Origin of the sequence: Streptomyces sp. NPDC021115 (assembly GCF_044333065.1) — a bacterium.
GTDB lineage: Bacteria > Actinomycetota > Actinomycetes > Streptomycetales > Streptomycetaceae > Streptomyces.
Window position 1 is genome coordinate 1 of the sequence record NZ_JBIRQF010000016.1, and the last position, 198,847, is coordinate 198,847.

Below are 198,847 nucleotides of genomic sequence, written 5' to 3' on the forward strand. Positions count from 1 at the left end.
CGGAAATCCCTGTGCGGGTTTGGCTGTTCGCTGCCGGTCCGTCGGAGCATGTGTTGCTGGTGGTGTTGCATCACATCGCGGGGGACGGCTGGTCGATGGTGCCGCTGGCCCGGGACCTGGCGGAGGCGTATGCGGCCCGGTTGGAGGGTGCGGTGCCGGGGTGGGAGCCGTTGCCGGTGCAGTACGCGGACTACACGTTGTGGCAGCGCGAAGTGCTGGACGACGTGCTCGATGAAGAAGTCAACTACTGGCAGCGGCAGTTAGCCGATCTCCCGGAGGAAGTAGGCCCGCCCGCCGACCGCGCACGGCCCGCCGTGGCCACTTACTCGGGCGATGTGACCTCTTTCGCCCTCGACCCGGAGCTGCATCGCGCCCTGAATGATCTGGCGCGGTCGTCGAACGCGACGGTGTTCATGGTGTTGCAGGCCGCACTCGCCGCTTTGCTGTCCCGGCTGGGTGCGGGCGAGGACATCCCCATCGGTTCGCCGGTGGCGGGGCGTACGGACGCCGTGCTGGACGACCTGGTGGGTGTGTTCGTGAATACGTTGGTGCTGCGGACGGATGTGTCGGGTGATCCGTCGTTCGTGGAGCTTGTGGGGCGGGTGCGGGAGGCGGGTCTGGGTGCGTTGGTGCATCAGGATGTGCCGTTCGAGCATCTGGTGGAGGAGTTGAATCCTCGGCGTTCGGCGGCTCGGCATCCGTTGTTCCAGGTGATGTTGGCGTTGCAGAACACCGAGCAGGCGCGGTTCGAGCTGCCGGGCCTGGAGGTGGTGGTGGAGCCGGTGGGTACCGGGGTGTCGCGCATGGACCTCACTCTCAGCCTGGTCGAGGAGTCGGGCGGGGGCATTCGCGGGGTCGCCGAGTACGCCACGGACCTGTTCGACCGGGCCACCATCGAGACCTTCCTGGGGCGGTGGGTACGGCTGCTGGAGCAGGTGACCACGGATCCGGAGGCGCCGGTCAGCCGGGCCGACATCCTCACCCCCGACGAACGCCACCAACTCCTGCGCGCCTGGAACGACACCGACCGGGACGTGCCGACTCCCACCGTGGCGGAGCTGTTCGCGGCACAAGCGGCGCGCACCCCCGAGGCCACGGCCCTGATCGCGGGTGACACGCAGCTGAGCTACGCACAGCTCAACGCCCGGGCAAACCGCATCGCCCACTGGCTCATCGGCCAGGGCGTCGGGCCGGAGCAGACCGTGGCGCTGATGTACGAGCGGTCGGCCGACCTGATCGCCGCTCTCCTCGGCGTCCTCAAGACAGGCGCGGCCTATCTGCCGGTCGACCCCGAGTTCCCGAGCGCCCGGGTGACGTACATACTCACCGAGGCCGCTCCCGCGCTCGTGCTCATCAGCGACGCTGTCGCTCTCACCGTGCGTACGTCCTCGGCGACGGTCGTCACCGATGCCCCGGGCACCGCAGCCGCACTGCTGCGGTGCCCGGACACCGACCCGGGCCCGGTCGTCGCCTGTCCCGCGAACCCCGCCTACGTCCTCTACACATCCGGTTCCACGGGCGAGCCCAAGGGCGTGGTGGTCGAACATCGGGCGCTGTCGAACTTCCTCGCCGACATGGCCGTACGCTTCCCGCTGACCGGTGAGGACCGCTGGCTGGGTGTGACGACCGTCGGGTTCGACATCTCCGTGCTGGAGATCTGCCTGCCGTTGACGCGGGGTGCCACGCTCGTGCTCGCCGACCGTGACACGGCCCGTACGCCAGCCGCGCTCGCCGGCTTGCTGCGGGACAGCGGGGCCACCGTCATGCAGGCGACCCCCACGCTGTGGCGGGCCCTCGCCGACGAACAGCCGCAGTGCCTCGACGGGCTCCGGGTACTCGTGGGCGGCGAGGCACTCCCGCCCGACCTCGCGCACAGCCTCGCCGCCCGCGCCGCCGAGGTCGTCAACCTCTACGGGCCGACCGAGACCACCATCTGGTCCACGTCGGCGGGCATCCGCAGGCAGGCGACGCGGGGGCGCACGCCCATCGGCTCGCCGATCGCCAACACACGGGTCTACGTCCTTGACGAGCGCCTCGGTCTGGTGCCGCCCGGCGTGGTGGGCGAGCTGTACATCGCCGGCGGTGGCGTGGCCCGGGGGTATCTGGGACAGCCAGGGCTGAGCGCGCAGCGGTTCGTGGCGGATCCGTACGGCCCGGCCGGTACGCGCATGTACCGCACGGGCGACCTGGTCCGCCGGAACGCCGACGGCCTGATGGAGTTCACCGGCCGGGCCGACCAGCAGGTCAAGATCCGGGGCTTCCGGATCGAACCCGGCGAGATCGAGGTCCTGCTGCGCGAACAGCCCGGTGTGGCGCAGGCCGTGGTGGTCGTACGGGAGGACCAGCCGGGCGACCAGAGGCTGGTCGCCTATGCGGTACGCGACCATGTGGTGCCCGACGACGGCGTCGCCGCGCCGCACCTGGTCGAGCGCCGCGATCTCCGTGACGCCCTTCGCCTGCGGCTGCCCGAATACATGGTGCCGTCGGCCGTGCTCACCCTGCCTGGCCTGCCGCTGACCCCGAACGGCAAACTCGACCGCCGTGCTCTGCCTGCCCCGGACCGGACAGCCGTCGGGCGCGGGCCCGCCAGTCCCCAGGAGGAAGTACTGGCTGGGCTGTTCGCCGATGTCCTCGGGGTCGAACGCGTCGGCGTGGACGACGGGTTCTTCGACCTGGGCGGCCACTCCCTGCTCGCCACCCGGTTGATCGGCCGCATCCGTGACGTGCTGGGCGCGGAGCTGCCGCTGCGCGCCCTGTTCGAGACCTCCAGCGTGGCCGGGCTCGCCCGTCGCCTCGAAGCGGACCACGGCGACACGGCGGACGCCTTCGGTGTCGTACTGCCCCTGCGGCCCCGCACCGAGGGCGTGCCGCTGTTCTGCGTCCACCCGGGAGGCGGCCTCAGCTGGTCCTACGCCGGGCTGCTGCGCCACCTGCCCACGGAGGTGCCCCTCTACGGCATCCAGGCCCGCGGACTGTCCGAGCCGGACGACCTTCCGGGCTGCGTCGAGGAGATCGCCGACGACTACATAGCCGAGCTCCTTCGGCTGCGCCCCGAGGGCCCCTTCCCGCTGCTGGGCTGGTCGTTCGGCGGGGTGGTCGCCCATGCCATGGCGGCCCGGTTGCGGGAGCGCGGGTTCGACGTCCCCCTGCTGGTCCTCCTCGACGCGCAGCCCGCGCGGCCCAGGACCCCCGGGGAACTGGCGGAGGAGGCGGCCCTCGACACGTCCATGGTGTACAGGACGCTGCTGACGGCGTTCGGGGTACCCGTCGGCGACGAGGAACCGATCACACACGACCGGTTCGCGGAACTGGCCCACCAGCACCACGCGGCCGTGGCCGACTTCGACAAGGACCGGATCGCCTCCGTCCTGCGGGTCATGACCAACGACATCCGGATCAACCCCGCCTACCGGCACACGCCCGTGGCCACGGAGGCCGTCGTGTTCGCGGCCACCGACAAGGACCCGTCCGACCTGGTCACCCCGGAGATGTGGGCCCCGTACATCGACGGCCCGCTCGACTACCGCACGGTCGACTGCGGCCACGCCGCCATGGCCGGCCCAGAGGCGCTGCGGGTCATCGGGCCGATCCTCGCCGAGAAGATGCGCCGGCTCTCCTGAGCCGTTCCAGGACGACCGTAGACCCAGATATCCATGTATCCAGAGATGAGGACATCAGGTGACGAATCCATTCGACGATCCGGACGCCACTCACCTCGTGCTCGTCAGCGACGAGGGGCAGCACTCCCTGTGGCCGGCCTCCCTCGCGGCCCCCGACGGCTGGACGGTCGCCCACGCCGAGGACACCCGCGGCAACTGCCTGGAGTACATCGACCGGCAGTGGACCGACATGCGGCCGCGCAGCCTGGCGGAGGCCATGGACTCATGACCGGCGCCTTACCGCTCCACGACGCGGTGTACCGCTACTACTCCCTGGTCGACGCCTGCCGCTTCGACGAACTCGTGGAACTCTTCACCCCCGACGCGACCTACGAACGGCCGGGCTACGAGCCACTGGTCGGCCGGGGGGAACTGGCCGCCTTCTATCACGGGAAGCGGGTCATCGCTGACGGCAGGCACACGATCGACCGACTGCTCACGGCCGATCAGGAGGCCGTCGTGCGCGGCGGGTTCACCGGGTTGCTCAAGGGAGGTGACGCGGTGAGTCTGCGGTTCGCCGACTTCTTCAGAACGGACCGCAACGGCCTCTTCGCTCACCGCGCCACGTACTTCTTCACCCCCTTGGTGTGAGCGCGGCTACGGTGCCTTCCCGGTGCGATTCCGGACCAGCTCCACGAAGGAGTGCGCAGTCGAGTTGCCGTAGAACTCGCGGAGCGTCACCTTGGGCAGCCCCCTCTCGCGGAGGTCCGACAGCAAGCGGACGACCAGGAGGGAATTGCCACCGAGTTCGAAGAAGTTGCTGTCGGGTTCCACGTCGACGCCCAGCAGGCCGGACCACACGGCGAGGATCTCGGCGCCGAGGTTGTCCTTCGTCTCCTCCGGGGCCGTGGCCGGGAAGGAGACGGGGGCGGGGGCCGGGAGCCGGGAGAGGTCCGGTTTGCCGTTGACGGTCAGCGGGACGGCGGGCACCTCGGTGAGGCCGGCCGGAAGCATGTGGTCCGGCAGCATACGGCGCGCCGCCCGCCACGCGTCCTTCTTCGAGCCGCCGTCCCGCAGCACCACATAGGCGTCGATACGGGCACCGGCCGGGTCCCCCGCCTCGCCCTCACGGAACACGACCGCCGCGTCGGCGACCGCGGGATCCGAGACCAGGACCGACTTGATCTCGTCGAGTTCGATCCGGTGGCCCCGCACCTTCACTTGGGTGTCCAGGCGGCCGAGATGGTCGAGCCGTCCGTCCGGCCTCAGCCGGCCCCTGTCGCCGCTGCGGTAGAGGCGCCCCCCGGTCACGGGGTCGTCGAGGAAACGGGCCGCCGTCAGCTCGGGGCGGCCGAGATAGCCGTCGGCCACCCCTGCTCCGCCGACGTAGATCTCACCGGCGGGCCCCGGCGGCAGGACGTGGCCGTGCTCGTCCCGGACGGACACCCACCAGCCGGGCAGCGCCCGACCCACGGACCGGGACCGTTCCAGGACCTGCAGCGGGGTCACCTCTTGCGCGGTGACATGGACGGTCGTCTCCGTGATGCCGTACATGTTGACCAGTCGGCACTGTGCGAGGGAGTGGCGGGCGAACCACCGCTCCAGTATCACCGTGTTGAGGGGTTCACCGCCGAAGACCACCAGCCGCAGGGCGAGTTCGATGGCCGGTGCCGACCGGGCGTCGGCCTCGATGAGCTGGGAGAACGCAGACGGGGTCTGGCTGAGGACGGTGACCCGCTGCCGGGCCAGCAGTGCGTGGAAGTCGTCCGGGTCGCGGGCCACCCAGTGCGGTACGACGACCAGGTGGCCGCCGGTGAGCAGACAGCCCCAGATCTCCCAGACGGAGAAATCGAAGGCGCCGGAGTGGAAGAACGTCCACACGTCGTCCGGGCCGAGACCCAGGTCCGCGGACGTGGCGTCCACCAGGGCCCGCACGTTGCGGTGGGGGACCACGACACCCTTGGGGCGACCGGTGGACCCCGAGGTGTAGATGACGTAAGCGGCCGTCTCCGCGCCTGCCCGCTCCCGCGGTGGTGCGGGAGCGGGTCCGGTGTCCACGAGTTCCAGGGGGGAGATCACCCTCACCCCCTCGACGCGGGGAAAACTCGCCGGGTCTCCGATGACGACCGGCACCTGTGCGTCGGCCGCGGTGTAGCGCAGCCGCTCCTCGGGATACCGGGTGTCCATCGGGACGTAGGCGCAGGCCGCCTTCAGCACACCCAGCAGGGTGGCGATGAGCGTGGTGTCCCGCTCCAGGCACACTCCCACCCGGGCGCCGCCGACGCCGAGGGCGCGCAGACCGGCGGCCACCTTCTCTGCCCGGTCGTTCAGCAGGCCGTACGTCAGGCTGGTCTCGCCGTCGCTCACGGCGACGGCGTCCGGGCATCGCTCAGCCAGCTCCGCGATCCGCCCGTCAATGGTGTCCGGCACCGGCACCCGTTCGGCAGGCCCGTCGGGGGCGGCCGTGGGGCGGAAGCCGCCCAGCCGTGTCACGGCCGCGGCGGAGGCGTCGTCCAGCAGCCCCAGGTCCGCCAGCGGGGTCGCCGCGGGTACGGTGCTCAGCTGCCGGGCCATATGCAGGACGCTCCGCCCGAACCATTCCGCGGACCGCGCGGCCACCGCGCGCGGATCGTGATGGCAGAAACCCGCGCAGGTGCCGTCCGGCTGCCGCTCGAGATGAAGGACGAGGGGCAGCCTGCGATCCGGGAACCGCGTATAGGACACCCCGGAAGCGGCGTCCCCGAGAACCACACCCACACCCACATCCGCACCCACGCCCGCCACCGCCTCCAGCGTGGGCGAAAGAGCGGCGGTACCGGCAGCCAGGAGGTCCGCGACCGTGCCCTCCCCGTCGACCAGGACGGACCGTGCAGCGGGACTGCCTGCTCGGAACATGCGGTCGAAGACCGCGATGTGCGCTTCCCGCCCGCCCTGATAGCGCGTCAGAGTCAGTGCCACCGAGGCCGCCAGCACCTCCTCCCCGGGCCACAGCGGGCGGACCGCCAGCGGCAAGGCATGGGCGGCGGTGGTGTCCGGCGCGCCGGAATCCACCAGTCCCCACGGCACCGTGGCGATCTCATACGAGGCATCCGGCATGCCCTGTGTGCCTGGTGCGTCGAGGGGCGGCAGCGGAGGGCCGTCGAGGGGCTCGCCGTCGAGGAGGAGTGCCGCCAGTCGTTCGAGGACGCCGTACAGCACCGAGCGACGCGCCACCAGGACGGCGTCGGCGAGCCCGTCGGCGTACTCCACGAGCACGGCGCGCACCGGAGGTCCGCAAGGGTGCAACGGCCGTTCCGCCTCTCGGCGGACCCGCGCGTGCCCGGGGCCCGCCGAGGAATCCACCGTCAGCGGCAGGCTCCACAGCCTCAGCCCCGCCAGCTCCGGATGCCTCGCCCTCTCCTGCTCCAGGAACTTCCGGCTCTGCTCCAGGTCCACCGGGTGGCGGGCGCGCACCACCAGGCTGTGACAGGCAGATGTCCGTACGGTCATCGAGTCTCCCTCTCCGGAAGGGTCGGGCAGTCGGACGGATGCGCTCACCGGGCGCTGAAGCCGCCGTCGACGGTGAGCACACTGCCGGTCACCTGGCGCGAGTCGTCTCCCGCCAGCCACAGGGCCGCCCCGGCGACGTCCGGGGGTTCGATGAGGGTGTTCATCGGCTGGGCCTGGACGAACACCTCCTCGTGTTCGTCGACGCGGACGTCGAGTGACCGCGCTATCTCGGAGAGCATCCGGCCCTCGACGAGCGGGTCGTCCCGCACGGATCCGGGGCAGAGCGCGTTCACCCGGACGCGGTGCGGCGCGTAGTCCAGCGCCGCCGCCTTGGTCAGGCCGACCATGCCGTGCTTGGCGGCGACATAGCCGGCAAAGTGCCGGTAGCCCACAAGACCGGCCGTCGAGGAGATGTTGATGATGCTTCCCGAGCGCTGCTCGATCATCGCCGGAACCACGGCCTTGGTCATGCGCCAGGCCCCTGACAGATCGACGTCGAGCATGAGCGACCACTCGTCCTCTGTGATCTCGTGGACCTTGCGGCCGGAGGGCGCGGCGATCCCCGCGCCGTTGACCAGGACGTCCAGCCGTCCGAAGCGGTCGAGGCACTCCTCCACGACCGATGCGATCCTGCGGGGGTCGCGCACGTCGCAGCGTGCGGGGAGCACCGTGCCGCCGTGCGGCGCGCACAGATCGGCCGTGTGCTCCAGCTGGGCGGTCGATCCCATGGGGTACCCCACTCCGGCCAGGTCGTCGGCGATGTCGATCAGCAGCAGGTCGGCGCCCTCCGCCGCGAACCGGACGGCACAGGAGCGACCGAGCCCGCGCGCCGCCCCCGTGATCACGGCTGTCTTGCCCTTCAACTGCACCGTGCCCTCCTCAGTCGGTGTCGGCCTGGGCGGCGGCGTCGCCTCCGAGTTCCCGCGCGACCGTGGTCAGGAGCAGCTCCGGGGAGTCGACCAGATACATGTGCCCGCCGGGCAGTTCCCGGTAGGTGAAGGCCGCCTCGGTGGTGGTCCGCCATTCCTCCGCCTGCGCCTGGGAGACGAGCCGGTCGTCGGCGCCGCGCAGCGAGGTGACCGGAAGGGGCAGCGGGGCGCCCGCGTCGGAGACGTAGTTCTCGTGCATCGCCACATCGGCGCGCAGCAGGGGCAGGAGCAGCTCCCGCAGACCGGGGTCGTCGAAGGCCGCGTGCCGATAGCCGGCGAACTCGCCCACACGGGCCAGGAACTCCTTGTCGTCCAGCCCGGTCGCCCGCTGGGCACGCCGGCTCTCGGGGCCGGGGGATCCGCTCACGTACAGGTGGCGCAGTCCCGAGCGACCGCATAGTTCGCGGGCCAGTTCGTATGCCAGGACGGCCCCCAGACTGTGCCCGAAGAGCGCGAATGGCGCTTGGTCGCCGACGAGTTGCCGCACCTGTGGGGCGAGGGCGGATGCGGCCTTTGACACATCGGTGAACGGCTCCTCCAGGAACATCTCCTCCCGCCCGGGGAGTTGGAGCGGGACGACTCTGAGGCCGGGCGGTACGCTGTTCCAGGAGCGGTAGAATCCGGCTCCGCTGCCCGCGAAGGGGAGGCAGATGAGGGGTAAGTCGCTTGAGGGCACGGCTTATTCACTCCTTTTCCGGTGCCTTGCGCGCCGGTAGGTCGGAATACCGGTTTCGAGCGCGGTGGTGATCGTTCCCCGGCGGCCGGGCGTTGGCACTCCGGCCATGACTTACTATCCGGGTCGGTCGTCGGCGGGGCGGAAGGGCGTGCCTGGGCACATCGAAGCCCCGGTTCGGCGGGGTACCTTGCCGGTCACCTGTGCCAACCGGAGCTTCGTCATCCGCGGGAGAGGCGGACCGGAGGACGTCACGCCACGTCTGACGTGAGTCCCTGCTTCGCGATGCGGACTTTTCCTGTCTCGGTGCCGAGGCCGGCGTCGCGGGCCAGCATCGCCGCAGAGGCCCGATCGTGCACTTCCAGTTTCGCGAAGATCCGCGAAACATAGTTGCGGACCGTCTTTTCTGCCAGAAAGAGCCGACGGGCGATCTGCTGATTACTCAGTCCGCCTGCGATCAGTTCCAGTATTTCGAGTTCCCTGCTCGTCAGCTCGGAGAGTCCCGTCAGCTCCGGCAGGACCTGTACGGTGGAGAAGTGTCGGCTGAGTCGAGAGGCTATGGTCCGGCTGAAAGCGGCACCCCCCTTGGCCACTATCCTGATGGAATGGAGCAGTTCCTCTGACGATCTGATGTGTGCGAGGTATCCGCTGACCCCGACGCGCAGGGCGGCGAAGATCGCGTCGTCGTCATCGTGCTGCGAGACCACGAGCATTTTGGGCCGTGATTTCTCGTGGCGGTATTTCGAGGCTATCTGCTGCGCGTACTCGTGAATGGATCTTTTCGAGGACGGCTCGCCGAGGATGATGACGTGCGGTTGCAGTGCGGTCTTCTCAAGGCATCGCATGCCGTCGGGGCCGCTCACTGCCTGGCCGACTAGGGTGAATTTCTCATCCTGCTCAATGATCGCTTCCAGTCCGGCGAGAGAGACCGGGTTGTCGCTGATGATGAACAGGTTGATCTCCATCTGCCTGAATCTCCTGGAGTTTCATCGGCGCGGCGCCGGATTGTGTCGAATTCTGTCGGCGTACCCTGCATTCGAAGGTTTCTCCTTCGTTGTTGCGAGTCGGAGCGAGAATTCTCTACTTCCTATATGACCCCCGTGCGGTGCCCTGCCATTGATGGTGCCCGGTGTTGGCGGCGATGGAGGAGCGAGGCGTGACCGGGAACCTCGTCCGAGGTTGCCCGGCCCTCTTCGGTGCACCGTTCATTTGTAGGAGATTTGCAGAAGGTGAAGAGTTGGTTGGCGCTCATGCGAGTATGCGTAGGTGATCGAGTGGAACGCAAGTTCCGTTCTCAAGTGGAAGAGGATGTTCCGATTGGTGAGCGAGTACCGGTCATGGCCATGCATTTATTGGGAGGGTGTGGTGCGACGGCGGTCCTGATCCTCCCGGAGTCGCCCCAGATCCCGCGACCACCTGCGGTTTCGTGCCCGGCGCGGGCGCTTCCCCGGATGATCGCCCCGCCGCCCGGGCGCTGTCCGGACGCGGCAGATCGGTGGCCGAAACGGGGAGGCCGGTGATCGAATTCTGATGATCGGATGCCCGCTGGGTGAGATGAGCGCAGTTGTCTGCGCGTCACAGGCAGTTCACAACACATGCAAATACGCCCGGCCCACGCCCGCATTGGACGTGCGTCGAACCGGCCCCATACGTTCAGGACATGGGTGATGTCTCGCGTCGATGCCTGATCACGCTCGATGTGCTGGCCGCGTTCTGCTTCGCCTTGCTCAACTGGTCATCATCGCCTACGAAAGCGGTCTTGCCGAGCCCGGAATGCCGGCCTGATTCTGCTCACCAGGCCACGATGGCTCGGCGCTGCGCGACCGCGGGGACGATGCCGGTGCCCCTGTTTGCGGCCGGGCGCTGATACACGGGCACGATCTGGGTCCGACCTCGATCCGTCTTGTCCGGGCGACGCTCTCCAGCGCACTGGCGGTACGGGCGGCTATGGCGGACCGCTACCGGCTGCTCGGCGTGATCGGAGCGGGCCTTGGGCTCCGGCAAGGGGAGGCACTCGGGCTCTCCGCGGACGGTATCGACTTCGCCAGGGAAGTGAGCCTGCTCTGGCCGCGGCGGAGGTGACGTAGCCGGGGTCGGTCGTCGGACCTCGTGGAGCGTGGCCCGCAGCCGCCGCGGGCCCAAAGTCCCAGAGAACCCAGGGATGCCGCCGCAGTCCTTCCTGACCCGTTGCATCGCAGGTCAGACGGGGTGCGGCGGCATTCGCTCATCAAATGTCGCGGAAGGTCTCGATCTGGGCGCCGATCGAGTTCAGCCGCTCGGCCAGGTCCTCGTAACCGCGGTTGATGACGTACACGTTGCGCAGTACGGAGGTACCGGGCGCGGCCATCATGGCCAGGAGGACAACCACGGCGGGGCGGAGGGCGGGTGGGCACATCATCTCGGCGGAGCGCCAGCGGGTGGGTCCCTCGACCAGGACCCGGTGCGGGTCGAGGAGTTTGACGTGGGCGCCGAGCCGGTTCAGCTCGGTGAGGTAGATGGCGCGGTTGTCGTAGACCCAGTCGTGGATCAGCGTCGAGCCCTGGGCGGCGGCCGCGATGGCGGCGAAGAAGGGGACGTTGTCGATGTTGACGCCGGGGAACGGCATCGGGTGGATCTTGTCGATGGGGGCCTGGAGCTTGGAGGGCCGGACGGTGAGATCGATCAGCCGGGTGCGGCCGTTGTCCGCCGCGTACTCCGGGCTGCGCTCGTGGTCGAGGCCCATCTCCTCCAGGATGGCCAGCTCGATCTCCAGGAACTCGACCGGCACCCGGCGGATCGTCAGCTCCGACTCGGTGACGACGGCGGCGGCGAGCAGGCTCATCGCCTCCACCGGGTCCTCGGAGGGCGCGTAGTCGACATCGCGGTCGATGTGGGTGACGCCGTGGACGGTGAGCGTGGTGGTGCCCACGCCCTCGACCTTGACGCCCAGCTCCTCGAGGAAGAAGCACAGGTCCTGGACCATGTAGTTGGAGGAGGCGTTGCGGATGACCGTGACGCCGTCGTGGCGGGCGGCCGCGAGCAGGGCGTTCTCGGTGACCGTGTCGCCCCGTTCGGTCAGCACGATCGCGCGGCCGGGGGAGACCAAGCGGTCGACGCGGGCGTGGTACATGCCGTCGGTGGCGGTCACTTCGAGGCCGAAGGGGCGCAGCGCGGTCATGTGCGGCTGCACGGTGCGGGTGCCGAGGTCGCAGCCGCCCGCATAGGGAATCCGGAAGCGGTCCATCCGGTGCAGCAGTGGGCCGAGGAACATGATGACGCTGCGCGTGCGGCGGGCGGCCTCGGTGTCCATGGCGTCGAGGTCCAGCTCGGCGGGCGGCACGATCTCCAGGTCGTTGCCGTCGTTGATCCAGCGGGTGCGGACGCCGATGCTGCCCAGCACCTCGAGGATGCGGTAGACCTCCTCGATCCTGGCGACCCTCCGCAGCGTGGTGCGGCCCGCGTTGAGGAGCGTGGCGCAGAGCAGGGCGACGCACGCGTTCTTGCTCGTCTTCACATCGATGGCGCCGGACAGGCGGCGGCCGCCGACCACGCGCAGATGCATCGGGCCCGCGTAGCCGAGGGAGACGATTTCGCTGTCCAGCGCCTCACCGATACGGGCGATCATCTCAAGGCTGATGTTCTGATTCCCGCGCTCGATGCGGTTGACCGCGCTCTGGCTGGTGCCGAGCGCCTCCGCGAGCTGCGACTGGGTCCAGCCACGGTGCTGGCGGGCGTCACGGATGAGCTTGCCGATGCGGGAGAGGTAGTCGTCAGTCATGAAGTAGAGGCTATCTCAGATATGAGATGCGCATGCGACCGGAGGGAAGGGAGGTGTGGGGGCTGTCCAGTCGGGCATTGTTCTAGTAGTACGCGAACAATGGAGGTTCTCATGACCCGCTCCTGGCGGCGCGCAGCCGTCGTCGCTCTGCCCTTTGTGCTGGCCTGGGCTGCTGTTCTGGCCGCTTTCGGCGCGCTGCGCGACCGGCTGCCGGATCCGATCGCCACGCACATCGGCCCCGGTGGGCAGGCCGACGGATTCACCGGTCTGGGTGCCTTCCTCCCGGTGGTCACCACTCTTCTGCTGCTGCCCGGGCTCATCGTGGCGGTCGTCGGGTACCGCTCGCGTCTGGCGCTCGGCGCGCAGCGGATGCTGGTCGCCCTGGCGTACGGGATGGCCGCGATGCTCGGCTACGACTTCGTCGCATTGCTCCGCGCCAACGCCGCGGCCACCCGCGCCGCCGGTGTGAGCTTCCCCCTGTGGCACCTGGCGGTGTCCCTCGCCGTCGCCGGAGCCGTCGGCTGGGTGGGATGGCTGCTCGCGGGCCGGGACGTGGCGGCCCCCGTCGACGACGCCGAGGGGGCGGCCGGACCCCGGCTCCCGCTCGCCAAGGGCGAGACCGCCGTCTGGACGCGCGGCGTCGGATCGCCCGTGCTGGCCGTCGTGGGAGCGGGCACCGCGCTGATGGGTGTGGTCCTCGCCGTGGTCTCGGACACGACGGCGGAGTCGGCCCTGATCGTCATCGGGCTGGTCTCGGCGGCGCTGTCCCACTGCCGGGTCACCGTCGACCACCGCGGACTCTCCGTCGCGCTGTGGTTCGCCCCGCGCCCGCGGCTGCGGATACCGCTGGAACGGATCGCCCAGGCCACCAGCCGCGAGGCCCGCGCCCTCAGCCTCGGCGGCTGGGGCTACCGCATCCAGCCGGGCCGCAGCGCCCTGGTAATGCGCTCGGGTGACGCGGTGTTCCTGCGGCTGGTCACCGGCAAGGAGTTCGTGGTCACGGTGGACGACGCCGCCACCGCGGCGGCTCTGCTCAACACCCTGGTCGAGCGCGACCGGACCGCCACCGGAGCGGGAGGCTGACCATGCTCTTCCGTGTCGACCTCGGCTCCCCGGTCCCGCTGGGCGATCAGATCGCCGCCACCGTCCGCGGCGCCATCGCCGACGGCACCCTCCGCCCCGGCGAACGCCTCCCCGCCGCCCGCACCCTCGCCGACTCCCTCGGCGTCAACGTCCACACGGTCCTCCGCGGCTACCAGCGCCTCCGCGAGGAGGAGCTGATCGACCTCCGCCGCGGCCGCGGCGCCGTGGTCACCGGCGAACAGCCCACCGCCCGCGCCCGCCTCCTGGAGGGCGCCCAGCACCTGGTGGACGAGGCCCGGGCCCTCGGCCTGTCGGACGAGGAGGTCCTGTCCCTGGTCCGCACCCGCCTGGCGGGCGGCTGAGCCGAACCGTCGCGTCGGAAATCCTCGGGCATCACTGCCCGGCAATCACCCATATCGGTGACCGTCTCCCGTCAGTGCCGCCGCCAGGGTGCGGGCCGGGCCGTCCACGGCGGGGCCGTGGAGGAGTTCGGTGCGGTGGATCAGGCGGGGGGCGGTCAGGGGGATCGTGGCGATTCCGGCGGCGTTCTCGGCGGCCGTGTGGGGGAGGAGGGCCAGGCCGTGGCCGGACGCGGTGAGGGCGAGGAGGGTACGTACGTCCGTGCCCTCGTACGTCAGCGAGGCGCGGAAGCCGCCGGTGCCGCTCGCGGTGCGCAGGGGGCCGAGCGGCATCGCGGCGTCCGGGGCGTCGAGCCAGTCGGCGTCGGCGAGGTCGGCCAGCCGCAGGCCGAGCCTGCGGGTCAGCGGGTGGCCGAGCGGCAGAGCCACGACCAGCGGCGTCTCCGCGACCGCGACCGCGGTGAGCTGCCCGGCTTCGGGCAGCGGCAAGGGCAGGCCGGGGACGGCCGGGCCGTCGAGCAGGCCCAGGTCGGCCGCGCCGGTCGCGACGGCCGCCGGGACCTCCCGGCGGGTGAGGATCCGTACGGCGGTGTCCGCGTCGGGGCAGGCGTGGCGCGTCTCGGCGAGGGCCGACGCGACCGGGGGCGTCATGGCCAGCGGCGAGGCGCCGAGGGCCAGCCGCGCGGCGGCGCGCCCCGCCAGCCGCTCGACGTCGGCCCGCGCCGCGTCCAGCCGCCGCAGCAGCGGACCGGCGTGCTCCAGCAGCCGCGCCCCGGCAGTGGTGAGCGTCACGGGCCGCCGGGTCAGCAGCGGGGTGCGCAGATCGGCTTCGAGGGTCGCGATCTGCTGCGAGACGGCCGACTGCGTGGAGCCCAGCTGGTGGGCGGCGTCGGTGAAGGAGCCGCAGTGGGCCACGGAGACGAAGGTGCGGAGCAGGCGCGGATCCATGGGGAGCAGTATCGCGGCTCGGCGGGGGCCCTCACGGGGTCTCCGGGCATCGCGCGACGGACATGACGGTGCCCCGGTGTCAGGGCTGAGCTGACCGCCGGGAGGGCCATGTATTAGAGTTATCTCGACATCGAGATATCTGTCGAACGGGCGCACCGTCGCGCCGCACCGGTAAGGGTTACCTAACTTAGCCCTACCTTAGCGGATCGGCGCGGGCATGTCGCGGCAGCATTGCGGTGGTACGCGCGTAATTCATGCATGAAGGAGACTGTCGTGTCGGCGAACAGCTTCGATGCCCGCAGCACCCTGCAGGTGGGCGACGAGTCGTACGAGATCTTCAGGCTGGACAAGGTGGAGGGGGCCGCCCGCCTCCCCTACAGCCTGAAGGTTCTGCTGGAGAACCTGCTCCGTACGGAGGACGGCGCCAACATCACCGCCGACCACATCCGAGCGCTCGGCGGCTGGGACTCACAGGCCCAGCCCAGCCAGGAGATCCAGTTCACGCCGGCCCGCGTGATCATGCAGGACTTCACCGGTGTGCCCTGTGTGGTCGACCTCGCCACCATGCGCGAGGCCGTCAAGGAGCTGGGCGGCGACCCGGCGAAGATCAACCCGCTGGCCCCTGCCGAGCTGGTCATCGACCACTCCGTGATCGCCGACAAGTTCGGCACCAAGGACGCCTTCGGCCAGAACGTCGAGCTGGAGTACGGCCGCAACAAGGAGCGCTACCAGTTCCTGCGCTGGGGCCAGACCGCGTTCGACGAGTTCAAGGTCGTCCCGCCCGGCACCGGCATCGTGCACCAGGTGAACATCGAGCACCTGGCCCGCACCGTCATGGTCCGGGGTGGCCAGGCGTACCCCGACACCCTCGTCGGCACCGACTCGCACACCACCATGGTCAACGGCCTCGGCGTGCTCGGCTGGGGCGTCGGCGGCATCGAGGCCGAGGCCGCGATGCTCGGTCAGCCGGTGTCGATGCTCATCCCGCGCGTCGTCGGCTTCAAGCTGACCGGCGAGCTGAAGCCCGGCACCACCGCCACCGACCTCGTGCTGACCATCACGGAGATGCTGCGCAAGCACGGTGTCGTCGGCAAGTTCGTCGAGTTCTACGGCGAGGGTGTGGCGGCCACGAGCCTCGCCAACCGCGCCACCATCGGCAACATGTCGCCGGAGTTCGGCTCCACCGCCGCGATCTTCCCGATCGACGACGAGACCCTGAACTACCTCCGGCTCACCGGCCGCTCCGACCAGCAGGTCGCGCTCGTCGAGGCGTACGCCAAGGAGCAGGGCCTGTGGCTGGACCCGGCCGCTGAGCCCGACTTCTCCGAGAAGCTGGAGCTGGACCTGTCGACGGTCGTCCCGTCGATCGCCGGTCCCAAGCGGCCCCAGGACCGCATCGTGCTGGCCGAGGCCGCGCAGCAGTTCGCGCAGGACGTCCGCAACTACGTCGCGGACGCGGAGGAGGACGAGGCGGGCAAGGAGTCCTTCCCGGCCTCCGACGCCCCGGCCGTCTCCAACGGCGTGCCGAGCAAGCCGACCCTGGTCACCGCCCCCGACGGTTCGACGTACGAGATCGACCACGGCGCCGTCACCGTCGCCGCGATCACCTCCTGCACCAACACCTCGAACCCGTACGTCATGGTCGCCGCCGCGCTGGTGGCCAAGAAGGCGGTCGAGAAGGGCCTGACCCGCAAGCCGTGGGTCAAGACCACCCTGGCCCCGGGCTCGAAGGTCGTCACCGACTACTTCGACAAGGCGGGCCTGACCCCCTACCTCGACAAGGTCGGCTTCAACCTCGTCGGCTACGGCTGCACCACCTGCATCGGCAACTCCGGCCCGCTGCCGGACGAGGTCTCCAAGGCTGTCAACGAGGCCGACCTCGCCGTCACCTCGGTGCTCTCCGGCAACCGGAACTTCGAGGGCCGGATCAACCCCGACGTCAAGATGAACTACCTGGCGTCCCCGCCGCTGGTCGTCGCGTACGCCATCGCCGGTTCGATGAAGGTGAACATCACCACGGACGCGCTGGGCACCGACCAGGAGGGCAAGCCGGTCTTCCTCGCGGACATCTGGCCGACCGAGGCCGAGGTCAACGACGTCGTGGCCAACGCCATCGGCGAGGACATGTTCAACAAGTCCTACCAGGACGTCTTCGCGGGTGACGCCCAGTGGCAGGCGCTGCCCGTGCCGACCGGCAACACCTTCGAGTGGGACGCGGAGTCCACCTACGTCCGCAAGCCCCCGTACTTCGAGGGCCTGACCATGGACCCGGCCCCGGTCGGCGACGTCACCGGCGCCCGCGTCCTGGCCAAGCTGGGCGACTCGGTCACCACCGACCACATCTCCCCGGCCGGTGCGATCAAGGCCGACACCCCGGCCGGCAAGTACCTCACCGAGCACGGTGTCGAGCGTCGTGACTTCAACTCCTACGGCTCCCGCCGAGGCAACCACGAGGTCATGATCCGCGGCACCTTCGCCAACATCCGGCTGCGCAACCAGATCGCGCCCGGCACCGAGGGCGGCTTCACCCGCGACTTCACCCAGGACGGCGGGCCGGTCTCCTTCATCTACGACGCCTCGCAGAACTACCAGGCCGCGGGCACTCCGCTGGTCATCCTGGCGGGCAAGGAGTACGGCTCCGGCTCGTCCCGCGACTGGGCCGCCAAGGGCACCGCGCTCCTCGGCGTCAAGGCCGTCGTCGCCGAGTCGTACGAGCGCATCCACCGCTCGAACCTCATCGGCATGGGCGTCCTCCCGCTGCAGTTCCCCGAGGGCGCCTCGGCGCAGTCGCTGGGCCTGACCGGCGAGGAGACCTTCGACATCACCGGCGTCACCGCGCTCAACGACGGCGGCATCCCGGAGACCGTCAAGGTCAAGGCAGGCGACGTGGAGTTCGACGCCAAGGTGCGCATCGACACCCCCGGCGAGGCGGACTACTACCGCAACGGCGGCATCATGCAGTACGTGCTGCGCTCGCTGATCCGCAAGTAGGAAGCCTTACGCGTCACGGACGGGCCGCACCCCTGAGCAGGGGGTGCGGCCCGTCCGCGTGTCGTCTCAGAGGAACGCGCCGGAGGGGATGTACGGCGACGGCGGCCGCATCCCGCGCAGGCACACATAGCCCGCGTTGGACAGCTCAAGCCCCGCCGCGAGGCCGACGTCCACCGCCCACTCCTGCTCGGCGGTCAGGTTCTCCACCGCCACCGTGGTGCCCTCCGGGACGCTGAGCAGGGCGGCGGTCAGCAGCCGCCCGGCGATGCGGCGGGAGGTCGCGGCGAGCAGTTCGACGTCCCCGTCCGCGCCGACGTAGCAGTAGCCGCTGCCGGTCAGCTCGTCGACGACCAGCAGCCGCGAGTGGCGCAGCATCTCCTCGTGGTCGGGGCCGTGCGCGCCGCCGCGGGTGCGGCGGTCCAGGGAGTCCATCAGGTCCCGGTGCCGCGCCGTGCCCTCGTGGACCGCGCCGTCCAGCGACGGCAGCCGGGTCTTCAGCTCCTTGTCGACGGTGCCGCGCAGCCGCATCGTCGGATGCAGGGTGAAGCCCGCCCGCCGGTAGATGGCCGCCGCGCGCGGATCCCGGGACCCGCAGATGATCCCGCGCAGACAGGCCCGCCCGTACAGCAGCGCCGCGGCCATCAGCTCCCGCCCTATCCCGCGCCGCTGGGCCCGGGGCAGCACGGCGAACAGCGCAAGACCCCACGTCCCTTCGCGGCGCGTGGACAGCACCGTGCCGACCGGCATCCCGACATCGTCCACGGCGAGCCAGCAGCCACCCGGATCGGTCCGCGCCAGATGGCGATTGCGGCTGTCGATGCGCGCGAGCCGGTCGGGCGGCCAGTCGGCAGCCGGTTCGCCCCGCAGGGCGCGCGAGGTGTCGAAGGCGGCCGAGGCCACGGTCCTCACCGCCTCGGCGTCCTCCTCGGTGTCACGTAGCTGGCGGAGGATCATGTGGACCATCATGGCGATCTGCTGAGGGCTAATCCACCGGGCGCGCGTTGCCCCGAGCGGGCAGAGTCCCAGTCATGAGACTTCTGATGCTGGGCGGAACGGAGTTCGTGGGGCGCGCGGTCACCGAGGAGGCCCTGGCCCGCGGCTGGGAGGTCACGGTCTTCCACCGCGGCCGCCATGCCCCGCCGCCGGGAGCCACCGCACTGCGCGGCGACCGCACCGCGCCCGGCGGGCTCGCCGCCCTCCAACACGGTACGTGGGACGCCGTCGTGGACACCTGGTCCGGCGCCCCCTCGGCCGTACGCGACACGGCTCAACTCCTCGCCGACCGCGTCCACCACTACGCCTACGTCTCCACCCGCTCCGTCTACACCTACCCGGCCCGCGCCGGACTCACCGAGGACGGACCGGTGGTGGAGGCGTCCCCCGACGACGCTGACGAGACCGACTACGCCCGCGCCAAGCGGGGCGGCGAACTCGCCGCGCTCTCCGCCTTCGGCGACCACGCGCTGCTGGCCAGGCCCGGGCTGATCATCGGCCCGTACGAGAACATCGGCCGACTGCCCTGGTGGCTGACCCGCATCGCCCGCGGCGGCCCGGTCCTCGCCCCGGGGCCGCGCACCCTGCCCTTGCAGTACATCGACGCCCGCGACCTGGCCACTTGGCTCCTCGACGCCGCCGAACGCGGCCTCGGCGGCCCGTACAACCTGACCAGCCCGTCCGGCCACACCACGATGGGCGAACTCCTGGAGACCTGCGTACGCGTCACCGGCTCACCCGCCGACCTCCGCTGGACGCCCCCGGACCGCATCCTCGCCGCCGACATCGCCCCCTGGACCGACCTCCCGATCTGGCTCCCCCCCGGGCGAGCTGTACGACACCCTGCACGCCGCCGATGTCTCGAAGGCCCTCGCGGCGGGGCTGCGCTGCCGTCCCATCACCGAAACGGTGGCCGATACGTGGACCTGGCTGCGTGGCTTGGGCGGCCGGGCGCCGCAGCGCCCGGACCGCCCGGCGGTGGGTCTCGCGCCGCAGAAGGAGGCGGAGGTGCTGGCCGCCCAGCGTCAACGTGAATAGCGGCTACATGCGTTCGGGTGATGCGATGGCAAATGCCATCGACACTTGCCTTCGCGTCTTTAGCGTTCAGCGCATGGTCAGTTCCTCACACGAAGCGCTCCACCGGATTTTTCAGGAGGACACCGGGGCCATCGTCCGAGCGCTGCGAAAACTGCTCGGCGTTCCATTCCCGGACACGAGCAAGACGTTCGTCGTCAGCCCCGACCTCACCGAAATCGCACCCGTCGAGCGGCGCGTGGACACCCTGCTCCAGGTCGAGACCGAGAAGCACGGCACGTACCTGTTCGCGATCGAGTCGCAGAGCAGACGGGACAAGGACAAACCGGCGGCCTGGGCGTACTACCTCTCCTACATGTACGCGAAGTTCGGGCACCAGCCGGTGCTGATCGTGCTCTGCCCCGATGACGCCACGGCTCGCTGGGCCGCCCGGCCCATCATCCTCGGCTTACCGAGCCACCCGTCGCTGACCGTCCGTCCGCTTGTGCTCGGGCCTGGCAATACTCCGCTCATCACCGACGCGAAGGAAGCGGCCCGGGATGTCCCGCTCGCCGTCTTTTCAGCTATCACGCACAGTAAGAGCGCAAACGCCGATGCCATACTGAAGACGCTGGCCACCACGCTCGACAAAATCGACACCGAACAGGCGATGATCTACGCCGAACTCGTCGAAGCCGGGCTGGGAGTCACTCCGGCACGAGACCTCTGGAGGGACCTGATGTCCGCGCTGCTCAACTTCTTCCGCTCCGAGCACGCCCAGCGAGCCTTCGCCGAGGTCCGAGCCGAAAAGGCTACAGAGGACGTCCTGCGGGTGCTCAGCATTCGGGGGCTTGAGGTCACCTCCGAGGCCCGTGAGCGCATCCGGTCGTGCAGGGATCTGGACCTTCTCGACACCTGGCTGGATCGGGCCGTGACCGCCTCTCGTGTCGAGGAATTGTTCGACTGATGCCCGCGCTGATGAATTTCTTCCGTTCCCAGCAAGCCCAGCACGCCTTCGCGGAGGTGCGCGCCGACTCTCTCCTGCGGATCCTCAAGGCCCGGGGGCTTGCGGTTACCGACGAGACGCGCGAGCGCATCGAGTCGTGCAAGGACATGGACGTCCTCGGCGTCTGGCTGGATCGAGCAGCGACCGCCTCTCGCGCGGAGGAGTTGTTCGCGGACAGCTAGGCTGTGTATTGAGTCGTGATCAGCTGCTGGTCGTCGCACTCGCCGAGGTGCCGTTCAGCGACCTGGATGGCCCTGGCTCACCTCGTACAGGACGCTCAGGGTCCGGAGAAACGCCTCCCGGTCGGCGGCAGGAATCTGTCCGAGGAGGCGTTCCTCGCCGTCCCGGACGGCAGCCCGGACAGTGTCCCGGAGCCGCCGACCCTCGGGAGTGAGGGACAGCAGGCGCGCCCGGCGGTCCTTGGGGTCGGGCCGGCGGGTCAGCAGCTCGCGGGACTCCAAGTCGTCGAGTACGGCAATGATCCGAGTCTTGTCGGCGTGGATGGCCTCAGCCAGTGCCGCCTGCGTGCGAATCGGTGTCTCCTCGAGGTGGGACAGCACCGCATACCCCCACATGGTCAGGCCGTGCGCATCGAGAACCGGCTGTTCGGCGGCCATGAGGGCACGCCCCAGAGGTACGACCATGGCGGCGAGGTCGGGTCGGGACGTGTTCGCGGGAGCGTCGTTCATGCGAGGAAAATACCCGTTGACAAATCATACGCTCACGCAGATCGTAAGCACATGCCTACGAAACTGCTGAGATCTTCCTGGACACCCGGGCCGGACCACGGCCGGGACGGCTCCGTCCTGGTCAGCGTCACCGACTTCAGGCTCAACCGGCTGATGGACCTGCCCGGTATCCACCGCGCGGCCCGACGGCTCGCAAACGGCTGGCCGGAGCTGGACGGGGCGTACGGAATGTGGCTCTGGGCGCAGCCCATCGCGGGGCGCTGCGGTGCCGTGGCTGTCTGGCGGAACGAGGCCGCCCTGAACCAGTTCATCGCCTGGCCGCCGCACGTGGACATCATGCGTGCGTACCGGGGGAGGGGCGCCCTGACCTCCACCACCTGGCACTCGGATGCGTTCGACCCGGCGGAGACCTGGGCCCGCGCCCGCACCCGCCTACTCGGCTGAGCCCGTCCAGTTGGGGCCGACGGGGAGGGCCCCGACGCCTAGGGCTGTGGGGAGCGGACGGGGGAGACGTCGATGAACCACTCCCGGCCCAGCAGCAGGCCGAAGAGCGGGGGCGGGAGGCGGAGCATCGTCCGCATGGCGGCACTCATGCGGCCCGTGCCTTCGATCTGGGAACGGTGGGCCGCCAGGGCCGCCTGCTTCTGGCGGGCATAGCGGTGGACGTCAAGGCGGTGGGTGATGTCCGACCGGGGGCTGAAGCGGGTGCTCAGCTCCTCGGGGGTGAAGCGGAGGGGGACCCTCAGGCGGTGGGCCAGGCGGACCAGGCGCTCGGCGGCGTCGCGGGGCATCGTCGCCTCCAGCACCCTCGGCGTCTTGGCCAGTTCGGCGGCGCGGCGGCCGACCTGGTGGACCTTGATGTGGTCGCGGTGGCCGTAGCCGCCGTGCGGGTCGTAGTGGAGCAGCATCGACGCGTCCTCGTCGCGGAGGATCGTGGCCAGGCGCTCGGCGGCCTCCTCCGTGTCCGCCCGGACGAAGCGCGCACGGTCCGGCGGGTCGGGGTAGAGGAGCGGGCCGTGGCCGCTGTCCGCGTAGCCGAGGTGGACGACGCGGTCGACGCCCAACAGTGCCGCGCTGGTGCGCAGTTCGTGCAGGCGGGGTGATTCGGCCTGCGTCGGTGCGGCGTCCACCAGGCCGTCCGTGGCGACCACGACCACCACCCGGTGTCCCTCATCGGCGAGCCGGGCGAGCGTGCCGCCGGTCAGCAGTGCCTCGTCGTCGGGGTGGGCGTGGAATGCCAGGACGGTAGCCATGCGGTCCATCCTGGCATTCGCTGGCGGGCGGCGCGCCCTATCGGTCCTGGCTGAGCCCGTCGAACGCTCCGGCCTTCGCCGCGCGTATGAAGGTGCCGAGGGTGGCGGGGGTGGTGGTGAGGATGACGTCCGGTTCTTCGCTCTCCCGGAGCGCGATGGTGTGGGGTGCGGGGGCGGCGACGTAGACGCAGTTGGATGCCTGGGCGCAGTACGAAGAGCCGCGCCAATCAGCCGGGACCTTGGCGATATAGACGCAGTTGGATCCTTCGTGGCTGTAGGACGACTTCTGCCAGACGTGGTCGGACACCTTGCGCTTCCTCTCAGGTGCTCTGAGCGATGTGATGGATGAGGTCGCGGGACGCTGTCGGGTTCAGGGCGTAGTTCTCGAAGCGGTCCAGTACGCTCCGATACTTCACGAGGTGAGCTTCAGCGTCGAGTAGCGCGTTGCCGTGATCCGTGTCGAGTTGGACGGTATCGAGCTGTGGGATTGAGCCGCCGAAGTAGTCGATGGGTTGGCCAGATCCGGGGAGTGGCTTCGCGCCGAATGGGACCACCAGGACGGTGACACACTCGCGTTCGCTCATCTCGATGAGGTGCTGAAGCTGGGCGCGGGCCACGATCGGGCCACCAAGTCCCATGCGCAGGGCAGCTTCATGGATGATCGCCGTTAGCGGTGTCGGCTCGCTCCTGTGCAAGATCCCCTGCCGCTTGATGCGGTGCGAAACGCGGTGTTCCACCGCGTGTGGCGGAAGAGGCGGGACCGTCGAGTCGAAGAGCGCTCGGGCGTGCTCCCTGGTCTGGAGAAGGCCCGGTACGTGGATCATTGTAGCGACGCGTACGGAGGTGGCGTGGTGCTCCAGCTCGGCCAGGTCGAGTAGTCCGGCGGGCAGGACCTCTCGCTGCTGCTCCCACCAGCCTCGGGTCTGTCTCCCGGTCATCTCCACGAGGGCGTCGATCAGAGCCTGATCCGCGCAGTTGTACAGGCTCGCCAAGTGGCGCACCCGGTCGGCACTCACCGCATAGCGCCCTGCCTCGATGCTGCTGACGCGTGACTGGCTGGCCCCGAAGAGGCGACCCGCCTCGGTGGCGGACAGGTCGGTTCGTTCGCGGAGCCGTCGCAACTCCGCGCCCAAGCGCCGCTGTCGCACGGTCGGCGGGTACTTGGTCGGAGCCATGAGCGATCTCTCCCTGCGGGGTTTGGGCGTGGTGGTGTCACCCTATCGGGGGGCATTGGGCTCCATGCGCTGAAATCCTGGGATGTAGCCCATGTTTCACGCTACGGTGTGAACCACGTCACCGTACGTGCATGGCCCAATTCCCCCTCCTGACGGGAGACTTCCATGGCTGCCTTCGACTTCGACCAAGAACTCCGCGACCTCGCACTCGACCAGGCGCCCCGCGTCTTCGCCGTCGCCGTGCAGTACGAGGTGGAACCTGGCGCGCTGGACGGGGAGATCGCCGCGTGGGGCCTTGCGTACGACGACGGGAGCGCGCACGTCGTCACCGCCAACGGGCAGCACCGGCTCAGCCTCACTTCACCCGAACGAGCGACGTGGTGGTTCGGGCGGGAGAAGGGGATCACCGCGCGGATCGTGTGGTTCGCGGCGCCCACGGCGCCCAGCTTCGAGCGGGCCGAGGCGGCCTGAGACCGCCCCTCGGGTGCGGGCTTCGTCTCGCGCCTTCGGCGATGGAGCATGCGGCGGGGGAGCGGCGGGGCCCGCGCCATTGCCGTCCGGCGGGCCGTCGTCGCGTTTGCGGTGAGGACGCGCCGTCGGTTCGTTCATATGCGGCCCGCGGGCGGCTCAAACTCACCGCAACTGACCGAGGTCACGGCGCCCAGCCCCGTCAGGCCCGCCGGACGGCGACGGCGAGGAACCCGGGCCCCGGGCCCGCCGCATGCTCCATGCGCCGCAGGCGCGAGACGGTGCGGAAGGGGGGCCGGGCCGCGTCGTCCGATGGTGCGTTGCCGCCCGCCGGGTGCCCGCAGGCAAGCAATGGACCGGGCAGGCTGAGCCCGATTGTGGGCTCAGCCTGCCCCAACGGCTCAGCCGAGCAGTTCGACCTCGGCCAGGGTGGCCTTGGCGTCTGGTATCAGGCGGTAGTGCTCGTACATACCGGGCGACCGCACCGTGAAGACGCGGGTCTGCTTGTCCCAGGACCAGGACTCATCCGTCCGGCGGTCCAGGTCCTTCCAGGTCTTGCCGTCCGGCGAGCCCTGGAGGACCCAGCCGGTGGGTGCCTTCGTTCGGTCGGATGAGGTGAGGGTGTATTGGACGGCGCGGGACGGCGATGACACCGGCAGGGTCGCCGACTCGAACGTCGCCTCCGTACCCGACGTGTCGTCCAGCAGCGCCGTGCCACCGCTCGGCACCGTCAGATCGTGGCGCGGGGTCGGCACCTTGTCGTCCTGGGTGATGGAGGACGGGGCGGCATCGGCGCCCGTGCCCCACTTCGACGGCTTGGCGCCCATCGCGAACTCCAGCGTGCCGCCGCGCGCGAGCACCGAGTGGGGGAGGGCGGTGGAGTTCCACGACTTGCCGTTGACCTTCAGGCCCTGGACGTAGACGTTGGAACGACTGTTGCGCGGGGCTTTGACGACCAGGTCGCGGCCGTTCTCCAGGTGCACCGTGACCTTCTTGAACAGCGGCGAGCCGATCGCGTACTCGGAGCCGCCCATCACCAGGGGGTAGAAGCCGAGCGCGCTGAAGAGGTACCAGGCGGACTGCTCGCCGTTGTCCTCGTCGCCGTGGTAGCCCTGACCTATCTCGCTGCCGGTGTAGAGGCGGGCGAGCACCTCGCGGACCTTCTCCTGGGTCTTCCAGGGCTGCCCGGCCGCGTCGTACATGTACGTCACATGGTGCGCGACCTGGTTGCTGTGGCCGTACATGCCCATCCGGACGTCGCGCGCCTCGGTCATCTCGTGGATGACGCCGCTGTACGACCCCTTGAAGTCGGGGGAGGCGGTCTCCGGGGTGGAGAAGTACGCGTCGAGCTTCTTCGCCAGCCCGGAACGCCCGCCGTAGAGGTTGGCCAGGCCCCGGCTGTCCTGCGGGGCGGTGAAGGCGTAGCCCCAGCCGTTGGTCTCGGTGTAGTCGTAGCCCCAGATCCGCGGGTCGTACTTGTCGGACGGCACGCGCCACTTTCCGGCCGCGTCGCGGCCCTGGAAGAAGCCCGCCTTGTCGTCGAACAGCGTGACGTAGTTCTGGGCGCGGTGCAGGAAGTAGTCGGACTCTTCCTGGTAGCGGGGCTTCTTGGTCTTCGCGTACAGGGCCTTGCCCATGTTCGCCAGGCCGAAGTCGTTGAGGTAGCCCTCCAGCGCCCAGGACAGGCCCTCATGGGTCTCGGTGCTGGTGTAGCCGAGGAAGGGGGAGGTGGACATGCCCTTCCTGCCCACACCCGGCGCGGGCGGCACGGCGGTGGCGTTCTTCAGCGCCGCCTCGTACGCGGCCTCGGCGTCGAAGCGGACGCCCTTGAGGTACGCGTCGGCGAAGGCCACGTCCGAGCTGGTGCCGGTCATGAGGTCGGCGTAGCCGGGGGAGGACCAGCGGGAGATCCAGCCGCCGTCCTTGTACTGCTGGACGAAGCCGTCGACCATCGTCCCCGCGCGCTTCGGGGTGAGCAGGGAGTAGGCGGGCCAGGTGGTGCGGTAGGTGTCCCAGAAGCCGTTGTTGACGTAGACCTTGCCGTCGACGATCTTCGCGCCGGTGCGGGTCGGGGTGTTCTGCCCGGCGGCGGGCGAGAAGGCGCTCGCGTACTGGTAGCGCGGCTTCCGCTCGGTCCCGGTGTTCTCGTAACCGGAATTGGGATAGAGGTACAGCCGGTAGAGGCTGGAGTAGAGCGTGGTGAGCTGGTCGCGGCTGGCTCCCTCGACCTCGATACGGCCCAGGATGTCGTCCCAGGCGCTCTGGGCGCGCCGTTCGACCTGCTCGAACGAGGTGGAGGCGGGTATCTCGCGCTCCAGGTTGGTCTTCGCCTGGTCGACGCCGATGAGGGAGGTGGCGAGCCTCAGGGTGACGGCGCGGTCCTTGCCGGGGCTGAAGCGGAAGTAGCCGGTGACGTCCTGCCCGCCCCCTCCGGGCAGCTTGCCGCTCGCGCTGACGGGCGCGTCGAAGGCGCCGTAGACGAACATCCGGGTGGCGCCGGCGGACCCTCCGCTCTTGACGTCGGAGAAGCCGGTGACGACGCCGTGCTCGGGGTCGAGGGTGAGCCCGCCGTCGTTCTTGACGTTGTCGAAGATGACGCTCGCGTCCTCACCTGGATAGGTGAAGCGCATGACCGCCGCGTGGTCGGTCGGCGCGATCTCGGCCTTGAGGCCGCTCTCGAACGTCACGCCGTAGCCGTACGGCCGGGCCGTCTCCTTCTCGTGCCGGAAGGGGAGCGCGCGGGCGGTGCGGGAGGCGTCCGGGGTGCCGGACGCGGCGGACGGCATCACCTGGAACGTCTGCCGGTCGCCCATCCAGGGGCTCGGCTCATGGCTCGCGCTGAACGCCTGGACGGTGGGCAGGTTGTCGTCGTTGTTGGCGCGGGCGTACTGGTAGAGCCAGTCGGTGGAGCCCGCGTTGGTCACCGGCGTCCAGAAGTTGAAGCCGCCGGGGACGGCGGTCGCGGGGAAGTTGTTGCCGCGCGAGAAGCTGCCGCTGGAGTTCGTGCCACGGGTGGTCACCGCGTAGTCGGAGAGGTGCTTCAGGGGCTTCTCGGGTGCCTTGGGGGTGAGGGAGATGTCGTCCACCCAGCCGCGGAACTTCGCCGGGCCCTTGGGGGAGTCGTACGCGACGAGGATCCGGTCGACCGTCTTGCCCGCCGCGACGGCGCCGATCCGGGACTCCTTGTGGTTCCACTGGTTGACGTACAGCGTCTTGGAGGCCCCCTGCCCCTGGGGGCTCATCCGGGCGCCGTGCTGGTCCAGCGCGCGGGGCAGGTCGCTCAAGTAGGTGCCGTCGGTGAAGGCGAGGTCGACGGAGACATGGGTGGCCGGATAGCTCAGATCGGTCTCCGTCATCGACGGGAAGATCCGGTACGAGAGCAGGGTGTCGCGGGTGACGGCCGTGTTCACGTCGAAGACCTTGTTGTACGAGTACCCCCGGCCGTCCGGGGTGTGGGTGCCCGCGTACCGCAGGGCGTGGGTGCCGGTGAAGCCCGCGTTCCCCTTGGCGGTGGGGGAGCCGGCCGGGCCCCGGTCGACCAGGCTGCGCATGTCGGCGGGGGCGGGCGGGCTGGTGTCGGCGTTCGCTAACTGCACCTCGGCGATCTGGGTGGCGTCCGCGCCCTTGTTACGGGTGATCTCCAGGCGGAAGTGACGGTAGGCGGCGGCGCCCTCGACGGAGAACTCCCGGGTCTGTTGGCGCTTGTCGAACACCTGGTCCTTGCGGGTGTCCAGGGTGGTCCAGTCGGAGCCGTCGGCGGAGCCCTTGAGCGTCCAGTCGGCCGGGTCGCGCTCCGGGGCGTCGTTGGCGGAGGTGAGGGCGTAACGGACGACGGCGACGGGCTCGGAGAGGTCGAATTCGAGCCAGGGCGTCCTGTCGAACGCGAGCCACTTGGTGGTGACGTCGCCGTCGACCAGGTTCTCCTTGGTCTCGCCCGCGTCGGCGTACTCGCCGCTCGCCCGGACCTCGGTGACCTTGTCGGTCACGTTCCCCGGGATGCCGGAGGTGTAGCCGCCGTCGACCCCGTGGGCCTTCTTCCCGCCGTCCGGGGTGGTCTCGACGGTGTTGCGCCAGTCGGGCTGGGGATCGTCCGCTTCGAAGGACGAGGCGAACCGCGTCGTGGCGCGGTCCGCGGCCGCTGCGGGGCCGCGCGGGGCGGCGGACGCCGCGCCCTGGGCGGTCACCGTCAGCAGAACGGCCGCCACCAGGGCGGCCGCTCGACCGGACGTGTGTCTGGGTCTGAGCCGTCTCTGTCGCATACGCAGCCTCTCCACGTCTCAACAGGCCTGACAACGTTGTCGATTGAATGGGGCAAAGATAAGTAGGGCCGCGCGGGGCGGGTGGTGTCAAGGTGACGGCCGGGTGTAACCCACACGGGTGAGCGCTCCGCTGGGCACTCCCGGCAGGACACCCCCTGGCACTCCATGCGAGTGATCTTGGGGTGGCGACCGCGCGACGCGGGCCGCACCCCCGCCGGGGTGCGGCCCTTGTCCATGACGGCCGGTCAATAATCCAACAGCGATCGTTCAGCCGGGAGAGTTGGATTTCGTGGCCATCGACAGGCGGCACTTCTTCGCCTTCTTGGAGGAGTCCGCCTGGAGGGCGGAGACCTTGATGGTCTTGTCCGAGTTCCCCGCCACCGAGGCGTCGGACTCGGTGCCCGTGGTCACGACCTCGTCGGAGCTGTCCACGAACCCGACGAGGAGGAAGTAATAGGCCGTGGAGGAGCTGGAGTTGCTGATCTTCACATTGGCGTACGGCTTGCCGTCCGGGCTCCAGCCGCACGTGCCCATCTTGGCGTCCGCCGATATCAGCCCGGAGCCGCCGGTGGGCTCGTCCGAGGGGTCGTCGGTGGGCTCCTCGGTGGGCTCCTCCGTCGGTTCCACCGGGAGCCGGGCCATGCCCTTGCCGATCGCGGCGCCGCCCTTGGCGTCCCCGGCCGGAGAGCCGCCTCTGTCCGCGCCGCAGCCCGCGGAGAGTGCGAGTGTCGCGGCCACGACAACACTGGTGGCGAGGGGGAGCTGCTTGCGGGACACGACGACCGCCTCTCATGGGGCGCGCGCACGGCGGAGTGCCGTACGGGCTGGGCCCCCCACGGTATGTCGGACAGGTCTCAACTCGGGAAAGATGCCTACCCGATGACCATTCGATCTTGCCCTCTCGATACCCAGTGGACTATACCTTTCCCCCCAGGGGGAGGCCGCGCCGCGGCCATGCCGAGTCGGCCTCGGCGGTTCTGAGCCCTCCCGGCGCACACCCAGCAATTCCGCTTCACGCTTCAACTGACCCGCGGTGTCGGGCCCCTCGCCCGGAGGCGAGCATGTACGGGAGACCGTTACACCGCCTGAGTCCTGACGAAGGCGAGGACTTGAGCATGGGATCCACCTCAGATTTTGGTCGGCGTGACCTGATCAAACGGTCGGCGGCCCTCGGACTGATCACCGTGCCCGCGATGAGTGTGCTCTCCGCCTGTGCCAGCGGCGGTGACAACAGCGACAAGAAGGTCGACAAGGGCGAGAAGAGCGCCAAGAACCCGCTCGCCGTCAACGCGAGCGCCCCGCTCGACGTCGTCATCTTCGACGGCGGCTTCGGCCAGAAGTACGCCAAGGACGCCGAGGCGGAGTACGCGAAGGCGTACCCGAAGACCGCGGGCAAGATCAAGCACTCAGCGACCCAGAAGATCCAGACCGTCCTCCAGCCGCGGTTCAACGGCGGCACCCCGCCGGACCTGGTCGACAACTCCGGTGCCGAGCAGATGGACTTCGGCACCCTGGTCAGCAAGAACCAGCTGACCGACCTCACCCCGCTGCTCGACTCGCCCTCCCTGGACGACCCGAAGAAGACGGTGCGCGAGACGCTGCGCCCCGGCGTCGTCGAGATGGGCCAGTTCGACGGCAAGCCGGTGTGGATCCTCTACTACGCGTACACGGTCTACGGCGTCTGGTACTCCAAGACCAACCTGGCGAAGCTCGACGCGGAGTACCCGGAGACCTGGGACGACATGCTCAAGGTCTGCGAGAAGGCGAAGAAGAAGGGCGTCGCGGGCTGGACCTACCCGGGCAAGTTCCCGTACTACCTGCCGTTCAGCCTCTACCCCTTCATCGCCAAGATCGGCGGCCGGGACGTCCTGGACTCGATCGACAACCTGGAGCCCAACGCCTGGAAGAACCCGGCCGTGAAGGCGGCCTTCGAGGCGTACTACGAGCTGTACAAGAAGGGCTACATCCTCAAGGGCACCCCTGGCCTGACCCACATCGAGTCGCAGACCGCCTGGAACGAGGGGAAGGCGCTGTTCATCCCCAACGGCTCCTGGGTGGAGAACGAGGCGAAGAAGACCACGCCGAAGGACTTCCAGATGTCGGTCGGCGCGCCCTCCAGCCTCGACAAGAGCGACAAGATGCCGTTCGGCACCCTCTGGGCGTCGGGCGGTGAGCCGTTCATCGTGCCGAAGTCGGCCAAGAACCCCGAGGGCGGCATGGAGCTGCTGCGGATCATGCTCGGCGAGAAGTCGACCAAGAACTTCGTCCAGCAGGTCTCCTCGCTCTCCTCGCTCAACGGCGGCACCGAGGGGCTGACCCTGCCGCCGGGCCTGTCGTCCGCGCAGGCGGTGCTGGAGAAGGCGGGCAAGAACGTCGTCAACCCGCGCCTCCAGGACTGGTACGTGACGCTCCAGAAGCAGCAGATCGGCGTGGGCGTGCTGGGCGAGATGATGGCGGGCCGGATGACCCCGGCCGAGGCGATGAAGAAGTGCCAGAAGTTCGCCGACGCCACGGCGAAGGACGACGCCGTCAAGAAGTACAAGCACGTCTGACGTCTGAACCGAAGGCACATCTGATGGGATTCGATGCGTCACCGGCGGCATTATCCGCGAGGGAAGTCCGAGGTCGGTAGAAATGCAGCATGGAAAGTACCGGTTCATCGCGGGGTTCCTGGCCCTGCCGGTGATCCTTTACGCGGTCTTCGTGATCTCGCCGTTCGTCCAGGCCATCTACTATTCGTTCACGGACTGGACCGGCCTGAGTTCCGACTTCAAGATGGTCGGGTTCAGGAACTACGACTGGCTGCTGCATGACGACCTCTTCTGGAAAGCGGTCGGCCACAATGTTCTGCTGCTGCTGGTCGTGCCGCTGGTGACGCTCGGTCTCGGACTCTTCTTCGCGTTCATGCTCAACGTCGGCGGCCGCGGCAGGAAGAACGCGGCCGTCACGGGCGTGCGTGGGTCGAGCGTCTACAAGGTGATCTATTTCTTTCCGCAGGTGCTCTCGATCGCGATCGTCGCCCTGCTGTTCCAGTTCACCTACAACCCGCGCAACGGCGCGCTCAACGCCTTCCTCGGCGGCATCGGCCTGGACGCGCTCCAGCAGGAGTGGCTGGCCGATCCGAAGCTCGCGCTGTGGTGCCTCATGGCCGTCATGGTGTGGAGCAACGTCGGCTTCTACGTCGTCCTCTTCTCCGCCGGGATGAGCTCCATCCCGAAGGACTTCTACGAGGCCGCCCTGCTCGACGGCGCCAACCGGGTGAACACGTTCTTCCGGATCACCGTGCCGCTGCTGTGGGACACGGTCCAGACCGGCTGGATCTACATGGGCATCATCGCCCTCGACGCCTTCGCCGTCGTGCAGATCATGACGGTGGGGCCGGGCGGACCCGCCGACTCCACCCAGGTCCTCGGCTACTACGTGTACACCAAGACCTTCCACGACGGGCAGGCCGGACGGGCGACCACGATCGGCGTCGCGATGCTGATCGTCACCCTGATCTTCGCGGTCGTCGTGGGCCGGCTCGGCCGGCGCGAACGGCTGGAGTACTGATGCCGGGGCCCGCGACCGCACCCGCGAACCACCGCCCGACCGCCGACCTGGGGGGATCACAGTGACCTCGCAAGCAGAGCCCTCGGAACTCCCCGGCGTCACCAAGGCCGACGAGCCGCCGCTCGCCGGGCCCGTCGACAAGCGGCCGCCGCGCTTCACCCCGGAGGGGCGGCTCGGCAGCGAGGGCAAGGTCCTCAACGTCTTCTCGCACGGCATCCTGGTGATCTGGGGGCTGCTCGTCACCATGCCGCTGCTGTGGGCGGTGATGAGCTCCCTCAAGACCGACAAGGAGATCTTCACCTCGCCCTGGGGGCTGCCCTCCGCGCTGCACTTCGACAACTGGTCGCGCGCCTGGGGCAAGTCGAACATCGGCGACTTCTTCCTCAACACCGTTCTGGTGGTGGGGTGTTCGCTGGTCGGCACGATGCTGCTGGGGGCGATGGCGGCGTATGTGCTGGCCCGGTTCGAATTCCCCGGGAAGCGGGTCGTCTACTTCATGTTCGTCGGCGGGATGAGCTTTCCGATCATCCTGGCGCTGGTGCCGCTGTTCTTCGTCATGAAGAACATGAGCCTGCTCAACACCTTCCACGGGCTGATCCTGGTCTATATCGCCTATTCGCTCCCGTTCACCGTCTTCTTCCTCACCTCGTTCTTCAAGACGCTGCCCACCTCGGTGGCGGAGGCGGCGCTGATCGACGGGGCGTCCCACACCCGGACGTTCTTCCAGGTCATGCTGCCGATGGCGAAGCCCGGGCTGATCAGCGTCGGCATCTTCAATTTCCTCGGCCAGTGGAACCAGTACATGCTGCCCACGGTGCTCAACACGGACGAGGACAAGCGGGTGCTCACCCAGGGTCTGGTGCAGCTCGCGGCCAGCCAGCAATACAAGGGGGACTGGTCGGCGCTCTTCGCCGGGCTGGTGCTGGCGATGCTTCCGGTGCTCGCGGCGTACATCGTCTTCCAGCGCCAGGTCCAGTCCGGACTGACCGCCGGAGCGCTCAAGTAAAACCCGCATAAGATTCACTATGTGAACGAAACGGATGCGATCGCTCCGTCGTACGCTGGCGGGATATCGCGATTGTGCGCGGGTGCGCGGGGAAACCTCCTGCCACACCCTCGCTCAAAGGGCCGCCTCGCCACGTCAAGGGCTTGACGTGGAACAAGCGAGGCGGCTCAGCTTAGAGTTCACATGTTGGAGACAAAGCCGGGCCTCCTCGCTGCGGCCCGGCCGGCGGAGCGGCCGGCGTGCCGCCCGTGAAGGCGGGAGTGGATGGGCGTGGAGACTCCGGGATCGCAGTCGTCGCTGCACCGGGCCAATCTCGAGCGGGTGGTCCGTGCCGTGCGCATGGCGGGCTCGCTGACCCAGGCGGAGATCGCCCGGTCCACCGGGCTGTCCGCGGCCACCGTCTCCAACATCGTGCGCGAGCTGAAGGACGGCGGAACGGTCGAGGTCACGCCCACCTCGGCGGGCGGCCGCCGGGCGCGCAGCGTCTCGCTCAGCGGGGACGCGGGCATCGTCGTGGGCGTGGATTTCGGCCATACGCACCTCAGGGTCGCGGTCGGGAACCTCGCCCATCAGGTGCTGGCCGAGGAGGCCGAGCCGCTGGATGTGGACGCCTCCTCCGCACAGGGCCTGGACCGGGCGGAACAGCTGGTCAGCAGGCTGATCGCGAGCACCGGCCTGAGCCAGGACAAGGTCGTCGGCGTCGGCCTCGGCGTCCCGGCCCCGATAGACGTGGAGACCGGCACGCTCGGCTCGACCGCGATCCTGCCGGGCTGGGCGGGCACCAATCCGCGCGACGACCTGGCCCAGCGGCTCGGGGTGCCGGTCCACGTGGACAACGACGCCAACCTGGGCGCGCTCGGCGAGCTGGTGTGGGGCTCCGGGCGCGGGGTCGCCGACCTCGCGTACATCAAGGTCGCCGACGGCGTCGGCGCGGGGCTGGTGATCAGCGGCCAGATCTACCGCGGCCCGGGCGGCACCGCGGGCGAGATCGGCCACATCACCCTGGACGAGTCGGGCCCGGTGTGCCGCTGCGGCAACCGCGGCTGTCTGGAGACCTTCGCCGCGGCCCGCTACATCCTGCCGCTGCTGCACTCCGCCCATGGCGCGGACCTCACCGTCGAGCGCATGGTGCAGCTCGCCAGGGACGGCGACCCCGGCTGCCGCCGGGTGATCGCGGACGTCGGCCGCCACATCGGCAGCGGCGTGGCGAACCTGTGCAACCTGATCAACCCCAGCCGCATGGTGCTGGGCGGCCACCTCGCCGAGGCGGGGGAGCTGGTGCTGGGCCCGATCCGCGAGTCGGTCGCGCGGTACGCCATCCCGAGCGCCGCCCGTCAGCTGGCCGTGATGCCGGGGGCGCTCGGCGGCCGGGCCGAGGTGCTGGGCGCGCTGGCGCTGGTGCTGAGCGAGATGGGCGACTCGACGCTGCTGGAGGGCGCGCTGTCGGCGGGCACCCCGGCCCTCGCCTGAGCCCGTCGCCGTACCGCCTGGCGCTCGCCTGACACCCGCACAGCCTTCGTGCCCCCGAGGACCTTTCACGGGTCCTCGGGGGCACTCTTCTTGCCCTTTCGGGCAACTCCGCTCTGCGTTCACTCAGATAACGAATGGCACCGTTGCCATCTCGTTAAGGATTTACTTCTTGACGCCATGACGGGGCCGGAGTTGACTTCACGCCACCTCGGCCGCAATGACGCGGCCTCGTCAGGGAGGTCACCCCCGTTATGAACGCAACGATGCGTCGCGTCGCCATGGCCACCGCCGTCGTATCGATGGCCGCCTCGCTCGCCGCCTGTGGTTCGGCGAAGGAAGCGGACAAGAAAGGCGGCAAGGAGAAGAAGTCCGGTCCGCTGTCCATCGGGCTCCTTCTGCCCGAGGACCAGACGGCGAGATACGAGAACTTCGACCGGCCGTTGATCAAGAAGAAGATCCTGGCCGACTGCTCCGGCTGCGAGATTCACTACGTCAACGCCAAGTCGGATCCGGCCGTACAGCAGCAGCAGGTCGACTCCATGATCACCAAAAAGGTCGACGTCATCATTCTGGATTCGGTGGACTCCAAGTCCATTGCCGGTTCGGTCAAGAAGGCCGCCGAGGCGGATATCCCGGTCGTCGCCTACGACCGGCTGGCCGAGGGCCCGGTCTCCGCCTACACGTCCTTCGACAACGAGACGGTCGGCAAGGTCCAGGGCCAGGCGCTGCTGGAGGCGCTGGGGAAGAAGGCCAAGGACGGCAAGGTCATCATGCTCAACGGCTGGGAGGCCGACCCCAACGCCGCCCTGTTCAAGAAGGGCGCGATGTCGGTCCTCAAGGGCAAGGTGGACATCGCCAAGTCGTACGACATCGACCGCTGGCTGGCCGAGGAGGCCAACAAGGCCATGACGGGCGCCATTTCCTCCGTCGGCAAGGACAACATCGTCGGCGTCTACTCCGCCAACGACAGCATGGCGGGCGGCGCGATCACCGCGCTCAAGAGCGGTGGCGTCAAGCCGCTGCCCCCGGTGACCGGCCAGGACGCCGAACTCGCCGGTGTGCAGCGGGTGGTGAGCGGTGAGCAGTACATGAGCGTCTACAAGTCCTACGTGGCGGAGGCGACCGCGGCCGCGAAGATGGCCGTCGCCCTCGGGCGCGGCGGGAAGGCCACCGGGACCAGCACGGTCGACAGCCCGACCACCAAGGACATCCCGGCCACGCTCATCCCCCCGATCTCGCTGACCAAGGACAAGATCAAGAGCACCGTCGTCAAGGACGGTCTCTACACGGTCGCTCAGATCTGCACGGCGAAGCTGAAGGCGGCCTGCGACGCGGCCGGGCTCAAGTAGCCCTTCCCAGCCTTCCACCGGGCCGGAGCGGGCCGCCGTGACCACACCGGCGGCCCGCCCGCTCGCCCCTCGCACACCCCCCTCAACACTCCCGCCCGGAACGGAGATGGCCATCGTGCCGAATGAACCCGTGTTGGCGTTGCGCGGGATCTCCAAGCGGTTCGGCGCCGTCCAGGCGCTCACCGACATCCATCTGGAGGTCCGCGCCGGTGAAGTGGTCGCCCTGGTGGGCGACAACGGCGCCGGAAAGTCGACCCTCGTCAAGGCGATCGCCGGAGTCGGCCCCGCCGACGAGGGCGTCCTCGAATGGCAGGGCAGGCCCGTCGAGATCGCCCGGCCGCACGACGCCCAGGACCTGGGCATCGCGACCGTGTACCAGGACCTGGCCCTGTGCGACAACATCGACGTCGTCGGCAACCTCTTCCTCGGCCGCGAGATCCTGCGCGCCGGGGTGCTCGACGAGGTCGAGATGGAGCGCCGCGCCCGCGAACTGCTGAGCACCCTGTCGATCCGCATCCCCAGCGTGCGGATCCCGATCGCCTCGCTCTCCGGCGGCCAGCGGCAGACCGTCGCCATCGCCCGCTCGATGCTGGGCGAGCCCGAGCTGGTCATCCTGGACGAGCCGACCGCGGCCCTCGGCGTCGAGCAGACCGCGCAGGTCCTCGACCTGGTCGAGCGGCTGCGCGAGCGCGGCCTCGCCGTGATCCTCATCAGCCACAACATGGCCGACGTCAAGGCGGTCGCGGACCGGGTCGCGGTGCTGCGGCTCGGCCGCAACAACGGCACCTTCGACGTCCGTACCACCTCTCAGGAAGAGATCATTTCCGCCATCACCGGCGCCACGGACAACGCCGTGACCCGCCGCAAGGCGCGCAGCGGGGAGGCCGCGAAGTGAGCACCCGTCTCGACAAGGCCAATGACGCCCATGGCGGGGAGGGGGCCGGCGGGGAAGGGGCCGGCAACAAGGCCCCGACCGGACCGGCCGACGCCAGCCCGGTCGCCAAGGACGCCGTAACCGTGGTCGACCCGCGGCTGCTGGTGCGCCAGGAGGGCTTCAAGGGCTACCTCAACGAGTTCTCCCGCAAGATGCGCAGCGGCGATCTGGGCGCGGTCCCGGTGATCGTCGGCATCGCCGTCATCTGGGCGGTCTTCCAGTGGAAGGACAGCGCCTTCCTCTCGCCCAAGAACCTCTCCGACCTGTCGATCCTCATCGGCGGCACCGGCATGATCTCGGTCGGGATCGTCTTCGTGCTGCTGCTCGGCGAGATCGATCTGTCGGTCGGCTCGGTCAGCGGTCTGGCCGCGGCCACCCTCGCGGTGCTCAACGTCCGGCACGGCGTGCCCGAGGGCATCGCGGTGGTGGCGGCGCTGGCCGCCGGGGCCGCCCTGGGCGCGCTGCACGGCTTCTTCTTCGCCAAGATCGGCGTCCCGGCGTTCGTCGTCACCCTCGCCGGGCTGCTGGCCTGGAACGGGCTGATGCTCCAGGTGCTCGGCACCACCGGCACCCTCGGCATCGACGACGACAGCTTCGTGCACACGCTCACCGGTCACTACTTCACCCAGCTGATCGCCGCCTATGGCGCGGCGACCGTCGCGGTGGCCGGATTCTTTCTCGCCCAGTTCCTGGACAGCCGGCGCCGCAAGGCGGTCGGCATACCCTCCCGGCCGCTGAGCGAGATCCTGGTGCGCACCGCCGTGCTCGCGGTGATCGTCTTCGCGGCGGCCTGGCGGCTCAACGCGTACATGGGGCTGCCGCTCGCCCTGGTGATCTTCGTGGCGGTGCTGGTCGCGCTCGACTTCGTGGTGCGCCGCACACCGTACGGACGCAAGGTGATGGCGCTGGGCGGCAGCGTGGAGGCGGCCCGCCGCGCGGGCATCAACGTGGTCGCCGTGCGGATCTCGGTGTTCGCGCTGTCCGGGCTCATGGCCGCGTTCGGCGGGCTCATGATCGCGTCCCGGATCGGCTCCGCGAGCCAGCAGGCCGGTACCGGCAACCTGCTCATGGAGGCCATCGCGGCCGCCGTCATCGGCGGCACCAGCCTCTTCGGCGGGCGCGGCTCGGTGTGGTCGGCGATGCTCGGCATGCTGGTCATCGGGTCGATCTCGTCGGGTATGAACCTGCTGGGCGTCGCGAACTCCGTGCAGTACATGATCACCGGAGCGGTGCTGCTGGCCGCCGTGGTCATCGACTCGGTGTCGCGCAGAACACAGCGCACGGCCGGTCGGGGTTAGCCCCCCGAGCAACCTTCTGCCCCTCCGGTGACGTCTTCGGGGCCAGGGCCGGGGTCGACACCCCCGACCGCCCCGGAGGCGAACCGGGCCTTCCCGTAGGGCAGCATTAGACTCTCGGGGGCTACTGGCAAGGCTCGATGGAGACGCTCGACAGCAAGGAGGCACGGGTGCTGCTGACCGGCATCAGGGGACCGCGCGATCTGGACCGGCTCGCCCCGGAGCAGCTGAACCAGCTGGCCGCGGAGATCCGCACCTTTCTCGTCGACGCCGTGTCCAAGACCGGAGGGCACCTCGGACCCAACCTGGGCGTGGTCGAGCTGACCATCGCCCTGCACCGGGTCTTCGAATCGCCGAAGGACAAGGTGCTGCTGGACACCGGGCACCAGTCCTACGTCCACAAGCTGCTCACCGGGCGCCAGGACTTCTCGCGGCTCAAGAAGAAGGGCGGGCTGTCGGGTTACCCCTCGCGCGCCGAGTCCGAGCACGACGTCATCGAGAACAGCCACGCCTCCGCCGTCCTCGGCTGGGCCGAGGGCATCGCCAAGGCGAACGAGCTCCAGGGCAAGGACGACCATGTGGTCGCGGTCATCGGGGACGGCGCGCTGACCGGCGGCATGGCCTGGGAGGCGCTGAACAACATCGCCGCCGCGAAGAACCGCCCGCTCGTCATCGTCGTGAACGACAACGAGTGGTCGTACTCGCCGACCATCGGCGGTCTCGCGAACCACCTCGCCACCCTGCGCACCACCGACGGCTACGAGCGCTTCCTGGCCCGCGGCAAGGACCTCCTGGAGCGCACCCCGGTCGTCGGCCGCCCGCTGTACGAGACGCTGCACGGCGCGAAGAAGGGGCTGAAGGACTTCATCGCCCCGCAGGGCATGTTCGAGGACCTGGGGCTGAAATACGTCGGCCCGATCGACGGCCATGACATCGAGGCGCTGGAGTCCGCGCTCCAGCGGGCGAAGCGTTTCGGCGGCCCGGTCATCGTGCACTGCCTCACCGAGAAGGGCCGCGGCTACACCCCGGCCGAGCAGGACGAGACCGACCGCTTCCACGGCATCGGCCCGATCCACCCCGACACCGGGCTGCCGGTCTCGGCGGGCGGCGCCGACTGGACGTCGGTGTTCGGCGAGGAGATGGTCAAGCTCGGCGAGGAGCGGGAGGACATCGTCGCGATCACGGCGGCGATGCTGCACCCGGTGGGCCTCACCGAGTTCGCGAAGCGCTTCCCCGAGCGGGTCTTCGACGTGGGCATCGCCGAGCAGCACGGCGCCGTATCGGCGGCGGGGCTGGCCACCGGCGGTCTGCACCCGGTCTTCGCGGTCTACGCCACGTTCCTCAACCGCGCCTTCGACCAGGTGCTGATGGACGTGGCGCTGCACAAGTGCGGCGTCACCTTCGTCCTCGACCGCGCCGGGATCACCGGTTCGGACGGTCCTTCGCACAACGGCATGTGGGACATGTCGCTCCTCCAGGTCGTCCCCGGGCTGCGGATCGCCGCCCCGCGTGACGCGGGCCAGGTCCGCGCCCAGCTGCGCGAGGCCGTCGAGGTGGACGACGCGCCGACGGTGGTGCGCTACTCCAAGGGCGCGGTGGGCCCGGAGGTCGCCGCGGTCGGCCGGATCGGCGGCATGGACGTGCTGCGCGAGCCCTCCGAGGCCGCGGGGGACTCCCCGGACGTGCTGCTGGTCTCGGTCGGCGCGCTGGCCCCGATGTGCCTGGAGATCGCGGACCTTCTGGACAAGCAGGGCATTTCGGCCACCGTGGTCGACCCGCGCTGGGTGAAGCCGGTCGACGAGGAGCTGCCCGTGCTCGCCGACCGCCACCGCGTCGTCGTCACCGTCGAGGACAACATCCGGGTCGGCGGCGTCGGCTCCGCCATCGCCCAGGCACTGCGCGACGGCGGCTTCGACATGCCGGTGCGCACCTTCGGCATCCCGCCGCGCTTCCTGGAGCACGCCTCCCGCAAGGAGGTCATGGCCGAGATCGGCCTGACCGCTCCCGACATCGCCCGCCAGGTCACCGGCCTGGTGTCGCGGATCGGCGGCCGCTACGAGGAGCCGTCCGGTACGGAGGAGGCGGACGTGGCGACGCGTCCGGCGGCCGCCGAGCCGGTGCGCGACTAGCTTTCGCCCGAAGGGCCCCGGCCCGGACCTCCGCGGTCCGGGCCGGGGCCCTTCGTCCGCTCCGACCGGGGCCCTGCTCCGACCGGCCCAGCGCCCGTCCCGCCTGTCCGCCCCCATCGGGTGAATCGGCGGCACCGCCGAGCGTGCGCGCCGCCGCTCCCGGGCGGTTGGCAGAACCATGACGCGCGGGGGCAGGCGTGGAGGTGTCACCGGTGAGCGATGAGGAACCAGGCGGCGAGGAAGCGGGCGGCGACGCAGGCCGGAGCGGCCGCCGGGGCACGGCCCGGCCGGGCTTTCTGCGGACGAAGTCGATCGAGCAGTCCATCCAGGACACCGAGGAGCCCGAGTACGCCCTCACCCGCTCGCTGTCCGCGCTGGACCTCACGGTCTTCGGCGTCGGCGTCATCATCGGCACCGGCATCTTCGTGCTCACCGGGGCCGTCGCCAAGCAGCAGGCGGGCCCCGCCACCGCGCTGGCCTTCGTGGTCGCGGGCGTGGTGTGCGCGCTGGCCGCGCTGTGCTACGCCGAGTTCGCCTCGACCCTGCCGGTGGCCGGGTCCGCGTACACCTTCTCGTACGCCTCGCTCGGCGAGCTGCCCGCCTGGATCATCGGCTGGGACCTGGTCCTGGAGTTCGCGCTCGGCACCGCCGTGGTCGCGGTCGGCTGGGCCGGTTACGTACGCTCCCTGCTGGACAACGCGGGCTGGCGGCTGCCCGCCGTGCTGTCCGGGCCCGACGAGGCGAGCGGCTTCACCTTCGACCTGCTCGCCGCCCTCCTGGTGCTGGTGCTGACCGCGATCCTGGTCCTCGGCATGAAGCTGTCCGCGCGCGTCACCACCGTCGTGGTCGTGGTGAAGGTGACCGTCGTGCTGCTCGTCATCATCGCGGGCTCCTTCTTCATCGACGCGGACAACTACCACCCCTTCATCCCCGAGGCCCAGTCCACGCCCGCCGCCTCCGGGCTGAAGGCGCCGCTGATCCAGCTGATGGCCGGGTACCAGCCGACGTCGTTCGGCGTCGAGGGAATCTTCACCGCCGCCGCCGTGGTCTTCTTCGCGTTCATCGGCTTCGACGTCGTGGCCACCGCGGCGGAGGAGACCAGGAACCCGCAGCACGACATGCCGCGCGGCATCCTCGGCTCGCTCTTCATCTGCACCGCGCTCTACGTGGCGGTGTCCATCGTCGTCACCGGCATGGAGAAGTACTCCAGGCTGTCGATCGACGCCCCGCTCGCCGACGCCTTCAAGGCGACCGGGCACCCCTTCTACGCGGGCGTCATCAGCTTCGGCGCGGCGGTCGGGCTCACCACCGTGTGCATGATCCTGCTGCTGGGCCAGACCCGGGTGTTCTTCGCGATGAGCCGCGACGGGCTGCTGCCCCGGGTCTTCGCCAAGGTGCATCCGCGGTACGGCACCCCGTACCGCTCGACGATCCTGCTGGGCGGCCTCATTGCCGTGGTCGCCGGGTTCACCAGCATCAAGCAGCTGGCGGCCCTGGTGAACATCGGCACCCTCTTCGCCTTCGTCGTCGTCGCGCTCGGCATCGTCGTCCTCCGCCGCACCCGCCCGGATCTGCACCGCGCCTTCCGCGCGCCGGGGGTGCCGCTGCTGCCCGCCGTCTCGGTGGCGGCGTCGGTGTGGCTGATGCTCAATCTGCCCGCCGAGACCTGGCTGCGGTTCGCGGTGTGGATGGTGGTGGGCGTCGTCATCTACGTCCTGTACGGGCGCAAGCACAGCCGGGTGACGGAGGCGGGCACCCGCGGCTGACGCGGTGTCCGTCCGCTGACGGGGCGTCCCTGACGGCGCGTCTATCCCCTGACCGCGCGGGGGCCCACGACCTCCGCGCCCAGCGCCGTCACCCGCTCCCGCAGCTCCCGGTCGGCCGTGACCACCAGACAGGGCTGCTCCGGTGCGCGCCCGGCCACCAGTTCCACGATCATGTCGTCGGCGCTTCCGGGTGCGGACTCCACCCGTACGCCCTCCACCGGCTCCACGCCGCGCGCCGCGCCCTCCACCACCAGGACGATGTCCAGGGGCGGTTGACGGGCCCAGCCGGGGACGTCCGCGCGCTCCGGGAGGCCGCTCACCGCGACCGCGCCGAGCCGGTCGCGCAGCCGCTCGGCCGCCCCGTGCCGGTCGCGCCACCAGCCGTCCGGCACCGAACCGACCACATTTGCCGCATCCACGACGACAAGCCCGACGAGACCACTCATAGACCAGGCAAAATACTATGGGCGGCGGGGGGTTCGGAAGATCGACGCGGGAAGGTTGGCGGCGGGCCATGGCGTTGCGGTTGCTCCGCGGCAAGGACGGCAGGCTCACGGCCTACGCACCAGTGGCGGGGGGTGTCGCCCGCTGGACCGAGGACCGCCCGGGCGGCCCGGGCTGGACGGGGCCCTGGCTGATCGAGATACCCGGGCTGACCCGGATGACGGTCGTTCAGGGGGCCGACGGCTACGCCCATCTCGTGGGGCTGCGGCGCCGTAAGGGCAAGGACGGGCCGCAGACCGACCTCGTCCACGCCACCCAGTTCCAGACCGGCCGCGCGCTCACCGCATGGCACTCCCTGGGCACCCCGCACCCCAAGGACCCCGCCAAGGCCCAGCGGATCGGCGCACCCGCCGCGGCGGTGGACTCCACGGGCGCGCTGCGCGTCTTCGTCCGCAACGCCGGGGGCGGGGTGAGCGCGCGGCGGCAGAACCCCAAGGGCGGCTGGGACCGCTGGACCGACTGGAAGGGCGCGCACGTACTGGACGGCCTGTCGGCGGCCGTGACAGCCGACGGCCGCCTCGAACTGCTCGCCCCGGCCGGGAAGGGCGCCGCGCTGCGCTGGTACCAGCCCACGCCCGGCGCGGCCCCGCAGCGCGGCGAGGACGTCCCCGCCGACGCCCGCCCGGACTCGGCGTCCGCGGTGGAGACCAGCCCCGGCACCCTCACCCACTACTGGCGCGACGCGAGCAGCGGTGAGGTGCTGTCCTGGCGCCCCGACGCCCCGGCCCCCGCGCCGCTGGGCGGGGCGACGGGCACCGGCCCGGTCGCGGCGCTCCGCGCCCCCGTGGACGGCCACGACTGCACCGTACTGGCGCACCACGACGCCTCCAGCGGGCGGCTGGCCGTCGCCGCGCATCCGGCGGAGGACGAGGCGGCGGGCGTGTGGTGGACCCCGTCCGGCGACCCCGGCGCCCAGCACCCGGCGCTGGCCCTCGACGGGCGCGGTCTGGTGGTCCTGGCCGCACTGGCACCGGACGGCGGCCTGCTGGTGGCCCGTCAGAAGACCGACGAGCGGGGCCTGGCCCTGCGCGCCTGGTCCCGGGCGGGAGACTAGCCCCCGCCGGGCCCGCGTCTGCCGCTCGTGGGGCTCTGAAAACGCCCGGGCGCCGGACGGACCACGGTCCGCCCGGCGCCCGGGGACGATGCGGTGCGCGGTGTTACGCCGGGACGCTCGCGACGCCCGGGGCCAGGAACCGCTTGCCGGTCACCCGCTCCGAGACGCCCTCACGGTCCAGGTACGGGGTGAGGCCGCCCAGGTGGAAGGGCCAGCCCGCGCCGGTGATCAGGCACAGGTCGATGTCCTGCGCCTCGGCGACGACGTCCTCGTCCAGCATCAGGCCGATCTCCTGCGCGACGGCGTCCAGCACCCGGGCGCGCACCTGCTCCTCCGTCAGGACGGTGTCGCCCTGCTGGAGCAGCGCGGCGACCTCGGGGTCCAGCTCCGGCTTCCCGGAGTCGTGGACGTAGAAGCCGCGCTTGCCCGCCTCGACCACGCGCTTGAGGTTCGGCGAGACCGTGAAGCGGTCAGGGAAGGCGCCGTGCAGCGTCTCGGAGACGTGCAGGCCGATGGCCGGGCCGACCAGCTCCAGCAGCACCAGCGGGGACATCGGCAGCCCGAGCGGCTCCACCGCGCGCTCCGCGACGTCGACCGGGGTGCCCTCGTCGATGACGTTCTGGATCTCGCCCATGAAGCGGGTCAGGATCCGGTTGACGACGAACGCCGGGGCGTCCTTGACCAGGACGGCGGTCTTCTTCAGCTTCTTGGCCACGCCGAAGGCCGTGGCCAGCGACGCGTCGTCGGTCTTCTCGCCGCGGACGATCTCCAGCAGCGGCAGGATCGCGACCGGGTTGAAGAAGTGGAAGCCCACGACCCGCTCGGGGTGCTGGAGCTTGGACGCCATCTCGCTGACCGACAGCGAGGAGGTGTTGGTGGCGAGGATGGCGTGCTCCGGCACGACCGCCTCGACCTCGGCGAACACCTGCTGCTTGACGCCCATCTCCTCGAAGACGGCCTCGATGACGAAGTCGGCGTCCCCGAAGGCGGCGGCCTTGTCCAGGGAGCCGGTCACCGCGGCCTTGAGCCGGTTGGCCTTGTCCTGGTTGATACGGCCCTTGAGGAGCAGCTTGTCGATCTCGTCGTGGACGTAGCCGACGCCCTTGTCGACGCGCTCCTGGTCGATGTCGGTCAGCACGACCGGCACCTCCAGACGGCGCGCGAACAGCAGCGCGAGCTGCGAGGCCATCAGCCCCGCGCCCACCACGCCGACCTTGCCGACCGGGCGGGCGAGCGACTTGTCGGGGGCGCCCGCCGGGCGCTTGGCGCGCTTCTGCACCAGGTTGAAGGCGTAGATGCCGCTGCGCAGCTCATCGCCCATGATGAGGTCGGCGAGCGCCTTCTCCTCGGCCTCGTAGCCGCGGGCGAGGTCGCCGTTGCGGGCCGCGTCGATGATCTCCAGCGCGCGGTACGCGGCCGGGGCCGCCCCGTGCACCTTGCCGTCGGCGATGGCGCGGCCGCGCACCACGGCCTCGTGCCAGGCGTCGCCGCGGTCGATCTCGGGCCGTACGATCTCGATCTCGCCCTTGAGGACGGACGCGGTCCAGATCAGCGACTGCTCCAGGAAGTCGGCGCCCTCGAAGAGGGCGTCGGCGATCCCCAGCTCGTAGACCTGCTTGCCCTTGAGCTGCTTGTTCTGGTTGAGCGAGTTCTCGATGATGACCGAGACCGCGCGGTCCGCGCCGATCAGGTTCGGCAGCAGGGTGCAGCCGCCCCAGCCGGGGACCAGGCCGAGGAACACCTCGGGCAGCGAGAACGCGGGCAGCGCGGCCGAGACGGTGCGGTAGGTGCAGTGCAGGCCGACCTCGACACCGCCGCCCATCGCCGCGCCGTTGTAGTAGGCGAAGGTGGGCACGGCGAGCGCGGACAGCCGCTTGAAGACGTCGTGGCCGCCCTTGCCGATGGCGAGCGCGTCCTCGTGGCGCTTCAGCAGCTCCACGCCCTTGAGGTCGGCGCCGACGGCGAAGATGAACGGCTTGCCGGTGATGCCGACGCCGGTGATCGCGCCGTCCGCGGCCTCCTGCTCGACCTGGTCGAGCGCCGCGTTGAGGTTCGCGAGCGAGGCCGGGCCGAAGGTGGTGGGCTTGGTGTGGTCGAGACCGTTGTCCAGGGTGATGAGCGCGAAGCGGCCCGCGCCCTGGGGGAGGTCGAGGTGGCGGACGTGCGCCTGCGTCACGACCTCGTCCGGGAACAGCTCGGCCGCTCCCTTGAGAAGCTCTGCGGTGGTAGTCACTTGTTCCCCTCGAAGTGCGGGTTCTCCCAGATCACGGTGCCACCCATGCCGAAGCCGATGCACATGGTGGTGATGCCGTAGCGGACCTCGGGCTGCTCCTCGAACTGCCGCGCCAGCTGCGTCATCAGGCGCACGCCGGAGGAGGCGAGCGGGTGGCCGAAGGCGATCGCGCCGCCGTACTGGTTGACGCGCGGGTCGTCGTCGGCGATGCCGTAGTGGTCCAGGAACGACAGCACCTGGACGGCGAACGCCTCGTTGATCTCGAACAGGCCGATGTCATCGATCGTCAGCCCGGCCTTGGCCAGGGCCTTCTGGGTCGCCGGGACCGGGCCGTAGCCCATCACCTCGGGCTCGACGCCCGCGAAGGCGAACGACACCAGGCGCATCCGGACCGGCAGCTCCAGCTCCCGGGCGAAGTCCTCGGAGGCGATCAGGGAGGCGGTGGCGCCGTCGTTGAGCCCCGCGGAGTTGCCCGCGGTGACCCGGCCGTGCGGCCGGAACGGAGTCTTCAGCGTGGCCAGGTTCTCCAGCGTGGTGCCCGGGCGCATCGGCTCGTCGGCGGTAGCAAGCCCCCAGCCGGTCTCCCCGCCCTCGGGGGTGGTGCGGCGCACCGAGACCGGCACCAGGTCCTGCTGGATCTTGCCGTTGGCGTACGCCTTGGCGGCCCGCTCCTGGCTGCGCACTGCGTACTCGTCGGCGCGCTGCTTGGTCAGGTGCGGCAGCCGGTCGTGCAGGTTCTCCGCGGTCATGCCCATGAAGAGGGCCGACTCGTCGACCAGCTTCTCGGAGACGAACCGCGGGTTCGGGTCGACGCCCTCGCCCATCGGGTGGCGGCCCATGTGCTCCACGCCGCCCGCGACGACCGCGTCGTACGCGCCGAAGGCGATGGAGCCCGCGGTGGTGGTGACGGCGGTCATCGCACCGGCGCACATCCGGTCGATCGAGTAGCCGGGGACGGACTGCGGCAGCCCGGCCAGGATGCCCGCGGTGCGGCCGATGGTCAGGCCCTGGTCCCCGATCTGGGTGGTCGCGGCGACGGCCACCTCGTCGATGCGCTCCGGCGGCAGATCCGGGTTGCGTCGCAGCAGCTCCCGGATGCACTTCACGACCAGGTCGTCGGCGCGGGTCTCGTGGTAGATGCCCTTCGGGCCCGCCTTGCCGAACGGGGTACGGACGCCGTCGACGAAGACGACGTCCCTAGCGGTACGAGGCACGTTGGCTCTCCTCCAGGTGCGGGATGGCACTGCTGCGGGCACGCCATCGGCGCGCCTCCACACCCTCATGCTACTTATGAGTAACCACGCTGCCCAGTCTTCGCCGCCGTAGCGTCGAAGGTCACAGGTCAGAACAGGAAAAGGACCGGCGGCCGAGGCCGCCGGTCCACGCGCGTCACATCACGCCGGGCGTCACTCCGGCGCCGCCTTCAGAGCGCCGGTCAGGACCGCCGACACCTGGCCGATCTGCCAGGGACGGGCGCCGTGACCGGCGAGAACGTCCGCCACCGCGTCCGTCGTCGGCTCGGCCGGGGGCTCCCAGCACAGCCGCCGGACCGTGTCCGGGGCGATCAGGTTCTCCTGCGGCAGGTTCAGCTGTTCGGCCAGCGCCGTCACCGCCGCGCGGGCCGCCGTGAGCCGGGCCGCCGCGGCCGGGTCCTTGTCCGCCCAGGCGCGCGGCGGGGGCGGCCCCGCCACCGGCTGGCCGGGCTGCGGAAGTTCGGCCTCCGGCAGCTCCCGGGCCCGGTCCACAGCGGCCTGCCACTGCTCCAGCTGGCGGCGGCTCATCCGGTGGCCGAAGCCGCTCAGCGCGGACAGCGCCCGGGCGTTCACCGGCAGCGCCAGCGCGGCCTCCACGATCGCCGAGTCCCCCAGCACCTTGCCGGGGGAGACGTCGCGGCGCTGGGCGATCCGGTCCCGGGCCGTCCACAGCTCGCGCACCACGGCCATCTGCCGTCGTCGCCGTACCTTGTGCATCCCCGACGTACGCCGCCAGGGGTCCTTGCGCGGCGGGGCGGGCGGGGCCGCGGCGATGGCCGCGAACTCCTGGTGCGCCCACTCCAGCTTCCCCTGCCGGGTCAGCTCCTCTTCCAGCGCGTCGCGCAGGTCGACCAGCAGCTCCACGTCGAGCGCGGCGTAGTGCAGCCACGGCTCGGGCAGCGGGCGGGTCGACCAGTCGACGGCGGAATGCCCCTTCTCCAGCGCGTAGCCGAGGATGTTCTCGACCATGGCGCCGAGCCCCACCCGGGCGAACCCGGCCAGCCGGCCCGCGAGTTCGGTGTCGAAGAGCCGGTCCGGGACCATGCCTATGTCGCGCAGACACGGCAGATCCTGGGTCGCGGCGTGCAACACCCACTCGGCGTCGGTGACGGCGGCCCCCAGACCCGACAGGTCGGGGCAGCCGACGGGGTCGATCAGTGCGGTCCCCGCTCCGGCCCGGCGCAGCTGGACCAGATAGGCCCGCTGTCCGTAGCGGTAGCCGGAGGCGCGCTCGGCATCGACGGCGACGGGGCCGTGGCCCGCGGCGAATGCCGCGACGACCTCGGCGAGCGCGTCCGGGTCGGCGGTGACGGGCGGAATGCCCTCACGCGGCTCCAGCAAGGGGACCGGCGCCGGGGGGAGGTCGTCCGGGGGAGCGCCCCCGGTGGTTCGCAGTGTCGTCTCTGCTGCGGTCTCTTGGGCGTCGGTCACCTGTCAAGGGTAGCTGTGTACGCCGGGTACACAGGGCGCCCGTCGACGGAACGTTCCGTCGACGGGCGCCGGGGTGGTGCGCGGCGGGTATTCCCCGCCGTACGGCTAGTGGATGATGCCGGTACGCAGCGCGACCGCGACCATGCCGGCCCGGTCGCCGGTGCCGAGCTTGCGGGCGATCCGGGCGAGGTGGCTCTTGACGGTGAGTGCGGACAGGCCCATCGAGACGCCGATGGCCTTGTTGGACTGGCCCTCCGCAACCAGCCTCAGCACCTCGACCTCGCGTCCCGACAGCTCCCGGTAGCCGCCCGGGTGACCGGGGGCGCCCGGCGGGCGGCGGTGCATCCGGGCGGCGGCGGCGCCGATGGGGGCGGCGCCGGGGCGGCCCGGGATGCCCAGGTTGGTGCGGGTGCCGGTGACGACGTAGCCCTTCACGCCGCCGGCCAGCGCGTTGCGCACGGCGCCGATGTCGTCGGCGGCGGAGAGGGCCAGGCCGTTGGGCCAGCCCGCGGCGCGGGTCTCGGAGAGCAGGGTGAGGCCGGAGCCGTCGGGGAGGTGGACGTCGGCGACGCAGATGTCGCGCGGGTTGCCGATACGGGGGCGGGCCTCCGCGACGGACGACGCCTCGATGACGTCGCGCACCCCGAGGGCCCACAGGTGACGGGTGACGGTGGAACGAACGCGGGGGTCGGCGACGACGACCATGGCCGTCGGCTTGTTCGGGCGATAGGCGACCAGGCTGGACGGTTGCTCGAGGAGAACAGACACCAGGCCTCCTGGGAAGTCGTGGGACGGGTCACCACTCCTTCGGCACCGATACGGTCCAGCTTTAGGGAATGATCACGATTTGGTGAGTAACAATTCGGGCAATCTCGGTCAGACGGGGTTGCCCGAGCGCCCGAAGCGCACACCAGGACCCTTCGGCGGGACCGTTCGGCGGGGCCGCTGAAGCTCGACGGCTCGGCTGAACCCTCAGCGGGGCTGGGGGCCGCGGCGCTGGGGGAGGGAGACGACCCCGGCCTCCGTGGTCCCGGCTGGGGGCAGCCCGGCGATCTGGCACAGCAGATCGCACCAGGCCGCCAGGTGCGCCCCGGTGTCCGGCACTCCCAGCGGCTCCGCCGCCTCGTCCGCCCGCTCCGGGTGGGCGGGCTCGGGGCAGGGGTGGTCCGAGGGCGTCCAGGAGGCCCGGATCTCGATCCGGGTCGACGGCTCCCGCTCCCCGATCCCGCCGAAGTAGTGCGAGCTGGCGCGCGTCACCGTGCCGCTGGGCTCCGTGCAGCCGAGCCCGCGCGCGTCCAGCGCGCCGGTGAGCCACGACCAGCACACCTCGGGCAGCAGGGGATCCGCCGCGATCTCCGGCTCCAGATCGGCGTGGATCAGCGTGACCAGCCGGAAGGTGCCGCGCCAGGCGTCATGGCCCGCCGGGTCGTGCAGCAGGATGAGCCGGCCCTCGGCCAGCTCCTCGTCGTCGTCCGCGGTGGGGTCCGCGACGACCGCTTCGAGTGCGTACGCGAACGGCGCCAGGCGGCGCGGTGGTGGGGTCGGGTCGAGCTCCACCTCGGGCCGCACCCGTACCGCGCGCAGACCGGCGACCGCGCGCCGGAAGGCGAGCGGGGCGCCTTCCCCGCCCGCGTCCGGGCCGTCAGCACCGTCAGCACCGTTCGAGACGTGTCCTTGAACCGCTGCCATGCCCGGAAGACTAGGCGCAGTGAGGGCTCCAACCGGGGAGGAACACCCGGGTTGGCGGGTCACTCGTTCGGCCCGTGCGAAGATTTGGTGCATGAGCGCCACAGAGCGGCCCTCGGGCCAGCAGCAGACCGGCCGCCCGGCGGCGAACCCCTGCGCCGATTCGGCCTTCCTCCGGGCCTGTCGACGCGAACCGGTGCCGCACACCCCGGTGTGGTTCATGCGGCAGGCGGGGCGCTCGCTGCCGGAGTACAAGAAGGTCCGTGAGGGCACCGCCATGCTGGAGTCCTGCATGCGCCCCGACCTGGTCACGGAGATCACGCTCCAGCCGGTCCGCCGTCACGGGGTGGACGCGGCGATCTACTTCAGCGACATCGTGGTGCCGCTCAAGGCGATCGGGCTCGACCTCGACATCAAGCCCGGCGTCGGCCCCGTCGTGGAGCGTCCGATCCGCAGCCGGGCGGATCTGGAGCGGCTGCGTCCGCTCGACCCCGATGATGTGAAGTACGTCACCGAGGCCGTCGGTTCGCTCGTCGGCGAGCTGGGCGCCACCCCCCTCATCGGCTTCGCGGGCGCGCCGTTCACGCTCGCCAGCTATCTGGTCGAGGGCGGCCCGTCGCGCAACCACGAGCACACCAAGGCGCTCATGTACGGCGACCCGGAGCTGTGGGCCGATCTGCTCGACCGGCTCGCGGACATCACCGCGACCTTCCTGAAGGTGCAGATCGAGGCGGGCGCCTCGGCCGTGCAGCTCTTCGACTCCTGGGTCGGCGCCCTGGCTCCGGCCGACTACCGGCGCAGCGTGATGCCCGCCTCGACGAAGGTCTTCGACGCCGTCGCCGGGTACGGGGTGCCGCGCATCCACTTCGGCGTCGGCACCGGCGAGCTGCTGGGCCTGCTCGGCGAGGCGGGCGCGGACGTCGTCGGCGCCGACTGGCGGGTGCCGCTGGACGAGGCCGCCCGGCGGGTGGGCCCCGGCAAGGCCATCCAGGGCAACCTCGACCCCGCCGTGCTGTTCGCGCCGCGCGAGGCCGTGGAGGCCAAGGCGGCCGAGGTGCTGGAGGCGGCCCAGGGGCTTGAGGGGCACATCTTCAACCTCGGCCACGGCGTGCTGCCCACCACCGACCCGGACGCCCTGACCCGGCTCGTGGAGTACGTCCACACCCACACCGCGCGCTGACGCCGACGCGACCGGAGGCGCCGGGCCGCCGTCACCGGTCCGGCGCCTCCCGTACGACGGCCGCCGCCTTGCGCGCGGCCACCTGCACCGGGTCCCACACGGGGGAGAACGGCGGGGCGTACCCCAGGTCCAGCGCGGCCACCTGCTCGACCGTCATCCCGGCGGTCAGCGCGACGGCCGCGCTGTCCACGCGCTTGCCCGCGCCCTCCCGGCCGACGATCTGCACGCCGAGCAGCCGCCCGGTGCGGCGCTCGGCGAGCATCTTCACCGTCATCGGACGGGCCTCGGGGTAGTACCCGGCGCGGCTGGTCGACTCGGCGGTGACGGTGTGGAAGCGCAGCCCCACCGCCTCCGCCTGGGCCTCCAGCAGCCCGGTGCGGGCGATCTCCAGGTCGCAGACCTTGCTGACCGCGGTGCCGACCACACCGGGGAACGTCGCATAGCCGCCACCGATGTTGGTGCCGATGACCTGACCCTGCTTGTTGGCGTGGGTGCCCAGCGGGATGTGCCGGGTGCGGCCGGAGACCAGGTCCAGAACCTCCACACAGTCGCCGCCCGCCCAGATGTTGGCATGGCCGCGCACCCGCATGGCCAGGTCGGTGAGCAGCCCGCCCGACTCGCCCAGCGGCAGCCCCGCCTCCTCGGCGAGCCGGGTCTCGGGGATCACCCCGAGGCCCAGGACGACCAGCTCGGCGGGGTATTCGCTGACCTTGGTGGCCACCCCGCGCACCCGGCCGTCCTCCCCGGTCAGCACCTCGGCGACCTCCGCGCCGGTCACGGTGTCGATGCCGAGCCCGGTCATCGCCTCGCGCACCAGCCGCCCCATGTCGGGGTCGAGGGTGGCCATCGGCTGCTCGCCGCGCTCCAGGACGGTGACCCGGCAGCCGCGGCGGGTCAGCGCCTCGGCCATCTCCACCCCGATGTATCCGGCGCCGACCACGACCGCCCGCTCGACCGTGCGGCCCTCCAGGGTCTCCAGCAGCGCCTGCCCGTCGTCCAGGGTCTGCACCCCGTGCACCCCGGGCGCGTCGATGCCGGGCATGGCGGGGCGGCGGGGGCGGGCGCCGGTGGCGATGACCAGATCGTCGAAGCCGTGCCAGTGCTCGGTGCCGCCGGACGCGTCCAGCTCCCGGACCCGGACCCGCTGCCCGGCGAGGTCGATCTCGGTGACCTCGCTGCGCAGCCGGACGTCGATGCCGCGCCCGCGGTGTGCCTCCGGGGTGCGGGCGATCAGGTCGTCGGGGCCGTTCACCAGGCCCCCGGCCCAGTACGGGATGCCGCAGGCCGAGTACGACGTGAAGTGGCCGCGCTCGAAGGCCAGGATCTCCAGCTCGCCCCGCTTCTTGAGCCTGCGCGCCTGCGACGCTGCGGACATCCCCGCCGCATCGCCCCCGATGACCACCATCCGCCGCGCTGCCGCCATCGAATCCGCCCCTTCGCCGCCGTATGTCCCGCTCCGTCATGGGCCAGGCTACGAGCGGGCGGTGGGCTCGCGGACCAGGACGTACAGAACAGCACTCGTGAGCATCAGCGCGCCGTCGATGTAGACGGCGGAGGTCCAGCTGCCGTAGTGGTCGAAGAGGGTGCCGCTGAGCGCCGGGCTGATGACCGCGCCTATCTCCCCGACCAGGTTGAACAGGCCGAAGGCGGCGCCGCGCTCGGAGGCGTCGACCACATCGTTCAGCAGGGCGTGGGCCATCGGCTGGAGGGCGTTGAAGAACAGGCTGGTGACGAAGAGCAGGACGGACATCACCAGCAGGGACGGCTTCTCCTGGGCCTGGAGGTAGGCCGCGAAGACCAGCACCAGCAGGCCCTGGACCACGGTGAACGCGATCAGCAGCGGCCGCCGCCCCCAGCCCCGGGCCTTCGCCACGTCCGACAGCCGGCCCCCGACGGGGAAGCCGAGGATGCCCGCGCCCGCGTTGAACGTCGCGACCAGCGCCGCGTTCTGGAAGGAGCTGTGGGCGGCGTCGGCGACGATCGACACCGACCAGAAGCTGAAGAACCACAGGTTCCACATGACCGCGATGAAGGCGAAGCTGAGCAGCAGCACATTGCGGTTGCGGGAGATGGCGCCGAGCCGCGCCCCGCGCCTGGCGAAGATCGCCCCGATCAGGACGAACGCGAGCACGCACTCCAGGACGGCCACGCCCCAGCTCGGCATCCCCGCCCCGTCGGCGATCAGATAGACCGCCATGACCGCCGCGCACAGCACCGCCGAGATCCCCAGCAGCCGCAGCGTGGAGCCGGTGGCCTTCAGCGGGCCGCCGATGCGGCGCATATAGACCGCCGTGATCCAGCCGAACGCGAGCGTGGCGCCGCCCAGCACCAGGAACGGCATCCGCCAGGCGTCCTCGTGGCCGAACGCCCGGGCGCCCCAGTCGATCAGATACGGCGTGCTGATGGTCGCGATCGTCAGCCCGATCGACAGCCCGGTGATGGCGACGCCCATGCCGAAGCTGGTCTTCGCCGGCGGGGTGCGCTGGGCGATCAGGGAGCGGTCGTTGGAGTAGAAGACGCCCTCGCCGAGGCCGGTCAGCACCCGCAGCACGACGAACGCGATCAGCCCGCTCACCACCCCGCTGGCCAGGGTCGCCACCCCGGCCCACAGCAGCGAGACGGCGAGCATCGTGCGATGCCCGAAGCGGTCCCCGAGATAGCCGCCGGGGAACTGGGTGAGCATGTAGCCCGCGAAGAAGAGGCTGCCGATCAGACCGCCGAGGGCATGCGGATGGCTGGCGGAGCCCAGCATGCTGTGGTCGTTCTCGATCAGCCAGGTCACCACCGGGCCGGTGAGGGTGCGGTCGGCGTAGGAGAAGAGCCAGCCGCCCAGCAGCATGGCCCACAGCGTGTGATACGGCTGCCAGCCGGTGCGCCGGTCGGTCGGTTCCCGCGTGGCGGTGTCCTCGGTGGTCACTTCGGGCGCCCCCCTCGGGCGTCGGGTGTTCCGGGTCGGAGCGCGGTGTGCCCCACAGAATGTGGCGTGAACGCACCCCCGGCAAGAGGCGGAAGCGGGTCTTCTGCGGGGTCTTCCGTCAGCCGGAAGCCTCGGCGAGTGACTCTTGATCCCAGGCGGCGGCGAGGGTACGGGAGATGCCGTGGGCGGCGACCCGCACCGCCGGTATCAGCCCCGGCGCCCGCCCCTCGGCGGCCGGGACCACCACCGAGAGCGACGCCACCACCTCCCCGCGCGGACCCCGCACCGGGGCGGCGATGGACAGCCCGTCCATGGTGATCTGACGGTCGCTCACCGCGATGCCGGTGCGCCGCACCTCGGCGAGCGTGGCCCGCAGCCGCGCCGGATCGTGGATGGTCCGCTCGGTGAACCGGCGCATCGGCCGGGCGCACACCCGCTCGCCCAGCCCCGGCGGCCCGTACGCGAGCAGCACCAGGCCGACGCCCGTGGCGTGCAGCGGCCAGCGGCTGCCGACCCGGGTGCGCACATGGACCGCGGAGCGGCCGGAGATCAGCTCGACATAGACCACTTCCAGCCCGTCGCGCACCGCCAGTTGCACGTTCTCATGGGTGGCCTCGTACAGGTCCTCCATGAACGGCAGCGCCGCCTCGCGCACCCCGACCCCGCGCGGCGACAGCGTCGCCACCTCCCACAGCCGCAGCCCGATGTGGTACGCCCCCGAGGTGTCGCGCTCCAGGGCGCCCCAGCGGGTGAGCGAGGCGACCAGCCGGTGCGCGGTGGCCAGCGGCAGCCCGGCGCGCCGGGCGAGGGCGGTGAGCGACAGCGACCGGTGGGAGGCGTCGAACGCGTCCAGCACGGCCAGCACCCGGCCGGCGACCGACCGCCCGGCGTCGGGGCGCCGGCCCGCCGCGGGATGCAGCGGGGCCGTCATGACAGCGGGAGGCCGACGTAGTTCTCGGCCAGCTCGGCGGACGCGGTGCGGGAGGTGGCGATCCGGTCCAGCTGGGCGATCTGGAGCCGGTCGTCGAACGGGCTCTGCTCCGGGCGCCGGTGCAGGGTGTCCGTCATGAAGTACGAGAAGCGCTCGGCCTGCCACACCCGGGCGAGGCAGGCCGCGGAATAGCCGTCCAGCAGCTCGGTCGAGCCCGTGGTGTGGTGCTGGGCCAGCGCGCGGGCCAGGGTGACCACGTCGCTGACGGCGAGATTGAGCCCCTTGGCCCCGGTCGGCGGCACGATGTGCGCCGCGTCGCCCGCCAGGAACAGGCGGCCGTGACGCATCGGCTCCTGGACGAAGCTGCGCATCGGGGTCACCGACGTGGCGGTGATCGGGCCGCGCTCCAGTCTCCAGTCGCTGTGGTCGAGCGCGAAGCGGACGGACAGCTCGTCCCAGATCTCCTCATGCGACCAGTCGGCGGGGTCGGTGCCGTTCGGCACCTGGAGATACAACCGGGAGACCTGTGGGGAGCGCATGCTGTGCAGCGCGAAGCCGCGCTGATGGCGGGCGTAGATCAACTCCTCGCAGGAGGGCGGCACATCGGCCAGCACCCCGAGCCAGGAGTAGGGATAGGTGCGCTCGAAGGTGCGGATCCGGTCGGCCGGGACCGCGCGCCGGGCGATGCCGTGGAACCCGTCGCAGCCCGCCACGAAGTCGCAGCTCAGCGTCTCCTCGCGGCCCTGGTGGCGGAAGCGGACGACCGGGGCCTCGGAATCCGCCTTCTCGATCGCCAGCGCCTCGGCCTCGAACAGCAGCGGAGGGCCCCCACTCTCGCTCTCGGCGAGCTGGAGCCGGACCAGATCCTTGACGATCTCCGTCTGGGCGTAGACCGTCACGGACTTGCCGCCGGTCGCCGCGGGGAAGTCGATGCGGTGGCCGCGGCCCTCGAAGCGCAGCTCGATGCCCTCGTGCGGCAGCCCCTCGCGGTCCAGGCGCTCGGCCGCGCCGCACTCCCGCAGCACGTCCACGGTGCCCTGCTCCAGGATTCCGGCCCGCTGCCGCTGCTCGACATAGGCCCGGTCCCGGCTCTCCAGCACCACGCAGTCCACCCCCGCACGATGCAGCAGACGGGCGAGCAGCAGCCCGGCGGGTCCTCCACCGATGATCCCGACGGTCGTGCGCATCGATACGTCCCTTCGTCCGGTCGTCCGGGCCGGGTGAGATGAGGATCCCCACTTGTTCGCGGAGTGAAACTTCGTTCATAATCGAGCTGTGATGAGTCTCGGTCCGGTGTCCCCACCTGTCAATGGCCCCGTCGGCCCTCTCGAGCGCGGCCTCGCCGTGCTCTGCGAGCTGACCCGGCTGGCCGCGCACCAGGAAGGGGCCGCGGTCCGGCCCGGCGACCTCGTGCGCGGCACCGGGCTCGCCCGGTCCGTCGTCGACCGCGTCGTGGGCACGCTCGAACAGCTCGGGTACGTAAGGCTCGACGGGCGCGACGTCAGCCTCGCGGCCCGGCTCATGGAGCTGGGGAACGCCTACCTCGCCGCCAGCGGCCTGCCGGACGCGCTCGGTCCGTTCGCCGAGCGGCTGGCCGACGGGCTGGACGAATCGGTCTCGGTCGCCGTGCCGGACGGCGACGGGGCGCGCTTCGTCGTCCAGGCCACCCGCCGCCGCACCATGTCCCTCGCCTTCCGCATCGGCGACCTGCTCCCCGCCGAGCGCTGCGCCCCCGGCGCGCTCTTCGCCGCCGAATGGGACGAGCGGGCCTGGGCGGCCTGGCGCGCCCGGCGCGCCGCCGACCCCCTCGACGCCGCCTTCCCCGCCGTTCCGCCGCGCCGCCGGCCCGCCGCGGACAGCGGCTCCGAGGCGGACACCGCCTTCGAGGCGCGCGTACGGGAGGCCGCCAGGACCGGCTGGGCGGCCGACGACCAGCTGATCGAGCCAGGACTGGTGGCGGTGTCCGTCCCCGTCCGGGACGCCTCGGGCCGTACCGCGTGCGCGGTGAACGTCGTCAGCCACACCAGCCGCCATGACGTGGCCTCGCTGCGGGCCGCCGTGCTGGGCCCGCTGTATGCGGAGCTCCCGGCGATGGAGGCGGCGCTGGCCGCCCCCGCCGAGCCCGATCAGCCGGGGCGGGCCACGGCGGGCTCGGCCGCCGGGCCCGGTGCCGGGCCCGGGCCGGGCGCCGAGGATCCGGCTCGGGTCGCCAAGCGGGAGCTGGGGGCCGGGTATCTCCAGTCGCTCGCCCGCGGGCTCACCGTGCTGCGGGCGCTCGGGACCCCGGGGGAGGAGGGCGGCGCCGCGCGGCAGGGGCTCACGCTCACCGCCGTCGCCGAGGCCACCGGGCTGCCCCGGGCCACCGCGCGCCGCTCCCTGCTCACCCTCGTCGAGCTGGGGTACGCGGAGGGACACGGCCGGGCCTTCCGCCCGCTGCCCAGGGTGCTGGAGCTGGGCTACGCACCGCTGGGCGACCTGTCGTTCACCGAGCTGGCCCAGCCCCATATGCGCGAACTCGTCCGCACCGTCCACGAGTCGGCGTCCCTGGCGGTCCTCGACGGCGACGACATCCGGTATGTGGCGCGCGTGCCCACCGTGCGGATCATGAGCGTCAACATCACCATCGGCACCCGATTCCCCGCCTACGCCACCTCCATGGGCCGGGTGCTGCTCGCGGGCCTTGACCCGGACCGGCGCGCCGCGCATCTCGCCGGGCTCGCCCCCGAGCCGCTGACCCGGCACACCGTGACCGACGTGCCCGAGCTGGCCCGCGTCCTGGAGCGGACCGGGAGGGACGGATACGCCCTGGTGGACGAGGAGTTGGAGGAGGGGCTGCGGTCCCTCGCGGTGCCCGTCCGGGGTGCGGACCGCCGGGTGGTGGCCGCGCTCAACATCGCCACCCACGCGGGCCGCGGCAGCGCGGAGGCAGCCGTCGATGAGCTGCTTCCGGCGCTGCGCACCGCCGCCGCCCGCATCGAGGCCGACCTCGCCACCGCCTCGGCCCATCACCCGCTGGGGGCGGGTGAGAGAGTGGGGGCATGAGCGCAGCGACCTCCCCGCGACCCCCCGGGCACACCGGCCACGCCGTCGTCATCGGCGGCGGGATCTCGGGCCTCGCGGCCGCCCACCGGCTGCGGACCGGCGGGGCGCGGGTGACCGTGCTGGAGGCGTCGGGGCGGCTGGGCGGCAAGCTGTGCGCGGGCGAGATCGAGGGCGTATCCGTCGACCTGGGTGCCGAGTCGATGCTCGCCCGGCGCCCGGAGGGGGTGGAGCTGGCGCGCGCCGTCGGCCTCGGCGAGCGCCTTCAGCCGCCCGCGACCGCGTCCGCCTCCCTGTGGACGCGCGGCGCACTGCGGCCGATGCCCAAGGGCCATGTGATGGGCGTGCCCGGCGATCTCGCGCCGCTCGCCGCGTCCGGGGTGATCTCGGACGAGGGGCTGGAGCGCATCGCGCGCGACGCGGAGCTGCCGCCCACGCCGGTCGGCGGGGACGTGGCGCTCGGTGGGTTCATCGCCGCCCGGCTCGGCCGGGAGGTCGTGGACCGGCTGGTCGAGCCGCTGCTCGGCGGGGTGTACGCGGGCGATGTGTACCGCACCTCGATGCGGGCCGCCGTGCCCACCCTCTTCGAACTGGCCCGCGCGGGCCGCCCGCTGGCCGAGGGGGTCCGGGAGCTGACAGAGCGGGCGGCCCAGCGGCAGGGCGGGCCGGTGTTCACGGGCATCGACGGCGGCATCGGGCGGCTGCCGCTCGCGGTGGCCGACGCCGTACGGGCCGCGGGCGGCGAGATCCGTACGAACGCGCCCGTACGGGAGCTGCGGCGGACTGCCGACGGCTGGACCGTCGTCACCGAGGACGGGACGGTGCTGCGGGCCGACGCGGTCGTCATGGCGGCCCCCGCGCCCGCCGCCGCCCGGCTGCTGGCGGCCGACTCCCCGGCCGCCTCCGCCGAGCTGGCCACCGTCGACTACGCCTCGATGGCGCTGATCACCATGGTCTTCCGCCGTGCCGACGTGGCGTCGCTCGCCGAGGGCAGCGGCTTCCTGGTCCCGCCGGTCGACGGGCACACGATCAAGGCGGCCACGTTCTCCAGCCGCAAATGGGGCTGGCTCCGCGACGCCGCCCCCGATCTCTTCGTGCTGCGTACCTCGATCGGGCGGTTCGAGGACGAGGAGCATCTGAAGCGCGACGACGCCGATCTGGTGGGGATGTCGCTCGCCGATCTGGGCGCGGCGACCGGCCTCGCCGCCAAGCCGGTGGCGACCCGGGTGACCCGCTGGGACGGCGGGCTGCCCCAGTACCCGGTCGGCCATCTCGACCGGGTCGCCCGGATCCGCACGGAGGTCGCCAAGCTGCCCGGGCTGCGGGTGTGCGGCGCGGTCTACGACGGTGTCGGCATCCCGGCGTGCGTCGGATCCGCCCGCACGGCCGCCGACGAACTGCTAGGGGGTGTCTTGCCGATCAGCCCGGCATGATCGGCAAGACACCCCCTGAGCCGCTCACGGCGACCCTGGCGGCGGGCGCGGATGGCGGAGAGCGAGAATAGGGCCATGACTGCTGCTGCTCCCGAGACCCCGGAAACGCCCGAGACCATCCCGTCTCCGAAGGCCCCCAACGCCGGGAAGAAGGCCAAGGACCTCAACGAGGTCATCCGCTACACCCTGTGGTCGGTGTTCCGGCTGCGCGATGTGCTGCCGGAGGACCGCACCGGCTACGCCGACGAGGTCGAGCAGCTGTTCGCGCAGCTCGCCGCGAAGGACGTCACCGTGCGCGGCACCTATGACCTCTCCGGGCTGCGGGCGGACGCGGACGTCATGATCTGGTGGCACTCGGAGACCTCCGACGCCCTCCAGGAGGCGTACAACCTCTTCCGCCGCACCCGGCTCGGCCGCGCCCTGGAGCCGGTCTGGTCGAACATGGCGCTGCACCGCCCGGCGGAGTTCAACAAGTCGCACATCCCCGCGTTCCTCGCGGACGAGCACGCGCGCGACTACGTCAGCGTCTACCCCTTCGTACGGTCCTACGAGTGGTATCTGCTGCCCGACGAGGAGCGCCGCACGATGCTCGCGGACCACGGCAAGATGGCCCGCGGCTTCCCCGATGTGCGCGCCAACACCGTCGCGTCGTTCTCCCTCGGCGACTACGAGTGGATCCTGGCCTTCGAGGCGGACGAGCTGCACCGGATCGTCGACCTGATGCGCCATCTGCGCGCCTCCGAGGCGCGCCGTCATGTGCGCGAGGAGGTGCCGTTCTACACCGGGCGGCGCAAGCCGGTCTCCGAGCTGGTCGCCGGTCTGGCCTGACGGCCACCGGAGCGGCACCGGGCCCGGCCGTCACGGCGTCCAGGGCGCCCCGGGGCCTCCCGGGTCTCCGGGGCGTGCGGGCTGCTTGCCGGACTCGGGCACCGGCGCCGGGCCCGGCTGCGGCTCGGGTGCCGGGCGCGGTGCGCAGTAGGCGGTCCGGCCCGGGGTCTTCCCGGTGAGCAGATACGTGTCGACCTTGCGGTTGACGCAGGCGTTCGGGCCGCCCCACAGGCCGTGGGTACCGGCCTTCCGCTCGGTGACCAGGGAGGCCGTGGGGAGCCTGCGCCACAGCGCCTTGGCGCCCGCGTACGGCGTGGCCGCGTCCCGTTCGGCGGCCAGCAGCAGCACCGGCGGCAGCCCCGGCCGGGCGGTGACGTCCATGGGGGTGTCGTGCCCCAGCGGCCAGTAGGCGCAGGGCAGGTTCATCGCCACGTTGTCCCAGGTCTCGAAGGGGGCGCGGCGCGCGAGGGCGGTGTTCTCCCGGTTCCAGCTCGCCCAGCCGCGCGGCCAGGGCGCGTCGTTGCACTCCACGGCGGTGTAGACGGCCTTGCCGTTCTCGTCGGCCTCCGCGTCCCCGGATTCGGACGCGGCCAGCGCGATCAGCGGCCGCGAATCGCCGCGCAGATAGGCGGCGAGGGCATGGGCACTGGGGTCCCAGTAGGCGTCGTTGTAGCCCGTCCGCACGAACGCGTCCTGGAGCTCCCCGGTGCCGACGCGGCCGCCCGCCGGTTCCCGCGCCAGGCGGTGGACCGCCTTCCGGTACGCGGCGAGCACCCGGGCGGGGGTGGTGCCGAGGTGGTAGACGGCGTGGTGCCGGGCCGCCCAGCGGCGCCAGTCCGCCCAGCGCCGCTCGAAGGCCACCGACTGGTCGAGGTTGTTGCGGTACCAGATCTGCCAGGGGCCGGGGTTGACCACGCTGTCGAACACCATGCGGCGCACGTGGCGCGGGAAGAGCGTCGCGTACACGGCCCCGTAGTACGTGCCGTACGAGGCGCCCACGAAGGTGAGCCGCTTCTCGCCGAGCGCGGCGCGCAGCACATCGAGGTCGCGGGCGTTGTTGAGCGTGGTGATGTGCCGCAGGGCCGACCCCGTACGGCGCGCACAGCCCCGGGCGTACGCGCGCGCCCGCGCCACCATCCCCCGCTTGTACGCGGCGGAGGGGTGCTGCGGGGAGCTGGTCGGCGCGGTGGCGTAGTCCGAAGGACGCTGGCAGGACACCAGGGCGGAGCGGCCGACTCCGCGGGGTGCGTATCCGACGAAGTCGTAGACCGCGGCCGTCTTGTGGAAGGCGTCCTCGGCGGCGTACTCGGGGAACGTCATGCTGGACGCGCCCGGTCCGCCCGGGTTGTAGACCAGCGCGCCCTGCCGCCGGGCCTCAGGTCCGGTGGCCCGGACCCGGCTGACGGTGAGACGGATGTGCCTGCCGTGCGGCCGCGCGTAGTCCAGCGGTACGGAGACGGTGCCGCAGCGGAGGGCGGAGGACAGCTCCTCGGAGTCCGGGCAGTGGCCGAAGGTGATGCCGCGGTCGGCCGCCTTCCGGGCCGCCACCGCCACCCCGCGGGCCTCGGCGGCGCCGCCCCGGGGCACGGCCAGCACGGGGGAGGCCAGGGCGGGGGAGACCGGCGCGGCGGACGCGGGCGCGGCGGACCAGGCGGGCGCCGCCATGAGGGCGGTCGGCTCCGGGGACCCGGCGGCGGCCACCGAGGTGGGGCGCGCGGGCGGCGCCGCGAGCGGTCTGCCGGTGGCGGGGGTGGCGAGCAGCGCGGTCATGGCCAGGGACAGGGACAGCGGTCCGAGGACGCCGTACAGCGCTGCTGCTCTCACAGGCCATCCCTCCGCAGCCGGTCCCTCCGCGCCTCGCGCGACAAAAGGGATACTTGGCGCGGGGATTGGTCATGTAAAGCACCGGGCCGCGGTGTCGGGGCCATTGGGCCCCACGGGGGACGGGTCAATGACTCCAATGCGCCCTGAGCGCCGCGCGCAGCGCCGGATCGGGCAGGGCGGCGGTGCCGTGGACCGCGAGCGCGGTGAGCAGTTCGCCGTCGTCGCGTTCCGCGTCGGCTCCGCCCCCGGCGCGCTGGGCGACGGGCCGCCGCGGCGGCACATCGATCCGGCCCAGCAGCCGCTGCCCGGCGGGTGAGGCCCAGCGCGAGTACGGATGCACCTCGACCCGGGCGATCACCAGGCAGCTCGCGGTGAGGAGCAGCGGCAGCGCGAACCACGCCAGCGCCGCCCCGGGACCCGACGCGGGCGGCACCATCAGCAGCGCGACCGCGCCCGTCAGCAGGACCACGCAGCACGCCAGCCGCACGTGCCGGACGGCCGCCGCCACGTTCGCCCGGGCCCCCGCGGGCACCGCGAGCCCCGCCGTCACCAACCGGTCGGACAGCGCCCGTACCGGTTCGGCGGTGGCCAGCGCGGTGCGGACCGGCGGGACGGGGGACTGGCCTTGCGGGCCTGTCGCGGCGATGACCGAGCGTTCGAAATCGTCTCGGCCCTCCGGATCCACGACGGTGACCCAGCCGGTATGGGCGAGCAGCAGCCGCCGCTCACGGGCCATCGCCACCAGGGCGAGATCGGCCACCCGCTGCGGCCCGCCTGCCAGGAACGCCGCCTCGTACAGGCTGAGGGTCCGTCCGTTCCGCTCCGGACCGGCGTCCATCGGCTGGGCGGCCGCGACCGCGGCGAGGCACAGGCGGGTGCAGCTGACCACCGCCGAGCCCCATGCGACGAGCAGGAAGAGGACCCACAACATGGCCGAGTTCTACTGGACCCGACCGGTTCCGCGCCAGAGATTTCGCGAAATGCGCGATTCGGGTGGCGGTGTTGTCACGCCGAACGCCGTGGTGGTGTGACGGCTCCCCGGCGTCAGCTGCCCCCGCCGCAGCCGCCTCCGCCACCACAGCTCGAACCGCCCCCGCCCCCGCCGCAACCGGAACCACCGCCACCGCCACCGCACGACGAGCCCCCGCACGACGAACCGCCGCAACCTGAGCCGGAACCCCCGCCGCACCACGAGCCGCCGGAGAAGTCGGACAAGCCCGACGAGCCCGAACCATCGCCCGGGGACGCGCCCGCGCCCGTCACCCGCCGCGCTTGCAGCAGTTGGTCCCGCAGTACCGTGTCGGCGGCGATGGCGGACGCGCCGCCCAGCGCCACGGCGACCGAGACGGGCGCGGCCCCCGCCATGGTGGCGGACGCGCCGGACCAGGGCCCGTGGGGCCCGCCCCACGGCCCGGCGGCCGACTCGGTGTTCCGCCGGAAGGCGTCCAGGGCGAGCTTTCCGGCGGGGGTCAGCCGTCCCTTGGCCAGCCGCCCACAGCTCGCGCCGATCACGAAGCCGAAGAACAGCGCCGGAATGATCATGAAGATCACCGGGACCCCGTCCACAGCGGCCTGGCCGAAACTCGCCAGGATGCCCAGGAGGACGCACAGCCAGCAGCCGATCACCTGGGCTCGTGCCGCCTTACGCCAGAACCGGAGGGCGCCGGGGTGCACCATCAGCCCGCGCCGCGCCAGCTCGTCCCCGATCCCCTGCACCTCCGGGGTGCGCATCAGCTCCCGGCGCAGCCGGTCCAGGGCGCCGTTCGGGGCATGGGTGAGCACCGTGAGAAGCGCGTTCTCGACCGGATTGCGGGCGACCGGCTGACGCACCGAGACCACCCCGGGCCTGCCGACCGCCAGCCGGCCGTCGGTGTGCATCTCGCTGATCACGGTGTCGGCCACCCGGCCGGGCCCGCCCGCCAGGAACGCGGCCTCCACGAGGTCGTTCACGCCGCTGTCCGGCGCCCCCGCGGCGGCCCGCCGCGTTCGTACGGTGCCCCTGATGACGAAGACCGACGACGCGATCACCGCCACGTACACCAGGATCACGAGCGCGTCCATGCCGCTCACCCCCCGCTCAGCACGAGCCGGGCCCGGCGGGCGAAACGCGCCAGCGGGTTCGTGGACAGCGGGGCGGGGCCTGAGCGCTCCTGCCACCACAGGGTCAGCCGTCGCCGCGTCGCCGCGTCCCGGACCTCGTCGCCCGCCAGCAGATGCTCGACGAACGCCATCGCGTCGTGGCGGTAGCCGCCGGTCATCGGGCGGCCGTCGGCGTAACCCCCGAACGCCCGGCGGTAGCCGTCGTCCAGGATCTCCGGCAGCTCGGGGGCGACCTTGGCGACCACCCCGGACCGCTTGGCGATCAGCGCCCGGCTCTGCACCCCCAGCCGCTCCCGGTCGAAGCCCTCCGGCGCCGGGGCGCCCGCGACGAGCGCCGACAGCAGCGCGGTCTGGGCGCGTGCCAGCCGCTCCCGCGCGGCGTCGGTGTCCGGTATCTCTTCCCTTTCGCGCTTCGGTGCGGGCGCCGCGTCGGGGGCGCCCGCACCCGCCGCTGTCACCGCGCGGATCGCGTCCAGCTCGCCCGCCAGCTCCTCGGCCGCCGGGAAGTCCTCGTCCCGCTCCAGCAGCACCCCGGGTGGCGTCGTACGGGCGCACAGCTCGGCGAGCACGTCGAGCACCGGCCGCGTCACCGGGTGGGCGTGGCTGTCGTGCCACACCCCGTTCCGTTCGACGCCGCCCGCCACATGGACGTACGCGATGGCCGAGGTCGGCAGCTCGTCCAGCGCCTTGGCCGGGTCCTCGCCCCGGTTGACGTGGTTGGTGTGCAGGTTGGCGACGTCGATGAGCAGCCGGACGCCGGTCCGCTCTACCAGCTCGGCCAGGAACTGCCCCTCGGTCATCTCCTCGCCCGGCCAGGAGATCAGCGCCGCGATGTTCTCCAGCGCGAGCGGCACCGGCAGCGCCGCCTGGGCGATCGCCACGTTCTCGCACAGCACGTCCAGCGCGTCCCGGGTGCGCGGCACCGGCAGCAGATGCCCGGCCTCGACAGCGGGCGACCCGGTCCGCGGCCCCCCGGCCCGTACGAACGCGATGTGCTCGCTGACCAGGGGCGAGCCCAGCGCCTCCACCCGCTCGGCGAGGGCCGACAGCCGCTCGGGGTCGGGGCGCTCGGCGCCGCCGAGGCCGAGCGAGACACCGTGCGGAACCACCGTCGTACCGCGCTCGCGCAGCCGCAGCAGCGCGTCCGGCACATGGCCGGGGCAGACGTTCTCGGCCACCACCTCCACCCAGTCGATGCCGGGCAGGCCCGCGATGTCCTCGGCGATTTCCGGTCGCCAGCCGATTCCGGTCCCCAGGCGCGTCATGGCTCCCCCTTCTCCTGCCGTTCTCACCTGCCGGGGTAATGACCCTCTGAGGAGAGGACGAATCCAGGGCGCCTGTGGTTCAGAGGTTCATTTGAGCTTCGGGGTATCACGCTACCCTCCCTCCTCACGCCGCCCCCTGGCCCCTCCGAGTCCCCCGACGGCCCTGGCAGGGCCGCGAGTTGCGGAATATCGGCACTGTTACAAAATTTTGGTGCCCCGTGGCGACAGATGTTCGGAAGGGGGAATAAGGTCGTGTGGTCTGGGGGGATGGAAGATCACACCTTTGTGCCGCGCCCGCGCGCGGAGCGAGCGTGGGGGAACACACGTGCTGGGCAGCAACAATGCCATGGGGAAGCACCGCCGTAACGCACACCGTAAGCCACCGCCGTCCTCGGCCGGCCGTGGGTTGCAGATGCGTCGCTGGGCGGCCCGCCAGATACGGCTCGACTATCCCCGGGCCGGGAGACGAGGAGTGCGGCGGTGGCTGCCGTCGTGGCGTCAGACGGGACTCCTCTTCGTGTTCTGCCTCGGGAGCCTGACCGGACTCCTGAGCCTTCTCTACATGCAGACCGACATACCCAAGAACCTCAACGACTTCGCCACTCAGCAGGACAACGTCTACTACTGGGCCGACGGCTCCGAGATGGCCCGCACGGGTCCGGTCAACCGTCAGGACGTGCCGTTGACCAAGGTGCCCGAAAAGGTCCAGTGGGCGATCCTCGCCGCCGAGAACGCGAGTTTCTACACGGACAGCGGCGTCTCCCCGAGCGGTCTGATGCGCGCCGTGACCCGGATGGTGACGGGCGGTGAGACCCAGGGCGGCTCGACCATCACCCAGCAGTATGTGAAGAACGCCTATCTGAATCAGCGCCAGACGTTCTCCCGCAAGCTCACCGAGATGTTCATGGCCATCAAGCTCGACGACCGGATGACCAAGCAGGAGATTCTGGAGCGCTATCTGAACACCAGTTGGTTCGGGCGCGGCACCTACGGCATTCAGCGGGCCTCCTACGCGTACTACGGCAAGGACGTCTCCAAGCTCAACGCGAGCGAGGGCGCGATGCTCGCCTCACTGCTCAAGGGCGCCGGAACCTTCGACCCCACGCTCAGCGCCAAGAACCACAAACGGGCGGTGGACCGCTGGAAATGGGTGCTGGACCGGATGGTCGACATCGGAAAGCTCTCCAAAGCGGAGCGGGCGAAGTACACCACCTTCCCCGAGCCCCATCCGGCGCCCCGGCCCGCCGGGCTCACCGGCCAGGTCGGCTATCTGGTGGAGACCGCGAAGGCGTATGTGAGTTCCCATACCGAGATCTCCGACGCCGACTTCGACCTGGGCGGCTATCAGATACACACCACCTTCGAGAAGGCGAAGGTCAACGCGCTCGCCGCCTCGGTGAAGAAGACCCGCGACGGCCTCGACCCCAAGAACCGCAAGGAGGACCGGTACGTCCGCATCGGCGCCGCCTCCGTGACGCCCAAGGGCCGCATCGAGGCGCTGTACGGCGGCCCGGGCTACCTGGAACAGGGCTTCAACGACGCGAACGCCTCCACCGTCCCGGCCGGTACCGCCTTCACCCCCTTCGTCTACGCGGCGGCGCTGCGCGACGGCGTGCTCAAGGACCGGAACAGCCCGCGCACGCCCGTCGCCCCCACCACGCTCTACGACGGCAACAACAAGGTCGCCGTGAAGACCCCCGAGGGGCCCTACTGGGACCGCGGCGGCAAGATCGTGCGCGGCGAGAACGACGGCGACCAGTCCTATGGGCAGGTCAGCCTGCGCCAGGCCGTCGTGCAGTCCATCAACACCCCGATGATGCAGCTCGGCATGGACGTCGGCCTCGACCGGGTCCGCCAGGCGTCCATCGACGCGGGGCTGCTGCCCAGCAGCTTCGGCGCGCGGGTGCCGATGTTCTCGCTCGGCACCGCGACCCCCAGCTCGATCCGGATGGCCAGCGCCTACGCGACGTTCACCGCGAACGGCACCCATGTGCCGCCGTACTCGGTGAGCGGACTGACCCGTAACGGCGAGAAGTTCGCCCTGCGCAAGGACCGCGCCAAGCAGGCGTTCAGCGCCCAGGTGGCGGCGCAGGTGGACGACGCGCTGCACGGCGCCGTCCAGAGCGGCACCGGACAGGCCGCGGCCGCGGTGGGGCCCGGCGCGGCGGGCAAGACGGGCACGGCGCAGGACGGCACCTCGTCCTGGTTCGTGGGCTACACCGACCAGGTGTCCACGGCCGTCTCGCTGTCCCGGGTGGACCCCAAGACGCAGGAATTGCTGCCGCTCAAGGGAATGGGCGGGGACGCCACCGGAAAGGCGAGCGACACCTATCCGCTGGACATCTGGACGCATTACATGGCGGGTGCCGGAAAGAAGTAGCGAGAAGGCAGACACAAGCCCGGCCCGGTGCGTTCGAGGGGAACGCGCCGGGCCGGGCTCTTTGTTTCCCGGTGTGTCCCTACTTGGTGTACGTCGACCAGTCGGGCGATTCCGCCGGGTCGAGCATCCGCAGCTTGTCCAGCACCTTCGGGTCCTGGGCATCCAGCCAGTCGGAAAGCTGCTTGAACGAAACGCACTTCACGCCCTGGCGGGTGCACACGCTGCGCATCACGTCCTCGATGGCCTGCATATAGATGCCCCCGTTCCAGGTCTCGAAGTGATTGCCGATGAACAGCGGCGCCCGGCTTCCGTTGTAGGCGCGCTCGAAGCCGTTCAGATAGCCGTCGCGGGTCAGCCGCTCCCATTCGGCGTACTTCGCCGGATCGCCGTCGGTGCTGTCACCGGACTGGTTGTAGAGGAAGTTGAAGTCCATCGAGAGGACCTGCTTCTCGCTCTCCGGATACGGCACCAGCTGAAGCGGGAAGTTCCATATGCCGTCGATTTTGGACGGCCATATCTGGAAGTCGCCCGGGGAGCTCGCGTCGTAGCGCCAGCCCATCTTCTTGATGACCGGGATCAGGTTCTTCTGGCCTTCGAGACAGGGGGCGCGGCCGCCGACCAGTTCCTCGTCGTAGTCGAAGGGCAGCGGCTTGATGTCGGTGAATCCCGTATTGGTCTTCCAGTGCTCCACGAACGAGTACGCCTGCTCGGTCTCGCTCTTCCACTGCTGGGAGGTCCACTCGCCGCCGCCCTTCGAGCCGCAGAAATGCCCGTTGAAGTGCGAGCCGATCTCATTTCCGTCCAGCCATGCGCCGCGCAGCTGCTCCAGCGTCTCGCGTATGTGCCCGTCGGTGGGGAAGGATATGGCGGCCGAGCCCTCTTTGTGCATCGGCGGCCGGTAGAGGTCGCTCTTGTACTTGGGCAGCAGATACATGCCGCTGAGGAAGAACGTCATCGTGGCGTTGGATTCCTTGGCGACCTGGCGGAAGCGGGAGAAGAGATGATCGCCGTTCTCCAGCGCGCCGTCCCAGGAGAAGACCACGAACTGCGGGGGCTTCTGGCCCGGCTTCAGTTTCTCGATCTTCAACTGGTTCGGCTGGGGGCCGGTGTAGGACGTGGAGCCGTCCCCGATCACCTTCACCTTGCCGTCCCAGTCGGCGTATTTGTTCTTCTTCTTGGTGCCCCTGGGGACCTTGTCCGCCCGCGGCACGGGCGCGGCGGCCTGGACGCTGCCGTCCACCGCCGCGCCGGTCGTATCACCGGGCGAGGTCAGGGCGATGAGCAGCGCCACGACCACGGCGACCGCCGCGAGCGCGCCCAGGGGAGCGGCCACGCCGTAGGCGTTCCGCGCCGATAATGCTTTCAACGCCTTCAAGGACTTCGATGCCTTCAAGGTCTTCAACGCCTTCAACGGGTCCCGCCCCCTGGCAACGGTTCAGTTGTGTGCCCCCGCTCAGTATCACAGAAGTATCACCTGCTCTTCACATCGGCCACTCATGGGCCGTGACTCACCAACCGGTCAGCAGCAGATGGTTGGCCAGCAGCGCGAGACCCGCCTGCGCCGCCAGCCAGACGCGCAGGTCACGGGCGGGCAGCAGCGCGGCGGACGGCAGCAGCCAGAGCACGAACGGCAGCCAGATGCGCTCCGTCTCGGCCTTGCTCATCCCCGACAGATCGGCGGTCGCCAGCGCGAGCAGCGCGGCGAGGACGAGCACCACGAGCCCGTCCGCCGCGCCGCCGTCCCCGTGGCGCAGCCGCCGTGCCACCCCCGGCGCGGCCCCCACGGCCCGGCGGACACCCGCGACGGAGGCGAGACCGGCCGCGATCGCCGTGCAGGCCAGGTTGGCCCACACCCAGTAGCCGTACGGGCGGTCCGCCGCGACTCCCTGGTAGTAGCGCTGGACCAGCAGCTCGTACCCCTCCCACCAGACGAAACCGGCCAGGGTGAACGCTCCCGCCACCGCCGCCGCCCCGGCCAGCGCGTACGGCAGCGGCCGTACCGTACGGGCGAGGAGCAGTACGGCCGCTGCGGGCAGCGCCATGAGCGTGAGCCCGTACGACAGGTACGCGGTGAGGCCGAGCAGCAGCCCGGCGGCCAGCGCGACGGCGCCCGGCGCCCGGGCCGTACGGCTCGCCGCCAGCGCGAGCAGCGCCAGCCCCCAGGCCGCGACCGCCGTGAAGTAGCCGTCCGCCGACGCCCCCACCCACACCGCGGCCGGGGCCAGCACGAGGAACGGCGCGGCGGTGCGCGCCGCCCGCTCCTGGCCCAGCGCGCGCAGCGTGACCAGGACGGCGGCCACCGCCGAGCTGCCGGCGGTGATGCAGAACGCCCCCGCCCATCCGCCGCCGCCGAGCCCCAGGCGGTCCAGCCCGACGAACGTGAGCACGGCGCCCGGCGGATGCCCGGCGATGTGCGCGGGCCAGTAGTCGGGCTGGGTGAGCAGGATGTGACCGGTGAAGCCGCGGAGCGCGGCGCCGATGTCGTGGAAGCGGTCGATGCCGCGCAGATACTCGTGCCGCTGCGTCAGCCGCTCGGCCACGCCCCGCCCCCAGCCGTCGACGAGCGCCAGCGCCCAGGTCCAGGCCAGCGCCGCCGCCCAGCCCGCCCACAGCAGCCGCCGCCACGGCAGCGTCGCCGCGAGCCGCGGGCCGTAGCCGACGACTGCCACCGCGATGGCCACGGCGCCGGGCGTGCCGGGGCCCGCGTGGGGCAGCCAGTCGGCGTACAGCGGCGCCCAGTCGACGTACAGGGTGTGGGCGGTCCGCTGGATCAGGGTGCCGACGGCGGCCGCGACGGCGAAGAGGAGCGCCGCGGCGCAGGCGGCGAGCACATCGCGGCGGCGGCCGGTCCGCTCATCGCCGTCCGGAGGGCGAAGGGTCGGGTCATCGATGCGGAGGGGGAGCTTCACGGCCTCACGCTAAGCCGGTGACCTGCCGGATCGGCGGTTGTGGCGCGGTCACGTCACCGAACCGTCAGATCCCCGCGCCGCGGAGGGGCGGGCGAGGACGACGTCAGCGTTTCGTCATGCGTCGGAGCCCCTGACGACGGGTCCGGCGGCCCTACGGTCATGCCATGAGCCACCGTCCATCCGTTTGGCGAAGCCCCTTGCGCGGCCCCTGGCTGACGTCCGTCTTCGGTCTGGTCCTGCTGTTCGGGATTCCGGTGCTGTTCGTCACCGGGTTGCTGTCGTACGCCGCGTACAACCCGGATCTGTCCCCGGTCAACGACCAGACGCCGGACAAGGGGCTGCTCGGCTTCTACCTCTTCTCCTGGCCGACCCACCCCGCCTGGCTGTACCGCGTCACCCAGGGGGTGCACGTCACGCTCGGCATCGTGCTGGTCCCGGTGCTGCTGGCCAAGCTGTGGTCCGTCGTCCCCAAGCTGTTCGAACGGCCGCCGGTGCGGTCCCTCGGGCACGGTCTGGAGCGGCTGTCGCTGCTCGCGCTGGTCGGCGGCGGGCTGTTCGAGTTCGTGACCGGGGTGCTCAACGTCCAGCTGGAGTACGTCTTCCCCGGGTCCTTCTACCCGCTGCACTTCTACGGTGCCTGGATCTTCATGGGCGCGTTCGCCGTCCATGTGACGCTCCGGTTCCCGCGCATGGTGCGCGCGCTGCGCGGCCGTGACCTGCGGGCGGAGCTGCGCAACCCCGTCTCCGGGACCCGGCCGGAACCGCCCGACGAGACCGGTCTGGTCAGCCCCGACCCCGCCCCGCCCACCATGTCGCGGCGGGGCGCGCTCGCGATGGTGGGCACCGGCTCGGCCGCGCTGCTGGTCGTGACGGCCGGGCAGAGCCTCGACGGGCCGCTGCGGAAGACCGCGCTGCTCGCCCCGCACGGCCGGGAGCCGGGCCGGGGGCCGAACGGCTTCCAGATCAACAAGACCGCCGCGGCCGTCGGCATCCGCGCCCGCGACATCGGCCCCGGCTGGCGGCTGGTGGTGCGCGGCCCGGGCCGCGAGGTCGTCCTGACCCGGGAGCAGCTGCTGCGGCTGCCGCGCCACACGGCGGCGCTGCCGATCGCCTGCGTCGAGGGCTGGTCCACCCCCGACCAGCGGTGGGAGGGGGTGCGGCTGTCCGACCTCGCCGGGCTGGTCGGCGCGGGCGAGCGGCCGCCGGACGTCTTCGTCGCCTCGCTCCAACGGCACGGCTCGTTCCGCTCGGCCGTACTGCGTGACAACCAGGTGCGCGATCCGCGCTCCCTGCTCGCCCTGCGTGTCAACGGCGCGGACCTGTCCCCGGACCACGGCTACCCGGCGCGCGTCATCGTCCCGGGCGCCCCGGGCGTGCACAACACCAAGTGGGTCGCCCGGCTGAGCTTCGGGGAGACCGCATGAGGTTCCCGTGGCGGTACGGCGACTCGCCGCTCCAACTGCTCCTGCTGCTCGGCTCCTTCGTGCTCACCGGCTACGCGGGGGTGCGGCTGCTGCGCGGCGACTGGCTCGGCATCCTGCTGTGGATCGTCGGTGCGGCCCTCCTGCACGACCTGGTGCTGCTGCCGCTGTACGGGCTCGCCGACCGGGCCCTCCAGCGGGCGGTCCCGGCGCCCGCCGCGTACGTCAACCATGTGCGGGTGCCCGCCTTCGTCTCCGGGTTGTTGCTGCTGGTGTGGTTCCCGCTGATCGCGGGGACGCAAGCGAGCCGCTACGAGCGCTCGACCGGGCTGTCCGCCGATGTCTTCCTGCCGCGCTGGCTGCTGATCACCGCCGGGCTGTTCGCCGTCTCCGCGCTGTGGCTGTGCGTCAGGGCGGGTTCGGCGGCGCGGCGGGCCCGGGCAGAGCGGCGCGGCGCAGGGTCATGAACTCGCGGCCCCTGGCCGTCCAGCGCTCCACGGCGGTCCAGCCCGCCGCACCGGCGTGGCGCAGCAGCGCGGGGGCGCCCACCCGGGCCCAGGGGAACGCCGTGCCGACCCGGCCGCGTCCGTCGTCCACCCGCACCCGGACCCGTTCGTCGACATCGGCCGCTGCCGCCTCGACGATCAGCAGCCCCTCGGGCGCGAGGAGTTGCGCCACGCGCGCCAGCAGGGCCCGCGGGTCGCCGCCGATGCCGATGTTGCCGTCGAGCAGCAGCGCCGTGCCCCAGCGTCCCTCGTCCGGCAGCGGCTCGAACACCGAGCGGCACAGGGCCGGGCCGCCGGTGCGGACGGTACGGGCGACCGCCGCCCGGCTGACGTCGATGCCGAGGCAGCGGCGGCCGTACGGGGCGAGCGCGGCCACCAGTCGCCCGGGGCCGCAGCCGATGTCGAGCACGGGCCCCTGGCAGCGGCGCAGCACGGTGCGGTCCGCCGCGTCGGCGGCCGCGCACCAGCGCTCGACCTCCAGCGGCAGCAGCCAGCCGTCCGCGCGGCGCAGGAACAGCGGGCCCCGGCCCGCGCTCAGCGCCCGCGTATAGGGGTCGGCGCGCCAGGGCACGGTGGTGGCGGCGCCGCCCGCGTCTTCGCGTATCGCCCCGCTCATCGGGTGGCGGCCCGGGACAGCGCGGCGAGGGTGCGGGCGAACCGGGTGCCCGGGGCGAGGGCCGCCACCCACGTCGCGTCGTCCGCCGTGTCGACGTCGCGCAGCACGGGCAGTTCGCGCACCCGCAGCCCCGCGTCCGTGAGGCGGCGGCGCTGTGCGGCACCGGTGGTGGGGGTGGACATCGGCACTCCGCGCAGTAACTCCGGGTCAGGGTCCGCCAGGCCCAGGGCCCAGAAGCCGCCGTCGGCGGCGGGGCCGAACCAGGCGTCGCAGTCCCGCCAGCCGCCCCTGCCCAGCGCGGGCGCCAGCAGGGCGGGGGTGACCTGCGGGGTGTCCATGCCGATGAGCAGCGTGGGTCCCTGGCATCCGGCGAAGGCCGCCGCCAGCCGCTCGTCCAGGCCGCCGCCGCCCTGCGGCACGACCTCGATGCCCGGCGGCAGCCAGGGCCCCGGCCGCCCGGCGAGCGCCAGCACCCTGCGCCGGGCGGGCATCCCGAGCACGGCGTGCAGGGTGTCCCCGAGGGCGGCCTCGGCCAGCGCCGCCGCCTCCGCCGGGGTGTACGGGGGAGTGAGCCGGGTCTTCACCCGCCCGGCCACGGGCTCCTTGGCGATGACCAGCACCGTGGATTCCGGGCTCACCGGGCGGCCCCCGCGCGGTCGCCGGGGGAGGCGGCCGCGGGCGGCGGCTGGCGCAGGACGGCCCGCATGTCGCGCACCGCGTGCCAGGTGCCCCGCCACGTGCCGGTGACCTTCGACTTCCCGGTCCGCGGCCGGTACGGCACATCGCGCTCCTCGATCCGCCAGCCCGCGTCGGCGGCCCGCACGACCATCTGGAGCGGATAGCCATTGCGGCGGTCGGTGAGGCCCAGGGCCAGCAGCGGTTCGCGCCGGGCGGCTCGCAGGGGGCCGAGGTCGTGCAGCGCGGCCCCGGTGCGCCGCCGCACCATCCGGGACAGGGCGGCGTTGCCGAGCCGGGCGTGCACGGGCCAGGCGCCGCGCTCCCCAGGGCGGCGGCGCCCCAGGACGAGGTCGGCTTCGCCGTCGGCGACGCTCGTTACGAAGCCCGTCAGCAGCCCGGGGTCGAGCGAGGCGTCGCAGTCGCAGAAGCACACCACGTCGGCGTCGGCGGCCAGCAGTCCGGCGTGGCAGGCGGCGCCGAAGCCACGGCGGGGCTCATGGACGACGGTGGCGCCGAGGGAGCGGGCGATCGCGGCCGAGCCGTCCGTCGAACCGTTGTCGACGACGATGGCGCGCCAGCCGGCGGGGATGCGTTCCAGCACCCAGGGGAGGGCGGCGGCCTCGTCCAGACACGGAAGGACGACGTCCGCACGAGGAGCGGTCGAGTCTGTCACCCGGCCCACCCTACGAACGGAAAAGCCGCATTCCGGACTTCAGGTCCTTACGAAACACGGACGTCGCCGCTCCGCGCTGGTCGAGGGCGGGACGGTCCACCCGGTCGGGTGCCAGGCTGGACGGCATGCAGCAGACCCCACCCCCCGGCCGCGTGCTCGTCGTGGACGACGATCCGACCGTCGCCGAGGTCGTCGCCGGGTACCTCACCCGCGCCGGTTTCACCGTCGACCGGGCGGCCGACGGCCCCGGCGCGCTCGCCCGCGCCGACGCCCAGTGGCCCGACCTGGTCGTCCTCGACCTCATGCTGCCCGGCATGGACGGTCTGGACGTGTGCCGCACGCTCCGAGCCAAGGGCCCGGTGCCCGTGATCATGCTGACCGCGCGCGGCGACGAGGACGACCGGATCCTCGGTCTCGAGATCGGCGCGGATGACTACGTCACCAAGCCGTTCAGCCCGCGCGAGCTGGTGCTGCGGGTGGAGTCCGTGCTGCGCCGCGGCCGTACCGGACCGCGCGCCTCCGCCGCCCCCGCCGAACGCGCCGGACGCGCCGCGACGGGCACCCCGCTGCGCCGCGCCGGGATCACCCTCGATCCGATGGCCCGCCGCGCCACCAAGGACGGCCGGGAGCTGGCCCTCACCCTCCGCGAGTTCGACCTGCTGGCCTTCCTGCTGCGCCACCCCGGGCTCGCCTGCACCCGCGAGGAGCTGATGCGGGAGGTCTGGGGCTGGGACTTCGGCGATCTGTCCACCGTCACCGTCCATGTGCGGCGGCTGCGCGGAAAGATCGAGGACGACCCGGCCGCGCCGCGCCTCATCCAGACCGTCTGGGGCGTGGGCTACCGGTTCGACGCGCCGGACGCGCCGGACGTCACGGCTTCTACGGGGGAGCCCGACCGCCGTGCGTGACGTCCTGCTGATGGCCCTGTTCGCGTTCCTCGGCGCCGCCGCGGCCGGGCTGTTCGGCGCGCTCGCCCTGCGGGTGCTGCGCGGCAGGTCCGTCGTCGTGTCCCTCGCCGTCGTGGCGGCCGTCGCCGTGACGGCCATGCTCGCCGGGACGCTCGCCGTCGCCTGGGCGATGTTCCTGTCCACGCACGACCTGACGGTCGTCACCACCGTCTGCGCCATGGCCGCGGTGGTGTCCCTGGCCACCGCGCTGCTGCTGGGCCGCTGGGTGGTGGCCCGCAGCCACGAACTGACCCTCGCCGCCCGCTCCTTCGGCGATGGCGGCAGCTTCGCCGCCCCCGGCGGCGCGGCCACCGCCGAACTCGCCGAACTCGGCCGCGAGCTGGCCGCGACCAGCGCCAAGCTGGCCGAGTCCCGGGAGCGCGAACGGGCCCTGGAGTCCTCCCGCCGCGAGCTGGTCGCCTGGATCTCGCACGATCTGCGCACCCCGCTGGCCGGGCTGCGGGCCATGTCCGAGGCGCTGGAGGACGGCGTGGTGGAGGACCCGGACCGCTACCACCGCCAGATCCGCACCGAGGTGGAGCGGCTCAACACGATGGTCGGCGACCTCTTCGAACTCTCCCGCATCCACGCCGGGGCGCTGTCGCTCGCCCCCACCCGGATCTCCGTCTACGACCTGGTCGGCGACGCCCTCGCGGGCGCCGACCCGCTCGCCCGCCAGCTGGGCGTCCAGCTGATCGGCGATCCCGTGGACCCCATCCCGGTCGAGGTCGACGGGAAGGAGATGACCCGCGTCCTCGGCAACCTCCTCATCAACGCCATCCGCCGCACCCCCGCCGACGGCACGGTCGCCGTGGCCGCCCGGCGCGAGGCCGACACCGTCGTGCTGTCCGTCACGGACGGCTGCGGCGGCATACCGGAGGAGGATCTTCCGCGCGTGTTCGACACCGGCTGGCGCGGCACCCACGCCCGCACGCCCCCGGCGGGCGCCGGGCTCGGCCTCGCCATCGTCCGCGGCATCGTCGAGGCCCACCACGGCCACACGGCCGTGACGAACGTGGACGGCGGCTGCCGCTTCGAGGTCCGCCTGCCCGCCGCCCGGGCGTAGCCCCGCCCGGGCGTAGCCCCGCCCGGGCGGTCTCACGGTCCCGGTTCTGCTGGGGGGCCTTGCCGCGGCCCGGCCCCGGCGCGGAGCCCCGGCCGCGCCGGAGCCGAGGCCCCGGGCGCCCCCGGCAGCCGTCGTGGTGCCCGGGCGCGGCTATGCGCTCGCCGGTCGCCCTGCGGGAGCCGGGGTCGCGCCCGGGTCGGGCGGGGACCCCGGCGGCCCGTCGGCCGTGCGTGGCCGCGGGCCCGGCTCCGGGGTGGCCGCCGCCCGCTGGGGTGCGTGGGCGAACTCGGCCATGCCCTCGGCGAACGGAACCGCGGGCCGCCAGCCCAGCTGTTCGCGGAGCCGGTGCGACGAGGCCGTGATGTGCCGTACGTCGCCCAGCCGGTACGCGCCCGTCACCACCGGCGCGGGCCCGCCGCAGGCCGCCGCCAGCGCCTCGGCCGTCTCGCCCACCGTATGGGGGTCGTCGCTGCCGGTGTTGTACGCCGTCAGGGCGCCCGCAGGCACTGAGCCGGCGACCGCCTCCAGCGCGGCGGTGTTGGCCGAGGCGACATCCCGTACGTGGACGAAGTCGCGGCGCTGCCCGCCGTCCTCGTACACCGTGGGCGCCTCGCCGCGCGCGAGGGCCGAGCGGAAGAAGGAGGCGACGCCCGCGTAGGGGGTGTCGCGCGGCATGCCGGGCCCGTACACGTTGTGGTAGCGCAGCGAGACCGCGCGGCCGTCCACCGCCCGCGCCCACGCCGCCGCCAGAAGCTCCTGCGCCAGCTTCGTGGCGGCGTAGACGTTGCGCGGGTCGGCCGGTGCGTCCTCGTCGACCAGGCCAGGGCGCAGCGGAGTGCCGCAGTCCGGGCAGCCGGGCTCGAACCGGCCCGCGGCCAGGTCGGCCTCGGCGCGCGGGCCCGGGCGCACCCGGCCGTGCCGGGGGCAGTCGTAACGTCCCTCCCCGTACACCACCATCGACCCGGCCAGCACCAGCGAGCGCACCCCGCGCTCCGCCATGGCAGCCAGCAGCACCGCCGTGCCCAGGTCGTTGCAGCCGACGTAGTCCGGGGCGTCGGCGAAGTCCTTGCCGAGGCCGACCATCGCCGCCTGATGGCAGACCGCGTCCACCCCGCGCAGCGCCTCCGTCACCGCCGCCCGGTCCCGCACATCGGCGTGGATCCACTCGGCGGCGCCGGACCGCCGCGGCGCCGCCGGATGGGCGGCGGGCAGCAGGGCATCGAGGACGACCGGCTCATGGCCGCGGGCGGTGAGAGCGGTGACGACGTGCGAGCCGATGAAGCCCGCGCCTCCGGTGACCAGTACGCGCATGGCCCGACGCTAGGCGTTCACGGGCCGCCGGGCCCGTGTCCGCGCCGTGCCGTCATCGGTGCGTAAGACCTCGTTCCGGACGCCTTCCGGCCGCTGACCCCCTGTGCCCGCCCGGTCGCCCGGGGTTCCGGTCACATAAAACACACAACCGTGACGTCCCGGCGTTGCCTGCCACTGCCAGCGTGGCCCGCGATTCACGTCTCTCCCGACCGCCTCCGAGGAACAGAGAGCACCATGACGGCCACCACCGCCGAAGCAGCGCAGCGCCCCCGCAGCCTCAATGACGTCAAGGGGTGGTTCCCCAGCCTTGACCAAGTGCTGTTCGACTTCTTTCTGAGGCGCCAGGAGCGCCTGGGGGAGCGCGGCGACCTCCTGGAGATGGGCGCCTACATGGGCAAGAGCGCCATCTTCACCGCCGCGTACCTGCGGGCCGGTGAGACCTACACGGTCTGCGACCTCTTCGACGCGGAGGACGCGCCGGACGAGAACAACGCGGCGGAGGCGCGGAAGTCGTACTCCACCCTCACCCGCACCGCCTTCGAGCAGAACTACCTGGCGTTCCACGACGAGCTGCCCCAGATCCTCCAGGGCACGACCTCGATCGTGCCCAGCCTCGTGGACGACGACACCTGCCGCTTCGTCCACGTCGACGCCTCGCACCTGTACGAGCACGTGGAGGGCGACATCGGCGCCGCGCGCGACGTCCTGCTGCCCGGCGGCATCGTCGTGCTCGACGACTTCCGCTCCGAGCACACCCCCGGCGTCGCCGCCGCCGCGTGGGAGGCCGTCTTCAACCGCGGACTGCGGCCCATCTGCCTGACCACCCAGAAGCTCTACGGCATGTGGGGCGACCCCGAGCCGATTCAGGAGGAGATGCTCGCGGACGAGGGGTGGCGCCGCGGGATGCACTTGAGCCGGCAGGAGATCGCGGGCAGTCGGGTGCTGCGGTTCTCCGGCAAGCCGAAGAATCCGGCGGCGCCGCGGTCCCGCTACGCCGACGACGCCCCCGCCCCGAAGGCGTCCCAGACCCCCGCCACCCCGTCCTCCACCTCGGCCCCGCGCCGCCCCAGCCAGGTCCGCCGCCTGGCCGCGGACGTGCTGCCGCCGGTGGTGACCCGCGCGATCCGCAAGCGCCGCCGCGCCTGATCCGCAGGGCCGGGGGCCGGGCGGCCCGCCCCCGGCCCCCGGCCGCAGTCGGTGCTCACGGCACCGAGCGCCCAATACGGCGGCGGCCCGTCCGCCCCCCCCGAGGCCGCTCACGGCGCCTTCGGCGGCCTACCGGATGGTGACGCGCCCTGGACGGGTAACCCGCCGCCCCGAGCCGCCGCAGCCAGGTCCGCCGTCTGGCCACGGACGGGCTGCCGCCGGTAGCGCCGCGCCTGGCCCGGTCCCGCACCAGCGGGCCACTGGTCGGCGGTGGTCGAGTTGGGTGGGGGCGCGCTGCCGGGCGTTGCGGCGGCGCGCAGTCGGGGCGTGGCCTCGCGGGGCTTACGGCCGACGCAGGGCCGGGTGGTCCGCTACTACCGTGCAGGAACCCGGGGCGATCTCGGTGAAGCCCGCGTCCCGGACGACCGGCAGGCCGCCGGCGGTGAGGGTGCGCCACCGGTCGGTCGTCGCCACCCGCACCGCCAGCGGGAAACCGGCCTCGCGCCATGCCGCCCGCTGTGCGTCGTCCAGCTCCCACCACGCCAGCTGCGCGCCGTGTCCGGCCTGGGCCATCGCCTTGCCCGCCGACATCTCCACCCCGGGGTTCAGCCACAGCACCGGTCCGGACGGGTCCGGCGGGGGCGGGGGCGTGGGGTCGTCCAGGTCGGTGCCGGAGACCTGGAGCTTGGCCAGTTCCTTGGGCCAGCCGTCCAGCGGCACCGGTGGGAAGACCCGCACCTCGGCCGCCGAGGAGCCCGTCAGGGTGATGCCCGGCAGCGTCTGGGCCCGCCGCCACTCCGCGCCGCGCGCCCGCCTTACGACCTTGCGGATGCGCGCGTCCTGCCAGTCCCGTACGGCCTCGGCCCACTCGCCGTCCTCCGCCGTCGACCGCTCGTCCGACAGCAGCACCAGCACCGCCCGCGCCGCCGTCTCCAGGGCGTCCGTACGGGCCGGGGGCGCGGTCTTCTCTATCCGCACCACCAGGGGCAGCACGAACTGCGGCGCCGCGTCCCGGTCCGTCTCCGCGTGCCGGAACGGACTGCTGCGGGGGATGGCGTCTGAGCTGGTCATCGCTCCAGTCTGCCAGCACCCGCCGACAGCGGCGGCGGGCCGCCGCCCGAGTGCCTATGCTCAACCGGCATGAGACTGCGAGGAGTCGGGCGCCGTTACGGCCTGGCCGGGCCCTGGGTGCTGCGCGGCGTCGATCTCGAGGTGCCGCCGGGTTCGCTGACCCGCGTGGAGGGGACGAACGGCAGCGGAAAATCCACCCTGCTGCGGCTGCTCGCCGGGATCGACGCCCCCACCTCCGGCCGGATCACCGGCCGCCCGCGTACGGCGTACGTACCCGAGCGGTTCCCGGCCGAACTGCCCTTCTCCGTCCTCGGCTACCTCACCCACCTGGGCCGGATCCACGGCCTGGGCCGGGCCGAGGCGGCGCGCGGGGCGGGGGAGTGGCTGGAGCGGTTCGGGGCCGACAGTTACGCGGCCGCGCCGCTCGCCGAGCTGTCCAAGGGCACCAGCCAGAAGGTCGCCGTCGCCCAGGCGCTGCTGGCCGACCCCGCGCTGCTCGTCCTCGACGAGGCGTGGACCGGCCTCGACCGGACCGCGCGCGGAATCCTGGACGAGGCGGTCGCCGAGCGGGTCGCGGGCGGTGCCGCGGTCGTCTTCGTGGACCACGATCCGCGCCGGCTGGCCGGGGCGCCGGACGCGGTGTTCCGGGTGGCGGAAGCCCGTCTGGAGCCGGTGCCGGGGCCGACGTCCGGGCCGCTGCCGGGGCCGACGTCCGGGCCTCCGCCGAAGCCGCCCGTCGGGCCGCGCGTCCGCGTCGAGGCCGAACGCCCGCCGGGCGCGGCCCTTCCCGCGAACCTTCCCGGCGCGCCGCGGTACGAGCCCGCCCCCGCACCGGACGGGGAACCGCGGGTCGCGCGGTTCACGGTCGGGGCCGCTGACTCCGACGAGCTGCTGCGGGCGCTCCTCACCGCACGGCCGCCCTGGCACATCCGCGCCGTGGCCGACGTACCCGCTGATCCGGAGGGCTCATGATCGCCCTGTTGCGGTATCAGGCCGCGCTGCTGGTCCGTTCGCAGCGGTGGCTGCCGCCGCTCCTGCTCTATGTCGCGTTCATGGGCATCGGGGTGCAGGCCGGGCAGCCGATCCTCGACTCCTTCGGGTTCGCCGCCGCCGGGGTGCTGCCCATCGCCGCCTGGCTGGTGCGGGTGTGCGTCACCAACGAGCCCGACGCGGCGCGGGCCTGCGCGGCCGCCGCGCGGAGTCCCGGGCGGGTACATCTGGCCGGGGTGCTGACCGCGCTGGGGGCGGCGGTCGTCCTCGGGGGCGCGGGGACGGCGTTCGTCGCGCTGGTCGGCGATCCGCGCAGCGCGGACGGGCGGGTCGAGGTGCCCGTGGGCGCGGCGACCGTCGCCGGGCTGCTGGCGGCGCTCGCCTGCGCGCTGCTGGGCACGGCCGTCGGCGCGCTGTGCAACCGGCCGTTGCTGCGCCGCCCCGGCTGGGCCGTCCTCTCGACCGCGCTCGCCGCCCTGCTGGTGTCGGTGATCGGCGCCTCGCCCGCGAACGCCGCCGTGGCGGGGCTGGTCAACGGCTCGCGCACCGGCACCGTGAGCATGCCGCTGCTGCCCCTCGCCGTGACCGCCGCGATCGCCGCCGGGGCGACGGCGATCGCGTGCGCGCTCAGCTCGCGTCGGCAGTGACGGCATACGCTCGGGGCCATGGACGCCCCTACAGACCCAACGGACCCAACGGACCCTGCGGACCGTACGACCGCCTACGCCGACTGCGTGCTGTGCGGCGAGCCCACCGAGCACCCCGCGACACAGCCGGGGGTGACGCTGTGCCCGGTCTGCGCATGGCAGGAGGCACAGCGCACCGCGTGCTCGGGATAGCGGGCCGTCAGACCCTCAGTGCTGCCAGGGGCCGGTGATCGCGAAGGTGGTGCCCGGGGTGTAGCAGTTCACGTACATCGTCCGGCGGTCCGGGGCGAAGGTGACGCCCGCGAACTCACCCCACTCGGGCTTGTCCTCGGTGCCGATGTTCTGCCGTCCGCGCGCCATCGGATAGACCTCGCCGCGCCGGGTCAGCCCGTAGACGTGCTGCGCGCCCTCGCCGTCCTCGCAGACCATCAGCCCGCCGCTGGGCGCGAGCGTGATGTTGTCCGGTGATTCGCCGGGCAGCTGCACATCCGTGTCCGGGCCGAAGACGATCACCAGGGTGAGCCGGTGCCGCTGCGGGTCGTAGCGCCAGATCTGGCCGAAGTGGTCGGCGGCGGAGCCGTCCGCGCTCCTGGCGAAGCTGGAGACGAAGTAGACGGAGGTCCCACCCCAGTAGCAGCCCTCCAGCTTCTGGGCGTGGGTGATGCCGCCCGGGCCGAAGTCCTGGAAGCGGATGGGGGTTTCCGCCGCGAGCGGATCGGGCACGGTCACCCACTCGATGCCGCTGAAGGACGTCCCCGGCTCCTGCACGGTGGACAGGTCGGCCACCCCCGGCACCCGCAGGGCCTGGAGCTTTCCGCCCGCGCGCAGCGATCCGGTGCCGCCGAGGGGTTTACGCGGCAGAAAGCGGTAGAAGAGCCCGAAGGGCCTTTCGAAGGCGTCCTCGGTCTCGTAGACGACCCCGCTGCGCGGGTCGACCGCGATCGCCTCGTGCTGGAAGCGGCCCATGGCGGTGAGCGGTACGGCGCCGGTGCGGCGCGGATCGTACGGGTCGACCTCGAAGATGAACCCGTGGTCCTTGGTGTAGCCGTTCGTCCCCGCCTTGTCCTCGGTCTCCTCACAGGTCAGCCACGTGTGCCAGGGGGTGGGGCCGCCCGCGCAGTTGACGGCCGTACCGGCGATGGCGACCCGCTCCGACAGCACGCGGTTCGTGGAGTCGAGCGCGAGGGCGGTGCAGCCGCCCATGCCCATCGGGTCGTAGGTGAGGCCCTTGACGGCGGGGACGCGGATCGCGGCGTCCTTGCGGTTCTCGTGGTTGCGGACCAGATGCGTACGGGCCGGTCGGCCGCTCGCGCTGCCCGGGAAGGCGGCCATGCCGTCGCAGTGGCTGGGAACCCTGCCCTCACCGGAGCGCAGCGCGTCGCCCTCGCGGGACAGCACGCGGTAGCGGAAGCCCTCGGGGAGGTCGAGCAGGCCGTCCGGGTCGGGCACGAGCGGTCCGTAGCCGCCGCGCCCCGACGGGGGCGCCCCCTCTGGTGCGTCGGCCGTGGCCGTACCGGCGAAGAGTTCCTGGATGCTGCCGGTGAAGGCGATGGAGGCGCCCAGCGCACCGGTACGGCCCAGGATCTGACGTCGTGTCGCTGACATGCGGTAACTCCCTGCTGGCGGACAGGAAAGATGACCGCACGTGTGTATCACGCGCCCGGGGCGCCCGGGAACCATCCGATCAACGCGGCGCGCGCCGATGCTCCCCGGACTCCGGCTCCCCGGGCTCCGGCTTCCGGCCTACGCCTCGGCCAGTTGCCGCGCGTCGCGGGCGAGCGCGGTGAGCCGGGATATCGCCCGGAAGTACTTCTTGCGGTAGCCGCCGTTCAGCATCTCCTCGCTGAAGAGCTGGTCGAACGGCACCCCCGAGGCCAGCACCGGCACCTCGCGGTCGTAGAGCCGGTCCGCCAGCACCACCAGCCGCAGCGCGGTCGACTGGTCCGGCACCGGGCCGACGCCGGTCAGGCAGACGGCCTGGATGCCGTCGCACATCGCGCCGTAGCGGCTCGGATGCACCTGGGACAGGTGCTCCAGCAGGGCGGGGAAGGCGTCCAGGGAGGCACCGGGCGTGCGCTTGGCGGCGCGGGTGACCGCCTCGTCGGCGTGCGGCGCGGGGGCCTCGGGCAGCCCGCGGTGGCGGTAGTCCTCGCCGTCGATGCGCACCGGCCGGAAGTGGGCGGACAGCCCCTGGATCTCGCGGAGGAAGTCGGCCGCCGCGAACCGGCCCTCGCCGAGCTTGCCGGGGAGGGTGTTGGACGTCGCGGCGAGCGCCACGCCCGCCTCGACCAGCTTGCCCAGCAGGGACGAGACGAGGACGGTGTCGCCCGGGTCGTCCAGCTCGAATTCGTCGATGCACAGCAGCCGGTGATCGCTCAGGGTCTTCACCGTCTGCTGGAAGCCGAGCGCGCCGACCAGGTTCGTCAGCTCCACGAACGTCCCGAACGCCTTCCGCTCGGGCGCCGCCGGGGTGGCGTGCCACAGGGAGGCCAGGAGGTGGGTCTTGCCGACGCCGTAGCCGCCGTCGAGGTACACCCCGCGCGGGCCGCTGGGGACGGCGGGCTTGGCCGCCCGGCGGAACCAGTGTCTGCGGGCGCCCTTGCCGCCCGCGCCCGCTCCGCCGCCGTCCAGCCGCTCGGCGAAGCCGCGCAGCACGGTGACGGCCTCGGCCTGGCTGGGCTGATTGCGGTCCGGGATGTAGTTGTCGAAGCTCACCGTGGCGAACCGGGGCGGCGGCACCATCTCGGCCACCAGGCGCTCGGCGGGCACCTGGGGCGCGCGTGCGGTGAGGGCGACGGGGGCTTCGGCGGCTATGGAGCCTGCCGAGCCGGAAGTGGTGGTTGGTGCAGACACGGATGTCCAGGGTAGTCGCTTTTCCCTGGAGGACCGTCCCGGAGGGAGCCATGTCACACTGCGGCCATGCGACGCCTGTTCCCCTTGGCCACCGACCCGTACGCCGAATCGTCCGCCGAACCGCCCGCGCCGACCGGAGCCCCAGCCGCGGAGCCCTCCGCCGCCACCGACCGCGAGTGGGGGCTCGACGAGCTGGCCGGCGCGTACGCCTATCCGGAGCGGCCGCAGAGCGCCTCGGGGGCGTATCTGCGGGCCAACATGGTGTCCTCGCTGGACGGCGCCGCCCACCACGACGGCCGTTCGCAGCCGCTGTCCTCCGAGACCGACATGCGGATCTTCGGGGTGCTGCGCGGGCTCGCCGACGCGGTCGTGGTCGGCGCCGAGACCGTACGCCAGGAGGGCTACCGGCCCGCCCGCGCCCGGGAGGCCTTCGCCGAGCGCAGGGCGGCGCTCGGCCAGCCCCCGGCGCCCGCGATCGCCGTGGTCAGCGCGAGCCTGGAGCTGGACTTCTCACTGCCGCTGTTCACCGAGCCGCTGGTGCCGACCGTGGTGATCACCGGCGCGCAGGCCGCGGAGGACCGGGTCGCGGCGGCCACGGCGGCCGGGGTCCGGGTGGTGCGCGCGGGGTCCGGGCCCTCGGGGCGGGTCGACGTGGGGGCGATCCCCGCGGCGCTCGCCGAGCTGGGCCACACCCGGCTGCTGACCGAGGGCGGCCCCCGGCTGCTGGCGCAGTTCGTGACCGCCGGGGTACTGGACGAGCTGTGCCTGGCGGTCGCCCCGCTCATGGTCGGGGGCGATGCGGCACGGATCTCGAACGGGCCGCTGGCCGTGGAACCGGAACGGTTCGCTCTCGCTTCCGTGCTGGAGGACGCCGGTTTCCTTTTCACCCGCTACCGTCGGATTTACCCATAGTTCTGCGATAAACGAACCGCATTCCCATCGCTTCCATCGCTTCCATCGCTTCCTCGAAGAACGAGAAGGGCGCACGTCGTGTTCACGAGCATTTTGATGATCGAAAAGCCGCTGACCGCCGCCGACGTGGAGTTCGTCACCACCCTGCACGGCGACGACCAGGTCTCCTTCGTCGTGCTGATGCAGCCCCGCGGCAGCAAGGACCGGCTGCTCCGCGCCATCGACGACATCGCCCTCGGCGAGCTGGAGCAGGCCGCCCAGGAGGGCGAGGAGCCGGAGGGCAGCGCGGCGCTGGAGCCCGCCGAGCGGGCGCTCAGCCACTCGGTGGCTGCCCTGCGCGCGGCGGGCAGCGAGGCCCGCGGCCACGTCGTGCAGCGGCGCCCGCTGGACGTCCTGCGCGGCGTGGTGGAGGAGACCGGGGCCGACGAGGTGATCGTCCTGACCGCGCCGCACTTCGTGGAGGAGTTCTTCCACCGCGACTGGGCCTCCCGGGCCCGCCACAAGGTCGGCGTCCCGGTGCTGAAGCTCTTCTCGCACACGGACGACGAGGTCGACGAGGGGCAGGCCACCACGGGCGGCTGAGCGCCGTACGGGAGGCGTGCGGAAGGGACGCGGCGGGGTGCGAGAATCGGGCCGACAGTACCGACAGAACCGCTCACCCAGGGGAGACCCGTACATGGCACCGGCCGGCATTGCCCCCGACGCGCTGGACCGTCCGCATTTCATCGGCATCGGCGGCGCCGGGATGTCGGGCGTCGCGAAGGTCCTCGTGCAGCGCGGCGCACGGGTCGCGGGCAGTGACACCAACGACTCCCCGATCGTGGCGGCGCTGCGCGAGCTGGGTGCGACCGTGCACCTCGGCCACGCCGCCGGGAACGTCGCGCCCGACGCCACCAGCGTCGTGATCTCCAGCGCCATCCGCGCCGACAACCTCGAACTGGTCACGGCGCGCGAGCGCGGCATCCCCGTCGTGCACCGCTCCGACGCGCTGGCCGCCCTGATGGACCCCCACCGTCCGATCGCGGTCGCCGGTACGCACGGCAAGACGACCACGACCTCGATGCTCGCCGTCTCGCTGCGCACCCTCGGCCTCGACCCGTCGTACGTGATCGGCGGGGACCTGGACGCGCCGGGCTCCAGCGCCGAGCACGGCGGCGGCGAGATCTTCGTCGCGGAGGCGGATGAAAGCGACCGCAGCTTCCACAAGTACGCGCCCGAGGTCGCGATCATCCTCAACGTGGAGCTGGACCACCACGCCAACTACGCCTCCATGGACGAGATCTACGACTCGTTCCGGACCTTCGTGGAGCGCGTCCGCCCCGGCGGCACCCTGGTGATCTCCGCCGACCACCCCGGGGCCCGCGAGCTGACCGCCGAGGTCGCGGGCCACGACGGCCTGCGGGTGCTCACCTACGGCGAGGCCGACGACGCGGACGTGACGGTCCTGAGCGTCGTCCCGCACGGGCTGACCAGCGAGGTCACCGTCCGGCTCGCGGAGACCCTGGGCGGGGGCGAGATCACCTTCACCGTCTCCGTGCCCGGCAAGCACTACGCCCACAACGCCGTCGCCGCGCTCACCGCGGGCGCCGCCCTCGACGTCCCCGCCCGCGACCTCGCCCCCGCGATCGCCTCGTACACCGGCGTCAAGCGGCGCCTCCAGCTCAAGGGCACCGCGGCCGGGGTGCAGGTCATCGACTCGTACGCGCACCACCCCACCGAGATCGCCGCCGATCTGGAGGCGATCCGCGGGGGCGCGGGGGAGGGCCGGGTCCTGGTGGTCTTCCAGCCGCATCTGTTCAGCCGTACCCAGGAGCTGGGCGCCGAGCTGGGCGAGGCGCTGGCGCTGGCCGACGCCTCCGTCGTCCTCGACATCTACCCGGCCCGCGAGGACCCGGTCCCCGGCATCACCAGCGACCTGGTGATCGACGCGGCCGCCCGCAAGGGCGCGGACGTGACCGCCGAGCACGACCGGTCCGCGATCCCCGGCCTGATCGCCGGAATGGCCAAGCCCGGTGACCTTGTTCTCACCATGGGCGCAGGCGATGTCACCGACCTCGGTCCGGAGATCCTCGCCCGTCTGAAGAGCACGGAGAGCTGAGGCCGGAGAGCTGAGGAGGGTCCCGTCCATGGCGTACGAGATCGACAAGCCGGATGAGCAGTGGCGCACGGAGCTGACCCCGCAGGAGTACCACGTCCTGCGCGAGGCGGGCACCGAGCGCCCCTTCACCGGTGAATACACCGACACCAAGACCACCGGCGTCTACGCGTGCCGGGCGTGCGGCGCGGAGCTGTTCCGCTCCGAGACGAAGTTCGAGAGCCACTGCGGCTGGCCGTCCTTCTACGACCCGGCGGACTCGTCCGCCGTGGAGCTGATCGACGACCGCTCGCACGGCATGGTCCGCACCGAGGTGCGGTGCTCCCGCTGCGGTTCGCACCTCGGCCATGTCTTCGCGGGCGAGGGCTATCCGACCCCGACCGACCAGCGGTACTGCATCAACTCCATCTCGCTGCGGCTCGCCCCCCAGGAGGGCTGAGCGCTCAAGTCGACCGCAGCACGGCCGCCGTCTCCGGCGGCAGCCACACCGTGCCGTCCGGGCCCGGAGGCTCGACCGGCTGCCACGCGGCGACCACCTCGGTGACCCCGGCGGGGCCCGGCTCCGGCCGGGCGTCCGCCGGGCGGTCGTGCGGGTTGACGAGGATGTGCAGCGGGCCGCGCCGGAAGCCGAAGCAGCCGTCAGGCCCCGTGGTCAGCGGGGTGCACGACCAGGCGGGGTCGGTCAGGGCGGGCTCGGCGCGGCGCAGCGCGATCAGCCGCCGGTGCCAGTCCAGCAGTGCCCGGTGCGGCTCCCGGTCCGGCTCCGTCCAGTCCAGGCAGGACCGCAGCCGGGTCGCCGGATCCTGGGGGTCGGGGATGTCCGCCTCCGCCCAGCCGTGGGCGGCGAACTCGCGGCGGCGGCCGCGCCGTACGGCCTCCGCCAGCTCCGGGTCCCGGTGGTCGGTGAAGTACTGCCAGGGTGTGGCCGCGCCCCACTCCTCGCCCATGAAGAGCATCGGCGTGAACGGCGCGCACAGCACGACCGCCGCCGCGCAGGCCAGCAGCCCGGGGGAGAGCCGGGCGGACAGCCGGTCGCCGGTCGCGCGGTTCCCCACCTGGTCGTGCGTCTGGGCGTAGCCGAGGAGCCGGTGCGCCGGGGTGGCGGGCGGGTGCAGCGGGCCGCCGTGGCGGCGGCCGCGGAAGGACGAGTACGTACCGTCGTGGAAGAAGCCGCCGCTCAGCGTCTTCGCCAGGGCGGCGGGCCCCCCGGCGCCGAAGTCGGCGAAGTCGGCGTAGTAGCCCTGCCGTTCGCCGGTGAGGTAGGTGTGCAGGGCGTGGTGGAAGTCGTCGTTCCACTGGGCGTGGAGACCGTGGCCGCCCGCCTCGCGCGGGGTGGTGGTGCGCGGGTCGTTCAGATCCGACTCGCCGATCAGGAACAGCGGGCGGCCGGTCTCGGCCGCCAGCGCGTCCACCGCGGCGGACAGTTCGGCCAGGAAGTGCCGGGCGCGGGTGTCGTGCAGCGCGTGCACGGCGTCCAGCCGCAGCCCGTCCAGCCGGTAGTCGCGCAGCCAGGCGAGCGCGCTGCCGAGGAAGTACGCGCGGACCTCGTCGGAGCCGGGCGCGTCCAGGTTGACCGCCGCGCCCCACGGGGTGTGGTGGGTGTCGGTGAAGTACGGCCCGAACTCCGGCAGCCGGTTGCCGGACGGCCCCAGGTGGTTGTGCACCACGTCCAACACCACTCCGAGGCCGTGCCGGTGCGCGGCGGCCACGAACCGGGCCAGCCCCTCGGGGCCCCCGTACGGCTCGTGCACGGCCCACGGCGCGACCCCGTCGTACCCCCAGCCGTGCGTCCCGGGGAACGGGCACACCGGCATCAGCTCCACATGCGTGACGCCGAGCCCGGCCAGATGCGGAAGCCGCACCGCCGCCGCGTCGAAGGTGCCCTCCGGGGTGAACGTCCCGATGTGCAGCTCGTACAGCACCGCGCCCGGCAGCGGCCGCCCGAACCACTCCCGCTCCCAGCCGAACCGGGCCGGGTCCACCACCGCGCTCAGCCCCTCCGGCCCTTCCGGCTGGCGGCGGGAGCGCGGATCGGGCAGCGGGGGGCCGCCGTCGAGCGCGAAGCCGTATCGCGTCCCGTGCCCCGCCCCGGCCTCGGCCCGCCACCAGCCGTCCCGGGCGGGATCGGGCTCCATGGGACGCGTACGGCCCTGACCGCCCGCGACGACATGGAGCCCGACCCGCTCGGCATGTGGCGCCCACACCTCGAACAGCACTGACGTCTCCTCACATGGTCCGCGTCCCCGGGGAACGTGTCCTGACCATGCTGTGGGACGGAGCGCCGGTCGCGCAGCAGGGCCGCACCGGTTCGGGCTCAGACGAGGTCGATGCGCTCCTGCGTGACCGGGTAGCCCGCCTTGACGAAGTGCGCGGCCATCGGCCGGTTCCCCTGGTCGGTCGCGGCGGCGATCCTGGTCGCGCCCCGCTCCACCAGGTCGTGGGTGCACTCCACGAGCAGGTCGTACGCATAGCCGTGACCGCGCTGCCCGGCGACGACCCCGATGAAGCCGACGCACGGCCCGGCCGGATTGTGCGCGGGCACCTGGATGCCGACGACCTCCCCGCCCGGCGTCCACGCCAGGCGCCACCAGTCGCGGGGCGACGGGTACCAGTGGAACTCCCTCAGGTTCTCGGCGACCGCGGCCTCGATGCCGCCCTCGGCGATGAGCCGCCGGTCGTGCGCGTCCAGCGTGCCCTGGTGGACACGGCGCATCACGTCGGCGATCACCGTGTCGTCGGGCTCCGGCCGGAACTCCAGCCGCCCCGGCCGCTCCGGCAGCCCGAGCGCGGGCGTCCACTCGTAGCGGTAGCGCTCGACCAGGGGGTTGAGCCCGCCCGCCACGGCCGCGTCGACCCGCGCCCGCACCGCCGCGCTCTCCTCGGGCCGGTCGCGCCAGCCGGGCGGCGCCAGCAGGCAGTACTCGGCGCGCAGGGGCGCGGTGCGCAGCAGCTCGGCGGCGGCCTCGGCCTCGCCCTCGGCGAAGTCGAACCAGTCCAGCGCGACGGGCGCGGTGTCGTCCGGCCCGCCCCACCACGCGGCACGGGCCACGACCCGCTCCCCGCGCAGCGCCACCCACGTCCACTCGGGCCGGTATTCGCCGCCCCGGCCGACGGTGGCGTAGGTATGCCCGAAGCGGCCCCGGCCGACGAGCGCGGAGTCGTCCAGGGTGTGGAACAGATGCGCGTCGCTCTCGGCGAGCGCGCGGATGACCAGATCGGTCATGGGATTCCTTCCAGGAGGTCTGCGCTCCCGGTCGGATGCCTGATCAGACGGGGGTACGCCCTGAAGGGAAGGGGCGGGAGCGCGGAATGACGAACGTCTTCATGGCTCGGCGCCTCCTTCCTCGTCTCACGGGCGTGATGCGCACCCTAAGGACGCGGGCGCTCCCCTGTCCACGCCATTTCCGTCACCGCTGGTGCAACCCCCGCCCGGCCAGCGTCAGATATGCCTCGCCCACCGCCTCCGAGAGGGTGGGATGCGGATGGATGTGCTGCGCCACATCGGCCGGTTCGGCGTCCCAGCCGACGACGAGCTGGCTCTCGGCGATCATCTCGGAGACGTGCGGGCCCACCAGATGGACGCCGAGGACGCGACCGCCCGGCCGTTCGGCCACCACCTTCACCATCCCGCCCTGCCCGTGCACCATGCCCTTGGCGACGGCGGTCAGCGGCATGGTGTTGGCGACGGCCTCGCCGCCCGTACGGTCCAGGGCCTCGGCCTCCGAAAGCCCCACCGAGGCCGTCTGCGGGCTCGAATACGTGACGCGCGGCGCCGCGTCGTAGTCCACCGGCCGGGGCGAGCCGCCCGCCAGCGTCTCGGCCACCAGCAGACCCTCCGCGAACGACGCGTGCGCCAGCCCCGGCGACGGCGGGGGCAGTACGTCGCCCACGGCGTGGACGCCCGGCACCGCCGTCTCCAGCCGCGACCAGTCGGCGGGCGCGAGGAAGCCGCGCCCGTCGGTGGCGATCCCGGCGGCGGCCAGGTCCAGCCCGTCGGTCACCGGCGCGCGGCCGACGGCGATCAGCAGCCGTTCGACGTCCAGCTCGCGCACCTCGCCGCGCGCCGTACGGACGGTCGCGCGCACCCCGTCCTCGTCACGTTCGGCGCCCTCCAACCGGGCCCCGGCCAGCACCTCCACGCCGCGCTTCTTCAGACCGCGGGTCAGATGGCGGCTGACGTCGGCGTCCTCCAGCGGCAGCAGCCGGTCCGCGGCCTCGACCAGCACCACCCGCGCCCCCATGGAGCGGTGCAGCGAGGCGTACTCGACCCCGATGGCGCCCCCGCCCAGCACCAGGACGGACGCCGGGAGGCCGGGCGCGAACAGCGCGTCGTCGCTGGTCACCACGGAGTCCACCGCGTCCAGCGTGGCCTTCACACCCCAGCGCTCGCGCGCCTCGGCGATACCGTCGACCAGCTCCGCCGCGTGCAGCATCGCCTTGCTGGGAACGCAGCCGCGGTGCAGACAGGTCCCGCCGATCAGATCCCGCTCGGCGAGGACGACCCGCAGGCCCAGGGCGGCGGCGCGCAGCGCCGTGCTGTAGCCGCCGGTGCCGTGAACAATCTTCATGCCAGGGGGCGCATGAGCCTGCGTCAGAGGGAATACCTGGTGACCGTCGTCGAGGAGGCGTCCTTCACCCGCGCCGCCGAGCTGCTGGGCGTCACCCAGTCCGCGCTCTCCCACCAGATGAAGGCCCTGGAACGGGAAGCCGGGGGCCCGCTGCTGGAGCGGCTGCCGCGCGGCGCGCGACTCACCCCCATGGGGCGCGCCTTCCTGCCGCACGCCGAGCTGGCGGTGCGCAGCGCCGGACGTGCCTGGCGCGCCGCGCACGCCGCCGCCGGGGCGGAGGGCGGCGAACTGCACCTCGCGACGCTGCACGCCCTCGCCGTCGGCGCCCTCCCCGGGCTCTTCGCCCGCTGGCGGCGCGAACGCCCGGGGATGCGCCTGGTACTGCACGAGTACGCCACCGGCGAGGAACTGCGCGACGCCATGGAACACGGCGTCGCGGACCTCGCGGTCGGCCACCGGCCGAAGGGGTGGACGGGGCCCGTGGTGTCCCTGGGCGAGGAGGAAGTGGTGGTCGTCGTGGCCCCGGACGACCCACTGGCCGGACGACCCACTGGCCGGGCGGCCCGTCGTCGGCCTCATGGACCTGGCCGACCGTGACTGGGTGCGCTGCGCGCTGGAACCGGTGGTCGAGGGCCGCCGCTTCCTCGACCTGGCCTGCGAACGGGCCGGATTCACGCCGCGTACCGCCGTGGACACCGAGCACAGCTCGACGGCGGTCGCCATGGCCGCCGCCGGGGTCGGCGTCCTCATCGCGCCCGCGCACGTGGCGGCCCGGCAGGACTGTGCGACCCTGCCCCTGGACCCACCGTGGCGCCGCGAGGTGACGGCCTTCTCCCGGGTCCGCCTCTCGGGCGCGGCGGCCGCCTTCGTCACCCTGCTGACTCAGGCCAGTTCGGGTTGCGGTTCCGGTTCCGGTTGGAGTGCGGGTGCGGCCTTGGGGTCCCACAGCTGGGTGGCCCGTACGTAGCGGTGGATCACGGAGCCCATCGCGAGCAGGAGGAGCGGGCCGAACACCCAGGGGTGGCGGGCCATCTCCAGCGGCAGGTAGCGATACGCCACCAGGAGCGCGGCGAAGACCGCCGTGCCGTGGGCGACCAGTTGGATTCCCGACCGGTCCCAGCCGTACGCGAACGAGCGCAGCGCGGCCTCGATCGTGAGGGCGAACACCACACCGGCGATGAGGTCCACGCCGTAGTGGTAGCCGAATCCCAGGGTCGCGCTGAGCGTGGCCACCAGCCAGAACGTGCCCGCGAACCGGAGAATTCGCGGGCCCTTGCGGGAATGGATGAAGATTGCGGTGGCCCATGCCGTGTGCAGGCTCGGCATGCAGTTGCGAGGGGTGACCGTATCGAAGGACATCGGATGGGGGACGCCGATCGGCGGGGGCGTGTGCGGCCACAGGCTGGCCAGGTTCCACTCCTCGCCGCCGGTGCCGAACGCCCCGGGGCCGTAGGCGAAGACCGGCCCGACCACCGGGAAGATCATGTAAACGGCGGGCCCGAGCAGGCCGATGGCCAGGAAGGTGCGCACCAGATGGTGGCTCGGAAAGCGGCGCTCGGCCGCCACGTTGCGCATCTGGTACAGCGTGACGATGACCGCGGCCACCGGCAGCTGAATGTAGACGTAGTCGAGCACATGGGCGCCGATCGGGCCGATGGCCTCGACGGCCCGGCCCGCCAGCCACGACGGATTGCCCAGCGCGTGATCGGCGGTCGCCAGATACGGATCGAGCACCGCCGGGCGGGTCTTCGCCGTGATGAGCAGCCAGGTGTCCCCGGTCTTACGCCCCGCCACCAGCAGCAGCCCCAGCGCGACGCCCTTCAGCAGCAGGGCACGCTCCCGGCCCGTGCGCCGTACGACGGCGACGACCGCGCACCCCAGCATCACCCACAGCGCGCCGTTGCCGAAGGGATGGCCGTCGGTCACCTTGATGCCGAGTGCCCATCGCGCCAGCACGAAGACGAGATCGATGCCGATCGCGGCACCCATCGCGATGAACCGTTCCCGCCAGGTGAGCACCACCATCATCAACGCCATACCGGCGTAGAGCAGGAATCCCGACTTGGGCGCGAACACCACCTCGCGCACCTGATTGGAGACCGGCCCCGGCAGGTCGTAGTGGCGCGCGGTGATCTCCAGCCCGATGAGGAACCCGAGGGTCACCAGACCCGCCACCGCCCACAGCACCGCCCGTGGTCGACGCCGCGCGGCGAGGGCAGGTATGCGGTTTATTCGCGAAAACACCCGCGATGCTATAGGTATCAATGGTTTGGCCGCTTTGTTGGTGGTTTGGTTTACGGGGTCACTCTTTGTGCTGGATGGCGTGGCTTTCCAGTGAAGGGCGGGCGATAAGGGCGCTCTTCGTGAATCAGATCATGCTATCTGAACGGCGCGGGTGGATTTCGTTGCTCGCGGGTTGCGTCATGGGGCGTGTCACAGGCCGCCCCCGGAGAACCGCGGCGCCGGTCTGCCGACCGGAGGGGACGGGGGCGGCAGACCGGCTGGGTGAGGTGCGCCTGACGGATCGAGGAGCGGATCAGGGGCACTCTCGGGGACGTCAGTGCACCATGCAGATCGGGGCGGCCGCGGTGTCCGGGGAGCCGCCGCTGGCGGCGTAGCCGAAGGTGGTCGAGGCCCCGGCGGCCAACGAGCCGTTCCAGTCGGCGTTGGTGACCGAGACCGCCGTACCGCTGGTGGTCAACTTGCCGTTCCAGGCGCTGTCGACCCGCTGTCCGGCGGGCAGGGTCCAGTCGACCATCCACGAGGAGAGGGGCGTGGCGCCGGTGTTGGTCACCGTCACCTCGGCCTGGTAACCACCGTTCCAGGTGCTGGTGGTCTTCTGGGCCGCGGTGCACTTGGCGGTGGGCGGGTCGGTGGGGTCACTGCCGCCGGAGCTGGCGCCGGGGACCGTCACTTCGCCGTTGCCGCCGTCGAAGACGACGTCGGAGCAGCTGTAGAAGGTCTCCTGGCTGTCCGAGCGGGTCCAGACGGTGTAGATGATGTGGCGCCCGCTCTTGCCCGAGGGCAGGGTGGCGTTCCACGTGTACTTGCCGTCGACCGTGCCGACCGGGCCGGACTGGGGCGGGTTGGTGACCGTGTCGAACGGCTGGTCCTCCAGGTCGTTCCAGGTGAGCGGCTTCGTCGGGTCGATCGGGTTCTTGGTGACGTAGCTGCGGAACGAACCCGGGTGCGCGGCCCAGGCGTTGTACGAGAACTGCATCGTCTTGCCGGAGGTCAGATGGGTCACCGGCCAGTCCTTGCTGCCCAGGTCGAAGCCGGAGAAGTCGTAGACGGTGGCTGCGCCGCTGCACAGCTTGCCGTCGGGGATGAAGCCCTTGGTGCGGCCCGCGCCGTCCGAGCGGAGCACGGCGAACCAGTTGTAGAACGGGGTCGCGCCGCTCTTGTCGAACGCGGCCTTGCAGGCCGGGTTGGCCGGCTTGACCTCACCGGTGCTGGACAGGCTGTACTTCCAGCACAGATAGGTGCGGCTGCCCGGCATCATGGGCGCGCCGTGGGCGGAGGCGCTGCCTGAGGAGGTGAACACCAGGCCCAGGGCGGGCAGTACGGAGAGCAGTACCAGCAGGGCGTATCGGCGGGCGCGGGAGCCGCCCGGCGGGTGTGGGGGGCGTGCGGGGGCCAGTAATCGTCGAGCCATTGCGCTGGTCTTCCCTTCGACGTGATCGGGTCAGGAACCGTCGGTATGGGAGCGCTCCCAGTTGCTTGGTGAACGTAGCGCGCGGGGGTGTGACTGTAAATGCTTCAGGACGCGAACGCGCCCGGCCCCCGGTCAGGTCCGGACCAGGAGGGCCACCGGGAGCCGGTCCAGCAGGGCGGCGAGCGGGGCCGGGCCCTCGGTCGTGCGGTCGGTCAGCAGGTCCCGCCAGCGGCCCGGGGGCAGGGGCAGCCGGGCGCGGGCGCCCCAGCCGCCCGCCTCCGCCAGGCGCCGGGAGAGGCGGGTGGCGACGGTGATCGCGCCACCGTCACCGGACGCACGGGACGTACGGAGGAACGCCACGCAGTGCTCCGCCGCCGGGCCCGCGGCGATCAGCGGGGTGTAGCGGCTCCCGGGGCCGAACCAGTCCGGATGGTCCCGGCGCAGCCGCAGCGCCGCCCGGGTGAGCAGCAGCTTCTCGGCGGACAGGCCGTCGGCGGCGTGGCCGTCCAGCGTGGGCGGGCGGCGGTTGTCCGGGTCGACGAGGGCCAGGTAGGCGCGCTCGGTGTCCGTGTACAGGTCGGGCACGCCCGGCATGGTCAGATGCAGCAGTGCCGCGCCGAGGGTGTTGGCCCGGGCGGGGGCGGCGAGTTCGGCGGCGAGGGCGTCCAGGGCCGCGGAGGCGGGATCGCCGGGCCCGGCCTCCAGGTAGGCGGTCACGGCGTCCTCGTACGCGGCGTTCTGCTCGGTCCAGGTCGTACGCAGTCCCGCCTCCCGGACCGCCTTCAGGACGGCTGGTACGAGCCGCTGAGGCTCCGCCGCGCCCAGGCCGAACGCGGTCTGCCAGGCCGTCCAGGCGAGTTGCGGATCGGGGGCCTCCGGTCGCGCCGCCAGGTCCGCCAGCAGCCGGGCCCATCCGGCCGGGGCCTCGGTGAGGGCCGCGATCCGCGCCCGTACGTCCGCGCTGCGCTTGGTGTCATGGGTGGACAGCACCGTGCCGGTCGCGGGCCAGTCGGCCAGCAGCCGGGCGGCGAAGGCGTGGAACTCCCCGGGCGAGACGGCCGGGCGCCCGGGGTCGCCGCCCACCTCCGCCGCGGACAGCAGCGGCGTGTAGCGGTAGAAGGCGGTGTCCTCGACGGACTTGGCGCGCAGCGCCGCGGCGGTCTGGGCGAAGCGGGCGCAGAAGTCGCGGTGGTCCGGGCCGTCGCCGAGCCTGCCGAGGGCCGCGTCCCGTACGGTCTCCACCGCCCGGGCCTCCGCCTCGACCGCGGAGGCCGGGAAGGCCGTACGGGCGTCCTCCGCCGCCCGGTGCAGCAGCTCCGCGTCCGCCTCGTCCGCCGGGGCGCCGACGGTGGCGTACGGGCGGTAGACCGGCAGCCGTACGAGCAGCGCGCGGATCGCCGTGCCCAGCGCCCAGGGCGCGTGGTCGCGCAGCGGCGGGGCGGCGGCGCAGATGCGGGCGGCGGTGCGGGTCAGGCGCGCCACCTCAGTGGCCAGTTCGTGCGTCACCACATGGTGGGCGGCGCGGCGGACGGTGGCCGCCCAGTCGCCGCCCTCGTCCGGCGGGGCGGCGGTGAAGCTCCGGTAGGCGGCGGTCAGCTTCGCCAGCCCGTCCGGGTCGACGAAGAGGCCGTCGATGTGGTGCAGCGCGTCGTAGCCGGTCGTCCCGGCGACGGGCCAGCCGGCGGGCAGCGGTTCGTCCCGGGCGAGGATCTTCTCCACGACGGTCCAGCGGCCGTCGCCGCCCGTCGCCGCCCGCACCGCCTCGTCCAGCGTCCGCAGGTAGCCACCGGGGTCCGCGAGGCCGTCCGGGTGGTCCACCCGCAGCCCGTCGAGCACCCCGTCGCGCAGCAGCTCCAGCAGCGTGCCGTGGGTCGCGGCGAAGACCTCGGGGTCCTCGACGCGCACCGCGATCAGCTCGGAGATGGTGAAGAAGCGGCGGTAGTTCAGCTCGGTACGGGCCAGCCGCCACCAGCCGAGCCGGTACCACTGCGCGTCCAGCAGCTCGGCCAGCGGCAGCCGCTCGGTGCCGGGCCGCAGCGGGAACTCGTGGTCGTAGTAGCGCAGCACCCCGTCGTCGCCGGGGCGCAGCCGCTCCCACTCGTCGCCGAGCGGCCCGCCGAGCACGGGCAGCAGCACCTTGCGGCCGTGCTCGGCCCAGTCGATGTCGAACCACCGCGCGTAAGCCGACTCGGGCCCGTCCCGCAGCACCTCCCACAGCGGCCTGTTGAGCCGCTCCGGCACGGGCACCGCCATGTGGTTCGGCACGATGTCGGCGATCAGCCCGAGGCCGTGCGCCCGGGCCGTACGGGCGAGGGCACGCAGCCCCCGCTCGCCGCCCAGCTCGGCCCGTACGGCGGTGTGGTCCACGATGTCGTAGCCGTGCGCCGACCCGGGCCGGGCCTCCAGCACGGGCGACAGATGCAGATGGGAGACGCCGAGCGAGGCCAGATACGGCACGGCCCGCTCGGCGGCCGCGAAGGGGAAACCGGGCTGGAGCTGGAGCCGGTAGGTGGCGGTGGGCGCGATGCGGTCAGCCGTCATATGAACGTACGTACCCACGCGGAGCGCCCCACGAGATGCCGCACCGCCATCCGGGCGCATGGGTTTGGCGGACAGGAAGAAGGCTCGCTCGAGCTGCTTTCCCCGCCGGGACGGGACGCCCGTCGGGACCACCGGGCTGCTGGTCCTGTCCGTCGTCAGCCCCGGAACGGGGTCACATCACGGCGTCGGTCTGAAGTGGGCCGGCAGTGATGCGGAGTGTCCCAACACGAACCGGCTCTTCCTGGTCAAGGTAGAAGATGTGCGTGAACGGGGCGCGCACTACCTTGTCCGGTTCGCTCTTCTTGGCCATGGTTGCCTCGCCGCGCAGCAGGCGGACGCCGTCGTCCGCGGTCCAGAACTCCAGGACCTCGTGGGTGATGATCAGCGGCGCGTCGATCTTGACGAAGAACGCTTTGATGGCCTCGACGCCGTGGATGTGCGCGGTGCCGAAGAACATGTCGGTGTTTTCGGTCAGCGGCGCGAAGCCCTCATCGAACTCCAGGGTGTCGATGGCATCCATGAACTTCAGGACCCAGCCGGGCACGGCCGTCGCTTGTGCGGTGTCTGTCATGGTGACGGTCTCCTGATCAGGCCGCGGCGGGCAGGGCGGTGAGGAAGGCGTCGATCTCGGCGTTGACGCCTTCGGGGTTCTCGCGGGCGGCGAGGTGGGCGGTGTGCTGAAGCACACGGAACGTACTGCCCTCGATGGCGTCGGCCATCTTGCGCACCACGTGAACGGGGAACTGGCTGTCCTCCTCGCCGGCGATGACCAGGACCGGCACATCCCTGATGGTGTTCAGGCGGCGGTGCTCGTCCTTGCGGCCGATGAGGATGCCGCGCAGCGCCCACGCGACCGACTTCGGGTCGTCCCGCAGCACGAACTTGGTGAACTCGACGAACTCCGGGTTGGTGGCCTCGGCGGTCGGCCCGGCGAACGCGCCGCGCGCGGCCTTGGCGGCCAGCGGCGGCATCTTCGCGTGCAGCGAGAGGAACGTGGACAGCGCGGTGGCCCAGATGCTCTCGAACATCGTGGGCAGCGAGGCGGTGCAGTTGATGCCGACCGCCGCCGCGGTCCGTTCCGGGTAGTAGGCCGGGAAGAGCCCGGCGAGCATCCCGCCCCAGCTGTTGCCCACCAGGACGCACTTGTCGATGTCGAGCGCGTCGAGGATCTCGACGAGCACGTCCGAGCAGTCCTTCAGGTCGATGATCTTGCGCAGTGCGTCGGACTTGCCATGCCCGGGACTGTCGATGAGCACGACGCGGTGGGTCGGGGCGAAGTGCTCGTACTGGTGCTGCCACATGGCGCCGTCCATCATCAGGCTGGGCCAGAACACCATGGCCGGACCGTCGGAACGGCCGCCCACGAGCACGTTGATCAGCCCCAGTGAGGTGGGGATCAGCTCCTCGGTGACCCCTTCTTGCCAGTTCGTGGTCATGGTCAGTCCTCTCCCTGGTCGGTGCTCGGAACTACTAGTAGCGTATCACTACTAGTTTCAAATCGATACTAGGTCAGTCGGCGCCGCCCTCCTCGGTGGGCATCGGCCGCAGCGTCGGGGCTTCGACCGGCTGGTGGCAGCTGCTGCACGCGAGATACGGATTGGTCAGGTTGCCGCACACCGTGTGCATCAGCGGGTGATGTGTGATGTCACCGTCGGTCGCATGGGTCTCGGCCCAGCGTGCGATGGCCGCGATGGCGGGGACGACGAGTTCGCGGGCGCTGTCGGTGAGCTCGTACTCGTACCACGGCTTGTCCGAGCGATAGGCGCGCTTGGTGAGCAGACCCAGCTCGGTCAGGCTGTTGAGCCGCGCGGTGAGGATGTTCGCCGAGATGCCCAGGGCGCGCTTGAGTTCGCCGAAGCGGCCGACGCCGAAGAACACCTCCCGCAGGATCTGGTAGTTCCAGCGCTCGGAGATCGCGGCCAGGAACTCCTGCCCGTGCCGGAAGGTGACGTGGCTCCCGTGGTCGGACACGATTTCTCCCCGGTAGTAGTTGTGAAGCGAAAGTAGTTCTGTAATGTTACTGGCCATGGTTGACCGGCCTCGGCCGGGCTCGACCCGGGTGCCGAGGTTCGATCGAGGAGCTGCGGGGAACCCATGCCCTGGCCGTGTGGGACCCGGCTGCTCCGGCCATCGTGAAGGAGTCGCGGCTGTGTTCTTCATCGACACCCTGGACATCGAGACCCTGGGCAATCGCAGCTATCTCGCCGGCGGCCCGCACACCGCGGTCGCCGTCGACCCGCCCCGTGATGTCGACAAGGTGATCGCGGCGGCCGCCCGGCGCGGGGCGCGCATCGCGTACGTCGCCGAAACCCATGTGCACAACGACTATGTGACCGGCGGCCCCGAGCTGGCCCGGCTCACCGGGGCGCGCTACCTCGTCCCCGCCGAGGCCCGCGTCGCCCTCGCCCGTACGCCGGTGGCCGACGGCGACACCGTCACCGTGGACGACGGCCTGGTGCTGCGCGCGGTCGCCACCCCGGGACACACTCCCCACCACACCGCCTATGTGCTGGAGGAGGCGGCGCGCGCGGTCGGCGTCTTCACCGGTGGATCGCTGCTGATCGGCGCCGTGGGACGGACCGACCTGGTCGAGCCGGGGCTCACCGAGCGGCTGGCCAGGGCGCAGCACACCTCGGTGCGCCGGCTCGCCGATCGGCTCGGCGACGAGGTGCCCGTGCTGCCCACCCATGGCTTCGGCAGCTTCTGCTCCTCCGCCCAGGCGCAGGGCGATACGACCACCATCGGACGGGAACGCGCGACCAATGACGCGTTCACGCTGGAGGTGGAGTCGTTCGTCGCCCGTCTCCTCGCGGGGCTGGACGACGTGCCCGCCTACTACGCCCATGTGGGCCCGGTGAACGCGGCCGGACCCGCCCCGCTGGACCTGACGCCGCCCCGGCGGGCCGATCCCCGGCAGATCGCCGAACGGCTCGCCGCCGGGGAATGGGTGGTGGACCTGCGTCACCGCGTCGCCTTCGCCGAGGGCCACCTGGCGGGCACCCTCAACTTCGCGAGCGACGGCAAGCTCGCCACGTATCTGGCCTGGCTGATCCCGTGGGGCACACCCGTGACGCTGCTCGCCGCGACACCGGGCCTGCTCACCGACGCCCAGCGGGAGCTGGCCCGGGTCGGCATCGACCGCCCGGCCGCCGCCGCCCTCGGCGCCCCCGAGGACTGGATCGCCGACGGCGACCGGCTCGCCTCGTTCCCCCGCGCCGGCTTCGCCGCGCTCGCCGCCGCCCGTCGGCGCGGGGAGCGGATGGCGGTGCTCGATGTGCGCCGCGACTCCGAACGCGCTCAGGGCGCCGTCGAGGCGTCGGCGCACATCCCCCTCCACCGCTTGCGCGAACGGCTCGGTGAGGTCCCGGACGGCACCGTGTGGGTGCACTGCGCGAGCGGCATGCGGGCGGCCATCGCCGCCTCCCTGCTCGACGCCGCGGGACGTGACGTCGTCGTCGTGGACGACGACTTCGATGCCGCGGTCCGAGCGGGGCTGACATGAGCGCGGGCACAAAGGGGGATCGGCGAGCGGGAGGGGCCGCGCGGCTTCTCCTTTGAACGGCCCGGAGAGCCCACGTACTCCATCTGAGGTTTCAGGCCGGGCGCTGGAGGACCGTCAGGCTGCGGTCCACCAGGGTCAGCCGGTCGCCCGCCGCGACCTTCTGGCCGCTGCCGGGCTCGACGCCCTCGGGGACGGCCGTGTCCACGATGACCTGCCACTGCTTGCCGTGGTCGACGGGCACGACGAAGTCCAGCGGCTCGTGGTGGGCGTTGAAGAGCAGCAGGAACGAGTCGTCGGTGATGCGCTCGCCCCGGACGCCCGGCTCGGAGATCGCGTTGCCGTTGAGGAAGACCGCGAGGGACTTGGCGTGGGCGGCCTGCCAGTCGCGCTGGCGCATCTCCTCGCCCTCGTGGGTGAACCAGGCGATGTCGGACAGCTCGTCGTGGGTGCCCTCCACCGGGCGGCCGTGGAAGAAGCGGCGGCGGCGGAAGACGGGGTGGTCGCGGCGGAGCCAGATCAGGGAGCGGGTGAACCGGAGCAGCTCCAGGGCCTCCCGGTCGCCCTCGGTGGCGTCCTTGCCCGGGACGGGCCAGCGCACCCAGGAGGTCTCGTTGTCCTGGCAGTACGCGTTGTTGTTGCCGCCCTGGGTGCGGGCGAACTCATCGCCGTGGCTGAGCATGGGCACGCCCTGGGAGAGCATCAGCGTGGCGATGAAGTTGCGCATCTGACGGCTGCGCAGGGCCCGCACCCCGGGGTCGTCGGTGTCGCCCTCGACGCCGCAGTTCCAGGAGCGGTTGTAGCTCTCGCCGTCCTGGTTGGACTCCCCGTTGGCCTCGTTGTGCTTCTCGTCGTAGCTCACCAGGTCGCGCAGGGTGAAGCCGTCGTGGCAGGTGACGAAGTTGACGGAGGCGAGCGGGCGGCGGCCGTCGCCCTGGTAGAGGTCGGAGGAGCCGGTGAGCCGGGAGGCGAATTCGGCCAGGGTGCGGGGCTCGCCGCGCCACAGATCGCGCACGGTGTCCCGGAACTTCCCGTTCCACTCGGTCCACAGCGGCGGGAAGTTCCCCACCTGGTAGCCGCCCTCGCCGACATCCCACGGCTCGGCGATCAGCTTCACCTGGCTGACCACCGGGTCCTGCTGCACCAGGTCGAAGAACGACGACAGCCGGTCCACCTCGTGGAACTGACGGGCCAGCGTCGCCGCCAGATCGAAGCGGAAGCCGTCCACCCGCATCTCGGTCACCCAGTAGCGCAGCGAGTCCATGATCAGCTGGAGCACGTGCGGGCTCCGCATCAGCAGGGAGTTCCCGGTGCCGGTGGTGTCCGTGTAGTACCGCCGGTCCTCGCCCAGCCGGTAGTACGAGGCGTTGTCCAGGCCCCGGAAGGAGAGCGTCGGGCCCAGGTGGTTGCCCTCGGCGGTGTGGTTGTAGACGACGTCGAGGATGACCTCGATGCCCGCCTGGTGCAGCGCCCGCACCGCCGACTTGAACTCCAGCACCTGCTGCCCCCGGTCGCCCCAGGAGGCATAGGCGTTGTGCGGGGCGAAGAAGCCGATGGTGTTGTAGCCCCAGTAGTTGGCCAGCCCCTCGTCCACCAGCCGGTGGTCGTGGACGAACTGGTGGACGGGCATCAGCTCCAGCGTGGTGACGCCCAGTTCCGTCAGATGCTCGATGATCGCCGGATGGGCCAGCGCCGCGTAGGTCCCGCGCAGTTCCTCGGGGAGCCGCGGATGGCGCATGGTCAGGCCCTTCACATGGGCCTCGTAGATGACCGTGCGGTGGTAGTCGGTGCGCGGCGGCCGGTCGTCGCCCCAGTCGAAGTACGGATTGACCACGACCGACGCCATCGTATGGGGGGCCGAGTCCAGGTCATTGCGCTTGTCGGGGCGGTAGAAGTGGTAGCCGTAGACCTCCTCGCCCCAGTCGATCTTCCCGCTGATGGCCTTGGCGTACGGGTCCAGCAGCAGCTTGGCGGAATTGCAGCGGTCCCCGCGCTCCGGTGCGTACGGGCCGTGGGCCCGGAAGCCGTAGCGCTGACCCGGCATGATGCCCGGCAGATAGGCGTGGCGGACGAACGCGTCGGTCTCGCGCAGCTCGACCGCGGTCTCCGAGCCGTCGTCGTGCAGCAGACACAGCTCGATCCGCGTGGCGGACTCGGAGTACACCGCGAAGTTGGTTCCGGCGCCGTCGTACGTGGCGCCCAGGGGATAAGCGTGTCCCGGCCAGACCTGCATACGCCGACTCTTCCACTTCTTCTCCCGGGGCCGCGAGCACCGCGGGCCCCGGCCGGAACCGACCGACGACGCATCCTTTCCCAACTCGGGCGGGAGAGCGGCGGTTTCGGCAGAACTTCCTCGAAGGCGAGGCAACCTACGGCCATATCGGTTCGTCCTACCGGGTGACCTTGACGTATGCGATATCCGGGTAAGACGGTGCATACGCCTCGATGCTTCGACAGGGGGGATTGGGGAAGAATGTGCGCACGGTGAACCATCGCCATCTGGGGAGAGTGCTGGCGGGCGCGGCCGTGGCCGCCACGGCGACGGCGGTCATGATCGGGGTCACGCTGCCGGACCACGCGTCCGGCAAGGAGGGATCGGGCGGCGGACCGCAGGGTTCCGCGGCGGAGCAGGGGCAGGCGGCCCGCCAGCTGCCCGGCGTGGTCGAGGCCGCGCCCGTCCAGGGGAAGACCGGCAAGGGGCGGGACCCGCTCACCGACGCCGAGCTGAAGCGGGCCCAGTCGCTCGCGCTCGACCGCGGCTTCCGGAACAGCAGCGAGGACGTCACGGGCGGCAAGGGCCCGGAGCGGCTCTCCACCGACCTCGCCGAGCTGACCCCCGACGAGGTCGGCGACGCCGCGCCGCCCCGCCGGGCCGACGTCACGTACTACGACTACCGCGACGACACCTATGTGACGAAGACCGTCGACCTGGGTTCGGGCAAGGTCGAGCACACCGACACCCAGCGCGGTGTCCAGCCGCCGCCCAACCGGGACGAGGCGCGCGAGGCGGCCCGGCTGCTGATCGCCGACAAGCTCGGCCAGGGGCTGAAGAAGGACTTCAAGGACGCCACCGGCAAGACGCTGAACAGCCCCGACCAGCTGACCGTCACCGGCTTCGTCTACCGCACGGGCGTGGACGCCCCGGGCCCCGCCGCCACCCGGGACTGCGGCAAGCACCGCTGCGTCCGGCTGTTCACCAGGATCGCGGGCGGCCCCTGGATCGACACCCGGCAGCTGGTCATCGACCTGAGCGCCCGGTCCGTCGCCCGGCTGGACTCCTAGTCCGGCGTCCCTCCCCTTGCGCACATTTCTCCCCTTCAGTGACAGGAGTCACCCCCATGCGTGAAAGAAGGCTGCGCCGGACCCGTGCCCGGTTCGCGGCGGTCCTCGGCGCCTCCGCGCTGGTCGGCACGGCGGCGATCGCCGCCGGACCGGCCCAGGCCGCGCCGCGGACACCGGCCGAGGCCCCGGCGGCCGCCGCGGACTGCAGCGCCGCGTACTCGATCAAGGAGACCCTGGACGGCGGCACCACCTGGCGGATGTGCTGGCACTACGAGAGCAAGGCCGGGCTCGTGCTCGACGACGTCTCGTACCAGCCCAAGGGCGAAACCCGCCCGATCAAGGTGCTGACCACGGCGAAGCTCGGCCAGATCCACGTCCCGTACGACGACGGCAAGACCGAGTACGACGACCTCACCGGGCAGGGCTTCGCGCAGGGGCTGCAACAGCTGGCCCCGGCCGAATGCCCCGGCGGCACCATCAAGACCGTGCGGGTGCCGGACTCCTGGGACCCCGAGCACCCGGACGTCAAGGGGCTGTGCGCCACCACCCGGGCCCGCGGCCACGCCTACCGCATGAACGACGGCCGGAAGCTCTACCAGGCCCAGGGCAAGGACCTGCTGGTCTACACCGTCAACCAGGTCGGCTGGTACGAGTACATCACCGAGTGGCGGTTCTCCGGTGACGGCACGATGACCATGCAGGTCGGCGCCACCGGCACGCTCTCCCCGATGGACTACGACGCGGGCGACGGCCGCGGCTGGCCGATCGGCAAGGGCGCCAAGGACTACGCCACCAGCCACGCCCACAACGTCTTCTGGCGGCTGAACTTCGGCCTCGACGGTTCCGCGAAGAGCAAGGTCGAGCAGTACGACTCCAAGACCACGGCCACCGCGGGCCGCATCCCCACCACCAAGACCACCCGCACCCCGGTCACCAAGGAGCTGGCGGGCGACGCGGCGGGGGCGCGCTGGTGGCGCGTGGTGAGCACGGCGGGCAAGAACAAGGACGGCCATCCGCGCAGCTACGAGATCGTGCCCGGCCACACCACCAAGTACCAGGGACGCAGTTACACCAAGCACGACGTCTACTTCACGCAGTACAACAAATGTGAACAGTTTGCGAGCAACAATCTGGCGAACTGTGGCGCCGGGGCCGGTAAGAGCGTCGACAAGTGGGTCAACGGCCAGTCGCTCACCCACCCGGTGGTGTGGGTCAACGTCGGGTTCCACCACATCGCCCGTGATGAGGACCAGGAACCGATGCCGCTGCACTGGCAGGGCTTCCAGCTCGCGCCCCGCGACGTGACCGCGATGAACCCCCTGACGCCCCCTGCACTGGCTCGTCACAACGGCCATACAGAAGACTAAGGTTGACCTTCGGGCCGACCGGAGTGTCGCACCGCCCCCGCCCGAGCAGTAGTCTGCGGTGATCGTTGGAGCGGGGGCGGAAGGCGGTGCGCAGGTGAGCTCGGGTGGGCTGGAGCTGCCCCCTGGTGACGGAGGTCCCGGGGGTGACGGCTCCACCGAGGCACCCCCCGGTGCGGTTTCCCTGGTGCGTCCGATGGAGATCGGAGCGGAACTGGACTGGGGCGCCGACGCCTGGGACGAGGTACGGACGCGGGCGCGCCGGGCCGGGCGGGCCTACATCTGGCTGAATCTGGTCGAACAGCGGCTGCGCGCGGTCGTCGGCGCGGTGCTCCGGCCGATCTACGAGCCGGTTCACGGCGACGACTGGGTCATCGCCGCCGCCGGACCCGCCGGTCAGGAGTGGGTGCAGCGGGCCGTGGCGGTACGGGAGGTGAGCCGCCGCAAGGGCTATCTGCTCGACCCGGCCGACGACAATGTGCTCAGCTTCCTCACCCTGCCCCAGCTGCGCGAACTCCTCGTCCAGCACTGGCCGTGCTTCGAGCCCTACCTGGACGACCGGCGCGAGGTCGAACTCGCCCTGGACGAGCTGGAGGTCGCCCGCAACGTCGTCTCCCGCAACCGCGCCCTCTCCGGCACCGTGCTCGCCCAGGCCGAGCGCGCCTCGGCCCGGCTGCTGGAGATCCTGGGCAGCGGCACCGGCGACCCCTCCACCGACCGGCTGCCCATCGACGCCGTCGAGGACCTGGTCGGCGACCGCTACGCGGATGTGGTCGGCGTCCACCCCGACCGGGTGCGGCTCCAGCGGCAGCTGCCCGTCGAGGACCTGTTCGCGGGCGCCCGCCGCCTGGACGCGGTCGGCATCGGGCTCAACCTCCTGGTCCAGAACTACTCCGGCCGCCGCCTGGTCCGCCTCGCCGAGGCCGGCTGCCGCGCCCGGCTGCTCTTCCTCAACCCCGCCAGCAGCGCGGTCCGGCGGCGGGAACGCGAGCTGGGGCTGAAGAAGGGCGAGCTGAGCCGGTCGGTGGAGATGAACATCCTCCACATGCGCCGGGTGCGCGCCGCCCTCCGCGACCCGGGCGCCTTCGAGATCCACGTCTTCGACGAGACGCCCCGCTTCACCGCCTACCTGGTCAACGGCGACGGCTCCGACGGCCTCGCCGTCGTCCAGTCCTATCTGCGCAAGGCCCGCGGCATGGAGGCCCCGGTCCTGGTCCTGCGCGGCGGCGGCCGCGGCCGCGAGGTGGTCCGCGAGGGCCGCGACCCCAACGAGGGCGACGGCGGGCTCTTCGGCACCTACCGCGAGGAGTTCGAAAGCGTCTGGGCGGACTCCCGGCCGGTGTCCTGAACGGAGCTTCCGCAGATCCAGGCTGACGGAGGAGGGGGACCAAGTGACTGACGAGCTGGCGGAGTCGGGGGAGTCCACGACCGTTGTGGTGATCGGTGCGGGGCCGGCCGGTCTGACCGTCGCCAACCTGCTGCGGCGCAGCGGCATCGACTGCGTGATCCTGGAACGCCGGACGCGTGAGCGCGTGGCACAGCGCCAGCGGGCCGGGATCGTCGAAACCCGCGCCGTCCGGATGTTCGAGTCCTGGGGGCTGGCCGACCAAGTCCTCGGCGGCCCTCCGTCCGACGGCCTTCTGGAGTTCCGGGTGGACGGCGAGAGCCACGTCGTGTCCGACGACGACGGCTCCGAAGGCCCCCGGGCCCGCCTCTGCCCCCAGCAGGTGCTGGTCCAGAAGCTCACGGCCACGTACCTCGCCGATGGCGGCGACCTGCGCTTCGAGGCCGCCGACATCTCCCTGCACGACGTGGCCGGCGACCGCCCGACCGTCCGCTACCGCACCGCCGACGGCACTCTCCGCGCCATCACGTGCGCCTTCGTCGCCGGCTGCGACGGTGACCATGGCATCAGCCGGGCCGCCGTCCCCGACGGCGTTCTCACCGCCCATACCTTCGATCACGGCATCGGCTGGCTCACCGTCCTCGCCGACGCCCCGCCACCGGCCCGACCCCTCCTCGCCGTCAGCCCGCACGGCTTCGCCGCCCACTTCCCCCGCGGCCCGCACACCAGTCGCTACTACCTTCAGTGCCCGCCCGACGATCACCCCGACGCCTGGTCCGACAGCCGCGTCTGGGACGCGTTGCGCACCCGGCTCGCCGACCCGGCCCTCGTCCCCGGCCCGATCACCGACCGCGAGATCTTCCGGCTCCGCAGCCTCGTCCACGACCCCATGCAGTACGGTCGCCTCTTCCTCGTCGGCGACGCCGCCCACATCGTCTCCCCCTTGGGCGGCAAGGGCATGAACCTCGCCCTCTACGACGCGGACCTCTTCGCCCGCGCCGTCCGCGACTCCGTCCACGACCACGACGACACCGGACTGCGCACCTACTCACAGCGCTGCCTCCGCCGGGTCTGGAACGACCAGGAGTTCTCCCACTGGCTGACCCGGACCCTCCACGACGCCGGTGACGACACCCACTCCGGCCCGTTCCGCCGCGGCCTGGCCCGGGCCAGGCTCGACCGCCTCTTCACCTCCCGCAACGCCGCCCGCGCCTTCGCGGAACTCATGACGGGGCTTAACCCCGCCCCGGACGTCAAGCGGCGGGAGGCCGACCGGTAGACAAGGGCCAGACCTCGACCACGCCTTGTGCGACCGCGCAGGGCGTCTTCGACACGAGTTCGACGGCCTCCTCGATGGTCGCGGCCTCGATGATCCCGAACCCGGCCACGGGGAGGGCCGAGGACATGAAGGAACCGCCCTCCACGATCACGCTGGCACCGTCGTGGTTGCGCACCTGTACGGGCGGGCCGGCGATGCCCATCACGGCCCCGGCCTCGACCATGCGGGCGTCATGCGCATGTGCCTCGTCCCGTACCGCAGGGTCGGTACGGTCATAGCCGTCCCGGTCCCCGTATCCGATGGTCACGAATGTCGCCATAGCAGGGCCTTCCTCTCGTTCCTACGGAGTGCTCACCCTTACCGACTCTCGACCGTGCCCGAACTCATCGGTGCGCTGCGGGGCCGGACGGTGCGGGCCGTCCAGCGGCCTTCGGTGCGGGTGATGTGGACCGGGTGGTCGAAGCACTTGGTGATGGCGTCGGTGGTCACCACCTCGTCCACCGCGCCCGACGCCAGGCACTGTCCGGCGCGCAGCAGCATCGCGTGGGTGGTGGACGCGGGCAGCTCCTCCAGGTGGTGGGTCACCAGGACCGTGGCCAGGTCCGGGTGGGCGAGCCGCAGGGCGTCCAGGCTGTCCAGGAGCTGTTCGCGAGCGGCCAGGTCGAGGCCGGTGGCCGGTTCGTCGAGGAGGAGCAGCCGGGGCCGGGGCATCAGCGCGCGGGCGATCAGCACCCGGCCGCGCTGTCCCTGGGAGAGCGTTGGCCAGCGCGCGTCGAGCTTGTCGGCCATGCCGAGGGTGGTCAGCAGCCGCTCGGCCCGTTCGCGCTGGGCGGGGTCGGGGTGGCGGCGGGGGACCGGTTCGACGGTGTTGGTCAGCCCGGTCAGCACGACGTCCCGCGCCCGCAGCGGGGAGCGCAGCGGATGCCGGGGGTCGACATGGCCCACGTACGCGCGCAGCTCCCGCAGGTCGACCCGGCCCAGGGTGCGGCCCAGCACCTCGACCGTGCCCCGGGTGGGGTGGGCGTGGGCGCCCAGCAGGCTCAGCAGGGTCGATTTTCCCGCGCCGTTCGGGCCCAGCAGTGCCCAGTGCTCGCCCTCGCGGACGGTCAGCGCGATCGAGCGCAGCAGATACGTGCCGTCGCGGACCACGTCGACGTCGTCGGCCCTCAGGACGGGCGTGCCGGTCATCGTGCCTCCTCGGCGATGAGCGTCATCACGGATTCCAGGTTCTTGACGGTGGCGGCGATCGCGGCCTCGGGGTCGCCCTCCGCCAGGGCGTCGAGCAGCGCCGTATGGGCGCAGGTCAGATCGGGCAGCCCGGTCTCGTGGACGACCATCTCGATCAGTTCCTCGCGCAGCACCGGCAGGACGGAGGTGAACAGGCCGAGCAGGACGGCGTTGCCGGACAGCTCCACGACCGTGCGGTGGAAGGCCAGATCGGCGTCCACGAAGGCGGCGGGTCCGGTTCCGGCCGCCTTCTGGCGGCGCTTGAGGTCGTCGGTGAGCCGGGTGATGTCCTCCGGGCGCACCCGTCGCGCGGCCAGCCGGGCGGCCTCCACCTCGAGGGCCCGGCGGACCTCGTAGACCTCCAGCAGCCGGGCGCGGCGCAGCAGTTGCGTCACGTCGCGGGCCTCCGGCGGCTCCTCGGCGGCGTACGTGCCCGAGCCGTGGCGTACGTCCAGCAGGCCGTCGTGGGCCAGCAGCCGGACGGCCTCGCGCACCGAGGAGCGACCGACGCCCAGTTCGGCGGCGAGCGTCACCTCGCTGGGGAGGCGCTGGCCGGGTCTCCAGCGGCCCTCGGCGAGCATCGTGCGCAGGGCGCTCTCGACTTGCGGCACCACGCGCCCATGCCGCAGCGGTGAGGCTTCCGCCATCTCGTCTCTCCCGACGGGTTGTTGATCACGTGCGATGGCGCAGCGGACTCTAGCAGAAGTCCTCAGACGTCTGAGGAATCGGGGGTGGCCGGGCGGCGCAAGAGGTGCGCAACCGCCCGCAAACCGGCGCCCAAGCGGACGGGCCCAAGCTGCCCTTGGGCGAAGCGCCAGGCGAAGCGTCACAGGCCGAATCGGGGGGAGTGGTCCAGTGCATCTGCTCGACCTGCTCGCGGCCCGCGCCGAACCGGCGGCCGCTGTCCTGCTGACCCTCACCCGGCGCTGCCCGCTCGCGTGCGCGCACTGTTCGACCGCCTCCTCGTTGAGGAGCGAGCAGATCGACGCCGCCGTGCTGAAGCGTTTCGTCGGAACCTTCACCGCGCATGACCGTCCCGAGTATGTCCCGCTGACGGGCGGTGAACCACTGCTGAGGCCCCCGGCTGGTCCGGGAGATCGCGGAGCGGGTACGGGAGGTCGGGGGCCGTACGCATCTGCTGTCCGGGATGTTCTTCGCGGCCCACGGCCGGACGCCCGGGCCGGTGAGGCGGGCCATCGACGCCGTGGACCACTTCGCGGCCAGCCTCGACGCCTTCCACGAACCGGATGACCGGGTGCCGGTCCTCGTCACGGTCGTACGCAGTGCTGGGCGCGCTGGGCGAGCCGGGGGTGGCCGCGCGGGTCGGAGCGGTGCTGGAGCGGCCCGGAGTGCGGGCGGTGGAGCGGCGGATCGCCGGGCTCACACGAGACGGCGGGTGAGGCGTTTACGCGGCGTTATGGGTTGAGAGGTATTGGGAGGTGGCCGCTCTCGGGCATGGAGCAGGTGCGTCGTGACGACTGCCACCGACGCGCTCGACGCCAGGATCGGGCTGCTGCGGCCGGGGCTGCGCAGCCCCGACTCGATCACACTCCGCACGCGGCGAGCAGCATCGCGGCCAGGGCCGAGGCGCACAGCGCGCCGATGAATCCGTACCGGTGGTGCCGGATTCCGCCGAGAGCGAGGCGCAGCACCGTCAGCCCCCCATCCGCGCCATGCGGTCGGCGACCCGCTGCGGCGTCGGGTTCTCCATCGCGTCGACCAGGGTGCCGTCGGCGAGGAACAGCACCCGGTCCGCGTACGCGGCGGCGCCCGGATCGTGGGTGACCATGACCAGCGTCTGGCCCGTGCCGTCCACCACATCGCGCAGCAGCCGCAGCACGTCCTGGCCCGAGGACAGGTCGAGGGCGCCGGTCGGCTCGTCGGCGAAGACCACCTCGGGCCGGGTGACCAGGGCGCGGGCCACGGCGACCCGCTGCTGCTGGCCGCCGGACAGTTCGGCGGGCCGGTGGCCAAGACGCTCGGTGAGCCCGGTGCGGTGCACCACGTCCCGCATCCAGTCGCGGTCCGGGCGCTTCCCGGCGAGCCGGAACGGCAGCAGGATGTTGTCCTTCGCGGTCAGGGACGGCACCAGGTTGAACGACTGGAAGACAAAGCCGATCCGCTCCCGTCGCAGCAGCGTCAGCTTGTGCTCACGCAGCCTGCTGATCTCGGTGTCGCCCAGGAACACCCCGCCGGAGGTGGGACGGTCGAGACCGGCGGCGCAGCGCAGGAAGGTCGACTTGCCCGATCCTGACGGGCCCATGATGGAGGTGAACGACCCCGGTGGCAGTGCCACGGTGACGCCGCGCAGCGCGTGGACCGTGCCGTCCCCCCGGCCGTAGCGCCTGGTCACGTCCTCCAGCCGCATGGCGGGGAGCGTGCCCCGCGTGGTCATGCGCGCCGTCTGATCCGGCAGCGTCATCAGATGCCTTCCTCTCCGTGGTGGTTCATCGCGTCGTCAGACAGGTCACTCAGCGCGCGGGCCGCTCGCGCAGCATCCGCCAGGCCGGGACCAGGGCCGAGGCGAGCGCGAGGGCCACCGCGCCCGCGCCCGCGGCGAGGAGGAATCCGGGCGGGCCGCTGATGTGGACGCCGCCGGTCAGGGCCATGCTGGTGGCGGACAGCACGGTCGCGGCGACCGCCGCGCCGAGCAGCACCCCGCATCCGGCGACGACCAGGCTCTCCCAGGCCACCAGGGCCAGGACGTTGCGCCGGGTCGCCCCGATCAGCCGGAGCATCGCGAACTCCCCGGTCCGCACGAGCGTCGCCATGACGACCGTGTTGGCCAGCGCGAGCGCCGTGAACGCGGCGATGAGCGCGCTGAAGAGGTAGACCGGCCAGGTCTCGTCCACCGCGCCGGCCGACCCGGTCTCGCGCATCTGGGCGCGGTCGGCGGCATGGGCCGAGGGCCAGCGCTGGGTCAGCCGCGCCAGGTCCCGGTCCAGGGCGGGCCGCTGGTCCTGGCCGGTGATCAGGTAGACGGCGTCCAGCAGCGGATCGGGGGTGTGCGGGCGCAGCACGGCGGCCGGTACGACGAGGTCGGCGAAGCCGAGGGAGCGGTCGAAGCGGGCGCCGATCGTCAGCTCCCGCCGGGTGCCGTCGGGCAGCCGCAGCCGGATCCGCTCGCCGGTCTTCCAGCCGTACTCCTTGGCCTGCTCCTCGCTGACCGCGACCGCCCGCCCGGCGGTCAGCCCGCGCAGATCCCCGTCCTTGACGTGGATGTCGAGGGCCTGGGTCACATGGGCGTCGGCGCCCAGCGCCCGCGCGGTGACGCTCTCCGCCTCGTCGGTGTGCACGGACGTCCGCACCCACGCGGAGCTGGTCGAGGAGACCGCGGTGACGCCCGGCAGCCGTGCCGCCTCCTCGGCGACCGATGGAGGCAGCCCCTCCGCGTCCCGTGGCAGCAGCACATGACCGGCCGTCAGCCGCTGCCCGGCCCAGTCGGCCGCCACGCTCTGCTGGGTGGTCTGCATGAACAGCGCCGATACGGCGAAGCCGACCATCAGCACGATCGGCACCGCGGCGGCCGCGACCTGGCGCGGCGCGGCCGTGGTGTTGGCCAGCGCCAGCCGCCCGGTGCGCCGGGAGAAGACCCGTAGGAGCGCTCCCACGAACGGCGTGAGCGGCCGGACCAGCGCGGGACCGAGCGCGGCCGCCGCGATCAGCAGCGTCAGGACGCCGCCGAACGCCAGCCCCGCGCCCGACATTCCGCCCATGGAGATGCCGAACGTCAGGAACAGCCCGGTGAAGACCAGGAACGCCAGCCCGGTCAGCAGCCGCGACCGCGGCATCCGCCGCTCCGGCGCCGCGGCCTCGCGCAGCGCCTCGGCCGGGCGCACCCGGGAGGCCCGGCGCGCGGCCGACCACACGGCGAGCCGGGTGATGACGAGCCCGGCGACGGCCGCCCCGGCCAGCGGCCACGGCCCGACCTCGATCGTCAGCTCCTCCGGCGCGATCCCGAGCGAGACCAGCGCGTCGGCCAGCGGCCCGGCCAGCGCGGCGCCCGCCGGGATGGCGATCACCCCGCCGAGGATCGCCACCAGCAGCGTCTCCCAGCCCAGCATGCGCTTGATCTGACGGGGCGTGGCGCCGATGACCCGCAGCAGCGCGATCTCCTGGTAGCGCTGGAGGATCGCGAAGGCGAAGCCGCCCGCCATCACGAACAGGGCGACGAACACGGCCAGCGAGCCCATGGACACCACGAAGACCAGGGTGTCGATGAAGAGCACATCGCTGGAGGAGACCTCGGTGTCCGCGGTGTCGGTCAGCACGGTGACCGACGGGCCCGCTCCGAGCGCCGCCCGCACCCGGCTCGCCACCGCCTCCGGATCGGCGTCCGCCGCGGTGGTCACCGCGATCGCGTGTACACCGCTCCCCTCGGGGGCGAGCCGGGCGGCGGTGTCCGGCGTGAAGAACAGCGCCGACTGGTCCTTCGTCAGCCCCGCGCGCGGCCCGGCGACGATGCCGCTCAGCCGGTACGTGCCACGGCCCTCGGTCCCGGTCAGTACGGTGAAGGGGCGGCCGATCCGCAGCCCCCCGCGGCGCGCCGTGGCCGCGTCGACCACCACCTCGTCGGCCGCGGCCGGGGCCCGGCCCGCGCGCAGCGCGTACGGGGTGACGCGGGCGCTCGCCCAGGAGTGGCCGAAGGACCGGGTGCCCTGCTCGGGGGTGACGGGGCCGCCGCCGGTGCCCACCGCCTGCGCGTAGAAGGCCAGGTCGGGGACGGCGGAACGGACGCCATCGACGCCGCGCACCCTCTCCACCAGCCGGGCGGGCACCGGTGGGCGCGGCACCAGCGGCGCCTCCACGTCGCCGAACCCGGGCCGGTGCTCCTTCCCGTCCAGCCCCACGGCGGCGTTGCCCGCGACCACCAGGGACGCGCCGTGGAAGCGGTTCGGCTCGCCGTGGCCGCGCAGGGCGGATTCCAGCAGGATTCCGGCGGAGGTGAGCAGCATCAGGGCCAGCGTCACCGCCGCGAGGGAACCCGCGAACAGGGAACGCCGGGCGCGAAGCGTACTGAAGACGAGCCGCAGCACGGCGCTCCTCGATTCGTGATTCGTGTCGACCTTGGAAGGATCCTCCGCCGGTCTGTCCGAATTCTGTCCGCCGTCTGTCCGTGTCCTCCGTACGTGTCGGCTGGTCCGGGCCGGTTCGCGGGACAGCCGTACCCGTCCCGTGGTCCGATATCACCCATGGAGTTCGAATTACTCGGCGACCTCATGGTTCGTAACGGCTCCGGCGTGGCCCTCGCCATCGCCGGGGCGCGGCCGCGCGCCCTGCTGGCCCTTTTGCTGCTGCACGCCCCCTCGGCGGTCAGCACCGGCCGGATCCTGGACGAACTGTGGACGGGGGCGCGAGCCAAGGACCCGATGGCGGCCCTCCACACGGCGGTGGCCAAGCTCCGCCGCGCCCTCCAGCCGCACGCCCCCGGCCTGGTGGTCACCGGCCCCGCCGGCTACCGGCTGGACCTGACCGGCCATACGGTCGATGTGCGGCTGCTGGACGGCGAGCTGGCCCGGGCCCGCGCCACCGAGGACCCCGGGCGCCGGGCGGCGCTGCTGCGCGCCGCGCTCGACCGGTGGTCGGGGACCCCGCTCGCCGGACTGCCCGCGCTGCCGTTCGTCCAGGCCGAGCGGGCCCGGCTGGAGGCGCTGCGGCTGACCGTCCTCGAAGAGCGCGCCGACGCCGAACTCGCCGCCCACGCAGCCGCGGGCGGGCCCGCCGGAGGACCGGCCGGGGGAGCGGATCCGGCCGATCTGGCCGAGGCGCTGCGGGCCGCCTCCCGGGCCGACCCGGACCGGGAGCGGCTGCACGCCCTGCTCATCCGCACCCTCCAGGCGTGCGGACGGCAGGCCGAGGCGCTGGGGGTGTACCGGGCGGCACGCGCCGATCTGCGCGAGCGGCTGGGCATCGAGCCGGGCCCCGAGATGCGCGCCGCCCAGCAGGCCGTCCTGCGCGGCTTCGCCACCCCCGGGAGCAACGGCACCGGAACCGCGACCGGCACCGCGACCGCCACCGGCACGGTACGCACCCGGCGCGGCGGCCCCGCCGCCCACCCCGGCCTGCCCTCCGGCACCGACTTCGTCGGGCGCGGCCCCGAACTCGCCGCGATCGCCGCCCAGCTGGCCGACGCCCGGCTGGTCACCGTGACCGGCACCGCGGGCATCGGCAAGACCCGGCTGTCCCTGGCCGCGGCGGCCCGCGAACAGGAGGCCGGGGCCACCGTCTGGCGGGTGGACCTGGTGCCCTGCTCACCCGCCGACGTCCCCGGCGCGGTCGCCGCCGCGCTGGGCATCGCGCCAGGTCCCGCCGAAACCCTCGCCGACCGGATGCGGCTCGCCATCGACCGCGCACCCCGGTGCCTGCTGCTCCTCGACAACTGCGAACACCTCACCGAGGCCGCAGCGGGCCTCACCGCGCGCCTGCTGGAGGACTGCCCCCGGCTGCGGGTGCTCGCCACCAGCCGGGAAGGGCTCGGCGTGGCCGGGGAGTCCCGGCTCGCCCTGCGTCCCCTCGACGGCCAGGACGCCGTCCGGCTCTTCCTCGGCCGGCTCGCCAGGGTCTCCCCGCCCGCCGCCCGCGCCGCCGACTGGGAGGAGGTCCGCGCCCTGTGCGAGGCCGTCGACCGGCTTCCGCTCGGCATCGAACTCGTCGCCCCCAAGGCCGCGTCCACCCCGCTGCCCGTCATCGTCCGCCAGCTCCGCACCCGCCGCGGGCTGCTGGAGGTGCCGCTGCGCTCCGCCGACGCCCGCCACGGCACCCTGCGCGCCGCCCTCGACTGGAGCTACCGCCTCATCACCGACGAGCAGCGGGAGGTGTGGCGGGCCGTGTCGGTGTTCGCCGCCCCCTTCACCGTCGACGCCGCCGAGGCCGTCGCCGGGCCCGGAGCGGGCGACATCCTCGCCCTGCTCGCCGAGAAGTCGCTGCTGGTCTACGACCCGGGCCCCGGCAGTCCCCGCTACCGCGTGCTCGTCTCCCTGCGTCAGTACGCCCGCCAGGCGCTCGCCGAACGCGGCGAGGAGACCGGCTGCTTACGCCGCCACGCCGACTGGGTCGCCGCCCTCGCCCAACGCACCGACGCCGCGCTGCGCACCGGAAGCGGACCGGCCGCCTTCGCCGAGATGACCGCCGCGACCCCCGAGGTGGCCTGCTGCCTGGACTGGCTCCAGGACAGCGACGACCCCGCCGACCGGCTGCTCGGCTCCCGCATCGCCACCCATCTCTCCCTCTACTGGATGGCCGCGGGCCAGCGCCAGGAGGGCCACCGGCGGCTGCTGCGGGCCCTGGAGTCCACCCCGCCCGCCGCCGACTGGTACGCCGAGACCCTGGCCTGGTGCGGCTGGCTGGGCGTCAACATCCGCCGGGCCGGGGACGACGACGAACTGCTGCGCCAGGCCCTCCCCGCCGCCGAGAAGCGCGGCGACCCCGCCGTGGTGACCCTCGTCGGAGCGCTCGCCCTCACCGCCCACGTCCGCCAGGAGCGGCTGGCCGAGGCCCGCGAGGTGGCCCGGCGCACCGCCTCCGCCCTCGACGAGCACGGCCACCGCTGGGAGACCGGGGTGTGGCAGCTGTTCCACAGCGAACTCCTGGTCGCCGAGGACGAGCGGCGCGCCGCCCTCACCTCCGCCATGACCGCCCGCGAGCTGCTGACCACCCTCGACCCGCACTCCGCCGCAACCGCGCACATCATGACCGGCATGGCGTACGAGCGTCTCGGCGAGCGCGCCCTCTCGGCGCGCGCCTTCCGCGCCGCCCACGACGAACTGCGGCTCATCGGCGCCGAACACGAGGCCGCCTACGTCAAGGCCGTGCTCGCCTGCGCGGCCGCGGGCGACGGCGAATGGGACGACGCCCTCTCCTTCGCCGACGCCCTGGCGGCCTACGCCCGCGAGAGCGCCGAGGGCTATCTGCTGGCCAAGGTGGAGACCGTACGGGCGCTGGCCGCCCGCGCCCGCGGCGACCTCGACCAGGCCGAGCGGCTGCACTTACGCGCCTCCGAGCGCTATCGATGCGGCAACCGCCCCGAATGCGCCGCCCACGACCTCACCATGCTCGGCGTGGTCGCGGCCGAGCGCGGCGAATCGGTGCTCGCCCAGGTCCGCTGGGAGCACGCGCTGCGCACCGCCCGGCTGTCCGGCCGCCGCTACGCCGAGGCCCTGCCGCTGCGCGGCCTCATCTCGCTGCGCGAGGCCCAGGGCGACGAGGCGGCCGCCGCCGAGCTGCGCGACCGGCTGGAGCGCACGGTCCGCGAGGCTTCCCCGTCGCGCACCACCGAGTGCCCCTTCCACCTCGCGGTCTCCTCCATCGCGTGCGACGCGACCGTGTCCTGAACCCGTTGTCAGTGGTGCGTGCGAAGGTGGCGGCACCTGGGGGGAAGCACAACAAAGGGAGGGCAATCGCCATGGGCTGGCACAAGGAGCTGCTGATCGGCTTCGATCTGGAGACGACGGGCACCGACCCGGGCACCGCACGGATCGTGACGGCCGCGGTGGTCGAGGTACGGGGCGGCGAGCCGATCGGGCGGCACGAGTGGCTGGCCGCGCCGGAAGTGCCCATTCCGGAGGATGCGGTGGCCGTGCACGGGATCACCAACGAACGGGCGGCGGCGGGCCGCCCCATACGCGAGGTGGCCGACGAGATCGCGGACGTGCTGGTAGCGCACTGGCGCACGGGTGCGCCGGTCGTGGCGTACAACGCGGCGTTCGACCTGAGCCTGCTCGCCGCCGAGTTGGACCGGCACCGGCTGCGCTCGCTCGGCGACCGGCTGGGCGGCGCGGAGACCGGCCCGGTCGTCGATCCGTACACGATAGACCGCGCCGTCGACCGCTACCGCAAGGGCAAGCGCACGCTGGAGGCGGTCTGCGGGGAGTACGGGGTGGCGCACGAGCGCGCCCACGAGGCCGGGGCGGACGCCCTCGCCGCGGTGCGCGTCGCCTGCGCGCTCGCCGAGCGGCACCGGCAGGTCGCCGGTCTGGAGCTGTGGGAGCTGCACCGCAAGCAGGTCGGGTGGTACGCCCACTGGGCCGCCGACTTCCAGTCCTGGCTGCGCAGCAAGGGCACCCCGGACGCGGTCGTGGACGGCGGCTGGCCGCTGCGCGAGGCGCGGGCGGCCGTCGGGTAGCTCCGGGCACCGCCGATGCGTTACCGCCGATGAGTTTTCGCCGCCCGCCCGGTCCGTACAGAGGTGGGGGAGCGGACCGGAGAAGAGGAGACCCACCGATGACCGACCAGACCGCCCGTATCGACCTCGGCCCCGCCGCCCGGCGGGTGACGGCGCTGCTCAGCGGCGTCTCGGACGACCAGCTCGGGGCGCCCACCCCGTGCGGGACGTACTCCGTGGGAGATCTGCTCGACCACTTCATGGGGCTGGCCATCGGCATGCGCCAGGCCGCTGAGAAGAACACGGACCAGGAGGCGGGCCCGGCGCCCGGTCAGGGGCAGGCCGCGCGGCTGGACCCCGACTGGCGCCAGGAGCTGCCCCGGCGGCTGGACGCGATGGCCGACGCCTGGCGCGACCCGGCGGCCTGGCAGGGCAGTACGCAGGCCGGAGGCGTGACGCTGCCCGCCGAGGTCATGGGCGTTGTCGCACTCGACGAGCTGGTGGTCCACGGCTGGGACCTCGCCCGCGCCACCGGGCAGCCCTTCGACTGCGATCCGCGCAGCACCGAAGCGATCATCGGGTGGCTGGCGGCGTTCCCGGACGACGTGCGGGACGGGCGCGCGTTCGGCCCCGCGGTCACCGTGCCGCAGGACGCGTCGTCGCTGGACCGCGCCGTCGCGCTCAGCGGCCGCGACCCCGCGTGGACTCCGTGAACCGGTCGCTCAGAACGCGTACCAGCGCACCGCCGCGTCGCCCTCCCGCAGCGAGGCGACCCTGCGGCGGAACTCGGCCAGTGCCGCCGGGTTCCCCGGCGCGTGCTGGGCCACCCACGCACAGCTGGCCGTCTCCCGCGCGCCCCGCAGCACCGCGCACCCCGGCCACTCCCGCACGTCCCAGCCGTACGCCGCGCTGAACTCGTCGTACGCCGCGGCGCCGAGCCCGTAGCGGTCCCGGAACAGCGCCATCACGACGAGATCGTGCTCGCGCAGATCGGTGGCGAACGTCTCCAGGTCGACCAGGACCGGACCGTCCGGCCCGATGTGCACATTGCGCGGCAGCGCGTCGCCGTGGATCGGGCCGGGCGCCAGGTGCGGGGTCAGCTCCGCCGTGGCCGCCGCGATGTCGTCCCGGCGGGCGCGCAGATACGCGGCGTCCGCCGGATCGATCGCCTCCCCGGCCAGCCGCAGCCAGCGGTCGACCCCGCCCAGCAGGTCACGGCGCGGCAGCGCCAGGTCCGGCGGCGGTTCCGGCAGGGCGTGCACCCGCCGCAGCAGCGCGGCGAGGTCGCGCGGCCCGGCGGGGCGCTCGGGCGGCGGGAGCTGTTGCCAGTAGGTGACCAGGTGGCCGTCGTACGCGAGCGGCTGGTCCGCGCCGCCGAAGCGGCGGTCCGGGCGCACCGCCGGCACCCCCTCGCGGGCCAGCCAGTCGGCGACCCGCAGCTCCCGCGCCGCCCGCTCCCGTACGGCGAGGTCGCGGCTGACGCGGACCACCAGGGAGAGGCGGTCGAGGGCGAAGACGGCGTTCTCGCCGAGTGCGAGCAGCCGGGCCCCGGCGGCGTCGTCCGTGCCGCCCGGCAGCGCGGCGGCGAGCACCGCCCGCGCCCGCGCCTCCGTGAACCCCGCGTCCGCCGCCACGCCGTACCTCTCCCTGCCCGCTGCCGAAGCCTGTCCGGGCAAGTCTCGCACCCGGGCCGGGGCACGTTCCGGGGGTGGGGACTGGGTGCGCCCGGCGCTCGGGTGCCCCCGTTCTTCCGGCTGGGGGCACCTCCCAGCGGTAGCTGGGGGAGAACCGAGCCCTTAGAAAGAGGGGCTGAATATCCGGAGGCGGTCGCCCACGTCGGGGGCCTGGCGGCGGCGGGTCGGGCGGCCCGGCTCCACCGTGCCGATGTAGAGCCAGCCCAGGGCGCGTTCGGGCTGGTCCAGGTCGAGCAGTTTGCGGACCGGTTCGGCGTCGAGCTGGGCACCGGTCCGCCAGATACTGCCGAAGCCGCGCGCGTGGAGCAGCAGCATCAGCGAGGTGGTCATCGCGGAGACGGCGGCCATCTGTTCCCATTCCGGCACCGGGGAGACGGCGTCGGGGGAGAACACGAGCGTGGCCAGCAGGGGCGCCCGCCGGGTCTTGGCGCGCATCGACTCGACGCTCTTGCCGTTGTCCTCGGCGAGGGCGGCGGCGAGCGCGTCCCGGGCGTCGCCGGAGATCAGCAGCCATCGCCAGGGCCGCAGCATGCCGTGGTCGGGGGCGCAGGAGGCGGCCTTGAGCAGGTAGCGGAACTCTTCGGGGCTGGGGGCCGGACCGGCGAGCTTCTGCTCGCTGCGGCGGGTGAGGATGGCCGTCATCACGTCCATGCGGGTTCCCTTTCGTGGTGGGGCGTGCCGAGCAGCAACTGTTCGGGGCCGGCGGGCAGTTCGCGGCCCATCAGGGAGTGGAGGAGCGGGTAGGCGCTGGTGTCGCCCGCCAGGACGCCGCCGAGCAGGGTGCGGGCGTCGTCGGCGAGGACGAACTTGGCGTAGCTGCCCGTCCGGTGGTGGTGGCGGACGAATTCGAGGGCGCCGGGGGTCTCGGCGTGGCAGTCGCCGAAGCTGGCGACGTCGACGCCTAGCAGTTTGAGCCGGGTGGAGGTGTCGGCTCCGGCGAAGGGCCGGGCGGGGAGGCCGAGGAGCTGGGCGGCGACGGATTCGGCCATGCGGTAGCCGGGGGCGACGAGCCCGTAGCAGCGGCCTTCGACGGCGGCGCATTCGCCGATCGCCCAGATCCGGGGGTCGGGGGTGCGGCAGTGGTCGTCCACGAGGATGCCGCCGCGCGGGCCGCGTTCGAGGCCGGACGGTTCGGCCAGGTCGTCGCGGGGGCGTACGCCGGTCGCGAAGACGACCACGGCGGCGTCCAGCCGGGTGCGGTCGTCCAGGGTGACCGCGCGGACGCGCCCGTCGGGGCCGGGGTCGACGGACCGGGTGATGGTGCCGCAGTGGGGCTGCACGCCGAGCTTGCCGACGAGGTCGGCGAGGACCTGTCCGGCCCCGGCGTCGATCTGGAGCGGCAGCAGATGCGGGGCCGTCTCCACCACATGGGCCCGCATGCCCAGCAGCCGCAGGGCGTTGGCCGCTTCGAGGCCGAGGAGCCCGCCGCCGATGACGACGCCCGCCCGGCCGGGGACGGCCGCCGCCCTGATGGCCTCGATGTCCTCGACGGTCCGGTAGCGGAAGCAGCCGGGCAGGTCGCGTCCGGAGATCGGTGGGACGAAGGGCCGGGAGCCGGTGGCCAGGACCAGCGCGTCGTAGCCGGTCACGGCGCCGTCCGCGCTGGTGACGGTGCGGGCGCGGCGGTCGATGGAGACGGCGGTGGTGTTGAGGCGGATGTCGGCCAGCGGATCGGCGAGGAGGTCGGGTCCTGTGAGGTCGAGTGCTCCGGCGTCGCCGTCCTCCCCGCCTTCCAGATGGGACGAGAGCGAGATCCGGTCGTAGGCGGGCCGCGGTTCCTCGGCGAGGACGACGAGGCGCCAGCGGCCGTCCGGATCCCGGTCCCGGACGCGCTCCACCAGCCAGTGGCCGACCATGCCGTGGCCGACGACGACGAGGGTGCGGCTCACCGGAGCGCCTCCGCCACGGCCGGTTCGGGCCGTGGTCCGGCGGCGGCGTGCAGGGTGGCGCACAGGTCGCGGACGGCGCCCGCGCAGCTGCCGCAGCCGGTGGTGGCGCGGGTGGCGGCGGCGAGTGCCGCGGCGTCGCGGGCGCCGCGGTGCCAGCTGTCGGCCAGGGTGCGCTTGGTGACGTTGTTGCAATGGCACAGGACCGCGTCGTCCGGCAGCTCGACCGGGCCGCGCCGCCCGGCGGGGGTGCCGAGCAGGAACGCCAGCCGGTCCGACGGCACCGGCAGCCCCTGGTCGCCCAGGGCGCTCAGGGCGGCGATGGCCTGGGGGTAGCCCACCAGGACGGCGCCGAGGAGCCGCTGGTCGCGCAGGTGCAGCCGGGCGTAGCCGCCGCGGGCGGGGTCCTGGAGCGTCACCGTCTCCTCGATCTCGTCGGCGGGTCCTGGCGGGCCGTAGGCCGCGACGTCCAGTCCGGGGGCCTTCAGCCGGGTCACCGGCACGCAGGCGCGGGGCCGGGGGCGGCCGTCGCAGAGCGTCGCGGCGAGCCGTTCGGCCTGGTGCCAGGCGGTGGTGGCGAGCCCGGGGACGCTGCCGTGTTCCTCGGCGCAGTCGCCGATGGCGTGGACGCGCGGATCGTCGGTGGCCAGGGCGGTGTCGACCACCACGCCGGTGCGGACGGAGAGTCCGGCGGCGCGGGCCAGCCGGGTGTCGGGCCGGACCCCGGCGCACACCACCACGGTGTCGATGCCGAGGGCCTGGCCGCGGTCGAGGGTGAGGGCGCCGGGGGCGTACGCGACGGCCTGCCGGGACAGTTCCAGCCGGATGCCGCGGTCGCGCAGCCCGCGGGCGACGAGCGCCCCGGCGGCGGCGTCGAGCTGGCGGTTCATCGGGTACGGATGCGGATGCACCAGCGTGACGCGGGTGCCGCCGCGCCGCAGCGCGAGCGCCGTCTCCACCCCCAGCACCCCGGCGCCGACCACGGCGACCTGGCCGCCGGTGACGCGCCGGGAGTCGGCGACGGTACGCAGCGGGGTGACGCCCTCGGCGAGCCGGCCGCGGTCGGTCAGCAGGCCGGGTATGGCGGGGATGCGGGGCCGGGCGCCGGTCGCGAGCACCAGGTGGTCGTAGGGGATGCCGGTGCCGTCCGCGGTGTGCACCAGGCGGCGTTCCCGGTCGACGCCGGTGACCCGGGTGCCCAGCCGCACCACGGTGCCGTCCGGCGGGGCGGGCAGGGCCAGGGCGCGGGCCGGGAGCGTGCCGTCCAGCACCGAGGGGAGCAGCACCCGGTTGTACGCGGCCACCGGCTCGGCCCCCAGGACGGTGACGGTGCCCTGGTGGCCGTGGTGGTGCAGCCGGTCCACGAGGCGGTGGGCGGCGATGCCGTTGCCCACGACGACGACGGCGCTCATGGCGCGGCCGTCCAGGGGTCGAGGCGGACCGCACAGACCTTGAACTCGGGCATGAGGCTCTCCGGATCGAGGGCGGTACTGGTGAGGAGGTTGGCCCGGCCGTCCGCGGTGAAGTGGAACGGCAGGAAGACGGTGTCGGCGCGCAGGGTCGGCACCAGCCGCACCCGGGCGACGGCCGTGCCGCGGGCCGAGCTGACCCGGGCCAGCGCGCCCTCGGTGAGCCCGGCCCGCTCGGCGGTGTCCGGGTGCACTTCTACGAACGACTCGGGCTCGGCGGCGAGCAGTTCGGGGACCTCGCGGGTCTGGGCGCCGGACTGGTAGTGCGCCAGCACCCGGCCGGTCGTGGCGTACAGGGGGAAGCGGCCGCCGGGGACCTCGGCGGCGTCCCGGTGGTCGACCGCGCGGAACCTGGCCCGGCCGTCCGGGTGGGCGAAGCGGTCGAGGAAGAGCCGGGGCGTGCCCGGGTGCGGCGGCTGCCCGGGCGGCGCTTCGGGGCAGGGCCAGTGCAGGGCCTCTCCGGCGTCGAGCCGTGCGTAGCTGACGCCGGAGTAGTCGGCCCGGCCGCCGCGGGTGGTGCGGCGCAGCTCCTCGAACACCTCGTGCGGTGCGGCGGGGAAACGTTCCGGCGGCTGACCGAGCCGGATCGCGAGCCCGCGCAGTACGTCCAGGTCGCTCCGTACGCCCGGCGGGGGTCCGGAGAGCCGGCGGCGGCGCACCACCCGGCCCTCCAGATTGGTCATGGTGCCCTCCTCCTCGGCCCATTGCGTCACCGGCAGCACCACATCGGCCAGCAGCGCCGTCTCGGAGGGCATGAAGTCGGCCACCACCAGCAGGTCCAGCGCGGCCAGCCGCTCGGTGATCCGCGCGGCGTGCGGCGCGGACACGGCCGGGTTGGAGCCGAACACCAGCAGCGCGCGCGGCCCGCCGGGGCGGCCGAGGGAGTCCAGCAGCTCGAAGGCGCTCGGCCCTGGCCCGGGCAGCTCCCGCGGCGCCACTCCCCAGACGGCGGCCACGTCGGCGCGCGCCCCGGGGTCGGCGATCGACCGGTAGCCGGGCAGCTGGTCGGCCTTCTGGCCCATCTCCCGGCCGCCCTGCCCGTTGCCCTGCCCGGTGAGGCAGCCGTAGCCGCTGCCCACCCGTCCCGGCAGGCCCAGGGCGAGGGCCAGGTTGATGAAGGCCGCCACGGTGTCGGTGCCCTTGCTGTGCTGTTCGGCGCCGCGCCCGGTGAGGACGTAGGCCCGCCGGGCCTCGCCGAGCATCCGTACCGCCTCGCGCTGGGCGGCCACCGGCACCCCGGTGACCTGTTCCACGCGCTCCGGCCACCAGGCCACCGCCCGCTGCCACGCGGCGTCGAACCCGACGGTGCGCCGGTGCAGATAGCCCTCGTCCATCCGGCCCTCGGTGACGGCGAGATGGAGCAGCCCGAGGGCGAGCGCCAGATCGGTGCCGGGCTGCGGCTGGAGGTGGAGGGCGGCGGTCTCCGCGGTCCGGGTCCGGCGCGGGTCGATGACGACGAGCCGCGCGCCCGCCAGGTGGCGCATCAGCGGCGGCATGGTCTCGGCCGGGTTCGCGCCCGCCAGCAGGATCACCTCGGCGTCGTCGAGGTCGCCCACCGGGAACGGCAGTCCGCGGTCGACACCGAAGGCGGCGTTCCCGGCGGCCGCCGCGGAGGACATGCAGAACCGGCCGTTGTAGTCGATGCGGCTGGTGCCGAGCGCCACCCGGGCGAACTTGCCCAGCAGATACGCCTTCTCGTTGGTGAGCCCGCCGCCGCCGAACACCGCCACCGCGTCCGGCCCGTGGGCGTCCCGGATGCCGCGCAGCCGGTCCGCGACGGTGTCCAGGGCCTGGTGCCAGCCCGCCGGTTCCAGCGATCCGCGGGCGTCGCGGATCAGCGGGTTGTGGAGCCGCACCGGGGTGTCGAGGAGGGCGGGGGCGGTCCACCCCTTCTGGCACAGCCCGCCCCGGTTGACGGGGAAGTCGGAGGGCCGCACGGTCACCGTGCCGTCCGCGCGGTCCAGCCAGGTGCCGCACTGGAGGGCGCAGTACGGGCAGTGGGTCGCCACCGCGGACGGGACGGAGGGCGCGGTGAACGGGGCCGCGGGGGAGCGGGATTCAGACATGGGAGACCTCCCGGCGCCGCGCTGAGCGGCCGGTTCCGCCGGGGCCGCCGCCGGGTTCGCCACGCAGATAGACCGCCCAGGTCACCACCGCGCAGAGCGCGTAGTACCCGAGGAAGGCGGTGAACGCGGCGTCACCGGTTCCGCCGGGACCGTCGTAGCAGGCGCGGAAGGCCAGGTTGACCGCGACGCCGCCGAGCGTGCCGACCGCGCCCGTCACGCCGATGACCGCGCCGGACAGCTCACGGGCCCGGGCGAAGGCACGAGCGGCGTCCTCGCCAGCGGTGACGGCCTTCTCCGCGTCCTGCGTGAAGACCGCCGGAATCATGGTGTACGCCGAGCCGTTGCCGATCCCCGACAGCACGAACAGCACACAGAAGGCGGCCACGAACAGGGTGAACGAATGCCGCGCGGAGGCCAGCAGCAGCACCCCGGTCCCGGCCGCCATTGCGGCGAGGTCCACGAGGGTCACCCGCGCACCGCCCCACCGGTCGGCGAGCCACCCGCCGAGCGGCCGGAACAGCGAGCCGAGCATCGGGCCGAGGAAGGTGTACGAGACGGCCTCCAGCGCACTGGCGCCGAACTCGTACTGGAGGACCAGGCCGAACGCGAAGCCGTAGCCGATGAACGAGCCGAAGGTGCCGACGTACAGCAGCGACATCCACCAGGTGTGGCGGCTGCCCAGGGCCTCGCGCAGCGCCCCGGGCCGGGCCCGTACGGTCGGGAAGTTGTCCATCCGGCGGGCGGCGAGCACCGCCAGCACGGCGGCCAGCGGCAGATAACCGGCCGCCAGGTACTCGGGGTGACCGAGCCCGGCGGTGGCAGCCACCAGCAGCCCGAGCAGCTGCACCACGGCCACGCCCAGGTTGCCGCCGCCCGCGTTGAGCCCCAGCGCCCGGCCCTGGTGGCGGCGGGGGAAGATGCCGGAGACGTTGGTCATCGACGAGGCGAAGTTGCCGCCGCCGAGCCCCGCTGTCGCCCCGGCCAGCAGGAACACCCACAGCGGGGCGTCCGGCCGCTGGATCACCCAGACCGCGAGCGCGAGGGGGAGCAGCAGGGAGGCGGTGGCGCGCACCGTCCAGTCGCGGCCGCCGACGCGGGTCACGGCGTAGCGGTAGGGCAGCCGGAGCGCGGCCCCGGCCAGCGTGGGGACCACGACCAGCAGGAACTTCTCCCCGGCGGCGAAGGTGAATCCGGTCGCGGGGGACATGAAGAGGACCAGGACCGACCACAGGCTCCACACCGAGAAGCCGAGGTGTTCGGTCGCGACGGACAGCACCAGATTGCGCCGTGCGACGCGACTGCCCTCGCGTTTCCAGAACTCCCGGTCCTCGGGGTCCCAGTGAGATATCCAGCGGCCGGAACCGGCCCGAGCCTTGCCCATGAGTTGCCTCGGCCTCCACTCGCATCTGAACACGGTCACAGTCATCAGTGGTGGTGATGGTGATGGTGTTGAAGGTGGTGCTTGGTGTGGCACGAGAATGCTGATGCCGGATTCCTCTACGGGCTGTGGAAGCTCCAGAGGCATATCCAGACTGCCGGGCGGCGGAAAGCGGGCTCAATTGAACCTTGGTACACACGACGGACCGGCCTCGCGCAGGGCAGCAGAGGCCGGCCGGATCAAGGTGGTGCGTCCCCGTCACATGGTCGTGCGCAGCGTCTCGATCCAGGCATACGACACCAGGCCCGCTTGCAGCCTGGACTCCACATGCAGCTTGGTCAGGATCTGGGCGACGTGTGCTTTGACGGTGCGTTCGGTGACGGCGAGCCGTGACGCTATGGACCGATTGGACTCCCCGTCACCCAGCAAGCGGAACACGTCGAATTCGCGATTCGAAAGCGAGGGCACCCGGTCCAGCTCATCCTGCCAGGTCCGGCGAGCGCTGGGGGCCAGGAGCGGTGCTTTCCTGTTGGCTAAACCGATCAGGCTTCCCTGTGTGACCATGTATCTCCCTCTCCCGAAATCGCGGGTCGCGGGGTCCGGGTAATAGGTGAATTCGCGTCAGCCTTATGGGCCCGGGCAGTATACGGAAGCCGCCCATGTCAGAGGTGTGTGACGAGCTTCACTTCCCGTGCGCGCGGCCCGCCGGATGTCGTCGTCGACCTGCGGGTCTGTGGTGACGGACGATGCGGAACCGTCTTGCTCTCTGAGACGGTGTCACCGGCGGGCCGCAATGGCGCATTATCGCTCAAGGCGCGGACGAGCGATCATGCTAGATTCTCTCGATTTCCGCTCAATCGAGCAGGTCCTGAGTGGTCCTCAGCCGCAGACCGACCGTGGCCCTCAGCGGAGCCGTTCGCGGTCCTCCGCGTCCTCCGCGCCCGCCGTGGCCACCGCCTCCGCCGTCTCCCCGGCCTTCGGCCGCACCCGGCCCTGGGTGACCGCGAGGACCGCACCGGCCAGCAGCACCACCGCGCCGACGGCCTGGACGGCGCCGAAGGTCTCGCCCAGGAAGAGGTAGGAACACAGGGTGCCTACCGCGGGCACCATGAACATCATGATCGAGGCGGAGGCCGGGCCCACCGCCCCCACGCCCCGGTAGTAGAAGAGGTTCGCCACGGCCGTCGGCCCGATCGCCACGAACACCGCGTTGATCCAGGTGGTGGCGGGCACCGCGCCCCAGTCCGCGTCCATCGCGGAGGGCACGCTGTACAGGCCCAGCAGGATGGCGCCGCAGGTCATCGCGTACGCCGTGGCCCGCAGCGGTTCGATCCCGGCGAGCACCCGGGGGCCGAGCAGGGTGAACGCCGCCCAGCAGCCCGCGCTCAGCAGGAACAGCACATCGCCGATGAAGCGGTCGCTGCCCGCGCCCGCGTCGGTCCGCGCGCCGATCAGGAAGATCACGGCACCGGTCAGCCCCAGCGCCAGCCCGGCGACCCGCCCGGCCGACGCCCGCTCCTTGCGGGTGATCAGCAGGAATCCGGTGGTCAGCACGGGGCTCATGACCGGGATGATCGTGGTGCTGTCCATCGCGGGGGCCAGCGAAAGCCCCCAGAAGAACAGCAGGTTGTACAGGAAGACGCCGAGTATCCCCGCCCCGGCCGCGCGCCCCACGTCCCGCCCCGACGTGGGTCGCTGGGACGGTACGAACCGCAGCGCGACGAGCAGGACGACCGCCCCGCCGCCGAAGCGCAGCAGGGCCGCCACGGAGTGCGGCAGATGGTCGACGACCACCTTGGAACTGCTGAAGCCGCTGCCCCATAAGACCATCGTGGTCGTCAGTAAGAGATAGGGATTGGTGCCCCCTCCGGCCCTCTGCTGTTTTTGCGACATGCGCTTCCCCCTTTGCCTGCTGCGATTGCGCCGCTGCGTTGCCGCTGGTGCGGCCGGTGCTGGTGTGGCCGAGCGCCCCGGTCGTGCCGGAGCGGGGCCGTCCAGATGACGTCCCGTCATCTGTGGTGGTCGGCCACAGCGTAACGGGCCGGTGAAGGGCCTGTGCCCTCGCCTCACCGACGACGTCCGAACCCGCCTGTACGAAGGTTCAATTGAGGGCCCTGAGGCCCCCCGGTGATAGTGATTCGCATCCCGGTGAGGAGCCGGGTCAACGCGAACACTCGTGGCGGGCACGGTCCCGCGCGGTGCGCTCCGCAAAGTCTTCTGTGATTTCCGACGGCCGCAAGAAGGGTTTCCCGAAATGCTGCTGCAATCCATGACATCGGACCCCATCGCGCGGAATTCCGATCTCGTCAGCCTCTTCCGGGAGGTCGCCGCGACGGCACCGGAGCGCACGGCGCTGTCCGCCGAGGACGACCGCGTCTCCTACCGGCGGCTCGACGCCTGGTCGGACGCGGTGGCCCGCACCCTGCTCGCCGAGGGGGTGCGGCCCGGGGACCGGGTGGCCCTGCGCATGTCGCCGGGGGCCGAGGCGATCGTCGCGATCCTGGCCATCCTCAAGTGCGGTGCCGCGTATGTCCCGGTGGACCTGCGCAACCCGGTCTCCCGGAGCGACTTCATCCTCGCCGACAGCGGCGCCAGCGCCCTGATCGGCGAGCCCCACGTGGGATGCGCGGTCACCAGGGTGGTCCGCACCGCGGCCGTGGCGGAGTGCAAGGACGCCGGGCCCGGGCCCGTGACGGGCGCCCCGGGCCCGGGCGCCGAGGACATGGCGTACGTCATCTACACCTCGGGCACCACCGGGAACCCGAAGGGCGTGCCGGTCCGCCACGCCAATGTGCTGGCCCTGCTCTTCGGCGCCCCCTCGGTGTTCGACTTCTCCGGGGAGGACCGCTGGCTGCTGTTCCACTCGCTGTCGTTCGACTTCTCGGTGTGGGAGATGTGGGGGGCGTTCTCCACCGGCGCCGAGCTGGTGGTGCTGCCGCACTGGGCGGCCCGTACGCCCGAGCAGTATCTGACGGTCATCATCGACCGCGGGGTCACCGTCATCAACCAGACGCCCACCGCCTTCCTCGCGCTCACCGAGGCGGCCGTGCGCGGCGGCCGGGACGTCTCGGGGCTGCGCTACGTCATCTTCGGCGGCGAGAAGCTCACCGCGCCCATGCTGCGGCCCTGGGCCAAGGCGTTCGGGCTCGACCGGCCGCGGCTGGTCAACGGCTACGGGATCACCGAGACCACCGTGTTCACGACCTTCGAGGAGATCGGCGAGGCGTATCTCGCGCAGGACGCCTCGGTCATCGGGCGCGCCCTGCCCTCGTTCGGCACCCGGGTCGTCGGCGACGACGACCGGGACGTGGACCTGGGCGAGACCGGTGAACTGTGGCTGTCCGGGGCACAGTTGGCCGAGGGCTATCTGCGGCGCCCGGAGCTGACCGCGGAGAAGTTCCCGGTGGTGACGGACGAGAAGACCGGCGAGTCCGTCCGCTACTACCGCACCGGGGACCTGGTGAGCGAGCTGCCGGACGGCCGCTTCGCCTACGAGGGCCGAGCCGACCTCCAGATCAAACTGCGCGGCTACCGCATCGAGCTGAGCGACATCGAGACCGCGGTGCGCCGCCACGACGACGTGGTCGACGCGGTCGTCACGGTGCGCGAGTTCAAGCCCGGCGACCTCCGGCTGGTCTGCGCCTACGTGGCCCGTGAGGGAAGCGCGACCACCGCACGGGAGCTGCGGAACCACATCAAGACCCTGTTGCCGGCCTATATGCACCCGGCGCGCTATCTGCCGCTGCCGGGGCTGCCCCGCACCGTCAACGGAAAAGTCGACCGGGCGGCCGTCGCCCGGTCCTGGGAGGAAGAGGTGGCACGTTCATGACGGGACAGCAGATCACCGACGCGCAGACCGCGCACCCCGACAACCTGGCCGTCACCTGGGTGGGTGAGGTGCTGGAGGAGTCCGACCTGTCCGCCCAGGACAACTTCCTCGACCTCGGCGGCCACTCCGTCCTGGCCCTGGAGCTGAGCGAACGCGTCAAGAAGGACCTCGGCGTCGACCTGGACATGCAGATCCTCTTCGAGCGCAGCATCGGCGAGGCCATCGCCGACGCCGTCACCCGCGCCCGGTCCACCAAGTAGCGAAGGAGAACCCCATGACCACCGTGAGCGAGCAGGCGAACTTCACCTTCAGCCCCGAAGAGGTGGCCCGGTTCGAGCGGGACGGCTACATCGGCCCGGTCAAGATCTTCGAGCCCGAGGAGATGACCCGCCGCTGGAACATCATCCGGCGCCAGCTCCTCGACCGTTCCCTGGCCATCTACCCGGACAGCGCGGGCAAGGCCAACATCTCCAACTACGACCGCCACCTCGACATCGACCTGCTGTCCGAGCACATCATGCGGCCGGAGATCGTCGACCGCGTGGCATCGCTCATCGGCCGCAACCTGCTGTGCTGGCGCAGCGAGTTCTTCCCCAAGTACCAGGGCGACGAGGGCACCGACTGGCACCAGGCCGCCACCTTCGCCCACGCGACCGGCAAGCCGCAGATCATCTGGCCGTCCGACGAGGGCCGCCCCGCCTTCATCGGCACCATCACGGTGTGGACCGCGTTCACCCACTCCACCGAGCAGAACGGCTGCCTCCAGCTGATGCCGGGCACCCACACGTCGATGAACTACGACGAGTCCAAGGGCATGGACTACGACGCGGAGGCCATCAACCAGCGCGAGAAGGACGGCATCAAGCGCGGCTTCTTCGGCTACGACTACCGGTCGCTCCAGAAGGACCCCGACTGGAAGCCGGACGAGTCGCAGGCTTACCCGATGGTCCTCAAGCCGGGCGAGGCCGTCATCTTCTGGTCGAACACCATGCACGCCTCGCTGCCGCACACCGGCAGCAAGACCGACTACCGCATGGGCTTCGCCGCCCGCTACGTGCCCGCCCAGGTGCAGGTCTACCCCGGCACCGAGAACCTGACCGAGTACGGCGACGGCATCAACCTCGAGAAGTACGGCGCGGTCCTCACCTCCGGCGTCGACGAGTACGGCCACAACCGGATGGCCCGCACCAGCCAGCGCGGCTACGAGTTCGTCCCGCGCCAGATCCCCAGCTGACCGCCGCACTCGTCCGGCCTCACGGCGGGGCGGCCCCGGGCCGCCCCGCCGTGCCCCATCCCGCGGCACGTGCCGCCACGGTTGCGCAGGAGGTACGTATGACGCCCCGTCCCCTCATCATGCTGCACCACGCGGGCGGCTCGGCCGCCGTCTTCGACCGGCTCGCCGCCGCCCTGCCGGACGGCATCCAGCCGCTGCCGCTGGAGCTGCCCGGACGCGGCAGGCGGTGGCGCGAGGCGCCCGTCACCACCATCGAGGACGCCGTCGACGACCTGCTGCGGGCGGTTGCCGGACACCAGGGCGAGATCGCGATCTTCGGCCACAGCGTGGGCGCCTACCTCGGCCTCTGTCTGACGGCCCGGCTGGCGGAGGGCGGCGGGCCGCGCTGCTCCACCCTCTTCGCCTCCGCCAACGCGGGCCCGGTGAGCGCCGAACCGCCCTGTGAGGGCTCGCCGTTGCTCACCACCGACGAGGAGATCTTCGCCATCGCCGAGAAGTCGGGCGGTACGATCTCCGCGCAGATCCGCGAACACCCCGTGCTGCGGGAGCGCACCGCGGGCCTGCTGCGCGCCGACTTCTCGCTCGGCGACTCGTTTCTGCGCAAGCGCCCGGCCGCCACCGTCGTGAGCGCCGATCTCGTGGTGTGCTGCGGCACCGACGACGTCTTCACCGACGCCCAGCTGGACGCCTGGCGGCACAGCACGACCGGGCGCACGGAGATCACGCCCCGCCTCCCCGGCGACCACTTCTACCTCGAACAGCCCGAACAGGCGGCCGCGTTGGCCGAGACGATCACCCGTACGCTGCTGGGTCCTGACGGCCGTACTCCTTGACGCGGCCCCGCGCCGTCCGCACGATGACGGGCGTGACACCCACGACCGCGACGGCGCGGTCCGACAAGCCTCCGCCCCGCGGGCCGGACGGCGGCGGCGCCCGCGCCGCGCGGCGGGGGACCGGAACCGGCCACGGCGCGTGGTTCCTGGTGCTGCCCGCGCTGCTGCCGATCCTGCTGCTCAGCGTCGGCCCGCTGCTGTACGGGATCGGGCTGGCCTTCACCGACGCGCAGTCCGGCCGCACCGAGCCGACCCAGTGGACCGGGCTGCTCAACTTCCAGGACCTGGCCCGCGACACGCTCTTCTGGGAGTCGTTCCGGATCGGCCTGGTGTGGGCGGTCGCGGTGACCGTTCCGCAGTTCGTGCTGGCCCTCGGGCTCGCGCTGCTGCTGACGCAGAACCTCCGCTTCCGCTGGCTGGCGCGGGCCCTGGCGATCGTGCCGTGGGCGATGCCCGAGGTCGTCGTCGGCATCATGTGGCGGCTCGTCTACCACCCCGACGCGGGGGTGCTGGGCGAGGCCCTGGGCACCGAACGGGACTGGCTGGGCAGCCTCTCCACCGCCCTGCCCGCCGTGATCGTCGTCGGCATCTGGGCGCGGCTGCCGCAGGTGACGGTGACGCTGCTGGCCGCGCTCACAGGCGTACCGCGCGAACTGCACGAGGCCGCGGCGGTGGACGGCGCGGGCGCCTGGCGGCGCTTCCGCACCGTCACCTGGCCCGCCATCAGGCCCGTCGCCCTCGCGATCAGCGCGCTCAGCCTCATCTGGAACATCAACTCCTTCGCGCTGGTCTACGTCCTGACCGGTGGCGGGCCCGGCGGGCGCACCCGGCTGCCGATGCTCTTCGCGTACGAGGAGGCGTTCCGCTACGGGCAGTTCGGGTACGCGGCCGCCATGGGCTGCGTGCTGGTCGCGGCCGTCTCCGTGCTCCTCGCGATGTTCCTCGTCGGACGGCTCAAGGGGGACGAGGCATGAACCGGGCCGCCGCCGTGCGCAGGCGCCGGGCCGCCCGCACCGGGCAGTACCTGGCCCTGCTGGGCTACCTCGGCTTCCTCGCCTTTCCGCTGCTGTGGCTGCTGTCCACCGCGTTCAAGCCGCCGCGGGAGCTGGCCAGCCCGGACCCCGGCTGGCTCCCCCTCGACCCGACGCTGGACAACTTCCGCCAGGCGTTCGACGAACAGCCGCTGCTGCGGGCGGCCGCGAACAGCCTGACCGCCTCCGTCGCCGCCGCGGTCGTCACCGTCGTCATCGCGACCCCGATGGCGTACGTCATGGCCCGGCACCACCGCTCCCCGCTGTCCCGGGCGGCCACCGGCTGGGTCGTGGTCAGCCAGGCGTTCCCGTTCGTCCTGGTGATCATCCCGCTGTTCCTCCTGCTGAAGAACCTGTACCTGATCAACTCCCTGTCCGGGCTGATCATGGTGTACGTGGTGTGGTCGCTGCCGTTCGCCCTGTGGATGCTCGCGGGGTACGCCCGCGCCGTACCCAGGGAGCTGGAGGAGGCCGCGGCCGTGGACGGGGCGGGGCGGCTGCGCGTCCTGGTCTCGATCACGGTGCCGCTGCTGGCGCCCGGCCTCGTGGCCACCGCCCTCTTCGCCTTCATCACCGCGTGGAACGAGTTCTTCTTCGCGCTGGTGCTGCTCAAGACGCCGGAGAAGCAGACCATGCCGGTCGTCCTCACCCACTTCATCGGCGCCGAGGGCGTCGCCGACCTCGGCCCGCTGGCCGCGGCCTCGCTGCTCGCCACCCTGCCCTCGCTGGTCCTGTTCGCCGTCATCCAGCGGCGGATCACCAGTGGGACCCTGGCCGGGGCGGTGAAGTCCTGATGCGCCGCCGCCCGCTGCTGGCCGCCTCCGCCGCCCTGCTGTCGGGATGCGCGCCCGCGCGGCGCCGCGCCCGCGGGGGAGAGGTGGTGCTCCGCTTCCAGTCGCTGGCCTGGCAGCAGGAGTCCGTCGAGGCCAACAAGCGCCTCGTCGCCGAGTGGAACGCGGCCCACCCCGGGATCAGGGTGGACTACGTCCAGGGCAGCTGGGACGGCGTCCACGACCAGCTCCTCACCTCCTTCGAGGGCGGCGAGGCGCCCGACATCATCCACGACGCCGCCGACGACCTCGCCGACTTCGCGTACGGCGGCTACCTCGCCGATCTGCGCGGCCTGCTGCCCGACCGGCTCAAGGCCGACATCCCGGCCCACAGCTGGGCGACCACCACCTTCGACGGCGGCGTCTACGGCGTGCCGTTCCTCCAGGAGCCCCGCGTGATCATCGCCAACCGGGCGCTCCTGGACCGGGCACGGGTGCGCATCCCGACCGTGCGCGCCCCTTGGAGCTGGGCGGAGTTCGAGGACGCGGCCCGGACGCTCACCCGGGGCGGTACGCACGGCGTCGCCTGGCCGCTCAAGGAACCCGTCGCCGCGACCCTGGGCCTGGCCCTGACCACCGGCGGCCGGTTCTTCCACCGCGCCGCCGACGGCAAGGTCACGGCCCGCTTCGACGCCGCCGAGCAGCGCGTCCCGGACGCCATCGCCCGTACGGCGGCCAAGTCCACGCTCGGCATGGGCGGTTCGGACACCCTCCCCGGCTTCTTCGGCGGCAAGTACGCCATGCTGCCGCTCGGCTTCTCCTACCGCCAGCAGCTCGCCTCGCAGGCGCCGAAGGACTTCACCTGGACGGTCCTGCCCGCCCCCGCCGGACCCGGCGGCGACCAGCGCCAGGGGGTCAGCCCGCAGACCCTGTCCATCGCCGAGGACAGCCCCTACCAGCGCGAGGCGGCCCGCTTCCTCGACTTCTTCCTCCGCCCCCGCAACATGGTGCGGCTCGCCCTGGGCGACTGGATGCTGCCCACAGGCACCGCCGCCCTGCGCGCCCCGGCCCTGCACACCCCCGCCCAGGGCTGGTCGACCGGCACCACCCTGGCCACCCACCTCCGCCCGGCCCCCGCCCTGCCGGTGCGCGGCTACCCGGAGTGGAAGGACAAGGTGGCGACCCCCGCGCTCCAGGAGTACTACAGCGGGGCGATCCCGCTGTCCCGGCTGAGGAAACGCCTGGTGGACGACGGCAATCTGGTCCTCTCCCGCTACCAGCGCTAGGCGGTCGGGCAAGTGGTCAACTCCTCCGCGAGCACGACCCATTGCCAGGGCGCCACCCGCGCCACCACCACCTCCCGCGCGAGCTCCGCCCGGCGGAACGCGGCGGACAGCCGCCGGGTGGGGCAGGTCCGTCGCAGTGACGCGTAGAGCGACCCGCCGACGCCCGAGAAGCCCAGCTCCACCAGGCGCGCGTACGCCGCCCGCTGCGCCGGATCGGTCAGCAGGGGGCGTGGGCGGCGGGTCAGCCGCAGAATTCCGCCGTGGACGCTCGGCATCGGCCGGAAGGCGGCGCGCTCCACGCGCCCGCACAGCCGCCACTCCACCTCCGGCCAGGTCCGTACCGTCAGCAGGCTCCACCGGCCGAAGTCGCCGGTGCGCTTGCGGGCGTACTCCAGCTGGGTGAGCAGCGTCGCCGAGGTGAGCGGGCGTGCCCGCAGGGCCCAGTCGACGATCTCGGAGGTGCGGGCGTAGGGCACATTGCCGACCAGGGCGAACGGTTCGCGCGGTGGCACGGCCGTCAGGAAGTCCTGGTGGACGACGCGGACCCGCGGGTGCGCGTCGAGCCGTTCGCGCAGCCCCGGGACGAGATGGCGGTCGATCTCGTAACTGATCAGTGCGCGGCAGCGCGGTGCCAGCGCCTCGGTGAGCACGCCCTTGCCCGCGCCGACCTCCACCAGCAGATCGGTGGGGCCGGGGCGGGCGGCGCGGACGATCCGGGCAACGGCGTCCGGGTCGGTCAGGAAGTTCTGCCCGTAGCCGCGCCGCGCTTCATCGCGGGCGGTACGGGGGCGAGCGTTGCGGTTGCGGGCCACGGCCACGGTCCTTTCGGAGCCGGGCGGGCGGCAGCGGCACACGGACGAGCGGGCCCTGCCGCCCGTCCGGAACGTGTGATTCCTGGACTGGCGGGGGCCCTGGCCACGGGCATGCGGAAGCGGGTGGAACAGGGGATCAGGACGAGCGACGGGACCCTCGATCGGTCAGACCAGGTCAGACCAGGTCAGACCAGGTCAGACCCGGTCGGGTCAGTGGCTCGGCGAGAAACGGGGCGCGTCCGGTCCGGCCAGGGCACCGGGGCCGCGCCGCGGGCGGCGGAGGAGCGGGAGAGACGCGCACACACCCGCCACCCCGGCACAGCCGCGGGTGGTGAGGCGGGTGAACACGCCGATGCCGGGACTTCCGCCCATCGGTGATGCTCCTCCCGTGCGCGCCTACGCGAGTTGACGCGTAGGCGGATCTCCGCCGTTTCCCCGGCACCGTACGGAGGGGGCGGAGCGGGCCGCAAGGGGTTTTCCCGCGAGCCCCGGTGCCGTACGACGCGAACGGCCGCGTGGCCCGGTGGGAGCCACGCGGCCGGTTCTTGGGGTGGCGTCAGACCCTGGCGTGCCGGGGGCGGTCGTCCAGGTCGGTGCCGGGCAGGGTGCCCACCGGGGCGGCGGGCCGGGGCGCGGCGGCGGGTGCCGGGTCGTCGTGGGTCAGGTCGGGCAGCCATCGCAGCCAGGTCGGCAGGTACCAGTTCCGCTCGCCCAGCAGCGTCATCACGGCGGGCAGCAGCACCCCGCGGATCACCGTGGCGTCGATGAGGACGGCCGCCGCGAGGCCGACGCCCATCTGCTTCATGGACTGCATCGACAGCGTCCCGAAGATGGCGAACACCGCGACCATGATGACGGCGGCGCTGGTGACCACGCCCGCCGTGGTGACCACGCCGTGCACCACCGCGTCCCGGGTGGTGCGCCCGGCCAGCCGCGCCTCGCGGATCCGGGAGACCACGAACACGTGGTAGTCCATGCTCAGCCCGAACAGGATCACGAAGAGGAACAGCGGCAGCCACGACACGATCGCGCCGACGCCCTCCGCGCCGACCAGGCCCGCGCCCCAGCCGTGCTGGAAGACGGCGGTGAGGATGCCGTACGCGGCGCCCACCGACAGCAGGTTGAGCGCGATGGAGGTCACGGCGATGGTCAGGGACCGGAACGACATCAGCATCAGCAGGAAGGCGAACACCACGACGAAGGCGAAGACCGGGGCGACGGCCGAGCCGAGCGCGTCGTTGAAGTCCTTGGAGGCGGCGGTGGAGCCGCCGATCGGCGCGTCCAGCCCGTCCACCGTGCCGAGCGTGGCGGGGCGCACCTCATCGCGCAGGACGGTCAGGCTCTGCCCGGCCTTCTTCTCGTCCGAGCCGCCGGTCAGCGGCACCGACAGTACGGCCAGGTCCTGCTTCTCGTGGAACGCCACCGTGACCGGGCCCGTGGAGGCGCCCTTCGCGACGGCCAGGTCGCGGAAGCGGGTGATGGCGTCCCGTACCGGCGCGGCGTCGATGTCGTCGGCCTTGACCACGACCCGGGCCGGGTCGGGGCCGCCGGGGAACGCCTCGTCCATGTGCCGGTAGGCGGCCACGATCGGCATGGAGCCCCCGAACTCCTGGTCCAGGGTGAGGTTCGCGGTGTTCATGCTGACCGCGGGGGCGGCGATCGCGATCAGCGCGCCACCGGCCAGCGCGAGCGACAGCCTCGGCCTGCGCAGCACCCGGCCGAGGACCGCGCGCCACACCCGGCTCTCGCCGTTGCCCTTCCGCTTGGCGCGGCCCACGAACGGCACCTTGCCCTTCTCGACGCGCTCGCCGAGCAGCGACAGCAGCGCGGGCAGCACCGTCACCGAGCCCACCATGGCCACGGCCACCACCATCAGGGTCGCCAGGCCCATCGCCTTGAACTCGGCGATGCCGGTGAAGAGCATGCCCGCCATCGCCACGATGACCGTGACACCCGAGACGAGGATCGCCCGGCCCGAGGTCGCCGCCGCGATCCGCAGCGCGGTCTCGGGGTCGCGCCCGGCCGCGCGCTCCTCCCGCTCCCGGCGCAGATAGAACAGGCAGTAGTCGACGCCGACGGCCAGACCCACCAGCAGCATCACCGAGTTGGCCGTGTCGCTCATGTGCACCCAGTGGCTGACCACCGCCACCAGACCGGTGGTGGCCAGGAAGGCGGTCATCGCGAGCGCCACCGGCAGCAGCGCCGCCACCAGCGCGCCGAACGCGATCAGCAGGATGCCGAGCGCCACCGGCACCGCCGAGTACTCGGCCTGCGTGAAGTCCGAGCCGAACGCGTCGTCGAACGCCTTCTGGCCGCTCGCGTCGCCGAACTGCTCGATCCTGAAGTCCTGGTGGCCCCGCTGAGCCTTCTCCACCGCGTCCAGCACCGGCTGGACGCGGTCGGCGGCGGTCTCCGGGTCGCCCCGCAGATCGAACCGCACCAGCGCGGACCGCCGGTCGGACGAGATCGCCTTCGTGGCGTACGGGGAGGCCACCTCGGTGGCCTCGCCGGTGCCGCGCACCGCGGTGAGCACCGCGCCGACCGCGTCGCGGAACGCCGCGTCGCCCGCGGTCACCCCGCTCGTCCTGGCCTGGATCAGTACGGTTTCCCCGGCCGGTTCGTCGATGCCCGCATCGTCGAGAATCTTCACGACACGCCCGGACTCGCCGGGAAGCTCCTCGCTGTCCGTCGAATCGACCCGGCCCGTCATCGACCCCACGGCCAGCGCGAGAACGACCAGCAGCAGCCAGGCGCCGACCGCCGTCCAGCGGTGCCGGGCGCTCCAGCCGCCCGCTCGGGCGGCCAGCCCCCGTGGCCTGTTCAGTCGTCCTGTGTCCCCCACGACGTCCCCTTTTCCCATGGTGGCGACCCCCTGCCGCCCTCTGGGGGACGACGCTAGGGCGCGGGTGCGTCCGGGCCCATCCTGCTGACCGGTGAGCCGGGGGGCGGGGTCCTCCACCTCGGGGAGGGGGGTCATCCCTACCCTCACGTTCCAAGCCCCTTACACGTAAAGGGACTTGTCGTGATCGTGCCGCGATGACGTTGCATATGTCACACATGGACCAGGATCTTGAATTGCCCGGTTCGATCCGCCAGGGTTTCGTCTCAGCCCGGAGTGATCCGAACACGCTCCGGCGCCACCGCGCCCGTGTGAGACATCACCCGTGTGCGGAATCCCCCCACAACCGCACGAGGAGGATCCCTCGTCATGGCAGTACACAAGCAGCGCAACGCGCGTCGACTCACCCTCGCGATAGCCGCGGCGGGCGCCGTCACCGCCGGTGCCTTCGTGGCCGTCCCGGCGGGCGCCGCCACCGCGAAGCCCGCCGAGGGCACCGTCTACGGCACCCAGGCGAAGAACGCCGTCGACGGCAGCTACATCGTCATGCTCAAGGGCGGACAGTCCGTCAAGGCCGCGGCCGAGGGCAAGGACCTGGCCCAGAGCTACGGCGGCAAGCTGCGCCGCGCTTACGACTCCGCCATCAACGGCTTCTCCGCCAGCGGCCTCAGCGAGACCGAGGCCAAGCGGCTGGCCGCCGACCCGTCGGTGGCCAAGGTCGTCCAGAACCACCGATACTCCATCAAGACCACCCAGGACGATCCGCCGTCCTGGGGCCTGGACCGGCTGGACCAGGAAGACACCAAGGGCGACAAGAAGTACACCTACCCGGACAGCGCGGGTGAGGGCGTCACCGCGTACGTCATCGACACCGGGGTCCGCGCGTCGCACAAGGACTTCGGCGGCCGCGTCACCTCCGGCTTCGACGCCATCGACAACGACGAGGACGCCGACGACGGCAACGGCCACGGCACCCATGTCGCGGGCACCATCGCCGGTACCGACCACGGCGTGGCCAAGAAGGCCAAGGTCGTGGCCGTGAGAGTCCTGGACGACCAGGGCTCGGGCACCACCGAACAGGTCGTGTCCGGCATCGACTGGGTCACCAAGAACCACAAGGGCCCGTCCGTCGCCAACATGAGCCTCGGCGGCACCCCCGACGAGGCCCTGGACGCGGCCGTGCAGAAGGCCATCGACGCCGGTGTCACCTTCGGCGTCGCGGCGGGCAACGAGTCCGCCGACGCCAGCGGGAGCTCGCCGGCCCGGGTCGAGGACGCGATCACCGTCGCCTCCAGCACCGACGCCGACGAGCAGTCCGACTTCTCCAACTTCGGCAAGGTCGTCGACATCTACGCCCCCGGCTCGGACATCACGTCCGACTGGAACACCGGCGACGACGCGACCAACACCATCTCCGGTACGTCGATGGCCACCCCGCACGTCGTGGGCGCCGCCGCCGTCTACCTGAGCGGCCACCAGGACGCCAAGCCCGCTGACGTGGCGAAGGCGCTCACGGACGGTGCCACCGCCGACAAGATCTCCAACCCGAGCGAGGGCACCCCCAACAAGCTGCTGAAGATCGTCAAGTAAGCAGCGTCCGCACCTCCGGCCGCCGCGTCCACCCCACTGGGCGCGGCGGCCGCCGTGTGCCGGGTACCGGGAGCAACTGGCTGACACCTTGGGCCCGTTGACCCGCCGTGCCAGGGTTGCGGGCATGAACATCACGGACGGATACGCATGGGCGGCGGTCGCGGACGCGCCGGTGAAGGAGCTGTTCCCGGGCATCCGGCTGCGCCCGCTGTGGACGGGGGACGACGGTGCGAAGGCCCACGTCCTGGAAATGGACCCGGACAGCAGCTGGGAAGGTCTTGACGTCCACGAGCCCGGTCCCGAGGAGGTCTTCGTCGTCTCCGGCACCTTCAACGACGGCCACCGCGACTACCCCGCGGGCACCTTCCTCCACGCCCCGGCGGGCTCCTCGCACATCCCGCGGACCACCACCGGCTGCACGCTCTTCGTCTTCTATCCCGAGGGCTGAAGTGGCCCAGGGAATGAACGGGTGATTGTCCCAAGGGCGCAGGCCAGCCGCCGACTAGTGTCACCGGCATGACGACGTCACTCACCGATACCCCCACCAAGGTCGACTTCTACTTCGACCCCGTCTGCCCCTTCGCCTGGATCGCCTCCCGCTGGATTCTGGAGGTCGAACGCCACCGCGACCTCGACCTCCGTTTCCGGGTGATGAGCCTGTCGGTCCTCAACGAGGGCCGCGAGGATCTGCCGGAGCGCTACGAGGAACTGGTGGACAAGGGCTGGGGCCCGGTCCGCGTCTGCATCGCGGCCGCACAGCACCACGGCGAGGAGGTGCTGCGGGACCTCTACACGGCCATGGGCACCCGACTCCACACCGCGGCCACCGAGGAGCGTCCGGACCGCCGGACCGTGATCGAGGAGGCCCTGGCCGAGCTGGGCCTGCCCGCCGAATTGGCCGAGGCCGCGCACTCCACCGCGTACGACGACGCCCTCCGCAAGAGCCACCACGAGGGCATGGACGCGGTCGGCGAGGATGTCGGCACCCCCACCCTCCACATCGACGGGGTGGCCTTCTTCGGCCCGGTGCTCTCCTCGATCCCCCGGGGCGAGGACGCCGTACGGGTCTTCGACGGCGCCCGGCTGCTCGCGGGCTATCCGGATTTCTTCGAGCTGAAGCGCACCCGCACGGGCGGTCTCGACTTCAGCTGAGCCCGACGTGGCGGGGAATACTCCGTGTGGAGCCGGGGTTCGAAGCGACACCGATCAGCGGTGATGTGACGACCGAGGAGTGCCGGTGCCGAACGACCAGAACGCCCCACAAGGAACAGTCGCCGAGGGCTTTGAATCCGTGACGCGGGAATTCGCGGCCGTCGCGGCGGACGAGGGCGGCGACTACGCGGCCCAGCTGGTGGCCTACGTGGACGGCGAGCGGGTCGTGGACCTGTGGACCGGGCCCGGGATCACGGGCGACTCCCTGACCGGTGTGTTCTCCTCGACCAAGGGCGCCGCCCACCTCGTGGTGGCCCTGCTGGTCCAGGACGGCGTCCTCGACCCGGACCAGAAGGTCAGCCACTACTGGCCGGAGTTCGGCACGGAAGGGAAGCAGGACATCACCCTGCGCGAGCTGCTCTCCCACCGCGCCGGAGTGGTCGGCGCCGACACCGGCTTCGTCCTGGAGGAAGTGGCCGACGACCGGGTCATCGCCGAACGCCTCGCCGCCCAGGCCCCGTACTGGCGCCCGGGAACCGCCTTCGGCTACCACGCCCTGACCATCGGGGCGCTCACCGGCGAGGTGGTGCGCCGGGTCACCGGGCAGAGCATCCAGGAGCTGTTCGAGGACCGCGTCCGTTCCCGCCACGACCTCGACTTCTACCTCGGGCTGCCCGAGGAGCACGAGCCCCGCTTCCTCACCACACAGCCCATGCTCCCCACCCCCGAGCAGCAGGCCGAACTCGACGCCGCCGCGACCGGGCCGCAGAGCCTGACCGGCATCGCCTTCAACCGCAACCATCCGCAGGCACCCGAGCTGTGGGACCTGCCCAACTTCCGGGTCGTACGCGCCAAGAGCCCTGCCTCCGTCGGCGGTGTCGCCTCCGCGCGCGGCCTGGCCGGGATGTACGCGGCGGCCATCAGCGAACTCGACGGCAAGGCACCCCTCCTCAAGCCGGACACGGCGGCCGCGTTCGCGCAGATCCACTCGATCGGCTACGACGTCGTCTCGCGCGCCCACAAGGCCTTCGGCCTCGGTTTCTCCGTCCCGGGCGAGGTCTACCCGGTCCTCGGCCAGGGCGCCTTCGGCCACAGCGGCGCCGCCGGCTCCCAGGCGTTCGCCGACCCGCGCACCGGTCTGGCCTACGGCTACAACCGCCGCCGCTTCGCCTTCCCGGGCGGTGCCGCCCCGGAGAACGTGCGGCTGATCGCCGCGGTGCACGCCGCGGCCACGGCGGTGGCCCGCTGACACGGGCAGTCCCCTAGGCCGTCAGCAGGGCAGGCCGGGCCGCGCGGGACTCGTCGTAGCGGGTCAGCAGCAGGCGGGCCAGCTCGGGGGCCGGGCCGAGGACGTCGGCCAGGATGTCCGCGCCCGCCGCCTCGGCACCGTGCGCGATGCGGTCGGGGAGGCGGCCGGGGGCGATGACGTACGGTGCCACGGCCACCCGTTCGGCGCCCTCCGCACGCAGGGCGCGGACCGCGTCCTCGGTGCGGGGGAGGGAGGCGGAGGCGAACGCGGGTCGCACGGCGCACCATCCGGTGTGCCGCCACTCCCGCGCGATTTCTGCGATCACCGCGATCGCCTCCGGGTCGGTGGAGCCCGCCGAGGCCAGGACGATGCCGGTCCGGTGCCGGTCGGCAGGGCGCAGCCCGGCCTCGTACAGCCGGTGTTCCAGGGCCTCCACGAGGAGCGGGGAGGGGCCCAGGACACCGGCCTGGCGGACGGTCAGGCGGGGGTGGCGGGCCGTGGCCTCGCGCAGGACCGCCGGGATGTCGGCCTTCGCGTGGAAGGCGCGGGTCAGCAGGAGGGGGAGGGCGATCACCTCGTCCGCCCCCTCCGCGGCGAGCCGGTCCAGGACCTGGCCCACCCGTGGTGCGTTGAACTCCAGGAAGGACGGCTCGACGCGCAGCCCCGGCCGCAGCGACCGCACGCGCGCGCACAGCGCGTCGACGGTCGCCGCGTGGCGGGGGTCGCGGCTGCCGTGGGCGACGACGAGGAGGGTCGGGGCAGTCATCGTGCTTCCGTGGGGTCCGTGGGTCTTCAGCGGGCGTTCGGGGCCAGGCCGCGGTTGCGCAGCACCCGGCGCTCGATGGGGGCGAAGATCAGCAGCTCGATGGCGATGCCGACGACCAGGATCATGATGATGCCGAGCAGCACGCTCGCCATGTCGGAGTTGTTGCGGGCGTTCTCCAGGTACTGGCCGAGGCCGAGGCCCAGGTCGGGGGACTTGGCGATGATCTCGGCGGCCATCAGGGACCGCCAGGAGAAGGCCCAGCCCTGCTTGAGTCCGGCGACATAGCCGGGCAGCGAGGCGGGCAGCAGGATGTGCCAGGCGCTGACCAGGCCGCGGGCGCCGAGGGTGTGCCCGGCGCGCAGGAACAGCGGGGGCACCCGGTCGATCCCGGCGACCAGGCCGTTGGCGATGGAGGGCACGGCGCCGAGCAGGATGACGGTGTACATCATCTGGTCGTTGAGGCCGAGCCAGATCACCGCGGGCGGCACCCAGGCGACCGAGGGCAGCGACTGGAGCCCGGAGAGGATCGGGCCGAACGCGGCGCGTACGAAGCTCACCCGGGCGACGATCAGCCCCAGCGGGGTGGCGATCGCGAGCGCGATGAGGAAGCCGAAGAGGCCGCGCGAGACGCTGGTCCAGACGATGTCGAACAGCTCGCCCTGGAGCCACAGCTGGCGCAGCGAGTCCCAGACCATGCTCGGGTCGGGAAGCTGGTAGTCCGGCGCGACCTTCGCCAGGACCAGTGCCTTCCACAGGGCGATCACCAGAAGGACGGCCACGATGGGGGGCAGCACCTTCTGGGTGAGCACCTGGGTCACCGGGACCCGCTTGATCTGCACCGTGTCCAGTGCGTCGAGCCCGGCTTCCAGGCCCTCCAGGTCCTCGGCGGACTTCTTCGCGAGGCGGGTATCGGTCGGGGCCGGGTCGGCCGCGGTGGTCTTACTGCTGGCCATGGCGGCGGATCTCCCCACGCAGTTCTTCGGTGATCTCGATGGACAGGTCGGCGACGGCCGCGTCCTCGATGCGGCGCGGCTGCGGAATGTCCACCGCCCAGTCGCGGACGACCCGTCCGGGCCGCGAGGACAGCAGCACGACGCGCTCGGCCAGCCGGACGGCCTCGCGCACGTTGTGCGTGACGAACAGGACCGAGACGCCGGTCTCGCTCCAGATCCGGGTCAGCTCGCCGTGCAGCACGTCGCGGGTGATGGCGTCGAGCGCGGCGAACGGCTCGTCCATCAGCAGCACGCTGGAGTCCTGGGCCAGCGCGCGGGCCAGCGCCACGCGCTGCCGCATGCCGCCGGACAGCTCGTGGACCCGCTTGCCGTGCGCGCCCTTCAGGCGCACCAGCTCCAGCAGCCGCTCGGCCTCCGGCGTGCGCTCGGCGCGGGGCACCCCGCGCAGCCGCAGCGCCAGTTCGATGTTCTTGCCCGCGGTCAGCCACGGGAACAGCGCGTGCTCCTGGAACATCAGGGCCGGACGGGTGCCGGGCACCTCGATGGTTCCGCTGGTCGGGCGGTCCAGGTCGGCGATGAGGTTCAGCAGCGTCGACTTGCCGCAGCCGGAGGCGCCCAGGATGCAGACGAACTCACCGGGCTTGATCTCGAGGTTGATGTCGTCGAGGACGGGCTGGGCGGCGCCGGGGCGGCCGAACGACTTGTGGACGTGGTCGATCCGGACCGCTCCGGCGGAGTCGGCCGCGCCGGTCGCGGCCGTGCCCGCCGGACCGGTCTTCTCGGTGGCGGTGGTCAGTGCCGGGGACATCCGGTCACCTCCTGATCGGGGTGCGTACGTGTGGTCACGTGCGTACGGGAGCGGGCGGCGGCTACTGGTCGCCGAGGCCCGCGGCCGAGACGGCCGGCCGGCCAGCGGCCTTCAGGACCTTGTTCAGCGGGGCCAGGTCGTAGATGCCCTTGAGGTCGGGCTTCTCCAGCAGCCCGGCCTTGACCGCGTGCTCCGCCTCGGTGTTGAGGGTCGAGGCGAGCGGATCGTCGGTGACCTGGATGGACTTCCAGGCCGGGTCGATCACGTTGGCGGGCAGCGGCTTGCCGGTCTCCTTCTCGAGCGCCGCGTTGGCCGCGTCCTTCGCCTTGTCCGGGTTGGCCTTGATCCAGGCGTTGGTCTTCACCGAGCCGCGCAGCACGGCCTCGACCACCTTCGGGTGCTCCTCGAGGAACGACTGCTTGACGATCAGGTTGGTGATCACGAACTTCTTGTCCGGCCACAGCGACGACTCGTCCAGCAGGGTCTTGCCGCCCTCGGCGACCAGCTTGGAGGCGGTCGGCTCGGGCACCCAGGCGCCGTCGATGGAACCGGACTTGTAGGCGTCGGGGGTCACCTTGTTGTCCGAGCGGACCACGGAGACATCGCCCTTGCCGCTCTGCGCGTCGACCTTCCAGCCCTTGGAGGCGATCCAGTTGAGGAACGCCACGTCCTGGGTGTTGCCCAGCTGCGGGGTGGCGATCTTCTTGCCCTTGACGTCGTCCAGCGTCTTGATCTTCTTCGGGTTGACGACGAGCTTGACGCCCCCCGAGACCGAACCCGAGATGATCTTGAGGTTGGAGCCGTGGGACTTCACATAGCCGTTGATGGACGGCGACGGGCCGATCCAGCCCATGTCGATGGAGCCCGCGTTCAGCGCCTCGATCTCCGAAGGACCGGCGTTGAAGACGTACGGGGAGACCTTCGTGCCGTGCAGCGCCTGCTGGATCTGACCGCCCTTGCGCAGCCCGACCAGGGCAGTGGCGTGGGTGAGGTTGGCGAAGTAGCCGATCTTGACCTTGTCCAGGCCGCCGACCTTCTTGCCACCGGCCGCGGGGAGCGCGGAGGACCCCTCGTCGTCGGCCTTCTTCTGCGAGCCGTAGCCGCAGCCACCGAGCCCGCCGATCAGCAGGGGGAGGGCGGCGGCGGCCGCCAGGAGGCGGGTGGTGCGGTGGCGGCGCGATCGGGGTATCGCGCGGGAAGCGGCAGACGACACGGGGGTGTTCCTCTCAGCGGGCCGGGCGCCGCGTCAGAGGACGCCCGGCGGTTCACATGGTCTGGGGGCACAGCGGTACGGCTTGGCGGGGACGGCGCAGGTCAGCGCACACATCGCCCGACTCCGCCCTGACCACTGCCCCGGGCGCCGCTGCCTACGCGGCCGCCCTCCTTCGCGAACGTCGAGAACACCTCACCGGCCATGGTCAGAAATCCCACCCGTCGTCGTCGGCGGCGTCCGTGCCGTCCGCGCCCGACGCCTGCTCGGCGAACGAGTCGCCCGCCATGCCCGCGGTCAGCGTCGTGCCGTCCGCCGGGTCGATCAGCAGGAACGAGCCGGTGCGGCGCGACGCGGCGTACGCGTCCAGCGCCAGCGGCTCCGACGTCCGCAGGACGACCCGGCCGATGTCGTTGGCGGCCAGCTCACCGGGGGCCGGGTGGTGCGACAGATCGGCGAGCGTGAGCCGGTCCGGGATGTCCTTGACGATGGCCTTCACCGTGCGGGTGGTGTGCTTCAGCAGCACCCGGTCCCCGACCCGCAGCGGCCGGTCGTGCAGATGGCACACGGTCGCCTCGACGTCCTGGGTGGGGGTGGGCGCGTACGCGCTGGGGGCGAGCACGTCGCCGCGCGAGATGTCGAGGTCGTCGGCGAGCCGGATCGTCACCGACTGCGGGGCCCACGCCTGCTCGGCGGACTGGCCCAGCACATCGATCCCGGTGATGGTGCTCGTACGGCCGGACGGCAGCACCGTCACCTCGTCGCCGACCCGCAGCACACCGGAGGCCACCTGGCCCGCGTAGCCGCGGTAGTCGGGGTGCTCGGCGCTCTGCGGACGGATCACGTACTGCACGGGGAAGCGCGCCGGGTCCTGCGACGGGTCGATGCCCACCGGCACCGTCTCCAGGTGCTCAAGCACCGTCGGCCCGCCGTACCAGCTCATGTTGGCGGACGCGGTCACCACGTTGTCCCCGGCCAGCGCCGAGATGGGTATCGCGGTGATCTCGGGGACGCCCAGCGAGGCCGCGTACGTCGTGAACTCCTCGGCGATCGCGGCGAACACCGGCTCCGCGTAGTCCACCAGGTCCATCTTGTTGACGGCCAGGACCACGTGCGGGACCCGCAGCAGCGCGGCGACCGCGGCATGCCGCCGGGTCTGCTCCACCACGCCGTTGCGCGCGTCCACCAGGACCACCGCCAGCTCGGCGGTGGAGGCGCCGGTGACCATGTTGCGGGTGTACTGCACATGGCCCGGGGTGTCGGCGAGGATGAACCGCCGCCGCGGGGTGGCGAAGTAGCGGTACGCGACATCGATGGTGATGCCCTGCTCGCGCTCCGCCCGCAGCCCGTCGGTCAGCAGCGCCAGGTCCGGCGCCTCCTGGCCACGGCTGCGGGAGGCGTGCTCGACCGCCTCCAGCTGGTCGGCCAGCACCGACTTGGAGTCGTGCAGCAGCCGCCCGACCAGGGTCGACTTGCCGTCGTCCACCGAACCGGCGGTCGCGAAGCGCAGCTGGGAGGAGGCCGCGGACTGCTCCACCGCGATCACCACGGCCTGTTCCTCGGCACTGAGATTGCTCGTCATGGCTAGAAGTACCCCTCGCGCTTCCGGTCCTCCATCGCGGCCTCCGACAGCTTGTCGTCGGCGCGCGTCGCACCCCGCTCGGTCAGGCGGGACGCGGCGATCTCGTCGATGACCTGCTCGATCGTGACCGCGTCCGACTCGACGGCGCCCGTGCAGGACATGTCGCCCACCGTGCGGTAACGCACCTGGCGGCGCTCCACCGTCTCGTCGTCGTTCGGGCCGCCCCATTCGCCCGGGGCCAGCCACATGCCGCTGCGCCGGAACACCTCGCGCTCGTGCGCGTAGTAGATCTGCGGAAGCTCGATCTTCTCGCGCTCGATGTACTGCCACACGTCCAGCTCGGTCCAGTTGGACAGGGGGAAGACGCGGACGTGCTCACCGGGGGAGTGACGGCCGTTGTACAGCTGCCACAGCTCGGGGCGCTGACGGCGCGGGTCCCAGCCGCCGAACTCGTCGCGCAGCGAGAACACCCGCTCCTTGGCGCGCGCCTTCTCCTCGTCCCGGCGGCCACCGCCGAACACCGCGTCGAAGCGGTTCTTCTCGATGGCGTCCAGCAGCGGCACGGTCTGGAGCGGGTTACGGGTGCCGTCGGGGCGCTCCCGCAGCCGTCCGTCGTCGATGAACTCCTGCACCGACGCCACGTGCAGCCGCAAGGAGTGCTCGGCGACGGTGCGGTCGCGGTACTCGATGACCTCGGGGAAGTTGTGCCCGGTGTCCACGTGCAGCAGCGAGAACGGCACCGGCGCGGGCTGAAAAGCCTTGAGCGCCAGGTGCAGCATGACGATGGAGTCCTTGCCGCCGGAGAAGAGGATCACCGGCCGCTCGAACTCGCCCGCCACCTCGCGGAAGATGTGCACCGCCTCGGACTCCAGCGCGTCCAGGTGCGAGAGCGCGTAGAGGTCGCTCCCGTTCGCGCCGGATCCGGTTCCGTTGATCGGAGCCACGGTCGTCATGCCAGTCCCCTCTCGCTGAGAAGTCCTCGAAGTGCCGCCGCCGACTCCGTCACGCCCTGCTCGTGCGCCGCGATCCGCAGATCCGGGTCGGCCGGGGCCTCGTACGGGTCGTCCACCCCGGTCAGCCCCTTGATCTCGCCCGCCGCCTGCTTCGCGTACAGCCCCTTGACGTCGCGCTCGGAGCACACCTCGACCGGCGTGGCCACGTGCACCTCCACATACGCGGTGCCCTCGGTCTGGTGGCGCTTGCGCACCGCCTCCCGGCTGTCGGCGAACGGAGCGATCACCGGCACCAGCACCTTGACCCCGTTGGAGGCCAGCAGCTCGGCGACGAAGCCGATCCGCTGCACATTGGTGTGCCGGTCCTCCCGGGAGAAGCCCAGCCCGGCGGAGAGGAACTCGCGGATCTCGTCGCCGTCCAGCACCTCCACCCGGTGGCCCTCGCTGCGCAGCCGCTCCGCGAGCGCGTACGCGATCGTCGTCTTTCCGGCGCTCGGCAGACCGGTCAGCCACACGGTGGCCCCGGTGTGTATCGGCGCGCTCATCTCGTTCTCCTGGTCGACAGCCATCAGCCGTGCAGTCCGCATTCCGTCTTGTTGCTCCCCGCCCAGCGGCCCGACCGGGCGTCCTCGCCCTCCAGCACCCGACGGGTGCAGGGCGCGCAGCCGACGGAAGGATAACCGTCCATCAGCAGGGGATTTGTTAGTACACCCTGTTCGGCGATGTACGTGTCCACGTCTGCCTGCGTCCACCGCGCTATCGGCGAAATTTTGACCTTTTGCCGACGATCGTCCCAGCTCACGACCGGGGTGTTCGCCCGGGTCGGGGACTCGTCGCGGCGCAGTCCGGTGGCCCACGCGTCGTACGCCTTCAGCCCCTCCTCCAGCGGCTGCACCTTGCGCAGCGCGCAGCACAGGTCGGGGTTGCGGTCGTGCAGCTTCGGCCCGTGCTCGGCATCCTGCTCGGCCACCGTCTGGCGCGGGGTGAGGCTGATGACGTTGACGTCCATCACGGCCGCCACCGCGTCACGGGTGCCGATGGTCTCCGGGAAGTGGTAGCCGGTGTCGAGGAACACCACGTCGACACCGGGGAACACCCGGGAGGCGAGATGGGCCACCACCGCGTCCTCCATGGAGGAGGTGACGCAGAACCGCGGCCCGAACGTGTCGGCCGCCCAGCGCAGGATGTCGAGCGCCGGGGCGTCCTCAAGGTCACGGCCCGCCTGCGTGGCGAGCGCTTCGAGGTCGGTGTGCTGCTGAAGCTCGGTCATATCTCTGAGCCCCCTTCTCCGGCTTGGTCGCGCCGCAGGCCCTTGGCCAGCAGCCCGATGAACGCCAGACGGAACGCCCGATTGCAGGACGCGCATTCCCAGGCCCCGTGGCCCTCTTCCGAAGGCCGCAGGTCCTCGTCCCCGCAGTACGGGCAGTAGAACGGCGCCGCTCTCTCCGTCACAGCGACTCCCGCTCAGCCTCGGCGCGCTCCGACGCGCTGGCTTCCCTCGTCACTGCTCGCTCCTTCGTCGCTGCGCGGCTCCTCAGTCCAGCCAGCGCCGCGCGCCGAGGCTCGCTCATTTGAGAGCATCCTCACTGGCCCGCCCCGCCCAGGTGGCGAAGCGCTCGCCGTCCTCGCGCTCCTCCTGGAAGCGGCGCAGCACGCGCTCGATGTAGTCCGGGAGTTCGGCGGCGGTGACCTTCAGGCCGCGCACCTTGCGGCCGAAGCCCGGGTCCAGGCCGAGCGCGCCGCCCAGGTGCACCTGGTAGCCCTCGACCTGCTCGCCGTCCGCGTCCATGACCAGCTGGCCCTTGAGGCCGATGTCCGCGACCTGGATGCGGGCGCAGGCGTTCGGGCAGCCGTTGAGGTTGATGGTGAGCGGCTCGTCGAACTCGGGCAGCCGCCGCTCCAGCTCGTCGATGAGCCAGGAGCCGCGCGCCTTGGTCTCGACGATCGCGAGCTTGCAGAACTCGATGCCGGTGCAGGCCATCGTGCCGCGCCGGAACGGGGACGGCTTGACCTGGAGGTCCAGCGCCTCAAGACCGGAGACCAGCGACTCGACCTGGTCCTCGGCCACATCGAGCACGATCATCTTCTGCTCGACGGTGGTGGTCAGCCGCCCGGAGCCATGCGCCTCGGCCAGGTCGGCGATCTTGGTGAGGGTCGCCCCGTCCACCCGGCCGACGCGCGGCGCGAAGCCGACGTAGAAGCGGCCGTCCTGCTGGCGGTGCACGCCCATGTGGTCACGCCACTGCCGGACGGGCTGCGCGGGCGCCGGGCCGTCGGTCAGCGGGCGCTTCAGGTACTCGTCCTCCAGCACCTGGCGGAACTTCTCCGGGCCCCAGTCGGCGAGCAGGAACTTCAGCCGGGCGCGGGTGCGCAGCCGGCGGTAGCCGTAGTCACGGAAGATCGAGGTGACCCCGGCCCACACCTCGGGGACGTCCTCCAGCGGCACCCAGGCGCCGAGCCGGACGCCGATCTTGGGGTTGGTGGACAGGCCGCCGCCGACCCACAGGTCGAAGCCGGGGCCGTGCTCGGGGTGGCGCACACCGACGAACGCGACGTCGTTGATCTCGTGCACGACGTCCAGCACCGGGGAGCCCGAGACCGCGGTCTTGAACTTGCGCGGCAGGTTGGAGAACTCCTTGCTGCCGATGTAGCGCCGGTGGATCTCCTCGATGGCGGGGGTGCCGTCGATGATCTCGTCCTCGGCTATCCCGGCGACCGGGGAGCCGATGATCACGCGGGGGGTGTCGCCGCACGCCTCGGTGGTGGACAGGCCGACGGCTTCCAGCCGCTTCCAGATCTCCGGCACGTCCTCGATCCGGATCCAGTGGTACTGGACGTTCTGCCGGTCGGTGATGTCGGCGGTGCCGCGCGCGAACTCCTCCGAGATCTCGCCGACGACCCGCAGCTGCTCGGTGGTGAGCCGCCCGCCGTCGATCCGCACCCGCATCATGAAGTGCTCGTCGTCCAGCTCCTCCGGCTCCAGGATGGCGGTCTTGCCGCCGTCGATCCCGGGCTTGCGCTGGGTGTACAGCCCCCACCAGCGCATCCGGCCGCGCAGGTCGGCGCCGTCGATGGAGTCGAAACCACGGTGGGCGTAGATCGTCTCAATGCGTGTCCGCACATTGAGACCGTCGTCGTCCTTCTTGGTCTGCTCGTTGCCGTTGAGCGGGGTGAAGTGGCCCGCGGCCCACTGGCCTTCGCCGCGATGGCGTCCGGCCTTGCGGCGGGGCGTGGCTGCTGCGCGTTCCGGTGTGGCGGGCATGGCGGTGGGTGTCCTTCTGAGCGGCTCGGTGCGGCGGATGATCTCGCGCGCACGCTCTGACCTGCGCAGAAGCGCAGGCGGGCACGGCGCTGCGGCGGATACCGGTGCGGTGGGCGACGGGGGGTGTCGAGGCGTGCGCGCTCGCCCACGTCATCGGGGGCGGCGGGAAGTGCGGGAGGGTGGTCCGGGGGCCGGTGCGGGCCCTGCTGAGTGCCTCAGCCAGCCGGACAGATCGCGCTGGACATGCGGCCGAGGTCGACGTGGCGTCGACTCACCAAGGCAATTCCAGCTCGAGACATGAGGGAAGCGTGGCACGCCCGTCTTCGGCGAGTCCACCGTTGTCCACGATGCGGACGTATCGGTCTCGTTCTATGGGACGATGTGGGGTTGATCACCCTTCGGTCTCGGTCTTGACGTCGAAGACCCGGAAGCCCCGGCGGCGGTAGTTGCCGAGCGCGTACGGCCCGTCCTTGCTGCACGTGTGCACCCACACCCGCTTGGTCGGCGGCAGTCCTGGCGCCCGCTCGGCCAGGTCCCAGGCGCGGCCGACGCCCCAGGTCAGCAGGTGTCCGCCGATGCGACGTCCCCGGAAGGCGGGCAGCAGCCCGAAGTACGTGATCTCCACGACACCGCCGTCCTGCGGCTCCAGCTCGATGTACCCGGCGGGGGTGCCGCGCTCGTACGCGACCCACGTCTCCACCCCGGGCCTGTCCAGGAACGCCAGCCACTGCTCGGGCGACCACTCCAGCCGGTCGGTCCAGTCGTTGTCAGCGCCGACGGCCGTGTAGAGGAAAAGGCTGAACGCGGGGCTCGGCACCTCGGCGCGGACGATCCGCACCCCCGCCCCGGCCTCGGGCTCCCGCGCCGGGCTGAGGTCCGCGGGCGAGGTCTGCTCCAGGGACCAGGTGGTCACATCGATGGCCATGGGGGAGAGCCAACACGGATCGTGCAACGCGACGCAACCTTTGCCGCCGCGCGCACCGGGCGCGGACAGTGGCGCAGCGGGCGGAGGGCGGTGCCGAGTCGGCGCGGCGTCCCCTCCGCCGACGCGCTCGTCCCTGTGTTCGTCTCTGTTCGCCGACGCGTTCCGGCCGTGAGCACCGATGACGTGTCGGCCACGCCCAAGGGGGACGGATACGGTTGGGGCGTGCAGCCAGCAGAAGACATCTCCAAGCCGTCCGGGCGGCTGAACAAGGCCCGCGCCATGTACCGCAACGTGTCCAAGCGCAGGATGGCCTGGCTGCTGCTGAAGGACACCGTGAACTCGTGCATGGAGTACCGGGTCACCGGCCTCGCCGCCGAGGCCGCCTTCTTCACCCTGCTGTCGCTGCCCCCGCTGCTCCTCGGCCTGATCGGGCTGCTCGGCTACTTCGACGCGTGGACCTCCACCGACACCGTCGCCACCATCCGGCAGAACATCCTCGACGCCTCGGGCACCGTGCTCTCCGACAAGGGCGTCAAGGAGATCGCCCGGCCGCTCCTGGACGACGTCATAGAGGGCGGCCGCCCCGACGTCATCTCGCTCGGCTTCGGCATCGCGCTGTGGTCCGGCTCCCGCGCGGTCAACGTGTTCGTGGACACCATCACCATCATGTACGGGCTGGAGGGGCGCCGCGGCATCGTCCGGACCCGGCTGCTGGCCTTCAACCTCTACCTGGTGGCCCTCGTCATCGGGGCGGTGGCGCTGCCGCTGATGGTCATCGGCCCGGAGACCCTGGTGGACTTCGTGCCGTCCAGCGGCACCCTCGTACGGGTCCTGTACTGGCCCACCGTGATCCTGCTGTCCGTCGCTTTCCTCACCACGCTCTACCACGTGTCGGTGCCGGTGCGGTCGGCGTGGCGGGAGGACATCCCGGGGGCGCTGGTGGCGCTCACCATGTGGGTGCTCGGCAGCTTCCTGCTGCGGATCTACCTCATCCACACCGTGGAGGGTCCGACGATCTACGGATCGCTGGCGGCGCCCGTGGCCGTCCTGCTGTGGATCGGGGTGTCCGCCTTCGCGGTGCTCGTGGGCGCGGCCGTCAACGCCGCCATCGACCGGGTGTGGCCCTCGGTGGCCACCGCCGCTGGCCGCGCCCAGCGGGCGGCCTGGACCCGGGAACAGGCCGCCCTGGTGCGCGCCAGGGAGCAGCGCACGGCCGACGACGGGTCGGCCGAGATCACCCCGCCGTCGGAGTTCCCCGAGCGCTGGGCCCAGTTCCTGCCGCACGCCGACATACGGGGCCGACTGCACCACCACGGCAAGCGCGACCGCGAGCCGAAGCGGGACGAACCGAAGGGTGCCGAGACCGGGCCCACCGACTCCCGGCAGCCGGAGGCGAAACCCGAGGCGAAACAGGCCGAGGGGAAGCACGAGGTGAAGCGCCCCGAGGTCAGGGCCGCCGAGGACGGGGCCACGCGGGACGGGGCGCCCCCGGGGTAAAACCCGTCGCGCCCCGCACCGGCGCTCGCGGATACTGCTCCGCATGGTTTCCTTCTCCGACTTCGACACGCGCGGATACCGCACGGTGGACGTCGCCACCGGCTACGGACAGTGGGTCGAGACCTACGAGCAGACCGTCGAGGACGTGATGGACCTAGCCCTCCTCGACGAGCTCACCGAACCCCCGTGGACCTCCGTCCGCCGCGCCGCCGACCTCGGCTGCGGCACCGGCCGCACCGGCGCGTGGCTGCGGCGGAACGGGGTGGCCGCGATCGACGGCGTCGACCTCACCCCCGAAATGCTCGCCCGCGCCCGCGCCCGTGGCGTCCACGACCGCCTGATCGAGGGCGACGTCCGCGCCACGGGCCTCGACGAGGGCGCGTACGACCTGGTCATCGCCTCGCTCATCGATGAACACCTGCCCGAGCTGCGTCCGTTCTACGACGAGGCGTGGCGGCTCGCGGAGCCCGGCGCGGTGTGCGTGGTGGTGGCGTTCCACCCGCACTTCATCATGGCCACGGGCATGCCGACCCACTTCACCAGCTGCACCGGCGAGTCGGTCGCCATCAGCACCCATGTCCATCTGCTCAGCGACCACATCGCGGCGGGGCTGGGCGCGGGGTGGACACTCGCCGAGATGCGGGAGGGCGTGGTGGACGAGCGGTGGCTGGCGCTGAAGCCGAAGTGGGAGCGGTTCCGCCACCATCCGGTGTCGTGTGCGTGGGTGTGGCGGAAGCAGATCTGACGGGGCATATGCCAATCGTTTCTTCGCTGCTGCACATGGGTGTACCTTGATCGCCAACCCAGTAACTCCTCTCCTCTATAGGGGTGTTGTGCGCAGCGCTAGGAGCAACGTTTTTGCCATCGCGACCGTGCTCGCGATGGCGGCCATCACCGGATCCGATCAGTGGATGTGGCTGATGCACATGTCGGCAGGCAGCGGGATGGCCACCTGACCGACAACCGGCACCATCCGCCGGGCGTCTGACGCGACGTCAGCGCCCGGCGAGCAGACACCGCAGGCGCTCCGCCTCCACCCCCGCCTCCAGGTTCTCGTACAGGGCCATCGCCTGCGCCCCGTAGTGGTGTGCGGTCTCCCGATCGGCGGCGGACAGCGCCGTGCGGGCCAGGCCAGCGAGCGCGTGGGCGCAGCCGAGCGGGAAGCCGATGCCCTGGGCCAGGGCCAGCGCCTGCCGGTACACCTCGGTGGCGGTGGCGAGGTGACCCGAGCGGTGGTGTGCGTCGGCGGTGCCGATGAGCGCCCGCTGCCGTTCGTACGCGTTGTCGATGCTGCGGGCCGCCCGGTCCGCCCGGGCGAAGTGGCGTAACGCCTCGTCCGTGCGGCCGCTTTCGGCGTATGCCGTCCCCATGCTGATCAGCACGTTCGCCTCGCCGAGGGTGTCCCCGCCCGCCCGGTGGCTGTCGAGGGCGCGCCGGAAACACCGCAGCGCCAGGTCGGTGTCCCCGGTGGCCTGGTGCACCCGGCCGAGGTTGGTGTCGAGGATGGCCAGCTCCTGACGGCCGCCGAACTGCCGCGCCAGGGTGCGGGACCGCTCGTAGTGGGCGCGGGCCTCGTCGTAGCGGGCCTGGAGATAGGCCAGTTCGCCGAGGTTGTTGAGGGCCTTTGCCTGCCCCCGCAGATTTCCGAGCGCTTCGTGGACGCTGAGCATGACCCGCACCCGCTCCAGTGCCTCGGCGTACCGGCCCGCGTAGTGCAGCGCCGCGGCCTGGATGTTGAGGCAGTCCGCCTCCCCGCCACGGTCGCCGACCTGCCGGAAGCGCCCGATGGCGCGGTCCAGGACCCGGAGCGCCATCTCGCCGTGGCCCGCGGCGAGATGGGCGCGCCCTGACTGGAGGAGGGCGTCGGCGCAGCCGTGCGGGTCGCGGAGGCCGCGGAAGAGGATCAGGGCCTCGGTGGCGCAGCGCTGGGCCTCGTCGTGGCTCTTCTGGGCCAGCACCTCAGCGCGTTCGACGAGCGTTCTGGCGAGGGCGGGCCGGTCGGCGCGGGCGCGCAGGACGGTCAGCGCCGCGCCGTACAGCTCGGCGGCGATGTCCCAGGTGCCCCAGGTGTTCAGCGCGCCCGCCAGGACGTGCGGGAAGAGGGCCGCGTACGACGGGCTCCGGCCGGGCGCGGTGCGGGCGGCGGCCAGCAGGTTGGCACGCTCCAGGGTGAGCCACACGCCCGCCTCGTCGGCATCGGCGAACTCGGGCGCGTACGGGGACTCCTGAGGCGGCCCTGGCGGCCGTGGCCGTCGCTGCGGATGGACGAGGCGGTCGGCGCGGTGCGCGGCGGTGAGGTAGTAGCCGAGCAGCCGCTCGACGGCCGCGTGGCGGGCGGTCTCCGGCTCTTCCCGGGCACAGATCTGGAGCCCGAACGCGCGGCCGAGGTCGTGGAACCGGTAGCGGTCGTGCACCGGTTCTTCCAGCAGGTGGCTGTCCTGGAGCTCTTCGACCACCCGCCGGATCCGCGCGGCCTCCGGTCCGGCGAGCGCGGTGGCGGCGCGGAGGGTGATGTCGGGGCCGGTGTGCAGGGCGAGCCTGCGGAACAGGCGCCGGGCGGGGGCGCTGAGTCCGGCGTACGAGAGCTGGAACGCCGACGCCACCGCGGGGTCGAACTCCTCCAGCGGGTCGGTGGCCTCCGCCAGCCGGTCGAGGAGGTGGTGCAGGTCCCAGGTGTCCCGGTGCCGGAAGCGGCTGGCGAGCAGCTGGACGGCGAGGGGGTGGCAGCCGCACGCGGCCACCACCCGCCGCAGCGCTTCGGCGTCGGCGGCGGACGGGGAGGGGGAGAGCCGGGCGGGGCCCGCGATCCGGGTGAAGAGCGCGACGGCCTCCGCCTCGGAGAGGACGTCCAGGTGGAGCGAGGTGGCGCCGTTCAGCCCGACCAGCCGGTTGCGGCTGGTGACGATCGCGCGGCAGCCGGGGGAGCCCGGCAGCAGCGGGCCGACCTGGTCGGCGTCGCGGGCGTTGTCGAGGATGACGAGCACCTGGTGGCGGGCGGTCCAGGCGCGCCATCGGGCCGCGCGTTCGTCGAGCGAGTCGGGAAGCGGCCCGGGCGCGTCGGAGGCGTGCAGCAGGACGGCGAGCGCTTCGGCGGGGTCGCAGGGCTGCTGTCCGCCGTAGGCGTGGAGGTCCACGTAGAACTGCCCGGCCGGGTACGCCTCGCACAGGCCGCCCGCGGCGCGGATGGCGAGCGCGGTCTTGCCGACTCCGGGCATGCCGTGGATGACGGTGAGGGGGAGGGAGGCGTCGCGTGCGGTGGTGGCGGACGAGGTCAGCAGGATGCGTAACTCGCTCGTGCGCCCGGTGAACTCCCGTACGTCGCGCGGGAGGGTGTTGCCGGGCTCGCGGGCCACCGCTGGTGTCGCTGTCGCCGCCGGTGGTGCCGGTGGTGCCGTGGGTGCCGCCGGGCGGTCGGTGGTCATCAGCGCCCGGTCCTGATCGAGGATGCGCTGATGCAGTTCGCGCAGTTCCGCCCCGGGTTCGATGCCTTGCTCCTGCCGGAGCAGCCGCCGGGTGTCCCGGTAGACGGTGAGCGCCTCGTCGTCCCGTCCGGAGCGGTAGAGCGCCAGCATCAGGGAGGCGATCACCTTCTGGGCGTACGGGTTCTGCGCGGCCAGCTCGCGCAGCTCGCCGATGAGGTCCGCGTGCTGCCCCGACTCCAGCTGGAGTCGGATGCGTTGCTCCCGCACCCGTCGGTGGTCCTCGACCAGCCGGGTGCGGGCCGCCGCCGCCCAGGCCCCGGTGAACTCCGTCAGCGGCTCGCCCCGCCACAGCTCCTCGGCGGCCCGCAGCAGCCCCACGGCCCGCTCCCGCTCGCCGCGCGCGGCCGCCGCGCCCGCGTCGTCGCGCAGCCGCTGGAACCGCAGCAGATCGATGTCCTCCGGGTTCACCCGCAGCCGGTACAGCCGCGGGGACGGCCGCTCGACCCCGGCCCGGTCCCCGACGGCCTGGCTGAGCCGTCCGCGCAGCCGGGACAGATAGCTCTGGAGCGTGTCCAGGCCGGTCGGCGGCGGATCGCCGTCCCAGACCCGCTCCATCAGCGTGTCCGCGGTGACCGGTTCGCCCCGGGCGTGGACCAGCACGGCCAGCACACAGCGCTCTTTCACCGAGCCGAGCGTGTGGCGCCGCTCGTGATGCCATAGTTCCAGGGGTCCCAGAGCAAGCAGTTTCACCGTCGGCCCCCGATGGGTGTGCTTCTCCCCGCCGTTTCCGGCAGCCCGCGCCCGTGCGTACGGCACTCACTTCACTGTTGCCGCGACGTCGGGGGTGGCAGCCAGAGGCGCACGGATGCGTAGCGGGCGCACGCCCGCACCACTGTGATCAGGTGCGATGGCTCCGACCGGCGCCGCAGGGCGGGTGCAGGATTTCTGCAACCCCCGCATCCAGTCCCCCGGGCACGCCCTCCTCCGGCGGCCGACCGGGTCGCCGGCCGGATTCGGGCGCGACGCCCGAAAGGGAGACCGGGGGAAGTCGAACCGATGAGCGTGACCATGCTGGAAGCCCACCCGCGCCATGTGCCGGTACGCCCGGACGTCGAGTACTGGGCCACCCGGGAGATCCGCCGCAGGGTCCTGGCCGTGGTGCACACGGTGACCGCCGGACAGCGGCTGCTGGACGCCATCCGGCTGCTGGAGGGCGACGCGCGGGTACAGGTGTTCTTCACCGCGGCGCCCGATGTGTTCAGCAACGGCGTCGCCGCGTTCCTGGAGGGGCTGCGGGGGCTGGTGCTGCCGTGGAGCCAGGCGGTGCAGACGCCGTTCGACCTGGCGCTGGCCGCGGGCCACGGCAGCCTGCACGAACTGCACGCGCCCGTCATCGTGCTGCCGCACGGCGCCGGACACAACAAGATCGTGCCCGGGCGGCGCACCCGGGGACGCGCGGTGGCGCAGCGCAGCGTCTACGGACTCAGCAGGCAGCGGCTGGTCCGGGACGGGGCCGTGGTGCCCGAGGCCATCGTCCTGGCACACCAGGAGGAGCTGGCCCGGCTGGGCCGGGAGTGCCCCGAGGCGCTGCCGGTCGCCGAGGTGGTCGGAGACCCGTGCTTCGACCGCATCACCGCGAGCCTGCCCGCCCGCGCCCTGTACCGGGAGGCGCTGGGCGCCCGGGCCCGGCAGCGGCTCGTGCTCGCCTGCTCGACCTGGGGCCCGAACTCCCTGCTGGGGCGCGGGTTCGAGGTGCTGGAGCGGCTGGTGGCGGAGCTGCCGAGGGAGGAGTTCCGGGTGGCCGCGCTGCTGCATCCGCATGTGTGGAACGCCCACGGCGAGTGGCAGGTCCGCAGCTGGCTCGCCCGGCTGGGCCGCTCAGGGCTCACCGTGCTCAGCCACTACGGCGACTGGGTCGGGGCGCTCGTCGCGGCCGACTACATCGTCGGCGACCACGGCTCGGTCACGCTCTACGGCGCGATGACGGGAGTGCCCGTCCTGATGGCCACCCTGCCCGACGGCGACGTCGATCCGCGGTCGCCGCTGGCCGAACTGGGCTCGTTCGCGCCCCGGCTGCACCAGGACCGCCCGCTGCGCGAGCAGTTCAAGCGCAGCTCGGCGACGTACCGGGCGCAGCGCCACGAACGGGTGGCGGCGCGGATCACCTCCGAACCGGGCCGGTTCGCCCGCAAGATGCGCGCCCTGCTCTACCGCAAGCTGCGGCTGCGGGCGCCCGCCGGGCGTCCCACCACCGAGCCCGCGCGGCTGCCGTTCACGGTGCCGTACGACGAGCCGGGGAGCGTCGTGCCCGGCGGCATGCCGCCGGGGGCGGTGTCATGATGCCGCCGGTGACCGTGGTGGTGAGCGAGCCGGTGCGCGGGGCGGTGACGGGCCGCGTCCGGGTCGTGCTGCTGCGGCCGGGGTGCGGTGCGCGGGTGGGCCGGTGTGCGTCGCGTACCGCGTCCCGGGCCGTTTCCCGGACCACGGACGAGCATCTGCGCGTCCGACTCCCCGCACCGATGCCCTCGCTCGCCCCGCTCGCGGACGTCCTGCTGGCCGAGGCGGAGGCCGGGGCCGAGCCGCATCGGCAGGCCGCCGCGCTGGCCGCCCGGCACCCCGGTGCCCTGGTGGTGGCGGTGCACCGGGGGCCCGGGCTCTGGCTGCGGCTGGGACCCGCCGGGCTCGCGCTGACCCTGCGCGCGCGGCATCCGGCGGCCGGGCCACCGTGGGCGGTGTGGGCCTCGGTGGCCCACACCTGGCTGGTGGCCGGGCTCCCGGCGGAGGAGCTGGGCGCGGCGCCGATGCGGCTGGTGTGGGGTCAGCCCGCCGGGTCCGCGCTGCCGTCCGTACGGTCCGTACCGTCGGTGCCCGGTGCCTCCAGCCGCCCGAGCCGGGTGCGTACGGCCTCGGCGTGGGCCGACTTCGAACGGCCCACCGCCGAATAGAGGTCCAGCGCCTCCCGGTAGCGCTCCCGGGCCAGGTCGGTGCGGCCGCGCCGCTCGGCGAGCGCGGCCAGGCTCTCCACGGCGCGCGCCGTCTCGTAGTGCGCGGCCATGCCGCGCAGGGTGGCGAGCGCCGCGGACAGCCGCTCCTCCGCGAGGTCGAACCGGTCCGTGCCGAGGTGGGCGCGGCCGAGCAGGGTGAGCGCGCGGGCGGCGTTGTACGCGTCGCCCGCCTCGTCCAGCGTGGTGCGGGCGGCGTCGGCGTCCGTCACTGCCTGCTCCCACAGCCCTCGTTCCAGGGCGATGTCGGCGAGGTTGAGCCGGGCCAGTCCACCGGCCCGTGCGTCGCCGACTCCCGGCAGCTCCGCGGCGGCCCGGGCGAACAGCTCGGCCGCCCGGTCCAGACGGCCCAGCCGCTGATGGGCCAGGCCCTGGTAGTTGAGCGTACGGGCCTGGCCGAGGGCGTTGCCGCCGGCGCGGAACGTCCGGGCCGCGCGCTCGAACATCTCCAGGGCCCGTTCGTGGTCGCCGATCCCCAGCTCGCCCATCCCGCCGGAGGTCAGCATCTGGCACTCGGCGACCGCGTCCCCCAGCTCCTCCGCCGCCCGCAGCCCTTCGCGGTGGGCGGCCCGCCAGTCCTCGTAGAACTTCCGGCGCAGGAACAGCGGCCATAACGCGTCGGCGAGCTGCCAGGCGACCGTCGGGAAACCGGCGGGGCGGGCGACGCGGATCACGGCCATCAGATTGGGCAGTTCGCTCTCCAGCCAGCCGAGCGCGGCGTCGCTGCCCTCCCCGAAGTCGGCGTACACAGGGTCTGTCGGGCCGTAATCCCGGTCCAGCGTCCGATGCTGCGGATCGACGATCTCCTCGGCGCGGGTGGCCGTGGCGAGGTAGTGGTCGGCGATGCGGCGTAGCGCCGCCGCGCGCTCCACCGCGCTCTCGTGCGCCTCCGCCCTCTCGGCGGCGTGCAGCCGTACGAGGTCGTGGAAGCGGTAGCGCTCGTCCCCGGCGTCGATGAGCAGGTTGGCGTCGTACAGCAGGTCCAGCGGCCCGGCCGCGTCCCCGGCGCCCAGCGCCGCGTCCGCCACCGCGCTCCCGAACTCCGGGCCCGGATGCAGGCTCAGGCGCCGGTACAGCCGGGCGGCCTCGGGCGCCAGCTCCTGGTACGACAGGTCCAGGGCGGCCCGTACGTTGTGGTCCCCTTCGATGGCCAACGCCTCCAGTCGGCCGCGCTCCTCGGTCAGGGCGCGCACCATCGTCGTGATGTGCCGCCGCGGCCGTGCCGCGAGCCGGGCCCCGGCCACCCGCACCGCGAGCGGCAGCCCGGCGCACAACTCGACCAGCGCCCGCGCCTCTTGTGGCTGCGCGGCCACCCGGCCGTCGGCGAGCGTCACCTCCAGCAGTTCGACGGCGGCCTCCGTGGCCAGCGGGTCGAGGTGCACCGCGTAACACCCGTCGACCGTCAGCCCCGGCATCCGCCACCGGCTGGTCACGGCCGTCACGTTCGGACCGCCCGGCAGCAGCGGCCGGACCTGCGCGGCGGTCGCGGCGTCGTCGAGCAGCACCACAAGACGCCGGTCCGCGGTCAGCGACCGGTACAGCGCCACGCGCTCGCCGAGCGCCGTCGGCAGCTCCCCGGTCGGCACCCCCAGCGCCCGCAGAAACCGCCCCACGACCTCCTCGGGCGTCACCGGCCCGGTCGCGGACTCGGCGCCGAGGTGGGCATAGAGCTGGCCGTCCGGGAACCGCTCGCGCAGGCTGTGCAGCCACGCCAGCGCGACCGCCGTCTTCCCGACCCCGCCGAGCCCGCTGACCGCGGCCAGCGTCCCGTACCCCTGCGCGGCCGCCCGCTCCCGATGCCCCTCCAGTGCCCCCAGCTCCGCCGTACGGTCGGTGATCCGTACCAACGGCGGCAGCTGCCACGGGACATGGGGCCGCCGCCCCTCGCCCGGGCCCTCGGTACGGATGTGGATCCCCCCGTACACCGCCCCCGCCTGCACGGCCCCGCCGTGCACCGTCCCGCTCAACTCGTTGTGGTCACCGCGCGCTTGCCCCTGCACCCGTCCCCCTCCGAACGCATGCGTGCCACGGCCGTCGGAAAGCATCATTTCCCTCGCCCGAACTGATATTCGCCGCTCGGGGGTGATGTGACTCTCTCTCCTCGCCGGTTCACTTTCCGCGACGAGGTTAATGCATGTGCCAGTGTCATATTCCCTTTGAATATTCGTTCGCAGCTCGAATACATATCGGGAAATCGGTGGCGGTCAGGTCGGGGACATTCTCGTCGCTGACGCTTGCGGCGGCCTTGACCCGGCGCCCCCAGGGCCGCGTTTCAGGGCGCGGTGGGGCCGTCGAGGGCCTTCAGGAAGGCCGAGAGGTCGTCGACCATGCGTCCGAGGAGGCGTCCGAGGTTCTGGCGGTCCTCTGCGGGCCAGTCGGCGAGGGCGCTGGTGAACCAGCCGAGGACGGTGCGCATATAGCGCTCGACGGTCGCCGCGCCCTCCGGCGTGAGGTCGATCAGCCGGGCGCGCTGGTCGTCGGGGTCGGCGATGCGGTGGACCAGCCCGCGCTGTTCGAGCCCCTGGATCTGGCGGGTGGCGTGCGGGCCCGCGACCTGCATGCGGTCGGCGATCTCGCCGATGCGCAGCGGCTCGCCCGCCGCCTTGAGGATGCCGAGCACCGATATCGCCGGTCGCTCCAGCGAGATTCCGGCGGCCGCGGCGGCCTGTTCGTGCATCCTGCCGCGGTTCAGCACGTTGCTGAGGAGGGTCAGCCGGGGGAGCAGCTCGGCGAGCAGGTCGTCGTCATGCATGCGTTTGATTACCTAACCTAGGTACACAGTCAGCCTACACGGAAATCCGGTGGAGCCGTGCCCCGGGGTCGGTATACGGTGGCGTCGCATCCGTCGAGAGCGAGGAAAACGGGAGGTGAGGACATTGATGACGGTCACGGTTGCGGGCTGCCCCGCCCGCGTTCAGAAGTGCATCAATCCCATCCCCGTGGTCTCCGGCTGACGGTTCCGTAGTTTCGTACGTGGCGCCGGGGACCGCCCTTTGAAGGGTTTTCCCCTTGAGCTTGAGCAACGCTTTTTCCGATGCCCTCGTCCCTTACGGCTGGGACGACCACTGGGCGGCCGCATTCGGCCCGTACGCCCGTCAGGGGCTGGTTCCCGGGCGCGTGGTGCGGGTGGACCGTGGCCAGTGCGATGTGGTGACGCCCGACGGTACTGTCCGGGCCGACACGGAGTTCGTCGTTCCGCGTGACCCGATGAAGGTCGTGTGCACCGGCGACTGGGCCGCGGTCGATGCCGCGGGTGAGCCGCGCTACGTACGGACGCTGCTGCCGCGGCGCACGGAAGTGGTGCGGTCGACCTCCTCCAAGCGCTCCGACGGCCAGGTGCTGGCCGCCAACGTCGACCACGCCGTGATCGCCGTATCCCTCGCCGCCGAGCTGGACCTCGGGCGGGTCGAGCGGTTCGTCGCGCTCGCCTGGGAGAGCGGGGCGCAGCCGGTCGTGGTCCTCACCAAGGCGGACCTGGTGGACGACCCGGGCACGCTGGCGCATCTCGTCGCCGACGTCGAGACGTCCGCGCCGGGGGTGCAGGTGCTGCCGGTCAGCGCCACGGCGGGGGAGGGCGTGGACGTACTCGGCGCTGTGCTCGCCGCCGGGACCTCCGTGCTCCTCGGCCAGTCCGGCGCGGGCAAGTCCACGCTGGCCAACGCCCTGGTGGGGGACGACGTCCAGGACGTACGCGCGATCCGCGACAGCGACGGCAAGGGACGCCACACCACGACCACCCGCAACCTGCTGCCGCTCCCCTCGGGCGGCGCGCTCATCGACACGCCCGGGCTGCGCGGCGTCGGGCTGTGGGACGCGGAGGGCGGGGTGTCGCAGGCGTTCGCCGAGATCGCGGCGTACGCGGAGGACTGCCGCTTCCACGACTGCGCGCACGAGACCGAGCCGGGGTGCGCGCTGCTCGCCGCGGTCGAGGACGGTTCACTGCCGCCCCGGCGGCTGGACAGCTACCGCAAGCTGCTGCGCGAGAACGCCTACCTGGCGGCCCGTACGGACGCCCGGCTGCGGTCGGAGATGCGGCGCGAGTGGAAGCAGCGGCAGGCGCTGGGCCGCCACATGGTCGAGCGCAAGCGGGGGCCGCAGCGCTGAGTGCCGCGCTGCGGCCTGCGGTACGGGGTGCGGGTGCGGTGCGGGGTGCGGGTTCGCCCCGCCCCGCCCCGCACCCCGCCGCCGGGCCGGTTCGGGTGGCCGTCGGCGGGGACTCGACGGGAGGATGGGGGAAACGTCATCCCACGGTCAGGCACACCGTCGGCAGAGAGCGGGTCGCGATGAATTCCGGTACGGATGAGTACGACGTCGTCGTCCTGGGCGCGGGCCCGGTCGGGGAGAACCTGGCCGACCGGGCCCGCGCGGCCGGGCTCTCCACGGCGATCGTGGAGAGCGAGCTGGTCGGCGGCGAGTGCTCGTACTGGGCCTGCGTCCCCAGCAAGGCGTTGCTGCGCCCGGTCATCGCGCGCGCCGAGGCGCGTCGTACGCCCGGGGCGCGACAGGCGGGCGCCGTACCGCTGGACGTGGCCGCCGTCTTCGCCCACCGGGACGCGTTCGTGTCGAACTGGAAGGACGACGGCCAGGTCGGCTGGCTCGACTCGGCGGGCATCGACCTGATCCGCGGTCATGGGCGGCTCGTCGAGCCGTGCCGTATCGCGGTCACCGAGCCGGACGGTCAGGAGCGCTTCCTGACCGCCCGGCACGCCGTGGCCGTCTGCACCGGCAGCCGGGCCGCGCTGCCGGATCTGCCGGGCCTCGCTGAGGCCCGCCCGTGGACCAGCCGGGAGGCGACCAGTTCGTCCACGGTGCCGCGGCGGCTGGCCGTGGTGGGCGGCGGGGTGGTGGCCGTCGAGATGGCCACCGCGTGGAGCGCCCTCGGCTCCGAGGTGACCATGCTGATCCGCGGTTCGGGGCTGCTGGAGCGGATGGAGGCGTTCGCGGGCGAGCTGGTGGCGGAGTCGCTCGCCGAGGCGGGCGTGAAGATCCGTACGGGGACGTCCGTGACGGCCGTACGGCGCGACGGCACGGGCGGGCCGGTGACGCTCACGCTGGACGGCGGGGAGACCGTCGAGGCCGACGAGGCGCTGTTCGCCACCGGCCGCGCCCCGCGCACCGACGACCTCGGCCTGGAAACGGTCGGGCTCACCCCCGGCGGCTGGCTGGACGTGGACGACACCTGCCGGGTGCGGAACGTGCCGGGCGGCTGGCTGTACGCCGCGGGCGACGTCAACCACCGCGCGCTCCTCACCCATCAGGGCAAGTACCAGGCGCGGATCGCGGGCGCGGCGATCGGCGCCCGGGCCCAGGGCGTACCGCTGCTGGAGACGGACCGCTGGGGCGCCCACGCGGCGACCGCGGACCACGGCGCGGTGCCGCAGGTCGTCTTCACCGACCCGGAGGTCGGCGCGGTCGGGCTGACCGCCGAACAGGCCGAGGCGGAGGGCCGCAGCATCCGGGTCGTCGACTACGACATGGGCCAGGTCTCCGGCGCCGCCCTGTACGCGGACGGCTACCGCGGCCGCGCCCGCATGGTCGTCGACCTGGACCGGGGGCATCTGATCGGCGTGACGTTCGTGGGACCGGGCGTGGGGGAGCTGCTGCACTCGGCGACCGTGGCGGTGGCCGGTGAGGTGCCGGTCGAACGACTGTGGCACGCGGTGCCGTCGTTCCCCACGGTCAGCGAGGTATGGCTGCGGCTGCTGGAGACCTACCGCCGTTAAGTACAAACGGCGGAGGTCAAAGTGCATGGTATGGATCGAAGCATGATCGAACGTCCCTACGACGGATGTGGTCGATGCTTCGTCGGGGTCCGTCGCCTGTCCCAGATGTCAGCAGCCACGTCGTCGCCAGAGCGGCAGCGCCACAACGTGCTGGACATCTTCAGGTCCGTGGGCGGGCACGTCATTGCCTGGGCGGACGACTGGGAAGTGTCCGGGGCGACGGACCCTATGACGCGGCCCAAACTGGGTCCGTGGCTGAGGGGCGAGCGGGGCGCGTACGACGGCATCGCGGGCGCTGCCGTCGACCGGCTGGGTCGCAACCTCGTCGACTGCCTCAACACCGGCTACATGATGAGGGACACCGGCAAGGTGCTCCTTACGTACGGGCATGACGGACCGTGGGACCTGGACGACCCGAACGACGAGAATCGCTTCACGATGGAGGCCTGGGGCGCGCAGATGGAACTGCGCGCCATCCAGCGCCGTAACCGTGAGGCGACGCTCAAGGCCAGGGAAGCCGGCCGGGTGAAGAGCAGGCCGTCGTACGGCTACGAGTACAAGCGGCTGGCACCGACGGCTGCTGTGCACGAGGTGGTGCTCCACCCGCACGCACCGGAAGTGATCAGGGAGGTGGCCCGTCGGATCCTCGCCGATCCGGAAAAGGTGACGCCGTCCTCGGAAGCGGCCCGCCTTACCAGGCAAGGTGAGCTGTCCCCCTCGGATCATCGAGCGGTGATGTACGGGCGGAGGCCGATCCGAAGGCCACCCACGGAAGGTTGCGGAACCACTGTGGGACCGCTCGACGCATGAGGCGTTGAAGCGCGTGGTGCGGGAGCGAGGGCTTGCCCGGCCAGCACAGGATCGGCAGACGAGCCACGGGTACCTCCTCACGGCCCTGGCGTATTGCGGGCAGTGCCACGGACCGCTGCGTATGCACAGGGAAAGCAAGCCGAGGAGCGGTGGCCAGCGGTACCTGTGCAAGGCGCGCATCGAGGGAGTGCCACGGGCTGCGAACTGCCGACCGGCACCATCGATCAACAAGACGCACCTGGATGAGTGGATAGAGAGCTGGTTCCTCGCCGAATTCGGTGAGGGGATGATCATGGAGGCCGTATACGAACAAGGCAACGGAGTCCGTGAACGCATCGCCGAACTTCACGCGTCCCGCCAACGGCTGTGCTCCGACCGCGACTCGGGGTTGTACGACGCCCCAGATGACGCGGAGTGGTTCCGGAGCCGGTATGCGGCGATGGGGCGTGAGCTGGAGAAGCTGGAACGTGAGCCCGGCATGGTCACGCGCCCGACCGGCGAGACGGTAGAGGACCGATGGTTCAAGGCTCCCGACAACCAGGCGAAGAAGGAGATCCTCCGCGAGTTCGGCGTCCGTGTGACGATCTGGCCGGCGACGGCACCGAGGCGCTGGCACGCCGGAATCGTTCACGGCCCCGAGCGAAAGAAGGAGCTGCCGAGGGGCGCGCGGCCCGCGTCCAGGCCACCACCGAGGCGTGATCGCCAACAACCTCTCGCTCCACCTTTGCGCCGTCGCCCCTCCGCCGATTGATCAAACTGCCACTCCCCAAGGGCACTTGGCTTTCTGCAGTCTTCTCGTCAATGCTGGAGCTATGAGCCTGCGCAGGATAGGTTGGCGCGCACCATGTACTTAGCATTCATTCCGAGCCCTTCGCATGGAGCCATCCACCTCGGGCCGATTCCGCTGCGCGGCTACGCGTTCTGCATCATCATCGGTGTCTTCCTAGCCGTCTGGCTTGGCAACAAGCGCTGGATCGCCCGGGGCGGACAAGCCGGCACCGTGGCGGACATCGCGGTCTGGGCCGTGCCGTTCGGTCTGATTGGTGGCCGTCTCTACCACGTAATCACGTCCTACGAGCTGTACTTCGGTGAGGGCCGTGACTGGGTGGACGCCTTCAAGATATGGGAGGGCGGCCTCGGTATCTGGGGCGCGGTCGCGCTCGGTGCGGTCGGCGCGTGGATCGCGTGCCGTCGGAGGGGTATTCCGCTGGCTGCGTACGCCGACGCTGTCGCGCCTGGTATCGCTGTTGCGCAGGCGTTCGGGCGGTGGGGCAACTGGTTCAACCAGGAGCTGTACGGGCGTCCCACCACCCTTCCGTGGGGCCTGGAGATCGACCCGGCGCACCGCCCGGCCGACACTCCCGGAATCGGCACCTATCATCCGACCTTCTTGTATGAGTCGCTGTGGTGCCTCGGTGTGGCGCTCGTCGTCCTCTGGGCCGACCGGCGCTTCCGTCTCGGCCACGGCCGGGCCTTCGCGGTGTATGCCGCGATGTACACGATGGGCCGCGCCTGGACCGAATGGCTACGGATCGACGACGCCCACTACGTCCTGGGTGTACGCCTGAACGACTGGACGGCGATGGTCGTATTCCTCGGGGCGGTTCTCTGCTTCGTCGTCTCGGCGAAGCGGCGCCCTGGCCGTGAGGAGTTGGTTGAGCCAGCACTCGCCGATGCGGCGGCCGTAGCCCCCAAAAACGGCCATGAAGTCGCACATTCACGGGGAGGGACAGCATCATGACCGACGCGTTGTGCTCGGAGGCTGCAATCGTCGTTCTGGTCATGGAGGATGCCGTGCGAGGCGCAGCTTGAGCAACGAGGCTATGATCCGGGCCGTCGGTGTTCACAAGAGGTTCGGCGATGTCTACGCCCTCCGCGGAGTCGACCTTGAAGTCACGCGAGGCCGCGTACTCGGACTGCTGGGGCACAACGGAGCGGGCAAGACGACCCTGGTGAACATACTCACCACCGTCTCACGAGCGACGGCCGGCACCGTGACCGTTGCGGGTTACGACGTCGTCCACCAAGCCGCCGAGGTGCGCGCCAGGATCGGGGTGACCGGCCAGTTCGCCTCGGTCGACGAACACCTGACTGGATACGGCAACCTGGTGCTGATCGGCCGGCTTCTCGGCGCTGGCCGACGCGAGGCAGCGGCTCGCGCCACAGCACTCATCGAACAATTCGGGCTGTCTGACGCCGCCCAACAGCCCTCCCGTACCTACTCCGGTGGCATGCGCAGACGACTCGACCTCGCGGCCAGCCTGGTCGGTCGGCCGGACGTGTTGTTCCTCGACGAGCCGACGACCGGACTCGACCCGGCAACTCGTATCGCCCTGTGGGAGACGGTCGAGAAACTGGTGTCAAACGGTACGACGGTGCTCCTCACCACCCAGTACCTGGACGAGGCCGACCGGCTCGCCGACTGGATCACGGTGCTCTCGAGAGGCCGGGTCGTCGCGTCGGACACCAGTGACCGGCTCAAGGCCGAACTGGGCTACCGGTCCGTGCAGGTCGTGCTCGCGCCCGAGGCTGACGTGACCGCGGCGGCGACCGCGCTGACGGCCGTCGGCTTCCGCCCGCATGTGGACGTCGAGCGGAGGGCCCTGTCCATGCGAGTGGACAGCTCCTCTGATGTAGCCGGTGTCGTTCGGGCGTTGGACACGATCGGTGTGGAGGGCGTCGAACTCACTGTCAGGGAACCGTCTCTGGACGACGTCTATTTGGCACTCACCCACCACTCCGCCGCGACCGACAACGATGCGGCTTGACCTCATGGGAGACCCCTTGGTCATCCAGGAGCGCCTGGAGCGTCCTGCAGACACTCCCCATCCGTCGACCGATGCCAGGTGGCATGGCGCCAAGATTGCCACCCAGCTTTCTGTGCTGACGGGGCGACAGTTGCGATCCGTCTACAGCAGCCGACGCCTAGTGGTGTTCAGCCTTCTCCAGCCCGTCATCATGCTGTTGCTGTTCAGTCAGGTCTTCGGCAGCATGGCGGACCCTGCGGACCTGCCGCACGGTGTGCGCTACATCGACTACGTGGTGCCCGCTCTGCTGATCACCACGGGCATCGCCTCCGCACAGGCCGCGGGAGTGGGGTTGGTCGGGGACATGAACAACGGCATGGTGGCACGATTCAGGGTGTTGCCCACGAGGCTTTCGCTGGTGCTCGTGGCACGCTCACTGGCGGATCTGTTTCGAGTGGCGACCCAGCTCTGCGTTCTTTTGGTTGTTGCCTACGTGGTACTGGACTTCCACCCAGCAGGCGGACTCCCTGGCACTGCTGCGGCGCTGATCCTCACGTTGTTCGTCATCTGGTCGCTGATCTGGGGTTTCATCGCCCTCGCGGCCTGGCTGCGGGGCGTGGAACTGATCGCGAGTATCGCGGCTCTGGTGATGTTCCCGCTGACCTTCGTGTCCAGCGCGTTCGTTCCCTTGAGTGCGTTGCCGGAGTGGCTGCGCTGGGTGGCCCACCTCAATCCCGTCACGTACGCGGTCGAGGGCTCCCGTCGGCTGGCGCTGGGCTGGGATCCCGGCTGGAGCGTGCCGGGATCTCTCGCCACCGGTGTGGCGTTCATGTCTCTCGCCGTGTGTGTTGCCGTACGTGCCTTCCGGCGACCGCCGAACGAATGAGCCGTGGCCGGCGGAGCCTCCGGAAGATTTTAAGTCCAGTGCATCGACATTTACTCCCGCTACACGGCCGCCGCTCCACCTGGGGGTTCCTCTGATATCCAGGTCGTGCACCCGGCATATCGGGTGCGCGAGGTAGTTTCAAACGGTCAGAGCATCAAGCGCGCCGGCAGTCCGGCGGTGCAGCGGCTGCAGTTCTTCATCTCGGAGTTTTCCTGGGACGCCGAGCAGGTCAACGACCGGCGCCTTGACCTGTTACGCGCCAATCAGGCGAACACGCCGCACGACGGCGGGCTTCGCCTGCCGGGCCGTGGTCGTCGACTGCGCCTACTCCACCAGCGACGACTGGTCCCTCGCCCTGTTCGAGGTGAACCCTCCCTGCGCGGTGGCGGGCAGGCGGGTGTGGGCTGGTGGTGGCGTGCTCGGCATCGGGGTGGCGCAGGTCGGTGGCCAGGTACCAGGTGGCTTTCTCGGGCAGCGTGCCGGGGGCCACGAGCAGGCGGCAGGGGCCGTCGGGGCCGTAGCCGCCGAGGGTTCAGCGCGGGCGACCCGTATGGGCTGGCGCCGGGGCCCACCGTATGCACCGACTGGCAGGCGTCGTTCCGCGGGTTCGCGGAGCCAGGGTGCCAGTGCACTGCTCGGTGCGGTCACGATCCGCAGGTGCCCCCGGCACGGTGCGCCGTGATGCCGCCGAACGGACGGTGGCCGAAATCGACCTCACCTCCACTCAGGACGATCCCCCGCGTCCTCCTCTCGGACCGCACCGAGCCGGAAGCGGCAGCCCCGCGCAAGCAGGCGATCGGCAACGCCCTGAGGGGCCCCGCCTCCGTCGGCACGGTGACCCCGGCGGAGGACCAGCTGCCCGTTCGTCGCGTCGGCCGGTGCCGCATGAGGGGCAGGCGGATCATGCAGGTTCCCCGTACCCACTCTCGGGCAGGCCGGGATTTGCGACGGTACGGGCACGTACGACGAATGCGAAGACCAGCACAGCCCCGAGGGCTACTGGCACCGCGGACAGCAGCAGAATCCTCCGGCTCGGGATACCCAGCGCGAGCAGACCTCCGCCTGCGGCCGGGCCGACGATGGAGCCGACGCGACCCAGTGCGGCGGCACAGGCGACGCCGGTCGTGCGGACTGCGGTGGGATAGAGCGCCACCGCGAGGGCCGTCAGGCCGACCACACCCGCGACGATGCCGGCGCCGGCCACGGTGAGCAGCGCAAGCAGCACCGCGCGGTCGGCGTCCACTTGAGCGGCGGCGGCCAGGAAGACGACGCCTGCCACCACCATCCCGGCCAGGGCACGCGGCGCACCGAACCGGGAGCAGAGCGGGATCAGCACCACCCCGCCGAGCACTCCTCCCATGGCAATCATCGATACGCCCACTGGAGCCTGTGCATCAGTGAAACCGTATCCCCTGGTGAGCATCGTCGGTAGCCAGGCCAGCAGGGCGTAGTTCGCTGCGTACATCAGCAGGGCGAGGCACCACAACAGCACCGTCCACTTGGCCAAGCCCTGTTCGAACAGTCGACGCATGGCGGGTTCAGCCGCCGTCCGCGAAGCGGACCGGGAGGCGGGGGTGGAGGGCAGTCCGCGCACCAGCAGCGGCAACAGCAGGATCGGCAGCCCAGCGCCGACCCAGAACAGGGAGGTCCAGCCGAAGGCCTCGACAAGGGGCGGGCTGACCAGCCCTCCGACGACGGCTCCGAGGGCGATCCCCAGCACGACCGCGATGCTGGACACCTCCCGGCGTGCCGGGGGCACGTTGTCCGCCGCGATCGCGACACACGAGGGCAGAACGATGCCGAGGCCGAGTGCGGTCACCAGGCGTGCCGCGCCGAGCATCGCGACTGTGTCCACCGGCACAGTCAGTGCCGACCCCGCCGCGAACGTCACGGTTCCCGTGACGATCAGAGGTTTGTGCCCGAAGCGTGCGGCGGCCCGTGCGGAGCACAAATAGCCGATCACCACACCGAGGTTCGTGACCGCGAGGGCCGGAGTGAAAGCCGATTCGTCCAGGTTCCACTTCCCTGCGATCGTGGGCACGACGAAGCCGAGTACGGCGGTGTCGTATCCGTCGAGAAGAATGGTCAGAAAGGCGAGGACGACGACCCCCCACTTCACCGGCCCGCTGTCACTCCCGGCCGTCGCAGACCGGAGACGCTGATAAATCGCGGTCATTTTCCACACCTCAGAATCAGATGAATCGTGGTCATCTTCCGCACCTCGGAATCAGGGTGCGTCAGCCAAGTTGCGCAGCAACGCTTCGGCCGCTCCGTCCTCCGCTCCGGAGACGCCGGCCAGCCACTCACGCAGTTCGATGCCGCTCAGCAGAGACCGCAGACGCTCTTCGGGAACTGCCGGAGTGGTCGCAGCACCACGCGGAGTGGTCGCGGGTGAGGGGCCGTCGGCGCCCTGTTCAGGCGCGGTCCCCGGGGTGGTTGCAGATGCAGTGTCGGTCATGAGGGGTGTCCTCCGTACGATGCCAAGGTCGGACTCGACGGTGCAGCGGCTCAACGCCGGGCGTGCGCTTGAATCGCTGTGAAGAACGCCGTGAAAACTGCGTTGAACCAGTTGAGTCGGTGGCCAGGGACTTCGCCCCGTGTCGGCTGTCACGTACCGGATCAATCGTCGCCGTCCTTGGAGCCTCTGCGTCTGCCTTGCGAGGCAAGCCGACTGATCCTGCTGAGGAGTTCTGACTGCCGCAGGGTGTCGCCGACATCCGGCGAGGTGCCGGCACGCACGGCAGCGGCGAATGCCGATACGGTGGCCTTCACCTGATTGTGCGGCTCCAGGCGGATCTCCTCGGCCTTCGCGCCGCGGCGGAGGCCGATGACGGGGACATCTCCGGCGGGCGGGGTGAAGGCCCGGTCAACGGTCAAGCTGCCGTCACTGCCCCGCAGTTCGTAAGCGGAGCGGTAGGTGTGCTCCATGCCGAAGGTGATCTCGGCCGTGACGCCGCCGGGAGAGCTCAGCAATGCGGCGCCAGAGGTGTCGACCTGCCGTCCCGTTCCCTGGACGAGGCAGGCGCCGATGATGTCGAGTTCGGGGCCCAGTAAGTGCAGTGCGGCCCGCAAGGGATAGATCCCGACGTCCATCAGGGCTCCGCCACCGAGCTCCGGCCTGTACCTGATGTCACTGTCCGCAAGCGGCGGGATGGTGAAGGCCGCGTGAAATGAGCGCAGTTCACCCAGCGCCCCGTCCGCGACCAGGTGCCGCACGACTTCGTGTCGGCGGTGATGGACGAACATGACGTTCTCCATGAGCACCAGGTCACGAGAGGCGGCGAGCTCGAACAGGTCACTGGTGCAGGCATATTGGGTGGAGATGGGCTTCTCGGCGAGGACGTGTCTGCCCGTGCGCAGCGCCGCCTCGACCCACCTGGCATGCAGTGCCGCGGGCAACGGCACGTAGACGGCATGGATGTCGTCCAGTTCCAGGAGCTCTCCGTACCCGTGGATGGCACGGCAGTCGAAACGCTCCGCGACCCGCCGCGCCTTGTCCAGGTCGCGGCTGGCCACCGCCGCGACCTCGATGTCGGGACAGGAGGCGAAGGCGGGAAGCATCCGGCGTACCGCGATATTCGCGCATCCGATCACCCCCACCCGGAGCGGGGCGGTCATCGGGTTCCGGTCTTCATCGCGTTGAGACAGGCAAGCATGGTGCGGGCCTGGACGTTGAGGTAGTGGCTGTGCTGGACCAGGGAAGTGAGCTGCGCGGGGGTGACCCAGGCGTAGCCGGGCGGAGGATCCAGCGGAGCGTCCGCCTCGACGATGAGGCAGCGGCTCTCGGCATTGAGAAAACGGCCTCCCTCCTCCGAGTGCACGGCGTCGTAGCGGATACGGTCGCTGGCAGCGCGCAGCACCCATTCCGCGAACCGAGGGCGCTCCTGCTCCTGTAGGTGGGCGTAGTTGTGCGGGGTGTACTGCACGGTCGGTCCCAGCTCGACGGTGTCGACTAGGCCGGGTTCGACGCGGGCCTGCACCAGCACATGCGGGATGCCCTCGACCTCGCGGGTAAGGAAGGCGAGAACGCCCGGGCCGACCGGCTCGAACAGGGGCTGGGTCCAGCCGGTCACCTCGCGGTTCTCCGCCTGAGCGGACACAGCCACGACGTTGAAGTAGCGGCCCGTTTCGTGTTCGATCGCACTTGCGCGGCACTTCCAGCCGGGGAGAAGGCCCAGCGGGGCCCGCTCGGTCCGCACGCAGTGCCGGGTGCGCTCACCGGTGATCCACGAGAGCAGTTCGGTGTCGGAAAGCAGAGCGTCGCCCGACATGTCCTCGACGGGCAGGCACGACAGCACCGTGCGCGAGTCCATGTTGATCACATTGTCCCGGTGCAGCAACTCATTGATCTGGCCAAGAGTCAGCCAGCAGAAGTCGTCCGACAGCGGCACATCGCCCGCCGCCTCCACAACCATGTTGCGGTTGGATTTCTGGGAGAACCATGAGCCGTGCTCGGACTGACGCACGTCGACGATGACCCGGCCGCGGTCCGGCCCGACGAAATACTCGATGTACTTGACATCCCCGCCCTTGTGGGCCTTGGTGTAGTTGCTGCGGGTCGCCTGGACCGTAGGCGAGAGCTGGAGCAGGTTGGGATTGCCCGGTTCCATCTTCGCCTGCATCAGGAAGTGCAGCACTCCGTCGAACTCCTTGACGAGGATGCCGAGGACACCCACTTCGTGCTGCCGAATGATGGGCTGGTACCAGTCGCTGTACGGGCCATCGCCATAAGGTTGGCTGTCTTCCGTGAAGTGCAGCCCTTCGACGGTGAAGAAGCGGCCACTTTGATGCACCAGATTCCCGGTGTGCTCCTGGAATGACCAACCGTCCATTTCTGCGAACGGTATTCGGTCCACGCGGAAGGTATTGGCTTTGCGTCGTTCGGTCAGCCAGCTGTCGAAGTGCTCGGTAGGCAGCTGCACTCCGTGAGTGGTTGCGGCCGATGCGGCGATACGTGCCGGCAGGCTCTGGATCTCACGCCTCTGGAGAACATGGGACGGCATTGAAGTAACTCCCCTGGCTTCTGGTGATGCGGATGCGGAGGGCTTCACGCCTACTGAGCTGCGTCGCGACGAGCACCTCGGCCCTCTCCGTGAGCGGATCCGGTGGCAGGCTTTCAGCCGCGCTCGGCTACGAACCCCTTGATCGTGGCGACCATGTAGTCCAGCATTTCGTCCGTGAGCCCTGGGTAGACGCCGATCCAGAAGGTGTGCTCAGTGATAATGTCGCTGTTGGCGAGGTCGCCGACGATGCGGTGGGGACGGCCGATGTAGGCCGGCTGCCGGGTGAGGTTGCCGGAGAACAGCCGACGGGTGCCGATCTTCCGTTCCTCCAGGTGTGCGACCAGTTCGGCGCGCGTGAAGCGGGCCTCCGGGTCGACGGTGATGACGAAGCCGAACCAGCTCGGATCGGATCGCGGGGTCGGCTCGGGAAGCAGCAGGCCCGGAAGGCCGTCCATGCCTTCGCGTAGGCGGCGCCAGTTGTGGCGTCGCGCCTCGATGAAGCTGTCGAGCTTGGCAAGCTGCGTCAGGCCTAGTGCCGCCTGGATGTCGGTTCCTTTCAGGTTGTAACCGACATGGGAAAATATGTACTTGTGGTCGTACCCGGCGGGCAGGTTGCCCATCTGGTACTCGAACCGTTTGAAGCAGGTGTTGCACTTGCCCGGTTCGCACCAGCAGTCCCGGCCCCAGTCGCGCAGCGATTCCACCACGCGGGCCAGGCGGAGGTTGGAGGTGAGGACGCATCCGCCCTCGCCCATGGTGAGGTGGTGCGCGGGGTAGAAGCTGACCGTGCTCATGTCGCCGAAGGTGCCGGTGATCCGGCCGTCGTAGACGGTGCCGACCGCGTCGCAGTTGTCCTCGACGAAGAAGAGGTCGTGGTCCTTGGCGAGCTGGGCCACCTCGGCTACCTCGAAGGGGTTGCCGAGCGCATGAGCGATGATGACCGCCCGAGTCCTGGGGCCGATCGCCTCTGCCACCCGGTCGGCCGTGGTGTTGTATGTCGGCAGTTCCACGTCCACGAAGACAGGTATGAGTCCGTTCTGCAGAATCGGGTTCACGGTGGTGGGAAACCCCGCCGCAACAGTGATCACCTCGTCCCCCGGCTTCAGCCTTCTGTCGCCGAGCGTCTCGGAGGTCAGAGCCGAGATGGCGAGGAGGTTCGCCGACGAACCCGAGTTCGTCAGATGGGCCTTTCGCCGCTTCAGGAGCTTGGCGAATTCGGACTCGAACTTCTTGGAGCTGGGTCCGGCAGCGATACGCATGGCCAGTGCGGCCTCAACGATGGCGACCCGGTCCTCTTCGTCCAGAACCGCGCCGGACGGCCAAATCTCCGTCACTCCGGGCTTGAACACTGCGTCTGATGCGGTTTCCCGATGGTATCTGCGAACCACATCCAGCACGGTGTCCTTGTTGACAGTCATCGTCATGTCCTTCCGTTGGCTGGCGCCGTGGTCGCGAGCGGGTTCCGCAACGAGGCATCGAGGGTGCGCCGCGGCATCCGTCCCAGGAGGCACAGCGCTCGTGAGATATCCAGTTGCTGCCACTCCGCAGCAGAACGTGGCGAGTGCGCGGCGACGATGCCGAAGAGGCTGCCGGCCGACGCCACGGTGCCGATCACATTGGCGAGGCGCAGCACCGCATCGTCCGCGTCACGACGGGATCGGACGCAGCAGGGCGGCAAGTGACCACAGGACTCGAACGACCAGGTCTCCGATGCAGCGACCCGGGTAGCTGGTGCCCTCAAGGCCCGTGACACGAAGCCCGGCAGCTCCGCCTTGCTCAGCCGGCCGCACCTTCGGTTCCGTACTTGACGGACTTCCACCAGCCTGGATTGTTGCGGTACCACTCCGCGGTAGCGGCCAGTCCTTCCTCGAAGCTGGTCAGCGGCACATAGCCCAGTTCTTTGCGGATCTTGGAATCGTCGATGGAGTACCGCAGGTCGTGTGCCGCGCGGTCGGCGACGTAGCGGATCATCTCCTGTCCCTGGCCAGTTAAGTCGAGCAAGCGTTCAGTGACGGCGCGGTTGGTCCGGGCGTTGCCGCCGCCGATGTTGTAGATCTCGCCTGGCCGGCCGCCTTCGAGCACGAGATGGATGCCGCGGCAGTGGTCGTCCACGTGCAGCCATTCGCGGATGTTGCGTCCGTCGCCGTAGAGCGGCACCTGCTGCCCCTCAAGCAGGTTGGTGACGAACAGCGGGATGAGCTTCTCGGGGTGCTGGTACGGCCCGTAGTTGTTGGAACAGCGCGTGACGGAGAGGTTCACTCGATGTGTGCGCCAGTAAGAGCGGGCAACCAGGTCGGAACAGGCCTTGGAGGCTGCGTAGGGGCTGTTGGGCAACAGCGGACAGTCCTCGGTCCAGGAACCCTCTTCCACCGATCCGTACACCTCGTCGGTGGAGACGTGCACAACCCGCTGGACACCGCTGTCCACCACGGCGTGGAGCAACGTCTGGGTGCCCAGGACATTGGTGCGGTAGAACTCTTCCTCGTCGGCCAGCGAGCGGTCCACGTGGGACTCCGCTGCGAAGTGCACCATGGCGTCATGTCCGGGCAGCAGTTCGCGCAGCAGCCCCGCGTCGCAGATATCGCCCTGGACGAACTCCAGACGCGGGTGCGAGACCGGCAGATTGCTGCGGTTGCCCGCGTAGGTCAGCTTGTCCAGGACAGTGACCTGGGCGTCCTCCCAGCCCGCGTAGTTGTTCGCGAGGAGGTTACGGACGAAATGTGAGCCTATGAACCCAGATCCACCGGTGACTAGGATTCTCATGCCGCAACTTCCACCTGGGTGTGGTCTCCGACGACCAGACGGTAACGGTCCGTGCCCTGCGTGGTGATACCGACGGAGGCGGAGCGACCGATGATGGAACTGTGCATGCCCTGGAGGCCGGTGACCGACGCCCCGTCCAGGACTATGGAGTGCGCCAGCCGGCTTCTGACGACCGTACAGCCGCGTCCCATGGACGTGTACGGGCCGATATGGCTGTCCTCCGCCACTGTGCCCGCACCGATGATCGCCGGCCCCTCGATGCGGGAGCGCACGATGCGTGCCCCTTCTTCCACGACAACCGGCCCCACCAGCACGCTGGCGTCGTCGACCACACCATCCACGGAGGGCCGGAGGCCTTCTAGGATGCGCTCGTTGCACGTCAGGACGTCCCCGACCTTCCCGGTGTCTCTCCAGTAGCCCTGGTACTGGCTTGCCCGTACGTCCGCGCCGCTCGCCACCAGCCACTGGATCGCATCGGTGATCTCCAGCTCACCACGGGCGCCGGGCGTGATAGCCGCAATCGCCTCGTGAATCGCGGCGGTGAAGAGGTACACGCCGATCAAGGCCAGGTCACTGCGTGGCTGCTGCGGCTTCTCCACCAGGCGCAGTACCTCACCGCCGGGGCCCAGCTCAGCCACACCGAAGGCACTCGGGTCCGCGACCTTGCCCACCACGACATGGGCTGCCGGGCGGCAGGCGGCAAAATCCTCGGCGATGTCCGAGATTCCGTCGGGCAGCATATTGTCGCCCAAATACATCACGAAGTCGTCGGTACCGAGGAAGTCCCGGGCGATGGAGACTGCGTGAGCAAGACCGAGCGGAGCCTCCTGAAGGATATAGGTCAGCCGAGCTCCAAACCGCGATCCGTCCCCGAGGGCCTGCTGGATCTCGTTGTCGAGGCCGCCGACGATGATGCCGATGTCGTTCACGCCCAGGTCCAGGATGTTCCGCACGACGTATTCCAGGACCGGCGTGTTCGCTATGGGGATGAGCTGCTTGGGCATCGAGTAGCTAAAAGGCCGTAGACGGGTGCCCGATCCGCCGGCCAACACCAGAGCTTTCATAGTGGTCCTCTCACTTCGTGGGCGCTGCCTTTCAGCCGCGATGCTCCGTGACCAGCCTCTCCAGGATTGGAACTACGTCCTTCGGCGCCGGGGCGGCCAGCATGTCCTCGTACAGGTCGCGGGCCCCGGTCCGGAATGACGGCTCCGTTATCAACCGGACGAGGTCTTTCCGCATGCTGTCGACGTCGATCGCCGCGGGGTCGACGACCAGTCCGGCGCCCCGGCGGCGGATGTACTGCGCCACGTTGTTCTCGTCCCACAACGGGATCGGCACGATCAGCTGTGGTACCTGGAACGCCACGCAGGCACCGGAGGTGCCTCCGCCGCCGTGGTGGATGACTGCCGAGCTGGTAGGCAGTATCTGGTTGAGCGGTACGTATCCGATGGCACGGATATTGTCCGGGAGCGCACCCACGGCAGCCAGCTGGTCGCTGTTCAGCGTTGCGACTATCTCCAGGTCCAGGTCGGACACGGAGTCGAAGAACTCCCGCAGCGGGAAGCCACCTTGCGGACCATCGAGGAGTCGGCGGGTCTGGCCGAGTGTGAATACCACCCGGGACCGCTCGGGCTGGGTGTGCAGCCACTCCGGAAGACTGCCGCCGCCGTTGTACGGGATCCAACGGACCGGTACGTACCTCAGATCCAGCGGGTAGCTCATCCGCGCCGCAGTCAGGTCCAGGGTCCATTGGCCGAGCAGCGTCTCCTCGGTGAAGTCGAGACCGTACCGCTCCAGCATCGGTTCCAGCCACGGCATCCACGGGTCCTCCGTCATGCCGGAGGACGCATCGGCCAGCTCCTGCCGCATTTTGGAACGGACCAGACCGACGTTGTCCATGCCGAACAGGAGGCGGGCGTGGGCCGCGCCGCAGGTACGCGCGGCCACCGCGCCAGTCGGAGCCAGTGGGTCCCACAGCACCAGATCCGGGCGCCAGTCACGGGCGAATTCCACCAGCGAGTCCACGACTGGTCGGCGACCGCCGCTGACCGACTCCGGCGGATAGTGCGCGTTGAGCAGGTCAGTCAGCATGGCCTGGCAGGTGCGCCAGGAGTTCTCGTCATCCGGGTCGATCGCCGCGGTACGTCGGTTGGGGCGGTTCGCAGCGGCGAGGTGGGGCTCCAGCGAGGCGGCGAGTTCCTCCTTGCCGCCCAGTGACACTGCGGTAAGGCCGGCCGAGGCGATATTCATGAACAAGTTCGGGTCGACCGGGGCTTCAGAGGTGGCCATCACGACTTCGTGACCAGCGGCCTGCAGCGCCCATGCCATGGGGACGACTGGATATACATGTGACGATGCCGGAAAGACGTTGAAGAGAATGCGCATCGCTAACCTCCTTGAGGTTGTCCGTTCGACGCTGGCTGTTGCCGTTCGCCAGCAGGGTGCAGGCCGGTTCTAAAGAACCGCTTGCGCTGTGCGCCTGCATGGCGGTTCAACGCGGTCCCTGCGTCGACGCGCGGTCCAGTACGCGGTGGCCGGGCTGTGGCCTCGCAGGTCCGGCGGTGCCTTGTTGGTTCAGACGGTCCGCAGGGCCGGGCTGGAGAAGGCGATATCGGCGGTACTGGCACGCCGTGGCGCAAGCCGCGGGCGGTGCACGATCCGGGGACGATCCTGCCCGGTGGGGCCTGGCGATCGGGCTCGGCGGTGACTGCTTGGCCCGATGTGGTCATGCTGCGGGCCGAGCCGGCCGTGTCCGGTGCGGTGGCCTCGGATCCCACCGTCTCCCGCCCGTCTATGCCCTCGCCTCGGCCGGGCCGAAGGCCCTGACGGCGATCCACACCGCACGAGCACAAGTCCGCGACTAAATATGGAAGTTGACGGGGGCCGCGGGTTCCAACACCACCGCCGGTCACGTAGCGACCGCTGGACTCGCCCTGGTTCAGCTGCCGAAGAAGTAGGCGCGGGCGCCGGACGGTGATCCGTACCGATTCCGGTGGTGGCGCCCATGAGTTCGTGGCCTGGCTCGCCCGGCGCGGCCGGTGGTTGTCCTGCTCGACCGGTATGGCCGTCATCGACGCCATCCACCAGGCCGTCCTCAAGATTCCGGGCTCTGCCTGGACCGGGGCCATCGAACCCGGTGGAGTGGAGCCATCCGTGACGGCGCCCGCGTCGCCGAACTCGACGCGGGCGGTGACTGCCTCAAGGGCAGGGCAAAAGGCATGGGCTGATCGTCGGCAGGGAACGCCCGCACCCCGGCGACCAGTTGCGTCGGCGCCGGCGGAGAAGAGGCGGAGTCGCAGTCGGCGTGGTTCCCAGAGCCGGGCCTTCCCGGGTTAGCGCGAGCATCTGCATCCAGGGGCCCACCACGTCACCCGCGGCGGTTCTCGATTGCCTTGTGCACGGCCGCCGCGACAGTGCGCACGTCGCCGTCGCTCAGGCCGGGATGCAGGGGCAGGCACAGGGTCCGTTCCGCGGCCCAGTCCGAGTGAGGCAGCGGAAGGCTCTGGGAGCCAAAGGTGGGGACCTTGTGCAGCGGTGCGTAACGGAAGGTCGTGTAGATGCCGTCCTTGTAGAGGTCGCTGGCTAGATCGTCCCGGATCTCCGGGGCCGTCTGCACCCAGTAGAAGTAGTGGGTGGACTCGTGGCCGTCCGGAAGGGCGGGGGGCAGCAGCAACCCGGGCACCTCGGCCAGTTCATGGTCGTAGAGCGCGCAGATCTCCTGGCGGCGGCGTACGAACTCGGGGAGCCGGCTCAGCTGTACGGCGCCGATCGCGGCTGTGAGATCGTTACCGATGACACGGCGGCCGGGCTCGGGGATGTCCAATTCCCACCAGCGGGAGCTGACTTTCGCATGACCGAAACCGCTGGGCTGGGCCAGCCCGTGGTAGGCCAGCCGTCTGGTCCGTACAGCTCGTTCTCGGTCCTTGAGGTAGATCATTCCTCCGTCGCCGGTGACCAGCACCTTCATGGCGTCGAAGCTCCACATGGCAATTTCACCGAAGGACCCCACGGCCCGGCCGTCCACCCGGGAGGCCACCGAACAGGCCGCGTCCTCGACGAGTGTGACACCCAGCTCCCGGCAACGGCCCGCGATGCGCACGATGTCACCGGGCGAGCCCCCGTAGTGCAGGACGACCACTGCCCTGGTGCGGGGCGTGAGCGCCTGCTCGATATCCTCGGCCGTGGGGTTGAGGGTGCGGGGGTCGACGTCGCAGAAGACCGGCCGGGCACCACAGCTGAGTACGGCGTTCGCGGCAGCGACGAAGCTGAGGGACGGCAGCACCACCTCGTCTCCGACCTGTAGGTCCATCGACTCCAGGGCAAGGAAAAGCCCTGCAGTACCCGAGTTGAGGAAGACGACGTGTTCGGCGGGCACATTGATGTGCTCCGCGAACGCGGCCTCGAAGGCCCGAGTGCGAGGACCATGTCCCAACCACTTGTCTTCGAAGGTCTCGGCAACCGCGGCAAGTTCCCTCGCTCCGACTTGGGGCTCAAAGAGATTGATCATGACTACCTTTCGCATATCCGGCTGATAGCCGATCCTGAACGGCCTCACCCGGCCCAGCTGGAGCCGTGAAAGGGAGTACCGCCTGGCAGGTGGGAGCTGGCCGACGTCAGAACGATTCGAGTGGCTTTCCAGAATGTGTTCACTCTGTATGAGGAGACGATGGCGGGGCTCCACCGTGTGGCGCGGCGCTAAAAGGGCGGCAAAGCGCCGGGCCTCGGACCCCGAGATTTGGCTGTTCTTTACTGACCTTGTTGGCGTGATGTCGCCGGGGGCTGACGTGCGGTGAGGCTCGCGGTATTCCGGCACCCGCGGCAGATCAGCCGGCCAGCGGGGTGTTGTACAGGTCGTAGCTGCGGTTCTCCTGGAAGCGGGCCAGCACCTCCTGGTGCAGCCGTTCCTCGCAGGATTCGGGTAGGTCGGGTACGGGGCGGCCGAGCTGCCGGGCGAGCCGGTGCAGGGCGGCGGCCAGCCACGCCGGGTCGGCGAGAAAGCTGTCGGAGCCGCCCTGGGCCTGCTGCCAGACGCCGATCACCGAGGCGGCGGCGAGCAGCACCGCGTACCGGCCGGCCAGGGCGAAGGCGGTCGGGCTGGCCAGGGTGGTGCGGTCTTGGGGGGCGAGGCCGAGGCTCTGCTCCTGGATCTGCCGCAACTCGTCCATGAGGCGCAGCGCGGCACCATGCGCCGCCCGCTCCTCGGGGGTGCTGATGGGCAGTTCGTCGACGGCCGCGACAAGCAAGGCACTGATCCCGTCGCGGCCGCTGGCCAGGGTGAGCCGGTCGAACGGGATGTCCGGCAGGTCGTCGTGCAGCCGGAAGACCGATCCTGGCGCCGGGTCGTCGCTGAACCAGGAGCGGCGCGCGAGCCGGGACAGCTGCGGGATGATCGTGGCCTGACAGGCGGCCGAGCCGGCGTGGCCGAGGCTGAGCACCGGCAGGTCGCGCAAGTGCTTCTGGAAGATCCCGAACTCGCCCTCGCGGACGTAGAACCGGGCGCCGAGCACGATCGACAGGTCGTACATCGCATCGGTGAGCATCTTCGGCACCAGATACTTGACCGCGGCGGCGCAGACACTGGTCTGGTCCGGCAGTACATGGACGGAGCGGGTCGCGGCCAGCGAGAGGCTGTCGCAGATCAGCAGGTCGAGGAAGGCGGTTGACAGGGTGGCCCTCGCGTGCGGGATGTCCATGACGGACTTGCGGTACAGCCGCCGGCCGAGCGCGAAGCCGGTGACGGTGTGCAGGGCGGTGTCGACGGCGCCGAGAGCCATGCCGGGGACGGCGCTGCGGGTGATCTGGAAGGCCTGCAAGGCGAGTTCGACGCCCTTGCCCTCGTCGCCCACGAGCGCGGAGGCGGGCACCGGGCAGTCGGTGAACTCCAGACCCGACAGGTGGCAGCCGCGCACGCCGACCGCGTCATAGCGGGGCAGGAAGCGGTAGCGGGCCTGGTCGAGCTCGGCTCCTTCGGCCAGCACGACCGAGTGGCTGCGGCTGCCGGGCGCGGGGCTGGTGCGGCTGAACAGCACCCAGGCGGCGGCCCGGTCGGCGTTGTTGATGACCTGCTTGGCGCCGTTCAGCAGATAGCCCCCGGCCACCGGGTGGGCCTGGAACTCGTTGCGCACGAAGTCGTTCCCGTGCGCAAGCTCGTGGTAGGCGACAGACACCTTCCCCCCGTCCAGGAGCAGCTCGGCCAGCCGCCGCTGTTGCTCGCCGGTGCCCGATCTCCAGATGTTGACGGCGGCCATGAAGGAGGTGACGCCGTAGCCGAGGCCGAGCGTGATGTCGCGGCGGAAGACCTGGCGCATCACCCGTACGAGGGTGTCGATGCGCTCCAGCCGGCCGCCGAGTCGGTGGGGTACAAAGTCCGCGTTGAGCACCAGGTCGTCCAGCGCCCGCTCGCCGTCCTTGGACAGCTCCGCGCGCTCGTCGGCCTCCAGCAGCCTGGCGTACGAGACCTCACCGCATGCGTCGGTAGGGTCGCCCAGCCGCTTCTCCAGCTCGGCGACCCGGGCGACGACCCGGTCCTCCTGACCGCCGGGCGGGTACGGCCCCGCTCCGTGCGGCCCGTTGGCCGTGCTACCCATCAGCATGGCGTCCTCTCGGTTGCTCACGTCAGTTGCTCACGCTGGTCGAGTCGTCCGCCGACCGGAGGCTCGCCGCCGGCAGCCGGTAGGGGTACAGCGAGAAGAGCTCACCGGAGCGCCGGGTGGCGACCAGGTGGTCGACCAGCTCCTCGTACGCTTCGCCGTCCCCGGCGTCCGGCTCGCCCAACCGCTCGAGAAGCCGGCCCAGGGCGGCGCGCAGCCACAGGCCGTCCTGCCACAGCGGGGCGGCGCTGGTGCCGGTGAACAGTCGCGAGCTGTGCGTCCACAGGCCGAGGCATGCCGCCGCGGTGTGGCACAGGGTGTAGCGGCGGGCGGTCTCGAACGCGGCGGGTGGCACGTCCCCGAGCACGCCCTGCCACCGCTCCATCTCGGCATGGACGCGGTCGCTGACGGCCGCGATCCGCCGGGCGGCCTCGGCGGCCGGGGCCAGCGCGGGCTGCTCCCCGGCCAGCGCGGCCAGCCGGGCGACGGACTCGTTGAGCCCGGCCAGGACGCCGCTGCCGTGCCGCGCCACCAGGGACAGCCGGTCGGGTCGGAACACCGGCACCGGCAGGGACAGGTCGTATGCCGCCCGGGCGCCGGCCGTGTCGCCGGTGCCGCGCCGTCGGCCGCGCACCAGCGACCGGAACTGATTGACCAGGGAGTTGAGGTTGACCAGCGTGTTCCCGTCGAACAGTCCGACGATCCGGTGGTCGCGCTCGACTTTCTGGAACATGCCGCCCGCGTGGACGCCCTTGAGGAAGGCGCGGGCGCCGAGCAGCTGGGTGAGCCGGGCGAGAACGTCCTCAGTGCCGCTGGGCAGCGTGTACTTGGTGACCGCCGCGGTGATGCTCATCTCGTCGGTCTGGGTGTGCACCAGGCGGGAAGCGACGATCGCCAGCGCCTCGTGCAGCAGCACGTCGGCCGCGGCCGTGCCCAGCGTCCGGCGCGCCTGCGGCAGGTTGCCCAGCAGCCTGCCGTACAGCTCACGCTGCTGGGTGAAATCCACGGCGAGCCTGAGGCCGTGGTCCGCCGCGCCCAGGGAGAGGGCGGCGCACAGGGTGCGGGTCAGCTGCAGAGCCTTGAGTGCGATTTCCAGACCTCCGCCCTCAGCGCCGACCAGCGCGGAGCGGTCGATGCGCGCTTGGTCGAAGGCGATGCCGGAGATGTCGGCGCCGCGGATGCCGTGCGTGTGCACCTTGGGCAGGTGGTGGTACATGCCCTTGTCCAGCTCGCGCTTGTCCACCAGCAGGATGCTGAAGCCGCGCGGGCCGCCGGCCGTGGCGGTGCGGGCGAGCAGAGACAGCAGGCTGCCCCGGGTGGCATTGTTGATCAGCCACTTCTCGCCGCTGACCACCCAGCCCTCGGCGCCAGCGGCGCCCTGCACCTCGCTGGCGAGCAGGTCGCTGCCGTGGTCGCGCTCGGTCAGGCCAAGGGAGACGGGAACTCCGGCCCGGACATCGGCGCCCAGGCGCGCGGCCTGCTCCGCGCGTCCCGCCACCCAGACGCAGACGCCGCCGAGGTAGGTCTTGCCGTGGCCGATCGCGACGGTGAGATCGCGGCGGGCGATGACGCGTATGAGCTGGATCAGCCCCGCGTAGCCGGTCAGCCGGCCGCCGTGCTCCTCGGGCACGTAGTAGGAGGGCAGCCCCCAGTCGTCGAGACGGCGGCAGATCTCGGCGGGGAACTCCTCCTTCTCGTCAAGATCCAGGCAGCGCGCGTGTGAGAACCAGCCGCTCGGGTCGTCGGGATCGCCGAGGAAGCGGTCCAGCTCCTCGGCGGTCCGGTACGCCGGATCCTGCATCTCAGACACCTGCCTGCGCCGACGAGGAGCCGGTGGTGTCGGCGACGGTCTCGCGGACCGCCGGTTCGAGCACCTCGCGCACCTCGGCGTCGCGCATAACGCCGGAGACCCGGGTGAAGTGCCTGCCCTGCTCGGTGAGGTGCTCCGGGGCAGATCCGTTGGCATCGTCCGGCAGGAAGATGCAGGCGTCCTGGGTGCCGAGTTCGGCGGCACGGTCCAAGACCAGTTCCGTAAAGGTTCGGAAACTTGTCAACGTCTATGCCTGACCTCTCCGAGATCCGCAGGCTTGGCGCCGGCGAGGCTTACTGGGACACCACCGAGCATGCTTCGCCCTGCTAAGGGCTCGCTTGTGCTGAAGACCGCGGAAGAGAAACAGGGCCTGCCCGCCCGCGACGGGGGTTCGCGGGCGGTGCACGATCCGAGGAAGATCTTGCCGGATGTGGCCCTGGCGATCGCGCTCGGTGCGGTGGCCTTGGATCCCACCGTCTCCCGCCCGATCGATGCCCTCGCCTCGGCCGGGCCGCAGGCCCAGACGGCGATCCACACCGCACGAGCACAAGTCCGCAAGTGGGTGCGGAAGTTGGCCGGGGGCGGCGGTTTCCAACATCGCCGCCGGTCACGTAGCGACCGCTGCGGACGGTGGCTGCCGCAAGGACAGGGCAATAGGCATGCGGCTGATCGTCGGCAGGGAACGCCCGCATCTCAGCACCCAGTTGCGTCGGCGCCGGGCCGCAACCATGCGCACAGCCACCCCGATAAGCCGAAATGGCGCGCAGCAGTTGACCTGATGAGCCGTCACGAGAGATCGAGGCCAGGTCTCGCATGCGGTTCCTTCTGGCCCGCGAAGCGCTTCGCCGTCACAGTGGCCCCGCCAGCACCATTCGAATCACCGTTGACATCCCTGGCAGGGGCAGGACAAGCTTGCGTTCTGGTGGCGACCGGCTGGAGGGGAAGCTGGCGCTGACTGGCATGGGGTAGCTGCCAGGATCGTAATCATCGCGGGGGCGGAGAAAAATCATGCGCGCATTGGATTCCTTCGAGCGGCAGCTGGTCGACCGCTCTTTCCATGCAAATTGACCACTGTCGGCGAACAGTCTGAGCGTTCCGAGCGTGGATCACACACGCTCCCGAAACCTCGACTGTTGGAGTTCGAGCCCGCCCGAGAGGCACCTCTCAGGGAATGGTGCACCGTGCTCATGGAACGCCGTTTTGCGAGTCCGCGGAAGCCTGGCAAGTCGGGGACTCCGCAAGGGGAATGCGATCTCTCAGCCCCTTCCAGACCATCGACACCTCGACGTGGGGAAAGAGCACCTCGTGGCCCATGATGTGTTTCCGTCACGCACGCTTCACACACCGCAGATATCGCAGCAGGCCACAGCCGCAGGCCCCGAACTCGTGGTGGCACCGGTGACGATCACTCCGACCAAGCCGCTCACGCCGACTCATGTGAAGGGTCTCTTATGGACCGACATCCTTGTCAAGGCGAGCGCCGCGGTCACCGGGGTACGGCTGGTGTGGAACAACCGCATGGCAACGCTGACTACACAGTCAACAGCCTTCTGGCACTATCTCGATCTGACCGAACCGGATACTGACTGGAGCAGTGAATCGGAGACGGGGATCGGCGAACGCTATATCCGGTTCCATGCGGAAGGCCGGGAACCCGATCCTCGTGTACTCGATTCCTACCTGGCGCGCGCTGACCAGGACGGCTGGATCCACCCCGCCAGTCGACGCATGCTGGAGCTGTGGCGCGCCGAGTTGGATCTGTTGGGCGTCGCCGACCCGGGCCTGGATGAGGACCGACCACTGGCCACCGCGACGCAACCGGTGATCGGGGCGCTGGCGGAGCGGGACCTGATCATTGATCACCGGCGCTTCGGTGGCCCCCTCTACCTCGATGGCCCGCGCTGGGGTATGCCCGTCCGGCAACTTGTCAGCCGCGAGGGGCATCCCAACTACCTGGTGCCGATCCTGCGCGAGCTCCTGCCGCTGATCCGCCCGGACCGGGAGTTCTTGCTGATCCACGACGACGAACTCACCGCCGACTACCTGCTGCTCAAGCGTGTGCTCACCGAGTTCGGCGCCGCCGTGACATGTCTCGGCCTCAGCCGGGTGCCTCTCAACGGAACGGTCCGCTCCAGTCGGTACGGCGGCTGGAAGGGAACGACGCTCCGCGAGCTCTCGGCCACCTCCGGCTCCGCCGATCGGACCGCGTACCGGCTCGGGATGCGACTGTACTTCGCCGGAGTGCTGCACCGGCGCTCCACGCAGTCGTTCCGGATGGACCTGCTGCGCCGATGCGTGGGACACGCCGCCCGCCTTCTGGAACATACCTCTGACGGCCCCGCCGACCTGACAGGGCAGCAGGTGATGACGGCGCTCTCTCGATTGCGGGCCCGGCCCGGCTACGTCGATCCGTACCGGCTGACGGCATCCGTGAGGGGAAGACGGGCTGCTCTGTCGGTCCCCGTGCTCCGATCGGTCTACACATGAGCGGGGCGCTGTCCGAAGCACGGTCCGAGGTGGAACTCCTCACCGCCGCGGCGCGGACCCGTCTGCATGCGGCCCGCGACGGCCTGAGCGATGGGCCGGTCTCCTGGGGAGTGAGCGTCGCGGTCGTCGTGGCCGATCTCGATGTGGCGGCGTTCATCGCGGGCATCGCCGACTTCGCCCTGAGACTCCCGGACGACCTGCGCGAGGGGTGGTTCCGGGCATACACCAGAACGGTGTTTCTTGCGGGCCGCCCGGCCAGCGTGGCAGCTCGACACCCGGGCTGCCACACCACCGCGGGTGCGCCGTACGCGTGGTACGGCCCGGCCCGGCGCGGCGAACTACAGCCGCTGTCCCGGCTATTGCGGGCCTTCGACGGACCGGCACCGATGGACGCGCCGACCGACCCGATAACGGTGACCGTACCGGGCGGGAAATCCACGGGACACGTGGTGGAGGCGGCGGTTGCGATCGGTGCGGTCAGTACTGGCGAATACCTGGTCCACGTACACCACCTCATCGCGGAGGCCGCTCTGCGCGGCCTGATCGGGCCCGGTGACACCATTCGGGTCGACCACCGGAAGGCCCTCGACACCGCCGAGTTCCGCGACCACTTCGCCCTCGCCCGCGCCGACCGGGTCCAGACGCGGATCACCAGGAGCCGGACGGAGCCCCACCACGTACGACTGTACGGCGTACTGGAATCAAGCCGTCTCCAAGGAGGCCACTGAATGCAGGCGGAACGCATACTGGCGGAGCACCGTCGGCTACTGGACAGCCTGGACCGCCCGGAGGAGGTGCAACGCGACCTCCTCACCGGGATCCTGGAGCAGCATGCGAACACGTCGTTCGGCCGTGAGCACGGGCTGGGTGCAGTGCGGAGCATCGACGAGTTCCGGCGGGCGGTTCCGATCCGCACGCATGAGGCGCTGATGCCCTGGATCGAGCGGGCCATGGACGGCGAACGGAACGTGCTGACCACCGACGACCCGGCCGTCTACTTCTCGTCCAGCGGAAGCACGGGTCGTGAGAAGCACATCCCGGTCACGCCCAGCTATATGCGGCAGACCTTCCTGCCGTTCTACTACGCCGCCTTCGCCCCCCTGTTGGAGACTCTGCCCCACGCACTCGCCGCACCCAACGGGGTGCTGAACCTGTGGCAGGACCCCACCGCGCCGATCGCACGGGCCCGGAACGGACAGCCGCACATCGGCGCCAGCCAGGTCGACTACCGCAAGTTCGGCGAGGATTCCGCGGTCGGACCGGGCAACGCGGCGCCTTGGAGCCGCATTCCCGACGAGCTGGCTGCCACCGGTCCCTGGGAGCGTAGCTACTACAAGCTGCGCCTCGCCGCCGAGCAGGACATCAGAGTGGTCATCGGCATCAACCCGGCCATGGTCGCCGGCCTCCCGTACCAACTGCGCGAACTGTGGCCCCGGATCGTGAAGGACATCAGAGCTGGCACCCTGGACGGGCGGCCGCACACGACACCGAACCCGGAACGCGCCGACGAGATCGAGCGGTACGCCACGACGTTCGGCACGGTCCACCCTTACCACCTGTGGCCGCGCTTATCCGCCATCCTCGTGTGGAACAGCGCGCTCGCCTCCCTGTACCTCCCCCGGGTCCGGGAGACGTACGGGCCCGGCGTCCAGCTGTTCGCCGCGCCCATCGCGTCCTGCGAAGGACCGGCTGGGGTGCCGGTCGACCGGCACCCCAGCGGCGCGCCCCTGTACCTGCCTGGATGCGTGTACGAGTTCGTTCCGGCCGACGGGCCGGTCACCGCCGACAGCGAGACACTGCTGCCCACCGAACTCGACGAGGGTCGCGACTACCACCTCGTGTTCAGTCACATCGGCGGCATGTACCGGTGTGCGGTGACCGACCTCGTCCGGGTCATCGGCCACATCGGACGCACACCGCGCATCGAGTACGTGGGCCGCAACACCGTCCGGTCCGCCGCAGGGGAGAACCTGACCGAGGCCGCCGCGCTGCGCGCGCTGCGCGCCGCCTGCCAGGACACCGGCGCGGAGATCCGCAACGCCACCTATCACCTGGACCTTGAAGAGAGCGGGGCCGGCGGGCGCTACCGCCTCGCCGTCGCTTTCGCCGGTCCACCCGCAAAAGCTCTGGCCGCGGCCCTCGACGCCCGGCTCTCGGAGCACTGCCCCGGCTACGGGGTCGGCCGCAGGGCCGGGACGATCGACCCCGTCGAGGTGGTCACCGTCCATCCGGACGCGTTTCTTCGCGAGTGGGAGCGCACCATACAGGCCGGGCAGCGCCCGCCCCGGGTCAAGGACCGTGTCTTCCTCCCCGGCGACGACGCGTGGCACCGGATCATCAGCACCGGACCGGAGAGCTCCGGCTGACGCCGCTGCGACGCCGTCGGGCCGGGCGGGAGCGGTCCGGGCCGTTGGCGGCAACGGACACCACGACCGTCCCCGCCCGGTGCGCGCGCCTTTCACCGCGATCCGGCGGAACGGCGTCCAACGAGGAGAGAGAAACGCTGTATGACCGACACCATCCCCGGCCGGGGACAGTACACCGAGGACGCCCGCAGAGAGCGGCTGAACTGGTTGCGTGAGCGTAACGGAACAGCACTGGCGTCGCTGGAGAGCACCGGGCTCACGGCCCAGAACCTGGTCGGCAACGTGGAGAACTTCATCGGCTCGGTCGAGGTGCCGGTGGGTCTCGCCGGGCCCCTCCTGTTCGTCGGGGACGCCGCGCAGGGAAGCATCGTGGCTCCGTTCGCCACCTCCGAGGGCGCGCTTGTCGCCTCGGCGTCCCGTGGCGCACGTGCCATCAGCGCATCCGGGGGAGTCACGACGGCGGTGCTGTCCCAGCGCATGACCAGGGCGCCCGTGTTCGAGTTCGCCGACATCGCGACCGCGCAGCGGTTCACCGCCTGGCTGCACGAACAGCGTGATCGACTGGAAGAACAGGTGGGCCAGGTGTCCCGGTACACCCGCCTGGTCGCCATCGATCCGTACCAGATCGGCCGCTACCTGCACGTGCGTTTCGTCTTCGAGACCGCCGACGCCGCCGGGCAGAACATGACAACGGCGGCGACCTGGCAGATCTGCCGTTGGCTGACCGACGTACTCGCCACCGAGGAGGAGTTGCGCCCCCGTGACATGCTCCTGGAGGGCAACCTCAGTGGCGACAAGAAGGTGACCACGGCATCCATGCTGGCAGGGCGCGGAACTCGGGTGACTGCCGAGGCCCGGCTGAGCCGCGACGCGGTGGCATCGGTCCTCAAGACCACCCCCGAGGCCATGGTCAAGTGCTACACCGCCACGCTCCTCGGGGCCCAGCAGGCCGGGATGACCGGGTACGGCGTCAACGCCGCGAACGTGGTTGCTGCCCTCTTCATGGCGACAGGACAGGATGCCGCGTGCGTCCATGAGTCAGGGGTGTCTCTCTTCTCGCTGCAGATGGACGGCGACCACCTGCTCGCCACGATCCTGCTTCCCAACCTGGTCGCGGGCACCGTCGGCGGCGGCACTGCCCTGCCTCACCAGCGCGATCTGCTCACCGCGCTCGGCTGCGCGGGTGCGGGCGGCGTCAGGCGGTTCGCCGAGATCGTCGCCGGGTTCGCCCTCGCGCTCGACGTGTCCACCATGGCGGCGGTGGTCAGCGGTCAGTTCGCCGATGCGCACCAGCGACTCGGTCGGGCCCGGCGCGTCGACTGGTTGCAGGACGGCGACCTCGATGCGGTGCTGCTTCAGCCCGTACTGGTACAGGGTCTCGGTGATCCCCGTCTTCATGTCACCGCGGTCAAACCGTCTCCCCAACTGTACGGCGACGGGATCTCCAGCGAACTCGGTGCGCTGGGTGAGCGCCGTAAGCTGACCGGCCTCCACCCGCTGACGGTGAGCTGGACCGACGGCGACGGAACGGCCGCCACGACCGAGGTGGTGGCCAAGGTCAAGGCGCGCGGTGAGGAAGTCGTCGCGGGCATCGCGATGCTGGTCTCGCTGTGCGGCCCGGACGTGGCACAGGCGTGGAGCTGCTGGGGCGCTGAAACGGAGTTCACCGACACGCACCGTCGTGAACTGGCGGTCTACCGGCGCCCGGAGTCTGTGCTGACCAACTTGCTTCCGCGCTGCTACGGCGTTCTGGAGGACGATGAGCGCGAGGCGTACGTCGTCCTGATGGAACGGCTGTGCGACGACGGCGGACCGTGGACCAGCGACCGGACCGACGAGGCGCTGCGCGCCATTGCCCGGGTCCACGGACACTGGCTCGGCCGTGACCAGGACCTGCTCGACGAGGGCTGGCTGTACCGGGTACCGGAGCCCGCACAGCTGGCCAAATCACGGGAACTGTGGGAGGCGCTGGTCCGCCATGCCGCAGCGGAACTGCCCGCTCTGGTCGACGCCGAGCGTGAGGGGGTCCTGCTCGACATGATCGAGGACGCCGGACGCTGGACGCAGGAACTGCAGGCGCTGCCCAGCACCCTGGTCCACAACGACTTCAACCCGCGCAACATCGCGCTGCGGGACGGCCGACCGGTCGTGTACGACTGGGAGCTGGCCACCGTCGACGTGCCGCAGCGCGACGTGGTGGAACTCCTGGCCTTCTGCCTGGGCCCGCAGAGCACGACAGAAGAGGTGGACCGTTTCCTCGCGGTGCATGCGCGAGCTGTGGCCGCGGTGTCTCCCGAGGCGGCGGCTGTGGTCGCCAGCCCCGGCTGGCACCGGGGATATCAGCTGGCCCTGCGGAGGTTCATGACGACCCGGTTGGCCCTGTACGCGGCCGGACACGGCCAGCGCGAGTTCGACTTCCTGCCCCGGGTGATGGAGACGTCGTTCCACCTGTGGTCCCTCGAACAGCCACGGGATGGTGAGTGACATGAGAGTCGCCCTCGTCGGCATCGACGGCACCGGAAAGACCACAGTGCTGCGCCGCATCCACGAGCGGGACGGCATCGCAGTTGTGCACGCCATACGGGGCCACGACGATCCGAAGAGCCCCTTCGCAGAGCTGTCCCTGGCCCTTGCCGACGCGTCCGCCGCGGCCGACGCGCTGGGCAGGGTCCAGCTCAAAGTCGCCGTACTCTACCTCCAGTTGTGCCTGTACGGTCCCGCCGAACGGCAGACGCTGGAGACCAGCCCGATTCTGCTCACCGACCGCCATCCGCTCATCGACTCACTCGTGTACCTGCCCCTGTTCGGGCGCGTTGAGCGGGACGATGACCCCGGCGACGACATCGAGGTCTGGTGGGGCAAGCAGGACCCCGACGCCGCGCGGTCGGTCCACGACTGGCTCCGGACGTGCTCCGGCGGCACGGATCCTTGGTCGCTCGGCACCGAGCTGCTGAGCCTGGGCACCAAGTCCGGGCCGGAGATCCACGCCGAGCTGAGCCGGCGGTTGGGCCTGACAACACCCGAGGCGGTACTGCTGCTGGACCTGCCCGTGGCACAGGCGTTGCAGCGTACCCGGGTACGCGCGCGTGGCAGCGAACTGCACGAGACCACGGCCTTTCTGACCGCGACACGGCAGCGCTACGACGAGGTCCTGGACTGGCTGCGTACGGCTGGGCCGGATGTCGCCGTCGGACGCATCGCCTGTTCCGGCCTCTCCGTGGACGCGGTGACGGAACGGGTGTGCGGTGCGCTGGGGGACCTGCACGGCCGGTGAGGGCTCAGTCCCGGATGTTCCAGCCGTGGTCACGCAGGCCCGCCATGAGGGCGTTGGCCGAAGTGGGGGCGACCGCGAGCTGGACATGGCCAACCTGCTGATCGGTGGAGTGTTCGATGGTGACGTCCTCGATGTTCACACCGAGGGCGCCAACCTCGCCGAAGAGGCGGCCGAGTTCGCCGGGGCGGTCGCCGAGGACGAGGGTGATCGTCTCGTAGCGGGTGGGCGGCGCGCCGTGTTTGCCGGGGACGCGGGCCCGGCCGGTGCCGCCGCGGCGGATCACCGCCTCGACCCCTTCCGCACCGGCCCGCCGTTCGTCCTCGCTGTCGGCTTGAAGGGCACGAAGCGCCGCGACGGTGACGCCTAGGTCGTCGGCGACCTCCTCCAGGACGTCGGCGACCACGCCCGCGTTGGCGGAGAGGATGTCGACCCACATCACGGGGTTGGAGGCGGCGATCCGAGTGACATCGCGAACACCCTGGCCACAGAGTCGGACGGCGGTTTCGTCCGCGTGTTCCAGCCGGGCGGCGACCAGCGAAGAGATCAGTCGCGGTGCGTGCGAGATCAGCGCCACGGCGCGGTCGTGCGCGGCGGTGTCCATCACGATCGGCGTCGCGCCGCAGAGTGCGATCAGTTTGAGGGCGGCGTTGAGTGTCTCGGTGTCGGTGCCCGTTTCGGGGGTGAGCACCCAAGGCCGGCCCTCGAACAGGTCTGCACGCGCAGCCAGCGGGCCGGAGCGCTCCAGGCCGGCCATCGGATGGCCGCCGATGTAGTGGGCGGTGTCCAGGCCCAGTGCCAGGATGTCCGCCCGTGGGCCGCTCTTCACACTGGCTACATCGGTGTACCAGCGGGCTAGGCAGTTTCGTTTGGATCAGCAGGTCGTTGGTTCGGGTGTGCCGTTGACTGATGCGCAGTGGGCGCGGATCGAGCCGTTACTCCCGGACC

General features: G+C 71.5%; 159 protein-coding genes and 4 pseudogenes. 74 read left to right on the forward strand and 89 right to left on the reverse strand.

Going from position 1 to position 198,847, the window contains the following annotated elements:
- Positions 1 to 11: 11 nt before the first annotated feature.
- From ACH4TL_RS34235 to ACH4TL_RS34245, 3 genes are read left to right on the forward strand one after another with little or no spacing between them, the layout of a single operon-like run.
- Positions 12 to 3,620: an amino acid adenylation domain-containing protein gene (locus ACH4TL_RS34235; RefSeq protein ID WP_398425411.1), complete on the forward strand. Its 3,609-nt coding sequence runs from the start codon at positions 12 to 14 to the stop codon at positions 3,618 to 3,620.
- 58 nt (positions 3,621 to 3,678) lie between these two features.
- Positions 3,679 to 3,888 carry an MbtH family protein gene (locus tag ACH4TL_RS34240; RefSeq protein WP_398324075.1) on the forward strand — a complete coding sequence of 70 codons (210 nt, stop codon included), beginning with the start codon at positions 3,679 to 3,681 and terminating at the stop codon, positions 3,886 to 3,888.
- On the forward strand, positions 3,885 to 4,250 hold the full coding sequence (locus tag ACH4TL_RS34245) for a nuclear transport factor 2 family protein (RefSeq protein WP_398324076.1): 366 nt from the start codon (positions 3,885 to 3,887) through the stop codon (positions 4,248 to 4,250). The genes ACH4TL_RS34240 and ACH4TL_RS34245 overlap by 4 nt, the downstream gene beginning before the upstream one ends.
- 6 nt (positions 4,251 to 4,256) lie before the next feature.
- Here ACH4TL_RS34245 and ACH4TL_RS34250 read toward each other — a convergent pair whose 3' ends face one another.
- From ACH4TL_RS34250 to ACH4TL_RS34270, 5 genes are all read right to left on the reverse strand, one after another.
- Positions 4,257 to 7,088: an amino acid adenylation domain-containing protein gene (locus ACH4TL_RS34250; RefSeq protein WP_398324078.1), complete on the reverse strand. Its 2,832-nt coding sequence runs from the start codon at positions 7,086 to 7,088 to the stop codon at positions 4,257 to 4,259.
- Between the two features lie 44 nt (positions 7,089 to 7,132).
- Positions 7,133 to 7,957: a mycofactocin-coupled SDR family oxidoreductase gene (locus ACH4TL_RS34255; protein ID WP_398324080.1), complete on the reverse strand. Its 825-nt coding sequence runs from the start codon at positions 7,955 to 7,957 to the stop codon at positions 7,133 to 7,135.
- Between the two features lie 10 nt (positions 7,958 to 7,967).
- Positions 7,968 to 8,693 (reverse strand): thioesterase II family protein, encoded by a 726-nt coding sequence (locus tag ACH4TL_RS34260; protein WP_398324082.1) that lies wholly within the window; start codon positions 8,691 to 8,693, stop codon positions 7,968 to 7,970.
- A 248-nt stretch (positions 8,694 to 8,941) separates the two neighbouring features.
- Complete coding sequence (locus ACH4TL_RS34265; protein WP_398324084.1) at positions 8,942 to 9,655, reverse strand: LuxR C-terminal-related transcriptional regulator; 714 nt, start codon at positions 9,653 to 9,655, stop codon at positions 8,942 to 8,944.
- A gap of 1,262 nt (positions 9,656 to 10,917) precedes the next feature.
- A complete protein-coding gene (locus ACH4TL_RS34270; protein WP_398324087.1) occupies positions 10,918 to 12,447 on the reverse strand; it encodes a helix-turn-helix domain-containing protein in 1,530 nt (509 codons plus the stop codon).
- Between the two features lie 111 nt (positions 12,448 to 12,558).
- Here ACH4TL_RS34270 and ACH4TL_RS34275 point away from each other — a divergent pair, with 111 nt between their 5' ends.
- A complete protein-coding gene (locus ACH4TL_RS34275; protein WP_398324089.1) occupies positions 12,559 to 13,530 on the forward strand; it encodes a hypothetical protein in 972 nt (323 codons plus the stop codon).
- A gap of 2 nt (positions 13,531 to 13,532) precedes the next feature.
- The gene (locus tag ACH4TL_RS34280) at positions 13,533 to 13,892 is read left to right on the forward strand and encodes a GntR family transcriptional regulator (protein ID WP_398324091.1); all 360 of its coding nucleotides are present in this window, start codon (positions 13,533 to 13,535) and stop codon (positions 13,890 to 13,892) included.
- 45 nt (positions 13,893 to 13,937) lie between these two features.
- Here ACH4TL_RS34280 and ACH4TL_RS34285 read toward each other — a convergent pair whose 3' ends face one another.
- Positions 13,938 to 14,837: a LysR family transcriptional regulator gene (locus tag ACH4TL_RS34285; protein WP_398324093.1), complete on the reverse strand. Its 900-nt coding sequence runs from the start codon at positions 14,835 to 14,837 to the stop codon at positions 13,938 to 13,940.
- A gap of 273 nt (positions 14,838 to 15,110) precedes the next feature.
- Here ACH4TL_RS34285 and acnA point away from each other — a divergent pair, with 273 nt between their 5' ends.
- Positions 15,111 to 17,828 (forward strand): aconitate hydratase AcnA, encoded by a 2,718-nt coding sequence (acnA, locus tag ACH4TL_RS34290; RefSeq protein WP_398324095.1) that lies wholly within the window; start codon positions 15,111 to 15,113, stop codon positions 17,826 to 17,828.
- A gap of 66 nt (positions 17,829 to 17,894) precedes the next feature.
- Here acnA and ACH4TL_RS34295 read toward each other — a convergent pair whose 3' ends face one another.
- Positions 17,895 to 18,782 carry a GNAT family N-acetyltransferase gene (locus ACH4TL_RS34295; protein ID WP_398324098.1) on the reverse strand — a complete coding sequence of 296 codons (888 nt, stop codon included), beginning with the start codon at positions 18,780 to 18,782 and terminating at the stop codon, positions 17,895 to 17,897.
- Positions 18,783 to 18,856: 74 nt separating this feature from the next.
- Between ACH4TL_RS34295 and ACH4TL_RS34300 the strand changes: the two are divergent.
- The 3 genes and pseudogenes from ACH4TL_RS34300 to ACH4TL_RS34310 all read left to right on the forward strand — a co-directional run bounded on the left by ACH4TL_RS34300 (position 18,857) and on the right by ACH4TL_RS34310 (position 21,023).
- Positions 18,857 to 19,859: pseudogene (locus tag ACH4TL_RS34300) on the forward strand (NAD-dependent epimerase/dehydratase family protein).
- Between the two features lie 73 nt (positions 19,860 to 19,932).
- The gene (locus ACH4TL_RS34305; protein ID WP_398324100.1) at positions 19,933 to 20,802 is read left to right on the forward strand and encodes a hypothetical protein; all 870 of its coding nucleotides are present in this window, start codon (positions 19,933 to 19,935) and stop codon (positions 20,800 to 20,802) included.
- Positions 20,802 to 21,023, forward strand: coding sequence for a hypothetical protein (locus ACH4TL_RS34310; protein WP_398324102.1), 222 nt, complete (start codon positions 20,802 to 20,804; stop codon positions 21,021 to 21,023). Before ACH4TL_RS34305 ends, ACH4TL_RS34310 begins: the two co-directional genes overlap by 1 nt.
- A gap of 54 nt (positions 21,024 to 21,077) precedes the next feature.
- Here ACH4TL_RS34310 and ACH4TL_RS34315 read toward each other — a convergent pair whose 3' ends face one another.
- Positions 21,078 to 21,530 carry a MarR family winged helix-turn-helix transcriptional regulator gene (locus tag ACH4TL_RS34315; protein ID WP_398324104.1) on the reverse strand — a complete coding sequence of 151 codons (453 nt, stop codon included), beginning with the start codon at positions 21,528 to 21,530 and terminating at the stop codon, positions 21,078 to 21,080.
- 51 nt (positions 21,531 to 21,581) lie between these two features.
- On the opposite strand from ACH4TL_RS34315, the gene ACH4TL_RS34320 reads away from it, so the two are divergent.
- Positions 21,582 to 21,974: a hypothetical protein gene (locus tag ACH4TL_RS34320; RefSeq protein WP_398324106.1), complete on the forward strand. Its 393-nt coding sequence runs from the start codon at positions 21,582 to 21,584 to the stop codon at positions 21,972 to 21,974.
- Between the two features lie 38 nt (positions 21,975 to 22,012).
- On the opposite strand, the gene ACH4TL_RS34325 is transcribed toward ACH4TL_RS34320, so the two are convergent.
- From ACH4TL_RS34325 to ACH4TL_RS34335, 3 genes are read right to left on the reverse strand one after another with little or no spacing between them, the layout of a single operon-like run.
- Entirely contained in the window at positions 22,013 to 22,783 is a 771-nt protein-coding gene (locus ACH4TL_RS34325) for a PIG-L deacetylase family protein (RefSeq protein ID WP_398324108.1), read from the reverse strand.
- A 37-nt stretch (positions 22,784 to 22,820) separates the two neighbouring features.
- Positions 22,821 to 23,090, reverse strand: a complete 270-nt coding sequence (locus ACH4TL_RS34330; protein ID WP_398324110.1) for a DUF397 domain-containing protein — start codon at positions 23,088 to 23,090, stop codon at positions 22,821 to 22,823.
- A 13-nt stretch (positions 23,091 to 23,103) separates the two neighbouring features.
- A complete protein-coding gene (locus tag ACH4TL_RS34335) occupies positions 23,104 to 23,958 on the reverse strand; it encodes a helix-turn-helix domain-containing protein (RefSeq protein ID WP_398324112.1) in 855 nt (284 codons plus the stop codon).
- 165 nt (positions 23,959 to 24,123) lie between these two features.
- On the opposite strand from ACH4TL_RS34335, the gene ACH4TL_RS34340 reads away from it, so the two are divergent.
- Positions 24,124 to 24,429, forward strand: coding sequence for a hypothetical protein (locus ACH4TL_RS34340; protein WP_398324114.1), 306 nt, complete (start codon positions 24,124 to 24,126; stop codon positions 24,427 to 24,429).
- A 398-nt stretch (positions 24,430 to 24,827) separates the two neighbouring features.
- Here ACH4TL_RS34340 and ACH4TL_RS34345 read toward each other — a convergent pair whose 3' ends face one another.
- A complete protein-coding gene (locus tag ACH4TL_RS34345) occupies positions 24,828 to 28,685 on the reverse strand; it encodes a GH92 family glycosyl hydrolase (RefSeq protein ID WP_398324116.1) in 3,858 nt (1,285 codons plus the stop codon).
- Between the two features lie 267 nt (positions 28,686 to 28,952).
- On the reverse strand, positions 28,953 to 29,462 hold the full coding sequence (locus tag ACH4TL_RS34350; protein WP_398324118.1) for a hypothetical protein: 510 nt from the start codon (positions 29,460 to 29,462) through the stop codon (positions 28,953 to 28,955).
- A 338-nt stretch (positions 29,463 to 29,800) separates the two neighbouring features.
- Between ACH4TL_RS34350 and ngcE the strand changes: the two genes are divergently transcribed.
- The 9 genes from ngcE (at position 29,801) to ACH4TL_RS34395 (ending at position 42,186) form a co-directional block, all read left to right on the forward strand.
- A complete protein-coding gene (ngcE, locus tag ACH4TL_RS34355) occupies positions 29,801 to 31,237 on the forward strand; it encodes an N-acetylglucosamine/diacetylchitobiose ABC transporter substrate-binding protein (RefSeq protein ID WP_398324120.1) in 1,437 nt (478 codons plus the stop codon).
- An 82-nt stretch (positions 31,238 to 31,319) separates the two neighbouring features.
- The gene (locus tag ACH4TL_RS34360) at positions 31,320 to 32,237 is read left to right on the forward strand and encodes a carbohydrate ABC transporter permease (protein WP_398324123.1); all 918 of its coding nucleotides are present in this window, start codon (positions 31,320 to 31,322) and stop codon (positions 32,235 to 32,237) included.
- A 61-nt stretch (positions 32,238 to 32,298) separates the two neighbouring features.
- Positions 32,299 to 33,243 carry a carbohydrate ABC transporter permease gene (locus ACH4TL_RS34365; RefSeq protein ID WP_398324126.1) on the forward strand — a complete coding sequence of 315 codons (945 nt, stop codon included), beginning with the start codon at positions 32,299 to 32,301 and terminating at the stop codon, positions 33,241 to 33,243.
- Between the two features lie 270 nt (positions 33,244 to 33,513).
- Complete coding sequence (locus ACH4TL_RS34370) at positions 33,514 to 34,713, forward strand: ROK family protein (RefSeq protein WP_398324416.1); 1,200 nt, start codon at positions 33,514 to 33,516, stop codon at positions 34,711 to 34,713.
- A gap of 251 nt (positions 34,714 to 34,964) precedes the next feature.
- Complete coding sequence (locus ACH4TL_RS34375; RefSeq protein WP_398324128.1) at positions 34,965 to 36,062, forward strand: substrate-binding domain-containing protein; 1,098 nt, start codon at positions 34,965 to 34,967, stop codon at positions 36,060 to 36,062.
- Positions 36,063 to 36,168: 106 nt separating this feature from the next.
- Entirely contained in the window at positions 36,169 to 36,957 is a 789-nt protein-coding gene (locus ACH4TL_RS34380) for an ATP-binding cassette domain-containing protein (RefSeq protein WP_398324130.1), read from the forward strand.
- Positions 36,954 to 38,294 carry a sugar ABC transporter permease gene (locus tag ACH4TL_RS34385; RefSeq protein ID WP_398324133.1) on the forward strand — a complete coding sequence of 447 codons (1,341 nt, stop codon included), beginning with the start codon at positions 36,954 to 36,956 and terminating at the stop codon, positions 38,292 to 38,294. Before ACH4TL_RS34380 ends, ACH4TL_RS34385 begins: the two co-directional genes overlap by 4 nt.
- Before the next feature lie 137 nt (positions 38,295 to 38,431).
- Positions 38,432 to 40,420 (forward strand): 1-deoxy-D-xylulose-5-phosphate synthase, encoded by a 1,989-nt coding sequence (dxs, locus tag ACH4TL_RS34390; protein ID WP_398324135.1) that lies wholly within the window; start codon positions 38,432 to 38,434, stop codon positions 40,418 to 40,420.
- Positions 40,421 to 40,716: 296 nt separating this feature from the next.
- The gene (locus ACH4TL_RS34395) at positions 40,717 to 42,186 is read left to right on the forward strand and encodes an amino acid permease (RefSeq protein ID WP_398324420.1); all 1,470 of its coding nucleotides are present in this window, start codon (positions 40,717 to 40,719) and stop codon (positions 42,184 to 42,186) included.
- Between the two features lie 41 nt (positions 42,187 to 42,227).
- Here the strand turns inward: ACH4TL_RS34395 and ACH4TL_RS34400 are convergent, their stop codons facing one another.
- Complete coding sequence (locus ACH4TL_RS34400) at positions 42,228 to 42,632, reverse strand: NTP pyrophosphohydrolase (protein WP_398324137.1); 405 nt, start codon at positions 42,630 to 42,632, stop codon at positions 42,228 to 42,230.
- Between the two features lie 68 nt (positions 42,633 to 42,700).
- Here ACH4TL_RS34400 and ACH4TL_RS34405 point away from each other — a divergent pair, with 68 nt between their 5' ends.
- Positions 42,701 to 43,744 (forward strand): hypothetical protein, encoded by a 1,044-nt coding sequence (locus ACH4TL_RS34405; RefSeq protein WP_398324139.1) that lies wholly within the window; start codon positions 42,701 to 42,703, stop codon positions 43,742 to 43,744.
- 103 nt (positions 43,745 to 43,847) lie between these two features.
- Here ACH4TL_RS34405 and ACH4TL_RS34410 read toward each other — a convergent pair whose 3' ends face one another.
- The 5 genes from ACH4TL_RS34410 to ACH4TL_RS34430 all read right to left on the reverse strand — a co-directional run bounded on the left by ACH4TL_RS34410 (position 43,848) and on the right by ACH4TL_RS34430 (position 50,350).
- The gene (locus ACH4TL_RS34410; RefSeq protein ID WP_398324140.1) at positions 43,848 to 45,977 is read right to left on the reverse strand and encodes a 3-hydroxyacyl-CoA dehydrogenase NAD-binding domain-containing protein; all 2,130 of its coding nucleotides are present in this window, start codon (positions 45,975 to 45,977) and stop codon (positions 43,848 to 43,850) included.
- A complete protein-coding gene (locus ACH4TL_RS34415) occupies positions 45,974 to 47,191 on the reverse strand; it encodes a thiolase family protein (protein WP_398324142.1) in 1,218 nt (405 codons plus the stop codon). Before ACH4TL_RS34415 ends, ACH4TL_RS34410 begins: the two co-directional genes overlap by 4 nt.
- Before the next feature lie 192 nt (positions 47,192 to 47,383).
- Positions 47,384 to 48,661, reverse strand: a complete 1,278-nt coding sequence (locus tag ACH4TL_RS34420; RefSeq protein ID WP_398324145.1) for an HRDC domain-containing protein — start codon at positions 48,659 to 48,661, stop codon at positions 47,384 to 47,386.
- Positions 48,662 to 48,766: 105 nt separating this feature from the next.
- A complete protein-coding gene (locus tag ACH4TL_RS34425) occupies positions 48,767 to 49,429 on the reverse strand; it encodes a response regulator transcription factor (RefSeq protein ID WP_063730929.1) in 663 nt (220 codons plus the stop codon).
- Positions 49,430 to 49,633: 204 nt separating this feature from the next.
- Positions 49,634 to 50,350: a DUF3000 domain-containing protein gene (locus tag ACH4TL_RS34430; protein WP_398324147.1), complete on the reverse strand. Its 717-nt coding sequence runs from the start codon at positions 50,348 to 50,350 to the stop codon at positions 49,634 to 49,636.
- A gap of 91 nt (positions 50,351 to 50,441) precedes the next feature.
- Here ACH4TL_RS34430 and hemE point away from each other — a divergent pair, with 91 nt between their 5' ends.
- Positions 50,442 to 51,527 (forward strand): uroporphyrinogen decarboxylase, encoded by a 1,086-nt coding sequence (gene hemE, locus ACH4TL_RS34435; protein ID WP_398324149.1) that lies wholly within the window; start codon positions 50,442 to 50,444, stop codon positions 51,525 to 51,527.
- 31 nt (positions 51,528 to 51,558) lie between these two features.
- Here hemE and ACH4TL_RS34440 read toward each other — a convergent pair whose 3' ends face one another.
- The 4 genes from ACH4TL_RS34440 to ACH4TL_RS34455 all read right to left on the reverse strand — a co-directional run bounded on the left by ACH4TL_RS34440 (position 51,559) and on the right by ACH4TL_RS34455 (position 56,562).
- Positions 51,559 to 52,950 (reverse strand): FAD-dependent oxidoreductase, encoded by a 1,392-nt coding sequence (locus ACH4TL_RS34440; RefSeq protein ID WP_398324151.1) that lies wholly within the window; start codon positions 52,948 to 52,950, stop codon positions 51,559 to 51,561.
- Positions 52,951 to 52,998: 48 nt separating this feature from the next.
- The gene (locus ACH4TL_RS34445) at positions 52,999 to 54,444 is read right to left on the reverse strand and encodes an MFS transporter (protein WP_398324153.1); all 1,446 of its coding nucleotides are present in this window, start codon (positions 54,442 to 54,444) and stop codon (positions 52,999 to 53,001) included.
- A 118-nt stretch (positions 54,445 to 54,562) separates the two neighbouring features.
- Positions 54,563 to 55,375 (reverse strand): IclR family transcriptional regulator, encoded by an 813-nt coding sequence (locus tag ACH4TL_RS34450; RefSeq protein WP_398324156.1) that lies wholly within the window; start codon positions 55,373 to 55,375, stop codon positions 54,563 to 54,565.
- Complete coding sequence (locus ACH4TL_RS34455) at positions 55,372 to 56,562, reverse strand: 4-hydroxybenzoate 3-monooxygenase (protein WP_398324158.1); 1,191 nt, start codon at positions 56,560 to 56,562, stop codon at positions 55,372 to 55,374. The genes ACH4TL_RS34450 and ACH4TL_RS34455 overlap by 4 nt, the downstream gene beginning before the upstream one ends.
- 91 nt (positions 56,563 to 56,653) lie before the next feature.
- Here ACH4TL_RS34455 and ACH4TL_RS34460 point away from each other — a divergent pair, with 91 nt between their 5' ends.
- The 3 genes from ACH4TL_RS34460 (at position 56,654) to hemQ (ending at position 60,675) form a co-directional block, all read left to right on the forward strand.
- The gene (locus ACH4TL_RS34460) at positions 56,654 to 58,417 is read left to right on the forward strand and encodes an IclR family transcriptional regulator C-terminal domain-containing protein (protein ID WP_398324424.1); all 1,764 of its coding nucleotides are present in this window, start codon (positions 56,654 to 56,656) and stop codon (positions 58,415 to 58,417) included.
- Positions 58,414 to 59,847, forward strand: a complete 1,434-nt coding sequence (gene hemG, locus ACH4TL_RS34465; RefSeq protein ID WP_398324160.1) for a protoporphyrinogen oxidase — start codon at positions 58,414 to 58,416, stop codon at positions 59,845 to 59,847. Before ACH4TL_RS34460 ends, hemG begins: the two co-directional genes overlap by 4 nt.
- A 75-nt stretch (positions 59,848 to 59,922) precedes the next feature.
- On the forward strand, positions 59,923 to 60,675 hold the full coding sequence (hemQ, locus tag ACH4TL_RS34470; RefSeq protein WP_398324162.1) for a hydrogen peroxide-dependent heme synthase: 753 nt from the start codon (positions 59,923 to 59,925) through the stop codon (positions 60,673 to 60,675).
- A 30-nt stretch (positions 60,676 to 60,705) separates the two neighbouring features.
- On the opposite strand, the gene ACH4TL_RS34475 is transcribed toward hemQ, so the two are convergent.
- From ACH4TL_RS34475 to ACH4TL_RS34490, 4 genes are all read right to left on the reverse strand, one after another.
- Complete coding sequence (locus tag ACH4TL_RS34475; RefSeq protein ID WP_398324427.1) at positions 60,706 to 62,340, reverse strand: alpha/beta hydrolase; 1,635 nt, start codon at positions 62,338 to 62,340, stop codon at positions 60,706 to 60,708.
- Positions 62,341 to 62,623: 283 nt separating this feature from the next.
- Entirely contained in the window at positions 62,624 to 63,430 is an 807-nt protein-coding gene (locus ACH4TL_RS34480) for a TIGR04222 domain-containing membrane protein (RefSeq protein ID WP_398324164.1), read from the reverse strand.
- 113 nt (positions 63,431 to 63,543) lie between these two features.
- On the reverse strand, positions 63,544 to 64,560 hold the full coding sequence (locus ACH4TL_RS34485; RefSeq protein ID WP_398324167.1) for a TIGR04222 domain-containing membrane protein: 1,017 nt from the start codon (positions 64,558 to 64,560) through the stop codon (positions 63,544 to 63,546).
- A gap of 5 nt (positions 64,561 to 64,565) precedes the next feature.
- Entirely contained in the window at positions 64,566 to 65,864 is a 1,299-nt protein-coding gene (locus tag ACH4TL_RS34490) for a DUF692 domain-containing protein (protein WP_398324169.1), read from the reverse strand.
- Positions 65,865 to 66,426: 562 nt separating this feature from the next.
- Here ACH4TL_RS34490 and ACH4TL_RS34495 point away from each other — a divergent pair.
- A complete protein-coding gene (locus ACH4TL_RS34495; protein ID WP_398324171.1) occupies positions 66,427 to 68,244 on the forward strand; it encodes a transglycosylase domain-containing protein in 1,818 nt (605 codons plus the stop codon).
- Between the two features lie 79 nt (positions 68,245 to 68,323).
- Here the strand turns inward: ACH4TL_RS34495 and ACH4TL_RS34500 are convergent, their stop codons facing one another.
- Together ACH4TL_RS34500 and ACH4TL_RS34505 are read right to left on the reverse strand one after the other, a co-directional pair.
- A complete protein-coding gene (locus tag ACH4TL_RS34500) occupies positions 68,324 to 69,577 on the reverse strand; it encodes a hypothetical protein (RefSeq protein ID WP_398324173.1) in 1,254 nt (417 codons plus the stop codon).
- Between the two features lie 175 nt (positions 69,578 to 69,752).
- The gene (locus ACH4TL_RS34505) at positions 69,753 to 71,153 is read right to left on the reverse strand and encodes a hypothetical protein (protein ID WP_398324175.1); all 1,401 of its coding nucleotides are present in this window, start codon (positions 71,151 to 71,153) and stop codon (positions 69,753 to 69,755) included.
- Positions 71,154 to 71,317: 164 nt separating this feature from the next.
- Between ACH4TL_RS34505 and ACH4TL_RS34510 the strand changes: the two genes are divergently transcribed.
- Entirely contained in the window at positions 71,318 to 72,577 is a 1,260-nt protein-coding gene (locus ACH4TL_RS34510; RefSeq protein WP_398324177.1) for a molybdopterin-dependent oxidoreductase, read from the forward strand.
- A complete protein-coding gene (locus ACH4TL_RS34515) occupies positions 72,574 to 73,041 on the forward strand; it encodes a hypothetical protein (protein ID WP_398324179.1) in 468 nt (155 codons plus the stop codon). Before ACH4TL_RS34510 ends, ACH4TL_RS34515 begins: the two co-directional genes overlap by 4 nt.
- Here ACH4TL_RS34515 and ACH4TL_RS34520 read toward each other — a convergent pair.
- Genes ACH4TL_RS34520 through ACH4TL_RS34530 form a run of 3 tightly spaced genes read right to left on the reverse strand, consistent with a single transcriptional unit; the run spans position 72,983 to position 75,056 of the window.
- Positions 72,983 to 73,696, reverse strand: a complete 714-nt coding sequence (locus tag ACH4TL_RS34520; RefSeq protein ID WP_398324181.1) for a methyltransferase domain-containing protein — start codon at positions 73,694 to 73,696, stop codon at positions 72,983 to 72,985. The two genes, ACH4TL_RS34515 and ACH4TL_RS34520, sit on opposite strands and share 59 nt — an antisense overlap.
- Positions 73,693 to 74,334, reverse strand: coding sequence for a DUF2064 domain-containing protein (locus ACH4TL_RS34525; RefSeq protein WP_398324183.1), 642 nt, complete (start codon positions 74,332 to 74,334; stop codon positions 73,693 to 73,695). Before ACH4TL_RS34525 ends, ACH4TL_RS34520 begins: the two co-directional genes overlap by 4 nt.
- A complete protein-coding gene (locus ACH4TL_RS34530; RefSeq protein WP_398324185.1) occupies positions 74,331 to 75,056 on the reverse strand; it encodes a glycosyltransferase family 2 protein in 726 nt (241 codons plus the stop codon). Before ACH4TL_RS34530 ends, ACH4TL_RS34525 begins: the two co-directional genes overlap by 4 nt.
- A 116-nt stretch (positions 75,057 to 75,172) precedes the next feature.
- Here ACH4TL_RS34530 and ACH4TL_RS34535 point away from each other — a divergent pair, with 116 nt between their 5' ends.
- Together ACH4TL_RS34535 and ACH4TL_RS34540 are read left to right on the forward strand one after the other, a co-directional pair.
- Positions 75,173 to 75,955: a response regulator transcription factor gene (locus tag ACH4TL_RS34535; RefSeq protein ID WP_398324187.1), complete on the forward strand. Its 783-nt coding sequence runs from the start codon at positions 75,173 to 75,175 to the stop codon at positions 75,953 to 75,955.
- Entirely contained in the window at positions 75,948 to 77,060 is a 1,113-nt protein-coding gene (locus tag ACH4TL_RS34540; protein WP_398324190.1) for a sensor histidine kinase, read from the forward strand. Before ACH4TL_RS34535 ends, ACH4TL_RS34540 begins: the two co-directional genes overlap by 8 nt.
- Before the next feature lie 150 nt (positions 77,061 to 77,210).
- Here ACH4TL_RS34540 and ACH4TL_RS34545 read toward each other — a convergent pair whose 3' ends face one another.
- Positions 77,211 to 78,371, reverse strand: a complete 1,161-nt coding sequence (locus tag ACH4TL_RS34545; RefSeq protein ID WP_398324192.1) for an NAD-dependent epimerase/dehydratase family protein — start codon at positions 78,369 to 78,371, stop codon at positions 77,211 to 77,213.
- Between the two features lie 234 nt (positions 78,372 to 78,605).
- Between ACH4TL_RS34545 and ACH4TL_RS34550 the strand changes: the two genes are divergently transcribed.
- Positions 78,606 to 79,517 (forward strand): class I SAM-dependent methyltransferase, encoded by a 912-nt coding sequence (locus tag ACH4TL_RS34550; protein WP_398324194.1) that lies wholly within the window; start codon positions 78,606 to 78,608, stop codon positions 79,515 to 79,517.
- A gap of 342 nt (positions 79,518 to 79,859) precedes the next feature.
- On the opposite strand, the gene ACH4TL_RS34555 is transcribed toward ACH4TL_RS34550, so the two are convergent.
- The gene (locus ACH4TL_RS34555; protein WP_398324196.1) at positions 79,860 to 80,588 is read right to left on the reverse strand and encodes a peptidyl-tRNA hydrolase; all 729 of its coding nucleotides are present in this window, start codon (positions 80,586 to 80,588) and stop codon (positions 79,860 to 79,862) included.
- A gap of 69 nt (positions 80,589 to 80,657) precedes the next feature.
- On the opposite strand from ACH4TL_RS34555, the gene ACH4TL_RS34560 reads away from it, so the two are divergent.
- Genes ACH4TL_RS34560 through ACH4TL_RS34570 form a run of 3 tightly spaced genes read left to right on the forward strand, consistent with a single transcriptional unit; the run spans position 80,658 to position 82,417 of the window.
- Complete coding sequence (locus ACH4TL_RS34560; RefSeq protein WP_398324198.1) at positions 80,658 to 81,560, forward strand: ATP-binding cassette domain-containing protein; 903 nt, start codon at positions 80,658 to 80,660, stop codon at positions 81,558 to 81,560.
- Entirely contained in the window at positions 81,557 to 82,225 is a 669-nt protein-coding gene (locus ACH4TL_RS34565; RefSeq protein WP_398324200.1) for an ABC transporter, read from the forward strand. Before ACH4TL_RS34560 ends, ACH4TL_RS34565 begins: the two co-directional genes overlap by 4 nt.
- Before the next feature lie 18 nt (positions 82,226 to 82,243).
- Positions 82,244 to 82,417 carry a hypothetical protein gene (locus ACH4TL_RS34570; protein WP_398324203.1) on the forward strand — a complete coding sequence of 58 codons (174 nt, stop codon included), beginning with the start codon at positions 82,244 to 82,246 and terminating at the stop codon, positions 82,415 to 82,417.
- Between the two features lie 15 nt (positions 82,418 to 82,432).
- Here the strand turns inward: ACH4TL_RS34570 and ACH4TL_RS34575 are convergent, their stop codons facing one another.
- Together ACH4TL_RS34575 and zapE are read right to left on the reverse strand one after the other, a co-directional pair.
- On the reverse strand, positions 82,433 to 83,830 hold the full coding sequence (locus tag ACH4TL_RS34575) for an alkaline phosphatase PhoX (RefSeq protein ID WP_398324205.1): 1,398 nt from the start codon (positions 83,828 to 83,830) through the stop codon (positions 82,433 to 82,435).
- A gap of 138 nt (positions 83,831 to 83,968) precedes the next feature.
- Positions 83,969 to 85,078, reverse strand: a complete 1,110-nt coding sequence (gene zapE / locus ACH4TL_RS34580; RefSeq protein WP_398324208.1) for a cell division protein ZapE — start codon at positions 85,076 to 85,078, stop codon at positions 83,969 to 83,971.
- Positions 85,079 to 85,144: 66 nt separating this feature from the next.
- Between zapE and ACH4TL_RS34585 the strand changes: the two genes are divergently transcribed.
- The 4 genes from ACH4TL_RS34585 (at position 85,145) to msrB (ending at position 88,524) form a co-directional block, all read left to right on the forward strand.
- Positions 85,145 to 85,990, forward strand: a complete 846-nt coding sequence (locus ACH4TL_RS34585; RefSeq protein ID WP_398324211.1) for a pyrimidine reductase family protein — start codon at positions 85,145 to 85,147, stop codon at positions 85,988 to 85,990.
- A 96-nt stretch (positions 85,991 to 86,086) separates the two neighbouring features.
- Positions 86,087 to 86,572, forward strand: a complete 486-nt coding sequence (locus ACH4TL_RS34590) for an indole-3-glycerol phosphate synthase (RefSeq protein ID WP_398324432.1) — start codon at positions 86,087 to 86,089, stop codon at positions 86,570 to 86,572.
- A gap of 94 nt (positions 86,573 to 86,666) precedes the next feature.
- Positions 86,667 to 88,088 carry a UDP-N-acetylmuramate--L-alanine ligase gene (murC, locus tag ACH4TL_RS34595; protein WP_398324213.1) on the forward strand — a complete coding sequence of 474 codons (1,422 nt, stop codon included), beginning with the start codon at positions 86,667 to 86,669 and terminating at the stop codon, positions 88,086 to 88,088.
- A 28-nt stretch (positions 88,089 to 88,116) separates the two neighbouring features.
- Positions 88,117 to 88,524, forward strand: a complete 408-nt coding sequence (gene msrB, locus ACH4TL_RS34600; RefSeq protein WP_398324216.1) for a peptide-methionine (R)-S-oxide reductase MsrB — start codon at positions 88,117 to 88,119, stop codon at positions 88,522 to 88,524.
- Between the two features lie 4 nt (positions 88,525 to 88,528).
- On the opposite strand, the gene treZ is transcribed toward msrB, so the two are convergent.
- The 3 genes from treZ to ACH4TL_RS34615 all read right to left on the reverse strand — a co-directional run bounded on the left by treZ (position 88,529) and on the right by ACH4TL_RS34615 (position 92,653).
- Positions 88,529 to 90,301: a malto-oligosyltrehalose trehalohydrolase gene (gene treZ, locus ACH4TL_RS34605; RefSeq protein WP_398324219.1), complete on the reverse strand. Its 1,773-nt coding sequence runs from the start codon at positions 90,299 to 90,301 to the stop codon at positions 88,529 to 88,531.
- A gap of 98 nt (positions 90,302 to 90,399) precedes the next feature.
- Entirely contained in the window at positions 90,400 to 91,308 is a 909-nt protein-coding gene (locus ACH4TL_RS34610) for a GNAT family N-acetyltransferase (RefSeq protein WP_398324221.1), read from the reverse strand.
- A gap of 184 nt (positions 91,309 to 91,492) precedes the next feature.
- Positions 91,493 to 92,653: an FAD-dependent oxidoreductase gene (locus ACH4TL_RS34615; protein WP_398324223.1), complete on the reverse strand. Its 1,161-nt coding sequence runs from the start codon at positions 92,651 to 92,653 to the stop codon at positions 91,493 to 91,495.
- Between the two features lie 12 nt (positions 92,654 to 92,665).
- Here ACH4TL_RS34615 and ACH4TL_RS34620 point away from each other — a divergent pair.
- Positions 92,666 to 93,620: pseudogene (locus ACH4TL_RS34620) on the forward strand (LysR substrate-binding domain-containing protein).
- Here ACH4TL_RS34620 and ACH4TL_RS34625 read toward each other — a convergent pair.
- The 6 genes from ACH4TL_RS34625 to ACH4TL_RS34650 form a co-directional block, all read right to left on the reverse strand.
- Positions 93,536 to 94,897 carry a phosphatase PAP2 family protein gene (locus ACH4TL_RS34625; RefSeq protein ID WP_398324225.1) on the reverse strand — a complete coding sequence of 454 codons (1,362 nt, stop codon included), beginning with the start codon at positions 94,895 to 94,897 and terminating at the stop codon, positions 93,536 to 93,538. The pseudogene ACH4TL_RS34620 and the gene ACH4TL_RS34625 overlap by 85 nt on opposite strands.
- Positions 94,898 to 95,210: 313 nt before the next feature.
- Positions 95,211 to 96,308 (reverse strand): lytic polysaccharide monooxygenase, encoded by a 1,098-nt coding sequence (locus ACH4TL_RS34630; protein ID WP_398324228.1) that lies wholly within the window; start codon positions 96,306 to 96,308, stop codon positions 95,211 to 95,213.
- Between the two features lie 132 nt (positions 96,309 to 96,440).
- Positions 96,441 to 98,849: a malto-oligosyltrehalose synthase gene (gene treY, locus ACH4TL_RS34635; protein WP_398324230.1), complete on the reverse strand. Its 2,409-nt coding sequence runs from the start codon at positions 98,847 to 98,849 to the stop codon at positions 96,441 to 96,443.
- A gap of 172 nt (positions 98,850 to 99,021) precedes the next feature.
- On the reverse strand, positions 99,022 to 99,420 hold the full coding sequence (locus tag ACH4TL_RS34640) for a nuclear transport factor 2 family protein (RefSeq protein WP_398324232.1): 399 nt from the start codon (positions 99,418 to 99,420) through the stop codon (positions 99,022 to 99,024).
- Positions 99,421 to 99,436: 16 nt separating this feature from the next.
- Positions 99,437 to 100,285 carry an alpha/beta fold hydrolase gene (locus tag ACH4TL_RS34645; protein ID WP_398324234.1) on the reverse strand — a complete coding sequence of 283 codons (849 nt, stop codon included), beginning with the start codon at positions 100,283 to 100,285 and terminating at the stop codon, positions 99,437 to 99,439.
- A gap of 73 nt (positions 100,286 to 100,358) precedes the next feature.
- On the reverse strand, positions 100,359 to 100,820 hold the full coding sequence (locus tag ACH4TL_RS34650) for a winged helix-turn-helix transcriptional regulator (protein ID WP_398324237.1): 462 nt from the start codon (positions 100,818 to 100,820) through the stop codon (positions 100,359 to 100,361).
- A gap of 178 nt (positions 100,821 to 100,998) precedes the next feature.
- Between ACH4TL_RS34650 and ACH4TL_RS34655 the strand changes: the two genes are divergently transcribed.
- Positions 100,999 to 102,351, forward strand: coding sequence for a rhodanese-like domain-containing protein (locus tag ACH4TL_RS34655; protein ID WP_398324240.1), 1,353 nt, complete (start codon positions 100,999 to 101,001; stop codon positions 102,349 to 102,351).
- A gap of 91 nt (positions 102,352 to 102,442) precedes the next feature.
- Here ACH4TL_RS34655 and glgX read toward each other — a convergent pair whose 3' ends face one another.
- A complete protein-coding gene (gene glgX, locus ACH4TL_RS34660; protein ID WP_398324242.1) occupies positions 102,443 to 104,581 on the reverse strand; it encodes a glycogen debranching protein GlgX in 2,139 nt (712 codons plus the stop codon).
- 242 nt (positions 104,582 to 104,823) lie between these two features.
- On the opposite strand from glgX, the gene ACH4TL_RS34665 reads away from it, so the two are divergent.
- From ACH4TL_RS34665 to ACH4TL_RS34680, 4 genes are all read left to right on the forward strand, one after another.
- Positions 104,824 to 105,630, forward strand: coding sequence for a Tat pathway signal sequence domain protein (locus ACH4TL_RS34665; RefSeq protein WP_398324244.1), 807 nt, complete (start codon positions 104,824 to 104,826; stop codon positions 105,628 to 105,630).
- Between the two features lie 56 nt (positions 105,631 to 105,686).
- Complete coding sequence (locus ACH4TL_RS34670) at positions 105,687 to 106,997, forward strand: copper amine oxidase (RefSeq protein WP_398324246.1); 1,311 nt, start codon at positions 105,687 to 105,689, stop codon at positions 106,995 to 106,997.
- 94 nt (positions 106,998 to 107,091) lie between these two features.
- On the forward strand, positions 107,092 to 108,342 hold the full coding sequence (locus ACH4TL_RS34675; RefSeq protein ID WP_398324248.1) for an SAV2148 family HEPN domain-containing protein: 1,251 nt from the start codon (positions 107,092 to 107,094) through the stop codon (positions 108,340 to 108,342).
- Between the two features lie 43 nt (positions 108,343 to 108,385).
- Entirely contained in the window at positions 108,386 to 109,618 is a 1,233-nt protein-coding gene (locus ACH4TL_RS34680; RefSeq protein ID WP_398324250.1) for a 4-hydroxybenzoate 3-monooxygenase, read from the forward strand.
- On the opposite strand, the gene ACH4TL_RS34685 is transcribed toward ACH4TL_RS34680, so the two are convergent.
- The 5 genes from ACH4TL_RS34685 to ACH4TL_RS34705 all read right to left on the reverse strand — a co-directional run bounded on the left by ACH4TL_RS34685 (position 109,593) and on the right by ACH4TL_RS34705 (position 115,881).
- Positions 109,593 to 109,937 carry a hypothetical protein gene (locus tag ACH4TL_RS34685; protein ID WP_398324252.1) on the reverse strand — a complete coding sequence of 115 codons (345 nt, stop codon included), beginning with the start codon at positions 109,935 to 109,937 and terminating at the stop codon, positions 109,593 to 109,595. The two genes, ACH4TL_RS34680 and ACH4TL_RS34685, sit on opposite strands and share 26 nt — an antisense overlap.
- Positions 109,938 to 109,975: 38 nt before the next feature.
- Positions 109,976 to 110,806 carry an ABC transporter ATP-binding protein gene (locus ACH4TL_RS34690; RefSeq protein WP_398324254.1) on the reverse strand — a complete coding sequence of 277 codons (831 nt, stop codon included), beginning with the start codon at positions 110,804 to 110,806 and terminating at the stop codon, positions 109,976 to 109,978.
- On the reverse strand, positions 110,803 to 111,492 hold the full coding sequence (locus tag ACH4TL_RS34695) for a FadR/GntR family transcriptional regulator (RefSeq protein WP_398324256.1): 690 nt from the start codon (positions 111,490 to 111,492) through the stop codon (positions 110,803 to 110,805). The genes ACH4TL_RS34690 and ACH4TL_RS34695 overlap by 4 nt, the downstream gene beginning before the upstream one ends.
- Positions 111,493 to 112,499: 1,007 nt before the next feature.
- Complete coding sequence (locus ACH4TL_RS34700; RefSeq protein WP_398324258.1) at positions 112,500 to 113,267, reverse strand: ABC transporter ATP-binding protein; 768 nt, start codon at positions 113,265 to 113,267, stop codon at positions 112,500 to 112,502.
- Between the two features lie 49 nt (positions 113,268 to 113,316).
- Positions 113,317 to 115,881, reverse strand: a complete 2,565-nt coding sequence (locus tag ACH4TL_RS34705) for an ABC transporter permease (protein ID WP_398324260.1) — start codon at positions 115,879 to 115,881, stop codon at positions 113,317 to 113,319.
- A gap of 156 nt (positions 115,882 to 116,037) precedes the next feature.
- Here ACH4TL_RS34705 and ACH4TL_RS34710 point away from each other — a divergent pair, with 156 nt between their 5' ends.
- The 3 genes from ACH4TL_RS34710 to ACH4TL_RS34720 all read left to right on the forward strand — a co-directional run bounded on the left by ACH4TL_RS34710 (position 116,038) and on the right by ACH4TL_RS34720 (position 120,658).
- Positions 116,038 to 119,175, forward strand: coding sequence for an AfsR/SARP family transcriptional regulator (locus tag ACH4TL_RS34710; protein ID WP_398324262.1), 3,138 nt, complete (start codon positions 116,038 to 116,040; stop codon positions 119,173 to 119,175).
- A 71-nt stretch (positions 119,176 to 119,246) separates the two neighbouring features.
- Entirely contained in the window at positions 119,247 to 119,966 is a 720-nt protein-coding gene (locus tag ACH4TL_RS34715) for a 3'-5' exonuclease (RefSeq protein WP_398324264.1), read from the forward strand.
- Between the two features lie 98 nt (positions 119,967 to 120,064).
- Complete coding sequence (locus ACH4TL_RS34720; RefSeq protein ID WP_398324266.1) at positions 120,065 to 120,658, forward strand: TIGR03086 family metal-binding protein; 594 nt, start codon at positions 120,065 to 120,067, stop codon at positions 120,656 to 120,658.
- Between the two features lie 9 nt (positions 120,659 to 120,667).
- On the opposite strand, the gene ACH4TL_RS34725 is transcribed toward ACH4TL_RS34720, so the two are convergent.
- The 8 genes from ACH4TL_RS34725 to ACH4TL_RS34760 all read right to left on the reverse strand — a co-directional run bounded on the left by ACH4TL_RS34725 (position 120,668) and on the right by ACH4TL_RS34760 (position 130,331).
- Positions 120,668 to 121,579, reverse strand: a complete 912-nt coding sequence (locus ACH4TL_RS34725) for a phosphotransferase enzyme family protein (protein ID WP_398324268.1) — start codon at positions 121,577 to 121,579, stop codon at positions 120,668 to 120,670.
- Between the two features lie 162 nt (positions 121,580 to 121,741).
- Positions 121,742 to 122,290, reverse strand: coding sequence for a nitroreductase (locus ACH4TL_RS34730; protein ID WP_398324270.1), 549 nt, complete (start codon positions 122,288 to 122,290; stop codon positions 121,742 to 121,744).
- Positions 122,281 to 123,528: an NAD(P)/FAD-dependent oxidoreductase gene (locus ACH4TL_RS34735; RefSeq protein WP_398324272.1), complete on the reverse strand. Its 1,248-nt coding sequence runs from the start codon at positions 123,526 to 123,528 to the stop codon at positions 122,281 to 122,283. Before ACH4TL_RS34735 ends, ACH4TL_RS34730 begins: the two co-directional genes overlap by 10 nt.
- A complete protein-coding gene (locus ACH4TL_RS34740; RefSeq protein WP_398324274.1) occupies positions 123,525 to 124,937 on the reverse strand; it encodes an NAD(P)/FAD-dependent oxidoreductase in 1,413 nt (470 codons plus the stop codon). Before ACH4TL_RS34740 ends, ACH4TL_RS34735 begins: the two co-directional genes overlap by 4 nt.
- Positions 124,934 to 127,060, reverse strand: coding sequence for a molybdopterin oxidoreductase family protein (locus ACH4TL_RS34745; protein ID WP_398324276.1), 2,127 nt, complete (start codon positions 127,058 to 127,060; stop codon positions 124,934 to 124,936). The genes ACH4TL_RS34740 and ACH4TL_RS34745 overlap by 4 nt, the downstream gene beginning before the upstream one ends.
- Entirely contained in the window at positions 127,053 to 128,441 is a 1,389-nt protein-coding gene (locus ACH4TL_RS34750) for an MFS transporter (protein ID WP_398324278.1), read from the reverse strand. Before ACH4TL_RS34750 ends, ACH4TL_RS34745 begins: the two co-directional genes overlap by 8 nt.
- 255 nt (positions 128,442 to 128,696) lie before the next feature.
- Positions 128,697 to 129,002, reverse strand: a complete 306-nt coding sequence (locus ACH4TL_RS34755; protein WP_398324280.1) for a response regulator transcription factor — start codon at positions 129,000 to 129,002, stop codon at positions 128,697 to 128,699.
- A gap of 339 nt (positions 129,003 to 129,341) precedes the next feature.
- Positions 129,342 to 130,331, reverse strand: coding sequence for a DMT family transporter (locus ACH4TL_RS34760; RefSeq protein WP_398324282.1), 990 nt, complete (start codon positions 130,329 to 130,331; stop codon positions 129,342 to 129,344).
- A 376-nt stretch (positions 130,332 to 130,707) separates the two neighbouring features.
- On the opposite strand from ACH4TL_RS34760, the gene ACH4TL_RS34765 reads away from it, so the two are divergent.
- The 7 genes from ACH4TL_RS34765 (at position 130,708) to ACH4TL_RS34795 (ending at position 137,421) form a co-directional block, all read left to right on the forward strand.
- The gene (locus ACH4TL_RS34765) at positions 130,708 to 132,267 is read left to right on the forward strand and encodes an amino acid adenylation domain-containing protein (protein WP_398324284.1); all 1,560 of its coding nucleotides are present in this window, start codon (positions 130,708 to 130,710) and stop codon (positions 132,265 to 132,267) included.
- Positions 132,264 to 132,527, forward strand: a complete 264-nt coding sequence (locus tag ACH4TL_RS34770; protein ID WP_398324286.1) for a phosphopantetheine-binding protein — start codon at positions 132,264 to 132,266, stop codon at positions 132,525 to 132,527. Before ACH4TL_RS34765 ends, ACH4TL_RS34770 begins: the two co-directional genes overlap by 4 nt.
- Before the next feature lie 14 nt (positions 132,528 to 132,541).
- On the forward strand, positions 132,542 to 133,501 hold the full coding sequence (locus tag ACH4TL_RS34775) for a chlorinating enzyme (RefSeq protein ID WP_398324288.1): 960 nt from the start codon (positions 132,542 to 132,544) through the stop codon (positions 133,499 to 133,501).
- A 98-nt stretch (positions 133,502 to 133,599) separates the two neighbouring features.
- On the forward strand, positions 133,600 to 134,334 hold the full coding sequence (locus ACH4TL_RS34780; RefSeq protein ID WP_398324290.1) for a thioesterase II family protein: 735 nt from the start codon (positions 133,600 to 133,602) through the stop codon (positions 134,332 to 134,334).
- A 23-nt stretch (positions 134,335 to 134,357) separates the two neighbouring features.
- Complete coding sequence (locus ACH4TL_RS34785) at positions 134,358 to 135,308, forward strand: carbohydrate ABC transporter permease (RefSeq protein WP_398324292.1); 951 nt, start codon at positions 134,358 to 134,360, stop codon at positions 135,306 to 135,308.
- Complete coding sequence (locus ACH4TL_RS34790; RefSeq protein WP_398324294.1) at positions 135,305 to 136,159, forward strand: carbohydrate ABC transporter permease; 855 nt, start codon at positions 135,305 to 135,307, stop codon at positions 136,157 to 136,159. The genes ACH4TL_RS34785 and ACH4TL_RS34790 overlap by 4 nt, the downstream gene beginning before the upstream one ends.
- Positions 136,159 to 137,421 carry an extracellular solute-binding protein gene (locus ACH4TL_RS34795; protein ID WP_398324296.1) on the forward strand — a complete coding sequence of 421 codons (1,263 nt, stop codon included), beginning with the start codon at positions 136,159 to 136,161 and terminating at the stop codon, positions 137,419 to 137,421. The genes ACH4TL_RS34790 and ACH4TL_RS34795 overlap by 1 nt, the downstream gene beginning before the upstream one ends.
- Here the strand turns inward: ACH4TL_RS34795 and erm are convergent.
- From erm to ACH4TL_RS34810, 3 genes are all read right to left on the reverse strand, one after another.
- Positions 137,418 to 138,233: an ErmE/ErmH/ErmO/ErmR family 23S rRNA (adenine(2058)-N(6))-methyltransferase gene (erm, locus tag ACH4TL_RS34800; protein WP_398324298.1), complete on the reverse strand. Its 816-nt coding sequence runs from the start codon at positions 138,231 to 138,233 to the stop codon at positions 137,418 to 137,420. The genes ACH4TL_RS34795 and erm overlap by 4 nt on opposite strands.
- Before the next feature lie 210 nt (positions 138,234 to 138,443).
- The gene (locus ACH4TL_RS34805) at positions 138,444 to 138,605 is read right to left on the reverse strand and encodes a hypothetical protein (protein ID WP_398324300.1); all 162 of its coding nucleotides are present in this window, start codon (positions 138,603 to 138,605) and stop codon (positions 138,444 to 138,446) included.
- 184 nt (positions 138,606 to 138,789) lie between these two features.
- Positions 138,790 to 141,093 (reverse strand): MMPL family transporter, encoded by a 2,304-nt coding sequence (locus ACH4TL_RS34810; RefSeq protein ID WP_398324302.1) that lies wholly within the window; start codon positions 141,091 to 141,093, stop codon positions 138,790 to 138,792.
- 348 nt (positions 141,094 to 141,441) lie between these two features.
- On the opposite strand from ACH4TL_RS34810, the gene ACH4TL_RS34815 reads away from it, so the two are divergent.
- The 4 genes from ACH4TL_RS34815 to ACH4TL_RS34830 all read left to right on the forward strand — a co-directional run bounded on the left by ACH4TL_RS34815 (position 141,442) and on the right by ACH4TL_RS34830 (position 145,063).
- Complete coding sequence (locus ACH4TL_RS34815; protein WP_398324304.1) at positions 141,442 to 142,662, forward strand: S8 family peptidase; 1,221 nt, start codon at positions 141,442 to 141,444, stop codon at positions 142,660 to 142,662.
- A 124-nt stretch (positions 142,663 to 142,786) separates the two neighbouring features.
- Positions 142,787 to 143,110, forward strand: coding sequence for a cupin domain-containing protein (locus tag ACH4TL_RS34820; RefSeq protein WP_398324306.1), 324 nt, complete (start codon positions 142,787 to 142,789; stop codon positions 143,108 to 143,110).
- A gap of 68 nt (positions 143,111 to 143,178) precedes the next feature.
- On the forward strand, positions 143,179 to 143,814 hold the full coding sequence (locus ACH4TL_RS34825; protein ID WP_398324309.1) for a disulfide bond formation protein DsbA: 636 nt from the start codon (positions 143,179 to 143,181) through the stop codon (positions 143,812 to 143,814).
- An 85-nt stretch (positions 143,815 to 143,899) separates the two neighbouring features.
- A complete protein-coding gene (locus ACH4TL_RS34830; RefSeq protein ID WP_398324311.1) occupies positions 143,900 to 145,063 on the forward strand; it encodes a serine hydrolase domain-containing protein in 1,164 nt (387 codons plus the stop codon).
- A 13-nt stretch (positions 145,064 to 145,076) separates the two neighbouring features.
- Here ACH4TL_RS34830 and ACH4TL_RS34835 read toward each other — a convergent pair whose 3' ends face one another.
- The 12 genes from ACH4TL_RS34835 to ACH4TL_RS34890 form a co-directional block, all read right to left on the reverse strand.
- The gene (locus ACH4TL_RS34835) at positions 145,077 to 145,829 is read right to left on the reverse strand and encodes a sirohydrochlorin chelatase (protein WP_398324313.1); all 753 of its coding nucleotides are present in this window, start codon (positions 145,827 to 145,829) and stop codon (positions 145,077 to 145,079) included.
- 26 nt (positions 145,830 to 145,855) lie between these two features.
- Complete coding sequence (locus ACH4TL_RS34840; RefSeq protein ID WP_398324316.1) at positions 145,856 to 146,782, reverse strand: ABC transporter permease; 927 nt, start codon at positions 146,780 to 146,782, stop codon at positions 145,856 to 145,858.
- Complete coding sequence (locus ACH4TL_RS34845) at positions 146,769 to 147,590, reverse strand: ABC transporter ATP-binding protein (RefSeq protein ID WP_398324318.1); 822 nt, start codon at positions 147,588 to 147,590, stop codon at positions 146,769 to 146,771. The genes ACH4TL_RS34840 and ACH4TL_RS34845 overlap by 14 nt, the downstream gene beginning before the upstream one ends.
- Positions 147,591 to 147,651: 61 nt before the next feature.
- On the reverse strand, positions 147,652 to 148,803 hold the full coding sequence (locus ACH4TL_RS34850; protein ID WP_398324320.1) for an ABC transporter substrate-binding protein: 1,152 nt from the start codon (positions 148,801 to 148,803) through the stop codon (positions 147,652 to 147,654).
- 205 nt (positions 148,804 to 149,008) lie between these two features.
- Complete coding sequence (locus ACH4TL_RS34855) at positions 149,009 to 150,382, reverse strand: sulfate adenylyltransferase subunit 1 (protein WP_398324322.1); 1,374 nt, start codon at positions 150,380 to 150,382, stop codon at positions 149,009 to 149,011.
- Between the two features lie 2 nt (positions 150,383 to 150,384).
- On the reverse strand, positions 150,385 to 151,335 hold the full coding sequence (cysD, locus tag ACH4TL_RS34860) for a sulfate adenylyltransferase subunit CysD (RefSeq protein ID WP_398324326.1): 951 nt from the start codon (positions 151,333 to 151,335) through the stop codon (positions 150,385 to 150,387).
- Positions 151,332 to 151,904 (reverse strand): adenylyl-sulfate kinase, encoded by a 573-nt coding sequence (cysC, locus tag ACH4TL_RS34865; protein WP_398324330.1) that lies wholly within the window; start codon positions 151,902 to 151,904, stop codon positions 151,332 to 151,334. The genes cysD and cysC overlap by 4 nt, the downstream gene beginning before the upstream one ends.
- Entirely contained in the window at positions 151,904 to 152,605 is a 702-nt protein-coding gene (locus tag ACH4TL_RS34870; protein ID WP_398324332.1) for a phosphoadenylyl-sulfate reductase, read from the reverse strand. Before ACH4TL_RS34870 ends, cysC begins: the two co-directional genes overlap by 1 nt.
- A complete protein-coding gene (locus ACH4TL_RS34875) occupies positions 152,602 to 152,787 on the reverse strand; it encodes a hypothetical protein (RefSeq protein WP_398324334.1) in 186 nt (61 codons plus the stop codon). Before ACH4TL_RS34875 ends, ACH4TL_RS34870 begins: the two co-directional genes overlap by 4 nt.
- A gap of 115 nt (positions 152,788 to 152,902) precedes the next feature.
- Entirely contained in the window at positions 152,903 to 154,597 is a 1,695-nt protein-coding gene (locus ACH4TL_RS34880; RefSeq protein ID WP_398324336.1) for a nitrite/sulfite reductase, read from the reverse strand.
- Positions 154,598 to 154,812: 215 nt separating this feature from the next.
- Positions 154,813 to 154,896, reverse strand: a complete 84-nt coding sequence (locus ACH4TL_RS34885; protein WP_309471194.1) for a putative leader peptide — start codon at positions 154,894 to 154,896, stop codon at positions 154,813 to 154,815.
- 92 nt (positions 154,897 to 154,988) lie between these two features.
- Entirely contained in the window at positions 154,989 to 155,522 is a 534-nt protein-coding gene (locus ACH4TL_RS34890) for a GNAT family N-acetyltransferase (RefSeq protein ID WP_398324338.1), read from the reverse strand.
- A 222-nt stretch (positions 155,523 to 155,744) separates the two neighbouring features.
- On the opposite strand from ACH4TL_RS34890, the gene ACH4TL_RS34895 reads away from it, so the two are divergent.
- On the forward strand, positions 155,745 to 157,019 hold the full coding sequence (locus ACH4TL_RS34895; RefSeq protein ID WP_398324340.1) for a YihY/virulence factor BrkB family protein: 1,275 nt from the start codon (positions 155,745 to 155,747) through the stop codon (positions 157,017 to 157,019).
- A 43-nt stretch (positions 157,020 to 157,062) separates the two neighbouring features.
- Entirely contained in the window at positions 157,063 to 157,764 is a 702-nt protein-coding gene (locus ACH4TL_RS34900; protein ID WP_398324342.1) for a class I SAM-dependent DNA methyltransferase, read from the forward strand.
- 250 nt (positions 157,765 to 158,014) lie between these two features.
- Here ACH4TL_RS34900 and ACH4TL_RS34905 read toward each other — a convergent pair whose 3' ends face one another.
- A complete protein-coding gene (locus ACH4TL_RS34905) occupies positions 158,015 to 161,125 on the reverse strand; it encodes an AfsR/SARP family transcriptional regulator (protein ID WP_398324344.1) in 3,111 nt (1,036 codons plus the stop codon).
- A gap of 372 nt (positions 161,126 to 161,497) precedes the next feature.
- Between ACH4TL_RS34905 and ACH4TL_RS34910 the strand changes: the two genes are divergently transcribed.
- A complete protein-coding gene (locus ACH4TL_RS34910) occupies positions 161,498 to 162,781 on the forward strand; it encodes a hypothetical protein (protein ID WP_398324346.1) in 1,284 nt (427 codons plus the stop codon).
- A gap of 478 nt (positions 162,782 to 163,259) precedes the next feature.
- Here the strand turns inward: ACH4TL_RS34910 and ACH4TL_RS34915 are convergent, their stop codons facing one another.
- Together ACH4TL_RS34915 and ACH4TL_RS34920 are read right to left on the reverse strand one after the other, a co-directional pair.
- Complete coding sequence (locus ACH4TL_RS34915; protein ID WP_398324437.1) at positions 163,260 to 165,488, reverse strand: ATP-binding protein; 2,229 nt, start codon at positions 165,486 to 165,488, stop codon at positions 163,260 to 163,262.
- Positions 165,489 to 165,715: 227 nt separating this feature from the next.
- A complete protein-coding gene (locus ACH4TL_RS34920; RefSeq protein ID WP_398324348.1) occupies positions 165,716 to 166,195 on the reverse strand; it encodes a MarR family winged helix-turn-helix transcriptional regulator in 480 nt (159 codons plus the stop codon).
- A 257-nt stretch (positions 166,196 to 166,452) separates the two neighbouring features.
- On the opposite strand from ACH4TL_RS34920, the gene rsgA reads away from it, so the two are divergent.
- The 7 genes from rsgA to ACH4TL_RS34955 all read left to right on the forward strand — a co-directional run bounded on the left by rsgA (position 166,453) and on the right by ACH4TL_RS34955 (position 173,609).
- Complete coding sequence (rsgA, locus tag ACH4TL_RS34925; RefSeq protein ID WP_398324350.1) at positions 166,453 to 167,547, forward strand: ribosome small subunit-dependent GTPase A; 1,095 nt, start codon at positions 166,453 to 166,455, stop codon at positions 167,545 to 167,547.
- A gap of 179 nt (positions 167,548 to 167,726) precedes the next feature.
- A complete protein-coding gene (locus ACH4TL_RS34930) occupies positions 167,727 to 169,166 on the forward strand; it encodes a dihydrolipoyl dehydrogenase family protein (RefSeq protein ID WP_398324352.1) in 1,440 nt (479 codons plus the stop codon).
- A gap of 42 nt (positions 169,167 to 169,208) precedes the next feature.
- A complete protein-coding gene (locus ACH4TL_RS34935; protein ID WP_398324354.1) occupies positions 169,209 to 169,976 on the forward strand; it encodes a recombinase family protein in 768 nt (255 codons plus the stop codon).
- A 121-nt stretch (positions 169,977 to 170,097) separates the two neighbouring features.
- Entirely contained in the window at positions 170,098 to 170,727 is a 630-nt protein-coding gene (locus tag ACH4TL_RS34940; RefSeq protein ID WP_398324357.1) for a hypothetical protein, read from the forward strand.
- 93 nt (positions 170,728 to 170,820) lie between these two features.
- The gene (gene lgt / locus ACH4TL_RS34945) at positions 170,821 to 171,717 is read left to right on the forward strand and encodes a prolipoprotein diacylglyceryl transferase (protein WP_398324442.1); all 897 of its coding nucleotides are present in this window, start codon (positions 170,821 to 170,823) and stop codon (positions 171,715 to 171,717) included.
- 82 nt (positions 171,718 to 171,799) lie between these two features.
- Complete coding sequence (locus ACH4TL_RS34950) at positions 171,800 to 172,744, forward strand: ATP-binding cassette domain-containing protein (RefSeq protein ID WP_398324361.1); 945 nt, start codon at positions 171,800 to 171,802, stop codon at positions 172,742 to 172,744.
- Between the two features lie 16 nt (positions 172,745 to 172,760).
- Positions 172,761 to 173,609: an ABC transporter permease gene (locus ACH4TL_RS34955; protein WP_398324364.1), complete on the forward strand. Its 849-nt coding sequence runs from the start codon at positions 172,761 to 172,763 to the stop codon at positions 173,607 to 173,609.
- A gap of 901 nt (positions 173,610 to 174,510) precedes the next feature.
- Here ACH4TL_RS34955 and ACH4TL_RS34960 read toward each other — a convergent pair.
- From ACH4TL_RS34960 to ACH4TL_RS34990, 7 genes are all read right to left on the reverse strand, one after another.
- Positions 174,511 to 175,785: an MFS transporter gene (locus tag ACH4TL_RS34960; RefSeq protein WP_398324367.1), complete on the reverse strand. Its 1,275-nt coding sequence runs from the start codon at positions 175,783 to 175,785 to the stop codon at positions 174,511 to 174,513.
- 443 nt (positions 175,786 to 176,228) lie between these two features.
- Entirely contained in the window at positions 176,229 to 177,227 is a 999-nt protein-coding gene (locus tag ACH4TL_RS34965) for a Gfo/Idh/MocA family protein (RefSeq protein ID WP_398324370.1), read from the reverse strand.
- Positions 177,224 to 178,612, reverse strand: coding sequence for an NDP-hexose 2,3-dehydratase family protein (locus ACH4TL_RS34970; protein ID WP_398324373.1), 1,389 nt, complete (start codon positions 178,610 to 178,612; stop codon positions 177,224 to 177,226). Before ACH4TL_RS34970 ends, ACH4TL_RS34965 begins: the two co-directional genes overlap by 4 nt.
- Positions 178,613 to 178,725: 113 nt before the next feature.
- Positions 178,726 to 180,030 (reverse strand): lipopolysaccharide biosynthesis protein RfbH, encoded by a 1,305-nt coding sequence (rfbH, locus tag ACH4TL_RS34975; protein WP_398324447.1) that lies wholly within the window; start codon positions 180,028 to 180,030, stop codon positions 178,726 to 178,728.
- Positions 180,031 to 180,388: 358 nt separating this feature from the next.
- Positions 180,389 to 181,375, reverse strand: coding sequence for a dTDP-glucose 4,6-dehydratase (gene rfbB, locus ACH4TL_RS34980; protein WP_398324376.1), 987 nt, complete (start codon positions 181,373 to 181,375; stop codon positions 180,389 to 180,391).
- Positions 181,372 to 182,439, reverse strand: coding sequence for a glucose-1-phosphate thymidylyltransferase (locus ACH4TL_RS34985; protein WP_398324379.1), 1,068 nt, complete (start codon positions 182,437 to 182,439; stop codon positions 181,372 to 181,374). Before ACH4TL_RS34985 ends, rfbB begins: the two co-directional genes overlap by 4 nt.
- Positions 182,440 to 182,470: 31 nt before the next feature.
- Positions 182,471 to 183,760, reverse strand: coding sequence for a nucleotide disphospho-sugar-binding domain-containing protein (locus ACH4TL_RS34990; RefSeq protein ID WP_398324381.1), 1,290 nt, complete (start codon positions 183,758 to 183,760; stop codon positions 182,471 to 182,473).
- Between the two features lie 166 nt (positions 183,761 to 183,926).
- Here ACH4TL_RS34990 and ACH4TL_RS34995 point away from each other — a divergent pair.
- Positions 183,927 to 184,643: pseudogene (locus ACH4TL_RS34995) on the forward strand (transposase); the annotation flags it as partial.
- A 99-nt stretch (positions 184,644 to 184,742) separates the two neighbouring features.
- On the opposite strand, the gene ACH4TL_RS35000 reads toward ACH4TL_RS34995, so the two are convergent.
- The 4 genes from ACH4TL_RS35000 to ACH4TL_RS35015 all read right to left on the reverse strand — a co-directional run bounded on the left by ACH4TL_RS35000 (position 184,743) and on the right by ACH4TL_RS35015 (position 189,986).
- A complete protein-coding gene (locus ACH4TL_RS35000) occupies positions 184,743 to 185,897 on the reverse strand; it encodes a DegT/DnrJ/EryC1/StrS family aminotransferase (RefSeq protein WP_398425410.1) in 1,155 nt (384 codons plus the stop codon).
- 301 nt (positions 185,898 to 186,198) lie between these two features.
- Positions 186,199 to 187,968, reverse strand: coding sequence for an acyl-CoA dehydrogenase (locus tag ACH4TL_RS35005; RefSeq protein WP_398324450.1), 1,770 nt, complete (start codon positions 187,966 to 187,968; stop codon positions 186,199 to 186,201).
- A gap of 22 nt (positions 187,969 to 187,990) precedes the next feature.
- The gene (locus ACH4TL_RS35010; protein ID WP_398324389.1) at positions 187,991 to 189,766 is read right to left on the reverse strand and encodes an acyl-CoA dehydrogenase family protein; all 1,776 of its coding nucleotides are present in this window, start codon (positions 189,764 to 189,766) and stop codon (positions 187,991 to 187,993) included.
- Position 189,767: 1 nt separating this feature from the next.
- Positions 189,768 to 189,986 carry a hypothetical protein gene (locus ACH4TL_RS35015; RefSeq protein WP_398324394.1) on the reverse strand — a complete coding sequence of 73 codons (219 nt, stop codon included), beginning with the start codon at positions 189,984 to 189,986 and terminating at the stop codon, positions 189,768 to 189,770.
- 1,094 nt (positions 189,987 to 191,080) lie between these two features.
- Between ACH4TL_RS35015 and ACH4TL_RS35020 the strand changes: the two genes are divergently transcribed.
- The 5 genes from ACH4TL_RS35020 (at position 191,081) to ACH4TL_RS35040 (ending at position 197,902) form a co-directional block, all read left to right on the forward strand.
- Complete coding sequence (locus tag ACH4TL_RS35020) at positions 191,081 to 192,262, forward strand: hypothetical protein (RefSeq protein WP_398324398.1); 1,182 nt, start codon at positions 191,081 to 191,083, stop codon at positions 192,260 to 192,262.
- The gene (locus tag ACH4TL_RS35025; protein ID WP_398324402.1) at positions 192,259 to 192,990 is read left to right on the forward strand and encodes a DUF6182 family protein; all 732 of its coding nucleotides are present in this window, start codon (positions 192,259 to 192,261) and stop codon (positions 192,988 to 192,990) included. The genes ACH4TL_RS35020 and ACH4TL_RS35025 overlap by 4 nt, the downstream gene beginning before the upstream one ends.
- Positions 192,991 to 194,628 (forward strand): GH3 auxin-responsive promoter family protein, encoded by a 1,638-nt coding sequence (locus tag ACH4TL_RS35030; RefSeq protein WP_398324405.1) that lies wholly within the window; start codon positions 192,991 to 192,993, stop codon positions 194,626 to 194,628.
- Between the two features lie 141 nt (positions 194,629 to 194,769).
- Positions 194,770 to 197,112, forward strand: a complete 2,343-nt coding sequence (locus ACH4TL_RS35035; protein WP_398324410.1) for a phosphotransferase — start codon at positions 194,770 to 194,772, stop codon at positions 197,110 to 197,112.
- A 1-nt stretch (position 197,113) separates the two neighbouring features.
- Complete coding sequence (locus ACH4TL_RS35040; protein ID WP_398324413.1) at positions 197,114 to 197,902, forward strand: hypothetical protein; 789 nt, start codon at positions 197,114 to 197,116, stop codon at positions 197,900 to 197,902.
- 4 nt (positions 197,903 to 197,906) lie between these two features.
- Here ACH4TL_RS35040 and ACH4TL_RS35045 read toward each other — a convergent pair.
- Positions 197,907 to 198,767, reverse strand: a pseudogene (locus ACH4TL_RS35045) (prephenate dehydrogenase); the annotation flags it as partial.
- Positions 198,768 to 198,847 lie beyond the last annotated feature (80 nt).

What these genes read in the sequence shown, in the direction of transcription:
- ACH4TL_RS34480 (WP_398324164.1), bottom strand. Translation starts at nt 63,430, where the DNA reads ATGTTGTGGGTCCTCTTCCTGCTCGTCGCATGGGGCTCGGCGGTGGTC.
- ACH4TL_RS34960 (WP_398324367.1), bottom strand. Translation starts at nt 175,785, where the DNA reads ATGACCGCGATTTATCAGCGTCTCCGGTCTGCGACGGCCGGGAGTGAC.
- ACH4TL_RS34900 (WP_398324342.1), top strand. Translation starts at nt 157,063, where the DNA reads ATGGTTTCCTTCTCCGACTTCGACACGCGCGGATACCGCACGGTGGAC.
- cysC (WP_398324330.1), bottom strand. Translation starts at nt 151,904, where the DNA reads ATGGCTGTCGACCAGGAGAACGAGATGAGCGCGCCGATACACACCGGG.
- ACH4TL_RS35010 (WP_398324389.1), bottom strand. Translation starts at nt 189,766, where the DNA reads ATGCAGGATCCGGCGTACCGGACCGCCGAGGAGCTGGACCGCTTCCTC.
- ACH4TL_RS34520 (WP_398324181.1), bottom strand. Translation starts at nt 73,696, where the DNA reads ATGAGCGGGGCGATACGCGAAGACGCGGGCGGCGCCGCCACCACCGTG.
- ACH4TL_RS34590 (WP_398324432.1), top strand. Translation starts at nt 86,087, where the DNA reads ATGATCGAAAAGCCGCTGACCGCCGCCGACGTGGAGTTCGTCACCACC.
- ACH4TL_RS34265 (WP_398324084.1), bottom strand. Translation starts at nt 9,655, where the DNA reads ATGGAGATCAACCTGTTCATCATCAGCGACAACCCGGTCTCTCTCGCC.
- ACH4TL_RS34320 (WP_398324106.1), top strand. Translation starts at nt 21,582, where the DNA reads ATGCCTACGAAACTGCTGAGATCTTCCTGGACACCCGGGCCGGACCAC.
- ACH4TL_RS34700 (WP_398324258.1), bottom strand. Translation starts at nt 113,267, where the DNA reads ATGACGCTGCCGGATCAGACGGCGCGCATGACCACGCGGGGCACGCTC.
- ACH4TL_RS34275 (WP_398324089.1), top strand. Translation starts at nt 12,559, where the DNA reads ATGACCCGCTCCTGGCGGCGCGCAGCCGTCGTCGCTCTGCCCTTTGTG.
- ACH4TL_RS34610 (WP_398324221.1), bottom strand. Translation starts at nt 91,308, where the DNA reads ATGACCGATCTGGTCATCCGCGCGCTCGCCGAGAGCGACGCGCATCTG.
- ACH4TL_RS34695 (WP_398324256.1), bottom strand. Translation starts at nt 111,492, where the DNA reads ATGGCGGAAGCCTCACCGCTGCGGCATGGGCGCGTGGTGCCGCAAGTC.
- cysD (WP_398324326.1), bottom strand. Translation starts at nt 151,335, where the DNA reads ATGACGACCGTGGCTCCGATCAACGGAACCGGATCCGGCGCGAACGGG.
- ACH4TL_RS34745 (WP_398324276.1), bottom strand. Translation starts at nt 127,060, where the DNA reads ATGTCTGAATCCCGCTCCCCCGCGGCCCCGTTCACCGCGCCCTCCGTC.
- ACH4TL_RS34575 (WP_398324205.1), bottom strand. Translation starts at nt 83,830, where the DNA reads ATGTCAGCGACACGACGTCAGATCCTGGGCCGTACCGGTGCGCTGGGC.
- ACH4TL_RS34845 (WP_398324318.1), bottom strand. Translation starts at nt 147,590, where the DNA reads ATGTCCCCGGCACTGACCACCGCCACCGAGAAGACCGGTCCGGCGGGC.
- rfbB (WP_398324376.1), bottom strand. Translation starts at nt 181,375, where the DNA reads ATGAGAATCCTAGTCACCGGTGGATCTGGGTTCATAGGCTCACATTTC.
- ACH4TL_RS34440 (WP_398324151.1), bottom strand. Translation starts at nt 52,950, where the DNA reads ATGGCGGCAGCGCGGCGGATGGTGGTCATCGGGGGCGATGCGGCGGGG.
- glgX (WP_398324242.1), bottom strand. Translation starts at nt 104,581, where the DNA reads ATGCAGGTCTGGCCGGGACACGCTTATCCCCTGGGCGCCACGTACGAC.
- ACH4TL_RS34270 (WP_398324087.1), bottom strand. Translation starts at nt 12,447, where the DNA reads ATGACTGACGACTACCTCTCCCGCATCGGCAAGCTCATCCGTGACGCC.
- ACH4TL_RS35000 (WP_398425410.1), bottom strand. Translation starts at nt 185,897, where the DNA reads ATGCGAAAGGTAGTCATGATCAATCTCTTTGAGCCCCAAGTCGGAGCG.
- ACH4TL_RS34985 (WP_398324379.1), bottom strand. Translation starts at nt 182,439, where the DNA reads ATGAAAGCTCTGGTGTTGGCCGGCGGATCGGGCACCCGTCTACGGCCT.
- ACH4TL_RS34585 (WP_398324211.1), top strand. Translation starts at nt 85,145, where the DNA reads ATGCGACGCCTGTTCCCCTTGGCCACCGACCCGTACGCCGAATCGTCC.
- ACH4TL_RS34560 (WP_398324198.1), top strand. Translation starts at nt 80,658, where the DNA reads ATGAGACTGCGAGGAGTCGGGCGCCGTTACGGCCTGGCCGGGCCCTGG.
- ACH4TL_RS34545 (WP_398324192.1), bottom strand. Translation starts at nt 78,371, where the DNA reads ATGCGCGTACTGGTCACCGGAGGCGCGGGCTTCATCGGCTCGCACGTC.
- ACH4TL_RS34455 (WP_398324158.1), bottom strand. Translation starts at nt 56,562, where the DNA reads ATGCGCACGACCGTCGGGATCATCGGTGGAGGACCCGCCGGGCTGCTG.
- ACH4TL_RS34405 (WP_398324139.1), top strand. Translation starts at nt 42,701, where the DNA reads ATGGCGTTGCGGTTGCTCCGCGGCAAGGACGGCAGGCTCACGGCCTAC.
- ACH4TL_RS34910 (WP_398324346.1), top strand. Translation starts at nt 161,498, where the DNA reads ATGAGCGTGACCATGCTGGAAGCCCACCCGCGCCATGTGCCGGTACGC.
- ACH4TL_RS34670 (WP_398324246.1), top strand. Translation starts at nt 105,687, where the DNA reads ATGCGTGAAAGAAGGCTGCGCCGGACCCGTGCCCGGTTCGCGGCGGTC.
- ACH4TL_RS34740 (WP_398324274.1), bottom strand. Translation starts at nt 124,937, where the DNA reads ATGAGCGCCGTCGTCGTCGTGGGCAACGGCATCGCCGCCCACCGCCTC.
- lgt (WP_398324442.1), top strand. Translation starts at nt 170,821, where the DNA reads ATGTACTTAGCATTCATTCCGAGCCCTTCGCATGGAGCCATCCACCTC.
- ACH4TL_RS34295 (WP_398324098.1), bottom strand. Translation starts at nt 18,782, where the DNA reads ATGATCCTCCGCCAGCTACGTGACACCGAGGAGGACGCCGAGGCGGTG.
- ACH4TL_RS34450 (WP_398324156.1), bottom strand. Translation starts at nt 55,375, where the DNA reads ATGACGGCCCCGCTGCATCCCGCGGCGGGCCGGCGCCCCGACGCCGGG.
- ACH4TL_RS34640 (WP_398324232.1), bottom strand. Translation starts at nt 99,420, where the DNA reads ATGACAGACACCGCACAAGCGACGGCCGTGCCCGGCTGGGTCCTGAAG.
- ACH4TL_RS34345 (WP_398324116.1), bottom strand. Translation starts at nt 28,685, where the DNA reads ATGCGACAGAGACGGCTCAGACCCAGACACACGTCCGGTCGAGCGGCC.
- ACH4TL_RS34885 (WP_309471194.1), bottom strand. Translation starts at nt 154,896, where the DNA reads ATGTCTCGAGCTGGAATTGCCTTGGTGAGTCGACGCCACGTCGACCTC.
- ACH4TL_RS34710 (WP_398324262.1), top strand. Translation starts at nt 116,038, where the DNA reads ATGGAGTTCGAATTACTCGGCGACCTCATGGTTCGTAACGGCTCCGGC.
- ACH4TL_RS34835 (WP_398324313.1), bottom strand. Translation starts at nt 145,829, where the DNA reads ATGACTGCCCCGACCCTCCTCGTCGTCGCCCACGGCAGCCGCGACCCC.
- ACH4TL_RS34765 (WP_398324284.1), top strand. Translation starts at nt 130,708, where the DNA reads ATGACATCGGACCCCATCGCGCGGAATTCCGATCTCGTCAGCCTCTTC.
- ACH4TL_RS34715 (WP_398324264.1), top strand. Translation starts at nt 119,247, where the DNA reads ATGGGCTGGCACAAGGAGCTGCTGATCGGCTTCGATCTGGAGACGACG.
- ACH4TL_RS34495 (WP_398324171.1), top strand. Translation starts at nt 66,427, where the DNA reads ATGCAGACCGACATACCCAAGAACCTCAACGACTTCGCCACTCAGCAG.
- ACH4TL_RS35035 (WP_398324410.1), top strand. Translation starts at nt 194,770, where the DNA reads ATGACCGACACCATCCCCGGCCGGGGACAGTACACCGAGGACGCCCGC.
- hemG (WP_398324160.1), top strand. Translation starts at nt 58,414, where the DNA reads ATGAGCGCAGCGACCTCCCCGCGACCCCCCGGGCACACCGGCCACGCC.
- ACH4TL_RS35025 (WP_398324402.1), top strand. Translation starts at nt 192,259, where the DNA reads ATGAGCGGGGCGCTGTCCGAAGCACGGTCCGAGGTGGAACTCCTCACC.
- ACH4TL_RS34485 (WP_398324167.1), bottom strand. Translation starts at nt 64,560, where the DNA reads ATGGACGCGCTCGTGATCCTGGTGTACGTGGCGGTGATCGCGTCGTCG.
- ACH4TL_RS34555 (WP_398324196.1), bottom strand. Translation starts at nt 80,588, where the DNA reads ATGACCAGCTCAGACGCCATCCCCCGCAGCAGTCCGTTCCGGCACGCG.
- ACH4TL_RS34970 (WP_398324373.1), bottom strand. Translation starts at nt 178,612, where the DNA reads ATGCCGTCCCATGTTCTCCAGAGGCGTGAGATCCAGAGCCTGCCGGCA.
- ACH4TL_RS34280 (WP_398324091.1), top strand. Translation starts at nt 13,533, where the DNA reads ATGCTCTTCCGTGTCGACCTCGGCTCCCCGGTCCCGCTGGGCGATCAG.
- ACH4TL_RS34515 (WP_398324179.1), top strand. Translation starts at nt 72,574, where the DNA reads ATGAGGTTCCCGTGGCGGTACGGCGACTCGCCGCTCCAACTGCTCCTG.
- ACH4TL_RS34820 (WP_398324306.1), top strand. Translation starts at nt 142,787, where the DNA reads ATGAACATCACGGACGGATACGCATGGGCGGCGGTCGCGGACGCGCCG.
- ACH4TL_RS34430 (WP_398324147.1), bottom strand. Translation starts at nt 50,350, where the DNA reads ATGGCAGCGGTTCAAGGACACGTCTCGAACGGTGCTGACGGTGCTGAC.
- ACH4TL_RS34630 (WP_398324228.1), bottom strand. Translation starts at nt 96,308, where the DNA reads ATGGCTCGACGATTACTGGCCCCCGCACGCCCCCCACACCCGCCGGGC.
- ACH4TL_RS34510 (WP_398324177.1), top strand. Translation starts at nt 71,318, where the DNA reads ATGAGCCACCGTCCATCCGTTTGGCGAAGCCCCTTGCGCGGCCCCTGG.
- ACH4TL_RS34720 (WP_398324266.1), top strand. Translation starts at nt 120,065, where the DNA reads ATGACCGACCAGACCGCCCGTATCGACCTCGGCCCCGCCGCCCGGCGG.
- ACH4TL_RS34335 (WP_398324112.1), bottom strand. Translation starts at nt 23,958, where the DNA reads ATGGCTCCGACCAAGTACCCGCCGACCGTGCGACAGCGGCGCTTGGGC.
- ACH4TL_RS34825 (WP_398324309.1), top strand. Translation starts at nt 143,179, where the DNA reads ATGACGACGTCACTCACCGATACCCCCACCAAGGTCGACTTCTACTTC.
- ACH4TL_RS34400 (WP_398324137.1), bottom strand. Translation starts at nt 42,632, where the DNA reads ATGAGTGGTCTCGTCGGGCTTGTCGTCGTGGATGCGGCAAATGTGGTC.
- ACH4TL_RS34315 (WP_398324104.1), bottom strand. Translation starts at nt 21,530, where the DNA reads ATGAACGACGCTCCCGCGAACACGTCCCGACCCGACCTCGCCGCCATG.
- ACH4TL_RS34840 (WP_398324316.1), bottom strand. Translation starts at nt 146,782, where the DNA reads ATGGCCAGCAGTAAGACCACCGCGGCCGACCCGGCCCCGACCGATACC.
- hemQ (WP_398324162.1), top strand. Translation starts at nt 59,923, where the DNA reads ATGACTGCTGCTGCTCCCGAGACCCCGGAAACGCCCGAGACCATCCCG.
- ACH4TL_RS34305 (WP_398324100.1), top strand. Translation starts at nt 19,933, where the DNA reads ATGGTCAGTTCCTCACACGAAGCGCTCCACCGGATTTTTCAGGAGGAC.
- ACH4TL_RS34685 (WP_398324252.1), bottom strand. Translation starts at nt 109,937, where the DNA reads ATGGCGACATTCGTGACCATCGGATACGGGGACCGGGACGGCTATGAC.
- ACH4TL_RS34815 (WP_398324304.1), top strand. Translation starts at nt 141,442, where the DNA reads ATGGCAGTACACAAGCAGCGCAACGCGCGTCGACTCACCCTCGCGATA.
- ACH4TL_RS34340 (WP_398324114.1), top strand. Translation starts at nt 24,124, where the DNA reads ATGGCTGCCTTCGACTTCGACCAAGAACTCCGCGACCTCGCACTCGAC.
- ACH4TL_RS35005 (WP_398324450.1), bottom strand. Translation starts at nt 187,968, where the DNA reads ATGCTGATGGGTAGCACGGCCAACGGGCCGCACGGAGCGGGGCCGTAC.
- treY (WP_398324230.1), bottom strand. Translation starts at nt 98,849, where the DNA reads ATGACGGCTGACCGCATCGCGCCCACCGCCACCTACCGGCTCCAGCTC.
- ACH4TL_RS34775 (WP_398324288.1), top strand. Translation starts at nt 132,542, where the DNA reads ATGACCACCGTGAGCGAGCAGGCGAACTTCACCTTCAGCCCCGAAGAG.
- ACH4TL_RS34570 (WP_398324203.1), top strand. Translation starts at nt 82,244, where the DNA reads ATGGACGCCCCTACAGACCCAACGGACCCAACGGACCCTGCGGACCGT.
- ACH4TL_RS34285 (WP_398324093.1), bottom strand. Translation starts at nt 14,837, where the DNA reads ATGGATCCGCGCCTGCTCCGCACCTTCGTCTCCGTGGCCCACTGCGGC.
- ACH4TL_RS34565 (WP_398324200.1), top strand. Translation starts at nt 81,557, where the DNA reads ATGATCGCCCTGTTGCGGTATCAGGCCGCGCTGCTGGTCCGTTCGCAG.
- ACH4TL_RS34615 (WP_398324223.1), bottom strand. Translation starts at nt 92,653, where the DNA reads ATGAAGATTGTTCACGGCACCGGCGGCTACAGCACGGCGCTGCGCGCC.
- ACH4TL_RS34760 (WP_398324282.1), bottom strand. Translation starts at nt 130,331, where the DNA reads ATGTCGCAAAAACAGCAGAGGGCCGGAGGGGGCACCAATCCCTATCTC.
- dxs (WP_398324135.1), top strand. Translation starts at nt 38,432, where the DNA reads ATGGAGACGCTCGACAGCAAGGAGGCACGGGTGCTGCTGACCGGCATC.
- ACH4TL_RS34770 (WP_398324286.1), top strand. Translation starts at nt 132,264, where the DNA reads ATGACGGGACAGCAGATCACCGACGCGCAGACCGCGCACCCCGACAAC.
- ACH4TL_RS34380 (WP_398324130.1), top strand. Translation starts at nt 36,169, where the DNA reads ATGGCCATCGTGCCGAATGAACCCGTGTTGGCGTTGCGCGGGATCTCC.
- ACH4TL_RS34790 (WP_398324294.1), top strand. Translation starts at nt 135,305, where the DNA reads ATGAACCGGGCCGCCGCCGTGCGCAGGCGCCGGGCCGCCCGCACCGGG.
- ACH4TL_RS34535 (WP_398324187.1), top strand. Translation starts at nt 75,173, where the DNA reads ATGCAGCAGACCCCACCCCCCGGCCGCGTGCTCGTCGTGGACGACGAT.
- ACH4TL_RS35040 (WP_398324413.1), top strand. Translation starts at nt 197,114, where the DNA reads ATGAGAGTCGCCCTCGTCGGCATCGACGGCACCGGAAAGACCACAGTG.
- rfbH (WP_398324447.1), bottom strand. Translation starts at nt 180,030, where the DNA reads ATGACTGTCAACAAGGACACCGTGCTGGATGTGGTTCGCAGATACCAT.
- ACH4TL_RS34990 (WP_398324381.1), bottom strand. Translation starts at nt 183,760, where the DNA reads ATGCGCATTCTCTTCAACGTCTTTCCGGCATCGTCACATGTATATCCA.
- ACH4TL_RS34750 (WP_398324278.1), bottom strand. Translation starts at nt 128,441, where the DNA reads ATGGGCAAGGCTCGGGCCGGTTCCGGCCGCTGGATATCTCACTGGGAC.
- ACH4TL_RS34690 (WP_398324254.1), bottom strand. Translation starts at nt 110,806, where the DNA reads ATGACCGGCACGCCCGTCCTGAGGGCCGACGACGTCGACGTGGTCCGC.
- ACH4TL_RS34250 (WP_398324078.1), bottom strand. Translation starts at nt 7,088, where the DNA reads ATGACCGTACGGACATCTGCCTGTCACAGCCTGGTGGTGCGCGCCCGC.
- ACH4TL_RS34795 (WP_398324296.1), top strand. Translation starts at nt 136,159, where the DNA reads ATGCGCCGCCGCCCGCTGCTGGCCGCCTCCGCCGCCCTGCTGTCGGGA.
- ACH4TL_RS34810 (WP_398324302.1), bottom strand. Translation starts at nt 141,093, where the DNA reads ATGGGAAAAGGGGACGTCGTGGGGGACACAGGACGACTGAACAGGCCA.
- ACH4TL_RS34785 (WP_398324292.1), top strand. Translation starts at nt 134,358, where the DNA reads ATGACGGGCGTGACACCCACGACCGCGACGGCGCGGTCCGACAAGCCT.
- msrB (WP_398324216.1), top strand. Translation starts at nt 88,117, where the DNA reads ATGGCGTACGAGATCGACAAGCCGGATGAGCAGTGGCGCACGGAGCTG.
- ACH4TL_RS34930 (WP_398324352.1), top strand. Translation starts at nt 167,727, where the DNA reads ATGAATTCCGGTACGGATGAGTACGACGTCGTCGTCCTGGGCGCGGGC.
- ACH4TL_RS34855 (WP_398324322.1), bottom strand. Translation starts at nt 150,382, where the DNA reads ATGACGAGCAATCTCAGTGCCGAGGAACAGGCCGTGGTGATCGCGGTG.
- ACH4TL_RS34950 (WP_398324361.1), top strand. Translation starts at nt 171,800, where the DNA reads ATGATCCGGGCCGTCGGTGTTCACAAGAGGTTCGGCGATGTCTACGCC.
- ACH4TL_RS34550 (WP_398324194.1), top strand. Translation starts at nt 78,606, where the DNA reads ATGACGGCCACCACCGCCGAAGCAGCGCAGCGCCCCCGCAGCCTCAAT.
- ACH4TL_RS34490 (WP_398324169.1), bottom strand. Translation starts at nt 65,864, where the DNA reads ATGACGCGCCTGGGGACCGGAATCGGCTGGCGACCGGAAATCGCCGAG.
- ACH4TL_RS34780 (WP_398324290.1), top strand. Translation starts at nt 133,600, where the DNA reads ATGACGCCCCGTCCCCTCATCATGCTGCACCACGCGGGCGGCTCGGCC.
- ACH4TL_RS34360 (WP_398324123.1), top strand. Translation starts at nt 31,320, where the DNA reads ATGCAGCATGGAAAGTACCGGTTCATCGCGGGGTTCCTGGCCCTGCCG.
- ACH4TL_RS34755 (WP_398324280.1), bottom strand. Translation starts at nt 129,002, where the DNA reads ATGGTCACACAGGGAAGCCTGATCGGTTTAGCCAACAGGAAAGCACCG.
- ACH4TL_RS35030 (WP_398324405.1), top strand. Translation starts at nt 192,991, where the DNA reads ATGCAGGCGGAACGCATACTGGCGGAGCACCGTCGGCTACTGGACAGC.
- ACH4TL_RS34935 (WP_398324354.1), top strand. Translation starts at nt 169,209, where the DNA reads ATGATCGAACGTCCCTACGACGGATGTGGTCGATGCTTCGTCGGGGTC.
- ngcE (WP_398324120.1), top strand. Translation starts at nt 29,801, where the DNA reads ATGGGATCCACCTCAGATTTTGGTCGGCGTGACCTGATCAAACGGTCG.
- ACH4TL_RS34460 (WP_398324424.1), top strand. Translation starts at nt 56,654, where the DNA reads ATGAGTCTCGGTCCGGTGTCCCCACCTGTCAATGGCCCCGTCGGCCCT.
- ACH4TL_RS34310 (WP_398324102.1), top strand. Translation starts at nt 20,802, where the DNA reads ATGCCCGCGCTGATGAATTTCTTCCGTTCCCAGCAAGCCCAGCACGCC.
- ACH4TL_RS34870 (WP_398324332.1), bottom strand. Translation starts at nt 152,605, where the DNA reads ATGACCGAGCTTCAGCAGCACACCGACCTCGAAGCGCTCGCCACGCAG.
- ACH4TL_RS34730 (WP_398324270.1), bottom strand. Translation starts at nt 122,290, where the DNA reads ATGGACGTGATGACGGCCATCCTCACCCGCCGCAGCGAGCAGAAGCTC.
- murC (WP_398324213.1), top strand. Translation starts at nt 86,667, where the DNA reads ATGGCACCGGCCGGCATTGCCCCCGACGCGCTGGACCGTCCGCATTTC.
- ACH4TL_RS34805 (WP_398324300.1), bottom strand. Translation starts at nt 138,605, where the DNA reads ATGGGCGGAAGTCCCGGCATCGGCGTGTTCACCCGCCTCACCACCCGC.
- ACH4TL_RS34915 (WP_398324437.1), bottom strand. Translation starts at nt 165,488, where the DNA reads ATGCTTTCCGACGGCCGTGGCACGCATGCGTTCGGAGGGGGACGGGTG.
- ACH4TL_RS34880 (WP_398324336.1), bottom strand. Translation starts at nt 154,597, where the DNA reads ATGCCCGCCACACCGGAACGCGCAGCAGCCACGCCCCGCCGCAAGGCC.
- ACH4TL_RS34475 (WP_398324427.1), bottom strand. Translation starts at nt 62,340, where the DNA reads ATGGCGGCGCCCGCCTGGTCCGCCGCGCCCGCGTCCGCCGCGCCGGTC.
- ACH4TL_RS34245 (WP_398324076.1), top strand. Translation starts at nt 3,885, where the DNA reads ATGACCGGCGCCTTACCGCTCCACGACGCGGTGTACCGCTACTACTCC.
- ACH4TL_RS34940 (WP_398324357.1), top strand. Translation starts at nt 170,098, where the DNA reads ATGCACAGGGAAAGCAAGCCGAGGAGCGGTGGCCAGCGGTACCTGTGC.
- hemE (WP_398324149.1), top strand. Translation starts at nt 50,442, where the DNA reads ATGAGCGCCACAGAGCGGCCCTCGGGCCAGCAGCAGACCGGCCGCCCG.
- ACH4TL_RS34965 (WP_398324370.1), bottom strand. Translation starts at nt 177,227, where the DNA reads ATGACCGCCCCGCTCCGGGTGGGGGTGATCGGATGCGCGAATATCGCG.
- ACH4TL_RS34920 (WP_398324348.1), bottom strand. Translation starts at nt 166,195, where the DNA reads ATGCATGACGACGACCTGCTCGCCGAGCTGCTCCCCCGGCTGACCCTC.
- ACH4TL_RS34645 (WP_398324234.1), bottom strand. Translation starts at nt 100,285, where the DNA reads ATGACCACGAACTGGCAAGAAGGGGTCACCGAGGAGCTGATCCCCACC.
- ACH4TL_RS34375 (WP_398324128.1), top strand. Translation starts at nt 34,965, where the DNA reads ATGAACGCAACGATGCGTCGCGTCGCCATGGCCACCGCCGTCGTATCG.
- ACH4TL_RS34325 (WP_398324108.1), bottom strand. Translation starts at nt 22,783, where the DNA reads ATGGCTACCGTCCTGGCATTCCACGCCCACCCCGACGACGAGGCACTG.
- ACH4TL_RS34890 (WP_398324338.1), bottom strand. Translation starts at nt 155,522, where the DNA reads ATGGCCATCGATGTGACCACCTGGTCCCTGGAGCAGACCTCGCCCGCG.